Origin of the sequence: Streptomyces sp. enrichment culture (assembly GCF_964273255.1) — a bacterium.
Lineage (GTDB): Bacteria > Actinomycetota > Actinomycetes > Streptomycetales > Streptomycetaceae > Streptomyces.
In genome coordinates this window covers 6122501-6345329 of sequence record NZ_OZ186835.1, presented here as the reverse complement: position 1 = coordinate 6345329, position 222829 = coordinate 6122501, and the positions used below count along the sequence as shown (strand labels likewise).

Annotated in this window: 205 protein-coding genes, 2 rRNA genes and 2 riboswitches (2 of these 209 cut by a window edge); of the genes, 113 read left to right on the top strand and 94 right to left on the bottom strand. The window is 74.5% G+C overall.

Translation table 11 applies throughout. The features are described from left to right. A protein-coding gene (locus tag ACSU53_RS27715; RefSeq protein ID WP_437032094.1) for a GNAT family N-acetyltransferase crosses the window boundary here: on the bottom strand, window positions 1-409 show its 5' portion. 134 nt of this gene lie to the left of the window's left edge; 409 of the gene's 543 nt are visible here — the first part of the coding sequence; it begins with the start codon at window positions 407-409; its stop codon lies off the left edge, out of view. Window positions 410-502: 93 nt separating this feature from the next. Here ACSU53_RS27715 and ACSU53_RS27710 point away from each other — a divergent pair, with 93 nt between their 5' ends. Next, entirely contained in the window at window positions 503-895 is a 393-nt protein-coding gene (locus tag ACSU53_RS27710; protein ID WP_437032092.1) for a VOC family protein, read from the top strand. 107 nt (window positions 896-1002) lie between these two features. On the opposite strand, the gene ACSU53_RS27705 is transcribed toward ACSU53_RS27710, so the two are convergent. Further along, the gene (locus tag ACSU53_RS27705; protein WP_437032090.1) at window positions 1003-1590 is read right to left on the bottom strand and encodes a MarR family winged helix-turn-helix transcriptional regulator; all 588 of its coding nucleotides are present in this window, start codon (window positions 1588-1590) and stop codon (window positions 1003-1005) included. Between the two features lie 522 nt (window positions 1591-2112). On the opposite strand from ACSU53_RS27705, the gene ACSU53_RS27700 reads away from it, so the two are divergent. From ACSU53_RS27700 to ACSU53_RS27685, 4 genes are all read left to right on the top strand, one after another. After that, a complete protein-coding gene (locus ACSU53_RS27700; protein ID WP_437032088.1) occupies window positions 2113-2655 on the top strand; it encodes a DUF5134 domain-containing protein in 543 nt (180 codons plus the stop codon). Window positions 2656-2808: 153 nt separating this feature from the next. Beyond that, window positions 2809-3744: a M56 family metallopeptidase gene (locus ACSU53_RS27695; RefSeq protein ID WP_437032086.1), complete on the top strand. Its 936-nt coding sequence runs from the start codon at window positions 2809-2811 to the stop codon at window positions 3742-3744. A 68-nt stretch (window positions 3745-3812) separates the two neighbouring features. Beyond that, window positions 3813-4484 (top strand): phosphatase PAP2 family protein, encoded by a 672-nt coding sequence (locus ACSU53_RS27690; protein WP_437032084.1) that lies wholly within the window; start codon window positions 3813-3815, stop codon window positions 4482-4484. A gap of 172 nt (window positions 4485-4656) precedes the next feature. Further along, complete coding sequence (locus ACSU53_RS27685) at window positions 4657-5373, top strand: TetR/AcrR family transcriptional regulator (protein WP_437032082.1); 717 nt, start codon at window positions 4657-4659, stop codon at window positions 5371-5373. Here the strand turns inward: ACSU53_RS27685 and ACSU53_RS27680 are convergent. Beyond that, a complete protein-coding gene (locus ACSU53_RS27680; protein WP_437032081.1) occupies window positions 5361-6863 on the bottom strand; it encodes an LVIVD repeat-containing protein in 1503 nt (500 codons plus the stop codon). The two genes, ACSU53_RS27685 and ACSU53_RS27680, sit on opposite strands and share 13 nt — an antisense overlap. Window positions 6864-7063: 200 nt before the next feature. Between ACSU53_RS27680 and ACSU53_RS27675 the strand changes: the two genes are divergently transcribed. Next, window positions 7064-7765, top strand: a complete 702-nt coding sequence (locus ACSU53_RS27675) for a DUF305 domain-containing protein (RefSeq protein WP_437032078.1) — start codon at window positions 7064-7066, stop codon at window positions 7763-7765. A 27-nt stretch (window positions 7766-7792) separates the two neighbouring features. Here the strand turns inward: ACSU53_RS27675 and ACSU53_RS27670 are convergent, their stop codons facing one another. Then, window positions 7793-8254, bottom strand: a complete 462-nt coding sequence (locus tag ACSU53_RS27670; RefSeq protein WP_437032076.1) for a DUF6214 family protein — start codon at window positions 8252-8254, stop codon at window positions 7793-7795. Window positions 8255-8618: 364 nt separating this feature from the next. Here ACSU53_RS27670 and ACSU53_RS27665 point away from each other — a divergent pair, with 364 nt between their 5' ends. Then, window positions 8619-9989: an FAD-dependent oxidoreductase gene (locus tag ACSU53_RS27665; protein WP_437032075.1), complete on the top strand. Its 1371-nt coding sequence runs from the start codon at window positions 8619-8621 to the stop codon at window positions 9987-9989. Window positions 9990-10249: 260 nt separating this feature from the next. On the opposite strand, the gene ACSU53_RS27660 is transcribed toward ACSU53_RS27665, so the two are convergent. Next, window positions 10250-11032: a PaaX family transcriptional regulator C-terminal domain-containing protein gene (locus tag ACSU53_RS27660; protein WP_437032073.1), complete on the bottom strand. Its 783-nt coding sequence runs from the start codon at window positions 11030-11032 to the stop codon at window positions 10250-10252. Window positions 11033-11107: 75 nt separating this feature from the next. Here ACSU53_RS27660 and ACSU53_RS27655 point away from each other — a divergent pair, with 75 nt between their 5' ends. The 5 genes from ACSU53_RS27655 (at window position 11108) to ACSU53_RS27635 (ending at window position 17051) form a co-directional block, all read left to right on the top strand. Then, a complete protein-coding gene (locus ACSU53_RS27655) occupies window positions 11108-12826 on the top strand; it encodes an acyl-CoA dehydrogenase family protein (RefSeq protein WP_437032071.1) in 1719 nt (572 codons plus the stop codon). A gap of 158 nt (window positions 12827-12984) precedes the next feature. Beyond that, complete coding sequence (locus tag ACSU53_RS27650; protein WP_437032069.1) at window positions 12985-14139, top strand: WD40/YVTN/BNR-like repeat-containing protein; 1155 nt, start codon at window positions 12985-12987, stop codon at window positions 14137-14139. Between the two features lie 147 nt (window positions 14140-14286). Beyond that, window positions 14287-14964 carry a uracil-DNA glycosylase gene (locus ACSU53_RS27645; RefSeq protein ID WP_437032067.1) on the top strand — a complete coding sequence of 226 codons (678 nt, stop codon included), beginning with the start codon at window positions 14287-14289 and terminating at the stop codon, window positions 14962-14964. Further along, window positions 14961-15992 carry an N-acetylglucosamine kinase gene (locus tag ACSU53_RS27640; protein WP_437032065.1) on the top strand — a complete coding sequence of 344 codons (1032 nt, stop codon included), beginning with the start codon at window positions 14961-14963 and terminating at the stop codon, window positions 15990-15992. Before ACSU53_RS27645 ends, ACSU53_RS27640 begins: the two co-directional genes overlap by 4 nt. A 135-nt stretch (window positions 15993-16127) precedes the next feature. Beyond that, window positions 16128-17051 carry a sirohydrochlorin chelatase gene (locus ACSU53_RS27635; protein WP_437032064.1) on the top strand — a complete coding sequence of 308 codons (924 nt, stop codon included), beginning with the start codon at window positions 16128-16130 and terminating at the stop codon, window positions 17049-17051. A 479-nt stretch (window positions 17052-17530) separates the two neighbouring features. Here the strand turns inward: ACSU53_RS27635 and ACSU53_RS27630 are convergent, their stop codons facing one another. Next, window positions 17531-18571 carry a lactonase family protein gene (locus tag ACSU53_RS27630; protein ID WP_437032063.1) on the bottom strand — a complete coding sequence of 347 codons (1041 nt, stop codon included), beginning with the start codon at window positions 18569-18571 and terminating at the stop codon, window positions 17531-17533. Between the two features lie 92 nt (window positions 18572-18663). After that, window positions 18664-20145 (bottom strand): FUSC family protein, encoded by a 1482-nt coding sequence (locus tag ACSU53_RS27625; RefSeq protein WP_437032061.1) that lies wholly within the window; start codon window positions 20143-20145, stop codon window positions 18664-18666. A 301-nt stretch (window positions 20146-20446) separates the two neighbouring features. On the opposite strand from ACSU53_RS27625, the gene ACSU53_RS27620 reads away from it, so the two are divergent. The 3 genes from ACSU53_RS27620 (at window position 20447) to ACSU53_RS27610 (ending at window position 22635) form a co-directional block, all read left to right on the top strand. After that, window positions 20447-20923: an Lrp/AsnC family transcriptional regulator gene (locus ACSU53_RS27620; protein WP_437032059.1), complete on the top strand. Its 477-nt coding sequence runs from the start codon at window positions 20447-20449 to the stop codon at window positions 20921-20923. 84 nt (window positions 20924-21007) lie between these two features. Continuing rightward, window positions 21008-21703: an HAD family hydrolase gene (locus tag ACSU53_RS27615; RefSeq protein WP_437032057.1), complete on the top strand. Its 696-nt coding sequence runs from the start codon at window positions 21008-21010 to the stop codon at window positions 21701-21703. A 182-nt stretch (window positions 21704-21885) separates the two neighbouring features. Then, a complete protein-coding gene (locus ACSU53_RS27610; RefSeq protein WP_164333100.1) occupies window positions 21886-22635 on the top strand; it encodes a DUF4142 domain-containing protein in 750 nt (249 codons plus the stop codon). A gap of 45 nt (window positions 22636-22680) precedes the next feature. Here the strand turns inward: ACSU53_RS27610 and ACSU53_RS27605 are convergent, their stop codons facing one another. Beyond that, window positions 22681-23529, bottom strand: coding sequence for a LysR family substrate-binding domain-containing protein (locus ACSU53_RS27605; protein ID WP_437032055.1), 849 nt, complete (start codon window positions 23527-23529; stop codon window positions 22681-22683). Window positions 23530-23587: 58 nt separating this feature from the next. Here ACSU53_RS27605 and ACSU53_RS27600 point away from each other — a divergent pair, with 58 nt between their 5' ends. Both ACSU53_RS27600 and ACSU53_RS27595 read left to right on the top strand, forming a co-directional pair. After that, on the top strand, window positions 23588-23980 hold the full coding sequence (locus ACSU53_RS27600) for a DUF5997 family protein (RefSeq protein WP_437032054.1): 393 nt from the start codon (window positions 23588-23590) through the stop codon (window positions 23978-23980). 197 nt (window positions 23981-24177) lie between these two features. Further along, window positions 24178-24666, top strand: a complete 489-nt coding sequence (locus ACSU53_RS27595; protein ID WP_437032052.1) for a hypothetical protein — start codon at window positions 24178-24180, stop codon at window positions 24664-24666. Between the two features lie 1330 nt (window positions 24667-25996). Here ACSU53_RS27595 and ACSU53_RS27590 read toward each other — a convergent pair. Together ACSU53_RS27590 and ACSU53_RS27585 are read right to left on the bottom strand one after the other, a co-directional pair. Then, entirely contained in the window at window positions 25997-27253 is a 1257-nt protein-coding gene (locus tag ACSU53_RS27590; protein WP_437032050.1) for a cation:proton antiporter, read from the bottom strand. 4 nt (window positions 27254-27257) lie between these two features. Beyond that, window positions 27258-27743, bottom strand: a complete 486-nt coding sequence (locus tag ACSU53_RS27585) for a cation:proton antiporter regulatory subunit (RefSeq protein WP_437032048.1) — start codon at window positions 27741-27743, stop codon at window positions 27258-27260. 506 nt (window positions 27744-28249) lie between these two features. Between ACSU53_RS27585 and ACSU53_RS27580 the strand changes: the two genes are divergently transcribed. The 5 genes from ACSU53_RS27580 (at window position 28250) to ACSU53_RS27560 (ending at window position 36515) form a co-directional block, all read left to right on the top strand. Then, window positions 28250-29128, top strand: a complete 879-nt coding sequence (locus tag ACSU53_RS27580) for a universal stress protein (protein ID WP_437032046.1) — start codon at window positions 28250-28252, stop codon at window positions 29126-29128. Between the two features lie 330 nt (window positions 29129-29458). Continuing rightward, window positions 29459-30295 carry a universal stress protein gene (locus tag ACSU53_RS27575; RefSeq protein ID WP_437032044.1) on the top strand — a complete coding sequence of 279 codons (837 nt, stop codon included), beginning with the start codon at window positions 29459-29461 and terminating at the stop codon, window positions 30293-30295. Between the two features lie 668 nt (window positions 30296-30963). Continuing rightward, the gene (locus ACSU53_RS27570; protein WP_437032042.1) at window positions 30964-32436 is read left to right on the top strand and encodes a cytochrome P450; all 1473 of its coding nucleotides are present in this window, start codon (window positions 30964-30966) and stop codon (window positions 32434-32436) included. Next, window positions 32420-33427: a terpene synthase family protein gene (locus ACSU53_RS27565; protein ID WP_437032040.1), complete on the top strand. Its 1008-nt coding sequence runs from the start codon at window positions 32420-32422 to the stop codon at window positions 33425-33427. Before ACSU53_RS27570 ends, ACSU53_RS27565 begins: the two co-directional genes overlap by 17 nt. Before the next feature lie 187 nt (window positions 33428-33614). Further along, window positions 33615-36515, top strand: a complete 2901-nt coding sequence (locus ACSU53_RS27560; RefSeq protein WP_437032039.1) for an ATP-binding protein — start codon at window positions 33615-33617, stop codon at window positions 36513-36515. A gap of 307 nt (window positions 36516-36822) precedes the next feature. On the opposite strand, the gene ACSU53_RS27555 is transcribed toward ACSU53_RS27560, so the two are convergent. Beyond that, the gene (locus ACSU53_RS27555; RefSeq protein ID WP_437032037.1) at window positions 36823-37245 is read right to left on the bottom strand and encodes a YjbQ family protein; all 423 of its coding nucleotides are present in this window, start codon (window positions 37243-37245) and stop codon (window positions 36823-36825) included. A 182-nt stretch (window positions 37246-37427) separates the two neighbouring features. Here ACSU53_RS27555 and ACSU53_RS27550 point away from each other — a divergent pair, with 182 nt between their 5' ends. Next, window positions 37428-38504: an NAD(P)-binding domain-containing protein gene (locus ACSU53_RS27550; protein WP_437032035.1), complete on the top strand. Its 1077-nt coding sequence runs from the start codon at window positions 37428-37430 to the stop codon at window positions 38502-38504. Between the two features lie 202 nt (window positions 38505-38706). Here ACSU53_RS27550 and mltG read toward each other — a convergent pair whose 3' ends face one another. Both mltG and ACSU53_RS27540 read right to left on the bottom strand, forming a co-directional pair. Next, window positions 38707-39570, bottom strand: a complete 864-nt coding sequence (gene mltG, locus ACSU53_RS27545; protein WP_437032033.1) for an endolytic transglycosylase MltG — start codon at window positions 39568-39570, stop codon at window positions 38707-38709. 43 nt (window positions 39571-39613) lie between these two features. Beyond that, a complete protein-coding gene (locus ACSU53_RS27540; RefSeq protein ID WP_437032031.1) occupies window positions 39614-41416 on the bottom strand; it encodes an ABC transporter ATP-binding protein in 1803 nt (600 codons plus the stop codon). A gap of 144 nt (window positions 41417-41560) precedes the next feature. Between ACSU53_RS27540 and ACSU53_RS27535 the strand changes: the two genes are divergently transcribed. From ACSU53_RS27535 to ACSU53_RS27515, 5 genes are all read left to right on the top strand, one after another. Beyond that, on the top strand, window positions 41561-42025 hold the full coding sequence (locus ACSU53_RS27535; protein WP_437032029.1) for a MarR family winged helix-turn-helix transcriptional regulator: 465 nt from the start codon (window positions 41561-41563) through the stop codon (window positions 42023-42025). 282 nt (window positions 42026-42307) lie between these two features. Beyond that, window positions 42308-44344 (top strand): ABC transporter ATP-binding protein, encoded by a 2037-nt coding sequence (locus ACSU53_RS27530; protein ID WP_437032027.1) that lies wholly within the window; start codon window positions 42308-42310, stop codon window positions 44342-44344. Beyond that, complete coding sequence (locus ACSU53_RS27525) at window positions 44341-46122, top strand: ABC transporter ATP-binding protein (RefSeq protein ID WP_437032025.1); 1782 nt, start codon at window positions 44341-44343, stop codon at window positions 46120-46122. Before ACSU53_RS27530 ends, ACSU53_RS27525 begins: the two co-directional genes overlap by 4 nt. Window positions 46123-46548: 426 nt before the next feature. Then, complete coding sequence (locus tag ACSU53_RS27520; RefSeq protein WP_437032023.1) at window positions 46549-47019, top strand: DUF5709 domain-containing protein; 471 nt, start codon at window positions 46549-46551, stop codon at window positions 47017-47019. 107 nt (window positions 47020-47126) lie between these two features. Beyond that, the gene (locus tag ACSU53_RS27515) at window positions 47127-47384 is read left to right on the top strand and encodes a type B 50S ribosomal protein L31 (RefSeq protein ID WP_437032021.1); all 258 of its coding nucleotides are present in this window, start codon (window positions 47127-47129) and stop codon (window positions 47382-47384) included. Between the two features lie 243 nt (window positions 47385-47627). On the opposite strand, the gene ACSU53_RS27510 is transcribed toward ACSU53_RS27515, so the two are convergent. Continuing rightward, a complete protein-coding gene (locus ACSU53_RS27510) occupies window positions 47628-48422 on the bottom strand; it encodes a metal-dependent hydrolase (RefSeq protein WP_437032019.1) in 795 nt (264 codons plus the stop codon). Between the two features lie 115 nt (window positions 48423-48537). On the opposite strand from ACSU53_RS27510, the gene ACSU53_RS27505 reads away from it, so the two are divergent. Both ACSU53_RS27505 and ACSU53_RS27500 read left to right on the top strand, forming a co-directional pair. Further along, complete coding sequence (locus ACSU53_RS27505; protein WP_437033441.1) at window positions 48538-51081, top strand: DEAD/DEAH box helicase; 2544 nt, start codon at window positions 48538-48540, stop codon at window positions 51079-51081. Between the two features lie 19 nt (window positions 51082-51100). Beyond that, the gene (locus tag ACSU53_RS27500; RefSeq protein ID WP_437032017.1) at window positions 51101-51967 is read left to right on the top strand and encodes an acyl-CoA thioesterase; all 867 of its coding nucleotides are present in this window, start codon (window positions 51101-51103) and stop codon (window positions 51965-51967) included. 481 nt (window positions 51968-52448) lie between these two features. Here the strand turns inward: ACSU53_RS27500 and ACSU53_RS27495 are convergent, their stop codons facing one another. Next, a complete protein-coding gene (locus ACSU53_RS27495; protein ID WP_437032015.1) occupies window positions 52449-52862 on the bottom strand; it encodes a roadblock/LC7 domain-containing protein in 414 nt (137 codons plus the stop codon). Window positions 52863-52976: 114 nt separating this feature from the next. On the opposite strand from ACSU53_RS27495, the gene ACSU53_RS27490 reads away from it, so the two are divergent. The 4 genes from ACSU53_RS27490 (at window position 52977) to ACSU53_RS27475 (ending at window position 55809) form a co-directional block, all read left to right on the top strand. Beyond that, a complete protein-coding gene (locus ACSU53_RS27490) occupies window positions 52977-53405 on the top strand; it encodes a PPOX class F420-dependent oxidoreductase (protein WP_437032013.1) in 429 nt (142 codons plus the stop codon). A gap of 145 nt (window positions 53406-53550) precedes the next feature. Continuing rightward, the gene (locus ACSU53_RS27485) at window positions 53551-54150 is read left to right on the top strand and encodes a class I SAM-dependent methyltransferase (RefSeq protein WP_437032011.1); all 600 of its coding nucleotides are present in this window, start codon (window positions 53551-53553) and stop codon (window positions 54148-54150) included. 187 nt (window positions 54151-54337) lie between these two features. Continuing rightward, on the top strand, window positions 54338-54640 hold the full coding sequence (locus ACSU53_RS27480) for a hypothetical protein (RefSeq protein WP_437032010.1): 303 nt from the start codon (window positions 54338-54340) through the stop codon (window positions 54638-54640). A 137-nt stretch (window positions 54641-54777) separates the two neighbouring features. Continuing rightward, window positions 54778-55809, top strand: a complete 1032-nt coding sequence (locus ACSU53_RS27475; RefSeq protein WP_437032008.1) for a hypothetical protein — start codon at window positions 54778-54780, stop codon at window positions 55807-55809. 306 nt (window positions 55810-56115) lie between these two features. Here ACSU53_RS27475 and ACSU53_RS27470 read toward each other — a convergent pair whose 3' ends face one another. Next, a complete protein-coding gene (locus ACSU53_RS27470; protein ID WP_437032006.1) occupies window positions 56116-56298 on the bottom strand; it encodes a hypothetical protein in 183 nt (60 codons plus the stop codon). Window positions 56299-56836: 538 nt separating this feature from the next. On the opposite strand from ACSU53_RS27470, the gene ACSU53_RS27465 reads away from it, so the two are divergent. Further along, on the top strand, window positions 56837-59866 hold the full coding sequence (locus ACSU53_RS27465; protein WP_437033439.1) for an SNF2-related protein: 3030 nt from the start codon (window positions 56837-56839) through the stop codon (window positions 59864-59866). Next, a complete protein-coding gene (locus tag ACSU53_RS27460; RefSeq protein ID WP_437032004.1) occupies window positions 59863-61194 on the top strand; it encodes an SWF or SNF family helicase in 1332 nt (443 codons plus the stop codon). The genes ACSU53_RS27465 and ACSU53_RS27460 overlap by 4 nt, the downstream gene beginning before the upstream one ends. A gap of 189 nt (window positions 61195-61383) precedes the next feature. Here the strand turns inward: ACSU53_RS27460 and ACSU53_RS27455 are convergent, their stop codons facing one another. Together ACSU53_RS27455 and xylA are read right to left on the bottom strand one after the other, a co-directional pair. Further along, the gene (locus tag ACSU53_RS27455) at window positions 61384-61683 is read right to left on the bottom strand and encodes a hypothetical protein (protein WP_437032002.1); all 300 of its coding nucleotides are present in this window, start codon (window positions 61681-61683) and stop codon (window positions 61384-61386) included. 514 nt (window positions 61684-62197) lie between these two features. Then, window positions 62198-63364 (bottom strand): xylose isomerase, encoded by a 1167-nt coding sequence (gene xylA / locus ACSU53_RS27450; protein WP_437032000.1) that lies wholly within the window; start codon window positions 63362-63364, stop codon window positions 62198-62200. A gap of 124 nt (window positions 63365-63488) precedes the next feature. Between xylA and xylB the strand changes: the two genes are divergently transcribed. The 3 genes from xylB to ACSU53_RS27435 all read left to right on the top strand — a co-directional run bounded on the left by xylB (window position 63489) and on the right by ACSU53_RS27435 (window position 67835). Then, the gene (gene xylB / locus ACSU53_RS27445) at window positions 63489-64940 is read left to right on the top strand and encodes a xylulokinase (protein WP_437031999.1); all 1452 of its coding nucleotides are present in this window, start codon (window positions 63489-63491) and stop codon (window positions 64938-64940) included. A gap of 237 nt (window positions 64941-65177) precedes the next feature. After that, window positions 65178-66389, top strand: coding sequence for an ROK family protein (locus ACSU53_RS27440; protein ID WP_437031997.1), 1212 nt, complete (start codon window positions 65178-65180; stop codon window positions 66387-66389). Window positions 66390-66593: 204 nt separating this feature from the next. After that, window positions 66594-67835 (top strand): phosphodiester glycosidase family protein, encoded by a 1242-nt coding sequence (locus ACSU53_RS27435; protein WP_437031995.1) that lies wholly within the window; start codon window positions 66594-66596, stop codon window positions 67833-67835. A gap of 33 nt (window positions 67836-67868) precedes the next feature. Here the strand turns inward: ACSU53_RS27435 and ACSU53_RS27430 are convergent, their stop codons facing one another. The 6 genes from ACSU53_RS27430 to ACSU53_RS27405 all read right to left on the bottom strand — a co-directional run bounded on the left by ACSU53_RS27430 (window position 67869) and on the right by ACSU53_RS27405 (window position 73409). Beyond that, complete coding sequence (locus ACSU53_RS27430) at window positions 67869-68063, bottom strand: hypothetical protein (protein WP_164333472.1); 195 nt, start codon at window positions 68061-68063, stop codon at window positions 67869-67871. A gap of 103 nt (window positions 68064-68166) precedes the next feature. Continuing rightward, the gene (locus tag ACSU53_RS27425; RefSeq protein WP_437031993.1) at window positions 68167-69030 is read right to left on the bottom strand and encodes a phosphatidylinositol-specific phospholipase C/glycerophosphodiester phosphodiesterase family protein; all 864 of its coding nucleotides are present in this window, start codon (window positions 69028-69030) and stop codon (window positions 68167-68169) included. A gap of 432 nt (window positions 69031-69462) precedes the next feature. Then, window positions 69463-70536, bottom strand: coding sequence for an acyl-CoA dehydrogenase family protein (locus ACSU53_RS27420; RefSeq protein WP_437031991.1), 1074 nt, complete (start codon window positions 70534-70536; stop codon window positions 69463-69465). Beyond that, window positions 70533-71744, bottom strand: a complete 1212-nt coding sequence (locus ACSU53_RS27415) for an acyl-CoA dehydrogenase family protein (RefSeq protein ID WP_437031989.1) — start codon at window positions 71742-71744, stop codon at window positions 70533-70535. The genes ACSU53_RS27420 and ACSU53_RS27415 overlap by 4 nt, the downstream gene beginning before the upstream one ends. Then, window positions 71741-72721, bottom strand: coding sequence for an NADPH:quinone oxidoreductase family protein (locus tag ACSU53_RS27410; protein WP_437031987.1), 981 nt, complete (start codon window positions 72719-72721; stop codon window positions 71741-71743). The genes ACSU53_RS27415 and ACSU53_RS27410 overlap by 4 nt, the downstream gene beginning before the upstream one ends. A 115-nt stretch (window positions 72722-72836) precedes the next feature. Continuing rightward, window positions 72837-73409 carry a helix-turn-helix domain-containing protein gene (locus ACSU53_RS27405; protein ID WP_437031986.1) on the bottom strand — a complete coding sequence of 191 codons (573 nt, stop codon included), beginning with the start codon at window positions 73407-73409 and terminating at the stop codon, window positions 72837-72839. 78 nt (window positions 73410-73487) lie between these two features. Here ACSU53_RS27405 and ACSU53_RS27400 point away from each other — a divergent pair, with 78 nt between their 5' ends. The 5 genes from ACSU53_RS27400 to ACSU53_RS27380 all read left to right on the top strand — a co-directional run bounded on the left by ACSU53_RS27400 (window position 73488) and on the right by ACSU53_RS27380 (window position 78356). Then, window positions 73488-74444: an NAD(P)/FAD-dependent oxidoreductase gene (locus ACSU53_RS27400; RefSeq protein ID WP_437031984.1), complete on the top strand. Its 957-nt coding sequence runs from the start codon at window positions 73488-73490 to the stop codon at window positions 74442-74444. A 194-nt stretch (window positions 74445-74638) separates the two neighbouring features. Further along, the gene (locus ACSU53_RS27395) at window positions 74639-76177 is read left to right on the top strand and encodes an ATP-dependent DNA ligase (RefSeq protein WP_437031982.1); all 1539 of its coding nucleotides are present in this window, start codon (window positions 74639-74641) and stop codon (window positions 76175-76177) included. Beyond that, window positions 76174-76638: an NUDIX domain-containing protein gene (locus ACSU53_RS27390; RefSeq protein WP_437031980.1), complete on the top strand. Its 465-nt coding sequence runs from the start codon at window positions 76174-76176 to the stop codon at window positions 76636-76638. Before ACSU53_RS27395 ends, ACSU53_RS27390 begins: the two co-directional genes overlap by 4 nt. A 76-nt stretch (window positions 76639-76714) precedes the next feature. After that, complete coding sequence (locus tag ACSU53_RS27385; RefSeq protein WP_437031978.1) at window positions 76715-78100, top strand: NADP-dependent succinic semialdehyde dehydrogenase; 1386 nt, start codon at window positions 76715-76717, stop codon at window positions 78098-78100. Between the two features lie 25 nt (window positions 78101-78125). Then, entirely contained in the window at window positions 78126-78356 is a 231-nt protein-coding gene (locus ACSU53_RS27380) for a DUF6213 family protein (RefSeq protein ID WP_362099182.1), read from the top strand. A gap of 79 nt (window positions 78357-78435) precedes the next feature. Here ACSU53_RS27380 and ACSU53_RS27375 read toward each other — a convergent pair whose 3' ends face one another. After that, window positions 78436-79662, bottom strand: coding sequence for an acyl-CoA dehydrogenase family protein (locus ACSU53_RS27375; protein WP_437031976.1), 1227 nt, complete (start codon window positions 79660-79662; stop codon window positions 78436-78438). Between the two features lie 170 nt (window positions 79663-79832). Between ACSU53_RS27375 and ACSU53_RS27370 the strand changes: the two genes are divergently transcribed. Beyond that, window positions 79833-80474: a TetR family transcriptional regulator gene (locus ACSU53_RS27370; protein WP_437031974.1), complete on the top strand. Its 642-nt coding sequence runs from the start codon at window positions 79833-79835 to the stop codon at window positions 80472-80474. Window positions 80475-80478: 4 nt separating this feature from the next. Here the strand turns inward: ACSU53_RS27370 and def are convergent, their stop codons facing one another. Then, window positions 80479-81021 (bottom strand): peptide deformylase, encoded by a 543-nt coding sequence (gene def / locus ACSU53_RS27365; protein WP_437031972.1) that lies wholly within the window; start codon window positions 81019-81021, stop codon window positions 80479-80481. Window positions 81022-81167: 146 nt separating this feature from the next. Between def and ACSU53_RS27360 the strand changes: the two genes are divergently transcribed. The 7 genes from ACSU53_RS27360 (at window position 81168) to ACSU53_RS27330 (ending at window position 87487) form a co-directional block, all read left to right on the top strand. Further along, the gene (locus ACSU53_RS27360; protein ID WP_437031971.1) at window positions 81168-82406 is read left to right on the top strand and encodes a MurT ligase domain-containing protein; all 1239 of its coding nucleotides are present in this window, start codon (window positions 81168-81170) and stop codon (window positions 82404-82406) included. A gap of 48 nt (window positions 82407-82454) precedes the next feature. Then, window positions 82455-83183, top strand: a complete 729-nt coding sequence (locus tag ACSU53_RS27355) for a type 1 glutamine amidotransferase (protein WP_437031969.1) — start codon at window positions 82455-82457, stop codon at window positions 83181-83183. A gap of 200 nt (window positions 83184-83383) precedes the next feature. Beyond that, window positions 83384-84409, top strand: coding sequence for a 6-phosphofructokinase (locus ACSU53_RS27350; protein WP_437031967.1), 1026 nt, complete (start codon window positions 83384-83386; stop codon window positions 84407-84409). A 110-nt stretch (window positions 84410-84519) separates the two neighbouring features. After that, a complete protein-coding gene (locus tag ACSU53_RS27345; RefSeq protein ID WP_437031965.1) occupies window positions 84520-85470 on the top strand; it encodes a cytochrome c oxidase assembly protein in 951 nt (316 codons plus the stop codon). Window positions 85471-85573: 103 nt separating this feature from the next. Further along, window positions 85574-86200: a protein kinase domain-containing protein gene (locus ACSU53_RS27340; protein ID WP_437031963.1), complete on the top strand. Its 627-nt coding sequence runs from the start codon at window positions 85574-85576 to the stop codon at window positions 86198-86200. Next, window positions 86187-87347, top strand: coding sequence for a septum formation family protein (locus ACSU53_RS27335; protein WP_437031961.1), 1161 nt, complete (start codon window positions 86187-86189; stop codon window positions 87345-87347). Before ACSU53_RS27340 ends, ACSU53_RS27335 begins: the two co-directional genes overlap by 14 nt. Further along, window positions 87314-87487, top strand: a complete 174-nt coding sequence (locus ACSU53_RS27330; protein WP_437031960.1) for a hypothetical protein — start codon at window positions 87314-87316, stop codon at window positions 87485-87487. The genes ACSU53_RS27335 and ACSU53_RS27330 overlap by 34 nt, the downstream gene beginning before the upstream one ends. Before the next feature lie 51 nt (window positions 87488-87538). On the opposite strand, the gene ACSU53_RS27325 is transcribed toward ACSU53_RS27330, so the two are convergent. From ACSU53_RS27325 to ACSU53_RS27310, 4 genes are read right to left on the bottom strand one after another with little or no spacing between them, the layout of a single operon-like run. Further along, window positions 87539-88744 (bottom strand): sensor histidine kinase, encoded by a 1206-nt coding sequence (locus tag ACSU53_RS27325; protein WP_437031958.1) that lies wholly within the window; start codon window positions 88742-88744, stop codon window positions 87539-87541. Further along, window positions 88741-90453, bottom strand: coding sequence for a cation acetate symporter (locus tag ACSU53_RS27320; protein ID WP_437031956.1), 1713 nt, complete (start codon window positions 90451-90453; stop codon window positions 88741-88743). Before ACSU53_RS27320 ends, ACSU53_RS27325 begins: the two co-directional genes overlap by 4 nt. 16 nt (window positions 90454-90469) lie before the next feature. Then, window positions 90470-90826: a hypothetical protein gene (locus ACSU53_RS27315; RefSeq protein WP_437031954.1), complete on the bottom strand. Its 357-nt coding sequence runs from the start codon at window positions 90824-90826 to the stop codon at window positions 90470-90472. Between the two features lie 14 nt (window positions 90827-90840). Next, window positions 90841-91611, bottom strand: coding sequence for a LytR/AlgR family response regulator transcription factor (locus tag ACSU53_RS27310; RefSeq protein WP_437031953.1), 771 nt, complete (start codon window positions 91609-91611; stop codon window positions 90841-90843). Window positions 91612-91730: 119 nt separating this feature from the next. Between ACSU53_RS27310 and ACSU53_RS27305 the strand changes: the two genes are divergently transcribed. The 4 genes from ACSU53_RS27305 to ACSU53_RS27290 all read left to right on the top strand — a co-directional run bounded on the left by ACSU53_RS27305 (window position 91731) and on the right by ACSU53_RS27290 (window position 97009). Continuing rightward, on the top strand, window positions 91731-92243 hold the full coding sequence (locus tag ACSU53_RS27305; RefSeq protein ID WP_437031951.1) for an Lrp/AsnC family transcriptional regulator: 513 nt from the start codon (window positions 91731-91733) through the stop codon (window positions 92241-92243). Window positions 92244-92356: 113 nt separating this feature from the next. After that, window positions 92357-93169, top strand: coding sequence for a dimethylargininase (ddaH, locus tag ACSU53_RS27300; RefSeq protein WP_437031949.1), 813 nt, complete (start codon window positions 92357-92359; stop codon window positions 93167-93169). Then, window positions 93166-94392 carry an ornithine--oxo-acid transaminase gene (gene rocD / locus ACSU53_RS27295; RefSeq protein WP_437031947.1) on the top strand — a complete coding sequence of 409 codons (1227 nt, stop codon included), beginning with the start codon at window positions 93166-93168 and terminating at the stop codon, window positions 94390-94392. Before ddaH ends, rocD begins: the two co-directional genes overlap by 4 nt. Before the next feature lie 169 nt (window positions 94393-94561). Then, entirely contained in the window at window positions 94562-97009 is a 2448-nt protein-coding gene (locus ACSU53_RS27290) for a SpoIIE family protein phosphatase (RefSeq protein ID WP_437031945.1), read from the top strand. Between the two features lie 201 nt (window positions 97010-97210). Here the strand turns inward: ACSU53_RS27290 and ACSU53_RS27285 are convergent, their stop codons facing one another. Further along, window positions 97211-97663 (bottom strand): RpiB/LacA/LacB family sugar-phosphate isomerase, encoded by a 453-nt coding sequence (locus ACSU53_RS27285; RefSeq protein WP_437031943.1) that lies wholly within the window; start codon window positions 97661-97663, stop codon window positions 97211-97213. Window positions 97664-98212: 549 nt separating this feature from the next. On the opposite strand from ACSU53_RS27285, the gene ACSU53_RS27280 reads away from it, so the two are divergent. Then, on the top strand, window positions 98213-98938 hold the full coding sequence (locus ACSU53_RS27280) for a lysophospholipid acyltransferase family protein (protein WP_437031941.1): 726 nt from the start codon (window positions 98213-98215) through the stop codon (window positions 98936-98938). Between the two features lie 99 nt (window positions 98939-99037). Here the strand turns inward: ACSU53_RS27280 and ACSU53_RS27275 are convergent, their stop codons facing one another. After that, complete coding sequence (locus ACSU53_RS27275) at window positions 99038-99334, bottom strand: type II toxin-antitoxin system Phd/YefM family antitoxin (RefSeq protein ID WP_437031939.1); 297 nt, start codon at window positions 99332-99334, stop codon at window positions 99038-99040. 70 nt (window positions 99335-99404) lie between these two features. Here ACSU53_RS27275 and ACSU53_RS27270 point away from each other — a divergent pair, with 70 nt between their 5' ends. The 4 genes from ACSU53_RS27270 to ACSU53_RS27255 all read left to right on the top strand — a co-directional run bounded on the left by ACSU53_RS27270 (window position 99405) and on the right by ACSU53_RS27255 (window position 102091). Then, complete coding sequence (locus tag ACSU53_RS27270; RefSeq protein ID WP_437031937.1) at window positions 99405-100043, top strand: ATP-dependent Clp protease proteolytic subunit; 639 nt, start codon at window positions 99405-99407, stop codon at window positions 100041-100043. A gap of 7 nt (window positions 100044-100050) precedes the next feature. After that, entirely contained in the window at window positions 100051-100359 is a 309-nt protein-coding gene (locus ACSU53_RS27265) for a hypothetical protein (RefSeq protein ID WP_437031935.1), read from the top strand. Between the two features lie 381 nt (window positions 100360-100740). Further along, window positions 100741-100908: riboswitch (cyclic di-AMP (ydaO/yuaA leader) on the top strand. A 3-nt stretch (window positions 100909-100911) separates the two neighbouring features. Beyond that, window positions 100912-101385: a C40 family peptidase gene (locus ACSU53_RS27260; RefSeq protein WP_432053633.1), complete on the top strand. Its 474-nt coding sequence runs from the start codon at window positions 100912-100914 to the stop codon at window positions 101383-101385. 103 nt (window positions 101386-101488) lie between these two features. Next, window positions 101489-102091, top strand: coding sequence for a DUF6328 family protein (locus ACSU53_RS27255; protein ID WP_437031933.1), 603 nt, complete (start codon window positions 101489-101491; stop codon window positions 102089-102091). Between the two features lie 40 nt (window positions 102092-102131). On the opposite strand, the gene ACSU53_RS27250 is transcribed toward ACSU53_RS27255, so the two are convergent. Beyond that, window positions 102132-102590, bottom strand: coding sequence for an ATP-binding protein (locus tag ACSU53_RS27250; protein ID WP_437031931.1), 459 nt, complete (start codon window positions 102588-102590; stop codon window positions 102132-102134). A gap of 208 nt (window positions 102591-102798) precedes the next feature. On the opposite strand from ACSU53_RS27250, the gene ACSU53_RS27245 reads away from it, so the two are divergent. Then, on the top strand, window positions 102799-103659 hold the full coding sequence (locus tag ACSU53_RS27245) for a helix-turn-helix domain-containing protein (RefSeq protein WP_437031929.1): 861 nt from the start codon (window positions 102799-102801) through the stop codon (window positions 103657-103659). 9 nt (window positions 103660-103668) lie between these two features. Then, window positions 103669-103893: a DUF397 domain-containing protein gene (locus ACSU53_RS27240; protein WP_437031927.1), complete on the top strand. Its 225-nt coding sequence runs from the start codon at window positions 103669-103671 to the stop codon at window positions 103891-103893. Window positions 103894-103936: 43 nt separating this feature from the next. On the opposite strand, the gene ACSU53_RS27235 is transcribed toward ACSU53_RS27240, so the two are convergent. Beyond that, window positions 103937-105064, bottom strand: coding sequence for an 8-amino-7-oxononanoate synthase (locus tag ACSU53_RS27235; RefSeq protein ID WP_437031926.1), 1128 nt, complete (start codon window positions 105062-105064; stop codon window positions 103937-103939). A 146-nt stretch (window positions 105065-105210) separates the two neighbouring features. Between ACSU53_RS27235 and bioB the strand changes: the two genes are divergently transcribed. The 12 genes from bioB to mug all read left to right on the top strand — a co-directional run bounded on the left by bioB (window position 105211) and on the right by mug (window position 119236). Then, complete coding sequence (gene bioB / locus ACSU53_RS27230) at window positions 105211-106446, top strand: biotin synthase BioB (RefSeq protein WP_437031925.1); 1236 nt, start codon at window positions 105211-105213, stop codon at window positions 106444-106446. After that, window positions 106439-107719 carry an adenosylmethionine--8-amino-7-oxononanoate transaminase gene (locus ACSU53_RS27225; protein ID WP_437031923.1) on the top strand — a complete coding sequence of 427 codons (1281 nt, stop codon included), beginning with the start codon at window positions 106439-106441 and terminating at the stop codon, window positions 107717-107719. The genes bioB and ACSU53_RS27225 overlap by 8 nt, the downstream gene beginning before the upstream one ends. 1 nt (window position 107720) lies before the next feature. Continuing rightward, complete coding sequence (gene bioD / locus ACSU53_RS27220; protein ID WP_437031921.1) at window positions 107721-108437, top strand: dethiobiotin synthase; 717 nt, start codon at window positions 107721-107723, stop codon at window positions 108435-108437. 135 nt (window positions 108438-108572) lie between these two features. Further along, window positions 108573-109301 (top strand): class I SAM-dependent methyltransferase, encoded by a 729-nt coding sequence (locus ACSU53_RS27215; protein WP_437031919.1) that lies wholly within the window; start codon window positions 108573-108575, stop codon window positions 109299-109301. 390 nt (window positions 109302-109691) lie between these two features. Continuing rightward, on the top strand, window positions 109692-110561 hold the full coding sequence (locus tag ACSU53_RS27210) for an ABC transporter ATP-binding protein (RefSeq protein WP_437031917.1): 870 nt from the start codon (window positions 109692-109694) through the stop codon (window positions 110559-110561). A 4-nt stretch (window positions 110562-110565) separates the two neighbouring features. Beyond that, window positions 110566-113133, top strand: a complete 2568-nt coding sequence (locus ACSU53_RS27205) for an FtsX-like permease family protein (RefSeq protein WP_437031915.1) — start codon at window positions 110566-110568, stop codon at window positions 113131-113133. Between the two features lie 106 nt (window positions 113134-113239). After that, complete coding sequence (locus ACSU53_RS27200) at window positions 113240-113665, top strand: GNAT family N-acetyltransferase (protein WP_437031913.1); 426 nt, start codon at window positions 113240-113242, stop codon at window positions 113663-113665. A gap of 196 nt (window positions 113666-113861) precedes the next feature. After that, window positions 113862-115325, top strand: a complete 1464-nt coding sequence (locus ACSU53_RS27195; RefSeq protein WP_437031911.1) for a hemolysin family protein — start codon at window positions 113862-113864, stop codon at window positions 115323-115325. Continuing rightward, on the top strand, window positions 115322-116335 hold the full coding sequence (locus ACSU53_RS27190; protein WP_437031909.1) for a hemolysin family protein: 1014 nt from the start codon (window positions 115322-115324) through the stop codon (window positions 116333-116335). The genes ACSU53_RS27195 and ACSU53_RS27190 overlap by 4 nt, the downstream gene beginning before the upstream one ends. A 56-nt stretch (window positions 116336-116391) precedes the next feature. Further along, a complete protein-coding gene (locus tag ACSU53_RS27185; RefSeq protein ID WP_437031907.1) occupies window positions 116392-117168 on the top strand; it encodes an SGNH/GDSL hydrolase family protein in 777 nt (258 codons plus the stop codon). Window positions 117169-117239: 71 nt separating this feature from the next. Next, on the top strand, window positions 117240-118682 hold the full coding sequence (gene purB / locus ACSU53_RS27180; protein WP_437031905.1) for an adenylosuccinate lyase: 1443 nt from the start codon (window positions 117240-117242) through the stop codon (window positions 118680-118682). A gap of 8 nt (window positions 118683-118690) precedes the next feature. After that, window positions 118691-119236 carry a G/U mismatch-specific DNA glycosylase gene (gene mug, locus ACSU53_RS27175; protein ID WP_437031903.1) on the top strand — a complete coding sequence of 182 codons (546 nt, stop codon included), beginning with the start codon at window positions 118691-118693 and terminating at the stop codon, window positions 119234-119236. A 28-nt stretch (window positions 119237-119264) separates the two neighbouring features. On the opposite strand, the gene ACSU53_RS27170 is transcribed toward mug, so the two are convergent. From ACSU53_RS27170 to ACSU53_RS27160, 3 genes are read right to left on the bottom strand one after another with little or no spacing between them, the layout of a single operon-like run. Then, entirely contained in the window at window positions 119265-119702 is a 438-nt protein-coding gene (locus ACSU53_RS27170; RefSeq protein ID WP_437031901.1) for a hypothetical protein, read from the bottom strand. A 56-nt stretch (window positions 119703-119758) separates the two neighbouring features. Further along, window positions 119759-120484: an ABC transporter permease gene (locus ACSU53_RS27165; RefSeq protein ID WP_437031899.1), complete on the bottom strand. Its 726-nt coding sequence runs from the start codon at window positions 120482-120484 to the stop codon at window positions 119759-119761. A gap of 2 nt (window positions 120485-120486) precedes the next feature. Further along, complete coding sequence (locus ACSU53_RS27160; RefSeq protein WP_437031897.1) at window positions 120487-121407, bottom strand: ABC transporter ATP-binding protein; 921 nt, start codon at window positions 121405-121407, stop codon at window positions 120487-120489. A 108-nt stretch (window positions 121408-121515) separates the two neighbouring features. Between ACSU53_RS27160 and ACSU53_RS27155 the strand changes: the two genes are divergently transcribed. The 3 genes from ACSU53_RS27155 to ACSU53_RS27145 all read left to right on the top strand — a co-directional run bounded on the left by ACSU53_RS27155 (window position 121516) and on the right by ACSU53_RS27145 (window position 124766). Further along, on the top strand, window positions 121516-122670 hold the full coding sequence (locus tag ACSU53_RS27155; protein WP_437031896.1) for a sensor histidine kinase: 1155 nt from the start codon (window positions 121516-121518) through the stop codon (window positions 122668-122670). 184 nt (window positions 122671-122854) lie between these two features. Further along, window positions 122855-123511, top strand: a complete 657-nt coding sequence (locus ACSU53_RS27150) for a response regulator (protein WP_437031894.1) — start codon at window positions 122855-122857, stop codon at window positions 123509-123511. Window positions 123512-123608: 97 nt separating this feature from the next. Further along, a complete protein-coding gene (locus ACSU53_RS27145; protein ID WP_437031892.1) occupies window positions 123609-124766 on the top strand; it encodes an ROK family protein in 1158 nt (385 codons plus the stop codon). A 296-nt stretch (window positions 124767-125062) separates the two neighbouring features. Here ACSU53_RS27145 and ACSU53_RS27140 read toward each other — a convergent pair whose 3' ends face one another. Next, window positions 125063-125824 (bottom strand): GntR family transcriptional regulator, encoded by a 762-nt coding sequence (locus ACSU53_RS27140; protein WP_437031891.1) that lies wholly within the window; start codon window positions 125822-125824, stop codon window positions 125063-125065. Between the two features lie 174 nt (window positions 125825-125998). Beyond that, a complete protein-coding gene (locus tag ACSU53_RS27135) occupies window positions 125999-126886 on the bottom strand; it encodes an RNA polymerase sigma-70 factor (RefSeq protein WP_437031889.1) in 888 nt (295 codons plus the stop codon). 230 nt (window positions 126887-127116) lie between these two features. Here ACSU53_RS27135 and ACSU53_RS27130 point away from each other — a divergent pair, with 230 nt between their 5' ends. From ACSU53_RS27130 to ACSU53_RS27120, 3 genes are all read left to right on the top strand, one after another. Continuing rightward, the gene (locus ACSU53_RS27130) at window positions 127117-127947 is read left to right on the top strand and encodes an alpha/beta fold hydrolase (RefSeq protein ID WP_437031887.1); all 831 of its coding nucleotides are present in this window, start codon (window positions 127117-127119) and stop codon (window positions 127945-127947) included. 216 nt (window positions 127948-128163) lie between these two features. Then, window positions 128164-129750, top strand: a complete 1587-nt coding sequence (locus tag ACSU53_RS27125) for an alkaline phosphatase D family protein (RefSeq protein WP_437031885.1) — start codon at window positions 128164-128166, stop codon at window positions 129748-129750. A gap of 122 nt (window positions 129751-129872) precedes the next feature. Next, window positions 129873-131192: a GNAT family N-acetyltransferase gene (locus ACSU53_RS27120; protein WP_437031883.1), complete on the top strand. Its 1320-nt coding sequence runs from the start codon at window positions 129873-129875 to the stop codon at window positions 131190-131192. A 232-nt stretch (window positions 131193-131424) separates the two neighbouring features. Here the strand turns inward: ACSU53_RS27120 and ACSU53_RS27115 are convergent, their stop codons facing one another. Continuing rightward, window positions 131425-132618, bottom strand: coding sequence for a trans-sulfuration enzyme family protein (locus ACSU53_RS27115; RefSeq protein WP_437031881.1), 1194 nt, complete (start codon window positions 132616-132618; stop codon window positions 131425-131427). A 71-nt stretch (window positions 132619-132689) separates the two neighbouring features. Here ACSU53_RS27115 and ACSU53_RS27110 point away from each other — a divergent pair, with 71 nt between their 5' ends. Together ACSU53_RS27110 and ACSU53_RS27105 are read left to right on the top strand one after the other, a co-directional pair. Further along, window positions 132690-133181 carry an Lrp/AsnC family transcriptional regulator gene (locus tag ACSU53_RS27110; protein WP_164337401.1) on the top strand — a complete coding sequence of 164 codons (492 nt, stop codon included), beginning with the start codon at window positions 132690-132692 and terminating at the stop codon, window positions 133179-133181. A 32-nt stretch (window positions 133182-133213) separates the two neighbouring features. Further along, window positions 133214-134905 (top strand): DUF885 domain-containing protein, encoded by a 1692-nt coding sequence (locus ACSU53_RS27105; protein ID WP_437031879.1) that lies wholly within the window; start codon window positions 133214-133216, stop codon window positions 134903-134905. 90 nt (window positions 134906-134995) lie between these two features. On the opposite strand, the gene ACSU53_RS27100 is transcribed toward ACSU53_RS27105, so the two are convergent. From ACSU53_RS27100 to ACSU53_RS27080, 5 genes are all read right to left on the bottom strand, one after another. Continuing rightward, on the bottom strand, window positions 134996-135841 hold the full coding sequence (locus ACSU53_RS27100; protein WP_437031878.1) for an SDR family oxidoreductase: 846 nt from the start codon (window positions 135839-135841) through the stop codon (window positions 134996-134998). A 70-nt stretch (window positions 135842-135911) separates the two neighbouring features. Continuing rightward, the gene (locus tag ACSU53_RS27095) at window positions 135912-136424 is read right to left on the bottom strand and encodes an immunity 21 family protein (RefSeq protein WP_437031876.1); all 513 of its coding nucleotides are present in this window, start codon (window positions 136422-136424) and stop codon (window positions 135912-135914) included. Window positions 136425-136468: 44 nt separating this feature from the next. Then, entirely contained in the window at window positions 136469-139462 is a 2994-nt protein-coding gene (locus ACSU53_RS27090) for an AAA family ATPase (protein WP_437031874.1), read from the bottom strand. Next, window positions 139459-140622 carry an exonuclease SbcCD subunit D gene (locus ACSU53_RS27085; protein WP_437031873.1) on the bottom strand — a complete coding sequence of 388 codons (1164 nt, stop codon included), beginning with the start codon at window positions 140620-140622 and terminating at the stop codon, window positions 139459-139461. The genes ACSU53_RS27090 and ACSU53_RS27085 overlap by 4 nt, the downstream gene beginning before the upstream one ends. Before the next feature lie 862 nt (window positions 140623-141484). After that, window positions 141485-142213, bottom strand: coding sequence for a lytic polysaccharide monooxygenase (locus ACSU53_RS27080; protein WP_437031871.1), 729 nt, complete (start codon window positions 142211-142213; stop codon window positions 141485-141487). 608 nt (window positions 142214-142821) lie between these two features. Between ACSU53_RS27080 and ACSU53_RS27075 the strand changes: the two genes are divergently transcribed. Both ACSU53_RS27075 and ACSU53_RS27070 read left to right on the top strand, forming a co-directional pair. Continuing rightward, window positions 142822-143250 (top strand): DoxX family protein, encoded by a 429-nt coding sequence (locus tag ACSU53_RS27075; protein WP_437031870.1) that lies wholly within the window; start codon window positions 142822-142824, stop codon window positions 143248-143250. Between the two features lie 333 nt (window positions 143251-143583). Further along, window positions 143584-144420 carry a carbohydrate-binding protein gene (locus ACSU53_RS27070; RefSeq protein ID WP_437031868.1) on the top strand — a complete coding sequence of 279 codons (837 nt, stop codon included), beginning with the start codon at window positions 143584-143586 and terminating at the stop codon, window positions 144418-144420. A gap of 158 nt (window positions 144421-144578) precedes the next feature. Here ACSU53_RS27070 and ACSU53_RS27065 read toward each other — a convergent pair whose 3' ends face one another. The 3 genes from ACSU53_RS27065 to ACSU53_RS27055 are packed head-to-tail and all read right to left on the bottom strand — an operon-like array spanning window position 144579 to window position 146601. After that, window positions 144579-145205, bottom strand: a complete 627-nt coding sequence (locus tag ACSU53_RS27065; RefSeq protein ID WP_437031866.1) for a YigZ family protein — start codon at window positions 145203-145205, stop codon at window positions 144579-144581. Between the two features lie 41 nt (window positions 145206-145246). Further along, window positions 145247-145786, bottom strand: coding sequence for a SixA phosphatase family protein (locus tag ACSU53_RS27060; protein WP_437031864.1), 540 nt, complete (start codon window positions 145784-145786; stop codon window positions 145247-145249). After that, complete coding sequence (locus ACSU53_RS27055) at window positions 145783-146601, bottom strand: hypothetical protein (RefSeq protein ID WP_437031862.1); 819 nt, start codon at window positions 146599-146601, stop codon at window positions 145783-145785. Before ACSU53_RS27055 ends, ACSU53_RS27060 begins: the two co-directional genes overlap by 4 nt. A 292-nt stretch (window positions 146602-146893) precedes the next feature. On the opposite strand from ACSU53_RS27055, the gene ACSU53_RS27050 reads away from it, so the two are divergent. Further along, window positions 146894-147301: a CoA-binding protein gene (locus ACSU53_RS27050; RefSeq protein ID WP_437031860.1), complete on the top strand. Its 408-nt coding sequence runs from the start codon at window positions 146894-146896 to the stop codon at window positions 147299-147301. A gap of 392 nt (window positions 147302-147693) precedes the next feature. Here the strand turns inward: ACSU53_RS27050 and ACSU53_RS27045 are convergent, their stop codons facing one another. The 3 genes from ACSU53_RS27045 to ACSU53_RS27035 all read right to left on the bottom strand — a co-directional run bounded on the left by ACSU53_RS27045 (window position 147694) and on the right by ACSU53_RS27035 (window position 149828). Beyond that, window positions 147694-148251, bottom strand: a complete 558-nt coding sequence (locus tag ACSU53_RS27045) for a YbaK/EbsC family protein (RefSeq protein ID WP_437031858.1) — start codon at window positions 148249-148251, stop codon at window positions 147694-147696. Between the two features lie 43 nt (window positions 148252-148294). Further along, entirely contained in the window at window positions 148295-148867 is a 573-nt protein-coding gene (locus tag ACSU53_RS27040) for a helix-turn-helix domain-containing protein (protein ID WP_437031856.1), read from the bottom strand. A 94-nt stretch (window positions 148868-148961) separates the two neighbouring features. Then, entirely contained in the window at window positions 148962-149828 is an 867-nt protein-coding gene (locus ACSU53_RS27035; protein ID WP_437031854.1) for an acyltransferase, read from the bottom strand. Window positions 149829-149935: 107 nt separating this feature from the next. Here ACSU53_RS27035 and ACSU53_RS27030 point away from each other — a divergent pair, with 107 nt between their 5' ends. After that, the gene (locus tag ACSU53_RS27030) at window positions 149936-150469 is read left to right on the top strand and encodes a gamma carbonic anhydrase family protein (protein WP_437031852.1); all 534 of its coding nucleotides are present in this window, start codon (window positions 149936-149938) and stop codon (window positions 150467-150469) included. Window positions 150470-150713: 244 nt separating this feature from the next. Here the strand turns inward: ACSU53_RS27030 and ACSU53_RS27025 are convergent, their stop codons facing one another. Together ACSU53_RS27025 and ACSU53_RS27020 are read right to left on the bottom strand one after the other, a co-directional pair. Then, a complete protein-coding gene (locus ACSU53_RS27025; RefSeq protein ID WP_437031850.1) occupies window positions 150714-153134 on the bottom strand; it encodes a phosphoketolase family protein in 2421 nt (806 codons plus the stop codon). 548 nt (window positions 153135-153682) lie between these two features. Continuing rightward, window positions 153683-154618, bottom strand: coding sequence for a universal stress protein (locus ACSU53_RS27020; protein ID WP_437031848.1), 936 nt, complete (start codon window positions 154616-154618; stop codon window positions 153683-153685). Between the two features lie 336 nt (window positions 154619-154954). Between ACSU53_RS27020 and ACSU53_RS27015 the strand changes: the two genes are divergently transcribed. Next, the gene (locus ACSU53_RS27015; RefSeq protein WP_437031846.1) at window positions 154955-155416 is read left to right on the top strand and encodes a cyclic nucleotide-binding domain-containing protein; all 462 of its coding nucleotides are present in this window, start codon (window positions 154955-154957) and stop codon (window positions 155414-155416) included. A 199-nt stretch (window positions 155417-155615) separates the two neighbouring features. Here the strand turns inward: ACSU53_RS27015 and ACSU53_RS27010 are convergent, their stop codons facing one another. Then, window positions 155616-156053, bottom strand: coding sequence for a DUF4442 domain-containing protein (locus ACSU53_RS27010; protein WP_437033437.1), 438 nt, complete (start codon window positions 156051-156053; stop codon window positions 155616-155618). A 142-nt stretch (window positions 156054-156195) separates the two neighbouring features. Between ACSU53_RS27010 and ACSU53_RS27005 the strand changes: the two genes are divergently transcribed. Beyond that, window positions 156196-157206 carry a hypothetical protein gene (locus ACSU53_RS27005; RefSeq protein WP_437031845.1) on the top strand — a complete coding sequence of 337 codons (1011 nt, stop codon included), beginning with the start codon at window positions 156196-156198 and terminating at the stop codon, window positions 157204-157206. A gap of 77 nt (window positions 157207-157283) precedes the next feature. Continuing rightward, window positions 157284-158564 carry an MFS transporter gene (locus ACSU53_RS27000; protein WP_437031843.1) on the top strand — a complete coding sequence of 427 codons (1281 nt, stop codon included), beginning with the start codon at window positions 157284-157286 and terminating at the stop codon, window positions 158562-158564. A 237-nt stretch (window positions 158565-158801) separates the two neighbouring features. On the opposite strand, the gene ACSU53_RS26995 is transcribed toward ACSU53_RS27000, so the two are convergent. From ACSU53_RS26995 to ACSU53_RS26985, 3 genes are all read right to left on the bottom strand, one after another. Next, window positions 158802-159647, bottom strand: coding sequence for a spermidine synthase (locus ACSU53_RS26995; protein ID WP_437031841.1), 846 nt, complete (start codon window positions 159645-159647; stop codon window positions 158802-158804). 146 nt (window positions 159648-159793) lie between these two features. Then, on the bottom strand, window positions 159794-160963 hold the full coding sequence (gene tuf / locus ACSU53_RS26990) for an elongation factor Tu (protein WP_437031839.1): 1170 nt from the start codon (window positions 160961-160963) through the stop codon (window positions 159794-159796). 472 nt (window positions 160964-161435) lie between these two features. Further along, the gene (locus ACSU53_RS26985; RefSeq protein WP_437031837.1) at window positions 161436-162173 is read right to left on the bottom strand and encodes a DNA alkylation repair protein; all 738 of its coding nucleotides are present in this window, start codon (window positions 162171-162173) and stop codon (window positions 161436-161438) included. A 49-nt stretch (window positions 162174-162222) separates the two neighbouring features. Here ACSU53_RS26985 and ACSU53_RS26980 point away from each other — a divergent pair, with 49 nt between their 5' ends. After that, window positions 162223-163008 carry a TVP38/TMEM64 family protein gene (locus ACSU53_RS26980; RefSeq protein WP_437031835.1) on the top strand — a complete coding sequence of 262 codons (786 nt, stop codon included), beginning with the start codon at window positions 162223-162225 and terminating at the stop codon, window positions 163006-163008. Window positions 163009-163436: 428 nt separating this feature from the next. Beyond that, window positions 163437-164312: an undecaprenyl-diphosphate phosphatase gene (locus ACSU53_RS26975; RefSeq protein ID WP_437031833.1), complete on the top strand. Its 876-nt coding sequence runs from the start codon at window positions 163437-163439 to the stop codon at window positions 164310-164312. 14 nt (window positions 164313-164326) lie between these two features. Here ACSU53_RS26975 and ACSU53_RS26970 read toward each other — a convergent pair whose 3' ends face one another. Further along, window positions 164327-164800 (bottom strand): PASTA domain-containing protein, encoded by a 474-nt coding sequence (locus ACSU53_RS26970; RefSeq protein ID WP_437031831.1) that lies wholly within the window; start codon window positions 164798-164800, stop codon window positions 164327-164329. Window positions 164801-165234: 434 nt separating this feature from the next. On the opposite strand from ACSU53_RS26970, the gene ACSU53_RS26965 reads away from it, so the two are divergent. After that, the gene (locus ACSU53_RS26965; protein WP_437031829.1) at window positions 165235-165414 is read left to right on the top strand and encodes a hypothetical protein; all 180 of its coding nucleotides are present in this window, start codon (window positions 165235-165237) and stop codon (window positions 165412-165414) included. 195 nt (window positions 165415-165609) lie between these two features. On the opposite strand, the gene ACSU53_RS26960 is transcribed toward ACSU53_RS26965, so the two are convergent. Beyond that, a complete protein-coding gene (locus ACSU53_RS26960; protein WP_437031827.1) occupies window positions 165610-166350 on the bottom strand; it encodes an SDR family NAD(P)-dependent oxidoreductase in 741 nt (246 codons plus the stop codon). Window positions 166351-166538: 188 nt separating this feature from the next. On the opposite strand from ACSU53_RS26960, the gene ACSU53_RS26955 reads away from it, so the two are divergent. Beyond that, a complete protein-coding gene (locus ACSU53_RS26955) occupies window positions 166539-167018 on the top strand; it encodes a nuclear transport factor 2 family protein (RefSeq protein WP_437031825.1) in 480 nt (159 codons plus the stop codon). Between the two features lie 76 nt (window positions 167019-167094). Further along, window positions 167095-168663 carry an apolipoprotein N-acyltransferase gene (lnt, locus tag ACSU53_RS26950; RefSeq protein ID WP_437031823.1) on the top strand — a complete coding sequence of 523 codons (1569 nt, stop codon included), beginning with the start codon at window positions 167095-167097 and terminating at the stop codon, window positions 168661-168663. On the opposite strand, the gene ACSU53_RS26945 is transcribed toward lnt, so the two are convergent. Both ACSU53_RS26945 and ACSU53_RS26940 read right to left on the bottom strand, forming a co-directional pair. Next, window positions 168584-169492 carry a Gfo/Idh/MocA family protein gene (locus ACSU53_RS26945; protein WP_437031821.1) on the bottom strand — a complete coding sequence of 303 codons (909 nt, stop codon included), beginning with the start codon at window positions 169490-169492 and terminating at the stop codon, window positions 168584-168586. The genes lnt and ACSU53_RS26945 overlap by 80 nt on opposite strands. A 13-nt stretch (window positions 169493-169505) precedes the next feature. Then, complete coding sequence (locus tag ACSU53_RS26940; protein WP_437031819.1) at window positions 169506-170699, bottom strand: FAD-dependent monooxygenase; 1194 nt, start codon at window positions 170697-170699, stop codon at window positions 169506-169508. An 87-nt stretch (window positions 170700-170786) separates the two neighbouring features. Here ACSU53_RS26940 and ACSU53_RS26935 point away from each other — a divergent pair, with 87 nt between their 5' ends. Continuing rightward, window positions 170787-171377 carry a TetR/AcrR family transcriptional regulator gene (locus tag ACSU53_RS26935; protein WP_437031817.1) on the top strand — a complete coding sequence of 197 codons (591 nt, stop codon included), beginning with the start codon at window positions 170787-170789 and terminating at the stop codon, window positions 171375-171377. A 42-nt stretch (window positions 171378-171419) separates the two neighbouring features. After that, complete coding sequence (locus ACSU53_RS26930; protein WP_437031815.1) at window positions 171420-171932, top strand: DinB family protein; 513 nt, start codon at window positions 171420-171422, stop codon at window positions 171930-171932. Between the two features lie 42 nt (window positions 171933-171974). Here the strand turns inward: ACSU53_RS26930 and ACSU53_RS26925 are convergent, their stop codons facing one another. After that, window positions 171975-172115, bottom strand: a complete 141-nt coding sequence (locus tag ACSU53_RS26925; RefSeq protein WP_437031813.1) for a hypothetical protein — start codon at window positions 172113-172115, stop codon at window positions 171975-171977. A gap of 100 nt (window positions 172116-172215) precedes the next feature. Here ACSU53_RS26925 and ACSU53_RS26920 point away from each other — a divergent pair, with 100 nt between their 5' ends. Beyond that, window positions 172216-172539: a hypothetical protein gene (locus ACSU53_RS26920; protein WP_437031811.1), complete on the top strand. Its 324-nt coding sequence runs from the start codon at window positions 172216-172218 to the stop codon at window positions 172537-172539. 188 nt (window positions 172540-172727) lie between these two features. Here ACSU53_RS26920 and ACSU53_RS26915 read toward each other — a convergent pair whose 3' ends face one another. From ACSU53_RS26915 to fabG, 6 genes are all read right to left on the bottom strand, one after another. Next, the gene (locus ACSU53_RS26915) at window positions 172728-173126 is read right to left on the bottom strand and encodes a hypothetical protein (protein WP_437033435.1); all 399 of its coding nucleotides are present in this window, start codon (window positions 173124-173126) and stop codon (window positions 172728-172730) included. Window positions 173127-173237: 111 nt separating this feature from the next. After that, window positions 173238-173759 (bottom strand): hypothetical protein, encoded by a 522-nt coding sequence (locus ACSU53_RS26910; RefSeq protein WP_437031809.1) that lies wholly within the window; start codon window positions 173757-173759, stop codon window positions 173238-173240. A 138-nt stretch (window positions 173760-173897) separates the two neighbouring features. Next, window positions 173898-174581 (bottom strand): uracil-DNA glycosylase, encoded by a 684-nt coding sequence (ung, locus tag ACSU53_RS26905; RefSeq protein ID WP_437031807.1) that lies wholly within the window; start codon window positions 174579-174581, stop codon window positions 173898-173900. A gap of 90 nt (window positions 174582-174671) precedes the next feature. Then, window positions 174672-176258 carry an ABC transporter substrate-binding protein gene (locus ACSU53_RS26900; protein WP_437031806.1) on the bottom strand — a complete coding sequence of 529 codons (1587 nt, stop codon included), beginning with the start codon at window positions 176256-176258 and terminating at the stop codon, window positions 174672-174674. A gap of 231 nt (window positions 176259-176489) precedes the next feature. Continuing rightward, window positions 176490-177245, bottom strand: a complete 756-nt coding sequence (locus ACSU53_RS26895) for an SDR family oxidoreductase (protein WP_437031804.1) — start codon at window positions 177243-177245, stop codon at window positions 176490-176492. Between the two features lie 29 nt (window positions 177246-177274). Continuing rightward, on the bottom strand, window positions 177275-178036 hold the full coding sequence (gene fabG / locus ACSU53_RS26890; RefSeq protein WP_437031802.1) for a 3-oxoacyl-ACP reductase FabG: 762 nt from the start codon (window positions 178034-178036) through the stop codon (window positions 177275-177277). A 298-nt stretch (window positions 178037-178334) separates the two neighbouring features. Between fabG and ACSU53_RS26885 the strand changes: the two genes are divergently transcribed. After that, the gene (locus ACSU53_RS26885) at window positions 178335-178871 is read left to right on the top strand and encodes an excalibur calcium-binding protein (protein ID WP_437031800.1); all 537 of its coding nucleotides are present in this window, start codon (window positions 178335-178337) and stop codon (window positions 178869-178871) included. A gap of 6 nt (window positions 178872-178877) precedes the next feature. Here ACSU53_RS26885 and ACSU53_RS26880 read toward each other — a convergent pair whose 3' ends face one another. Together ACSU53_RS26880 and ACSU53_RS26875 are read right to left on the bottom strand one after the other, a co-directional pair. Continuing rightward, window positions 178878-179261 carry a DUF3037 domain-containing protein gene (locus tag ACSU53_RS26880; protein ID WP_437031798.1) on the bottom strand — a complete coding sequence of 128 codons (384 nt, stop codon included), beginning with the start codon at window positions 179259-179261 and terminating at the stop codon, window positions 178878-178880. After that, a complete protein-coding gene (locus ACSU53_RS26875) occupies window positions 179258-180022 on the bottom strand; it encodes a HipA family kinase (RefSeq protein WP_437031796.1) in 765 nt (254 codons plus the stop codon). The genes ACSU53_RS26880 and ACSU53_RS26875 overlap by 4 nt, the downstream gene beginning before the upstream one ends. A 275-nt stretch (window positions 180023-180297) precedes the next feature. Here ACSU53_RS26875 and ACSU53_RS26870 point away from each other — a divergent pair, with 275 nt between their 5' ends. Next, window positions 180298-180834 carry a Rieske (2Fe-2S) protein gene (locus ACSU53_RS26870; protein WP_437031794.1) on the top strand — a complete coding sequence of 179 codons (537 nt, stop codon included), beginning with the start codon at window positions 180298-180300 and terminating at the stop codon, window positions 180832-180834. A 302-nt stretch (window positions 180835-181136) separates the two neighbouring features. After that, a complete protein-coding gene (locus tag ACSU53_RS26865; RefSeq protein WP_437031792.1) occupies window positions 181137-181607 on the top strand; it encodes a pyridoxamine 5'-phosphate oxidase family protein in 471 nt (156 codons plus the stop codon). Between the two features lie 177 nt (window positions 181608-181784). On the opposite strand, the gene ACSU53_RS26860 is transcribed toward ACSU53_RS26865, so the two are convergent. Then, a complete protein-coding gene (locus ACSU53_RS26860) occupies window positions 181785-182687 on the bottom strand; it encodes a LysR family transcriptional regulator (protein WP_437031790.1) in 903 nt (300 codons plus the stop codon). 75 nt (window positions 182688-182762) lie between these two features. On the opposite strand from ACSU53_RS26860, the gene ACSU53_RS26855 reads away from it, so the two are divergent. After that, window positions 182763-183716, top strand: a complete 954-nt coding sequence (locus ACSU53_RS26855; RefSeq protein WP_437031788.1) for a DMT family transporter — start codon at window positions 182763-182765, stop codon at window positions 183714-183716. A gap of 45 nt (window positions 183717-183761) precedes the next feature. Here ACSU53_RS26855 and ACSU53_RS26850 read toward each other — a convergent pair whose 3' ends face one another. Next, a complete protein-coding gene (locus tag ACSU53_RS26850; protein WP_437033433.1) occupies window positions 183762-185099 on the bottom strand; it encodes an aminotransferase class I/II-fold pyridoxal phosphate-dependent enzyme in 1338 nt (445 codons plus the stop codon). Between the two features lie 35 nt (window positions 185100-185134). Between ACSU53_RS26850 and ACSU53_RS26845 the strand changes: the two genes are divergently transcribed. Beyond that, window positions 185135-185821 (top strand): pyridoxamine 5'-phosphate oxidase family protein, encoded by a 687-nt coding sequence (locus ACSU53_RS26845; protein WP_437033431.1) that lies wholly within the window; start codon window positions 185135-185137, stop codon window positions 185819-185821. Between the two features lie 689 nt (window positions 185822-186510). Here ACSU53_RS26845 and ACSU53_RS26840 read toward each other — a convergent pair. The 3 genes from ACSU53_RS26840 to ACSU53_RS26830 form a co-directional block, all read right to left on the bottom strand. Continuing rightward, on the bottom strand, window positions 186511-187470 hold the full coding sequence (locus tag ACSU53_RS26840; RefSeq protein WP_437031786.1) for a DMT family transporter: 960 nt from the start codon (window positions 187468-187470) through the stop codon (window positions 186511-186513). Between the two features lie 220 nt (window positions 187471-187690). Then, window positions 187691-188689 carry an EamA family transporter gene (locus ACSU53_RS26835; RefSeq protein ID WP_437031785.1) on the bottom strand — a complete coding sequence of 333 codons (999 nt, stop codon included), beginning with the start codon at window positions 188687-188689 and terminating at the stop codon, window positions 187691-187693. A gap of 256 nt (window positions 188690-188945) precedes the next feature. Then, complete coding sequence (locus ACSU53_RS26830) at window positions 188946-189545, bottom strand: Clp protease N-terminal domain-containing protein (RefSeq protein WP_437031783.1); 600 nt, start codon at window positions 189543-189545, stop codon at window positions 188946-188948. Window positions 189546-189745: 200 nt separating this feature from the next. Here ACSU53_RS26830 and ACSU53_RS26825 point away from each other — a divergent pair, with 200 nt between their 5' ends. Next, entirely contained in the window at window positions 189746-189958 is a 213-nt protein-coding gene (locus tag ACSU53_RS26825; RefSeq protein WP_437031781.1) for a hypothetical protein, read from the top strand. A gap of 191 nt (window positions 189959-190149) precedes the next feature. On the opposite strand, the gene ACSU53_RS26820 is transcribed toward ACSU53_RS26825, so the two are convergent. Together ACSU53_RS26820 and ACSU53_RS26815 are read right to left on the bottom strand one after the other, a co-directional pair. After that, window positions 190150-190785 carry a PadR family transcriptional regulator gene (locus ACSU53_RS26820; RefSeq protein WP_437031779.1) on the bottom strand — a complete coding sequence of 212 codons (636 nt, stop codon included), beginning with the start codon at window positions 190783-190785 and terminating at the stop codon, window positions 190150-190152. A 673-nt stretch (window positions 190786-191458) separates the two neighbouring features. After that, window positions 191459-193015: an oxidoreductase gene (locus ACSU53_RS26815; RefSeq protein ID WP_437031777.1), complete on the bottom strand. Its 1557-nt coding sequence runs from the start codon at window positions 193013-193015 to the stop codon at window positions 191459-191461. A gap of 276 nt (window positions 193016-193291) precedes the next feature. Between ACSU53_RS26815 and ACSU53_RS26810 the strand changes: the two genes are divergently transcribed. Beyond that, window positions 193292-194116, top strand: a complete 825-nt coding sequence (locus ACSU53_RS26810) for a PhzF family phenazine biosynthesis protein (RefSeq protein ID WP_437031775.1) — start codon at window positions 193292-193294, stop codon at window positions 194114-194116. A gap of 42 nt (window positions 194117-194158) precedes the next feature. Here the strand turns inward: ACSU53_RS26810 and ACSU53_RS26805 are convergent, their stop codons facing one another. After that, the gene (locus ACSU53_RS26805) at window positions 194159-194959 is read right to left on the bottom strand and encodes a CPBP family intramembrane glutamic endopeptidase (RefSeq protein ID WP_437031773.1); all 801 of its coding nucleotides are present in this window, start codon (window positions 194957-194959) and stop codon (window positions 194159-194161) included. 165 nt (window positions 194960-195124) lie between these two features. Then, on the bottom strand, window positions 195125-196642 hold the full coding sequence (locus tag ACSU53_RS26800; RefSeq protein WP_437031771.1) for a glutamate-cysteine ligase family protein: 1518 nt from the start codon (window positions 196640-196642) through the stop codon (window positions 195125-195127). Window positions 196643-197200: 558 nt separating this feature from the next. Here ACSU53_RS26800 and ACSU53_RS26795 point away from each other — a divergent pair. From ACSU53_RS26795 to ACSU53_RS26770, 6 genes are all read left to right on the top strand, one after another. Then, window positions 197201-197785 (top strand): hypothetical protein, encoded by a 585-nt coding sequence (locus tag ACSU53_RS26795; protein ID WP_437031769.1) that lies wholly within the window; start codon window positions 197201-197203, stop codon window positions 197783-197785. Between the two features lie 375 nt (window positions 197786-198160). Further along, window positions 198161-198367 carry a DUF5999 family protein gene (locus ACSU53_RS26790; protein WP_437031768.1) on the top strand — a complete coding sequence of 69 codons (207 nt, stop codon included), beginning with the start codon at window positions 198161-198163 and terminating at the stop codon, window positions 198365-198367. Between the two features lie 314 nt (window positions 198368-198681). Beyond that, on the top strand, window positions 198682-199077 hold the full coding sequence (locus ACSU53_RS26785; protein WP_437031766.1) for a TOBE domain-containing protein: 396 nt from the start codon (window positions 198682-198684) through the stop codon (window positions 199075-199077). A 306-nt stretch (window positions 199078-199383) separates the two neighbouring features. Beyond that, the gene (gene modA / locus ACSU53_RS26780) at window positions 199384-200229 is read left to right on the top strand and encodes a molybdate ABC transporter substrate-binding protein (protein WP_437031764.1); all 846 of its coding nucleotides are present in this window, start codon (window positions 199384-199386) and stop codon (window positions 200227-200229) included. Then, window positions 200226-201104: an ABC transporter permease gene (locus ACSU53_RS26775; RefSeq protein WP_437031762.1), complete on the top strand. Its 879-nt coding sequence runs from the start codon at window positions 200226-200228 to the stop codon at window positions 201102-201104. The genes modA and ACSU53_RS26775 overlap by 4 nt, the downstream gene beginning before the upstream one ends. 1 nt (window position 201105) lies before the next feature. Then, window positions 201106-202236, top strand: a complete 1131-nt coding sequence (locus ACSU53_RS26770; RefSeq protein ID WP_437031760.1) for an ABC transporter ATP-binding protein — start codon at window positions 201106-201108, stop codon at window positions 202234-202236. A gap of 174 nt (window positions 202237-202410) precedes the next feature. Here the strand turns inward: ACSU53_RS26770 and ACSU53_RS26765 are convergent, their stop codons facing one another. Then, window positions 202411-203073 carry a DUF5701 family protein gene (locus tag ACSU53_RS26765; protein ID WP_437031758.1) on the bottom strand — a complete coding sequence of 221 codons (663 nt, stop codon included), beginning with the start codon at window positions 203071-203073 and terminating at the stop codon, window positions 202411-202413. Window positions 203074-203135: 62 nt separating this feature from the next. Continuing rightward, window positions 203136-203804, bottom strand: coding sequence for a CatB-related O-acetyltransferase (locus ACSU53_RS26760; RefSeq protein ID WP_437031756.1), 669 nt, complete (start codon window positions 203802-203804; stop codon window positions 203136-203138). Between the two features lie 101 nt (window positions 203805-203905). Here ACSU53_RS26760 and ACSU53_RS26755 point away from each other — a divergent pair, with 101 nt between their 5' ends. Then, window positions 203906-204565 carry a TetR/AcrR family transcriptional regulator gene (locus ACSU53_RS26755; protein ID WP_437031754.1) on the top strand — a complete coding sequence of 220 codons (660 nt, stop codon included), beginning with the start codon at window positions 203906-203908 and terminating at the stop codon, window positions 204563-204565. A gap of 130 nt (window positions 204566-204695) precedes the next feature. Here the strand turns inward: ACSU53_RS26755 and gcvP are convergent, their stop codons facing one another. Further along, a complete protein-coding gene (gene gcvP, locus ACSU53_RS26750; protein ID WP_437031752.1) occupies window positions 204696-207581 on the bottom strand; it encodes an aminomethyl-transferring glycine dehydrogenase in 2886 nt (961 codons plus the stop codon). 175 nt (window positions 207582-207756) lie between these two features. Beyond that, window positions 207757-207852, bottom strand: a riboswitch (glycine riboswitch). 112 nt (window positions 207853-207964) lie between these two features. Between gcvP and ACSU53_RS26745 the strand changes: the two genes are divergently transcribed. Then, a complete protein-coding gene (locus tag ACSU53_RS26745) occupies window positions 207965-208339 on the top strand; it encodes a PRC-barrel domain-containing protein (RefSeq protein ID WP_437031751.1) in 375 nt (124 codons plus the stop codon). Window positions 208340-208495: 156 nt separating this feature from the next. On the opposite strand, the gene ACSU53_RS26740 is transcribed toward ACSU53_RS26745, so the two are convergent. The 12 genes from ACSU53_RS26740 to ACSU53_RS26685 form a co-directional block, all read right to left on the bottom strand. Then, window positions 208496-209893 carry a DNA polymerase IV gene (locus ACSU53_RS26740; RefSeq protein ID WP_437031749.1) on the bottom strand — a complete coding sequence of 466 codons (1398 nt, stop codon included), beginning with the start codon at window positions 209891-209893 and terminating at the stop codon, window positions 208496-208498. 272 nt (window positions 209894-210165) lie between these two features. Continuing rightward, window positions 210166-210843, bottom strand: coding sequence for a MerR family transcriptional regulator (locus tag ACSU53_RS26735; RefSeq protein WP_437031747.1), 678 nt, complete (start codon window positions 210841-210843; stop codon window positions 210166-210168). Between the two features lie 206 nt (window positions 210844-211049). Continuing rightward, a complete protein-coding gene (locus ACSU53_RS26730) occupies window positions 211050-211523 on the bottom strand; it encodes a bifunctional nuclease family protein (protein WP_026253112.1) in 474 nt (157 codons plus the stop codon). A gap of 316 nt (window positions 211524-211839) precedes the next feature. Further along, window positions 211840-212580: a transcriptional regulator FtsR gene (ftsR, locus tag ACSU53_RS26725; RefSeq protein WP_437031745.1), complete on the bottom strand. Its 741-nt coding sequence runs from the start codon at window positions 212578-212580 to the stop codon at window positions 211840-211842. Window positions 212581-212619: 39 nt separating this feature from the next. Next, on the bottom strand, window positions 212620-213555 hold the full coding sequence (locus ACSU53_RS26720) for an FHA domain-containing protein (protein WP_437031743.1): 936 nt from the start codon (window positions 213553-213555) through the stop codon (window positions 212620-212622). A gap of 61 nt (window positions 213556-213616) precedes the next feature. Next, window positions 213617-214423 carry a DUF881 domain-containing protein gene (locus ACSU53_RS26715; protein WP_437033429.1) on the bottom strand — a complete coding sequence of 269 codons (807 nt, stop codon included), beginning with the start codon at window positions 214421-214423 and terminating at the stop codon, window positions 213617-213619. A gap of 875 nt (window positions 214424-215298) precedes the next feature. Beyond that, window positions 215299-215631: a small basic family protein gene (locus ACSU53_RS26710; protein ID WP_030808725.1), complete on the bottom strand. Its 333-nt coding sequence runs from the start codon at window positions 215629-215631 to the stop codon at window positions 215299-215301. Then, window positions 215628-216461, bottom strand: a complete 834-nt coding sequence (locus tag ACSU53_RS26705; protein ID WP_437031741.1) for a DUF881 domain-containing protein — start codon at window positions 216459-216461, stop codon at window positions 215628-215630. Before ACSU53_RS26705 ends, ACSU53_RS26710 begins: the two co-directional genes overlap by 4 nt. Before the next feature lie 213 nt (window positions 216462-216674). Continuing rightward, window positions 216675-219170: a sugar phosphate nucleotidyltransferase gene (locus ACSU53_RS26700; protein ID WP_437031740.1), complete on the bottom strand. Its 2496-nt coding sequence runs from the start codon at window positions 219168-219170 to the stop codon at window positions 216675-216677. Between the two features lie 113 nt (window positions 219171-219283). Continuing rightward, window positions 219284-219892, bottom strand: a complete 609-nt coding sequence (locus tag ACSU53_RS26695) for a CDP-alcohol phosphatidyltransferase family protein (protein ID WP_437031738.1) — start codon at window positions 219890-219892, stop codon at window positions 219284-219286. A gap of 109 nt (window positions 219893-220001) precedes the next feature. Beyond that, window positions 220002-220118 (bottom strand): 5S ribosomal RNA (gene rrf, locus ACSU53_RS26690). 91 nt (window positions 220119-220209) lie between these two features. Further along, window positions 220210-222829 (bottom strand): 23S ribosomal RNA (locus tag ACSU53_RS26685); it runs 504 nt beyond the window's last position.

Here is a 222829-nt window from a genome sequence, read left to right as displayed (position 1 = left end):
GCTCCTCCCGCACGGTGATCACGGTCATGTGCATCTCTCGCACGCCCCAGGTGCCGCGCGCCTGCCGCTCGGCCTCCTCGATGACCGCCCTGCCGAGTCCGCCGCCCTGCAGCGCGGGGCTGACCGCGAACATCCCGAAGTAGGCGTGCGCGCCGTGGTGCTCCAGCTGGCAGCAGGCGACGATGCGGCCCTCCCGCTCCACGGTCAGCAGCCGGCTGTCCGGATCCCGGACGACCTCCAGCACGCCCTGCGGGTCCGTGCGCTGCCCGTCCAGGATGTCCGCCTCCGTGGTCCAGCCGGCCCGGCTGGCGTCGCCCCGGTAGGCGGACTCGATCAGCGCGACGAGGTCGTCCACGTCGGCCTCGGTGGCGTCACGGTAGGTCAGGGGAGCGGCTGCGACGGATTCCATGGGGTGCTTCTCCGGTTGCTGTGCGCTTCTTCGCCGCACCCGGGGTGCGGCTCGGCCGGGGTCGAGAGTAGCGCGGGCACTACCCTCGGCCGCATGGTGCACGTACTGGGCAGCCGCGTCCTGATCCGTCCCTCCGACCCCGAGCGGTCGCGGACCTTCTACGGCGAGCAGCTGGGCCTCGCGGTGTACCGCGAGTTCGGCACCGGTCCGGAGCGGGGCACCGTGTACTTCCTCGGCGGCGGCTTCCTGGAGCTGTCCGGCCGCTCGGACGCCCCGCCGTCCCCCTCGGTGCGGCTGTGGCTCCAGGTCGCGGACGTCGCCGCGGCGCACGAGGAGCTGCGGGCCCGGGGCGTGGACGTCGTCCGGCCGCCGGTGCGCGAGCCGTGGGGGCTGATCGAGATGTGGATCGCGGACCCGGACGGCACCCCGATCGTCCTGGTCGAGACGCCGGCCGGCCATCCGCTGCGGTACCGGCCGGGCATCTGACCCGTCCCTGCGCAGCCGGCACCCCCGCGGGGCGTCCCGGCGGGACCGGCGCCGACGGCACCGACGGCGACGCCGCGGCCGGGCGGCTCGTGCGGGCGCCCGCGAGGTCACGCCCGCAGCGCGCCCAGGCGTCCCTCCAGCTGCCCCAGCAGGGTGCCGAGGAGCGCGGCCAGCTCGCCGAGGTCCGGTCGGTCCAGTCCGGACAGCACGGCGCTCTCGTAGGCGAGCTGGACCGGCAGGATCCCGTCGACGAGGTCGCGTCCCGCCTCGGTGAGCCGTACGTGGGTGACGCGGCGGTCGCGGGTGTCGCCGCGGCGTTCGACCAGACCGCGCTCCTTGAGCTGCTTGAGGCGTTTGGTGACGGCGGCCCCCGAGGAGAAGGTCTCGCGGGCCAGGTCCCCGGGGGTCAGCTCGTGGCCGGTGCGGCGCAGCGCGCCCAGCAGGTCGAACTCGGGGCGGGTCAGGCCCGCCCGGCGCAGCGGCGCGTCCTCGGCCTGCTGGAGCAGGGCGGCACACCGGTTGATGCGTCCGATGACCTCCATGGGGCCGGTGTCGAGGTCCGGGTGGACGGCGCGCCACTGGCGGACGACCGCGGCGACGGTGTCGCCCCGGCCGGTGGCCGCGGGGAGGCCGGGGCCGTCCCCCTCGGGGGCCGGGGCTCCTCCGGTGGCCGATGGTCCTGCGGTCGCCGTCATGGCCGTGCGTCCTCCGTGTGTGTGCCCGTGCCGGGGCCCGTGAGCGGACCCTGGCGTCGTACCGTCGCCGCGAGCGTACGGTGTCCCGCCCGCTCGGCGCGGACCACCCGGTCGTGGGGCAGTCCGCGCTGCCGCCACTCCCCCCGCGGCGGCGTCGGCCGCGGACCGCAGGCCGGCCGGCGCGGCGGCGAGCCTGGCGGCGGGCCTCCCGCAGGGCCACGGGGTCGGGATGCGGCGCGGCCGGCAGGCGGGCGGTGGCCTCGCACGCGGCGTCGGCGGCACGCCGGCGACCGGGAGGCGAGGAGTGCCGGGGGCGCGCGGGGCGTGGGGCGGGGTGAAGGTCGCACTGCTCATGACGCACAACGTCAGCATGTGTTTTACTCATAAAATGTTGGGGGCGTCCTCCTCGCCCGCCGCCACGCTCCCCCGAACGCTCCCCGTGTACACCCGTGCGCTCGCGTGCACGGCACGGCCCCCGGGCAGTCCTTGTCCGACCGTCGACGGGTCGAGGGGGAGGTTCGCGTGCACGGACCGGCGTCGTCCGGCTGGCTGCTGGTCGCGCTCTGCGCGGCGACCGGCGCCTACTGCCTGCTGCGGATGCGCAGCGGCGTCGAGGAGCAGCGCCGCGCGGCGGGCGGGGAGGCCGTCATGGGGTTCGGGATGGCCGCCATGGCCGTGCCCGCGGCGGCGTTCACCCCGCCGTCCTGGGTGTGGCCCGCCTACGCGGTGGTGTTCGGCGCGGCCGGGGTGCACGCGCTGTGGGCGGCGCGCGCGAGGCCGCGCCACGTCCACCACCTGGTGGAGGCGGGCGCCATGGTCTACATGTCGGTGGTGATGGCGGCGTCCCCCGGTCACCGGCACGGCGGCTCGGGCCTGCCCCTGCTGACCGGCCTGCTGCTGCTCTACTTCTGCGTCTACGTGCTGGTCGCGGGGGTCCGGCTGATCCCGGTGCCGGCCGTCGCGGGAGCCGGTCCGGCCCCCGGGTGGGGCGACCGGCCCGAGGTGGCGCGCGCCTGCCGGCTCTCCATGGGGATGGCGATGGTGGCGATGCTGCTCATGATGTGAGCGCGCACCGGCGCACGGGCGTCCAACGATGCATCCGCTGCCCCCACTTGCGGCCCGCGTGCGCCCTGCTCCCGGCCCGCGCCGGGCCGTTGCCTGCGTCACTTCGCCGGCCGGCCCGTACCGCCGGACCGGGCCGCACCCTAGGCTGGGCGCATGATGCTCCCCGCGGCCCTGTTGCTGCTCGGCGCGCTGACCGCCGTGGCAGGACCCCGGCTGCTCGCCCGGGCGGACTGGACGGACCGGGAACCGGTGGTGGCGCTGTGGGTGTGGCAGTGCGTCGTGGCGGCCGTGCTGGTGTGCTGCGCCCTGTCCATGACCTTCAGCGCGGCGGCCGCCTGGCAGGCGGTGGGCGGCCCCGTCTTCGCCACGGCGCCGGGCGCCGTCGTGGAGGCGTACGCGCTCGGGACGGCCGGACCCACGGCGGCGGCCACCGCGGTGGTCCTGGCGTGCGGCGGGCTGTGGAGCGCCGCGATGCTCGTCCGCGAGGTCCTGCGGGCGCGTGCCCGGCGCCGCGCGCGCCGGGCCGAGCTCGTCGTGCGGGCGCCGCTGCTGCCCGGTGAGGAGCCCGGCGAGGACCGGCTGGTGGTCCTGGAGGGCGACCGCCCCGACGCCTGGTGGCTGCCGGGGACGCCACCCCAACTCGTCGTCACCACCGCCGCGCTGCGCCGCCTGAAGGGGCGGCAGCTCGACGCGGTCCTCGCCCACGAGCGGGGACACGCCCGGGCCCGGCACGACTGGCTGCTGAACTGCTCCGCGGCGCTGGCCGCAGGCTTCCCCCAGGTGCGGGTGTTCGCGGCGTTCCGCGACGAGATGCACCGGCTGGTGGAACTCGCCGCCGACGACGTCGCCTCCCGCCGCTTCGGCCGTCTCACCACCGCGCTCGCGCTGGTGGAACTCAACGAGGACCGCGGGGTGTTCGGCCCCTGCCCCACCCCGCAGGCCCAGGTGCGCGCCCGTGTGCACCGGCTGCTGGCGCCCCCGGACCGGCTCACGGCGGGCCGCCGGCTGCGGCTGACGGCCGCGGCGTCGCTGGTGCCGGTGGTTCCGGTACTGCTGGCATTCATGCCGGGACTGCGGGCACTGGGGTAGTCCAGGGGGCCGCGCGGGCCGCGACCGGGTCCGGCCCCACGCCCCCGAAGTCGGCAAGGATTCACCGCATGCACACCCCCCACGTGGACGCACCGACCGCTCCGCCGGACCCGCGCCCCGCCGCCCGGTCCGCCGGCGTCCTGGCCCTCTGCTCGGCGCTCCTGCTGCTCCTGGTGGCTCTCCGCTGGCCCCCGCTGCTCGGCCTGGACCGCGCCGTCTCCCGCACCACCCACCGCTGGGCGGTCGAGCAGCCCGGACTGACCCGGGCGGCCCGGATCCTCACCGACTGGGTGTGGGACCCGCTGACCCTGCGGGTGCTGTGCGGCGCGGTGGTCGTCCTGCTGCTGTGGCGGTACGCGGCCCGTTGGACGGCGGTGTGGCTGGTTCTGACGGTCGCCCTGGCCGCGGCGCTGCAACAGGGAATGAAGGCGGCCGTCGGCCGGCCCCGCCCCGTCTGGCCCGACCCGGTCGACTCGGCCCACTACGCGGCCTTCCCGTCGGGCCACGCCATGACCGCGACCGTGGTCCTCGGCCTGCTGCTGTGGCTGCTGCACCGCCGGAGCGCGGGCCCGCGACTGTGGTGGACGGCGGTCACGGTGGCGGTGGTCTCGGTGGCGGGCGTCGGGCTCACGCGCGTGTGGCTGGGCGTGCACTGGCCCACGGACGTGCTGGCCGGCTGGCTGCTGGGCGCCTTCGTGGTGGCCGCGGCGGTGTGGGTCCACGGTCTGCGGCGCCCCTGACGCCACGGGCGCTCCCACCCCGCCCGCGCCCCGCGGACCAGGGGGAACACCGCTCCCCTCGGGCGATCCCCCGCGTCGCCCGAGGAGAACGGCAGCCGGAACGGACCCCGAAGGGCCCCACCGGACGCGCTGAGTATAGTTGGCTGCCAGCCAGTCAACGCAGGAGTCAAGCATGTCCCCGCGCAGCGCCTCGGTCAATGAAGAGTTGCGAAGGCGTTCGAAGGAGCGGCTGCTGCAGGCCGCCGTCGAGGTGGTGGGCGAGCGCGGCTACGAGGCGACGACCCTCGGCGACATCGCCGACCGGGCGGGGGCCGCGCGCGGTCTGGTCTCGTACTACTTCCCCGGCAAGCGCACCCTGGTGCAGTCCGCGGTGCACCGGCTGATGCACCGCACGCTGGAGGAGGCGCTGGAGCGGGAGCCGCGCACCGAGGACGGGCGGGAGCGGATGGCGCGGGCCATCGACGCGATCCTGGGTCTGGCGCAGGACCGGCCGGTCCTCATGCGCCAGCACATGGCGGGCCTGCTGCAGGCGGAGGGGTTCGTGCCCTGTCCCGAGCAGCGGCGGCTGGCGGAGCTGCTCAGTGACACCGTGGCGCGTCACGGGTCGTCCGACGTCGGGACCGACTACCCGATGCTGCGCGCGCTGCTGATGGGCGCGGTGTTCGCGGCCCTGATGCCGGGGGCGCCGATGGAGGTCCCGGTGCTGCGCGCGGAGCTGTTCAAGCGCTACCGCCTCGACTGGGAGATGGGTGTCCCGCCGGGTACCGAGGCACCCGGCGGGACGCGTGGGCCGGGCCGGACCGACCTGTCACGGTTCTTCGCGACCGGGCCGGCCCCCGGCCGTCCGGTGCCGCACGGCCGTTCCGGGCCGGAGGGTCAGTCGAAGTAGTCCGGCTGCGTCTGCGCGTTGAGCTCACGCAGGTGGACCCGGCGGGCCGGGTCGGTGCGCCGGTCGTCGACCCGCAGGACGTCCAGGCCCTTGGCGATGTCGTTCGAGTAGATGTAGCCGTTGTAGTAGTACGCCGACCAGGCGCCGCCGGTGACGAGGCGGTCGGTGGTCAGCGGCCCGCGCTCGAACCAGGCGATCTCCTTGGGCTTCGAGGAGTTGGTGAAGTCCCAGACCGAGACGCCGCCCTGGTACCAGGCCTGGACCATCAGGTCGCGGCCCCTGACGGGGATCAGCGAGCCGTTGTGGGCGACGCAGTTCTCGGTGTCCGCCTGGTGGCGGGGGATCTTGAAGTAGCTGCGGAAGACCAGCTTGCGGTGGTCGCCGCGGCCCTTGATGTCGTAGATGCCGTTGGCGCCCCGGTGGGGTCCGACCTCCGCGTTGCAGGTGGCACCGCCCCCGCCGCCCAGTTCGTCGGTGAAGACGACCTTGTCGGCCCTCTGGTTGAAGGTCGCCGAGTGCCAGAACGCGAAGTTGACGTTGTCCTGGACCCGGTCGATCACCTTCGGGCGCTCCGGGTCGCGGATGGAGAACAGGATGCCGTCGCCCATGCAGGCGCCGGCCGCCAGGTCCTCGGAGGGCAGCACGGTGATGTCGTGGCAGCCCGTGGTCTTGGAGACGCCCGGGTTGGTGGGCGCGCCCGGGTTGCCGCCGCCGTCCGGGCCCTCGCCGGGGAAGAGCACCGGGAAGCCGACGACCGCCGCCTTGTGCGGGGCCTTGCGCGGCACCTTGATCACGGAGATGCCGTCGTGCGGCGGCTGGCAGTCGGGGTAGGAGGCGCTGGGCGAGTACGAGGACACGTAGACGTAGACGTTCCTGCGCTCGGGCACCAGCGTGTGGGTGTGGGAGCCGCAGGCGGTCTCGACCGCGGCGACGTAGCGCGGGTTGCGCTTGTCGCTGATGTCGAAGACCTTCATGCCCTCCCAGGAGGACTTCTCGGTCGCGGGCTGGGTCGTGCTGTTGCAACTGCTGTCGCTGCGCGAGGAGTCGGTGGACAGGAACAGCAGGTCGCCGGAGACGGAGATGTCGTTCTGCGAGCCGGGGCACAGGACCTGGGCGACCGTCTTCGGCGATCTCGGGTTGCTGATGTCGAAGATGCGGAAGCCGTCGTAGTTCCCGGCGAAGGCGTACCGGCCCTGGAAGGCCAGGTCCGAATTGGTCCCGGGCAGCGCGTCCTTGGGGACGTTGGCCACGTGCCGCATGTTGCGGGAGTGGGCGACCTCGTCCTGGCCGGGTATCTCGCCCTTCTCGATGGCCGTGCGGGCTTCGGCACGGTCGCTCTGCGACACCTCTTTCGGGGCGGTCGGCCCGTCCCCGGGGCCGGGGATCGCGGTGGCCGGGGCGGCGGTCAGGAGTGCGGCCAGCAGTCCGCCGGCCGCCGCGGCAACGGAGAGGCGTCTGCGACGGGTTCGGGATCGGGGTAACAGGATCACTGTCGTTCCTCCCTGGTTCCGTTGGTGCGGAACGGTTTTCGCTCCGGCAGTATCGTTGTAGCCATGCACATATCAAAAGGGGGCAACGCAGCCGCACCGAAGTTTTCCGACCGGCGACATGTGGAAGCGTGCCTCAGCGGCCACAGCCGCTGACGAGGTGTCGCACGCTCCTGCCCACACCCCCGCCCCAGGAGGTCGATGTGCTCTTCTGCCGCCCGCCCCGCTCCCCCGCCCGCCCGGCGGGACCGGCCGTTCTTCCCGCCCTCGCCGTGCTCGCCGTCCTCGGCCTGGCCGCCTGCGACTCGGGGTCCGGGGGCGACGGCGACGCGGCCGCGAAGCCGGGCCCGTCGGTCATCGCGCCGGGAGAACCGGGAGGGGAGAACCGCACCCTGTCCGCCGCGGAGGCCGCCGAGCAGCGCGCCGAGGACGACTCCCCCAACGCCGCCGACGTCTCCTACACGCGGATGATGATCGTCCACCACGCCCAGGCCCTGGAGATGACCGAACTGGCCCCGGACCGCGCCGAGTCCGGCAGGATCGTCAAGCTGGCGGAACGGATCGCCGCCGCGCAGGGCCCGGAGATCGAGGCGATGCGGGGCTGGCTGAAGACCCACGGCCGGACGGAGACCGACGACGGCCACGGCTCGGGACACGGGGCGGGCCACGACCACGCGACCATGCCGGGCATGGCCACCGCGGCTCAGCTCAAGCAACTGCGGGCGGCCGAGGGGAAGGCCTTCGACCAGCTGTTCCTCACCCTGATGATCACTCACCACCAGGGGGCGATCACCATGGCGACGGACGTGAAGGCACAGGGCAACAACATCCGGATCGAGGAGATGGCCGACGACGTGGTCGCCCAGCAGACCAGCGAGATCACGCGGATGCGCGCCCTGCTCTGAGCGGCCCCCGCTGCGGGGGCGGCCGGATCAGCGCCGGGCGTGGCGCGGGGTCAGCAGCCCGGCGTCGCGCGCCCGGCCGATGAGCCGCAGGGCCCCGCGCCGGCTGTGCCCGGTGGCCCCCATCACGGCGAGCACAGGGTCGGCGCCCTCGCGCTGGGCGGCCCGGTACTCGTGGGCCGCGAGCCGCCGCCCCTCGGTGCCCCGCGGCCGGGCGGCGCGGCGCCGGTGCGCTCCGCCGCCGCCCCCGTCGGAGGGCGGCGCGAGCGCGCCGCACGCCCGGGCCAGCGGCTCCTCGATCCAGTCGGCGAAGGCCGCGAGGTCGTCCGGGCAGAGCGCGGGCCGGGCCCGGAGATCCTCCACGCCCACGCCGTCCTCGGACACCGTCACCAGCCCCTCGACCCGTGCGCCGTCGGTGAACGCCAGCCGGACGTGGAACCAGCGGGTCGCGCGCTCCCCCTCCCGCACCGCCCACGCGGGCCACACGGACACCGCGCCATCCTCCGGAGAACGATCACAAAGAGCAAGAAAAGTGGCCTCAAGCACAAACACAACGTAATCGCGTGATCACTTTTTATACGGCCGAACACGCACCGGAAGAACCGCACGGCACCCTGTCAGCTCAGCCGCCGCGGTGCGATGCTGGAAGCACCGGTACTCCCCCTCGGATCCCCCCGGCTCCGCCCGCCGGACCGGGCCGCTTCTGGGGAGCGGAGTCCGGTGCCGTGCCGCGCACGGCGCAGCAGAGCGGCGGGGCGGAGCCCCGGCCGGCACGACAACGGGGCGGGGCCGCGGTGCCGGGGCCCGCGAGCCCGGCGCGATCCGCCCGCGGGGGCCCCGGGTGAGGAGTTCCGCCGTGCTCCGTGTCGCCGTCGTCGGTTCCGGACCCAGCGGCTGCTACGCCGCCCAGGGGCTCGTCCAGCAGGACCCCGGGGCGCGTGTGGACGTCCTGGACCGTTTGCCCTGCCCGTACGGCCTGGTCCGGTACGGCGTGGCACCGGACCACGAGAAGATCAAGTCGCTGCAGAACAGCCTCCGCGCGGTCCTGGAGCACGACCGGGTGCGCTTCCTCGGCGGGGTCCCGGTCGGCCCCGGCGGGGTGCCGGCCGCGCGGCTGCGGGAGCTGTACCACGCGGTGGTGTACTGCGTGGGCGCGGCCACCGACCGGCGGCTGGGCGTCCCGGGCGAGGACCTGCCGGGCAGCTGGTCCGCGACCGACTTCGTGTCCTGGTACAGCGCCCATCCGGACACCCCGGGGCGGGACGCGGCCGGCGGCCCGGCGGGCGCCGGGTTCCTGCGCGGGGTGCGGTCGGCCGTGGTCATCGGCGTGGGGAACGTCGCCGTGGACGTCGCGCGGATGCTGGCGCGCCGCGCGGCGGAGCTGAGCCGGACGGACGTGCCGGACGCGGCGCTCACCGCCCTGGCGGCGAGCACGGTGACCGAGATCCACATGGTCGGGCGGCGCGGGCCGTCGCAGGCCCGTTTCACCACCAAGGAACTGCGCGAGCTGACCACGCTGCCGGACGCGGGCGTCGCCGTGGACGCCGCGGAACTGGCCCTGGACCCGGCCTGTGCGGACCCGTCCGCCCTGCCGCCGGCGCAGCGGCGCAACGTGGAGGTGCTGCGCGGCTGGGCCGCCGCCCCCGCCCCGCGGGCCCCTCGCGTCATCCGGCTGCGCTTCTACCTCCGCCCGGTCGAACTCCTCGCCCGCGACGGCCGGGTGGCAGGGGTGCGCTTCGAGCGGACGGTGCCGGACGGGCGGGGCGGGGTGACCGGGGCGGGCCGCTACGAGGACGTCGGGGCCCAGCTGGTGCTGCGCTCCGTCGGCTACCGCGGCGTGGCGCTGGACGGGCTGCCGTTCGACCCGGCGAGCGGCACGGTCCCGCACCGCGCGGGACGGGTGCTGCGGGACGGGGCCGCCGCCCCGGGCGAGTACGTCGCCGGCTGGATCAAGCGCGGCCCGACGGGCGTCATCGGCACCAACCGGCCGTGCGCCAAGGAGACCGTCACGTCGCTCCTGGCGGACACCCCCGTGCTCCTGAACCGCGAGGTTCCCGCGGATCCGCTGGCGGCGCTGCGGGCGGAGGGCGTCGATCCGGTTCCCTGGACGGGCTGGCGGGCCATCGAACGGGCCGAGGCGGCACTCGGCGCGTCCCTGGGCCGCGGCGTGGTCAAGCTCCCGGACTGGGAGTCCCTGATGGCGGCAGCACGCTCCGCCGGGCCCTGAGGGAGCGGGTCCGGCCGGCCCGGGGGGACACGGGGCCGGCGCAGGTGGCGATCGGGAGGCGCCGGGGTGCGGCCGTGTTCACGTGCCCGGGCATCCTCGCGCGCCCGCACCCCCGACGGGGGTGCGCCCCTTCGGACGGAGCGGACGGCCGGGCGGGCGGGGCCGTCGCCCCCGCGGGCGGGTGCCGGGCGGCCCCGGACGGCGGCCGGGACGCGCGGCGGCGGGGCGGTCGCGCCGTCTCATGCCCCGCCCGCGCCTTCTCATCCCCCGCCCGCGCCGTCTGATCCCCCGCCCACCCGGGTGCGCACCTCCTCGGTCAGCTCCCGCTGGTAGCCGGTGTAGGCGGCGCGCAGGGTCTCGCCCGGCCAGTCGGGGGGCAGGAGCGGCGGGGGCAGCACGGGGTCGGTGCGCAGGTGCCGGACGACGGCGGCGAACGCGGCGAGACGGTCGGCCGGGCGGCCGGCGCGGCCGATGTGGTCCAGGAGCGTCCGGGCGGTGCGGGCCCAGGCGTCCAGGGGCCACAGCGCGGCCGCCAGTTCGGGCGCGGGACGGGCGGGGCGGGCGGAGCAGCGCTCGGCCACCTCGTCCAGCTCCGCGGGCAGGGGGCGGACGAGGTTGTCCGGCCGGAGCCAGACGCCCTCGCGCAGTTCGGCGAGGCGCAGAGCGGTCAACCGGGTGCGCAGCTCGGCGCGTTCGGCGGGGCCGCGACCGGTGGCGGTGACCACGACCATGTCCCAGTCGCCGTGCCAGGGGCGGGTGCGGGGGCGCAGTGCCTCGTCCTGGCGGCGCTGGCGGGCGAGCAGGCGGTCGCTGAGCCGGTAGCCGCCGGTGTCCGTGCGCAGCAGGTCGCCCGCGGCCACCATGCGGCTGAGCGCCGCCCGCAGCGTGGAGCCGCCGACCCCGAACCCCTCCACCAGCCGCCCCAGGTCCCGGGCCGGCAGTTCCGGCGGGTGGGTGCCGAGGAGCAGGCTCAGGACGACCGAGCGCGCGGACAGGGGCCGCGGCGGCAGGTCGCCGGCCGGGTCCGGGGCGTTGGTCCGCATGACTGCGTACTCTACGGCGCCACCTCGCTGTTGCATCATTGCTGCAACCGTAGGGGAAGTGCAACACTCGGCTCCATGGCGACCACATACGCGGACGAACGACAGTCGGCCCCCGGTGAGCCGGGCGGCCCGGGCCCACAGGCGCGCCCCGCGGCCGACGGCGGCGCGGCCACCCACGAGGTGACCAACCAGCCCGGCCCGCTCACCCCCTACGACGCCTCCGACGACACCGCCCTGCTGGAGGGGCTGCGCCGGGAGGGCGCGGGCTGGGCGGAGGAGGACGTGCGGCGGCTGGGGCGGCTGGCGGGCAGCGCGCAGGTGCAGGAATGGAGCGACCGGGCCAACCGCCACGCGCCCGAACTGCGCACGCACGACCGGTACGGACACCGCGTGGACGAGGTGGACTTCCACCCGTCCTGGCACCACCTGATGCGGACCGCCGTCGCCGAGGGGCTGGCGGGCTCCCCCTGGGCGGACGGCCGGCCGGGCGCCCACGTGGTGCGCACCGCGGGCGGACTGGTCTGGGGGCACACCGAGGCGGGCCACGGCTGCCCGACGTCGATGACCTACGCCGCGGTGCCCGCCCTGCGCCGGCAGCCGGACCTGGCGGCGGTCTACGAACCCCTGCTGACCAGCCGGGAGTACGACCCCGCGCTGCGGGTGCCCACCGACAAGCCCGGGCTGCTGGCCGGGATGGGGATGACCGAGAAGCAGGGCGGTTCGGACGTCCGCACCAACACCACGGCGGCCACGCCCACGGCGGAACCCGGGGTCTACACCCTGCGCGGGCACAAGTGGTTCACCTCGGCCCCGATGTGCGACGTGTTCCTGGTGCTGGCCCAGGCCCCCGGCGGGCTCTCGTGCTTCCTGGTGCCCCGCGTCCTGCCCGACGGTACCCGCAACACGTTCCGCATCCAGCGGCTCAAGGACAAGCTGGGCAACCGCTCCAACGCCTCCTCCGAGCCCGAGTTCGACGGCACCGTCGCCTGGCTGACCGGCCCGGAGGGACAGGGTGTGAAGACCATCATCGAGATGGTCAACTGCACGCGGCTGGACTGCGTGATGATGTCGGCCGCGCTCATGCGGAAGACGCTCGTGGAGGCCGGCCACCACGCACGCCACCGCACCGCCTTCGGGGCCCGGCTGGTGGACCAGCCGCTGATGCGCAACGTCCTGGCGGACCTGGCCCTGGAGTCGGAGGCGGCCACGACCCTGACGCTGCGTCTGGCCGGGGCGGCCGACCGCGCGGTGCGCGGGGACGCCGGGGAGGCGGCATTCCGCCGGATCGCGACGGCCGTCGGCAAGTACTGGGTGACCAAGCGCGGCCCCGCCTTCACCGCCGAGGCGCTGGAGTGCCTGGGCGGCAACGGCTACGTGGAGGACTCCGGCATGCCCCGGCACTACCGGGAGGCCCCGCTGCTGTCGATCTGGGAGGGGTCGGGCAACGTCAACGCCCTCGACGTGCTGCGGGCGCTCGGCCGGGACACCGCCACCGGCCGGGCCCTGTTCGACGAACTGGCCCTGAGCCGGGGCGCGGACGCCCGGCTGGACGCGGCCGTCGCCCGGCTGGAGGCCCGCGTGCGGGAGGGTTCGCAGGCGGGGGCGCGGCGCCTGGTGGAGGACATGGCGCTGGCCCTCCAGGGCTCCCTGCTGGTCCGCCACGCCCCGCCCGCGGTCGCCGACGCCTTCTGCGCCACCCGGCTCGGCGGCGACTGGGGCCACTCGTTCGGCACGCTGCCCGCCTCGGCCGGTGTCGGCGCGATCCTGGAGCGCGCCCTGCCGACGGGCGGCTGACGCCCGCGCCGCCGGTGGCGCCCGGCGCTCCCCCGCCGCGCGTCACCCGGACCGCCGCGACCTCGGCGCGGTACCCCGCGCCGAGGCGTCCCCCTGCCCTCGCGGGCCCGGCACACCGCTGCGACCTGGGACGTCGCCTGATCCAGAGGTGACTGTCAGTGGCCGGGTGCAGACTGACCCGTGTCCGGATCAGAGGCGTCGGGGAAGACGCCGCGGAGGTGATCGGCATGACCGAGGTACTGCTCGCCGTCGGCACCCGCAAGGGTCTGTTCATCGGGCGCCGGCGGGGTGGCACCTGGGAGTTCGACGAAAGTCCCTACTTCAACGCACAGGCCGTGTACTCGGTCGCCCTCGACACCCGGGGGCCGGTCCCGCGGCTGCTCGTCGGCGGCGACAGCTCGCACTGGGGGCCGTCGGTGTTCCACTCCGACGACCTCGGCCGCACCTGGACCGAGCCGGCCCGCCCGGCGGTCAGGTTCCCCAAGGACACGGGCAGGTCGCTGGAGCGCGTGTGGCAGCTCCACCCGGCCGCGGCCGAGCCCGACGTGGTCTACGCGGGCACGGAACCGGCCGCGCTCTACCGGTCGGAGGACCGGGGCGAGACCTTCGAGCTGGTCCGCCCGCTGTGGGAGCACCCGACCCGCTCCCAGTGGATGCCGGGCGGGGGCGGCGAGGGCCTGCACACCGTGCTGACCGACGAGCGCGACCCCCGGGCGGTGACGGTGGCCGTCTCCACCGCGGGCGTGTTCCGCACCCTGGACGGCGGCGCCAGCTGGGCGCCGTCCAACGCGGGGGTCTCCGCGGTGTTCCTGCCCGACCCGAACCCCGAGTTCGGGCAGTGCGTGCACAAGGTCGCCCGGGACGCGGCGGATCCGGACCGCCTCTACCTGCAGAACCACTGGGGTGTCTACCGCAGCGACGACGCCGGCGCGCACTGGACGGACATCGGCGAGGGCCTGCCGTCCACGTTCGGTTTCGCCGTGGTCGCGCACCCCCACCGCGGGGACACCGCCTACGTGTTCCCGATCAACGCCGACGCCGACCGGGTGCCGGCCGGGCGGCGCTGCCGGGTCTACCGGACGTCCGACGCGGGCGCCGGCTGGGAGCCGTTGACGGCGGGCCTGCCCGAGGGCGACCACTACGGCACGGTGCTGCGGGACGCGATGTGCCACGACGGCGCGGACCCGGCCGGCGTGTACTTCGGCAACCGCAACGGCGAGGTGTACGCCTCCGCCGACGACGGCGACAGCTGGCGTCAACTGGCCTCCCACCTGCCGGACGTGCTGTGCGTGCGGGCCGCGGTCCTCGACTGATCCCGCCCGCGCCGCGCGGTGGTCCCCTGCTGATGCCGTGATCCCGCCCGCGCCCCTCGGCGGTTGCCGGCCGGGGCCGTTCGCGTCGTGCGGCGGCTTCGGCCAACGGTTGATCACCGCTGCCGTTGCGGCAGTAGGGTGACGCCCGTGGCACCACGACCCTTGCATGAGATCGTCGAAGCGGGCTGGGCGAAGGCCCTGGAACCGGTGGCCGGGCGGATCGCGGAGATGGGGGACTTCCTGCGCGCGGAGATCGCCGCGGGACGCACCTACCTGCCCTCCGGCGCGAACGTCCTGCGCGCCTTCCAGCAGCCCTTCGACGAGGTACGCGTCCTGATCGTCGGACAGGACCCCTATCCCACCCCCGGGCACGCCGTCGGGCTGAGCTTCTCGGTCGCGCCGGAGGTGCGGCCGCTGCCGGGCAGCCTGATCAACATCTTCCGGGAGCTGCACCAGGACCTCGGCCTGCCGCAGCCCTCCAGCGGCGATCTCACGCCGTGGACGCGGCAGGGCGTGCTGCTGCTCAACCGGGCCCTCACCACCGCCCCCCGCAAACCGGCCGCCCACCGCGGCAAGGGCTGGGAGCAGGTCACCGAGCAGGCGATACGGGCGCTGGCCGGGCGCGGCAAGCCGCTGGTGTCCATCCTGTGGGGCCGGGACGCCCGCAACTGCCGTCCCCTGCTGGGTGATCTGCCGTCCGTGGAGTCGGCCCACCCCTCGCCGATGTCGGCCGACCGCGGATTCTTCGGGTCCCGCCCGTTCAGCCGGGCCAACGACCTGCTGATCCGTCAGGGCGGGCAACCGGTGGACTGGCGCCTGCCGTGACCGGCGGGCGGGCCGGGGACACGCCGGCGGGCGCCGGGGCGGCGTCCGCCGGTCCCGCGTTCCTCGCCGTGGACTCCGGCGGCTCGGGGCTGCGGGTGGTGGTCGGCGCCGCAGGGCCGCGCGGTGCGCAGGCCCGCGGCGCATCCCGCACGCCGGTACGGACCGGCGCGCGGGGGATCGACCCCGGCCATTTCATGGAGCAACTGCTCGGCCTCATCCGTCCGTTGACCGCCGAAGCCGGGATCGGCCGACTGGACGCGGCCGTCGTCGGAGCGGCCGGGATGGCCAGTCTGGGCGACGCGCTGCGCGCCGAACTGCCGGACGCGCTGGCCCGGGAGCTGGGGGTGCGGCGGGTGGTGCTGGCGGCCGACGCGGTCACCGCCTACGTCGGTGCCCTCGGGCCGCGGCCCGGTGCCGTCGTCGCGGCCGGCACGGGTCTGGTCGCGGTCGGGACCGACCTCACCTCCTGGCGGCGCGCCGACGGCTGGGGGCATCTGCTGGGCGACAGCGGCGGCGGTGCCTGGATCGGCCGCGCGGGCCTGGAGGCCGCCCTGCGCGCCCACGACGGGCGGGACGGCGGCTCCGCCCGCCTGCTGGCGGAGGCCGAAGCCCGCTTCGGCCCGGCGGCCGGGCTGCCGGGGCAGGTGTACCCGCGCCCCGACCGGCCCGCCGTACTGGCGTCCTTCGCGCCCGGGGTCGGCGCCTGCGCCGCCGACGGAGATCCCGTCGCCCGGCGGATCCTGCGGTCCGCGGCCCGGCACATGGCGGAGGCCGCCGCCGCGGTCTGCCCGGCCGGCGGGACACCCGGACCGCTCGTCGCCGTCACCGGCGGGCTCACCGGGCTGGGCGATCCGCTGCTCGTCCCGCTGGCGGAGGAACTGCAACGGCGCGTGCCCACGGCCCGGCGGGTGCCGGCCGAGGGGGATCCCCTGCACGGGTCGGTGCGGATGGCGACGGACCTCGCGGCCGACACCTTCACGCTTCCGGGTGATGACGCGCTGCTGTCCGTGGTGGACCGCTCCCGATGACGGAGCCTTGGCAGGTGAACGGGCCCTCGGGTGCCCGATATCCGGACGTCACCCATCCGACAAATGCGGACGGATACCGCTCACCTGCACCCTCCCCGAACAGGGGAGCCCGGGAAACCACTAACATGCCGCACCATGAGCACCCCCACTGGGCCCGCGTCCGGCCTGCCAGTACGAATGCCGCGCCCCCGCCAGCCCGGGAGGCACCGCCGCCCCGAACCTCTGGTGGCTCCCGAGGGCGCGCCCGCGCTCGTCCTCGCCGTGCCGGGTACGCCCAGTAGTGCCACCCGCTCCCTCGCCGACGAGGTCGTGAGCATCGCGCGCTCCGAGCTGCCCGGACTGGACGCCCGCATCGGTTACCTGGACGGCGACGACCAGGAGTTCCCCTCGCTGCAGTCCGTGCTGGCGCACGCCGCCGAGGAGCGTACCGCCCGCTTCGAGCAGGCCCGCGCCGCCGGAGCGGACGTGAAGGAGCCGGACGGTCCGGTCGCGGTGGTCGTCCCGCTGCTCGCCGGCCCCGACGGCTCGCTGCTGCGCCGGGTGCGCCAGGCCGTGATGGACAGCCGGGTCGCCGCCGACCTGACCGACGTCCTCGGCCCGCACCCGCTGCTCGCCGAGGCCCTGCACGTGCGGCTGTCGGAGGCCGGTCTGGCCCGGGCCGACCGCGCCCGCCTGTTCACCGTGGCGACCGCCGCGGACGGCATCATCCTGGCCTCCGTGGGCGGGGACGAGGCCGTGCAGGCGGCCGGGATCACCGGCATGCTGCTCGCCGCGCGCCTGGCGGTTCCGGTGATGGCGGCCGCCCTGGACGAGGAGGGCTCCATCGCGTCCGTGGCCGAGCAGCTGCGCGGCTCGGGCTCGCAGCAGCTGGCCCTGGCGCCGTACCTCATCGGTCCGGAGATCGACGCGAGCCTGGTCGAGGACGCCGCCAAGGAGGTGGGCTGCTCCGCCGCCGAGCCGCTCGGCCCCTACCCGGCGATCGGCAAGCTGGCCCTCGCCAAGTACACGACGGCGCTGGGCATCGCCACGCCGCAGGCCCAGGGGTCGCCGGTGCGCTGACGAGCGGGACCCGCTCCACCAGACGCCGACAGAGGCCCGCTCCCGTGGAGGGAGCGGGCCTCTGCCGTTCCCGGCCGCCGGGCGGACGGGCCGGAGGCGGTCCGGCACGGACGGGCCGGAGGCGGTCCGGCACGGACGGGCCGGAGGCGGTCCCGCGCGGACGAGCGGAGGCGGTCCCGCGCGGACGGGCAGAGGCGGTCCCGCGCGGACGAGCGGAGGCGGTCCCGCGCGGACGGGCAGAGGCGGTCCCGCGCGGACGAGCGGAGGCGGTCGCGGCGGGCAACTCCCCGCCGCGGCCTGCGTTCGGCGCGGGCCTCCGCCCGGGCGGGCACGTCCCGCCCCGGCCTGCGTCCGGGTGCCGTCGTAGCCGCCGCCGGGGCCCGGGTGGCACCCCCGGTGGCACGCCTGCACTCCTCCGGGTGGCCGGTACGCGCCTGCCGCCGCGGCCGGCGCTCCGGAGGGCGGCGGGGGCCGGGGCCTCAGCGCAGCACGAGGCAGGAGGCGGCGGTCACCGGGAGGGAGCCGCCGCGGCGCGGCAGGCCCGTGCCCGGGTCGGTCACGAACCAGGTCACGTCACCGGAGCGCTCGTTCGCCACGTAGAGGACGCCGTCCGCCTCGGTCAGGGCGCGCGGCCACCGACCGCCGCAGTCCACGGTGGCCAGGAGCCGGGGCTGCGCCCGCCTGCCGCCGCTCTCCTCGTCCAGCGCGAAGACGGACAGGACGTCCTCGCCCCGGGTCGCGGTCCACAGCCGCCGGCCGTCGGGCGAGACGGCGAGGCCGGAGGGATAGGCGTCGCCGCCGGGTGTGCCGGGCAGGACCGGGACCTCGGTGAGCGGCTGCAGCACTCCCCCGTCGGCGTCCCAGCGGCACGCCAGGAGGGTGGGGCTGAGCTCGTTGAGGACGTAGGCGTGCCGGCCGTCGGGGTGGAAGGCCAGGTGGCGCGGACCCGATCCGGGGCGCAGCGCGGTCTCCCGGTGCAGGACGGGCGCGCCGTCGGTCAGGGTGCAGACCAGCACCGAGTCCGTGCCGAGGTCGACGGCGACCGCCCAGCGGCCGCTGGGGTCGGCCTGCACCTGGTGGGTGTGGGGCCCCTGCTGCCGCTGCGGGTGAGGGCCGGACCCGCTGTGGCGGAGGACTCCGGAGGCGGCGCGGGCCAGGCTGCCGTCGGGGCGGACCGGGACGGCGGTGATGCTGCCGGAGCCGTAGTTGGCGGTCAGGAGGTGTCCGTCGAACAGGCCGAGGTGGGTCGGCCCGCTCGCGGCGACCGGCACCGGCCCGCCCGCCGGCTCCAGCCCGTCCCGGGTCACCCGCAGGGCCGCCACCGCTCCCTCGTCGGTCTCGCTGACCGCGTACAGAGTGCGCCCGTCGGCGGCGAGGGCGAGGTAGGAGGGGTCGGGCACGCCGTCGAGGGTGCTGAGGGCGGTGAGTGCGCCGTCGGGGCCGACGGCGGCGGTGACGATGCCGGGCCCGCCCGCCGCCGTGAACGATCCGATGTGAGCCCGTCGCCCGCCGTCCGCCACCACTTCGCCCCTCTCGTCGCTGCTGGTCCGGGGCGACCGTAGCAGTCACCTGCGCGGGGGCCCGGCCCCGAGGGGGCGGTCCGGGCCCGGCCTCAGGCTCCGACCAGCGGAGATCCGGAGGGGGCCCGGAGCGGCGCGGCGAGTTCGGCGAGCGCCTTCTCCAAGCCGTGCAGCGGGGCGTGGTCCGGGACGCTCCTCGGGTCGCGGGAGGCGATGTCGCGGCCCTCGGTCAGTGCTTCGACGGCCGCTTCGACGCGGCGGCACGCGGCGGCGAGGCGGGCGTCCTGGGACGCCTCCGGGTCGCTCACGACGGCGACCAGGGTGTGCAGTTCGGCCGCGCAGTCGTCCAGCAGGGCGAGCACGTGGCGGGCTCGCCGCTTGCGGTCCGGCACGGGGTGCAGCGGATGCACCAGCGGGGCGACCGAGAGGCGCACCCGGGCGAGCAGCTGCTCCAGTTCGGCGACCCGGGGTGCCGGGTCCGCGCCGTCCGCACCGGCCAGCCGTGCCGACGCCTCGGCGGTGCAGGCGTGGACGCAGCGCAGGGCCCGGCGGATCCAGTGGTCGGTGACGCTGTGGGTGGTGACGGGCAGGACGAACGCCACGGCCAGTGCCGCGCCGAGGGCCCCGACTCCGGTCTCGACGAGCCGGAGCGCCAGCAGACCGGGCGTCAGGACGCCGAGGAGCCCGTAGAGCATGGCGGCGAGGACGGTCACCCAGAGCATCATCCAGGTGTAGGAGAGAGCGGCCGTGTAGAAGATGCCGAACACGGACACCGCGACGACGACCACGGTCGGCAGGGCCGCCCCGTGCGCGGGCACGGCGACGCAGAGCGCCAGGCCGATGCCGAGGACCGTGCCCAGCACCCGCCGGAAGCCCCGGACCAGGGTCTCGCCGCGGGAGGCGGTGTTGACGAAGGCCCACCAGGTGGCACCGACGGCCCAGTACCACCGTTCCCCGGAGACCAGCTGGCCGACGAGCAGCGCGAAGCCGGAGCCGGCGGTGGCCTGGACCGCCTGGCGGGTGGTGACCCGGGCCAGGCCGGTTCCCTCCGGCGGGGCGGGCGCGGCCGCGGGGGGCAGGCGGCGCTCGTAGCACCACAGCCCGAAGCGCACCGCCGCCGCGGCGAGCACGGACAGCAGGACGGCGGCGCACAGCTCGGGCAGCACGCCGGGGGTCGCGTGCAGGAACTGGGCGACGAAGTAGGTCATGAAGGCGAACACGCCGAGGCTGTGTCCGCGCGGGCCCCAGCGGCGGGCGTACACGCCCAGGGCGACGACGGCGAGGAAGGTCAGGTCGCGGGCCACGGGCCGGTCGTGCAGCAGGGCGGCGGCGGCCAGGACGGGCAGGCCGACGGCGGGCAGCAGGGCCGTGGTCACGGCCTGTCCGCGGACGGTGGCGTCGGTGACGGTGAACAGGGCGAGGAGCGCGGCGAGTCCGCCGGTGACGGCGCCGGTGAGGGAGTGCCCGGCCGCACCGCACAGGGCGACCGCCGCCCCGATGCCGAGCACGGCCCGCGCCGCGAAGCGCAGCCGCACCCGGTCCGGGTCCGGCGCGGTGAACACCCTCTTCAGCACGTGTGGACCGCCCCTCGTGATCGGTGTGAACCGGCATGCAAAAGGCGCCGCGGGGGTCCGCAGCGCCATCGACCCCCATATCTGAGCATCCTCGGCACCGACGGCTCAACCGGCCTCCGTGGCGGTGGTCCATTGGCCCAGTGACCGGGGCGCGGAGCGGGCCGTCGGCGTGCCATTGGCCACCCGCTCCTGGTCCGCCGATCGGCGGGTCCGCAGGGCCGTTGGTACAGTCGTGGCGACCGGCGCCGGGCCACCGGGACGGCCCCGGGGCCGCCGACGGACCGGGAGGAGGCCGCGCGCCGTGGCCGTGGACGAGCTCGACACCCGCATCCTGCGGCTGCTGCTGGAGCAGCCGCGAACGAGCGTGCGCGAGTACGCCCGGATCCTGCAGATCGCGCGCGGCACGCTGCAGGCCCGCCTGGACCGGATGGAGCGCGACGGCGTGATCACGGGCACCGCGCCCTCCCTGTCGCCGGCCGCGCTCGGCCATCCCGTGCTGGCCTTCGTGCACATCGAGGTCACCCAGGGCCACCTCGACGAGGTGGGCGACGCCCTGGCGGCGGTGCCGGAGATCGTGGAGGCCTTCTCCATCACCGGCGACGGGGACCTGATGACCCGGGTCGTGGCGCGCGACAACGCGCACCTGGAGGACGTCGTCCAGAAGCTGATCAACCTCCCGGGCGTGGTGCGCACCCGCACCGAGGTGGCGCTGCGCGAGCGGGTCCCGCACCGGCTGCTGCCGCTGGTGGAGTCGATCGGCCGGGCGGCGGTCCGGTAGTCCGGCAGTCCGGCAGTCCGGGAGTCCGGGAGTCCGGGAGTCCGGGAGTCCGGGAGTTCGGCAAGGGCTGGCATCCTGGCCCCCATGAGCACCTTCGGCACCCTGTCGGTCATCTTCGATCTCGACGGAACGCTGGTGGACAGCGAACCGAACTACTACGAGGCGGGCCGGCGGACCCTCTCCGAGTACGGCGTCCCGGACTTCACCTGGGAGGAGCACGAGCGCTACGTCGGCATCAGCACCCGGGAGACGATCGCCGACTGGCGCGAGCGCTACGCGCTGCGGGCCCCGGAGGAGGAGATCCTCGCCGCGAAGAACCGCCATTACCTGGATCTGGCGGGCTCCGCCACCCGCGCCTACCCCGAGATGCGCGCGTTCGTCGACGCGCTGGCGGCGGACGGGGTGCCGATGGCCGTGGCGTCGGGCTCGTCCCCCGCGGCCATCGAGGCGATCCTCGCCGTCACGGGGCTGGACACGCTGCTGCGCACGGTCGTCTCCGCCGAGGAGGTCGCGCACGGCAAGCCGGCACCGGACGTCTTCCTGGAGGCGGCCCGCCGGCTCGGCGCCGACCCGGCCGACTGCGTGGTGCTGGAGGACGCGGCACCGGGCGCGGCGGCCGCCCGCGCGGCCGGCATGCGCTGCATCGCCATCCCCTACGTCGCCGCGCAGGCCGACGCCCCGGAGTTCGCCGCGGCGGATCTGTTGCTGCGCGGCGGTCAGCGGGAGTTCACGGCGAAGAGGGCGCTGGAGTGGCTGGAACAGCAGGCCGGACGCGGATGAGGGGGCGGCCCGCCGGGTGGTAGGGGCGCCTTGGGCCGACAAGTCGGGCGCCCGTGGGGGCGCGGCAGGACGGTTCGCGCCGTTTCGGCACCGCGAGGGAAAATTTCTCGCCGGACGCTGATTGTCTTGCCGCTTCCATCCGTACTCCCTGGTGTTGGGCCGTTCTTATCCCAGGAGGCACGATGCGCATCTCGCGCAGCACGGCAGGAACCGCGTTCGTGGGCGGAGCCATGATTCTCACCCTCACCGCGCTGGCCTATCCCACCATGCTGGGCGTGCAGAACACCTCGACCAAGCAGGACCGGGTGGTGGCCAACACCAACTACGGCCCCCTGACCGAGGCGGACCGCGACTTCGTCGTCAAGGTGCGCGCGGCGGGGCTCTGGGAACACCCCTTGGGGCTGATGGCCATCGAGCGAGGGACGACGCCGGAGATGAAGGAGGCGGGCGAGCACCTGGTCGTCGGACACGGCCGTCTCGACGAGAGCTGCCGCAAGATCGCCCTGGAGCTGGGGATCACGCTGCCGAACCAGGCCTCGCCGCAGCAGGAGGGGTTCGTGCAGACCGTGGAGTCCACCACCGGCAAGGAGTTCGACTCCGTGGCGGTGAACATCATGCGGGTGACGCACGGTCAGATCTTCCCGGTCATCGCCAAGGTGCGGGCCAACACCCGGAACACGCTGGTCCGGCAGCTGGCCGACCAGGCCAACGACACGGTGCTGGACCACATCACGGTGCTGGAGAAGACCGGCCTGGTCAACCACGAGCAGGTCAACTTCCAGCAGACGAGCCCCCCCAAGATGCCGGAGGAGCAGGTGACGCCGCCGGCCCCGGCCGCGGGCGCACCGGTCCTCGTGCTGAAGATCCCGAAGGAGCTGGAGGACCTGAACACCGCGTCACCCGCGCCGACCCCGGCGCCGACGGTGAAGTGACGGCGGAGCCGCCGTGGGGGTCACGGCGGCGGCCGTCGCACCGTCTCAGGACCCGCGTCGGGGAGTGCCCCGGCGCGGGTTCTTCGGTGTGCCGCCGCTGCCCGACCGGCGGCCCCCGGCCGAGCTCCGGCCGCCGGCCCGCTCCTGCCTCGGCTGCTGCCGCTGTTTCGGCTGCTGCTGCTTCGCCTGCTTCTGTTTCGGCTGCTTCTGCTGCCGCTGCTTCTGTTGCCGCTGTTCGGGCTGCTCCTTCCGCTGTTCCGGCGCCCGGCCCGCCTGCTGGGCCCGGCGGCCCCGGGTGCTGTTGGCGGTCCGGCCGCGGACGATGCCGATGAAGTCGTCCACCAGGTCCGTCGTCGCGTCCTCGGGCCAGGCCAGGGCCACCCCGGACTCGGGGGCTCCGGTGAGCGGCCGGTGGGTGAGGTCCCGGCGGTGGTGCAGCCGGGCCAGGGACAGCGGCACCACCAGGACGCCGATCCCCGCGGCGACGAGTTCCACGGCGTCGGCCGTGGTGGCCGGGCGCTCGAAGGCCGGGCGGCCGGGCGGCCGGTCCCAGCCGAGGACGTCGTCGAGGGGATGCAGCACGATCTCGTCGGCAAGGTCGTCCGGGGACACCTCGTCGACGGCGGTGATCACGTGGTCCTTGGGGACGACCACCACGGTCTGCTCGGTGTAGAGCGGGATGGCGCTGAACACGGCCCGGTCGACGGGCAGCCGGACGAGACCCGCGTCGGCGTCCCGGCTCGCCAGCAGCTCCGGCGCCCGGGAGGCGGGGACCTGCGTGAGGGTGAGGGGGACGTCGGGCAGCCGCTCGTTCCAGATCCGCACCCACTTGCCGGGCATCACCCCGGGTGCGTACACGAGCCGGAACGAGGGGGACACTTCCGAGCCTGTCACCCGGCCAGGTTACCGGCCGTGGTCGGCGGTCGCGCACACGCTCGATACGCTGGGCGCCATGACGTCGCACCAGAACACCCAGACCATGAAGCCCGCGACCGCGGCGAAGAAGCTGGGTGTGTACCTCGAGGCCACCCCCGCCGAGTTCCGCGAGGGCGTGGTCTCCCGGGCCCAGCTCAACGCGCTCCAGGCCGACCCGCCCCAGTGGCTGCGCGACCTGCGGCGCGACGGCCCGCACCCCCGCCCGGTGGTGGCGGCGAAGCTGGGCGTGTCGATCGCCGGCCTGGCGCGCGGCGGGGTCACCGAACCGCTGACCACGGAGCAGATCGAGGCGTTGAAGCAGGAGCGCCCCGAGTGGCTGGAGCGGGAGCGCGCCACGCAGGCCGAGGTCCGCAAGGAGACCGCGCGCCTGAAGCAGCGCGACGCCGAGCGCGCCGCCGGGAAGGACTGAACGGGCCGGCCCACCGCGCCACGGCTCCCTCCCCATTCCCGCGGCTCCCACTGCTCGCGCAGGCGTCTGCGACACCGCGGGCCCCCAGGACCCCGCGAACGCCGCCCCGCGCCACCCCTTCCGACGGATAGAAATATCCACCAGCATGGGGCCAGCACGCGCCCGCGCGGCGCAGCCGACCGTGCCCGGGGTGGGACATGCAGAGCCTCATGTGGAAGCAAGCCGTCGAATGGCTGGCCGCGGCGGCCACCGACCCCCAGGCCTGCAAGCGGGCCTGGGACCACGGCAACGGCACCGCCCTGCTGGCCGCCGGACGGTACTGGGACGTGCTGAGTGTGCCCGACCGCCTCGGTCTGCTCGCCCTGGACGTCCTGTGGCGCGATCCGCTGAAGACGCCCGGGCCCACGCTGGTGGACGTGACGGCCCGCCGGGTGGGTTTCTTCCTGCCGCCCGATCCGTGCAGCGAGTGGGTCGGCTTCGGCGTGCGGCACGTGGGCCGGGGCTCCTGGGTCGCCGTTCCCCCGCCGTACCGGCCCGCCGGACGGCTGGAGTGGCTCGTCCCGCCCGACGGCAGCGGGACGCTGCACGCCCCCGACCCCCTGGAACAGGCTCTGCGCAAGGCCACCGGCACGCTCGCCGTGCTGGCGCCGGTCAGCGCGGAGCCGGTGGGGCCGGACGGCTGGTGAGGGCTTCCCCGGCGGGTACGGCGCCCGGGTGCGGGGGCCCGTCGTCCCGGTCGGGGCGGCTGTCGAGGGGCACGTCGGCGGGGGTCACCGGGCCGTGATCGCCCGGCCCGCCGGAGGTGCGGTCACCCTCCTCTCCGGCCCGGGTGGTCCCGGGGGTCGCGGGGACTTCGGGGGTCTCGGCGACCTCTCGGTCCTCGGGATCTCCGGGGGGCCTGGGTGCCTTGGCGGCCTTGGATGCCTTGGCGGCCCTGGCGGCCTTTGTGGCCCTGGCAGCCTTTGTGGCCGCCGTGGCGTCGCCGCCGTGGCCGTCGCCGGGCGGGGCCGGAGGGGCCTCGGTGACGGGCCCGTCGGAACGGACTTCACCGCCGGGACCGTCGGTACGGCATCCGTCGCCGCCGGGACCGTCGGTACGGCTTCCGCCGCCGGGTGCGACACCCGGTCCGGTCGGGCGAGCCGCGCTGCCGGACCCGTCGTCGTCCAGGGTGGCGGGGCCGGCGGAGTGCTGCCCGTCGCCGCCCGGGCCGTCGGAGACGGGTCGGCCGTCGGCGCCGTGGGCGGTGGCGCCACGGGCGCCGGGCCGCGCCCCGCAGTCGTCGGAGGGGCCCGCCGGTGAGGGGGCGGGCGTCCGCCCGGCGGCCGGGGCCAGCAGGGGCCGTGGGACGCGGAAGGGCACGGACCGCGCGGCCGGCACGGTCGGCGGACGCGTCAGGGCGGCCCCGTCGCCGACCGCCACGGCGACGAAGGCGGGCGGCAGGGGCTCCTGGTGGCCCGGAACCGTCTGTCCTTTGGCCCGCCACTCAGCGACGAGGGCGGAGTAGATCGGCGTGTGACCGTCGTGTCCCGCCGCGGGGTCAGCGGACGGCCGGTGCGCGGCATCGTTCCCGAGAGGGCGCCGCGCCGTCTCAGTCCTGTCCATGTGGGGGCAACGGCGCACCCCGCACCGGCGGTACGCCGGAGGCTCCCCCTCCGCCGGGTCGGGTGACGCTGTCACCCGTACGGCGGAACGTCGTGGTCACACAGGCATCCAGGAACGCGTCCGTCCGTTCACCACACGACCGGCTCGCACAGGAAGCGACAGAGAGAGCCCTGATCATTCCGCTCGACCCGAACACGGTGATCCCCGAGCCGCACCGCCGCCTTGGGGGCCGCCCCGGGCCGTCGACGGAGGACCGGCACCGGCCGCCCGTCGGCGGAGGACCGGCAGCGGACGCCGGCCGTCGGTGGAAGCCGGGTCGTCAGTCGAAGCCGGCCGCCGGCGGAGGAGAAGGAGCCGGAGGAGCGTCGCCGCCCCGCCCGTCTCGCCCTCCCCGCCGACGCCCGGGCCCGGTCGTTACAGGCGTTCGCCCGGCAGGTCGTCCACCGTCTCCCGCCGCTCCGCGGGCACCGTCGCCACCGGCCCGGCGGCGGGCGCCGCGTCGGGCACGACCGCGCGGCCGCGGGTCAGGCGCAGCGCGACGGGCTCGGTGTACCGGGCGGTGAGCGGCCCGAGGACGACGAGGATCAGCACGTAGGCCGTGGCCAGCGGGCCGAGGCGCGGCTCGACGCCCGCGGTGACCGCGAGGCCCGCGATGACGATGGAGAACTCGCCGCGCGCGACCAGGGTGCCGCCGGCGCGCCAGCGGCCCTTGGGCGAGATGCCGGCCCGCCGTGCGGCCCAGTACCCGGTGGCGATCTTCGTCAGCGCGGTGACGACGGCCAGCCCGAAGGCGGGCAGGATCACCGGCGGGATGGACTGCGGGTTGGTGTGCAGCCCGAAGAAGACGAAGAAGACGGCGGCGAACAGGTCGCGCAGCGGGGCGAGCAGGTTGTGGGTGCCCTCGGCCACCTCGCCCGACAGGGCGATGCCGACGAGGAACGCGCCGACGGCCGCCGAGACCTGGAGCTGCTGGGCGAGCCCGGCGACGAGCAGGGTGAGGCCCAGCACCACCAGGAGCAGCTTCTCCGGGTCGTCGCTGGAGACGAAGCGGGAGATGACGCGGCCGTAGCGGACGGCGACGAAGAGGACGAGTCCGGCCACCCCGAGCGCGATGGCCAGCGTGATGCTGCCCGTGGCCAGACCGACGCCGGCCACCAGGGCGGTGACGATGGGGAGGTAGACCGCCATCGCGAGGTCCTCGAGGACGAGGATGCTGAGGATCACCGGTGTCTCACGGTTGCCGAGCCGCCCGAAGTCGCCGAGGCACTTGGCGATGACGCCGGAGGAGGAGATCCAGGTGACGCCGGCCAGCACCACGGCGGCGACCGGCCCCCAGCCGAGCATCAGCGCCAGCAGGGCTCCGGGCACGGCGTTCAGGGCCATGTCCACCAGGCCCGCGGGGTACTGGGTCTTGAGGTTGGAGACGAGGTCGCTGGCCGTGTACTCCAGGCCGAGCATGAGCAGCAGCAGGATGACGCCGATCTCCGCCCCGATGGCGACGAACTCCTCGCTCGCGCCGAGCGGCAGCAGCCCGCCCTCGCCGAAGGCGAGACCTGCCAGGAGGTAGAGGGGGATCGGGGAGAACTGGAGCCGCCCGGCGAGGCGTCCCAGCAGACCGAGGCCGAGGATGATCGCGCCGAACTCGATCAGGAAGATCGCGGAAGAATGCACGCGATCACTCCCTGCCGAGGATCTCGGCGGCGGCGTCGATGCCCTCGCGGGTGCCGATCATGATCAGGGTGTCCCCGCCCGCGAGCCGGAAGTCCGGCGCGGGGGACGGGATCGCCTCGGCGCGGCGCAGGACGGCCACGATCGAGACGCCCGTGTCGGTGCGCATCCGGGTCTCGCCCAGCACCCGGCCGTTCCAGTGCGAGATCGCGGAGAGCTCGATGCGCTCGGCGACCAGGCCGAGGTCCGTGGTGTGCAGGACGCTGGGGCTGTGGTGATCGGGCGTCAGCGCGTCGATCAGGGCGGCCGACTCGGCGGTGGTCAGACGCAGCGACTGGGCGCAGGCGTCGGGGTCGTCGGACCGGTAGACGTTCACCGTGCGGGCACCGTCCCGGTGCGCGATGACGGACAGATGCTGGTGCTCACGCGTGGTGAGGTCGTACTGCACACCGATGCCGGGCAGCGGTGTGGTGCTCATCCGTGGAGCAGGCACAGCCCGTCCCCTTCCCCATGTTCTCTTCGTTGCCGTCGTGGGTGCCGGCATGTACGCGGACTGCACCGCCACACCCACGACGCACATCGTGCCATCCCTCCGTTGGGCCCCGGACGTGGGTGGTGTCACGGATGGACACCAAAACCGGCACGGAACTCCCACCGTCCGTGACCGTTTCCGACCAGCAGCGGGACGGTGTGCGACCGGCTTCCGGCGACATGCGACCGGTCGGCGCCCCGGCACGTGGGGCGGACGGCGCGGGCCGGGTACACGGGGCGGACGGCTGTGGGGCGGCCGACACGGTGCCGGCTCGGACCGGCCGGGGCGGTCCGGCGCGGAGCGGTCCGGGGCGGTCCGGGGCGGGGCGGGGCGGGGCAGGCCGACCGGGTGCCGGCCCGGGGTTCGCCGCGGGCCGGGTGCCGGTCGGCCCGGGAACGTGGCCCGATGGTCCCCCCTGTGGGAGGGCCGGGCGGGGGACCATGGAGACAACGAGACGAGGAGGCGCAATGAGCGGTCTGGTGGTCGTCGGGGTGGACGGTTCGGACTCGAGCCTGGCCGCCGTGGAGACGGCGGCCGAGGAGGCGAGGCGGCGCGGGGCCGGGCTCCATGTGGTCCACGCGTTCCTGTGGCCCGCGATGCACGTGCCCCTGGGCGCCCCGCCGGTGGGCCCCGCCGACGGCGGTCTGCAGGCCGTCGCCGACCGGCTGGTGGCCGACGCGGTGGAACGCGCCCGGTCGGCGGCGCCGGACGTGGAGGTCTCGCACGCGGTCGTCACCGGGGAACCGCTGTCCGTGCTGGAGGCGCAGTCGCGCCGGGCCGATCTGGTGGTCGTGGGGTCGCGGGGCATGGGCGGCTTCGTCGGGCTGCTGGTCGGGTCGACGGCGGTGCACCTGGCGGCGCACGGCAAGTGTCCCGTCCTGGTGGTGCGCGAGCCGGGAACGCCGGACGGGCCGGTCCTGGTCGGCGTCGACGGTTCGGCCGCCGGTGGCCGGGCGATCGGCTTCGCCTTCGCCGAGGCGGCCCGGCGCGGCGCCGAGCTGGTCGCCCTGCACGCCTGGACGACGTGGAACGCCCCCGCCCCCGCCCCGCCGGACGCCGCGGAGCCGTACGCGAACGAGCCGGGCGCACTGGCCGCGAACGAGGAGCGGCTGCTCTCCGAGGCGCTGAGCGGGTACACCGAGCGGTACCCCGGGGTGAAGGTCCGGCACGAGCTGGTGCGGGGAGGCAGCCGCGAGGCGCTGATCGAGGCGAGCCGGACGGCCCGGCTCCTGGTGGTCGGGGCCCGGGGGCGGGGCGGGTTCACCGGACTGCTGCTGGGATCGGTGAGCCAGGCGATGCTGCACCACGCGCACTGCCCAGTGGTCGTGGTCCGCGGCACGGACTGAGCGGTACGTCCCGACGCGCCCTGCGCGGCCGTGCGTGCCTCTGCGCGGCTCGGGGTGCCCCCGTGCGTCCGGCCCCGTCCCGGCGGAAGCCGGTCTCCGCGGGAAGCGGGCGGCTCGCTCGCTGTGACACGGTGACCCGGTGGCCCCGGTGGCACAGCGCCCCGCCGGCCCCGGTGGCGCGGGCGCACGGCGGTCCGCGCCCTGCATGCGGCCCACCGGGCCTGGGACGCGTAGGCGCGGTGCCGGGCGGGTACTCCGCACGTACTGCCGGCGCCCGGAGATCGAGCACCGCGTCGGCCGGTGCGGGCGGGACGGGGACGGGAGTGAGCGGTGAAGGACACGGTCATCGTCGGAGTGGACGGTTCACCGTCCAGCCTCGCCGCGGTCGACGTCGCGGCCCGTGAGGCGCAACTGCGCGACGCGGAGCTGCGCATCGTGCACGCCTTCCACCGCCTGGTGGACCTGGACCCGATGATCCACGGCGTCCTGGCCCGGGCGGAGCGCCGCGCGTACGACCGCGCCCCGGGAGTGGAGACGGCCAGGACGGTGGCGCCCGGAGACACGCTCACGGTGCTGCAGAGCGAGTCGCGGCAGGCGGTGCTCGCCGTGCTCGGCAGCCGGGGCCGGACCGGCTTCGGCGATCTGCTCCTGGGCTCGACGGTCGTGCAGCTCGCCGCGCACGGGCACTGCCCGGTCATGGTGGTCCGCGGCCGCCCGGACCCGCAGGGCCCGGTACTGCTGGCCGTGGACGGCTCCCCCGCCGGGGCCGCCGCCGCGCGGTTCGCCTTCGCCGAGGCGGCGATGCGCGAGGCCCCGCTGGTGGCCCTGCACGTGTGGAACACCTGGAGCGAGCCCACGCCGTACGACGGGCCCGCCGACCCGCTCAACGTGCTGGTGGACCTCGACCAGCTGCGGGAGACCCACCGGCAGCGGCTGGAGGAGGCGGTGGCCCCGTGGCGGGCCACGCATCCGCGCGTCACCGTCGACCTGCGGCTGGAGCGGGGCAGGGTCCGGCACACCTTGCTGGAGGCCTGCAAGGACGCGCAGTTGGTGGTGGCGGGGGCGCGGGGGCACGGGGGATTCACCGGGATGCTGCTCGGCTCGGTCAGCCAGGCGCTCCTGCACCACGCCGACTGTCCGGTGGCGGTGGTCCGCGGCAAGGAGTGAGGCGCTGCCGGACGCCGGGTCGGGCGGCGGGCCGGGCGGCGGGTCCCGGCCGTGCGGGGGCGCGGAAGGACGTGGATGCTCGGAACCGGCCCGGCGGGCCCGGGCAAGGACGTGGACGTGGACCGGACGTGAACTCGTCCTGGGATCCGGCATCTCCTGGAATCGTCGGATTCCCACCCCGAACTCGGAGTTCGATCGCCGGAATCGGACTCCGGACCCGCCGTGCCTGTCCGGGCCCGAACCCCGGACTCGCCCTCGACCCCCGGACTCGCCCTCGACCCCGGCCTCGGGCTCCGGACCCCCGACCCCCGGAACCCCGACTCCTGAACCTCGGCCCCTGACTACGGACTCGGACTCGAACTCGGGACGAGAACTCCGGACTCGGACTCGGGACGACGACTCCGAACTCAGGCTCCGAACTCGGACCGAACTCGGACTCGGACTCGGACTCGGACTCGGACTCGGACTCGGAAAAGTACGGCGTCGTGCGGGGAGCGGGTGCCGGATCGGCCCTCTTTCCCAATGCCCCGGCGCGCTCCCGTGCGCCCCCGTGGAAAAAGGTTTCGCCACATCGGATGGCCGGTTTGAGTGGGCAGGAAGAGGATTCACGTCCCATCCATGGGGGACATCGCTGCGTTCCTTGTGTCGTCCGAGACAGGTGGTAGCCGATGCATCATCACACCGCGGGACACCCCGGCCCGGCCTGGAAGTCCGGCACTGCCCCCGGAATATTCCCGCCTCTCACACATGGTATTGCTCTGTTCCGCCGTCCGCTGGAATTCCTCGACTCCCTCTCCACGCACGGCGACCTGGTGGAGATACGCCTCGGTCCGACCCGCGCGTGGGTGGTCTGCCACCCGCAACTGGTCCACGAGATGCTGCGCGACACCCGCACGTTCGACAAGGGCGGTCCCCTGTACACCCGCCTGCGGGGCCTGATGGGCGACGGCGTGGTCACCTGCCCGCACGCGGACCACCGCCGGCAGCGCCGGATGCTGCAGCCCGCCTTCCGCCCGGCACGGGTCGCCCGGCTCACCGAGCCGATGGGTGAGGAGGCCGAGGACCTGTGCCGCGGCTGGCGGGACGGCCGGGAGGTCGACGTCAGCGCGGCCATGATGACGGTCACGACCGGTGTGGTCAGCCGGGTGCTGTTCTCGGACGCACTGGATCCGGGGCGGGCCGCCGAGGTGCGGGACTGCTTGTCCACTGTGGTGCGCGGACTCTTCGTCCGCACGATCGCGCCCGTGGACGCCTTCTTCCGTCTTCCCACGCCCGGTCACCGCCGCTACACCCGGGCGGTCGCCCGGCTGCGGGCGATCGTCGACGAGGTCGTGGCGCAGCGGAGGCGGACCGGCGGGACGCACGACGACGTGCTGGGCACCCTGCTGGCGGCAGCCGGTGGTCCGGAGCCCCAGGTGACCGGCCGCGAGGTGCAGGACCAGCTGGTCTCCCTGCTGCTGACGGGCGCCGAGAGCGCGGCCCTGTGCCTCTCCTCCGCCTTCGGTCTCCTGGGCCTGCACCCGGAGGCCGAGCACCGGATGCACGAGGAGGTCGACACGGTGCTCGCCGGGCGGGGGCGGCCCACCGCGGAGGACCTGCCGCGCCTGGTGTACACCCGGGCCGTCGTCGACGAGTCCCTGCGGCTCGTGCCGCCGGGCTGGCTGTTCACGCGGCTGACGACCCGGGAGGTCGAGTTCGGCGGACGCCGGCTGCCCGCCGGGGCGACCGTGCTGTACAGCCCGTACCTGCTGCACCACGCCCCCGGATCGTTCCCCGACCCGAAGCGTTTCCTGCCCGAGCGGTGGCGGCAGGGCGGTGACGACGGACCGTTCAGCCCGATGGTTCCCTTCGCCGCGGGAAGCCGGAAGTGCCTCGGGGACGCCTTCGCGCTCGCGCAGGCCACGGTGACGCTGGCGACGGTCGCCCGGAAGTGGCGGCTGCGCCACCGGCCGGGTCCCGTCCCGCCGTTGCGGCCCGCGGTCACGCTGGGGCCGCGAGCCCTGGTGATGCGCTGCGAGCGGCGTCCGGAGCGGTCCCGCCCGGCTCCGGCCGCCACGGCCGTCCCGCACGCCCGGACCTCCCCGCCCGCCGCGGTGCGGGCCTCCCGAGAGGCAGGTGACGCCGGTGTCCGCGACGCCTGAGATGACCGTGACGTCCGAAGGCACCGCGAGGACGGGGTCCAGTCTCCTGGACCTGATCGACGCCCACCTGTACATGCCGTTCCCCGACGCCCGCAGCCCGTACGAACGGGAGGTGGCGGAGGGGGTGGAGACGTGGCTGCGGGACACGGGTCTCGCGGCGGAGTCCGGGGTGACGGAGATGATCGTCCGTACCCGGCCGGCCGACCTGGCGTCGCGCAACAGCCCGGACATGGACCGCGAGTTGCTGCACATCGTGGCCCGGCAGATCGCCTACCAGTTCGTCTTCGACGACCTCGCGGAGGAGGTCGGCCGGTGCCGTCCGGGCCGGCTGCTGCCCCTGCTGCACGAGAGCGTCGCCGTGCTGCGGGACGACGCCTCCGGCGACACCCCGCTCGGTGCGGCCCTGGCCGACCTGCTGCGGCAGGTCCGCGAGCGGTGCACCCCGGCGCAGGCGGCCCGGTGGGCCTGGAAGAGCCGCGAGTACGTGCACGGCCTGCTGCACGAGGCGGTGGCGCAGGCCCACACCCCGCCGGCCGGCGCCCGGCTGTGCACCTCCATCCGGGCGCTCACCGCGGGGGTCGAGCCGTTCCACCCCCTGTGCGAGGCCGCGCAGCCCCGGGAGCTGACCGGGGCGGAGCTGCACCACCCGGTGATGCGCCGGCTGACCCGGCTGTCGGCCGACGCCGCCGTGTGGATACCCGACCTGTACTCCGCGGTGAAGGAACAGCAGGCGGGTGAGCTGATCAACCTGGCTCTCGTCCACCAGCGGGCGAACGGCTGCTCCCTGCCGACGGCGGTCATGCTGGCGATCCGTCAGATCAACGCGGCCATCCGGGAGTTCGAGGAGCGGTTCGCGGAGATCCGGCCCCGGCTGAGCCCTTCGGCCATCGGTTACGTGGAGGGCATGGCCGGCTGGATCCGCGGGTGCTACCACTGGTCCCGGACCGTCCCGCGGTACGCGGACACGGCCAGGGCGTCCGCCCTGCCCTGAGCCCGGCCGTCCGTGCGTCGGTCCGTACCCATTCGCGCGTTCCTACCCCGGCCGGGCGGGAATCAACCCACCACCGGCCGCGATTCACCCGTACTCGTCCCTCCGGCCCCGGACACCCGCCCGGGGCCGGGCGGGAGGCGTACGCTCTCCTGCCACCCTGGCCGAACGACAGGAAGCGGTACGGCACATGGCGAACGAGCTACGGCACCTTCCCACCGAGACAAGGCCGTTGTTCGAGCGTCATCGAGAACTCCAAGCCGTCGAAGGGGCGCTGGACGCCCTGCGGGACACCGGTGACAACGTGCCGCACGGCGGGCTGCTCGCCTTCACCGGACGGGGAGGGATGGGCAAGACGACGCTGCTCAACCGGACCCGCGACCTGGCCGCCGAGCACGGCGTGACCGTGCTCTCGGGCAGCGGCGGGGCCAACGAACAGGAGCTGGCGTTCCGCGTGGTGCGCCGGCTCCTGCAACCCGCGCTGGCCTCGATGTCCGAGCCCGAACTGCGCGCCTTCCTGGGGAGTTGGTACGACATCGTCGGCGCCGCCCTGGGTCTGGAGGCCGGGCACGCCACCCATGTCCCGGACCCGACCGGCGTCCGCGACGGCCTCGACTGGGTGATCACGCGTCTCGCCGTGCAGCGGGCCCCGCTGGTGCTGCTGCTGGACGATCTGCACTGGGCGGACGCCGAATCGCTCGCCTGGCTGATCTCCTTCGCCCCGCGGGTGGCGGACCTGCCCCTGCTCATCGTCCTCGCCTACCGGCCCGACGAACTGCCCCCGGAGGCGGAACCGTTGCGCGCCCTCACCGGGAGCCTCGGCGGACGCCCGTTCGAGCTGGCTCCGCTCACCGCGGGAAGCGTCGCCCGCATCGTGCGCGGCGAAGTCGGGGACGAGGCCGAGGACGCCTTCTGCGAGGCGTGCTGGGCGGTCACCGGCGGCAGCCCGTTCGAGGCGGTGGAACTGGCCATCCAGTTGGGCGAACGCAACCTGAAGGGCACCCGGCAGGACCTGCGGGCGATGCGGGACCTCGCCGCGGCCATCGAGGGCCCCGGGCTGATGGAACGCCTGCACGCCATGGGTACCACCACGGTCCGGTTCGCGTATGCCGCGGCCGTCCTGGGCGAGTCCGTCTCGCAGGAACTCGCCGCCACTCTCGCCGTCGTCGGCAGCGAGGCCGCCGCCGAGGCGACCGAACGGCTGCGCGCGGGCCGGATCCTGGCCGAGGACGACGGCAGCGGCGACGGCCTGGCCTTCATCCACCCGCTCATCGCCACCACCATCTACCGTGCCATCCCCACCGGTCTGCGCGTCGGCCTGCACAACACCGCCGCGGAGGCGATCCGCGCGGCGGGCTTCGGCCCGGCGGCCGCGGCCCGGCATCTGCTGGAGGTGCCCCCCGACGGCCGTCCGGAGGCGGTCGCGTGCCTGCGCGAGGCCGCCCGCGAGTACACCCGGGCCGGGGCACCCGAGGCCGCGCGACGCCTGCTGGCCCGCGCCCTGCAGGAGCCGCCCCCGCCGGAGGAGCGCGCCGCCCTGCTGCACGAGCTGGCCTGCTCGACGTACCTGATCAAGCCCACCGCCACCGTCGCCCACTTACGGGAGGCACTGACGGAGCCGGGGGTGGAGCCGGAGCTGCGGGCGTCCATCGTCTACCGGCTCACCCAGGCCCTGGCCCACACCGACCGGATGGCCGAGGCCGCCACGGTCGCCGCCGAGGAGGCGCAGCGGGCCCGCCACCCCCGCGTCCGGCTGCGGATGCAGGCGGACGCGTTCGTCTGGAGCGCGTTCCGCACCGACGAGCCCGATCCCGCCGGCCGCTCCCGCCGGCTCGCCCGGCTGGCCTCCAGGGTGACCGGCCGCGGGCTGGAGGAACGGTACATCCTGGGGCTGCGCGCGTGGGACGCGGTGCTGTGCGGCGAGCCCCGCACGACGGCGCTCGGCCACGCGGAGGAGGCGCTGCGCGGCGGGATGAGCTGGACCGACGAGAACCGGGGCTTCGAGGTGCCGGTCTCGGTGGCCCTGGTGTTCATGTACTGCGACCAGCCCCGGCGGGCCGAGGAACTGTTCGCCCAGGGCATGGCCGAATGCGAGGAGAAGGGCTGGCGCGGCTCCCACCTGGCCCTCGGACAGGCCCTGGCCGGGTACATCCGCTACCGGCGCGGCTGTCTCGCCGAGGCGGAGAACCTGGTCCGGGAAGGGCTGCGCATCGCCGACCGGGTCGAGGGCGCGGTGCCCGCGCAGTGGTTCGCCGTCGGCATCCTCATCCAGACCCTGCTGGCCCGGGGGCGCCCTGCGGCGGCCCGCCGGCTCGCCGACCGGTACCGCTTCGGCGCGCTCGTCCCGAACGCCGTCATCTACCCCGACCCGCGCACGGTGTACGCCGAACTGCTGCTCGCGGAGGGCCGCCACGACGACGCCGCCCGTCTGCTGTCGGAGGTCGGGGAGTGGCTGGACCGGCGTGACTGGCGCAACCCCGCCTGGTGCCCCTGGCAGGCGGGGCTCGCCAGGGCTCTCGCCCGCAGCGCCCCCGATCTGGCCGCCCGGCATGCGCGGGACGCGGTGAAGCGGGCCCGGGACTTCGGCGCGGCGTCGGCGATCGGCCGCGCCGTGCACACCCTGGCCGAGGTGACGGGAGGACCGGCCGCCCTCGACCTGTACGCGGAGGCCGTGGACCACCTGGACCGCTCCCCCGCCGCCTACGAACTGGCCCGCGCGCTGGTCGGACACGGCGCCGCCCTGTCCCGGAACGGGCGGCTCCAGGAGGCCGCCGACCGGCTCTACCGGGGTCTGGAGGGCGCGGTGCACTGCGGGGCGGAGGCCCTGGCCGTCCGGGCCCGCGACGAACTGGCCGCCGCGGGCCTGCGCCCGCTCCCCCTGCGGTACGGGCAGACGGACACCCTCACCGCCCCCGAACGCAAGGCGGCGGAACTGGCCGCGCGGGGCGTCACGGCGACCGAGATGGCCGGGAACCTGCACCTCACCGAGCAGGGCGTGCGGCACCTGCTCTCGTCCGTCTACCGCAAGATCGGCACCGATGCCTCCGGCCTCGCGGCGGCGCTGGAGTCGTTCCCCCGGCCGAGGTGCTGAGGCCGGCGCCGGGACGGATCGGACGGGACGGCCGCGGCGTCGGCAGCAGCCGGCCGGCTCACGCGGCGCCGTGGCGGACGTCCACGGTCCCGGCCTGCCGGGTGAGGGAGACGACCGGACGCTTCACGGCCTCGGCATCCTCCTGCTCGGAGGCGCAGCCTGGAATCCGGCGGGCAGTTCGACGGCGACCTGTCGTCCGCAGCCGTTCGGGTGAGGCGAGGGCGAGGTGGGACGTCGCCGGCGTCGGCGCGCCCCGCTCGACCGGCCGGCCCGGAACCCCTCGTGCGGTGACGGAAGCCGTGGAGCGCTACCCGAGGAAGGACAGCCGGACCTTGCGGTCGGGGTTGTCCTTGTTGGTGTCGACCAGGCACACCGACTGCCAGGTACCCAGTTCCAGTTGTCCGCCGACCACGGGGAGGGTCGCGTGGGGCGGGACGATGGCGGGCAGGACGTGGTCGCGGCCGTGGCCGGGGCTGCCGTGCCGGTGCTGCCAGCGGTCGTCGGCGGGGAGCAGGGTGTGCAGGGCGGCGAGCAGGTCGTCGTCGCTGCCGGCTCCCGTCTCGATCACCGCGATGCCGGCGGTGGCGTGCGGCACGAAGATGTTGAGCAGCCCGTCGCGGCCGGACGCGACGTCCCGCAGGAACGTCCCGCAGTCGCCGGTGAGATCGACGACCCGCTCCTCGGAGCCGGTGGACACGGTCAGGACTCGGGTGGTGAAGGTGGCGGACATGTTCTCCATCCTGACCCATGCGCCGCTTCCTACTCCGGCGACGCGACACGGGGACGGTTCCTCGGTACGGGGACGGTTCCTCGGTACGAGGACGGATGCCGGTACCGGGACGGGTGCCGGTACGGAGGCGGGTGCCCGGTCGGGGAGGGAAGATCCACGGGCACCGCAGCGTTAGTAGAAATGTGAACGATATGCGTGAGGTCGAGGTCGTCGTCATCGGCGCCGGGCAGGCGGGGCTGTCCAGCGCCTACCACCTGCGGCGCACCGGCTTCGAGCCGGAGCGCGACTTCGTGGTGCTGGACCACTCCCCCGGCCCGGGCGGTGCCTGGCAGTTCCGGTGGCCGTCGCTGACCTACGGCAAGGTGCACGGCATGCACGCGCTGCCGGGCACGGAGCTCCGGGACGCCGACCCGGCGCGACCGTCCTCCGAGGTCATCACGGAGTACTTCGACCGTTACGAGCGCACCTTCGGCCTGCGGGTGCGGCGCCCGGTGAACGTCCGGGCCGTACGGGAGGGGACGGACGGGCGGCTGCTGGTGGAGACGTCGGACGGTACGTGGTCGACCCGGGCGCTGATCAACGCGACCGGGACCTGGGACCGTCCGTTCTGGCCGCGCTACCCGGGCCAGGAGACGTTCCGGGGGCGCCAGTTGCACACGGCGCAGTACCCGGGGCCCGAGCCGTTCCGGGGGCTGCGGGTGGTGGTCGTCGGCGGGGGCGCCTCGGGGACCCAGCACCTGCTGGAGATCGCGCCGCTCGCGGCGGAGACCACGTGGGTGACGCGGCGGGAGCCGGTGTTCGTCGAGGGCCCCTTCGAGGAGGAGGCGGGCCGCGCCGCCGTCGCCCTCGTGGAGGAGCGGGTGCGGCAGGGCCTGCCGCCGCGCAGCGTCGTCTCCGTGACCGGGCTCCCACTGAATGACGCGATCCGCCAGGGCCTCGCCGACGGGGTGCTGGACCGGCAGCCCATGTTCGAGCGGATCACACCGGACGGTGTGGTCTGGGAGGACGGGCGCCGGGTGGCGGCCGACGTCATCCTGTGGGCGACCGGGTTCCGTCCCGCCGTCGAGCACCTGGCCCCGCTGCGGCTGCGGGAGCCGGGCGGCGGTATCCGGGTCGAGGGGACCCGGGCGGTCGCCGATCCCCGCGTCCACCTGGTCGGCTACGGCCCGTCGGCGAGCACTGTGGGCGCCAACCGGGCCGGGCGGGCGGCCGTGCGGGACATCCGGCGGCTGCTGGAACGGGAGCGGGTCGCGGCCTGAGGCCCGTCGGGTGCGGCTGCCGCGCGAGGCGGTGGCACCGCCGGAGGTCTCGGCCGCCGGAACAGATGCCGGTCACGGCCCGTTGCCCGTCGGGCGGCCGCCGGGACACCGGTGCCGGTCACGGCCCGGCACGCGTCGGCGGCCGGGCCGCTGCTCAGTTCCTCTTCCGCTCAGTTCCTCTTCCGCTCGACTCCTCTTCCGCTCAGCCCTTCTCCTGCTCGGCCGCCTTCTTCTGCTCGGCCGCCTTCTTCTGTTCCGCGTTGAACTCGGCGACGTTGCGCTGGTGTTCCTGGTAGTCGGCGGTGAAGCGGGTGTCCCCGGGTTTCACCGTGACGAAGTACAGCCAGTCCCCCGGCGTGGGATTGATCGCGGCCCGCACCGCGTCCTCCCCCGGGTTGTCGATCGGGGTGGGCGGCAGCCCCATGCGCTCGTAGGAGTTGTAGGGACTGTCGATCTTGAGGTCGGCCGCCGTGGTGCGCAGGGAGGACCGGTTGAGGGCGTAGTTGATGGTGGAGTCCATCTGGAGCGGCATGCCGCGCTCCAGCCGGTTGAAGATCACCCGGGCCACCTTGCCCATGTCCGCGCCGGTCGCGGCCTCCGCCTGGACGATGCTGGCGATGGTGACCGCCTGGTAGACGTTCATCGCGTTGCGCTGGGCGCCGGCGGCGACGGGGGCGCCGTTGAACTTCTTGTTGGCCGTGTCGACCATCGTGGACAGCAGCTTCTCGGGAGTCGCCTTCTCCTCGAGCGGATAGGTGGCCGGGAAGAGGTAGCCCTCCGGGTTGCCCTCGGCCTCCTGCGGGAGTTGGAGCTTCGCCTTCGGCAACGCCTTGCGGGTCGTGCCGGCGGGCAGGGCGAGGGCCTTGTCGACGGCCGCGTAGATCTGGCTCGCGCGCCTGCCCTCCGGGATCACCAGGGTCGTGGGCCGGGATTCCCCGTCGTCGCCCAGGGTCAGCAGCGGCACCGCCACGGCGGTGCCGGCCACGACGGCCCCGGTCACGACGAGGGCGATACGGCCCCGGCGCGTCAGTCGGATCGTGCTCCGTGGCGGAGTGTTCGTCTGCATGCGGGCACGGTAACCCGCATAACGCTGCAAACCTGGCATATCGTCATCTTGTCGGCTCCAGTTGGGCGTCCCGGCGCACCAGGGCCGCGTAGCGCCCGTCCCGCTCCAGGAGTTCCCGGTGACTGCCGCGCTCGACGACGCGTCCGGCGTCGAGCACGACGATCTGGTCGGCACCCCGGACGGTGGACAGCCGGTGGGCGATCGTGAGCGTGGTGCGGTTGGCCGACAGCGCGTCGATGGCCTTCTGCACGGCGGCCTCGGTGCGGGTGTCGAGGGCACTGGTGGCCTCGTCCAGGACCAGCACGGGCGGATCGCGCAGGATGGTGCGCGCGATGGCGAGGCGCTGCTTCTCCCCGCCGGAGAAACGGTGGCCCCGTTCACCGACGATCGTGTCGTACCCGTCGGGCAGGGCCGTGATGTGGTCGTGGATCTGGGCGGCCTCGGCGGCCGCGTGCAGTTCCTCGTCGGTGGCGTCCGGCTTGGCGAAGCGGAGGTTGTCGGCGACGGAGGCGTGGAAGAGGTACGTCTCCTGCGACACCACGCCGACCGCGCGGGCCAGCGTGTCGAAGTCGAGGTCGCGGACGTCGACCCCGTCGAGGGTGACCCGGCCGCCGGTCACGTCGTACAGCCGGGGGACGAGGTGGCCCAGCGTCGACTTGCCGGCCCCGGTGGAACCGACGACGGCGAGGCCGGAGCCCGCGGGGACGGTGATGTCGATGCCGTCGAGCACCGGGCCGCCCTTGCCGTCGTAGCCGAAGGTGACGTTCTCGAAGCGGACCTCGCCCTTGACGCGGTCGAGACGGACCGGGTCCTCGCGCTCGGTGATGTCGACGGGGAGGTCGAGGTACTCGAAGATGCGCTGGAAGAGCGCGAGCGAGGTCTGGATCTGCACGCCGGTGGACAGCAGGCTGACGGCCGGCCGGAACAGGCCCTGCTGCAGCGAGACGAAGGCGACGATGGTGCCGATCGACACCTGGGGGCCGCCGGTCTGCAGGGCGATGCCCGCGGTCCAGTAGATGACGGCGGGCATGGCGGCCATCACGATGGTGATGACGGCCATGCGCCAGCGGCCGGCCATGTTCGACCGCACCTCCAGGTCCACCAGCCGTTCGGACTCGTCCGAGAAGGCCCGGGTCAGGGAGTCGGAGCGCCCCATCGTGCGGCCCAGCAGGATGCCGCTGACGGAGAGCGACTCGGTGACCGTGGCGGCCATCGCCGCCATCTGCTTCTGGCGCCGCGTGGTGATCTTGCGGCGCTCGTCGCCGACCCGGCGGCTGATCCACACGAACAGCGGCAGCAGCACCAGGGTGACCACGGTCAGCCGCCAGTCGAGCGCGAGCATGGCGACGACGGTGGCGACCACGCTGGTCACGTTGGAGACCAGCGAGGTGGCGGTGGACGTCACGGTGGCCTGCATGCCGCCGATGTCGTTGGCGATGCGCGACTGCACCTCGCCGGTGCGGGTGCGGGTGAAGAAGGCGAGCGACATCCGCTGCAGCCGTCCGTAGACGGCGGTCCGCAGGTCGTGCATGACCCGCTGGCCGACCGTCGTGGAGATCAGCGTCTGCAGCACGCCGAAGACGCTGGTGAGGACGGCGCCGGCGATCATGCCGAGGGCGAGCAGGCTGAGCAGTCCGGTGCGGCCCTCGGGGAGGGCCACGTCGAGGATCGCCTTCAGCAGGAACGGAGTGGCGACCGAGACCAGCGACGCCGCCCCGACCAGCAGGCCGACGACGGCGAGACGGCCCCGGTAGGGCCGGAACAGCCGCAGGATGCGGCGCACCTGCCGGGGTTGCTGCCCGCCGTCTGCGGGCGGGGTCCAGGCGGGCTGGTGGTCGGGGTTCATGGTCTCCTTTCCCCGGTCTCCTTCGGCGGGTGGCCGTCCGGTCCGCCGGGCGCTCACGCGACCGCGTCACCGGACCCCGTTCATTGTTACCACGTTCATTGTTACCTGTATTCACAATGAACGTCGTCCTGATAATGTTCCCGTATGACCACGCCCGATCCCGACGGCCGGCTGGCCGAGCAGTTGCTGCGGCTCACCCGTCGGGTCCACCGCATCCAGAAACGCCATCTGGAGCGGCGCGAGGTCGGCATCACCCCGGCCCAGTCCCGGCTGCTGCGGACGCTCGCCCACTACGACTCGCCGCCGCGGATGGCCGACCTGGCCGAGCGGCTCGAAGTGGTGCCCCGGGCGGTCACCACGCTGGTCGACGGGCTGGAGGCCGCCGGCAAGGCGCGACGGGTGCCCGATCCGGCCAATCGCCGGGTGACCCGCATCGAACTCACCGACGCCGGCCGGGCCGCGCTGCGCGAACTGCACGCGGCGCGCCGGGCCGCCGCCGAGGAGATCCTGGCGCCGCTGGAGGACGACCAGCGCGCGGTCCTCGGCCGCCTGCTGGACACCCTGGTCGACGGAGCCGTCACCCCACCCTGCCACGACGCCGCGGGCTGACCGCCGCACGCACTCCCCGCAGGGCGGGGGTGCGCGGGCCCGCCGGTTCCGGACGGCGGCGCGGAAAACCGCTTGCCCCGCCGCACGCTGCGGGGTCAACCTGTCACGGTTTGCTGCCGCCGTCCCCGGACGGCGCGCCGCTCCTGCCCGTCACCGACACCCCGACCCCCGGCACGCCCGCCCGTGCCCGGACCCGCACCCGCGCTTCCGCCCGGCCGCCCCGCGTGCCGCGGCCCGCCCGCCGACCGCCGACCGCCCCCGAGACGAGCCACTGACGACGTCATGCAGATCCAAGACCTTCCGTATCGCGATCCCGGGGTGCCCGACGCGCGCTCGGGTCCCCGCTTCCTGTGGTGGCTCTTCCGCAACCAGCTGGGCGGGCAGACGAAGGCCCTCGCCTGGGGGCTGGTGCACTTCGCCGCCGTGGCCTCGCTGCCCTTCGGGGTCGGCCTCGCCGTCCAGGCCGCCGTCGACCGCTCGGGCGCCGGCCTGGCACGGGCGGGCGGTCTGCTGGCGCTGGCCGGAATCGGCCTGGCGGTCGGCGACACCCTGCTGCACCGGGCCGCCGTCACCAACTGGATCACCGCCGCTGCCCGGGTCCAGCAGTTGCTGGCCCGCCGGACGGCCGCCCTCGGCGCCGCCCTGACCCGGCGGGTCGCGGCCGGAGAAGTGGTGGCGGTGTCCACGGGCGACGTCGAGAAGATCGGATGGTTCGTGGAGGCGCTGTCCCGGTTCACCGCGGCGGCCGTCACCATCGTCGCCGTCTGCGTCGGCCTGGTCGTCCACCAGCCGGCGCTCGGGGTCCTCGTCGCCGTCGGACTGCCGGTCCTGGCGCTGGCGGTACTGCCGCTGCTGCCGCACGCCACCCGGCGGGCCGACGTCCAGCGGGAGAAGTCCGGCCGGGCCACCGAGCTCGCCTCGGACACCGTGGCCGGACTGCGGGTGCTGCGCGGGATCGGCGGCGAGGAGCTGTTCCTCGACCGCTACCGCCGCGCGTCCCAGGAGGTCCGTCACGCCGCCGTGCGCAGCGCACGGATGTGGTCGCTGATCGCCGCGGTCCAGGTGCTGCTGCCCGGGCTGCTGCTGATCGCCGTCGTCCTGCACGGCGTCCACCTGGCCCGTCAGGGGCGTCTCCCCGTCGGCGACCTGATCACCGTGTACAGCTCGGTGATGCTCCTGGCGTACCCGATCCGCCACGTCGAGGAGATCGCCATGGCCTACTCCTTCTCCCGTCCGTCGGCCGGGCGCGCGGCACGGGTGCTGTCGCTGGAGCGGCCGACCGACACCGGGGGGAGGCGGCCGGCCCAGTCCCTGTCCGGCGACCTGCACGACCCGGAGACCGGGCTGCTCGCCCCGCAGGGCCTGCTGACCGCCGTGGTGTGCGGGGATCCGGACGCCGCGGGACGGCTGGCCGAACGGCTGGGCGGGCACGCCACGCAGGAGGGCGCCCCGGTGCTGCTGGGCGGTGTCCCCCTCGACGACCTGCCCCTGGACGCGGCGCGGGCGGCCGTCCTGGTCCAGGACAAGGACCCCGTGCTGCTCTCCGGGAGCCTGCGGGAACTGCTCGACGTGCCGGCGTCCGGCCGGACCGGACCGTCCGCTGCCCTGGACGCGGCGCAGTGCGCCGACGTGCTGGCGGCCCTGGCGCAGGGCGCGCACGACGCCGGGGACCCGCTGGACGCCCGGATCACCGAGCGCGGCCGGTCCCTGTCGGGCGGCCAGCGCCAGCGGCTCGCGCTGGCCCGGTCCCTGGTCGCCGACCCGGAGGTGCTCGTCCTGGACGAACCGACGTCGGCCGTGGACTCCCACACGGAGGCCCGGGTCGCCCGGGGCGTTCAGCGCCTGCGGGCGGGGCGCACCACGGTGGTGTTCACCTCGTCCCCGCTGCTCCTGGACCGGGCGGACCGGGTGGTGTTCCTGCCCGAGGGGTCCGTCGTGGCCTCGGGCCGTCACCGCGAACTGCTCGGCACCGAGCCGCGGTACCGGGCCGTGGTCACGCGGGAGACGGAGCGGGAGACGGAGGAGGAGCCGGCGACCGCGGCGCCCGCCGGGGACGTGGCCGACGTCCCCGGCAGCGGGGCGGAGGTCGCCGACGTCCCCGAGCACGGCGATACGGAGCCGGCCGACGTGCCCGAGCACGGCGCGGCGGAGGCCGGCCGGGCGGTGGTCCCGGCCCGGGGAGCCCGCGGGGCGGTGGCGGCGCGTGCGGGGACCGGCCGGGGCGGGAGCGAGGGCGGCGGCGCCGAGCGGCCGCGCCCCGACCGGCTGCGTGAGCTGCGCGGACCGGAGGAACGGGAAGAGATCGAGGAGACGGCATGATCGGCGTCGCGCCCCCCGCCCACGACCCGGCGGCCCCGGCCACGGCGGGCACCCTGCCGGTGGGGGCCCCGGCCACCGTCCGCGCCTACGTGGGTGAGCTGCTGCGCCGGCACCGGCGGGCCTTCGTGGTGCTGATCGCGGTGAACACGACCGCCGTCCTCGCCTCCCTGGTGGGCCCCTACCTGCTGGGCCGGCTGGTCGAACGCGTCCCGGACCCGTCCGCCGACCTGCATCTGGAGGTCACCGCCGCGCTGTTCGTGACGGCGCTGCTGGTGCAGGCGTTCTTCGTCCGGCAGGTGCGCCTGCGCGGGGCGGTGCTCGGCGAGCGGATGCTGGCCGATCTGCGCGAGGACTTCCTGGTGCGGTCGGTCGGCCTGCCGCCCGGCGTGCTCGAACGGGCCGGTACCGGCGACCTGCTGTCCCGGATCACCACCGACATCGACCGGCTCGGCAACGCCATGCGCGAGGCCGTGCCGCAGCTGGCGATCGGCGTGGTCTGGGCGGGGCTGCTGCTCGGCGGTCTGGTGGTCACGGCGCCCGAACTGGCACCGGCCGTCCTGGTGGCCGTGCCCCTGCTGGTGGCGGGCTGCCGCTGGTACTTCCGGCGCGCGCCGGCCGCGTACCGGTCGGAGGCCGCCGGATACGCCGCCGTGGCCGCCGCGCTCACCGAGACGGTGGACGCGGGACGCACCGTCGAGGCACACCGCCTCGGCGAGCGGCGCGTGGCGCTGTCGGACCAGCGGGTCCGGGAGTGGACGGCCTGGGAGCGCTACACCCTCTGGCTGAGGTCGGTGCTCTTCCCCGTGGTCAGCCTCACCCATGTGACCGTGCTCGCCTCCGTCCTGATGATCGGCGGGGTGCTGGTCCTGTGGGGGTGGATCGGTGTGGGGCAGCTGACGACGGGCGCGCTCATCGCGCAGATGCTGGTGGACCCGGTCGGGATGATCCTGCGGTGGTACGACGAGCTGCAGGTCGCCCAGGTGTCGCTGGCCCGGCTGGTGGGTGTGCGGGAGATCGAGCCCGACGCCGGTGACGCGGGGCTCGCCCCCGAGGGGCGTCACGTCAGCGCCGACCGGGTGCGCTTCGGATACCGGGAGGGCGTCGACGTGCTGCGCGAGGTCTCGCTGGAGGTCCCGCCGGGCACGAGGCTGGCGCTGGTCGGCCCGTCGGGCGCCGGCAAGTCCACGCTGGGCCGGCTGCTGGCGGGGGTCTACGCGCCCCGGGACGGCCGGGTCACCCTCGGCAGCGCCGAGCTGGCCCGGATGACCGCCGAGCGGGTCCGGACGCACGTGGCCCTCGTCAACCAGGAACACCACGTCTTCGTGGGGTCGCTGCGCGACAACCTGCGGCTGGCCCGCGCCGGTGCCCGGGACGCGGAACTGTGGGCGGCTCTCGGCGCGGTGGACGCGGACGGCTGGGCCCGTGCGCTGGACGACGGCCTGGACACCGAGGTCGGCTCGGGCGGCCTGGCGCTCACGCCGGCCCAGGCCCAGCAGATCGCGCTGGCCCGGCTGGTGCTGGCGGACCCGCACACCCTGGTGCTGGACGAGGCGACGTCGCTGCTCGATCCGCGCGCGGCCCGGCACCTCGAACGGTCCCTGGCCCGGGTCCTGGACGGCCGCACGGTGATCGCCATCGCGCACCGCCTGCACACCGCGCACGACGCGGACGTGATCGCCGTCGTGGAGGACGGCCGCGTCAGCGAGCTGGGCAGCCACGACGAGCTGGTCGCGGCGGACGGCGCGTACGCGGCGCTGTGGCGGTCCTGGCACGGCTGATTGGTGCGGACTCGGCGGTGCGGACTCAGCTGTCGCCGCGGGGCTCCTCGCCATCGGGCCCGTGGACGGACGGTGCGCGGGCCCAGGGCCGGGGTGCGGACCGGGTCGAGCCGCCCGGAGAGCCCCGGGACGCAGCGGGTGTTGCTCGGGCGGTGGCGGGCGCCGGTCGGCCCGGGCGGGCCGGGGCGGACGGATGGCGCGCGCCGCAGCCCCGGGGCGGGGTGGCGGCCCGCGCGCCGGGCGGGGGCACCGCTGGCGTTGCGCGGTCCCGGGGCGGGGTGAAGGCTGGAAACAGGCACCGGCTCGGGGAGCACCCGAGGTCCCCGGCGGACCGGGACGGGTGACGCCGGTGTCCCCAGCAAGGGCGGTCCGGTGCGGGCCGCGGCGGGAACGCGGGCGGCCCGTCCCCACTCCCTGGAGGTACCCGTGAACAGCGCCGACGGATGGGGCGACGACGTCTACCAGCCGGACGCGTCCGAGATCCAGGACGACGCCGGCCTCCTCGACGCCGAGGACACCCTGGACGACGACGGTGTCGACGACCCCCTCGACCGCGGCTGGTCCCCGCCCGAGCGGCCGTGGGCCGTGGAGCACACCGGCGTGACGGCGGAGGAACGGCGGCGGGGGGAGACCCTGGACCAGCGGCTCGCCGAGGAGCTGCCCGAACCCGCCCCGCCGGACGGCGACGGTCTCGGTGACTGGGAGGAGGGCGACGGGGAACTCCTGGACAACGAGGTCGGCGCGGTCCGCTCCGGCCGGCTGGTGGCCCCCGACGAAGGGGCCCACGAGGACGAGGAGGAGGCCCTGGTGGCCACGGACGTCGGCATCGACGGCGCGGCCGCCTCCGCCGAGGAGGCCGCCGTGCACATCGTGGACGAGGACGCCCTGCCCGGCTGATCCGCTGCCGGCCCCGGCCCTCCGCCGACACCGCTCGCCGACCGACCGCTCGCACCCGTACCGACCGGACCGGGCCGGTGCCCGTCCGTGACGCCCGAGGAGCATCCATGCAGCAGGACAAGCACCCCGACTACCACCCCGTCGTCTTCCGTGACCGGGCCGCCGGATACGCCTTCCTGACCCGGTCCACCGCGACCAGCGAGCAGACCATCGACTGGGACGACGGCGAGACCTATCCGGTGGTGGACGTGGAGATCTCCTCGCAGAGCCACCCCTTCTACACCGGCAAGGCCAGGACGGTGGACACGGAGGGCCGCGTCGCCGCCTTCGAGCGCCGCTACGGCGGCGGCCAGGGTACGGGCTGAGCGGGGCAGCCGGGCGGGCCGAGAACCCCTTTTGGGGGCCGCGCATGCGGGGCCGGTGCCGTGGAGTCGTGCGCCAGGACGCCGTCGTTGCTTGGGAGTCGCGCGCGGGTCCCGCGTTCCGCCCGGGGGCAGCGCCCGGGAGGCCGGGCGTCGGGTGCGAGGACGGGCCGGGACCGGTCGGCACCAGGCCGGCAGGTTCCACGGCCGTGACGGCCGCGGGGCGACGGCCTGCCCGCGGGTACGTCAGATCACGTTGAGCGCGGCCGCGCCGCCCACTCCGCCGAGCAGCATGAACGCGGGCATCAGCACCTTCAGCTCCACCCAGCTGCCGGCCCGGAACCGGAGCGCCTTGGGCGGGCCGACCGGGTACCACCGCTTGCGGCCCACGGGTATGGGCCACAGGATCGGGCAGCCCGAGACGGTGAGCGCGTCGCCGATGTCGTGCACGAGCGCGCCCAGCACGATCGGCAGTCCGAGCCACAGGTACTCCTGGCCGGGCGCCGTGAACAGCCAGTCGGCCCCGTTGCCCGGCTGGTCCAGGATGCCCGCGATGATCCACGCGCTGGTCGCGGCCAGCAGCCACACCAGGACGTCGCTGCTGGAGCCGCGGGTGGCCCGCCACAACAGGCCCTCGATCGCCAGCACCATGTGCACGAAGAGGATCGCCAGCACCGCCCAGCGGCCGCCGTAGATCGCCAGGGCGGAGGTGCCGGTGCCGATCAGGACGGCCCACAGCCAGGTGTGGGTGAGGGTCCGGTGCCCACCGGTGCGGCGGGGGTCGCCCTGTTTCTTCGTCGCCTTGTAGACCGCGAAGGACAGTTTGTCGACGATTTCGCAGAGCCACCGTGACAGCGGCCCGAACGCCCGCGAGATGGTCGCCGCCTTGTGGTCGAGGTCGGGGGCGAGTGCGGCTCCCGCGCAGATCAGCGCACCGGCCAGCAGCACCGGCCAGGGCATGGGCTTCCCGGCCGCGGCGGTGGCCGCGCCGACGCCGAGCCAGGCTGCGGCGCCCGACAGTGAGTGTGCTGGTCCCATCATCGCCGTGGCCCGCCCCATTTCTCGTGCTGTGCCGCCCCGTTGACCCGGTGCGTCGACGTCCCCTCGGCGCAACAGCGTAGCCTTCGCGATCTTCGGCCCCACATCCGATTCCCGCATCGGGTGGCCGGGCAGGCAAGATGGGTGCGTGACCCTCATCGATCAGCTGCCGACGACCGCCGACCCCGATGCCCTGTACGAAGCCTTCGAGTCGTGGGCCGTCGAACGCGGTCTCACGCTCTATCCGCACCAGGAGGAGGCGCTGATCGAGGTGGTCTCCGGGGCGAACGTGATCGTCTCGACGCCCACCGGTTCCGGCAAGAGCATGATCGCGGCGGCCGCGCACTTCGCCGCCCTGGCACGCGACGAGGTGACCTTCTACACCGCACCCATCAAAGCGCTGGTGTCGGAGAAGTTCTTCGAACTGTGCAAGATCTTCGGCACGGAGAACGTGGGCATGCTGACCGGCGACGCGTCCGTGAACGCGGACGCCCCCGTCATCTGCTGCACGGCCGAGGTCCTGGCGTCGATCGCGCTGCGGGACGGCCGGCAGGCGGACGTCGGCCAGGTCGTGATGGACGAGTTCCACTTCTACGCGGAGCCGGACCGCGGCTGGGCCTGGCAGATCCCGCTGCTGGAGCTGCCGCAGGCGCAGTTCGTGTTGATGTCGGCGACGCTCGGTGACGTCTCCTTCTTCGAGAAGGACCTCACCCGCCGCACCGGCCGCCCCACCGCGGTGGTCCGGTCGGCGACCCGGCCGGTCCCGCTGTCGTACGAGTACCGCTACACGCCCCTCACCGAGACGCTCACCGACCTGCTGGCCGCCCGCCAGGCACCGGTGTACATCGTGCACTTCACCCAGGCGCAGGCCGTGGAGCGGGCGCAGGCGCTGATGAGCATCAACATGTGCACGCGGGAGGAGAAGGACCGCATCGCCGAACTGATCGGCAACTTCCGCTTCACCACCCGCTTCGGACGCAACCTCTCGCGGTACGTCCGGCACGGCATCGGCGTCCACCACGCCGGCATGCTGCCCAAGTACCGGCGGCTGGTGGAGAAGCTGGCGCAGGCCGGGCTGCTGAAGGTGATCTGCGGTACCGACACGCTCGGCGTGGGGGTCAACGTGCCGATCCGCACGGTGCTGTTCACCGCGCTGACGAAGTACGACGGGAGCCGGGTGCGCACCCTGCGCGCCCGGGAGTTCCACCAGATCGCCGGCCGGGCGGGGCGCGCCGGCTTCGACACGGAGGGCTTCGTCGTCGCCCAGGCGCCGGAGCACGTCGTGGAGAACGAGAAGGCGCTGGCCAAGGCGGGCGACGATCCCAAGAAGCGTCGCAAGGTGGTGCGCAAGAAGGCGCCCGAGGGTTTCGTGGGCTGGACGGAGCAGACCTTCGAGAAGCTGATCGCTTCCGATCCTGAGCCGCTGACGTCCCGGTTCCGGGTGACGCACACCATGCTGCTGTCGGTGATCGCCCGGCCCGGCAACGCCTTCGAGGCGATGCGCCGGCTGCTGGAGGACAACCACGAGCCGCGCAAGCAGCAGCTGAGGCACATCCGGCGGGCCATCGCCATCTACCGTTCGCTGCTGGACGGCGGCATCGTCGAGAAGCTGAACACGCCGGACCCCGAGGGCCGTATCGTCCGCCTGACCGTCGATCTCCAGCAGGACTTCGCGCTGAACCAGCCGCTGTCCACGTTCGCGTTGGCCGCGTTCGAACTGCTGGACCCGGAGTCGCCGTCGTACGCCCTGGACATGGTGTCGGTGGTGGAGTCCACGCTGGACGACCCGCGTCAGATCCTGGCCGCCCAGCAGAACAAGGCCCGCGGTGAGGCCGTCGCCGCGATGAAGGCCGACGGCGTCGAGTACGAGGAGCGCATGGAGCGCCTCCAGGACATCACGTACCCGAAGCCGCTGGAGGAGCTGCTCTTCCACGCGTACAACACCTACCGCAAGAGCCATCCGTGGGTCGGTGACCACCCGCTGTCGCCGAAGTCCGTGGTGCGGGACATGTACGAACGAGCGCTGTCCTTCACCGAGTTGGTGTCGCACTACGAGCTGGCCCGCACCGAGGGCATCGTGCTGCGCTACCTCGCCAGTGCCTACAAGGCGCTGGACCACACCGTGCCGGACGACCTCAAGTCCGAGGATCTGCAGGATCTGATCGCCTGGCTGGGCGAGATGGTGCGCCAGGTGGACTCCAGTCTGCTGGACGAGTGGGAGCAGCTGGCCAACCCGGAGGAGATGACCGCCGAGGAGGCGCAGGAGAAGGCCGACCAGGTCAAGCCCGTCACGGCCAACGCGCGGGCCTTCCGGGTGCTGGTGCGCAACGCGATGTTCCGCCGGGTGGAGCTGGCGGCGCTGGACCGGGTGGACGAACTGGGCGAACTGGACGCCGAGTCCGGCTGGGACGCCGACGCCTGGGGCGAGGCCCTGGACGGGTACTGGGACGAGTACGAGGAGCTCGGCACCGGGCCCGACGCGCGCGGCCCCAAGCTGCTGCTGATCGAGGAGGAGCCGGAGCACGCGCTGTGGCGGGTCCGGCAGATCTTCGACGACCCGAACGGCGACCGCGACTGGGGCATCAGCGCCGAGATCGACCTGACCGCCTCCGACGCGGAGGGCCGCGCGGTCGTGCGGGTCACCGACGTCGGCCGGCTGTGAGAGCGAGGGCACACCACCGATGACGAATCCGGCCGACAGCCTCGTCGCCCTGCTCGACCTGGAGCAGATCGAGGTCAACATCTTCCGGGGCCGCAGTCCCCAGGAGTCCCTGCAGCGGGTCTTCGGCGGCCAGGTGGCCGGCCAGGCGCTGGTCGCCGCGGGCCGCACCACGGACGGCGACCGGCCCGTGCACTCGCTGCACGCGTACTTCCTGCGCCCGGGCCGTCCCGGGGTACCGATCGTGTACCAGGTGGAACGGGTGCGGGACGGGCGGTCGTTCACCACCCGCCGGGTCACCGCGGTGCAGCAGGGCCGCACGATCTTCAATCTCACCGCCTCCTTCCACCGGCCGGAGCCGGCCGCCTTCGAGCATCAGATGCCGCCCGCCCGGGAGCTCCCGGACCCCGAGTCGCTGCCGACGCTGGCGGACGAACTGCGTGAGCACCTGGGCGAGCTGCCGGAGCAGTGGGAGCGCATGGCCCGGCGTCAGCCCTTCGACATCCGTTACGTGGACCGGCTGCGCTGGGACCCGGACGAGGTCAGGGACGCGGAGCCGCGCAGCGCCGTGTGGATGCGGGCGGTCGGCCCGCTCGGCGACGACCCGCTGGTGCACACCTGCGCCCTGACCTACGCCAGTGACATGACGCTGCTGGACGCCGTGCGCATCCCGGTCGAGCCGCTGTGGGGACCGCGCGGCTTCGACATGGCGTCCCTGGACCACGCCATGTGGTTCCACCGCCCGTTCCGCGCGGACGAGTGGTTCCTGTACGACCAGGAGTCACCGGTGGCCACGGGCGGGCGGGGGCTGGCCCGCGGCCGGATCTACGACCGGCGGGGGCAGTTGCTGGTCTCGGTGGTCCAGGAGGGGCTGTTCCGCGCGGTGTAGGCCGGCAGCGGGGCGGGGGGCGGCGGTCGGGCCGACCGGGCCGGACTGCCGCCGGTGGTGGGCGGCTGGAGGCCGCAGGCGGGAGCCCACCGCCTGGGTTGTTCCCCTGCGGCGTGCGGCCGCTCCGGTCCCGTCCGGGAGGCGTGACTCCGGGCGGAGCGGGGCGGTGGCAGGTGGGCTGGGCGCGGGGCGGGTGTGCCGGCAGGTAGGTGCGGGCCACGGCCACCAGCTGGGCCGTTCGGCCTGCGACCAGGCTTCTCGTCGGGAACGGCGGGCGTGCCCCCACTCCCCGGCGCCCCGCGTGTGGCCTGATGGCTGCGCCCTGCGTGGTGGTGGTGTGCGGTCATGGCCGTCTCCCCCGTGCATCGTGCGGCGGACGCCGAGTGCGTCCGCCCGGAAAGAACGGTAGCCGCTTCGTCACGCTCCGTGGCGACCTGTGGAAAACCTCCGAGACGTCACCTTCCGGGCAGGAAAGCCCAGGTCACAGCTCCGGGCCGGGATCGGCGCCGGGACGGCGGGGGTCCACTCCGAGGTGCTCGCCCACCCGGCTGACGAGGAGGGTCATCTCGTAGCCGACGCGGCCCAGGTCGGCTTCGGCACCGCTGAGGACGCAGAGGCAACTGCCGTCACCGGCCGCGGTGACGAACAGGACCGCGTCGTCGAACTCGACGAGTGTCTGGCGCACCTTCCCGGCGCCGAAGTGCCGGCCGGATCCCTTGGCGAGGCTGTGCAGTCCGGAGGAGACGGCGGCGAGGTACTCCGCGTCCTCCCGGCGCAGTCCGGTGCTCGTCCCCGTCACCAGCCCGTCGTTGGACAGCACCAGCGCGTGCCGTATGTGCTCGACGCGCTGGGTGAGATCGTCCAGCAGCCATTCGAGACCCTGGTTCTGCGCCATGTCGTGCCTCTCCCCCTGTACTTCGCGTGGAACGTCCCCTGCCGCTTCCCCCGGGCGGGCTTCCCCGCGCCAGCCTTCCCCACGATCGGACGCCGGGCAAGAAGAATGGGCATCATGGGACAGAAGATGACCGACGAGGAGTGGCGGGAATTCGTCTCGCACGGGACCCGCACCGGCAAGCTGTGCACCGTTCGCGCCGACGGCAGCCCCCATGTGGCGCCCGTCTGGTTCCTGATCGACGGTGACGACGTGGTGTTCAACACGGGCAGCGGCACCGTCAAGGGGCGCAATCTGGCCCGCGACGGCAGGGTCGCCCTCTGCGTGGACGACGACCGTCCCCCGTTCCACTACGTGCTGTTGCAGGGCCGGGCCCGGCTGTCGGAGGATCCCGCGGAGCTGCGGCACTGGGCCGCCCGGATCGGTGCGCGCTACATGGGTGAGGAGCGGGCCGAGGAGTTCGGCCGCCGCAACGGCGTGCCCGGCGAACTCCTGGTCCGGGTCGCCATCGACAAGGTCGTGGCGGAGAAGGGCGTGGCGGACTGACTCCGGTGGATGCGGTGGATTCCGTGGATTCCGTGGATCCGGTGGGTCCGGTGGGTCCGGTGGGTCCGGTGGGTCATCGGATCCGGCGGGTCGGCGGGGCCGGCTGCGGCTGCGGCTGCGGCTGCGGCTGCGGGATCATGCGGGGATGAGCGACCACCACGCGCACGTCCAGGACTTCTTCGCCGCCCGGGCCGCGGACTGGGACCGGCGGTTCCCCGACGACGGTCCCGCCTACGCGGCGGCGGTCGCCGCGCTCGGGCTGCGGGAGGGCGACCGGGTGCTGGACGCCGGGTGCGGCACCGGGCGGGCGCTGCCACCGCTGCGCGCCGCCGTGGGCGCCTCCGGGACGGTGATCGGCGCCGATCTGACACCGGCCATGCTGCGCGAGGCCGCGCGAGCCGGCCGTGACCGGGACGGGGTGCTGCTGCTCACCGACGCGGCGGCCCTGCCCCTGCGGGCCGGTGCGTTGGACGCCGTGTTCGCCGCCGGCCTGATCGCCCATCTGCCGCACCCGTCACGGGCGTTGCGGGAACTGGCCCGGGTGGTGCGGCCCGGTGGGACGCTCGCGCTCTTCCATCCCGTCGGCCGGGCGACGCTCGCCGCGCGCCAGGGCCGTCGGCTGACCGGGGACGACCTGCGCGCCGAGGCCAACCTGCGCCCCCTGCTGGCGGGTTCGGGGTGGCGGATGATCTCGTACGCGGACGAGGACGCCCGGTTCCTGGCACTGGCGTCGCGCGCGCACTGACGGACGGCCGGGGGACGGACGTGCTTGGGCCGGACGTGCGAGGGCGGACGTGCGAGGGCGGTGGGTTCCGGCCGTCGTCAGCGCCGGAACGTTTCGCCCTCTTCTGCCGCCGGTCCGTCCGACCGTACGTTGAGCGGCAGGACACGAACGGTCGGCGGCCGGGACGGCACTGGGGAAGGTGGACCGTATGTGGGGCGGATTCCGGGACGGGATCGGCAGGCTCGTCGGCGGCGGACGCGCCGGGGAGAAGACCGCGGCGGCACCGCGGGAACGTCCGCACAATCTCTTCGAGGCGGCCGCGGCCTACGTGACGGCCTGTGCGGAGAACGACCAGGACGGGATCGACGAGGCGTCCGGCTGGGTGTCGCCCGAGGCGCTGTCCTTCGGGGTGAACGAGCTGGCCTGCCGGGCGGTCGTCGCGCTGGCCCGGGAACGCGACGAGCCGCCGGGGGCCGTCGCGCGGGAGCTGCTCGGGCTCCCGGCGGCCTGACCGGCCCGGCGCGGTTGGCCGATTCGCCCCCGTCCGGCCGGAAACCTGCAGCTTGGAGGTCACCTGCCGGGTCGTGACAAGGCCCGCGAGGTCGGTTTAGTGTGCGCGCCGAGGGACGAACCGACGGGGAGGCTGGGATGGCCGGGACGGATGAGGAAGCCGTCGCCGCCACGGACGACGCGCTCTATGTGCTGACGGCCGTGCTGCTGACGCCGGCGAAGTTCCCGAGCGTGCTGGGCGACGACTATCCGGAAGCCTGCGCGGCGCTCGGTCTCGCGCCGGTCGCCGACGGGTACGGGCTGGTGCTCGGCCAGGACGGCGAGGGCGCCCGGTGGACCGTCGTCGTGGACGACGTCTCACTGGTCGCCGTGGCGATCGCGTCCTGGGACTGCGGCATGGAGCACGACCTGTCGCCGGACGAGCGCACGGTCGTCGCCGCGCTGCCCGGCTGGCCGCTGGCGGTCGCCGTGGCGGCGCCGGACGTGCCCGCGCCGCACGACCCCGACCCGGAGATCGCCGGGCCGCCGCTGACGCCGCCGGACACGAGCGTCTGGGGACCGGCCCAGCGCCGCCTGGGCGCCGACGAGATCGCCCTGCAGTGGGCGACGTGGCGGGACCAGATCGACGACGCGGCGTTCGTCACCCCGGCCTCCGGAGCCGCCGCCCGTGCCGAAGCGGCTGCCGACGGCACCGGCACAGGCACGGACACGGGTGAACCCGACGCGGGCACTGCCGGCGGGAGCGGAGCCGGTGGCTCCGGTCCGGACGGCGCGACGGAACAGCCGGGCACGAGTGCGGTGGCGGCCGGCAGCACCGGCGAGCCCCGGGGCACCGACAGCGCGCAGGACGCACCGGCTTCGAACGGCCCGGGCCCTGCGGACGCCGGAGACGGACAGCCGAAGCACAGCGGGATCCGGCGCGTCCTGGCGGAAGCCCGCGCGTACGTCGACTCGCCGCCGCCGCTCGGCCGCGTCCGGTCGTCGTTCGCCTCCGGCGAGGCACGCACCCTGCGTGCCGACGGCCCCGGCTGGTCGATGGTGGCGAGGACCGACGACATCGCCTTCGTCCTGCTGGACGACGAGCCCGGTGAGGTGCTGCCGGTGGGCCGGGGTCCGGAACTCCCCGGCCTTCTCCAGGCCCTCGACGCGATGGCCGTGCGCCCGCTCTGACCGCCGCCCGCGAACGGCCGGCCGGGACGGGCACCGGTCATGGGCGCGCAGCGGCACGCCTGCGCGGCGCGATCCGGCCCGGTCCGGCCGGTCCGGCCGGTCCCGCCCGTCCGGTCGGCGAGTCTCGCGGTCGCGGCCGGCCACGGAACGGTCCGAGCGGTCGGCCCGTGACCCGGCGTTCCAACTCGGTCCGGCATGCGATGGCGCCGGGCACGGTGCCCGTCCACCGGTCCGGGACGCGGTGCTACCGGGCGGCCCGGTGCCGCCCGTCGGTTCGGATGGGTGGCAGCCCGCGGCGTCAGCGGCTCAGCGGCCCAGTTCCTTGCGGGAGGCCCGGCGCAGCCTGCGCCGCTGCGCGGGGTCGAGGGCGAGGTACGCGGCGGTGGGGACTCCCAGGACTATCAGCAGCGCGGCCCACCAGGGCAGCCAGATGAGCAGGATGAGCCCGGCTGCCACACCCCCCGCGGCAATCTTGGCGTTGTTCGACATGGTGTCGCCTCCTTCGCGGCCATTGCCGCTCTCTGTCGTGGAAACGGGTCCGCGCCGCCCGCGGTTCCTGACCGCGACCCTGAAACGTCCCTGACGTGCGCCCCCTAGGGTCCTCCCCGAGCGGCCAGGGGGCCAGTGCGCGGGGCGGCGATCACCGGGACCGGGATCCGGATGCCCGCCGAGGCCGAGGCTGGGGCTGGGGCTGGGGCCGAGGAAGCGCCCGACCGCCGGACCGAACGTGGGCGAGGCCGTGGCCGGGTCGGAGCCCGAAGCCGCCGAGCCGGTGGCCGGGACAGGGACAGCCCGGTGCGTCCCGGTGACCCGCCGCCGTCCGCGTGACGCACCGCACCCCGCACCCCAGCCCGATCCGCCCCATCCCGCTCCGCCTCAGCCCGATCCGCCCCCATCCCGCTCCGCTCCGTCCCCATCCGCTCCGCCGGGCCCGCGCGGACCGCTCGGCGGAGGTGTATCCTCGGCGGCCCGACCCACTAGTCAAGTTTGAGGACTGACCATCACCGCAGATACCGCCCCGACTTCCCTGTCCTCGCCCTCCTCCCGTCCCATCGCACTCGGCTGCCGTTCCGCCCTGTTCCTGCCCGGCTCTCCCGCCCGCACCGGCCGGTTCGCCTTCTGGTGCCCGGGCTGCCCCGACTGCCCCACCGGCAAGGCGGGGCCGGACGACTCGGCGGGGCCGGACGGCACGGCGGAGGACGAGGCGCGGGTCGAGGAGATCACCGTCGCCCTGCCCCAGGGCACCGGCGTCGGGCTCGTCCGTGTTCCCGCCGTGCTGCTGCCCGTCCGCACGGCGCTGCCACTCCTCACGCGTGCGCGGGCAGGCGGGGACGCAGACTGGTCCCGTTCCGTACGCTTCTGGGGGTCCGCCGCCGTGCACGCCCTGCACCTGGTGGCACGCGGTCTGCTGCTGCCCGGGCTGACCGCCGACGACGAGGACGCCTGGCGGATCGGCCCGCTGGGGGCGGACGATCTCGAGGCGCTGGGCCGGCTCGCGGCCTCGATGCCGCCCGAGGCCCACGCCGCACCTCTGGACGGCACCGTCCCGCCGCGCCTGGCCGAGCCCGGGCACCTGCTGCGCGCCTTCCTCGACGCGGTCGCCGACTCCCTGCCCCGCTCCCCCGCCGCGCCCCTGGTCACCGGCACCCCCGCCTACGCCGTGCCCGAGCCCCAGCACCTGCCCGTGCTGCGCGACTGGGCCGCGGATGTCGCCGCGGGGCACGATGCGGGCGTACGCCTGTCACTGCGGATCGAGCTGCGCGACCGGACGCCGGAGCCGCCCGGCCCGGCCGGAACCACCGCCGGCACCCCCGGCACCCCCGGCACCCCCAAGACCCCCGGCCCCGCCGGCGCCCCCCTCGGCGCTCCCGTCGGCGCCCCCATCGGCACCCCCGGCGAGGATCCCGGCGTGGGTTCCGGTGAGGACGTCACCGTCCGGGCCGTGCTCCAGGTGCACAGCGTGAGCGACCCGGCGCTCGTCGCCGACGCCGTCGACGTCTGGGCCGGGACGTCGTCCGGTCCCGCCTTCGGCCGGCAGGCCACGCACGACGCGCTGCTCGCCCTGCGCCGCGCCTGCCGGGCCTGGCCACCGCTGTCGCCGCTGCTGTCGGCCGCCGTGCCGGACGCGGTCGAGCTGGCCGACGACGATGTGGCCGACCTGCTGGGCGACGGCACCCGTGCGCTGGCCGCCGCCGGGGTCGAGGTGCACTGGCCCAGGGAGGTGACCCGCGGTCTGACGGCGCGGGCGGAGATCGGTCTCGTGGGCGCAGGGCCGGGTTTCGGCACCACCGCGGGGCCGTCGCTCCTGTCGGCGGACGCGCTGCTCGCCTTCGACTGGTGGCTCGCCCCCGGGGACGAGCGGCGGCTCACGCGGGAGGAGCTGGACCGGCTCGCCGAGGCGCGCCGTCCCGTCGTCCGGCTGCGCGACCGGTGGGTGGTGGTCGACCCCCGCGCCGTGCGGGACGCCCGCGCGCGCCAGGACCACAGGGTCACTCCGCTCGACGCACTCGGCGCGGCCCTCACCGGTTCGGTGGAGGTGGACGGCCGCCGGATCGAGGTGCGTCCCACCGGCTGGCTCGCGACGCTGCGGGACCGGATCGCGGACCCGGACGCCCAGGAGCCCGTGGAGCCGCCGGCCGCGCTCGCCGCCACTCTGCGCGACTACCAGAGGCGGGGCCTGACCTGGCTGGCGCGGACCACGTCACTGGGCCTGGGCTGCTGCCTCGCCGACGACATGGGGCTCGGCAAAACGGTCACCCTGATCGCCCTGCACCTGCACCGGCAGACCGGTCCGCAGACCGCGGGGCCCACCCTGGTGGTCTGTCCGGCCTCGCTGCTGGGCAACTGGCAGCGGGAGATCGAACGGTTCGCGCCGGGCACCCCGGTGCGCCGCTTCCACGGCCCCCGGCGCGCCCTGGACGACCTCGCCGGCCACGGGTTCGTCCTCACCACGTACGGCACCATGCGCCTGGACGCGGAACGGCTGGCCGCCGTCGGGTGGGGCATGGTCGTCGCCGACGAGGCCCAGCACGTCAAGAACCCCTACGCGTCGACGGCGCGCCGGCTGCGGACCATCGGGGCACGGGCACGGGTCGCGCTCACCGGCACGCCCGTGGAGAACGACCTGTCCGAGCTGTGGGCCGTCCTCGACTGGACCACGCCCGGGCTGCTGGGCCCGCTCCCCGCGTTCCGCAGGCGGTACGCGGACGCCGTGGAGGGCGGACAGGACCCGGCCGCGGCGGACCGGCTGGCCCGGCTGGTGCGGCCCTTCCTGCTGCGCCGCCGGAAGTCGGACCCGGGCATCGCCCCGGAACTCCCGCCCAAGTCGGAGACCGACCACGCCGTGTCGCTCACCGAGGAGCAGGCGGCCCTGTACGAGGCGGTGGTGCGCGAGGCGCTGGAGGAGATCTCCGGCGCGGACGGCATGGAGCGGCGCGGCCTGATCGTGAAACTGCTGACCGGGCTGAAGCAGATCTGCAACCACCCCGCGCAGTTCCTGAAGGAGGACCGTCCGGTGCTCGCGGGCCGGTCCGGAAAACTGGACCTGCTCGACGAACTCCTCGGCACCGTCCTCGCCGAGGAGGCCGGCGTCCTGGTCTTCACCCAGTACGTGCGGATGGCCCGGCTCCTGGAGCGTCACCTGGCCGCGCGGGGGGTGCCGTCGCTGTTCCTGCACGGCGGCACGCCGGTCGCCGCGCGGGAGGCCATGGTGCGGCGCTTCCAGGACGGGGAAGTGCCCGTGTTCCTGCTGTCGTTGAAGGCGGCGGGCACCGGGCTGAACCTCACCCGGGCGGAGCACGTCGTGCACTACGACCGCTGGTGGAACCCGGCCGTGGAGGCGCAGGCGACCGACCGCGCGTACCGCATCGGCCAGACCCGGCCCGTGCAGGTGCACCGGATCGTCACCGAGGGGACGGTCGAGGACCGCATCGCCGCGTTGCTGCGGCGCAAGCAGGAGTTGGCGGACGCCGTGCTGGGGTCGGGTGAGGCCGCGCTCACGGAGCTGACGGACGCCGAGTTGACGGAACTGGTGGAACTGCGGGGGGAGTTGCGATGAGCCGCTACGCCGGTGAGAGCGGCGGGGGCGCCGACCCGGAGCGTACGTTCGCGGCGCTGCCGCCCGCGCGGGGGCAGGCCTTCACCCGGTCGTGGTGGGGCCGGGCCTGGGTGACCGCCCTGGAGGGGACGGCGCTGGACGCGGGGCAGTTGAAGGCGGGCCGCAGGCTCGCGCGGGCGGGAGCGGTCGGCGCGGTGTCTGTGCGTCCGGGGCGGCTCACGGCCGTGGTCCGGGACCGGGAGGGAACCGCGCATCGCGCGGACGTGCTGGTGCGGGAGCTGTCCGACGGGCAGTGGGACCGCTTCGTCGCGATGGCGGCCGCACGTTCCGGGCACGTGGCCGCGCTGCTCGACCGGGAGATGCCGACGCATCTGGTGGAGGACGCGGAGCTGGCGGGCGTGGACCTGCTGCCCGGGCTCGGTGAGCTGGAGGCGGAGTGCGACTGCGGGGCGTGGGACCACTGCGGTCACACGGCGGCGTTGTGTTACCAGGTGGCCCGGCTGCTGGACGAGGATCCGTTCGTGCTGTTGCTGCTCCGGGGGCGGGACGAACCGGCACTGCTGGACGCCCTGCGGGCGGAGGGCTCCGCTCCCGCCGGGCGCGCCGACAGCGCACCGGACGGGGTGGACGCGGCCGACGCGTACGCGACCGGTCACGTCCTGCCGCCGCTCCCGGACCCGCCCGCGCTGCCCGGCGCCCCGGGCTCGCCGCCGTCCCTGGACACGGAGACGGTGCCGGGGGCGGGCGTCGATCCGCGGGCGCTGGAGTTCCTCGCCGCGCGGACCGCCGCGCACGCCCACCGGCTGCTCGCGGAGGCGCTGGGGGGCGGGCACGCGTACCGGCCGGTGCCGCCGGAGCCGACGGCGGACCGGGACGCGGTGCGCCTGGCCGCCGGGGATCCTCCGGCCCCGGTGGCGGCCCGCCTGGCCGAGGGGTCGGGGCGGGGCCGGGAGGGACTGGCGGTGGCCGTGGCCGCCTGGCGGCTGGGCGGAGCGGAGGCCCTGGCCGTCCTGGACGAGGAGTGGACCGTCGTGGGCGGGGCGGCCGCCCGCGCGCGGGCCGCCCTGGACGCCGCCTGGGAGGAGCACGAACGGCCCCCGCTGCGGGTCCGCGCCAACCGCTGGACGGTCGTCGGGTCGCCCGTCCAGCTGCGTCTGGACCGGGCGGGGCGCTGGTGGCCCTACCGTGAGGAGGACGGCCGCTGGATCCCCGCGGGAGGAGCCGACCGGGATCCGGCGACGGCCCTGGCCACGGCCGAGCGGGCCGCCGGGCAGGCCGCCGGGCAGGCGGTCGAGCGGACGGTCGACGGCCGGCGGGCCGGGGACTGAACCCCGGTGCCCGGCCCCGCCGAGGGGCGGACGGGCCGGGCGGGGGCGGACCACTCCGGGGACGCCGGGGCGGTCACTCCAGGGACGCCGGGGCGGTCACTCCAGGGACGCCGGGGCGGTCACTCCAGGGACGCCGGGGCGGTCACTCCAGGGACGCCGGGGCGGTCACTCCGGGGACGCCGGTGGCGGTCATTCCGGGGACGGCAGCAGTGACTCCAGGCCGCTCGGGAGGTTGCTGGGCAGGCCACTGGGGAGGTCGGTCGGGAAACCGGACGGCAGCTCCGTGGGCAGCTCCGACGGCAGCTCCGTGGGCAGTCCGGACGGCAGGCGGCTCTCCAGGCCGCTGGGCAGCTCCGACGGGATGCCGAGCGAGGGGTCCGGCGATCCCCGGGTGCCGGTGCTGCTGTCACCGGGCTCCCGCTCCGGTCCGTCGTCGCCGTCGGTCGCCATGAACACCACGAGGGAGACGGCGGTGACGGCGAGGATCACGGCCAGCAGAATCAGCAGGAGTCTGCGGCCCCCGCCGGGTCCGCGTCCGGGCCCGCCGACGTCGTCGCCGGGAGGCTGCTCCGGCGGCCCCGGAGGGCCGGGCGGACCGGGCGGGCCGGGCGGTGGGGCCCCGCCGCCGGAGGGCGGGCCGCCGTAGGAAGGGGGTCCGCCGTACGACGGCGGCCCGCCCTGGGAAGGCGGCCCGAAGCCGTCGCCGGGCGGGGGCGGGTCGTCCGGCGGCCCGGAGGGCGGCTGGGGAGGTACGGGAGGCATGGCCATACCTGCCATCGTCGCCTCCACGACGCCCCGGAGCGAGGGTTTCGCGCGGCGTGGACGGAGTTGACGGGCACTCGGGGCGCGCACGCCGGCTGCCCGGCCCGCCCGCGCCGGACGCACGCGCGCGGGCGCCGCCGGTCGAGTCGCGCGCCCCCTTGCCGGGCGGGGCCACGCGGGGCCCGCGGCACGCTTCCCGTGAGGCGGGGTGCCGCGCGCGACCGCGCGGCACCCCCGCCGGTCAGCCGCGTGCGCCCAGCAGGTGGTCCATCGCCAGCTGGTCGAGGCGCTCGAACGCCATGCCGCGCGCGCCCGCCGCCTCGGGGTCGAAGTCCTCGAACGCGGACCGGTCGTCGAGCAGGGCCCGCAGCCCGTCGGCGGCGGTGGGCTCGGCCAGCTGGTCCAGCCGGGACGCGCGCAGCGCCTCCTGCACCTCCGGGTCGGCGCGGAAGGCGGCGGCGCGCTCCTTGAGGATGAGGTAGTTGCGCATGCAGCCGGCCGCGGACGCCCACACGCCGTCCAGGTCCTCGGTCCGCGGCGGCTTGAAGTCGAAGTGCCGCGGACCGCTGTAGCCGGCCGACTCCAGCAGGTCCACCAGCCAGAACGCGGCCCGCAGGTCGCCCGCGCCGAAGCGGAGGTCCTGGTCGTACTTGATGCCGGACTGGCCGTTGAGGTCGATGTGGAACAGCTTGTCCGCCCACAGCGCCTGGGCGATGCCGTGCGGGAAGTTCAGCCCGGCCATCTGCTCGTGGCCGACCTCCGGGTTGACGCCGAACAGCTCCGGGCGCTCCAGCTTCTCGATGAACGCCAGGGCGTGGCCGACGGTGGGCAGGAGGATGTCGCCGCGCGGCTCGTTGGGCTTGGGCTCCAGGGCGAAGCGGAGGTCGTAGCCCTGCTCGGTGACGTACTCGGCGAGCAGGTCGAAGGCCTCCTTCATGCGGTCCAGGGCGGCCCGCACGTCCTTGGCGGCGCCCGACTCGGCGCCCTCGCGGCCGCCCCAGGCGACGTAGACCTGTGCGCCGAGTTCGGCCGCGAGGTCGATGTTGCGGATGGTCTTGCGCAGCGCGTAGCGGCGCACGTCCCGGTCGTTGGCGGTGAAGGCGCCGTCCTTGAACACCGGGTGGGTGAAGAGGTTGGTGGTGGCCATCGGCACCTTCATGCCGGTGGCGTCCAGCGCCTGCCGGAAGCGCTTGATGTGCCCCTCCCGCTCGCTGTCGCTCGCCCCGAACGGGATCAGGTCGTCGTCGTGGAAGGTGACGCCGTGGGCACCCAGTTCCGCCAGGCGCCGTACCGACTCGGCGGGGTCCAGGGCGCGCCGGGTGGCGTCACCGAAGGGGTCCCGTCCCTGCCAGCCGACGGTCCACAGGCCGAAGGTGAACCTGTCCTCGGGGGTGGGCTGGTAGTTCATACCGCGGCTCCTTGCTCGCTGAGGCAACGCCGAGACTATTTCGTCATGGCGGTTTACAAATTAGTATGCGGGAGCATCTCTGGGAAGAGTCACCCCGCCGAGCCGCGGAAAAAGGGAGTAACCGATGTCAGCAGCCGAGGGTCCGCTCGTCGTCGGCGTGGACACGTCCACGCAGTCCACGAAGGCGCTGGTCGTCGACGTGGCCACCGGCAGGATCGTGGCGAGCGGCCAGGCCCCGCACACGGTCACCACGGGGGCCGGGCGGGAGAGCGACCCGCGGCAGTGGTGGGACGCCCTGGGCGAGGCACTGAGCCAGTGCGGGCAGCCCGCGCACGAGGCCGCGGCGGTGTCCGTCGGCGGCCAGCAGCACGGTCTGGTCACCCTCGACGCCCATGGGGAGCCGATCCGCCCGGCACTGCTGTGGAACGACGTGCGGTCCGCTCCGCAGGCCCGGCGGCTCACCGAGGAGCTGGGCGGCGCCGCGTTCTGGGCGGAGCGCACCGGCAGCGTGCCCACCGCCTCCTTCACGGTCACCAAGTGGGCCTGGCTCGCCGAGCACGAGCCCGAGGCGGTGCGGGCGACCAGGGCCGTGCGGCTGCCCCACGACTACCTCACCGAGCGGCTCACCGGGCAGGGCACGACCGACCGCGGCGACGCCTCCGGCACCGGCTGGTGGTCCTCCGGCAGCGAGGCGTACGACGAGGAGATCCTGGCCCGCGTGGGGCTGGACCCGGCGCTGCTGCCCCGCGTGGTGCGGCCCGGCGAGGTGGCCGGGACCGTGCGTGACGGCCACGGCCTGCCGTTCTCCACGGGCACCCTGGTCGCGTGCGGCACCGGGGACAACGCGGCCGCCGCCCTGGGGCTCGGCGTGCGCCCGGGGGTTCCGGTGATGAGCCTCGGCACCTCGGGCACGGTGTACGCGGTCTCGCGGCGGCGGACGGCTGACCCGACCGGCACGGTCGCCGGTTTCGCCGACGCGCGGGGCGACTGGCTGCCGTTGGCCTGCACCCTCAACTGCACGCTCGCCGTCGACCGGGTCGCCGCCCTGCTGAACCTGGACCGGGAGGCCGTGGAGCCCGGCCGGGGCGTCACGCTCCTGCCGTTCCTGGACGGTGAGCGGACCCCCAACCTCCCGAACGCCTCGGGGCTCCTGCACGGCCTGCGGCACGACACGACCGGCGGGCAGCTGCTCCAGGCCGCCTACGACGGTGCCGTGCACTCGCTGCTCGGCGCGCTCGACCTGGTGCTGGAGGAGGACGCGGACCCGTCGGCGCCGCTGCTGCTGATCGGCGGCGGGGCCCGGGGCAGGGCCTGGCAGGAGACGGTGCGACGGCTGTCCGGGCGGCCGGTGCAGGTGCCGGAGGCCAGGGAGCTGGTGGCCCTGGGTGCGGCGGCGCAGGCGGCCGGCCTGCTCACCGGGGAGGACCCGGCCGCGGTCGCCCGCCGCTGGAACACCGCGGCGGGGCCGGTGCTGGAGCCGGTGGGACGGGACGAGGAGACGCTGGCCCGGATCTCCGGGGTACTCTCCGACGCGGCCCCGCTCCTGGACGCGAACCCCGGGACACCGGCCGGCTGACGGGCGCGTCACGCCGCGACCGTCGTCCGGCGGCGGGCCGCCGCGGGCGCGCTGCCCGCGGCACGCCGGCCGGCCCGCCGGGCCGGCCGCTCCCGCCGCACGGGTGCCGCGGGAGCGGCGGCACCGCACGCGCGCCGTCGCCCGCCGGGCCCGCGCGGGCGGCACCCACCGGGGCCACGCCCCGCCGCCCGCCCGTCACCGCGCGCGACGGCGCCACGACCGAGGACTGACTCAGGCATGACCGCACCACCGCACGAGACCCGCCCGGGCGGCCCCGGGGCCGCGCTGCCCGACACCCAGCAGGGCATGCGCCGCCGCAACCTCTCCCGGGTCCTGCACACCGTGCGCGCCGAGGGGCCGCTGTCCCGGGCCGCCGTCGCCTCCCGCATCGGTCTCACCCGGGCCGCGGTGTCGACCCTCGTCGACGAGCTGATCCGCTCCGGGCTCCTGGACGAGCTGGGCCCGGAGCGGCCCGGCCGGGTCGGCCGTCCCGGGTCGGCGCTCGCCGTCAGCGGCCGGGGCCCCGCCGGGATCGGTGCCGAGGTCGGCGTCGACCACCTGGCCGTGTGCGCGGTCGACCTGCGCGGAGAGGTCCGGGCGCGCACCGTGCGGCAGGCGCCGAACCGCGGCCGCTCCCCCGAGGAGGTGCTCGGGGAACTCACCGGGCTGCTGGACCGGGTCGTCGCCGGGGCCGAGGCCGAGGGCCTGTGGCCGGCCGGGCTCGCCGTGGCCGTGCCGGGTCTCGTCGCGCGCGACGCCCGCACCGTCGTGCGGGCGCCGAACCTGGGCTGGCAGGACACCGACCTGGGCGCCCTGCTGCCGGAGCGGTTGCCGCTCACGGTGGCCAACGAGGCCAACTTCGGCGCGCTCGCCGAGCTGTGGCTCGGCGAGGGGACCCCGCGCGACTTCCTCCACGTGTCCGCCGAGATCGGCATCGGTGCCGCCCTCGTCGTGGACGGCCGCCTGCTGCACGGCAACCGCGGCTTCGCGGGCGAGCTGGGCCACGTGCCCGTCCACCCGGACGGGCCGCAGTGCCCCTGCGGCGGGCGCGGCTGCCTGGAGCAGTACGCGGGTGAGGAGGCGGTGCTGCGCGCGGCCGGTCTCGCCCCGGGCGAGGACCGGGTCGGTCTGCTCGCCGGCCGGGCCGAGCGGGGCGACGCCGCCGTCCGGCAGGCGCTGCACGACGCGGGCACGGCGCTCGGCATCGCGCTCACCGGAGCCGTGAACCTGCTCGATCCCGAGTCGGTCGTGCTGGGCGGGGCGCTCGCCGGACTCGCCCCGTGGCTGCTCCCCGCGCTGCGCGCGGAGCTGGCCGGGCGCACGGCGGGGCCCGTCTGCCCGGTCACCGTCTCGCCGCTGGGCCCGAAGGGGCCCCTGCTCGGGGCGGCCCACTCGGTGGTGCGGGCCGTCCTGGACGACCCGGCGGGGGTGGCCGCCCGGACGGCCTGACCATCCGTCGACAACTGGACGGGCCGGACGGCCGCCCGGCCTGCCGGACAGCCGGACGCCCCCGTTCGCACGCGCCCTCCACCCGGGTGTCTTTGCCACCGCCGTCGCGCCGATCTCGTGTCCCGGACGCCGCCGGGGTGCCCTCGTCTGGTGGACTGCCCGATGTCCTGCGACAGTTGACGCGACATCAGGGGGACGGTGCGGGTGACACCTCGCGGCGGGCGGTTCGGGGCGGGCAGACCGGTCCTCACGGTGCTCGCGGCCCTCGGGCTGCTGGCCGGTGCGGGCCTGGCGGGGGCGCCGCCCGCCGAAGCCTTGCGGGCGGGGGCGGCCGGCGTCGCGCCGGGCGTCACCTACCGGGAGTTCGACCTGCCGGCCGCGCACGGGACGGCGCACGCGCACCTGCTGACCGTCGACCTGCGGAACCCGCGCGTGCGCGTCGGCCTGCTGCACCCGGGCGCGGTGGCCGCGCGGGCCCGCGTGTCGCTGATGGCGGACCTGCGGGGCGCCGTCGCCGGGGTCAACGGCGACTTCTTCAACATCACCGAGACCCAGCACCCCGGGGTCGCCGCCACCGGCGCGAGCGTGGGCCCGGCGATCGCGGACGGACGGGCGCTGAAGGCGGCGGTCCCGGACGGGCAGCGGTTCGGCCCCGCGCTGCCGCCGGGCACGACGGTCGAGGACGTGTTCGGCGTGGGCGTGGACCGGCGGGCCCGCCTGGACCGGCTCACCCTGGACGGTTCGGTCCGCACCCCTACGGCCCGGCTGCCGCTCGGCGGGCTCAACCAGTACGCGCTGCCCGTGGGGTCCGTCGGGGCGTTCACGCAGGCGTGGGGCGGCGCGTCCCGGGTGCGCGCCACCTGCGGCACGGACACCGACCGGGCCGCCCCGTGCAGCACCGACACGCACGAGGTGACGGTGCGCGGCGGGCGCGTGGTGTCCGTCTCCGACGCGCCCGGCAGCGGCCGGGTCGCGCCGGGCACCACCGTGCTGCTGGGGCGCGAGGAGGGGGCCCGCCGCCTGCGGGCGCTGGACGTCGGGGACCCGGTCCGGGTCCGGCACCGGCTGGTCCCGGCGGTGAGCCGTGTCCCGTACCGCCTGGCGGTCGGGGGTTACCCGGTGCTGGCGGGCGGTCGGCCGCTGCCGGGGCTGGACGACACCGCCTCGGCGGTGCGGACCGCCGTGGGCACCGCCGACGGCGGTCGGCGCCTGCTGCTGCTCGCGCTGGACGGCGCGCCCGAGTACCGTGCCGGGCTGACCGTCGCCGAACTCGCCGCCGCCCTGCGGGAGCTGGGAGCCGTCGACGGCTTCAGCCTGGACGGCGGCGGTTCGTCGACGCTCGTCGCCCGTGCGCCCGGGGCGTCCGCCGTCTCCGTGCTCAACCACCCCGCCGGGGGCGCCGAACGTCCGGTGCCCAACGGGATCGGGGTGTTCTCCACAGGCTGACACCGGCCCGCCGGCAGCCGGGCGGCCCGTGCGTCAGGGCCGCAGGCTGCCCACGATGTCGGCGGTGGCCGTCAGCCCGCTGTGGATCGTCGGGGCGATGTTCGTGCCGGCCAGGTAGAACCCCAGCAGCAGACAGACCAGCGCGTGGGAGACCTTCAGGCCGCCGTTGCGCAGGAAGATCACCGCCAGGACCGCCAGCAGCAGCACCACAGAGATGGAAACGGCCATCGTCAACCTCCTCCGCCGCGTCCGCTTCGCGGCGTTCGGCCGCAAGTGTGGCGTAGCGGAGGGTTCGTCCGGGCGGCTGAGGTGTCCGCCGAACGTGTGGTGTCTACCGGGGCCGGTAGTGGTCGAGGAAGGACTGCAGGCCCGCGAGGTCGTCGGTGTTGAGGTGATCCACGCCCGCGTCGGCCAGGGCGCCCCACAACGCGTCGCGTGAGGGCCCCGGGAGGTCCGGGGTGGCCCAGAACCGCACCCGCCGGCCGTCCGCGTGCGCGGCGCGGACCACGGCGCGCAGCCTGCGCCGCTCGGCCGCCGGGAAGGGGCCGGTGCCCTGCCAGGTGAAGTGCAGGTTCCAGTTGTCGCTGACGAGCGGGATGAAGGAGGCGGCCGCACGGCCATCGAGGTCGCTCAGCCGGCCGTCGTAGAAGGCGTGCCGCACCCGCTGGGCCGCCATGGGCTCCCGGGCCGCGCGGTGGCCGGACACGACGGCGGTGACCGGGCCGGGCAGGACCCGGCCGTGCGCGAAGGTGGTGAACAGGTGCCGGTGGCGCCGCAGTCGGCGGTGCAGCGCGAGGTAGGTGGCCTCGCCCTCGGTCTTCAGGTCGATCAGGAGCTGGAACGGCCTGTGGTGCCCCCGGTACACGGATCCGCCGTGGGCCCGGACGCGGGCGGCGAGCGGTTCGAGGTAGAGGGATTCGAGGGTGCGGGACGGGTCGAGGTCCTCCGGGTCGTGGGCGACGAGGAGGCGGCCGCCGACGAGGAAGACGTCGGCCTCGACACTGCCGAAGCGGTGGTCGAGGGCGTCGAACAGAGGGCGCGGGTGTGCGTAGTCGTTGTGGGCGTGGGCACGCCACAGGGGGCGCGGGCGGCGCGGGTGTTCACCGGCCAGCGCCCGGCCGGCCGGCAGGGCGACACCGGCGGTGACGGCCGCGCCGAGGGTGGTGAGGGCTCTGCGACGGGTGGTGAGGTGCATGCTCCGCCTCCCGGGGAGTTCCGTACCGGACCCGGCGAGTATGGGGCCCACAGGGCGTCAGGAGGCAGGTGCGGAACAGGAGTTGGCCGAACGGCCCCGGTGCGTTCACCTGTGCGGGCCGCGCCGGGGGCAGGCAGGCGGGGAGGCGGGATGCCCGACGGACGGGCGGGCCGGGCGGGCCGCAGGACGTCGCTCACCTGTCCGCGCCCGTGCGGACACCCACCGGCCGGACACGCGGGCCGGACACCCGCGGCGGGGGCACCCCTCCTCGGCGCACGGACCGGGCGTCGGCGCACGGGGCGGGCCCGCCCCCCGACGAGGGGCGGGCCCGGTCCGTGCGCCGGGGCGTCCGGCCCGACGCGCGGACGGCCGGACGCGCGGCCGGCCGGACGCGCCGACGGCCGGACGCGCCGACGGCCGGACGGCGGCCGGTCAGGGTGCCGGCAGGTCCACCAGCCCGGCCAGGGTCTCCCGGTGGGCGCCCGCCGTGCCGAGGGCGAGCGCGTCGGCCTTGGCGCGCTTCAGACGCAGGTGCACCGGGTGCTCCCAGGTCATGCCGATGCCCCCGTGCAGCTGCAGCGCCTCCTCGGCCGCGCGCACGGCCGCCGGCGCGGCGTACGCCTGGGCGACGGCGACCGCCACGTCGGTGTCCTCCCCGGTCGCCAGGGCGTCGGCGGCGTTGCGGGCGGCGGCGCGGAGGCCGGCCACCTCCAGCCACAGCTGGGCCAGCCGGTGCTTGAGCGCCTGGAATCCGCCGACCGGGCGGTTGAACTGCGTGCGTTCCTTGAGGTACCGCACCGTGTCGGTCAGGGCTCCGTCGGCGAGGCCCAGCTGCTCGGAGGCGAGCAGTCCGGCCCCGGCGCGCAGGGCGCGGCGCACGGCGGGGCCGGCGTCGCCGAGGCGGCGGCCCGGCGCACCGTCCAGGACGACCGTGGCCACCGGCCGGGTCGGGTCGAGGGAGACCCGGGGGGTGACGGTCGCGGCGGCGGCTTCGACGGCGTACAGGCCGCCGTCGTCGGCCGGCACCAGGAGCACGTCGGCCGCCGAGGCGTCCGCGACCCCGGTGATCTCGCCGGTGAGCCGGCCCTCCGCGGCGCGCACGGTGCGGTGGCTGCCGCCGGGCGGGACGTTCAGGGCGACGGCGAGCACGCCGGTCACGGTGGCGGAGGCCAGCTGCCTCAGCAGGTCGCCGTCCCCGCACTCCAGCAGGGCCTCGGTGGCGACGACGGCGCTGGTCAGGTACGGCACCGGTGCGACGGCCCGCCCCAGCTCCTCCAGGACGACGGCGGCTTCGCGGTGCGTGGCGCCCTGGCCGTCCAGTTCCTCGGGTATGAGCAGGCCGGCCAGGCCGATGTCCTGGGCGAGGGCCTTCCAGAGGGCGGGGTCGTGCGGGACGGCCGACTCGGTGCGGGCGATGACGTCCGCCGGGTCGCAGCGGTCGGTGAGCAGGCCGCGGACGGCGGCGCGCAGCGCCTCCTCCTCCTGCGTGTACAGCAGGTCGCTCATCGGGCCAGGTCCTTCCAGGCGACGTCCTTGTCGGTGCGCGGCTCGGGCGGCAGGCCCAGGACGCGCTCGGCGACGATGTTCAGCAGGACCTCGCTGGTCCCGCCCTCGATGCTGTTGCCCTTGGCCCGCAGGTAGCGGTAGCCGGGCCCCCGTCCGGTGAAGTCGACGTGCTCGGGGCGGCGCATGGTCCAGTCGTCGTACAACAGGCCCTCCTCGCCGAGCAGTTCCACTTCCAGGCCGCTGATCTCCTGGTTGAGGCGGGCGAAGTTGAGCTTCATGCCGGCGCCCTCGGGGCCGGGCTGGCCGGCGGCGAGCTGCTGGCGCAGGCGTTCGCCGGTGAGCCGGGCGACCTCGGCGTCGACCCAGAGGGTGAGCAGCCGCTGGTGCAGGTCATGGGTGCGCAGGCCGGGCCGTTCGCGCCAGGTGCGCGCGACCGGGCCGATCATGCCGCCCTCCCGGGGCAGCCGCATGCCGCCGATGGCGACGCGCTCGTTGTTCAGGGTGGTCTGGGCGACCCGCCAGCCGTCCCCGGTCTCCCCCAGGCGGTGGGCATCGGGGATGCGGACGCCGGTCAGGAAGACCTCGTTGAACTCGGCCTCGCCGGTGATCTGGCGCAGCGGCCGGACCTCCACGCCGGGGTCGGTCATGTCGCAGAGGAAGTAGGTGATGCCGCGGTGCTTGGGCACGTCCGGGTCGGTGCGGGCGATGAGGATGGCCCAGCGGGCCAGGTGGGCGCTGGACGTCCACACCTTCTGCCCGTTGACGACCCAGGTGTCGCCCTCGCGGACGGCGCGGGTGCCGAGGGCGGCCAGGTCGGAGCCGGCGCCCGGCTCGCTGAACAGCTGGCACCACACCTCCTCGCCGGTCCACAGGGGGCGCAGGAAGCGGCGCTTCTGCTCGTCGGTGCCGTACTGGAGGATGGTCGGCGCGGCCATGCCGAGGCCGATGCCGATGCGCCGGGGGTCGTTGTCGGGCGCCCCGGCGGCCTCCAGTTCGGCGTCGACGACGGCCTGGAGGGCGCGAGGGGCGCCGAGTCCGCCGAGGCCCTCGGGGTAGTGCACCCAGGCCAGTCCGGCGTCGAAGCGGGCGCGGAGGAAGTCGAGGCGGGCGGCGGCGCCCGCCTCCGTGTCGCCGGCCGGGAGGCGGGCGGGCGGGTGCGCGGCCAGGAAGTCCCGGGCGCGGCGGCGCAGTCCGGCGGCGTCGGTCATACCGCTGCTCCTTCCGGCGAGGACGAGGGCAGCACGGCGACCCGTCCGGTGGTGACGCCGTCGGCGACCCGCTGCACGGCGGCCGCGGCCCCGTCGAGGGGGACGCGCTCGCTCACGAGGGGCTTGATGGCGCCCCGGGCGGCCAGGTCGGTGAGCTGCTCGTGGCAGTGCTGGACCAGCTTGGGGTTCCGGGTGTTGTACAGGCCCCAGTGCAGGCCGAGGATGGAGTAGTTCTTCACCAGGGCGTGGTTCAGGCCCGGGCTGGGGATCGTGCCGCTGGCGAAGCCGACGACGACGATCCGGCCCTCGAAGGCGACGACCTTGGTGGACTGGGTGTAGGCATGGCCGCCGACCGGGTCGTAGATCACGTCGGCGCCGCGGCCGCCGGTGGCGTCCTTGACGGCGGCGATGACGTCCTGTTCCCGCCGGTCGATGACGACGTCGCAGCCGAGCCCGCGCGCGGCCTCGGCCTTCTCCGGGCCGCCGACCACGCCGATGACGGTGGCGCCGGCGGCCTTGCCGAGCTGCACGGCGGCGCTGCCGACGCCGCCGGCCGCGGCGTGCACCAGCAGGGTCTCCCCGGCCTCCAGACCGGCCCGGCGGTGCAGGCCGAACCACCCGGTCTGGTAGCCGATGTGCAGGGCGGCGGACTCGGCGTCGTCCAGGGCGTCGGGGGCGGGCAGCAGCGCGGCGGCGTCCGCGAGGGCGTACTCGGCGAAGCCGCCGTGCGGCAGGGCCGGGGTGGCGAGCACGCGGCGGCCGTCCTCGGTCTCGCCGCAGATCTCCACGCCCGGGGTGAACGGCAGCGGCGGCCGGACCTGGTAGAGGCCCCGGCACATCAGCGCGTCGGGGAAGTTGATGTTCGCGGCGCGGACCTTCAGCAGCACCTGGCCGTCCCCGGGCGTCGGTATCGCCGTGTCCGTCAGGCGCATCACCTCGCCCGGCTCGCCCAGCTCGTGTACTTGCCATGCCTGCATACGGAGCCTCCACGGGGGTGCGTCGTCGTGTTCCCCTGACCGGGTCCACCGCATACTAAGCGGTCGCTTGCCGGGTGGGAACCGTCCGGTGCCGCGCGGACACCGTTCCCGCCGGTCAGGTGCCCTTCGGACGGGCCCTGACGTGCATCCGCTCGCCCTGCGGACCGAACAGGCTGAGGAACTCCACCGGCCCCTCCCCCGTCGAGCCGAACCAGTGCGGCACCCGGGTGTCGAACTCGGCCGCCTCTCCCGCCGTCAGCACCACGTCGTGCTCGCCGAGCACCAGCCGCAGCCGGCCGGACAGCACGTACAGCCACTCGTAGCCCTCGTGGGTGCGCGGCTCCGGCTCCAGCCTCCGCTGCGGCTCCAGCACCTTGTAGGCCTGGAGACCGCCGGGCTGACGGGTGAGCGGCCAGTGGGTGCGCCCGCCCCACACGATGGGCCGTGACCGCACCCGCGGGTCGCCCACCGGTGGCGCGCCGACCAGTTCGTCCAGTGGCACCTGGTGGGCCTGCGCGATCGGCAGGAGCAGTTCCAGACTGGGTCTGCGCAGGCCCGACTCCAGGCGGGAAAGGGTGCTGACCGAGATGCCCGTCGCCTCCGACAGCGCGGCGAGCGTCACCTCCCGGTCCTTCCGGATCCGCCGCAGCCTGGGACCCACATCCGCGAGAACTTCGTCCGTACTCATGGAATCCATTGCAGAATCGGCAAAGTTGTTTGTCAATCCCGCAGGATCGGCGGAAGGTCGGCCCTGGAGGTGGTCACCATGACCGAGACCATGACCGAGACACACGCACACACGAGCCACGACGTGATCGTCGTCGGGGGCGGCGCGGCCGGCCTGTCCGCCGCGCTGGTGCTGGGCCGGGCCCGGCTGCGCACCCTGGTGGTGGACGCCGGCGAACCGCGCAACGCGCCGTCGTCCCACATGCAGGGGTACCTCTCCCGCGACGGCATGGCCCCGGCCGACTTCCTGGCCGTCGGCCGCGAGGAGATCGCCCGCTACGGCGTCGAACTGGCCGAGGACCGGGTGACGGACGTGACCCGGGACGACGGCTTCACCGTCGCCCTGGCCGGCGGAGGCACCGCCCGGGCCCGGCGGCTGGTCGTCGCGACGGGACTGAAGGACGAGCTGCCGGACGTCGCCGGAGTCGCCGAGCGGTTCGGCCGGGACGTGCTGCACTGCCCCTTCTGTCACGGCTGGGAGGTCCGGGACCGCCCCTTCGGCGTGCTGGCGTCCAGCCCGGCGAGCGTGCACCAGGCGCTGCTGGTCTCGCGGTGGTCGAAGGACGTGACGTTCTTCCTGCACACCGTCGCGGAGGCGGACCTGTCCGACGAGGACCTGCGCCGCCTGGCCGCCACCGGGGTCGACGTGGTGCCGGGCGAGGTCGCCGGACTGGTGGTCGAGGACGACCGGCTCACCGGCGTCCGGCTCGCCGACGGCTCCGTGCACGCGCGCGAGGTGCTCTTCGTCGGCCCGCGCCCGCTGCCGCAGACGGGACTGCTGGAGCGGCTGGGGGCCGAACTGGAGGAGACCCCGTTCGGCGCGTACCCGGCGGTCGACCCGACGGGGCTGACGTCGGTGCCCGGCGTGTGGGCGGCGGGCAACGCGATCGGCTTCTCCGAGCAGGTGATCCACGCGGCGAGCGGCGGCTACCGCGCGGCGGCGGCGATCGTCGGCGACCTCCTCATGGAGGACCTGGACGCCGCCGTCACGCCGTAGCGGGGGCGGGTGACCGGCTGCCGGGCGCGTCGGCCGCCGTCCTCGGCGCCGGCCCACGCGGGGACGCACGCCCGCCGGGGCCGCCCAGCGCGGGCCATCGGCACCCGGGCCCCGCGCCCGCGCCCCGCGCACCACCCCGTACTTTCCTGCCCGGTGCGGGTGTGCGGCGCGGGCCCGCGTAGCACCATGGCTGCATGCTTCTGACCCGGCTGGCCCACGTGTCCCGGGAGGTCGCCGCCACGTCGGCGCGGTCCCGGAAGATCGACCTGCTCGCCGAACTGTTCCGGGAGGCGGAAACGGACGACGTGCCGGTCGTCATCCCCTACCTGGCGGGCCGTCTGCCGCAGGGGAGGATCGGCGTCGGCTGGAAGGTCCTCGCCACCCCGGTCGACCCGGCCGGCGAACCCACCCTGACCGTGCGGGACGTGGACGCGGCGCTCACCCGGCTCGCCGCGGTGTCCGGCCCCGGGTCGCAGGCCGAGCGGGTCCGGCTGGTCGGCGCGCTGCTGGGCGCCGCCACCGCCGACGAACAGCGGTTCCTGACCGGGCTGCTCACCGGCGAGGTGCGCCAGGGCGCCCTGGACGCGGTCGCCGCGGAAGGGCTGGCGCGGGCCACCGGGGCGCCCGCACCGGACGTACGGCGGGCGGTGATGCTCGCGGGCTCCCTGCAGACGGTCGCCGAGGCCCTGCTGGCGGACGGTCCCGAGGCCCTGACGGCGTTCCGGCTCACCGTCGGGCGGCCCGTGCAGCCGATGCTGGCCCACAGCGCCTCCTCGGTCGCGGAGGCGGTCGCCAAGCTGGGGGCCTGTGCGGTCGAGGAGAAGCTGGACGGCATCCGCGTCCAGGTGCACCGCGACGGCGACACGGTCCGGGTGCACACCCGCACCCTCGACGACATCACCGGCCGGCTGCCCGAGGTGACCGCGGCGGCCCGGGAGCTGCGGGGTGAGCGGTTCATCCTGGACGGGGAGGTCATCTCCTTCGACGCGGACGGCCGCCCCCGTTCGTTCCAGGAGACCGCCGGCCGGGTCGGCTCCCGGACCGACGTGACGGCGGCCGCCCGGGAAGTTCCGGTCTCCCCCGTCTTCTTCGACGTGCTGTCCGTCGACGGGCGGGACCTGCTCGACCTGCCGCTGACGGACCGGCACGCGGAGCTGGCCCGGCTCGTCCCGGAACCGATGCGGGTCCGGCGCACCCTGGTGGCCGGCCCCGAGGACACGGCCCGGGCCGAGGAGTTCCTCACCGGGACCCTCGCGCGCGGCCACGAGGGCGTGGTCGTCAAGGCGCTCGACGCGCCGTACAGCGCGGGGCGGCGCGGCGCCTCGTGGCTGAAGGTGAAGCCGGTGCACACGCTCGACCTCGTGGTGCTGGCCGCCGAGTGGGGGCACGGCCGCCGCACCGGCAGACTGTCCAACCTGCACCTGGGGGCCCGCACGGCCGACGGCGGCTTCGCGATGCTCGGCAAGACCTTCAAGGGCATGACCGACGCCATGCTGGTGTGGCAGACGGAGCGGCTGCGCGAGCTGGCCGTCGGGGAGAGCGGGCACGTCGTCACCGTCCGGCCCGAGCTGGTGGTGGAGATCGCCTACGACGGCCTCCAGCGCTCCACCCGCTACCCGGCCGGGGTGACCCTGCGCTTCGCGCGGGTGGTCCGCTACCGCGAGGACAAGCGCCCGGAGGAGGCGGACACCGTGGAGGCGCTGCTGGCGGCGCACCCGGGGGTACGGCCGTGAGCGGCGTCCGCAGCGCCGGCCTGCTGCTGTTCCGGCGCACCGGCCCGGAGGTGGAGGTGCTGCTCGGGCACATGGGCGGCCCGTACTTCGCGCGCCGGGACGCCGGGGCGTGGACGGTGCCCAAGGGCGAGTACGCCCCGGACGAGCCGGCCTGGGAGGCCGCCCGCCGGGAGTTCGAGGAGGAGCTGGGGGTGGCGCCGCCGGACGGGGAGGCGCTGCCGCTGGGCGAGGTGCGGCAGTCCGGGGGCAAGACGGTCACCGTGTGGGCGGTGGAGGCCGACCTGGACCCGGCGGCGGTGGTGCCCGGGACGTTCACCATGGAGTGGCCGCCGAAGTCGGGGCGGATGCGCGAGTTCCCCGAGCTGGACCGGGTGGCGTGGCTGACCCTGGAGCGCGCCCGTGCGGTGATCGTCTCCGCGCAGGCGGCGTTTCTCGACCGCCTGGCGGAGCACTCGCCCTGAGAGCCCTCCCGCGTTGCGCGGCCCACCGGTGCGCGGGAAGGTCGATACGCGAAGCCCGTCCCCAGGGAGGCCAGCCATGCCCATCGCAACGGTGAATCCGGCGAACGGCGAGACGCTCAAGACGTACCGGGCCATGGGCGAGGAGGAGATCGAGCGGCGCCTGCAGCTCGCGGAGGCCACCTTCCGCACCTACCGGACGACCTCCTTCGACGAGCGGGCCCGGCTGCTGCGGCACGCCGCCGACCTCCTGGACGAGGACCGCGACGACGTCGCGCGGATGCTGACCACCGAGATGGGCAAGCCGGTCCGGCAGGCGCGCGCCGAGGCCGCCAAGTGCGCCAAGGCCATGCGCTGGTACGCCGACCGCGCGGCGGACCTCCTCGCCGACGAGGAGCCGGACGCCGGGGATGTGAAGGACTCCGGGGCCTCCCGGGCGCTGGTTCGGTACCGGCCGCTGGGTCCGGTGCTGGCGGTGATGCCGTGGAACTTCCCGCTGTGGCAGGTGGTCCGGTTCGCCGCGCCCGCGCTGATGGCCGGGAACGTGGGCCTGCTCAAGCACGCCTCGAACGTGCCGCAGACCGCGCTGTACCTGGAGGACCTGTTCCACCGGGCCGGTTTCACCGAGGGGACCTTCCAGACGCTGCTCATCGGGTCGGCCGCGGTCGACGACGTGCTGCGGGACGAGCGGGTGCGGGCCGCCACCCTCACCGGCAGCGAGCCGGCCGGGCGGGCGGTGGCCTCCACCGCCGGAGAGATGATCAAGAAAACGGTGCTGGAGCTGGGCGGCAGTGACCCGTTCGTCGTCATGCCGTCCGCCGACCTGGACCGGGCCGCGGAGGTCGCGGTGACGGCCCGGGTGCAGAACAACGGGCAGTCCTGCATCGCCGCCAAGCGGTTCATCGTGCACGCGGACGTCTACGAGGCGTTCGCGGAGCGTTTCACCGCGGGGATGAGGGCGCTGACGGTGGGCGACCCGATGGACGACGGCACGGACGTCGGGCCGCTGGCCAGTGAGCAGGGGCGGGCGGACCTGGAGGAGCTGGTGGACGACGCGGTGCGTTCCGGAGCCACGGTCTTGTGCGGCGGCGAGCGGCCCGACGGGCCCGGCTGGTTCTACCCGCCGACGGTGCTGGCGGGCGTCACGCGGGAGATGCGCGTCCACCGCGAGGAGGCGTTCGGCCCGGTCGCCACCCTGTACCGCGCGGCGGACCTGGACGAGGCCGTGCTGATCGCCAACGACTCGCCGTTCGGCCTCAGTTCGAACGTGTGGACGCGGGACGAGGACGAGGTGGACCGGTTCGTCCGGGACCTGGAGGCGGGCGGGGTGTTCGTGAACGGGATGACCGCGTCCCATCCCGCCCTCCCGTTCGGCGGGGTGAAGCGCTCCGGCTACGGGCGTGAGCTGTCCGGGCACGGAATCCGCGAGTTCTGCAACATCACCACGGTGTGGCACGGTGCGTGACGCTTCCGCCGCTACGATCCGGTCTGTGAACCGCGAAGTGACCCTGCCTCTGATCGTCGACGACAGCGGGACCCTGCAGGTGGCCGCATCCGACGTCAGCAAGCTGCTGCGCACGGTGGGCGGACGGTGGCTGCGCCTGGTGGAGAGCGGTGAGCAGGACCTGGACGAGGACACGGTGGCGGCGCTCACCATCGAGCTGGCCAAGCTGGCCGACCGCATCGACGTGGCCTGCATCGCGCACAGCAGCGGGACCTGACCGGCCCTCACGGCCGTACCCGCGCGACGGCCCGGCGGTGCTGCTCGCACCGCCGGGCCGTCGCGCGTCCGGCTCCGGGTCAGCGGATGGGCATGCCCGACAGGGTGCGGGCGATCACCAGGCGCTGGATCTCGCTCGTGCCCTCGAAGATGGTGTAGATCGCGGCGTCGCGGTGCATCCGCTCCACCGGGTACTCCCGGGTGTAGCCGTTGCCGCCGAGGATCTGGATCGCCTGGGCGGTGACCTTCTTGGCCGTCTCGCTGGCGAACAGCTTGGACATGGAGCCCTCCGCGGCCGTGAACGGCTTGCCGTTGACGGCCATCCAGGAGGCGCGCCACACCAGCAGCCGGGCGGCGTCGATCTGGGTGCGCATGTCGGCGAGCTGGAAGGCGACGCCCTGGTTGTCGATGATCGGGCGGCCGAACTGCTCCCGCGTGGTGGCGTACTCCAGGGCGACCTCGTAGGCCGCGCGGGCGGTGCCCACCGCCATGGCGCCGACGGCGGGGCGGGACGCCTCGAAGGTGGCCATGGCGGCGTTCTTCACGCGCTCGCCGCCCTGCTTCGCCTTCTCCCGGGCGCGGGCCAGGCGCTCGTCGAGCTTCTCCTTGCCGCCCAGCAGGCAGGAGCCGGGGACGCGCACGCCGTCCAGGACGACCTCGGCGGTGTGCGAGGCGCGGATGCCGTGCTTCTTGAACTTCTGGCCCTGGGTGAGGCCCGGGGTGCCCGGCGGGATGATGAAGGAGGCGTGGCCCTTGGAGCCGAGGTCCGGGTCGACGACCGCGACCACGACGTGGACGTTGGCGATGCCGCCGTTGGTGGCCCAGGTCTTGGTGCCGTTGAGCACCCACTCGTCCTTGGCCTCGTCGTAGACCGCGCGGGTGCGCATGGAGGCGACGTCGGAGCCGGCATCGGGCTCGGAGGAGCAGAACGCGGCCACCTTGACGTCGCTCGCGTCGCCGTACATCTGGGGGATCCAGGTGCCGATCTGCTCCTCGGTGCCGTTGGCGAGGACGCCGACGGCGGCGAGGCCGGTGCCGACGATCGACAGGGCGATGCCCGCGTCACCCCAGAACAGCTCCTCCATCGCCATGGGGATGCCGAGGCCGGTTGCGTCGAAGTACTGCTGGGCATAGAAGTCCAGGGAGTAGATGCCGACCTTGGCGGCCTCCTGGATGACCGGCCAGGGAGTCTCCTCACGCTCGTCCCATTCGGCGGCGGCGGGGCGGATGACGTCGGCGGCGAAGCCGTGCAGCCAGTCCCGCACCTCCTTCTGTTCGTCGTTGAGCTCCATGGTGAACTCGGCCATGACTCCTCCAGCGGCGGCACACGTGCATGTTACTTGCGGTAACCGCAGTCTGTTACCGGTCGGTAGGGAAAGTCAACTCCCGGGGCCGCCCGCATCCCGTTCCAGGGCCCGGACGGCGTCAGTGCTAGTTTGCGCAGGCGTCACCGAATCAGCACGGGTGGGGAGAGCACATGGACACCACACAGCGGACCGACCAGCAGCGGTCCGCCGACCGCCGCCGGCGCGAGCTGCTGGAGGCCGCCGACCGGGTGGTGCTGCGCGACGGCCCCGGAGCCTCCATGAACGCCATCGCCGCCGAGGCCGGCATCACCAAGCCGATCCTGTACCGCCACTTCGGCGACAAGGGAGGACTGTACGCGGCCCTGGCCAAACGGCACACCGACGCGCTGCTGGACTCGCTGCGGGCCGCACTGGACGCCCCCGCCGACCGCCGCGCGCGGGTGGAGGCCACCCTGGACACCTACCTCGCGGCCATCGAGCTGCGCCCCCAGGTGTACCGCTTCCTGATGCACCCGGCGGAAGGCACGCCGAGCGAGCAGGGCTTCGACGTCGGCAAGCACTCCGCGCCGCTGCTGCGCCGGATGGGCGAGGAGCTCGCCCAGGTCATCGAGGAACGCCTCGACCTCGGACCGGCCACCCACCAGCTGGCCCGCGTCTGGGGCCACGGCATCGTCGGCATGATGCACGCGGCCGGCGACTGGTGGCTCGGCGAACGCCCCTGCACCCGAGCCGAGTTGGTCGCCGGACTGGCGGACCTGCTGTGGGGCCGGCTGGCGGCCGCGGGCGACCGGGTCGGCGGACCCGGCTTCTGACGGTTCAGCCACCGCTCCAGGGCGCCCGCGCGGCCCGCCGCAGCAGCCGGCGCCGGCGCCACCCCGTCAGGCGGTCGGCGTAGACCCGGCCGTCCAGGTGGTCGCACTCGTGCTGGAGGCAGCGGGCGAAGAACCCGGTGCCGTGGACGGTGACCGGCTCGCCGGTCACCGTGAACCCCTCGACGACCGCGTGGTCGTGGCGCTCGGTGCCCGCCTCCAGGCCCGGCAGGGACAGACACCCCTCCGGTCCGCGCAGCACCACGCCGTCCGTCTCGACCAGGCGCGGGTTCACCACGTGCCCCAGGTGCCGGACGTCCTCGTCGTCGGGACAGTCGTAGACGAAGACCCGCAGCGGTTCGCCGATCTGGTTCGCGGCCAGGCCCACCCCGTGGGCGGCGTACATCGTGGCGAACAAGTCCTCCACCAGGCGGGCCAGTTCGGGACCGAAGTCGGTGACCTCGCGGCACGGGGCGTGCAGCACCGGGTCGCCGAGCAGGGTCAGGGGCCGCACACGTCCGCGGACGCCGGGGATGGAACCGTGTCGCATGGCGGCAAGGGTACGGTCCTTGCGGCAACGCCCGCCCCACGGCGGTGCCGCCGTTCTGGAGTGCGGAGCGATCTCGATAGGCTGAGGCCCACACCACGTGGCCGTCCCCACCGGCGCGGCGCGTACGCAAGGAGGATCGAGAACTGATGGCAGGCAACTCGGACCCGCTCACGCCGCGGGCCAAGCTGGCCGTGACCGCCGGCAAGGCGGTCGCGGCCGCATCGCGCGCCGCCGGGCGGGGCAGCGGTTCGGTGATCGGTGGCCGGGTGGCACTGAAACTCGACCCCGACCTCCTGGCCCGGCTCGCCCAGCACCTGGACGTGACCCTCGTCTCGGCGACCAACGGCAAGACCACCACCACCCGGCTCATCGCCGAGGCGCTCAAGGCGGCCGGCCCGGTCGTCTCCAACGCCCTCGGCGCCAACATGCCGGCGGGCATCACCTCGGCCCTGGCGGCCGGCGCGGAGTCCCGCTTCGGCGTCATAGAGGTCGACGAGAAGTACCTCGTCGGCGTCGCCCAGGCCACCGACCCCAAGTGCATCGCGCTGCTCAACCTCTCCCGCGACCAGCTCGACCGCGCCGCCGAGACCCGGATGCTCGCGGAGAACTGGCGCGAGGGCCTGGCCGGCTCCAAGGCCGTGATCGTCGCCAACGCCGACGACCCGCTGGTGGTGTGGGCCGCGTCCTCCTCCCCCAACGTGATCTGGGTCGCCGCCGGCCAGATGTGGAAGGACGACGCCTGGTCCTGCCCGTCCTGCGGCGGTGTGATGCAGCGCCCCGGCGACGACTGGTTCTGCGGCGAGTGCGGCTTCCGCCGCCCCACCCCGAGCTGGGCCCTGTCCGGCGACCACGTCCTCGACCCGCACGGCTCCGCGTGGCCCATCCACCTGCAGCTGCCCGGCCGGGCCAACAAGGCCAACGCGGCGAGCTCCGCGGCCGTCGCCGCCGTGTTCGGCGTGCCGCCGCAGGTCGCCCTGGAGCGCATGTACCAGGTGCAGGCCGTGGCCGGACGCTACGACGTCGTCCAGTTCCAGGGGCGCGACCTGCGGCTGCTGCTCGCCAAGAACCCCGCGGGCTGGCTGGAGACGTTCTCGCTCATCGACCCGCCGCCCACCCCGGTGATCCTCTCCGTCAACGCGCGCTCCGCGGACGGCACCGACACCTCCTGGCTGTGGGACGTGGACTACACCCGGCTGACCGGCCACCCGATCTGCGTGGTCGGCGACCGGAAGCTGGACCTCGCGGTGCGCCTGGAGGTCGCCGACCAGCAGTTCCAGGTGTGCGAGAACCTCGACGAGGCGGTCCGGCAGTGCCCGCCCGGCCGGATCGAGGTCATCGCCAACTACACCGCCTTCCAGGACCTGCGCCGTCGCGTCGGCAACTGACGTCCCGGCACCCCCGACGCACGACGTACTCACAAGGACAGTGACTTCATGAGCGACAACAGTCTGCGGGTCGTCTGGATCTACCCCGACCTGCTCAGCACCTACGGCGACCAGGGCAACGTGCTGGTGGTGGAGCGCCGGGCCCGGCAGCGCGGGCTCGACGTGGCCCGGCTCGACGTGCGCAGCGACCAGCCGATCCCGACCTCCGGCGACATCTACCTGATCGGCGGCGGCGAGGACCGTCCGCAGCGGCTCGCCGCGGAGCGGCTGCGCCGGGACGGCGGACTGCACCGGGCGGTGGAGAACGGCGCCATCGTCTTCTCGGTGTGCGCCGGCTACCAGATCCTCGGCCACGAGTTCATCAACGACCTCGGCCAGCGCGAGCCCGGCCTCGGGCTGCTGGACGTGGTGTCGGTGCGCGGCGAGGGCGAGCGGTGCGTCGGGGACGTGCTGGCGGACATCAACCCGCAGCTGGGCCTGCCCCCGCTGACCGGCTTCGAGAACCACCAGGGCGTCACCCACCTGGGCCCCACGGCCCGCCCGCTCGCCCAGGTGCGCTTCGGCAACGGCAACGGCACCGGGGACGGCACCGAGGGCGCGTTCAACGACACGGTGTTCGGCACCTACATGCACGGCCCGGTGCTGGCCCGCAACCCGCAGATCGCGGACCTGCTGCTGAAGCTGGCGCTCGACGTCAACGCGCTGCCGCCGACCGACGACCGCTGGTACGAGGCCCTGCGCAACGAGCGCATCGCCGCCGCGCAGCAGCCCGCGTAGGGGCACGCCGTGCGCCCGCCCGCACCCGCTCCGGGCCCGCCGGGAGGGGCCCGTCTGACGGCTGGTCCGCACAGGTGAGCGGGGTCGTCCAGCAGGCGGACGCGTGCTACGGCCCCGCCCCCAGGTGGGGCTAGGGTGGCGGGGATCGAACCGGACAGCGCGGTCCGGTCCCGGCCCACTCGAGAAGGTTGTTTCGGGCTATGCGCATTGGTGTCCTCACGTCCGGCGGTGACTGCCCCGGACTGAACGCCGTCATCCGGTCGGTCGTGCACCGCGCCGTCGTCGACCACGGCGACGAGGTCATCGGTTTCCGGGACGGCTGGAAGGGCCTCCTGGAGTGCGACTACCTCAAGCTGGACCTCGACGCCGTCGGCGGCATCCTCGCCCGCGGCGGCACCATCCTCGGCTCCTCCCGCGTCCGCCCGGAGCACCTGCGGGACGGCGTGGAGCGGGCCCGCGGCCACGTCGAGGAGCTCGGCCTCGACGCGATCATCCCGATCGGCGGCGAGGGCACCCTGAAGGCCGCCCGGCTGCTGTCGGACAACGGCCTGCCGATAGTGGGCGTGCCGAAGACCATCGACAACGACATCGCCGGCACGGACGTCACCTTCGGTTTCGACACGGCCGTCGGCGTGGCCACCGAGGCCCTGGACCGGCTGAAGACCACCGCCGAGTCCCACCAGCGGGTGCTGATCGTGGAGGTCATGGGCCGTCACACCGGCTGGATCGCGCTGCACTCCGGCATGGCGGCCGGCGCCCACGCGATCGTGGTGCCCGAGCGGCCGTTCGACATCGACGAGCTGACCGCGAAGGTCGGGGCGCGGTTCTCGGCCGGCAAGCGGTTCGCCATCGTGGTGGCCGCCGAGGGCGCCAAGCCCCGCCCCGGGACGATGGACTTCGACGAGGGCGGCAAGGACGTCTACGGCCACGAGCGGTTCGCGGGGATCGCGCGCCAGCTCTCCCTCGAGCTGGAGTCGCGCCTCGGCAAGGAGGCCCGGCCGGTGATCCTCGGCCACGTCCAGCGGGGCGGCACGCCGACGGCGTACGACCGGGTGCTGGCCACCCGGTTCGGCTGGCACGCCGTGGAGGCCGTGCACCGCGGTGAGTTCGGACACATGACCGCGCTGCGCGGGACGGACATCGTGACGGTGCCGCTGGCCGAGGCCGTGGAGACGCTCAAGACCGTGCCCGGCGAGCGGTACGCCGAGTCGCAGTGCGTGCTGTAGCCGCGCCGCGCGGTCGCTGAAGCCGCCCCCGGTCGCAGCCGCGGCCGGGGGCGGTTCTAGTCTGGGTCCGGACAGACAGCGCACAACCCCCACGAAACAGGAGCCGGCGGATGGATCACAGCGGGCACGGCATGACGATGGATCTGCCGCCGTTCACGCTGGGACGCGGACTCGCCTGGTCGGCGGACCCCTTCTTCCTCGTCGCCTGCCTCCTGGGGCTGGCCCTCTACGTCTGGGGCGTGGTGCGCCTCACCCGGCGCGGCGACAAGTGGCCGGTCGGGCGGACCGTGTCCTTCATCCTCGGTGTGCTGAGCGTCGGGCTGATGATGTGCACCGCGCTCAACGACTACGGCATGGTCATGTTCACCGTGCACATGGTGCAGCACATGGTGATCAGCATGGTCTCGCCGATCCTGATCCTGCTCGGGGCCCCCATCACGCTGGCGCTCCGCGCCCTGCCGACGGCCGGACGGGGCCGCACGGGAATCCGCGAACTGCTGCTGAAGCTGCTGCACAGCCGGTACATCCGGGTGATCACCCACCCGCTGTTCACCATCCCGATGTTCATCGCGAGCCTGTACGCGCTGTACTTCACCCCCGGGTTCGACTTCCTGATGGGCTCCCGGGTGGGGCACGTCGTGATGATGGTGCACTTCCTGGCCGTGGGACTGGTCTTCTTCTGGCCGATCATGGGCGTGGACCCCGGCCCGCACCGGCCGAACCACCTCATGCGGATGCTGGAGCTGTTCGCGGGCATGCCGTTCCACGCGTTCTTCGGCATCGCGCTGATGATGGCGTCCACGCCGATGGTCACGACGTACGCGAACCCGCCCGCCTCGCTGGGCATCGACGCGCTCGCGGACCAGAACGCCGCCGGCGGTATCGCCTGGGCGTTCAGCGAGGTCCCGTCCGTGATCGTGCTGATAGCGCTGCTGTTCCAGTGGTACGCCTCCGACCAGCGGCAGGCCAAGCGCCAGGACCGGGCCGCCGACCGGGACGGGGACAAGGAACTCGAGGCGTACAACGCCTACCTGGCCTCGCTGCACGCACGCGGCAGCTGAGTCCCGTCTCGCCCATCTCTTCGCTTTCACCCCGATTCGCCCGGAAGGCCGCCTTCCGTCAGGAGCATGACGCCCCTGGGTGCAACCGCCGGGGGGAGCGGTCATGTCACTGCGCGCGTGGTCGTCCGGAGGGGGCCGGGTCGTCGCCGGCCGCTGCGAGGTGCTGCCGGGGCCGGGTGGCGGCACGGGCCGCGCCCGGCCGGTCCTCGACCTCCGCCGGGCGGTCGAGGTGGTCCTGCGGGAGACCGCTGCCGGTGACGGCGGGGCACCCGGGCCCGAGCGGTACGCGGCCGGCCTGCGGGGCCACCCGCACGTCCTCCCCGTGCACGACGTCGTGCGGGACGGGGGCCGCCGGTGGGCGGTCACGGACCGCATGGCCGGAGCCGTCCACCTGCGGGACCTGGTCGCCCGGGACGGGCCGCTCGCCCCGGCCGAGTGCGCGCGGATCGGACTGGCCCTGCTGGACGCGCTGGCCTTCGGGCACGCACGGGGCCTGGTCCACGGGGACGTGCGCGCGGAGAACGTCCTGCTCGCGCCGGACGCGACCGGCGCACCACGGGCGGGTCCTGCTGGCGGGCGGCGGGACGGCCGGCCCGGCGGCGGCGCCGGGGCCGGGCCCCGGCGGGACGGCGGACGGGCCCGGGCCGCCGCGGGCGGGCGCCCGTCCCACCCCGGCCGACGACCTTCTCGCGCTGGGCCGCACGCTGCACCTCGGGGTGACGGGCCATGACCCCTTCGAGCCGCCGGACCCGGCGGGGGCGCCGGTGCGGGCCGGGGCGCTGGAGCCGGTCCTGCGCTGGCTGCCGGTGCCCGACCCCCAGCGGCGGACGACCGCCCGGGAGGCCGGCGCGGAACTGGAGCGGATCGTCCTCCCCCAGGTGCCGGCGCACCCCCGGCCGCGCACCGACCCGATGTCCCAGCCGCCCTGGGGCGACGCCGCCGGGACGGCCGCGCCCCCGGCCTCCCCCGGTTCCCCCGCGCCCCGCCGGGGCCGGGCCCGGCGCCGCCCCCGGCGGCACCTCCTGCGGGCGGTGCTCGCCTCGGGCCTCGGCCTGGCGCTGTCCCTGGGCGGCGCCTGGTACGCCCTGGCCGGCCGGACGGACGCCCCGAGCGCGGGGGCGCTGCCGTACGGGGAGGCGGTGGGGCTGGCCGAGCCGCTGCGGGAGGGGGACTGCGTGCGCGCCGCGTGGCCCGCCGGCCGCCGGTTCGCCGGGCCGCCCCGGCTCACCGTCGACCCCGGCTGCGGGGGCCCGGCGGACGGGCAGGTCATGGGCACAGCCCGGGCGGCCTCGGCCGGGGAGGCGCGGGCCGACGGTCCGGCGCGGTGCGAGGAGCGGACCCGGGAGGTCCGCGAGCGGCTGGCCGACGTCCGCCGGCTCGCCGTCGTCCCCACCGGGGAGGGGTTCGAAGCGGCCGGGAGGCGCACGGCCTGTCTGGTGCTGGGGGCGCGCGGGCCGGTGTCCGGCCCGCTGGGGGACCGCCGCCGGTTCGGCGCCGTCTTCGCGGACACCGCGACCATGCAGCGCCGGGACTGTCTGGACGCGACGCCCGGCGGGGCGGTCCGGCTGGTGCCGTGCGGCGGACCGTACGAGGAGCAGGTGCTCGGATTCACCCGGCTGGGTGAGGGCGTCACGGCGCCCGCCGCCCGCTCGGGAGCCGCCGTCGCGGCCTGCTCGCGGGAGGTGCCGCCGCGGGACTACGGCTTCGACCCCTCCCTCTACGGGTCCGAGGCCCACATCAGCGACAAAACATGGCAAAGCCAGCTCCCACGTCGTCGTGTGCACCGTGAAGCGGCGGAACGGGGGCACCATGGAGGGAACCGAACCATGAGGAGGGTGTCGCGATGCCCGGTTCTGCGAACGGTTCCACCCAGGTGAAGACCATGGGAGCGCTCACCATCGGCGCGCTCGTCGCCGTGACGGCCTACACGGTGGCGCTCGGCAGCAACGGCTGGCTGTGGTTCGGCTGGGTCGTCCTGGGCGTGATCACACTCGGAATCGCGGCCACGCGCAGCTGAGGCTCGCGCGTGGCGCAACGTTCCTGCCCACGTCCCTGACCGCTCCCCTGCTCACTTCGGGGCCAGACGCTTCCCGGAATGGACCCCGGGCTGGTACTTCGGCAGCCGTACGGTGATCTTCATGCCCGCCCCCTGCGCGGTCTCGATGACCAGCCCGTGGTCGTCGCCGTAGACCTGCCGGAGCCGGTCGTCCACGTTGGACAGGCCGATGCCCCCGGTGGAGCCGGCCTCGCGGGCGAGGATGCGGCGCAGCAGTTCGGGGTCCATGCCGGCGCCGTCGTCCTCGATCACCACGAGGGCCTCGGCGCCGGCGTCCTGCGCGGTGATGCGGATGCGGCAGGTGTCGGCCTTGCCCTCCAGACCGTGCTTGACCGCGTTCTCCACCAGCGGCTGCAGGCAGAGGAAGGGCAGGGCGACGGGCAGCACCTCGGGGGCGATCTGCAGGGTCACGGCGAGCCGGTCGCCGAAGCGGGCGCGCACCAGGGCCAGATAGTGGTCGATGGCGTGCAGTTCGTCGGCGAGGGTGGTGAAGTCCCCGTGCCGGCGGAACGAGTAGCGGGTGAAGTCGGCGAACTCCAGGAGCAGTTCGCGGGCGCGCTCGGGGTCGGTGCGCACGAACGAGGCGATCACGGCGAGCGAGTTGAAGATGAAGTGGGGCGAGATCTGCGCGCGCAGCGCCCGGATCTCGGCCTCGATGAGCCGGGTGCGGGACTGGTCGAGGTCGGCCAGCTCCAGCTGGACCGACACCCACCGGGCGACCTCCCCGGCGGCCCGCACCAGCACGGCGGACTCCCGCGGCGCACAGGCGACCAGCGCCCCGTGCACCCGGTCGTCGACGGTGAGCGGGGCCACGACGGCCCAGCGGACCGTGCAGTCGGGGGTGTCGCAGACCAGCGGGAAGGCCTCGCCGCGGCCGGAGTCGAGCGGGCCGGTGAGGCGTTCCATGATCTCGGCGCGGTGGTGGGAGCCCACGCCGTCCCAGGTGAGGACCCGCTCGCGGTCGGTGAGGCACAGGGCGTCCGTGCCGAGCAGGGAGCGCAGCTTGCGGGCCGCCTTGCGGGCGGTCTCCTCGGTCAGGCCCGCGCGCAGCGGGGGCGTGGCGAGGGAGGCGGTGTGCAGGGTCTCGAAGGTGGCGTGCTCGACGTCGGTGCCGAGTCCGGCCAGGCCGGCCGGGCGCGCGGTGCGCCGGCCGAGCCAGAACCCGGCGGCCAGCAGGGGCAGGACGGCGACCAGCAGTCCGGCCAGGAAGCCGCTCACGTGGACACCTCCGTGCGCAGTTCCTCGGGCAGGTGGAAGCGGGCCAGGACGGCGGCCGTGCCGGGCGGCACCCGTCCGGGGGTGGCCAGGGACACCAGGATCATGGTGAGGAAGCCCAGGGGCACCGACCACAGCGCGGGCCAGGCGAGCAGCGCGTGCCAGGCCCCCTCGCCCGGGTAGCCGGCCATGGTCGCGGCGACCGCGAGGAAGGCGGCGCCGCCGCCCACCAGCATCCCGGCGGCCGCGCCGGGCGGGGTCAGACGGCGCCACCAGATACCGAGGACCAGCAGGGGGCAGAACGACGAGGCCGAGACGGCGAAGGCCAGGCCCACGGCGTCGGCCACCGGCAGGCCGCCGACGAGGAGACTGCCGCCGAGCGGGACCGCCATGGCGAGGACCGTGCCGAGCCGGAAGTGCCGCACGCCCCGGGAGGGCAGCACGTCCTGGGTGAGGACCCCGGCGACGGCCATGGTCAGCCCGGACGCGGTGGACAGGAAGGCCGCGAACGCTCCCCCCGCCACCAGCGCGCCGAGCAGGTCGCCGCCCACTCCCCCGATCATCAGCCCGGGCAGCAGCAGGACGGCGGCGTCGGCGTTGCCGGTGAGGGTGAGTTCGGGGGCGTACAGGCGGCCGAGCGCGCCGTAGACCGGGGGCAGCAGGTAGAAGGCGCCGATCAGGCCGAGGACCGCGACGGTGGTGCGGCGGGCGGCGACGCCGTGCGGACTGGTGTAGAAGCGCACCACGACGTGGGGCAGGCCCATGGTGCCGAAGAAGGTGGCGAGGATCAGGCCGTAGGTGGCGTAGAGCGGGCGTTCCTCGCGGGACTCGGCGCGCGACGGGGAGAGGGCGTCGTCGGCGCCGCGTCCGGCGGACGGCACGTCGGTGCCCTTCGCGAAGGTGAGGCGGGTGCCGGCGGTGATGTGGTGGGTGCCCGCGGGCAGGGCGGCCTCCGCGCCGTCGTGGCGGCGGCCGTCGACGGTGCCGTCCACGGTGACGGTGAGCGGCTCGTCGAGCCGGAGGGTGAGGCTGTCCTCGACCCGGACGACACGCTGCTCGCGGAAGGCCGGCGGTTCGTCGAAGGCGCGGCGGGGTGCCCCGTCGCCCTGCCAGGCGAGCACCAGGAAGAGGGCGGGGACGAGCAGGGCGGTGAGTTTGAGCCAGTACTGGAAGGCCTGGACGAAGGTGATGCTGCGCATGCCGCCGGCGGCGACGATGGCGGTGACGACGACGGCGACGCTCACCCCGCCCACCCAGTCGGGGGCGCCGGTCAGCACGGTGAGGGTGAGTCCGGCGCCCTGGAGCTGGGGCAGCAGGTAGAGCCAGCCGACGCCGACGACGAAGGCTCCGGCCAGCCGGCGCACCGCCTGGGAGGCGAGCCGGGCCTCGGCGAAGTCGGGCAGGGTGTAGGCGCCGGAGCGGCGCAGCGGGGCGGCGACGAACAGCAGCAGCACGAGGTAGCCGGCGGTGTAGCCGACCGGGTACCAGAGCATGTCCGGGCCCTGGACCAGGACCAGGCCGGCGATGCCGAGGAAGGACGCGGCGGAGAGGTACTCGCCGCTGATGGCGGCGGCGTTCAGACGCGGTCCGACGGTGCGGGAGGCGACGTAGAAGTCGGAGGTGGTGCGGGATATGCGCAGGCCGAAGGCGCCCACGAGCACGGTCGAGACGAGGACGAGGGCGACGGCGGGGACGGCGTAACTGGAGTTCACGGCAGGGAATCGGGGGTCAGCGGTCCTCGACGAGCCGCACGAAGTCGCGTTCGTTGCGTTCGGCGCGGCGCACGTACCAGCGGGCGAGCAGGACGAGGGGGACGTACAGGCCGAAGCCGAGCACCGCCCACTCCAGGCGGGCGTCGCGGGCGGCGGCGAAGACCAGCGGGAGCGGTCCGATGAGCAGGGCCAGTACGGCGAAGACCATGAGTCCGGCGCGCAGTTGGATGCGCATCAGGGAGCGGACGTAGGTGTGGCCGAGGGTGGTCTGCTCGTCGATCTCGGTGCGCGGGCGGTAGTAGCCGAAGGCGCGGCGCGCCCGGCGGGGCGGGCCGGTGACGACCACGCGGCGCTCGGTGGGGTCCTGGGGCATGGCGTCGTCCTTCTCTAGCCCGCGGTCCGGCGCATCAGCAGGTCGCGCAGTTCGCGGGCGTGCCGTCTGCTGACCTGGAGTTCCTCGGAGCCGATCAGCACGCTCACCGTGCCCGCGTCGAGGCGGAGTTCGCCGATGTGGGCGAGGGCGACCAGATGGCGGCGGTGGATGCGCACGAAGCCGCGGGAGCGCCAGCGCTCCTCCAGGGTGGACAGCGGGATGCGCACCAGGTGGCTGCCCCGGTCGGTGTGCAGCCGGGCGTAGTCGCCCTGGGCCTCGACGTGGGTGATGTCGTCGACGGCCACGAAGCGGGTGACGCCCCCGAGTTCGACGGCGATGTGGTCCGGGTCGGGTTCGTGGACCGGGATCCGGGGGCCGCTCTCGCGGGGGGCGGGGACGCGCCGTTCGGCGATCCGGCGGACGGCCTCGGCCAGCCGTTCCTTGCGGACGGGCTTGAGGACGTAGTCGACGGCCTTGAGTTCGAAGGCCTGCACGGCGAAGTCCTCGTGGGCGGTGACGAACACGACGAGCGGCGGCCGGGCGAACCCGGAGAGCAGCCGGGCGAGGTCGAGGCCGTCCAGGCCCGGCATCTGGATGTCGAGGAAGACCACGTCGATGGCGTCGGGTCCGTCGGGGCCCGACTCCAGGGCCCGGTTGATGCGGCGCAGCGCCTCGGTGGCGTCACCGGCGCCCTCGGCGCTGCCGACCCGGGGGTCGGCGTTGAGCAGGTAGAGCAGTTCCTCCAGCGAGGGGCGTTCGTCGTCGACGGCGAGGGCGCGCAGCATGGCCGGGAGTCTAGGGCCGATCGTCACGTCTGGACATGTCCCGGGGCGGACGTATCCGCAGGACAGGGTGGCCGACGCGGTTGCCGGGCGCGGCGGGCCGGGCTGGATACAGTGCCGCCATGAACAGCAGGCCCACGCCGTTCGACGACCTCGACCGCAAGATCGTCAATGCCCTGATGGCGAACGCCAGGTCGTCCTTCGCCGAGATCGGCGCGGCGATCGGGCTGTCGGCGACGGCGGTCAAGCGCCGGGTGGACCGGCTGCGGGAGACCGGGGTGATCACCGGGTTCACCGCGACGGTGGAGCCGTCGGCGCTGGGCTGGCGGACCGAGGCGTACGTGGAGGTGTACTGCGAGGGGGCGGCGCCGCCGCGGCGGCTGGCGGAGGTGGTGCGCAACCATCCGGAGATCGCCGCGGCGATGACGGTGACCGGCGGGGCGGACGCGCTGCTGCACGTGCGGGCCCGGGACGTGGAGCACTTCGAGGAGGTGCTGGAACGCATTCGTGCCGAGCCGTTCGTGCGCAAGACGATCAGCGTCATGGTGCTGTCCCACCTGCTGCCGGACAGTCCCGAGGCGGGAGCGAGCCAGCCCGCGCCGGACGGCGCAGCAGACGTGCGTCCGAACGCCTGAAGACGCAGCGTTCGTGCGTATACGCGCAGCCGTTGTCGCTTGTCGGCGTCCGGGCCCGGTTCCTACCGTGGACTCACCCCGTCGTCACCGTGTGGAAGCGGAGGAAACCCTCTGTGTCCGACTCCCGTGTGCCGAGCCCGCGGCGCTACCTCGTCTGCGAACCCAGACACTTCGCCGTGCGCTACGCGATCAACCCCTGGATGCACCCCGGCCGTCCCGTCGACGTCGCGCTCGCCCGGCGCCAGTGGCAGTCGCTGGTCGACGCCTACCGGGACCACGGCCATACCGTGGAGAACGTGAAGCCCGTCCCCGGTCTGCCCGACATGGTGTTCGCCGCGAACGCGGCGGTCGTCGTGGGGGGCCGGGTGTTCGGCTCGCTGTTCCACGCGCCCGAGCGGCGGCCGGAGTCCGCGGCCTACGAGGCGTGGTTCAAGGCCGAGGGCTACGAGGTGCACCACCCCGAGTCGGTGTGCGAGGGCGAGGGCGACCTGGTTCCGGCCGGGCGCTGGATCCTGGCCGGCTCCGGCTTCCGCACCACGCCCGCGGCCCATCGCGAGGTGCAGGAGCACTTCGGGGTGCCGGTGATCGGCCTGACGCTGGTGGACCCGTACTTCTACCACCTGGACACGGCGCTGTTCGTGCTGGACGACGAGAACGTGGCGTACTACCCGGAGGCGTTCTCGCCCGGCAGCCGCGAGGTGCTCGCCCGGCTGTACCCGGACGCGGTGCTCGCCACCCGTGAGGACGCGATGGCCTTCGGCCTGAACTCCGTCTCGGACGGCCGTCACGTGTTCATCTCGCCCGCGGCGACGGCCCTGGCCGGCCGGCTCGCCGACCGCGGCTACGTTCCCGTCCCCGTCGACCTGTCGGAGTTCCACAAGGCCGGCGGCGGCATCAAGTGCTGCACTCAGGAGATCCGCTCATGACCACTGCCGCCCGCACCCGTTCGTCCGCCGACCTGATCGGCGCCGAGGAGCCGGTCCTCGCGCACAACTACCACCCGCTGCCCGTGGTCGTCGCCCGCGCGGAGGGCGCCTGGGTGGAGGACGTGGAGGGCCGCCGCTACCTGGACATGCTGGCCGGCTACTCGGCGCTCAACTTCGGCCACCGGCACCCGGAGCTGATCGACGCCGCGCACCGCCAGCTGGACCGGCTGACCCTGACCTCGCGGGCCTTCCACAACGACCGCCTGGCGGAGTTCGCCGAGCGGCTGTCGGCGCTCACCGGGCTGGACATGGTGCTGCCGATGAACACCGGCGCGGAGGCGGTGGAGAGCGCCGTGAAGGTGGCCCGCAAGTGGGCCTACGACGTCAAGGGCGTCCCGGCGGACCGGGCCACGATCGTGGTGGCGGCCGACAACTTCCACGGCCGGACCACGACGATCGTCAGCTTCTCCACGGACGAGGTCGCCCGCGGCGGCTTCGGCCCGTTCACGCCCGGCTTCCGCGTCGTCCCCTACAACGACCTGGCGGCGCTGGAGGAGGCCGTGGACGAGACCACGGCGGCGGTGCTGATCGAGCCGATCCAGGGCGAGGCCGGGGTGATCATCCCGGACGACGGCTACCTGGCCGGGGTGCGGGAGCTGACCCGCCGGGAGAACTGCCTGTTCATCGCGGACGAGATCCAGTCGGGCCTGGGCCGCACCGGCCGGACCCTGGCCGTGGAGCACGAGGCGGTCGTGCCGGACGTGGTCCTGCTCGGCAAGGCCCTGGGCGGCGGCATCGTCCCGGTGTCGGCGGTGGTCGCCCGCCGCGAGGTGCTGGGGGTCCTGCACCCCGGGGAGCACGGGTCGACCTTCGGCGGCAACCCGCTCGCGGCGGCGGTCGGCACGGCCGTGGTGGAGCTGCTGGAGACGGGCGAGTTCCAGCGCCGGGCGGCGGAGCTGGGCGTGGTGCTGCGCGGCGGCCTGGAGTCGCTGGTCGGCAAGGGGGTCGTCGGCTTCCGCTCGCGCGGCCTGTGGGCCGGGGTGGACGTGGACCCGGCGCTCGGCACCGGGCGCGAGGTCAGCGAGCGCCTGATGCGCGAGGGCGTCCTGGTCAAGGACACCCATGGTTCCACCATCCGGATCGCGCCGCCGCTGACGATCACCGCGGACGAGCTGTCGGGGGCCCTGGGGACCCTGGAGAAGGTGCTGGGCCGGGCGGCCTGACCCGGGTGGCCGCGGGGCGGCGGTCAGCCGGCCGGGCGGCCCGCGGGGCCGCCGGTCCTGCCGGTCCCCGCGGCTGCCGGCCGGCACTCCGGGAGCCGCCCGCTCGGTCCCCGGGTGAAGATGGGGAGCAAGAGGTCGTAGACCACCCCCAGCGACAGCGAGGCCGGCCGTGGGCGGAGACGAGGAACACGACGCGCACCGGCAGGGGTTCGACGTGGCCGACGCCGTCCCCCTGCTGGCCGATCCGCACGGCGTCGTGTCGGGCTGGACCCCGGGGGCGGAACGGCTGCTGGGGTACCCGGCGGACGGCGCGGTGGGCCGCAAGCTGGCCGAGCTGCTGTCCGAGGAGGACGCCCGACGGGCGCCGGACCTGGTGGAACGGTGCCGGACGGAGGGCGGCTGGGCGGGTCTGCTGACGGCCCGGCACCGCGACGGGCGGCCGGTCCGGGTCATGGCGCGGATCACGACGACGGTCGCGCCGCGCGGCGAGCCGTCGCTGCTGGTCCTGTTGTCCGAGCTGGACGGTGCCACCGGCTGGGACATGAGCCGCGACGTGCTGGAACGGCTGGCCGCCCGGTCGCCGATCGGCATCGCGATCGTGGACACCGACCTGCGGTTCGTGTGGTCCAACTCCGCCCTCGAACAGTTCGGCGGCGGTCCCGCGGCGGAGCGGCTCGGGCTGCGCTTCGCCGACGTCCAGCCGGGCATGGACGCCGAGGCCGTCGAGGAGCAGATGCGGCACGTGCTGCGCACCGGCGAACCCGTGATCGGCTACGAGCACGTCGGCCGGGTCCGCTCCGCGCCGCTGCGCGAGACCGCCCACATGCTGTCCTTCACCCGGCTCGACGACGACCGGGGGCGCCCCATGGGGGTGTACTACACCGTCGTCGACGTCACCGAACGGCACCGGGCCCGTCGGCGCCTGGCCCTGCTCGACCGGGCCGGACGGCACATCGGGCGCACCCTGGACATCCTCCGCACGGCCCAGGAACTCGCCGACGTCGCCGTCCCCGACCTCGCGGACTTCGTCACCGTGGACCTGCTCGAGGCCGTGCTGGAGGGCGCCGAACTGCCTCCCGGGCCGGCCACCGGGGAGGACCTGTCCGTCCTGCGCCGCGCGGGGCACCGGTCGGCGTACCAGGACCTGCCGCGGCCCGGTGTGGAGATCGGCGGGGTGGCCGCCTACCGGGCCGGCTCACCCCCGGCCCGGGCCCTGACCACGGGCCGTTCCTGGCGGCGGGAGCAGCTCGACCCGCTGGAGACGGAGTGGGCCGAGCACGCCGGGGAGCGCCGGGCCACCTTCCTGGAGCTCGGTCTGCAGAGCGTGATGATCGTGCCGTTGCGCGCCCGGGGGGCCACCCTCGGTGTCACGGCCTTCTTCCGGCGCCGCCGCCCGAACCCGTTCGACGCCGACGACCTGAACCTGGCCGAGGACCTGGTCTCCCGCGCCGCGGTCTGCGTCGACAACGCCCGGCGCTACACCCGCGAGCGGAACGCCGTCCTGGGCCTGCAGCGCAGCCTGCTGCCCCGGGTGCTGCCCGAGCAGGACGCCGTCGAGGTGTCCGCCTGCTACCGTCCGGCCGACGATCCGGGCGGCCTGGGCGGTGACTGGTACGACCTCGTCCCGCTGTCCGGGGCCCGCGTCGCGCTGGTGGTCGGCGAGGTCCCGGGGCACGGCATCGAGGCCGCGGCGGCCATGGGGCGGCTGCGGACGGCGGTACGGACGCTGGCGGCGCTGGACCTGCCGCCGGAGGAGGTGCTGGCCCATCTGGACGACCTGGTGGGCAGTTCGGCCCGGGACGGGGGCACGGACCCCGAGGGGGCGCCGGACCGCTCGGTGGGGTCCGGGTGCCTGTACGTGGTCTACGACCCGGTCGACGGGACGTGCGCGATGGCCGCGGCGGGAGAGCCCGCGCCGGCCGTGCTGGCGCCCGACGGCACGGTCACCTTCGTCGACCTGCCGCAGGGGCCCGCGCTGGGGGTGGGCGGCCCGCCGTTCGAGGCCCGGGAGCTGTCGCCGGCGGAGGGCAGCGTCCTCGCCCTGTACACGGACGGTCTGCTGGCCCGCGGCGGCCCCGGGGGCACCGGGACGGACCGGGACCGGCTGCGCTCGGCGCTGCGGGAGCACGGCTCCTCGTTCGGGACGTGCTGCCGGTCCGTGGTGGACGCGCTGGTCCCCGACCTCCCGGCCGACGACGTGGCGCTGCTGCTGGCCCGCACCCGGCGGCTCGGGGCGGACCGGGTGGCGGCCTGGGACCTCCCCTCGGCCCCGACGGTGGTGGCCGAGGCACGGCGGACGGCCACGGCGACGGTGGCCGACTGGGGGCTGGAGGAGCTGGTCTTCACCACGGAACTGCTGGTGAGCGAGCTGGTCACCAACGCCATCCGGTACACCGAGGGGCCCGTCCGGCTGCGGTTGATCCGGGGCCGCTCACTGATCTGCGAGGTGTCCGACAGCGGGGCGACGGCGCCTCACCTGCGGCACCCGCGGGCCATGGACGAGGGCGGGCGCGGGCTGCTGCTGGTCTCCCAGCTCGCCCAGCGCTGGGGCACGCGTTTCGCCCCCCACGGGAAGATCATCTGGGCCGAGCTGCACCCGGACGGAACACCCGGCTGACCGTCACCGTTCGCCGGCTGCGGGCCGAGGGGACGGGGCCGTGGGCCGGGAGCCGGCGGGGCCCGGTGGGCGGGGCCGTGGGCCGCCGGCCCCGGTGGGCGGGCCTCTGGGCCGCCGGGTTCGGTGGGCGGCCGTGGGCCGTTGGCTCCGGTGGGCGGGCCGTGGGGCGGCGGGGCCTCCGGCCGCCGGCGGGCGGCCGGTTCAGTGGTCGCGCGTCGCGTCGAGGTCCTGGACGTGCCGGACGTTGCCGCGGTCGTCGGCGTCCTCGCTGGGCTTCCCGGCGAACCAGGCGTCGAGGATCTCCTCCAGCAGCGGAGGGGACGTCAGCCGCAGGCTGAGCGCCAGCACGTTGGCGTCGTTCCAGCGGCGCGCGCCGTCCGCGGTGTACGCGTCCGTGCACAGCGCGGCACGCACCCCGGGCACCTTGTTCGCGGCGATCGAGGCGCCGGTCCCGGTCCAGCAGCACACCACGGCCTGGTCGGCCGTTCCCGCGGCGACCTCCCGGGCGGCGGCCTCGGAGCAGACCGCCCACTGCGGGTCGTCGCCGGGTTTCAGGGCACCGTGCGGGCGCACCTCGTGGCCGCGCTCCCGCAGGGCCGCCACGAGAGCCCGGGCCACGGGTTCGTCCATGTCGGAGGAGACAGAGATCCGCATGCCGTCGAGCCTAGCGCCTGCCGTCCGGATCAGGCCGGGCCCGCGGACCGCGGCTGAGCGCCCCGCAGCGTCGTGGCGCCGCCGCCCGGTCACCGCGCCGCCCCGCTGCCCGGCCGGCCCTGCGGGGCCGGCGGTCCCCCGGCGTCCCGGGGTCCGCCCCGCCACACACGGCACCGCAGGGACGCGCCCGGTCCACGGGGCCGGCCCGGACGAGGAACCCGGCGGGGACCGCGCCGCACCCGGTGACGGGAAGCGGCCCCCTTCCGGCCGCCGCGGCCACCCCTCGGAATCCGGTCACGCGTGAGGGACCGGGTTGCCGTCGGCCCCGTCCGGCAGGAGGCTGTGCCCCGCGGACCTCCCCAGCCGCACAAGTCCCCGCCGGCACACGCGTGGTCGGGTGTCGTGCCGCGCGTGGGCGGTGCCGCGCGCCGCCCCGTCGGACCTGGTACCGGGCGGCGCTGCCCGGACCTAGACTGACACCCCGCCACGTGCCGGTCGACCTGCTGGAAGACGGCGGCCCACCGGTCCGCCGGAGCCGAGGAGCGTGCCTTGTTCTACTACCTGCTCAAATACGTGCTGCTGGGGCCGCTGCTCAGACTCGTCTTCCGGCCCCGCATCGAGGGCCTGGAGAACGTGCCGTCGTCCGGTGCCGCCATCGTGGCGGGCAACCACCTGTCGTTCTCCGACCACTTCCTGATGCCCGCCGTGCTCAAACGGCGCATCACCTTCCTCGCCAAGGCCGAGTACTTCACGGGCCCCGGCATCAAGGGCCGCCTCACGGCCTCCTTCTTCCGCAGCGCGGGGCAGATCCCCGTGGACCGCTCGGGCAAGGAGGCGGGCCAGGCGGCGATCAGGGAAGGGCTCGGGGTGCTCTCCGAAGGCGAGTTGCTCGGCATCTACCCCGAGGGCACGCGTTCGCACGACGGCCGCCTCTACAAGGGCAAGGTCGGGGTCGCGGTGATGGCCCTGAAGGCGGGCGTCCCGGTGATCCCGTGCGCCATGATCGGCACCTTCGAGGCGCAGCCCCCGGGCCGGGCGGTGCCGCGCATCCACCCGGTGGTGATCCGGTTCGGCGCCCCCCTGGACTTCTCGCGCTACGCGGGCATGGAGAACGAGAAGGCGGTCCTGCGGGCGATCACGGACGAGATCATGTACGCCATCCTCACACTCTCCGAGCAGGAGTACGTCGACCAGTACGCGTCCGTGGCCAAGGCCGCGGACGCCGAGCGGAAGGCGGCGGGCGAACGCCGCACTCGGCGGCTGCCGCTGCGCTGAGCGCAGCGTTGGAGGGGAGGGTCCGGCCGGATCGCGGCCGGCCCCTCCCCTTTCCGCGTGCCCAGGGCGGCCGGGAGGCCGGCCCCGGGGCCACCACGGTCAGGACGGCGAGGGCCCCGAGTGCTCGGCGGTGATGCCGAAGCGGTGCTGTTCGCCGGGAGCGGACGCGACCCGGCGCACCCCGGACAGCGTGCTGACCACCGGCTCGCCCGCCTCCTCGGCGGTCTCCGCCTCCCGCTCCAGTTCCTCGAGCCGCCGCAGGTCACCGGCGGGGACCAGGGCGACCAGGGGCTTGCCGTGCCGGGTCACGACGACGCGCTCGTCGCCGTACACCACGCGGTTGATCAGGTCGGCGAGCTCAGCCCTGGCTTGCGTCACCGGAATCTCGTAGGCCATACCCCCATCCTAACGGGATGTACGTCCTGTACATTTTTCCCTCACACCGCCTGCCAGGAGGGGGTTCCCCATGACCCTGCCGTCCGCCCGCCACGCCCTGCCGGAGTTCACCGAACGCACCGCGTCGGGGCAGCGGACCACGGATCCGTACGCGAAGCTCCTGCAGGAGCGGATCGTCTTCCTCGCGAGCCCGCTCGACGAGACCTCCGCGAACGACGTGACGGCGCAGCTCCTGTACCTGGAGCACCTGGCGCCGGAGCGGGACGTCTCGCTGTACGTGAACTCGCCGGGCGGCTCCTTCCACGCCCTGTCGGCGCTCTACGACACGCTGCGCTTCGTCAGCTGCGACGTGGAGACGGTCTGCCTCGGCCGGGCGGAGGGCGCCGCGGCGCTGCTGCTGGCCGCCGGCACCCCGGGCAAGCGGTTCGTGCTGCCCGGGGCACGGCTGGTGCTGCGTCAGCCGTCGCTGCCACAACCGGTGGCGGGCCGGGCGGACGACCTGGCCGTGCACGCCGCCGAACTGGAGCGCGTCCGCTCGCGCGTGGAGGAGATCCTGGTCCGGCACACGGGCCGGAGCGCGGCGCGGGTGCGCGCGGACATCGAGCGCGACCTGGTCCTCGACGCCCGGGCGGCGGTGGAGTACGGCCTGGCGGACGGCATCGTGCCGGACCGCCGCGGCACCCGGGCCACGCCGTCCGGTGCGAGGTGAGCGGCCGGTGCTGCCTCCCGAACTGCCGCCGCTGCCGGCCCTCACCCGGGCCGAGGCGGAGCTGATCGACCGTTACCTGGAAGTCGTCGACCTGGTCGGCCGGATCAACCCGGCCCGCGACGGTGACACCTACGGCGGCCTGCGGGCCGCCCAGGCGCTGGTGAGCACGGCCGCTGCGCTGCGCGACGCGCTGGCCCTGATGCACCGTCGGGGCGAGACGGAACTGCACGCCCCCACCCTGGCCCGCGCCCTGAGGGTGCTGGACGGTGAGCGGCGCACCGGCCGGGTCACCCTGCCGCCCGCCTCCGGCAGTTGACGGAGACCGTCGGCACCTGACGGTCCGGCCGGCGCGGCCGCTCGGCGCGCCGGCCGGAGCGGAGTTGAAACGGACCGAACGGTGTACCCCCAAGCGGCGTAGACGCACCTCCTTTTTTCGGCCCGTCCGGCTTGCGCAACGCGCCTGCCCCGTGGCCGGAATGAGACATTCCGCCGCTGGTCCGGGACTCCTCGACGGCGGACCCGTCGGCTCGAACGCACAGGTGTCCACCCGAACGGGTGAGTGGTGAGTAACAACACAAACCCTAGGTTCCGTTGGGATTTCGGGCAGACCTTGAGCCAAGATCCCTGACTGACGACAAGACCCCGCCGCCGCGGCGGGGCGATCCGGGCGGACGCCGAGTCCTGCCGCCGCCCGGATGACCGGTCGACACGGAGTGGATCGGCAGGAGTGGAGGACCCAGCACGACGGGTTGCCGGGCCGTCAGGCCCGAGCAGTCCTTGGGGTGAAGCCGCATCCGTGCGGCCGGGCAACTTCGCCAGCCCGAATCCGACAGGTCATCCTTCACAGGCGGCTGACGAAGGGTTGCGCATGTCTGCGCTCAATCGTGTCCCGTCCTTCATGGTCCGGGCCGGCACGGCCTCGGCCCTCACCCTCGCCGCCGTGGGCGGCTCGATCGCGGTCCCGGGCGCCGCCACGGAGGCCGCCGCCGCCAGTCACGGCACCAAGGCCCTCAAGGTCGCCGCCGCCAAGAAGGGCGCGCCCTACCGGTGGGGAGCCACCGGCCCGAACCGGTTCGACTGCTCGGGGCTCACCCAGTACGCGTTCAAGAAGGCGGGCAAGAAGCTCCCGCGCACCGCCGCCCAGCAGTACAACAAGACGCGTCACATCTCCGCCAAGAACCGCAAGGCGGGCGACCTGGTGTTCTTCCACTCGGGCCGCAACGTCTACCACGTGGGCATCTACGCGGGGAAGGGCAAGCTCTGGCACGCCCCGAAGACCGGGGACGTGGTGCGTCTGCAGAAGATCTGGACCGGCAGTGTCTGGTACGGCCGGGTGAAGTGACGCCCCGGGGCGGCGGCATCGGGAGAGCCGCCGCCCCGCCGGGCGGGGCCGCCCGGACCGCCCGGACCGGCATGAGACGGCCGTTGCGGGTTACTGGTCCGGGATGGCCGAGCATTCCCCCTGCACGGCGCGCGGCGAGACCCCGCTGCAGCGCGCCGACCGCAACTTCGTCGAGCTCCTCCAGGAACTGCGGGTGACCCAGACGGGCGTGCAGATCCTCTTCGCGTTCCTGCTGTCGCTCGCCTTCACCTCGCGCTTCACCTCGCTCGACACGGTGCAGCGCGCCACCTACGTCACCACCCTGCTGCTGGCCGTCCTGGCCGCCGCGCTGTTCACGGCCCCGGCCGCGCTGCACCGTTCGCTGTTCCAGCAGGGCGCCAAGCCGCGGATCGTGCAGGTCTCCTCGCGGCTGGCGACGTGCGGCCTCGTGGTCCTCGTCTTCGCCTTCAGCGGCGCCGTGATGCTGGTGGTGGACGTGACCACCAACCGGGCGGGCGGGATCGCCGCCGGTGCCGGAACGTTTCTGGTCTGCGTCGGGCTGTGGGGTCTGCTCCCCCGCGTGGTGGGCCGCGCGGTGGCCGCCGACGGCCGCGCGGGCGCTCCGGAGTCCCCTCCCCGGGCGGAACCCCTGCGGGACACCATCAGGCGGCCGTCCGGCCTGCGTCCGCCCGCCCCGCGCAGGACGGGGCCCGCGCGGGGCCGTTGACCCCGCGGCCCCGTGCGGCGTGTCCCCCGGCCGGCCGCGCCTACGGTTCCTGCTGCCCCGCCGCCGGGACCGGCTCGGCCGGCACCGCCCACGGGAGCTCCACGGACACCGTCTTGCCGCCCTCCCCCGTGGGCCGGACCCGCAGCCGGCCGCCGCACTCCGCGGTCAGCCACCGGATGATGACGAGCCCGCGGCCGTTGTCCTGCTGGACGGCCGCGGGCAGCCTCCGGGGGAACCGGGGATGGCTGTCGGTGACGGCGACGTACAGCCGCTCGTCGCGGACGAGGCCCACGTCCACCCGGAAGGTCGGCGACTGGCCGAAGGTGTGCTGCACGGCGTTGGTGGCCAGTTCGGAGACGATCAGCCGGACGCTTTCGGCCACCTCCGCACCGGCCGGCATGCCCCACTGGGCGAGCGCGTCCGCCACATGTGTGCGGGCCGCGGAGACCGAGGCGGGATCGCTCGGCAGAGTGACGGATGATTCCAGGTGGTCTGCCATGGCGCGTCGTCCCTTTCCACGGGACCGCGGTCCGACACGGAGCGGATGGTTGGAGTACGGTCCCGCACTGGTGCTTCGCCGCCAGACTGCCACCACCGCGGGGTGAAGGGCGCCGATCCACCGGGATATGCATATATCTGTCGCTCAAAGCGGTGAACTCTGCCACGGGCGAGCGTATATGGACGGTCTGCGAGGAGGAGGGGAGACCATGCAGCACGGTCCCGTGGTCCGGCGCCGGAAACTGGGGGCCGAGCTGCGCGCGCTGCGCACCTCGGCGGGCCTCACCAGCGGCGAGGCGGCCGCGCTGGTGGGCTGGCACCAGTCCAAGGTGAGCCGCATCGAGACGGGGACCAGCGGGGTGAAACCGGCCGACGTGCGGCTGCTCCTGGACGCCTACGGGGTGGGCGATCCCCAGCTGCGGGACCTGCTGATGACGCTGGCCGGCACCCGTGAGGCCGTCGGACGGCACCACTGGTGGCACGCCTACCGCGGGGTCCTGCCGCCCACCTACCGGGACTTCATCAGCCTGGAGTCGCAGGCCGGCGCCATGCGCACCCTGGAGACCACGGTGGTGCCCGGCCTGCTGCAGACACCGGAGTACGCGCGCGAGGTGACCCGGGCTGCGCTGGAGGGCGTGCCGGAGGAGCGGCTCGACACGCTGGTGGAGGTGCGGCTGGCCCGGCAGGACGTGCTGCTGGCGGACGACCCGCTTCAGCTGAGCGCGGTCCTGGACGAGGCGGTGCTGCGCCGCCGGGTCGGCGGCCCCGGGGTGATGGCCCGTCAGCTGAAGCGGCTGGTGGAGGCCGCGCGGCTGCCCCATGTACGGCTCCAGGTGCTGCCGTTCACCGCCGGAGCACACATCGGCGTGACCGGTCCTTTCGTCATCTTTTCGTTCTCGCGCACATCCGACTTGGATGTGGTGGTCCTCGACCACTTGACGAGTAGCCTTCATCTGGAGCGGAAAGAAGACCTCCGGGCGTACTCGGAGGCCTTCGAGGCCCTGTCGATCCACGCCCTGTCACCCGAGGACTCGTTGGATTTCATCGCCGGGACAGCCGCCGGCGGGTAAGGAGAGACGATGCCCGCACCGCCTCGGACCATGCCTTCCAGCACCGCCCTGCACGGGGTGCGCTGGCTGCGCAGCAGCTACAGCACGGGCGCGAACAACTGCGTCGAGACGGCCCGGCCCGCCGCCGGCCCCTGGGCCGGACTGCTCGCCGTGCGCGACTCCAAGGATCCCGCCGGACCCGCGCTGTTCTTCTCCCGCCGGAGCTGGACGCGCTTCGTCGCAGGGGTCCGCTGACCGCACCCGCCCGCCGGGCGACGCACGGCCGTGTCCCGCCGACTCATGGCCGCGTATCGCCGATCACCCGTACAGCGCGTTCGATCTCCGCCCCGGACAGGTCCGCGCGGGCGGTCAGTCTGAGCCGTGACACGCCGTCGGGCACGGAAGGAGGACGGAAACAGCCCACGGACAGACCGGCCGCCCGGCAGTCGGCCGCCCATCGCACCGCCTGTTCCGGGGACGGAGCCCGGACGGAGACGACCGCGGCGTCGGGACGCACCGCGTCCAGACCCGCCGCCGTCAGCCGGGCGTGCAGCTCCCGCGCCACGTCACGCGCCCGCTGGGCACGGTCCGGTTCGCGCCGCAGCAGCCGCAGCGCCGCGAGGGCCGCACCCGCCGCCGCAGGGGCCAGGCCGGTGTCGAAGATGAACGTCCGCGCCGCGTTGACCAGGTGCTCCGTCACGCGGGCGGGGCCGAGCACCGCGCCGCCCTGGCTGCCGAGGGACTTCGACAGGGTGACCGTCACGACCACGTCGCCGGCGCCCGCCAGCCCCGCCGCGTGCGGAGCCCCCCGGCCGCCCTCCCCCACCACGCCCAGCCCGTGCGCGTCGTCGAGCACCAGACCCGCGCCGTGCTCGCGGCAGGCCGCGGCGAGCAGGGCGAGCGGGGCGGCGTCGCCGTCCACGGAGAACACGGTGTCGGAGACCGCGACGGCGGGCCCGTCGTGCCCCGCCAGCGCCTTGCGCACCGCCTGCGGGTCGGCGTGCGCCGCCACCTGCGTGGTCCCGCGGGCCAGCCGGCAGCCGTCGATGAGGGAGGCGTGGTTGCCCGCGTCGGAGACGATCAGGGAGCCGTGCGGGGCCAGCGCGGTGACCGCGGCGAGGTTGGCCGCGTAGCCGGAGGAGAAGACGAGGGCCGACTCGTGACCGCAGAAATCGGCCAGTTCGCGTTCCAGTTCGGCGTGCAGTTCGGTGGTGCCGGTGACGAGCCGTGAACCGGTCGCCCCGCCGCCCCAGGTGCGGGCCGCCCGCGCCGCCCCCTCGGTGACCTCCGGGTGGCGGGCCAGGCCCAGGTAGTCGTTGCTCGCCAGGTCGAGGAGCGGCGCGTCGGCGGGGCGGGGACGCAGCGTCCTGACGAGTCCGGCCCGGCGGCGCGTGTGCGCCTGTGCGTCGATCCAGCCGAACGCCATCGGCCCTCCGGTCCTTTGTAGGCAGTGCACAGACACTAGCGGGACGGACCCGGCGACGCGGTGTGGCGATACCCACACGCCCAAGCGGATGTGTTGTCCGGAGTCTCCTTGGCCCGGGGCCGCCGAGTAGGACAGGATCGGCTCCCATGGACCTGCTGAACACGCTGGTGGACAAGGGGCTTCGGCGCGAGACGCCGACCCGCGGGGAAGCTCTGGCCGTCCTCGGGACGTCCGACGACGAGCTGCTCGACGTGGTGGCCGCGGCCGGGAAGGTGCGGCGGCACTGGTTCGGGCGCCGCGTGAAACTCAACTATCTGGTCAACCTCAAGTCGGGCCTGTGTCCGGAGGACTGCTCCTACTGTTCCCAGCGGCTCGGCTCCACCGCCGGCATCCTCAAGTACACCTGGCTCAAGCCGGACGAGGCGTCGCAGGCGGCGGCCGCGGGCCTGGCGGGCGGCGCCAAGCGGGTGTGCCTGGTGGCCAGCGGCCGCGGTCCCACCGACCGGGACGTCGACCGGGTCTCGGACACCATCAGGGCCATCAAGGAGCAGAACGAGGGCGTCGAGGTGTGCGCCTGCCTCGGGCTGCTCTCCGACGGCCAGGCGGAGCGGCTGCGCGAGGCAGGGGCGGACGCCTACAACCACAACCTGAACACCTCCGAGGCGACCTACGGGGACATCACCACCACCCACACGTACGCCGACCGGGTGGACACGGTGCGCAAGGCGCACGCGGCCGGGCTGTCGGCGTGCTCGGGGCTCATCGCGGGGATGGGCGAGAGCGACGAGGACCTCGTCGACGTGGTGTTCTCGCTGCGCGAGCTGGACCCGGACTCGGTTCCGGTCAACTTCCTGATCCCGTTCGACGGCACCCCCCTGGCCACCGAGTGGAACCTCACCCCCCAGCGCTGTCTGCGCATCCTGGCGATGACCCGGTTCGTCTGCCCGGACGTCGAGGTGCGCATCGCCGGCGGGCGCGAGGTCCACCTGCGCACGATGCAGCCCCTGGCGCTGCACCTGGCCAACTCCATCTTCCTGGGCGACTACCTCACCAGTGAGGGCCAGGCCGGCCGCGCCGACCTGGAGATGATCGCGGACGCCGGGTTCGAGGTGGAGGGCACCGACCGGGTGACGCTGCCCGAGCACCGCACGGGCGGCGGCTGCGGCGGGCACGGCGCCGGTGAGGCGTGCGGTTCCGCGCCGGCCGGCGGCCCGGTGTGCGGCACGGCCGCCTCCGGGGCCGACGGCTGCGGTGCCGGTTCCGGCCGACACGCCTGCGGCGGTGCGGCGCCACAGGCCGCCCGGCCCGCCGAGGAGCCGCGCCCGGACCTGGTCGCCGTCCGCCGCCGGGGCGCCGGAACCGACCTCGCTCCCAATGCCTGAGCGGCCGGTCGCCGAGCTGCTGGAGCTGGACCGGCGGCACGTCTGGCACCCCTACGGTCCCATGCCGGGCCGTCAGGAACCGCTCGTCGTGGAGTCGGCGAGCGGGGTGCGGCTGCGCCTGGCCGACGGGTCCGGTGAGCTGATCGACGGCATGTCGTCCTGGTGGTCGGCGATCCACGGCTACAACCACCCGGTCCTCAACGAGGCGGCCCGTGAGCAGCTCAGCCGGATGAGCCACGTGATGTTCGGCGGGCTCACCCACGAGCCCGCGGTGCGGCTGTCGAAGCTCCTGGTCGACATCTCCCCCGAGGGCCTGGAGCACGTCTTCCTCGCGGACTCGGGCTCCGTCTCGGTCGAGGTCGCCGTCAAGATGTGCCTGCAGTACTGGCGTTCGCTCGGCCGCCCCGAGAAGCACCGGCTGCTGACCTGGCGCGGCGGCTACCACGGGGACACCTGGCAGCCGATGTCGGTGTGCGACCCCGAGGGCGGGATGCACGGGCTGTGGGCGGGCGTCCTGCCCCGGCAGGTGTTCGCCGGGGCGCCGCCCGCGGAGTACGACGAGGAGTACGCCGAGGGGCTGCGCGAGCTGATCGGGCGGCACGCGGCGGAGCTGGCCGCGGTGGTCGTGGAGCCGGTGGTGCAGGGCGCGGGCGGGATGCGGTTCCACTCCCCCGCGTACCTGCGGGTGCTGCGGGAGGCGTGCGACGAGCACGGCGTGCTGCTGGTGTTCGACGAGATCGCGACCGGGTTCGGGCGGACCGGCGCCCTGTTCGCGGCGGACCATGCGGCCGTGACGCCGGACGTGATGTGTGTCGGGAAGGCGCTGACCGGCGGTTACCTGACGATGGCGGCGACCCTGTGCACCGCGCGGGTGGCCGAGGGGATCTCGCGCGGCGAGGTGCCGGTGCTCGCGCACGGGCCGACCTTCATGGGCAATCCGCTGGCGTCCGCGGTGGCCTGCGCGTCGGTCGAGCTGCTGCTCGGGCAGGACTGGCTCGCCGAGGTGAAGCGGATCGAGGCGGGACTGCGCGAGGGGCTGGCGCCGGCCGCGGAGCTGCCGGGCGTCCGCGAGGTGCGGGTGCTCGGCGCCATCGGGGTCGTCCAGCTCGACCACGCGGTCGACCTGGCCGCGGCGACGGCCGCGGCGGTGCGCGAGGGCGTCTGGCTGCGGCCGTTCCGCGACCTGATCTACACCATGCCCCCGTTCGTCACGCACGACGTCGACCTGGCGCGGATCACGCGCGCGGTCCGCGCCGCCGCCGAGGTGGGCTGACGTGGCGGTACTGGTGGTGACGGGCACCGGGACGGAGGTCGGCAAGACCGTGGTGACCGCGGCGGTGGCCGCCGCCGCGGTGGCGGCCGGCCGGTCGGTGGCGGTGCTGAAGGCGGCGCAGACCGGTGTGCGGCCGGACGAGCCCGGCGACGCCGAGGAGGTGCTGCGGCTGGCCGGTGCGGTGACGGCGGCCGAGACGGACCGCTACCCGGAGCCGCTCGCCCCGGCCACCGCGGCACGGCGGGCCGGCCGGACGCCGGTGCGCCCGGCGGACGTCGCCGAGCGGGCGGAGAAGCTGGCCGCCGGGCACGATCTGGTGCTGGTGGAGGGCGCGGGCGGTCTGCTCGTCCGGTTCGACCCGGACGGCGGCACGCTCGCGGACGCGGCCGGGCTGCTGGCGGCTCCGGTGCTGGTGGTGGCGTCGGCGGGCCTCGGCACGCTGAACGCCACGGAGCTGACGGTGCGTGAGCTGCGCCGCCGGGACCTGGAGCCGGCGGGCGTCGTGGTCGGCAGCTGGCCCGCGTCCCCCGGGCTGGCGGCCCGCTGCAACCTGGCGGACCTGCCGGAGGTGACCGGGGTGCCGCTGCTGGGGGCGGTGCCGGCCGGGGCGGCCGGGCTGCCCCCCGCCGCCTTCCGGTCGGCCGCCCCCGGCTGGCTGGCGCCGCCGCTGCACGGCACGTGGGACGCGGCGGCGTTCGGGGCCCGCGAGGCTCCCTGAACCGGAGCGGGAAGCACCGAGGGGGGTGCGGGACGGGCCCCGCGGGGGAGAATTGCGGTACGGCCGCGCGGTGGCCGCGGCACCCGCGGCCCGGGGCGCCCGTCGGCCCCGTCCGCCCCGTTCAGGGAGGTCCTCATGCGCCCACGGTCCGCCGGTTCCGCCGGCCAGATCAAGGACTGCGTGCACCATCCGCTGTTCGCCCGCTGGTACGCCCGCGCGAGCGTCGCGGCCGAGACCCGCATCGGGATGGCCCGGGTGCGGCGCAGGCTGCTCGCCGGGCTGTCCGGCCGGGTGCTGGAGGTCGGTGCGGGCAACGGCCTGAACTTCGCGCACTATCCGGGCACGGTCGCCGAGGTGGTGGCCATCGAGCCCGAGCGCCGGCTGCGTGCCCTGGCGGTGGAGTCGGCGCTGCGCTCCCGGGTGCCGGTGGACGTGGCGCCGGGGGCGGCGGAGGCCCTGCCGGTCAAGAGCGAGGCGTTCGACGCGGTGGTGGTCTCGCTGGTGCTGTGCAGCGTGCGGGACGTGCCGCGGGCGCTGACGGAGTTCCGGCGGGTGCTGCGGCCGGGCGGTGAGGTGCGGTTCTTCGAGCACGGCAGCGGCGGCGGCCCGGCGATGCGGTTCACCCAGCGGGCGCTGGACCGGACGGTGTACCCGCCGCTGGCGGGCGGCTGTCATCTGTCGCGCGACCCGGTGGCGGCGCTGCGCGAGGCCGGGTTCGTGCTCGGACCCTACCGGCGGATGCTGATGCCGGAGGGAGGTCCGGTGCTGCCCGCCTCGTTCTGCTCCCTGGGCACGGCGTGGCGGCCGCTGACGGACGCGGCGGACGGCCCGGGCCTCCCGTCCGGACCACCGGACGGGAGCTGACGGAACGGACGGCACCCTGCCGGGCGGGGGTGCCGGGGCGGCCGACGGGGCGGGCGGACGCCCGCCCGGCGGGCCGGGACCACCGGGCGGTAGGGGATGCCGGGCCGGTACGGGCGCCGGTGCGGGCCGTCGCCGTGCGGGGGCGGTATGCCCCCGGGGCGTTGACACGGCGGCCGGGGCATCGGTCCGCCCGGCGGCGCTCGGGCGGGCGTCGGGTGGCCGGCGGAGGGCCGGTAGCGGCGGCAGCGGGGCGCGCGTCGCCCGCGCGGAGGCCGACCCGCGCCCTGGGGGATACCGGCTGTGGGCCGCGTCACATTACCCTCGGGCGCGACGGCACGTTCCGGTCGTCCCGATCCCGTGCGTGCGCCCGCCCACCCCGAGGAGGCCGCCTTGTCCACACCGACTGCGGAGCACGTACCCGGCCTGGCGTCGGCCGACGGGGTCGCGGCCCGCGCCCGCGGCCTGACCAAGGCGTACGGGTCGGGCGAGACCGCCGTGCTCGCCCTGGACGCGGTGGACGTCGACATCGTGCGCGGCCGGTACACCGCCGTGATGGGTCCCTCGGGGTCGGGGAAGTCCACCCTCATGCACTGCCTGGCCGGACTGGACACGGTCTCGGCGGGGCGGGTCTGGATTGCGGACACCGAGATCACCGGGCTGAAGGACCGGGAGCTGACCCGGATCCGCCGCGACCGGATCGGGTTCATGTTCCAGTCGTTCAACCTCATCCCCACCCTGAACGCCCTGGAGAACATCACGCTGCCGATGGACATCGCCGGTCAGAAGCCGGACGAGCAGTGGCTCCGGCAGGTGATCGACACCCTCGGGCTGCGGGACCGCCTCACGCACCCGCCCGCGCAGCTGTCCGGCGGCCAGCAGCAGCGGGTGGCCTGCGCGCGGGCACTGGCGTCGCGGCCGGAGCTGATCTTCGCCGACGAGCCGACCGGGAACCTCGACTCACGGGCCGGGCTCGAAGTGCTGGGCATGCTGCGCGAGGCCGTGGACCGGCTCGGCCAGACGGTCGTCATGGTCACCCACGACCCGGGCGCCGCCTCCCACGCGGACCTGGTGCTCTTCCTGGCGGACGGCCGCATCGTCGACGAGATGGCGCGGCCCACGGCGGACGCCGTCCTGGAGCGGATGAAGCGCTTCGACGTGGTCCGCGCCACGGCCGACGGCTCGGGCCGGCCGCCGGGAACGGCCCCCGCCGTCTTCGACGACGGCGCCCCGGCCGGACCGGAACCGCGCGGCGGGGCCTGAGCCCGTGCTGAAGGCGACGCTGCGGAGTTTTCTCGCCCACAAGGGCCGGCTGCTGCTGTCGGCGCTGGCCGTCGTGCTGTCCGTGGCGTTCGTCGCGGGCAGCCTCATCTTCTCCGACACCGTCTCCCGCACCTTCGACCGCCTCTTCGCCTCCTCGTCCGCCGACGTCACCGTGACGCCCCGGGAGGACCTGGAGGCGTCGGTGCCCACCGGGGCGCTGCGGACCCTGCCGGCCTCGCTGGCCGAGCGGCTGTCCCGGCTGGACGGCGTCGCGGAGGGGCACGCGGACGTGGAGGCCGGCAACATCTCGGTGGTCGACGCGAGGAACCGGTCGGTGGGGTCGACCACCGGGGCGCCCACCCTGGCCGTGGACTGGCACCTCGGCGAACACAGCGTGGTCGAGCTGACCTCCGGCCGCGCCCCCCGCGGCCCCGGCCGGGCCGTGCTCGACGCGGACACCGCCGACGCCAGGGACGTCCGCATCGGGGACACGCTGACGGTGCAGGCCCGGCCCGGCTCGTTCCGGGTGGAGATCGTGGGGATCGCCACCTTCACCACCACCAATCCGGGCGCGGCCCTGGTGTTCCTCGACCCCGAAGTGGCCGCGGCCGAACTGCTGGGCTCCGCCGACCTGGCGACCAGCATCTCCCTCACGGCCGCGCCGGGCGTGTCCGACGAGGTGCTGAAACAGCGGGTCACCGCCGAACTCGGGCCCGGCCCCTACACGGTGCGCACGGCCGACGAGACCGCGCGGACGTCCGCGGAACAGCTCGGCGACTTCCTCGACGTGATCAAGTGGGTGATGTTGGGCTTCGCCGGGATCGCCCTGCTGGTGGGCGTGTTCCTGATCGTCAACACGTTCTCGATGCTGATCGCCCAGCGGACCCGTGAGCTGGGACTGCTGCGGGCGCTCGGCGCCGACCGGCGTCAGGTGCGCCGTTCGGTGCTCGCCGAGGCGCTGCTGCTCGGCCTGGTCGGCTCGACGCTGGGGCTGGCCGCGGGGATCGCCCTGGCCTTCGGCCTGATCGGACTGATGGGCCTGGTCGGCATGAACCTCGACGCGGCCGAGACGGTCATCGGGTGGAGCACGCCCGTCATCGCCTACGCCGTCGGGATCGGCGTCACCCTCGTCGCCGCGTACCTCCCCGCCCGCCGCGCGGCGGGGGTGTCGCCGATGGCCGCGCTCGTGGACGCCGAGGTCGCCGGGGTGGGCCGTCCGCTGCGCGCCCGCGCGGTGGCCGGCGCGGTGCTGGGGGCCCTGGGCGGCGCGGCCCTCGTGGGGTGCGCCCTGGCGCGGGAGACGTCCACGGCGGCCCTGCTGCTGGGGACCGGCGTGTTCCTCACCCTGGTCGCCACGGTCGTCGCCGGACCGCTGCTGGTGCGGCCGGTGATCCGGGTGCTCGGTGCCGCCTTCCCGGTGCTGTTCGGCCCGGTGGGGCGGATGAGCCGGCGCAACGCCCTGCGCAACCCGCGCCGTACCGGTGCCACGGCCGCCGCCCTGATGGTCGGGCTCGCCCTGGTCGGCGGGATGTCGGTGGCCGGCGCCTCGATGTCCCGTTCCTTCGACGAGCAGATCGACCGGACGCTCGGCGCGGACTTCGTCGTGCAGAACGCCAATCTGCTGCCCTTCACCCCGGAACTGACCGAGCGGGTTCGGGACACCGAGGGTGTGGGGCTGGTGGTGCGGCAGCGGTTCGCCCCGCTGGCCGTGCGGCTGCCCGACGGGGAGCGCGTCGAGACGACCGCCGCCGGGTACGACGACGGGGTCGACGACGTCGCCAACGTGTCCTACGCGAGCGGCGGCACCGCCGCGGCCCTGGCGGACGGGAACCTCGCGATGGACGCCGGCTTCGCGGCGGACCACGGCGTCCGCGTCGGCGACACCGTGCCGGTCGAGTTCCCCGGCGGGCGGCGCACCGGACTGACGGTGGCCGCCCTGACCGACATGGCGGGCGGCGAGGGCTTCGGCATGCGGGGCGGGCTGTTCCTGGGCATCGCCACCGTCGAGCGGTACCTGCCCGGCGGACAGGACTCCGCCCTGTACGTCAATGCGGCACCGGGCACGGACGCGGACACCCTGCGCGACCGCCTGGACCGGACGCTTCAGCCCTACCCCACGGTCCAGGCGCGCGACCAGGCCGACTACAAGGAGCTGGTGCACGACCAGATCGCGGTGCTGCTGTACCTGGTCTACGCGCTGCTCGGGCTGGCGATCGTCATCGCGGTGATGGGGGTGGTCAACACCCTGGCCCTGTCGGTGGTCGAGCGGACCCGGGAGATCGGGCTGCTGCGGGCGATCGGGCTGTCGCGGCGCCAGCTGCGCCGGATGGTCCGCCTGGAGTCGGTGGTGATCGCGGTCTTCGGCGCGGTGCTGGGGCTCGTGCTGGGACTGGTGTGGGGCGTATGCGTGCACCAGGTGCTGGCCCTGGAGGGCATGACCGCGTTCGCGGTCCCCTGGACCACCGTGGTGGCGGTGGTGGTGGGCTCGGCCCTGGTCGGCGTCGCCGCGGCACTGCTGCCGGCGCTGCGTGCCTCGCGGATGGACGTCCTGGAGGCCATCGCCCACGACTGAGCGCCCGTCACCGGGCGGCCCGCGGAGGTGCCCCACCGCCCCGGCAGGGCGGTCCGGATCGTGGAAAGGCCGTCCCGGAGCGGGTCCCGCGTGCTGTGATCGGCCCATGGACGAGCTGCGCGTACGGGCCGCCACGGCCGAGGACCTCGACACCGTGCTGGCCTTCTGGAAGGTGGCCGCCGAGGGCACCAGCATCAGCGACGACCGGGCCGGCGTGGAGCGGCTGGTCGCCCGGGACCCCGAGGCGCTGATCCTCGCCGAGCGGGAGGGGGACCTGGTCGGGACGGTGATCGCCGGCTTCGACGGGTGGCGGTGCCACCTGTACCGGCTCGCGGTCCACCCGGACCACCGTCGGCAGGGCGTCGGCTCCGCGCTGCTGGGCGCGGCCGAGGAGCGGTTCACGGCGCTCGGCGGACGCCGGGCCGACGCGATGGTGCTCCAGCGCAACGCGACCGCCCACCACGCGTGGAGCGCCGCCGGCTACGGACCGGAGGAGCGGTGGCGGCGCTGGGTGAAGCCGCTCGGCGCGTGATCCACGACCCGTCCGACCGCCTTTTGCCCATCCTTTACTCTTGGATGGCCACTCGGTCCTCCATGAAAGGTTGTGTGCGTCCGCCCATGGGCGAGCCTCCCTGTCCACGCCGTAGCGCCGGCGCGCGCCGTGGTACCTCCTCGCGACACCGCGCATCCCTCCCGGTCCTGTCCGACCATGGGACGGAGGTGTCCCGATGACCGAAGTGCTCCTGCTCCTGGTGGCGATCCTGCTCTCGCTCGCCTGCGGCGCGTTCGTCGCGGCGGAGTTCTCTCTCACGACGGTCGAGCGGGGGGAGCTGGAGCGTGCGGTCGAGCGCGGTGAGCGGGGCGCCGCGGGCGCCCTGAAAGCCGTACGGAACCTGACGTTCCAGCTGTCCGGGGCGCAGCTCGGCATCACCGTCACCAACCTGGTGGTCGGTATGCTCGCCGAGCCGTCGATCGCGGCGATGATCGCCGGGCCGCTGGAGGACGTGGGCGTCTCCGCCTCGGCCTCCCGCTCGCTGGCCCTGGTGATCGGCACCGCCCTGTCGACCGTGTTCCTGATGGTGGTCGGCGAGCTGGTGCCGAAGAACTGGGCGATCTCCTCGCCGCTGGCCGTCGCCAAGCGGGTGGGGAACGCGCAGCGCTGGTTCAGCGCCGCCTTCCGCCCCTTCATCACCCACCTGAACAACACGGCGAACCGCATCGTGCGCCGCCTGGGGCTGGAACCCGCCGAGGAGCTGGAGTCCGCGCGGGGGCCGCAGGAGCTGGCCGCGCTCGCCCGGCACTCGGCCAAGGAGGGCGCCCTGGAGCCGGACACCGCGGAGCTGTTCGTGCGCACCCTGAACCTGGCCGACCTCACCGCGGAGAACGTGATGACGCCCCGCGTCCAGGTCGTCGCCCTGGACGTGCAGGCGACCTGCGAGGACGTGGCGAACGCGACGCGCGCGACCGGGCTGTCCCGGTTCCCCGTCTACCGCGACACCCTCGACGCCGTGGTGGGGACCGCGCACGTCAAGGACGTGCTCGCCATACCGGCGGAGCGCCGCGCGCGGGTGCCGGTGTCCGAGATGATGCGCGATCCGCTGCTGGTCCCCGAGTCGCTGACCGTCGACCGCCTGCTGGACCGGCTCTCCGGCCGGCGCACCATGGCCGTCGTGATCGACGAGTACGGCGGCACCGCGGGCGTGGCCACCCTGGAGGACATCGTCGAGGAGGTCGTCGGCGAGGTCCGCGACGAGCACGACCCCCACGAGACGCCCGACCTGGCCCGTGCCGGTGCCGACGAGGACGGGCACGCCCTGTTCTCGGCGGACGGCTCGGCGCGCATGGACCAGCTGACCCGGGTCGGCCTGCGGGCGCCGGAGGGGCCGTACGAGACGCTGGCCGGACTGGTGGCCACCCAGCTGGGCCGGATCCCGTCCGTCGGCGACGTGTGCGAGGTCGCCGGCTGGCGGGTGGAGGTGGTCGACGCGACCGGCCGCCGGGCGGCGCGCCTGCTGCTCCACGCCCCGCTCGACGACGCCCTCCGCTCCCTCGGCGACGGGGACCGCGGGGCGGACGAGGGCGGCGCCGGGCGCCCCGTCCACGGGGACCGCCACGACGGGGCGCACCGGCGGCCCGCGCGGGACAGGGCCCCGGGCAGGCACGGGCAGGACGAGAAGGGGGCGCGGCGATGACCGCGGTACAGCTGCTGATCGGTCTGGCGACACTCGTCGTCAACGCCTTCTTCGTGGGCGCCGAGTTCGCGTTGATCTCGGTGCGCCGCAGCCAGATCGAGCCGCACGCCGACCGCGGGGACCGGCGGGCCAGGAGCGTGCTGTGGGGCCTGGAGCACGTGTCCGCGCTGATGGCGGCCGCGCAGCTGGGCATCACCCTGTGCACCCTGGTCCTCGGTGTGGTCGCCGAACCGGCCATCGCCCATCTGCTGGAGCCGGTGTTCGAGGCGGCGGGCGTCCCCTCGGGCGCGGGGCACGCGGTGTCCTTCGTGATCGCGCTGACCCTCGCCACCTACCTGCACATGCTGCTCGGCGAGATGGTGCCGAAGAACATCGCGCTGGCGGAGCCCACCCGCAGCGCCCTGATGCTGGGCCCGCCGCTGGTCGCGCTGTCCCGGGCTCTGCGCCCGGTGATCTTCACGATCAACGCCTTCGCCAACACCCTGCTGCGGCTGATGCGGGTCGAGGTGCGGGACGAGGTGGTGGCGTCCTTCTCGGACGCGGAGCTGGCGCAGATCGTGAAGGACTCCGGCGAGGCCGGCCTGATCGACGACCGGGCGCGGGAGCGGCTGAACGACGCGCTGGAGCTGGGCCGCCGCCCGGTCCGGGACGTGGTGATGCCTCTGGAGCGGGTGGTCTACGCCCGCCTCGGCGTCACCCCGGAGGGGCTGGAGGAGCTGTCGGTGGAGTCCGGGTACTCCCGTTTCCCGGTGGTGGACGAGGGCCGGCGCATCGTCGGCTACCTGCACGTCAAGGACGCCCTGGACGCCTCGCCCAGGGACATGCCGTTCCGGCTGCGGGACATGCGCCCCATCGCGCGGGTGCGGGAGAGCACCCCGCTGGACGACGTCATCACGGCCATGCGCGGCAGCCGTACCCACCTGGCGGCGGTGCTCGGCGCCGACGGGAAGCTGGCCGGGCTGGTGACCATGGAGGACGTGCTGCAGGAGCTGTTCGGACAGCGGGCCTGAGCAGCGGGGGAGCCGACCGACCGCTGGGTATGTCGACCGGATACCATCGTCGCGCCATGCAGACGAACCCCACCCACACCAGCCTGGTCGCGGTCGGCGACTCCTTCACCGAGGGCATGTCGGACCTCCTGCCCGACGGAACGTACCGGGGCTGGGCGGATCTCCTGGCCGCCCGGATGGCGGCCGTGACGCCCGGTTTCCGCTACGCGAACCTCGCCGTGCGCGGCAAGCTGATCCAGCAGATCGTCGACGAACAGGTGGACGTGGCGGCGGCCATGCGCCCCGACGTGATCACCCTCGTCGGGGGCCTCAACGACACGCTGCGCCCCAAGTGCGACATGGTCCGGGTCCGCGACCTGCTGACCGAGGCGGTGGAGCGGCTGGCCCCGCACTGCAAGCAGCTGGTGCTGATGCGCAGCCCGGGCCGTCAGGGCCCGGTGCTGGAGCGGTTCCGGCCGCGCATGGAGGCCCTGTTCGCCTGCGTGGAGGACCTCGCCGGGCGGCACGACGCGCTGGTGGTGGACCTGTACGGGGCGCCCGCGCTCTCCGACCCCCGGCTGTGGGACGTCGACCGGCTGCACCTGACGGCCGAGGGGCACCGCCGGGTCGCGGAGGCGGTGTGGCAGACGCTCGGCTACCCGCCCGAGGACCCCGACTGGCGGATCCCGCCGGCGGCCACCCTGCCGCCGGGCTGGGCCTCCCGCCGGGTCGCGGACGTCCGCTTCGCCCGCCGGCACCTGCTGCCGTGGATCGGCCGCCGCCTGACCGGCCGCTCCTCCGGTGACGGTCTGCCGCCGAAGCGCCCGGAGCTGCTCCCGTACGACCTCGGCTGAGCCGCCTTGGAGGTTCCGCCGAATCACCCCGTGGCGACTGCCTGCAGGAACCGCCAGTAGACTCCGTGCACGTGACTGCTGCGCCTGCCAAGCCCCGTATCCCGAACGTCCTCGCCGGACGCTACGCCTCCGCCGAGCTCGCCACGCTCTGGTCGCCCGAGCAGAAGGTGAGGCTGGAGCGGCAGCTCTGGCTCGCCGTGCTGCGGGCCCAGAAGGACCTGGGGATCGAGGTGCCGGACGCGGCGATCGCCGACTACGAGCGGGTCCTGGACCAGGTCGACCTGGCCTCGATCGCCGAGCGCGAGAAGGTCACCCGGCACGACGTGAAGGCCCGGATCGAGGAGTTCAACGACCTCGCCGGGCACGAGCACGTCCACAAGGGGATGACCTCCCGGGACCTCACCGAGAACGTCGAGCAGCTGCAGGTCCGGCTGTCGCTGGAGCTGATGCGGGACCGCACGGTCGCCGTGCTGGCGCGGCTGGGCCGGCTGGCCGGGGAGTACGGCGAGCTGGTCATGGCCGGGCGCTCGCACAACGTGGCCGCGCAGGCCACCACGCTCGGCAAGCGGTTCGCGACCGCCGCCGACGAACTGCTGGTGGCCCACGGCCGGGTGGAGGAACTGCTGGGCCGCTACCCGCTGCGCGGCATCAAGGGCCCGGTCGGCACGGCCCAGGACATGCTGGACCTGCTCGGCGGTGACGCGGACCGGCTGGCGGAGCTGGAGCGGCGGATCGCCGGGCACCTGGGCTTCTCCGAGGCGTTCACCTCGGTCGGCCAGGTCTACCCGCGGTCGCTGGACTACGAGGTGGTGACCGCGCTGGTGCAGCTGGCGGCGGCGCCGTCGTCGCTGGCGAAGACGATCCGCCTGATGGCGGGGCACGAACTGGTCACCGAGGGCTTCAAGCCGGGCCAGGTCGGCTCGTCGGCGATGCCGCACAAGATGAACACCCGCTCCTGCGAGCGCGTCAACGGCCTGATGGTGATCCTGCGCGGCTACGCCTCGATGACCGGCGAGCTGGCGGGTGACCAGTGGAACGAGGGCGACGTGTCCTGCTCGGTGGTGCGCCGGGTCGCGCTGCCGGACGCGTTCTTCGCGCTCGACGGGCTGCTGGAGACGTTCCTGACCGTCCTCGACGAGTTCGGCGCGTTCCCCGCGGTCGTCGCGCGGGAGCTGGACCGCTACCTGCCCTTCCTCGCCACCACCAAGGTGCTGATGGGCGCGGTGCGCGCGGGGGTCGGCCGGGAGGTCGCCCACGAGGCGATCAAGGAGAACGCGGTCGCCACGGCGCTGGCGATGCGGGAGCAGGGCGCCGAGCGCAACGACCTGCTGGACAAGCTGGCCGCCGACGAGCGGCTGCCGCTGAGCCGGGCGGAGCTGGAGGCGCTGATGGCGGACAAGCTGTCCTTCACCGGTGCCGCGGGCGGCCAGGTCGCCGCCGTGGTGGGGCGGATCGACGCGATCGTCAAGCAGCACCCGGAGGCCGCGGGCTACTCCCCCGGGGCGATCCTCTGACCCGCTCCGTGCCCCGATTCACCCGCGAGGAGCTGGAGGCCGCCCGTGACCGGCTGGTGCCGGACGTGGTCGCGGACGGCCTCGACGTCCTGTTCTGCGGCATCAACCCGGGCCTGATGACGGCCGCGACGGGCCACCACTTCGCCCGCCCCGGCAACCGCTTCTGGCCCGCGCTGCACCGCTCCGGGTTCACGCCGCGGCTGCTCGCGCCGTCGGAGCAGGAGGAGTTGCTGCGCTACGGGCTCGGCATCACCAACGTCGTGGCCCGGGCGAGCGCGCGGGCCGACGAGCTGACCGCGCGGGAGTACCAGGAGGGCGGACGGCTGCTCGCGGAGAAGGTGGCCCGGCTGCGGCCCCGTTGGCTGGCGGTCCTGGGCGTCACCGCCTACCGGGTGGCGTTCGACGACCGCGCCGCCCGGGTGGGGCCGCAGGACCGCACGATCGGTGACACACGGGTGTGGGTGCTGCCCAACCCGAGCGGGCTCAACGCGCACTGGACGCCCACGACCCTGGCCGAGGAGTTCGCCCGGCTGCGGGAGGCCGCTCGGGCGTAGCGCCCCCTGCCCGGCCTCACCGGGGCGGTCAGACCGGCGGTATGCCGCTGACCACCGCCAGCAGCTGCACCCCGCCGGCGCCGTCCCGGTCGGCGACGGCCACCGCGGCCCACCGTCCCGTCCCCTCCACCTGCCACAGCCACGCCGTGCCCGCCCGGGCGCTCAGCCACGCCCACGGCTCGGGTATCTCCTCCCGCTCGGTCCGCAGCAGGACCGTCTGCAGGTTCCACAGGCCGGGCGGGCCCCAGCGCGCGGTCAGCCGCTCCCGCAGGGCCTCGCACTCCGCCTCGATCTGCTCGACGCTCGCCGCCCACGACGCGGGGTCGCCGCGCAGGGAGTGACTGCCCGCCAGCACCGCGACGTGGTGTCCCGGCCCCCGGGGACCACCGTGCGACGAGCCGTGGTCCGCCGGGAAGGGACGGACGCACAGCTCGTCGAGGAGGGCCATGTGCCGGGCGATGTCCATGGGTTCCAGTAAACCCGCCACCACTGACACTTGGCGGGGCGTCAGCAGGCCCCTGGTCAGGCGTCCCGGCGGCGCAGCCTCCACGCGCCGGCCAGCAGGGCCGCCGCCGTCCACAGCGCGCTCACGGCAAGTCCCGCCCAGGGGCCGAGGATTCCGTCGTAGGACTGATGCAGGATCACCTGGCCGGCCCGGTCCGGCAGGACGTCGGCGACCGTGCCGGACATGTCGCCGACCACGAAGGACACCATGAGGATGAACGGGATCAGCACGGACAACGTGGCCACCTGGCTGCGCAGCACCGTGGCGAGCCCGGCGGAGAACAGCGCCATCAGCATCAGGTAGACGGCGCAGCCCACCACCGCGCGGACCTGCTCGCCGACGGTGAGACCGCTCGCCGCCGAGCCGAGCCCCGCACGACCCGCCAGCAGGCCGGCCACGGCCGTGGGCAGGCCCACCAGCAGTACGGGGACGGCGATCGAGACGATCTTCGCGGCGTACCACCGGCCGCGCTGCGGGACCGCCGCCAGGGACTGCCGCAGGGCGCCGTTGTGGAATTCCGCCGACACGGCCATGGCTCCGAAGGACACGGCGGCGATCTGCCCGAACACGACCCCGAACAGGGCCATGAACAGCGGATCGAACTGCGGGTCCGCCGTCTCGGGGGCCGCGGACAGCGCCGAGAAGGCCGGGGTCACGGCGAGCATCGCGAACAGGGCGGCGGGCTGCGAGCGGACGGTGCGGATCTTGAGCCACTCGGAGCGGAGCACGGGTGCGAACGACATGGTCAGACCTCCTGGTGGCGGGCGGCGAACTCGGTCTCGGTCTCGGTCAGATCGAGGTACGCCTGTTCCAGCGTCCCCTCGTCCGCCGCGAGTTCGAGGATCGGCACCCCCGCGGCGGAGGTGAGGCGCCCGATGTCCTCCACCCGGGCGTCCGGCACCGTCCAGTGCCCGTCGGGGTGGTCCAGGACGTCGTGGCCGGCACCGGCGAGGGCCGATCTGAGCGCGGCCGGGTCCGACGTGCGGACCCGGACCGCGGGCCGCACCCGCGCCTCGATGAAGTCCCGCAGCGGGGTGTCGGCCAGGAGCCGCCCCCGCCCGAGGACGATCAGGTGGTCGGCGAACGAGGCGGTCTCGTGCATCAGGTGGCTGGAGACCAGCACGGTCCGTCCCTCGTCGGCCAGCCGGCGCAGCAGGGTGCGGATCCACACGATGCCCTCGGGATCGAGGCCGTTGGACGGCTCGTCGAGCAGGACCACTTCGGGGTCACCGAGCAGCGCGGCGGCGATGCCCAGCCGCTGGCGCATGCCCAGCGAGTAGGTCCGCACCCGGCGGCGTGCCGTGGAGGTCAGTCCGACCTCCTCCAGCACCTCGTCCACCCGGCGGTCCGGGATGCGGTGGCCGGCCGCCAGGACCCGCAGGTGGTCGCGGCCGCTGCGGTTGCCGCGCGCGGCCTGCGCGTCGAGCAGGGCGCCGACGTGGTGCAGCGGCTGTTCCAGCGTGGTGTAGGGGCGGCCGCCGACGGTCGCCGAGCCCGAGGTCGGGTGGTCCAGGCCCAGCACCAGGCGCATGGTGGTGGACTTGCCGGCGCCGTTGGGGCCGAGGAAGCCGGTGACCCGGCCCGGCTGCACGCTGAAGGTGAGGTGGTCGACGGCTCGCCGGGTGCCGTACTCCTTGGTGAGGTCCTTGACGTCGATGCTGGTCATGGGCTCAGCATGGTCGCCGGACCGGGCCCCGGACCTCCCCCGGGCGGGGAGATCCGCTCCCCCGTGCGGGGGAGGCGACGGCAGGCGGGCGCCTGACATGATGCCGGGATGATCCGCTTCCTGCGTCCGTTCCTGCGGGGGATCACCTACACCCGCCAGTTGCACCTGTGGGTGCCCGCGCTGCCGTTCACCATCTGGGTGTTCATCCATCCCACGACGCCCTGGTTGCCCGCCTTCGTGGTCGTTCCGATGGGGCTGATCCCGGGGGTGCGCAGGCTGGAGGGCGTCCAGGCGCGGTTGCTGCTGACTCCCGGTGAGCGGGATCCCGGCATCTCGCAGGAACCGTCGGCGACCTGGCGCGACCGGCGGCGCACCGCACTCTGGCTCGTGGTGCGGCTGGTCCTGGGGGCGGTGGCGACGATCGTCACGGTGTGGCTGCCGCTGCTGTGCGTCTCGCTGATCCAGGTGTCCGTGGGGAGCGTGCCCGACGACGTGCCCGTGCTGCGGGACGTGCCCCACCACTGGGCGTACGCGCTGCTCGCCCCGCTCCCGTTGATCGCGTTCGCCCCGGCCGTGGTGGGGCTCGGTGAGCTGATCACCACGGCCGCGCGCCGCCTGCTCGGCCCCTCCCCCGCGGAGCGGATGGCCGCGCTGGAGGCCCGGACCGAGCAGCTACTGGAGCGCACGCGGATCGCCCGGGAGCTGCACGACTCCATCGGCCACGCGCTCACCGTCGCCGTCCTGCAGGCCGGCGCCGCCCGCACCGCGGGCGACCCGGCCTTCACGGACCGGGCGCTGGGCGCCATCGAGGAGACGGGCCGGGCGGCCCTGGAGGATCTGGACCGGGTTCTGCGCGTCCTGCGCGAGCAGGAGAAGCCCGTCGGCAGCCGTCCCGCGCTCGTGGACGCCGACCACCTGCTGGAGTCGGCCCGGGCGTCCGGAGCGACGGTCGACGCCGAGGTGACCGGGCCGGTGGATACGGTGCCGGGTCCGGTGTCCCGGGAGGGCTACCGCATCCTCCAGGAGGCGCTGACGAACGTGCTGCGGCACGCCGGGGCGGTCCCCGTGCGGGTCCGGATCGGCGTCGCCGACGGCACGTTGTGCCTGGACGTGCGCAACCCGTTGCCGCGGGACGCTCCCGGCCACCGGGAAGGAAGCGGCCTGCGGGGCATCCGGGAGCGCGCCGCGCTCCTGGGCGGACGCGCGTGGACGGGGCCCGAGCAGGGCGACTGGAAGGTGCGCGCCGAGCTGCCGGTGGCCTGACCCGTCGGTACCGGCCGGTGCGCAGCCGCTGCTCCGGGCGTGAGGTGTATGGCGGCGCCCGGGTCCCGCGAAGGCTCGTGCCCGGCGCCCCTCGGGTCCGGCGTGGTCCGGGGGCACTCCAGTGCCGCGGCAGGCGACGTTTGCCCGGGGCAGACGTTGCCTGGTGCGGCACTAGGCTGTCCGCATGCCGGTCACCGTCCTGCTCGTCGACGACGAACCGCTGGTGCGCGCGGGCCTGCGGGCCGTGCTGGAGGCGCAGCCCGACATCGAGGTGGTCGGGGAGGCCGCCGACGGCGCGGCGGTGATCCCGCTGGTGCGTCGGCTGCGGCCGGACGTGGTGGCCATGGACGTGCGGATGCCGCTGATGGACGGCATCGAGGCCACCCGGGCCCTGCTGCGGGCCCCCGGCACACCGCCGAAGATCCTGGTGGTGACCACGTTCGAGAACGACGAGTACGTCTACGACGCGTTGCGCGCGGGGGCCGACGGCTTCCTGCTCAAGCGGGCCCGCCCGGCCGAGATCGTGCACGCGGTCCGGCTGGTCGCCGAGGGCGACTCCCTGCTGTTCCCGGCCTCGGTGCGCCGGCTGGCCGCCTCCTACGGGGCGGGTGAGCGGGAGGAGGACACCCCGTCGTGGCCGGCGCGGCTGACCGAACGCGAGGCGGAGGTGCTGCGGCTGGTGGCGCGGGGACTGTCGAACGCGGAGATCGCCGCCCGGCTCGTCGTGGGGGCGGAGACGGTCAAGTCGCACGTCAGTTCCCTGCTCGGGAAGCTGGGGGCGCGCGACCGCACACAGGCGGTGATCGCCGCGTACGAGTCGGGGTTCGTGACGCCGGGGTGAGGGAACGGGTCTGCGGGGTGCGGTGCCCGGAGGTCGCCGGGGTGGGCGGCGACGAGTACGATCCGGCCAACACCTGCACGAACTCGGAGGACGGACGGTGGGTCGGCTGACCGGCGGGGACCCGTCGCTGTTGCGGAGGATCAACTCCGCGGTGGTGCTGCACGCGTTGCGGACCACGGACTGCGCGACGCTGACCGAGATCTCCGGTGTCACGGGGCTGTCCCGGCCCACGGTCGAGGGCGTCGTGGAAGGGCTGATCGAGGCGGGCCTGGTGGCGGAGAAGGCCGCCGAGGAGGGCACCGCGCGACGGCAGGGCCGCCCGGCGCGGCGGTTCCGGTTCCGCACGGAGGCCGGTCACCTGCTGGGCCTGGAGATCGGTCCGCACCGGGTGAGCGCGCTGCTGTCCGGACTGGACGGACGGGTGATCGGGGCGGAGGCGGCCGAGGTCCGGGACACGGCGTCGGCCGACGAGCGGCTGGAGCGCCTCCTGGCGGCCGTCACCACGTTGCTGCGCCGGGCCGGGATCGACCGGGACGCGCTGCGCGCCGTGGGCGTCGGGACGCCCGGCATCGTCGAGGCGGACGGCACGGTGCGGCTGGGCACGGCGCTGCCGGGCTGGACGGGGCTGGGACTGGGCGAGCGGCTGGGCCGGTCCTTCAGCTGTCCGGTGCTGGTGGAGAACGACGCCAACGCGGCCGTGGTGGCCGAACACTGGAAGGGCTCGGCCACCGACTCCGACGACGTGGTGTTCGTGCTGGCCGGGCTGAGTCCGGGCGCCGGTGCGCTGATCGGCGGGCGGCTGCACCGGGGGTACGGCGGGGCGGCGGGCGAGATCGGGGCGCTGCACCTGCTGGGCCGGGAGGTGACTCCGGAGACGCTGCTGTCCACCACGGACGAGCCGCTGCACCCGCTCGACGAACAGGCCGTCGCCCAGGTGTTCGCGCAGGCGCGGGAGGGCGACCTGCGGGCCGTCGCGGCCATGGAGCGGTTCATCCAGCGGCTGGTGCACGACGTGGCGGCGCTGGTGCTGGCCCTCGATCCGGAGCTGGTGGTGATCGGCGGCTGGGCGGCGGGGCTGGACGGCGTGCTGGCGCCGCTGCGCCGCGAGCTGGCCCGCTACTGTCTGCGCCCGCCGAAGGTGGCGCTGTCCCTGCTGGGCGAGGCGGTGGTGGCCACCGGTGCGCTGCGGCTCGCCCTGGACCACGTGGAGGAGCAACTCTTCGCGGTGGAGGGCACGGTGACGGCCCGCCGGTAGCGGGCCGGGGCCGGGTGTGCGGGGGCTTCCGGGGAGGCGGGGGCGGACACCCGCTCTGCGCTGGTGATCCGTCCGCCGTGGACCCCGCGTCCGTCCGTCATGCGTCCGCGGTGGGCCCCGCGTGTGTCCCGCGGCCGCCCGTCATCCGTCCGCCGTGGACCCCGCGTCCACCCTGCGCCGTCCGAAACCCCCGTGCCGCGTCCTCACGGCGCGCACCGCGCCGCCGTGCCCGGGGGGGCGACGGCGGCGTGCGGGTCCCGGGCGCCGCGTGCGGGCGGCGGCCACGGGGCGGGGGGTCAGGAGGCGTGGCGCACCGGGCCGTGGTGGATCTCGACGCCGCCGGAGTCGCCGAACGTCAGCCGGCAGGTGTCGGCGCGGTAGGTCGCCACGGAGAGCGCGGCGGTGCGGCCCCGGGCGACGTAGCGGGTGGTGACGACGAGGACGGGCGCGCCCGGCAGCCGGTCGAGTTCCCGGGCGTCGTCCGCGCGGGCGGAGCCCAGCTCCACGGCGTTCTCCTGCCGCTCCAGGTCGAGGCGCTGCAGTTCGCGCAGGACCGCCCGGGCGCGGGCCGGACCGGACCCGGCGTCGATGCCGGACAGGTCGGGCACCGAGGCGGCGGGAATGTACAGCAGCTCGGCGGCGACGGGCTGACCGTGGGAGAGGCGGGACCGGCGCACGACGTGCACCGGCTCGTCACTGGCGGTGACCAGGGCCTCGGTGATCGCGGCCGGCGGCACGTCCAGAGTGCTGTCGAGGGTCTGCCAGGCGTCGTCGGGGCCACCGGGCCAGGCGTGCTGCTCGGTGCCGACGGAGACCCCCACGCGCGGCGGCGCGACGGTCGTGCCGACGCCCCGGCGGCGCTGCAGCCGGCCTTCGAGTTCGAGCTGTTCCAGGGCCTGCCGGAGGGTGGCGCGGGCGACTCCGAAGCGTGCCGCGAGATCGCGTTCGTTCGGCAGGATCTCCCCCACGGAGAACTCGGTCTCCAGCGCCTCGCTGAGCACGGTCCTGAGATGCCAGTACTTCGGTTCCGGCACCGTTTCCAGCTGCGTGGTCCCCACCCTGTCCTCCGCGATCGCCGTGTGCGGCGGCGTTTTAGCGCCCTTGTTTATTAAAGGTTGTTGCACTTATCAGCGACGATAGGGCGGCCCACCCCCTTGGTCAATACCAATCGGCCCGGCGACGCGGTCCCGCGGCCGGGTGGGCGGGGCCCGGGAGCCGCGGGCGGCGGGGGGTTATCCGAGGTCGGCCAGGGAACGGAGCTTGTCCGGGTTGCGGATGAGATAGACGGTGCGGATGCGTCCGTCGGCGACGTCCACCTGGACGACGGCGTCGGGCCTGCCCCCGGAGAGGACGAGCACCGCGGGGCCGCCGTTCAGTTCCAGCACGCGGACGGTGAGGTCCGGCACGCCCTTGGCGGCGACCCCGGCGAGGAAGCGGGCCACGTGGTCGGCGCTGCGCAGCTCCCGCAGGGGGGCGCGCGACCGGCCGCCGCTGTCGCCGATGAGCCGGGCGTCCGGGGCGAGCAGTTCCAGCAGCCGCTCCAGGTCCCCTCCGGCCGCGGCGGCCAGGAACCGCTCGGTGAGGTCGCGGCGGTGCGCGGGGTCGGCGTCGTAGCGCGGGCGCCGCTCGTCGACGTGCCGGCGGGCGCGCGCGGCGAGTCGGCGCACGGCCGGTTCGGAGCGGTCCAGCAGGGCGGCGATCTCCGCGTGCGGGAAGCCGAAGGCCTCCCGCAGGACGAAGACGGCGCGCTCCAGCGGGGACAGGGTCTCCAGGACGACGAGGACGGCGAGCGAGACGGAGTCGGCGAGCTCGGCCTGCTCGGCGGTGTCGGGCGCGGTGTCCCCGAACGCGGTGACGTACGGCTCGGGCAGCCACGGGCCGGCGTAGGTCTCGCCGCGTGCCGTGATGCGGCGCAGCCGGTCGATGGCCAGGTGGGTGGTGACGCGGACCAGGAAGGCGCGCGGTTGCCGGACGGGGGACCGGTCGCCCTCCGCCCAGCGCAGCCAGGCGTCCTGGACGACGTCCTCGGCGTCGGACACGCGGCCGAGCATGCGGTAGGCGACGCCCAGGAGGAGGGAGCGGTGTTCCTCGAAGACGTCGGTCCGGGTGTCGTCGCTCACCGGGCCATCCCAGCCCACGCGGCGGGCGGTGTCCAGGCGGAGCGGCCGGTGCGTCCGGGGCCGCGCCGACCGCCGGGTGACACCGGCTGCCCCGTGGGGCTACCCGTCGGTAGCGATTGCTGACAAGCTGTCTAGGACGTCAGGCGGCGTCCGGGTCCGGCACCGCGCCCGGACCGCGCGATCCCAGCCCACGGGTCCCGGCCCACGAGTCCCAGACGAGGAGCACCCTCATGTCCGCGACCGTCTCCTTCCAGGTCACCGGCGCGCACGGCCCGCGCACCGTGACCCTGTCCTGCGCGCGCGTCGGCCGCGGGGAGCCGCTGCTGCTGCTGCACGGCATCGGCCACCACCGGCAGGCCTGGGACCCGGTCGTGGACATCCTGGCCACCGAGCGCGAGGTGATCGCCGTGGACCTGCCGGGGTTCGGCGCGTCCCCCGCCCTGCCCGACGGTCTCCCCCACGACCTGGCGACCATGACCGCCGTCCTCGGCGCGCTCTGCGCGGAACTGGGGATCGGCCGGCCGCACGTGGCGGGCAACTCGCTCGGCGGTCTGCTGGCGCTGGAGCTGGGCCGGGAGGGGCTCGCCCGTTCCGTCACGGCGCTCTCCCCGGCCGGGTTCTGGACCCGGGCGGAGCGGCGCTACGCCTTCGGCGTGCTCGTCGCGATGCGGCGCCTCGCGGAGCGGATGCCGCTGCCCCTGGTCGAGCGGCTGGCCCGCTCGGCGGCCGGCCGGACGGTCCTCACCAGCACCATCTACGCCCGTCCCGGGCGCCGCGCGCCCCAGGCCGTGGTCGCCGAGACGCTCGCGCTCGCCGGGGCCCCCGCGTTCGCCGAGACCCTGCGGGCGGGCACCGCCGTGCGCTTCACCGACGACGTGCCCGGCATCCCGGTCACCGTGGCCTGGGGCAGCAGGGACCGGCTGCTGATCCCCCGTCAGGGGGTGCGGGCCAAGAGGACGATCCCGCGCGCCCGGCTGGTGCGGCTGCCGGGCTGCGGTCACGTGCCGATGAACGACGACCCCGCCCTGGTCGCCCGCGTCCTCCTCGACGGCAGCCGCTGAGGCAGGGACGGGACGGGCCCGCACCGGCGCCGGCCGGCGCGAGCCCCCGGCGCCGGCTCCGTGCGGCTTGCGGCCCGGCGGGCCTGCGGCCGGGCGCCCCCGGGCGGGTGGCGCGATCCGGTTGTTCACGTCGTGTTCGGGTGCGTGCCGCGCCGCCCGAGTACATCTGACGGCGCACACTGACCGGATCCGGCTCCCGCCCCTGGAGGCGCCTCCATGACACATCGTCAGTCCCCCTCCCGCCGCGCCGTGTTGAGCGGTTCGCTCGCGGCCTCGGCGGCCCTGGCCCTGCCCCCCGTCCTCGGACAGGCCCCCGCCTTCGCCCGGTCCGGACGCCCGCGTGCGCCGTGGGGCGTGCAGAGCGGCGAGGTCACGCACCACTCCGGGCTCGTGTGGGTGCGGTCGGACCGGCCGGCCCGGATGCTGGTGGAGACCTCGGCGACGGAGTCGTTCCGCAACGCCCGCCGCTGGCGCGGCCCGCTGCTCGGCACCGGGACGGACTTCACCGGCACCACCCGTCTGCTGGGCCTCCCCCCGGGCGAGCGGATCCACTACCGGGTGACGCTCTCCGACCCCGACGATCCGCGCCGCTCCGGCGAGCCGGTCACCGGCGTCTTCCGCACCGCGCCGGTGCGGCGGCGGGACGGCGTCCGGTTCGTGTGGTCGGGCGACCTGGCCGGACAGGGCTGGGGCATCAACCCGGTCGCGGGCGGCTACCGGATCTTCGACGCCATGTCCCGGCTGGACCCCGACTTCTTCCTGTTCAGCGGCGACACGATCTACGCCGACGGCCCGATCGCCCCCACGCAGGCGCTGCCCGACGGCACTCTGTGGCGCAACATCACCACCGAGGAGAAGTCCAAGGTCGCCGAGACCCTCGCCGAGTTCCGCGGCGCCTTCCGCTACAACCTGCTCGACGAGCACCTGCGCCGGTTCAACGCCCGCGTGCCGTCCGTCGTGCAGTGGGACGACCACGAGGTGCGCAACAACTGGTACCCGGGCCAGACCATCGCCGACACGGACACCCGCTACACGGAGAAGAGCGTCGACGTGCTGGCGGCCCGGGCCCGTCGCGCCTTCGGCGAGTACTTCCCCACGGCGCCGCCGCGGCCGGGCGCCCGCGAGCGCCGGATGTACCGGGTGCTGCGGCAGGGGCCGCTGCTCGACGTGTTCGTGCTGGACATGCGCACCCATCGCAACGCCAACTCCCCCGGCCGGCAGACCGTGGACCCGCAGGGCATCCTCGGCCGCGAGCAACTGGACTGGCTCAAGCGGGAGCTGGCCCGGTCGCGGGCGGTGTGGAAGGTGATCGCCGCCGACATGCCGATCGGGCTGGTCGTGCCGGACACCACCGAGGGCCGGCCGCACGTCGAGGCGGTGGCCCAGGGCGACCCGGGCGCGCCCCTCGGCCGTGAGCTGCAGATCGCGGAACTGCTGCGGTTCGTCAAGCACCGGCGGATCACCGGCACGGTGTGGCTGACGGCCGACGTGCACCACACCTCGGCGCAGCACTACCGGCCCGAGCGGGCGGCGTTCGGCGACTTCGAGCCGTTCTGGGAGTTCGTCTCCGGGCCGCTGAACGCCGGTGCCTTCCCGTCGGTCGCGCTCGACGGGACCTTCGGACCGGAGCGGGTGTTCGTGAAGGCGCCGACCGCGTCGAACGTGTCGCCCGCCGGGGGGTACCAGTTCTTCGGGCAGGTCGACATCGACGGCGACAGCGGCACGCTGACGGTGCGGCTGCGGGAGCAGGACGGCACGGTGCTGTACACGAAGCGGCTGGTCCCGGGGCGGGTCGGCCAGTGACGCGGACGGCACCGGGGCGGGCGGCAGCGAGGCGGGCGGCAGGAATCCGGACATAAGAACTCTTTACTCACCGGTCACAGTGCGTTCGTGATCACGAAACACGCCTCGTTCACCGTGGACGCATGAGTCGAGACATGTCCGACCCGACGTCCCCCGTCCCGCACGGCCGCGCCGGCCGCCCGAAGTCGCCGGCCGGCTCCGCCCGCTCCTTCGCTGCGCTGTTCCGCAGGGGACGGGCACGACGCCACGGTCACGCGCCACCGGAACCGGATACCGGTGGCGCCCGGCCCGAGGGCGCCCTGTGGCGGATGCGGACCACGGTGGAGGACCGGCCGGGGTCGCTGGCCGCGCTGTGCACGGCGCTCGCCGGGCGGGAGGTCGACATCCTGAGCCTGCAGACGCACCCGCTGGGCACCGCCACGGTGGACGAGTTCCTGCTGCGCGCCCCGGCCGGACTGGCCGGGGCCGACCTGTCCGCGGCGGTGTCGGCCGCCGGGGGCACGGACACCTGGATCGAACGGGCGGACGCGCACGACCTGGCGGACATCCCGACCCGGATCCTGGGCCTGGCCGCCCGCACCGCGGTGGACGCGGCCGAACTCCCGCTGGCCCTGCGCCAGTTGCTGGGCCGCTGCTCGATCCGCTCCCTGCCCGCCCCGCACCCCGCCCAGGCCGCTGCGGGCGGGGCGGCGGCGGAGGAGGACGGGCTGGAGGCCACCGTGCTGCGGCTGCGCGCTCCCGACGGGGGCACGATCATCGTCGACCGGCCTCATCTGCCGTTCACGCCCACGGAGTTCGCCCGCGCCCGGGCACTGGTGGAGCTGGACGCCCGGCTCGGCCCCCGGCTCCCGTCCGGCCGGGACGTGCTGACCCTGGCCGAAGGGCGCGACATCACCGTGCGCCGGGCCGACACCTCCGACGTGCCGGCGGCGCGGGAGATGCACCGGCGGTGCTCGCCCCGGACCCTGCGGATGCGCTACCACGGCCCGGTCGGCGACGCGGACCGCTACCTGCGGCACCTGCTCGGCCCGCGCTTCGGCCGCACCCTCGCCGCGCAGACCGCGTCGGGCCGCATCGTCGGCCTGGGCCACCTGCTGTGGGACGGTGACGAGACGGAGGTGGCGCTGATCGTCGAGGACGCGTGGCAGCACCGGGGCATCGGCGGTGAACTGCTCGGCCGGCTGGTGGCGATGGCCGTGGAGGCGGGCTGCGCCCACGTGTACGCCGTGACGCAGGCGTCGAACACCGGCATGGTCGCCGCCATGCGCGGTCTGGGTCTCCCCCTCGACTACCGGATCGAGGAGGGCACCCTCGTCATCACCGCCCGGCTGGACACCGCCCCGGCGGACCACGGCCGCGCCCCGCACACCGCGGACGCCGGGCGTGACGCCCGGGGGACGGGTGCCGGTCCCGGCCGCGGGGAGCGCGTCGGCCGGCCGTGACACGGGAAGCCGCCCGGAGCCGCGGCGGAGCGGCCCCGGCACCGCTCGGCCGGACGGCCGCGGACCGGCCGGGAGCACGTCCAGCACGCCCCTCCCCCGGCACCGGGAGGGGGCGGGCATAGGGGCGGGCACGGACAGCGGCGGACGGCCCGGCGGAAGAACCACCGGGCCGTCCGCCGTGTCGTCCGCCGTGTCGTCCGCCGTGTCGTCCGGTCCGGGGCGCCCCCGGTCGTTACGCCGGCACCTCGCTGCGGGCGGGCGCCCCCTCGGCGGGCTCGCGCTCCCCCAGGGCCGCGTCGAGGTCGGCCCACAGGTCGTCGACGTCCTCCAGCCCCACCGAGAGCCGCAGCAGACGGTCGCCCACCCCGGCGTCGCGGCGGTCGTCGGCGTCGACGATGCGGTGGCTGATGGACGCCGGGTGCTGGATGAGCGTGTCGACGCTGCCCAGGCTGACGGCCGGCGTGATCAGCCGGACCCCGGCGATCACCTCGTGCGGGTCGCCGTGCACCTCGAAGGAGACCATCGCGCCGCCGATGGACGGGTAGTGCACCCGGGCCACGCGCGGGTCGGCGGCGAGCCGGCGGACGAGTTCCGCGGCGTTCGCGGACGCGGCCCGCACCCGTACCGGCAGCGTGGACAGTCCGCGCAGCAGCAGGTAGCCCGCGAGCGGGTGCAGCACGCCGCCGGTCGCGAAGCGCACCTGCCGCAGCCGGCCGGCCGTCTCCTCGTCGCAGGCCACCACGCCGGCCAGGACGTCCCCGTGTCCGCCCAGGTACTTGGTGGCGCTGTGCAGCACCATGCGGGCGCCGTGCTCGGCGGGGCGCTGGAGCACCGGGGTGGCGAAGGTGTTGTCGACCAGCAGCGGCACCGAGCCGCAGGCGTGGGCGACGGCCCGCAGGTCGATCTCGGCGAGCGTGGGGTTGGCCGGTGACTCGACCAGCACCAGGCCGGTGTCGGGGCGCAGGGCGTCGGCGACGCCCGCCGGGTCGGTCCAGGTCACCTCGGAGCCGAGCAGTCCGGCGGTGAGGAGGTGGTCGCTGCAGCCGTAGAGCGGCCGGACGGCGACGACGTGCCGCAGCCCCATGGCGCCGCGCACCAGCAGGACGGCGGAGAGCGCGGCCATGCCGCTGGCGAAGGCGACGGCGGCCTCGGTGCCCTCCAGGCGTGCCAGGGCGGTCTCGAAGCGGGCGACGGTCGGGTTGCCGAGCCGCCCGTAGACGGGCGGGCCGTCCGGTTCCGCGCCGGTGGCGGCGAAGGCGTCGATGCGGGCCGCCTCGGCCCGGCTGTCGTACGAGGGGTAGGTGGTGGACAGGTCGATCGGCGGGGCGTGCAGGCCCTGCCGGGCGAGGTCGTCCCGGCCGGCGTGCACGGCCTCGGTGGCGAGTGCTCTCGGGGTGCCGCGCGTGTGCGCGCTTCGCGTGTCCATGCCCAGGTCCATGGCGGAAGGGTGAACACCGGCCGGGCGCAGGGGGCCGCTTCCCGTGCTACGTTCGGCCCGTGGCTGAATCCGTCGTACTGGATCCGGTGGATCTGCACCTGCTGCGGCTGTTGCAGAACGACGCCCGGACGACCTACCGGGACCTCGCCGCGCAGGTCGGGGTCGCGCCGTCGACCTGTCTGGACCGGGTGACCCGGCTGCGCCGCTCCGGCGTGATCCTCGGGCACCGGCTGAAGCTGGATCCGGCCAAGCTGGGCCGGGGGCTCCAGGCGCTGCTGTCCGTCCAGGTCAGACCCCACCGGCGGGAGCTGGTCGGGCCGTTCGTGGAGCGGATCCGGGAACTGCCGGAGTCGCTGACCGTGTTCCACCTGACCGGGCCGGACGACTACCTCGTGCACGTCGCGGTGGCCGACATGACGGATCTGCAGCGCCTCGTGCTGGACGAGTTCACCTCGCGGCGGGAGGTGGCGCGGGTGGAGACCCGGCTGATCTTCCAGCAGTGGGACTGCGGGCCGCTCCTGCCGTCTTCGCCCTCGGCTCAATCGGGGTGACGCGCGGAGAGCGGCGTACCAGGATGGTCCGCATGTCAGAGACCACCCACAGCCCGCTGCCCCGTCAGGTCGCCGACGCCTACGTCGACGCCCTGGTCGCCCTCGACCCGATCACCGGCACCTTCCTGGGCGTCCGGGAGAGTTCCTCCCGGCTGCCCGACCTCTCGCCCGCCGGCCAGGAGGCCCTCGCGGAGCTGCAACGCGCCACGCTCGCCCGGCTCGACGAGGCGGAGCGGCGGCCCGGCGCCGACAGCGGCGTCGAGCGGCGGTGCGCCCGGCTGCTGCGCGAGCGGCTCACCGCCGAACTGGCCGTGCACGAGGCCGGTGAAGGACTCCGCTCGGTGGGCAACCTGGGCACGGTCGCGCAGTCGGTGCGCGAGGTGTTCACGGTGACGCCGGCGGACACCGAGGAGGACTGGGCCGCGATCGCCGAGCGGCTGCGCGCCGTACCGGCCGCGCTGGGCGGCTACCGTCAGTCGCTGGCGCTCGGCCTGGAGCGGAAGCTGTACGCGGCGCCGCGGCCGACCGCCACGTTCGTCGGGCAGCTCACCGAGTGGTCGGACACGGGCGGGGGCCGCGGCTGGTTCGAGGACTTCGCCGCCGCGGGGCCGGACGCCCTGCGCGCGGAGCTGGACGAGGCCGCGCGGTCGGCCACCGCCGCCGTGGTGGAGCTGCGGGACTGGATGCGCGACGTGTACGCGCCGGCCGTCGAGGGCGCGCCGGACACGGTGGGCCGGGAGCGCTACGCCCGGTGGGCGCGGTACTTCAACGGCACGGACCTCGACCTGGACGAGGCGTACGCGTACGGCTGGGCCGAGTACCACCGGCTGCTCGGCGAGATGCGCAAGGAGTCCGAGAGGATCCTGCCCGGTGCCGCCACGCCGTGGGTGGCGCTGGCGCACCTCGACGAGCACGGGCGGCACATCGAGGGCGTCGACGAGGTGCGGGACTGGCTGCAGGGCGTGATGGACCGGGCGATCGAGGCCCTCGACGGCACGCATTTCGAACTGGCCGAGCGGGTCCGGCGGGTGGAGTCCCGGATCGCCCCGCCGGGCAGCGCCGCGGCGCCGTACTACACGCCCCCGTCGGAGGACTTCTCCCGGCCGGGCCGGACCTGGCTGCCCACCATGGGCCTCGACCGGTTCCCGGTCTACGACCTGGTGTCGACGTGGTACCACGAGGGGGTGCCCGGTCATCACCTCCAGCTGGCGCAGTGGGTGCACGTGGCCGACGACCTCTCCCGCTACCAGGCGTCGATCGGCATGGTCAGCGCCAACGCCGAAGGCTGGGCGCTGTACGCGGAGCGGCTGATGGACGAGCTCGGCTTCCTGACGGACGCGGAGGAGCGGCTGGGCTACCTCGACGCACAGATGATGCGGGCGCTCCGGGTGATCGTGGACATCGGCATGCACCTGGAGCTGGAGATCCCCGCGGACTCGCCGTTCCACCCGGGTGAGCGCTGGACGCCGGACCTGGCGCAGGAGTTCTTCGGCGCGCACAGCAGCCGGCCGGCGGACTTCGTGGAGAGCGAGCTGACCCGCTATCTGACGATCCCGGGCCAGGCGATCGGCTACAAGCTGGGCGAGCGGGCGTGGCTGCGGGGCCGGGAGAACGCCCGGGCGCGGCACGGCGACGCCTTCGACCTGAAGGCGTGGCACATGGCCGCCCTGTCGCAGGGGTCGCTGGGTCTGGACGACCTGGTGGACGAGCTGTCCGCGCTGTAGCCGTCCGCTCGCACGTGTCCGGGCCGGCGCCGTCGCGGGCCCGGACCGCTGCCCCGCGCGCCGTGGCGGCCGGCGGCGTGCGGGGCGCCGTCAGCGCCGGAATCCGCCCTCGGAGTCGATGACCTGCCCGGTGATCCACTCCGCCTCGTCGGTCGCCAGCCAGGCCAGGAGCCGGGCCGGGTCGTCGGGCATGCCCCACCGTCCGCCGGGGAAGCGGGCGGCGACCGCGTCGTAGGCGTCGCCGGTCAGGTAGCCGGTGTCCACCGGGCCCGGGTTGACGGTGTTGACGGTGACCGCGTGGGCGGCGAGCGCGGTGGCCAGGGAGCGGGTGACGGACGCCAGGGCGCCCTTCTGCAGGGCGTAGGCGATCTCGCCCGGCATCCCGCCGGCGATGTCCTGGCCGGAGGTCATCATCAGGACCCGCCCGCCGGGTGTGCGGGGCGGCAGCGCGGCACGGTGGCGGGCGTGCGCCTGCACGAGGAGCAGCACCGAGCGGGTGTCGACGGCCCAGTGCGCGTCCAGCATCGCGGCGTCGACGGTGTCGAGGTCGCCGTCCGAGCCGCTGAGGGCGTGGTTGGCGACGAGGATGTCGAGCCGCCCGCCGAGCGCCTGGGTGGCGCGTGCGTGCAGGGCGGCGGGCTCCCGGGGGTCGCTGAGGTCACCGGGTTCGTCGAGCACGCGCGCCCCGGGGTCGGCGCGGGCGGCGCGGACGGCGTCGGCCACGTCCTCGGGCCGGTCCGCGCCCCACGGCTGGGCGGCGTCGTGCGGCACGTGGTGGTGCAGGCAGACGCTCGCACCGAGGGCGGCCAGGCGCCGGGCCACGGCGCATCCGATGCCGCCGAGCCGGCTCGCGCCCGTGACCAGGGCGGTGCGGCCGCGCAGTGGCAGGGGGTCACGCAGCAGGGACTCGGGGCCGGGTTCGGGCAGTCGGGGCATGGTGACCCATGATGGGGTGCGTCCGGCACCGGCGCACCCGGATTTCCTCCCCGGGCCGGGGCGGGCCGGGTCAGAGCAGGGGCCGGAGCCGGACCAGGGCCAGCCAGGTCTCCGGGCCGGGTCGCACCTGGGCCGCGCCGACCCCGTAGCGCCCGGCGGGCAGGGCGAGCCGCAGGTGGCCGGTGCCGGTGGCGTGGGAGCCGGGCCAGGCCGCGTCGAACAGCACCACCGGGCCGGGCACCCTCCACTCCACCGGGGGCTCCCAGTCGGCCGTGTCCAGGGCCGCCGGTACGCGGGCCAGCAGTTCGGCCTCCGTGTCGGCGGCGATCCACCGGACCAGCACGCCGTGTTCGGGGAGGTACGCGGTGGCGGCCGGCTCGTCGCCCAGCACGAGGGCGGCGCCGTCCCCGACGGGGAGGAGGCCGACGGGGCCGTCCACCTCACAGGCCCGGTCGTAGTCCGAGGCGGCCTCCTCGCCGTCGGCGCCGGTCCAGAACGGCAGCACCGCCTCCGGTACCGCGACGAGCGGCCCGCCGCCCGATTCGGCCCACTGTGCCGTGCCCGGCTCCGCATGACGCACCATGCACCGAACCTATCGGGCTCAACTCCACTCGTCCGCGCGGGGGTTCAGTGGCTCGTGCGCTGCCGCAGCACCGATCCGGAGCGGCCCTTGACGACCTCCAGCTGGGCGTGGATCCGCCGCCGCAGGTCGGGGACGTGGCTGACGATGCCGACGCTGCGGTCGCGTTCGCGCAGGGAGTCCAGGACGTCGAGGACCTCGTCGAGGGTCTGGTCGTCGAGGCTGCCGAAGCCCTCGTCGATGAACAGGGTGTCCAGCCGGACCCCGCCCGCCTCGTCGGTGACGACGTCCGCGAGGCCCAGGGCGAGGGCGAGGGAGGCGAAGAACGTCTCGCCGCCGGACAGCGTCGCCGTGTCCCGCTCCCGGCCGGTCCAGGCGTCGACGACGTGCAGCCCGAGGCCGCTGCGGCCGCGGCCGGCGCGGTCGTCGGAGTGGACGAGGGTGTAGCGGCCCGACGACATGCGCCGCAGCCGCACGGTCGCGGCGGCGGCCACTTGCTCCAGGCGGGCGGCGAGCACGTACGACTCCAGGCGCATCCGCCGGTCGTTGTCCGCCGAGGTGCCCGCGGTGAGCGAGGCCAGCCGGGCCACGCGGTCGTACTCCGCGCGCAGCGGCGCCAGCCGGCGGGCCCCGTCGGCGCACCGGGCGGAGAGCCGGTCGAGTTCGGTGCAGCGGCGGGCGGCGGCGTCGCGTGCGGAGGCCGCCTCGCGCACGCGGCGGTCGGCGTCCTCGGCGGCGCGCTGCGCGGCGGCCACGTCGGCGGGCGGCCGGCCGGCGGCGGCCACGGTGCCGGGTTCGGCGAGGACCGCGCGGACGGCGGCCTCCTCGTGCTGCCAGGCGTCGAGGCGCCGTTGCAGCTCGCGGTGGGCGGCGTCGTCGAGGCGGGCGTCGGCGGCGGCCTCGGGGGTGTCGAACCCGGCCCGGTAGGCGGCGTCGGCGAGGCGTGCGTCGGCGTCCTTGAGCCGCTGGGCGGTGTCCTCGGCGGTGCGGGCCGCGTCGGCGGCGTCGGTGAGCCGGGCGACGTGCCGTTCCAGTTCGGCGGCGCGTTCGGTGACGCTGCGCGCGGTGCCGCGGGCCCGGGTCAGCTCCTCCTCCAGCGCGGCCCGCTCCCGGTCGAGGCGTTCGCGGTGGCCCACCCGGGACGCGGCGCGGACCGCGGCCTCCTGGCGGGCGGTGGTGCGCAGCGCGTGTTCGCGTTCCGCGCGGCGCAGCTCCTCCTGGGCGGAGTGCAGCAGGGACGCGGCGTCCCGGGCCTCGGCGTACTCCTCCTCCAGTCCGGCGAGGGCGTCGGCGAGGTGCTCGACGGGGGTGTCGCCGGACTCGGCGCGGGCGGCGGCCAGGGCTTCGCGGAGCGAGGCCAGCGTGCGGGCGTCCTCCGCTTGCCGTTCGTCCGCGGCGCGGCTGTCCGCGAGGGCGCGCTCCTCGGTCTCGCGGTCGACGTGTCCGGCGTCCCGGCGGGCGGGGGCGGGGTGTCCGGTGGCGCCGCAGACGGGGCAGGGGGCGCCGTCGGTGAGGTGGGCGGCGAGTTCGGCGGCGATGCCGTCGAGGCGCTGCTCCTTGAGGTCGAGCCAGCGGGCGCGGGCCCGGGTGGCGCGTTCGGCGGAGTCCAGGGCGGTGCGGCGGGCGTCCTCGGTGCGGGCGGCGAGGTCGTCGCGCTGCCGGGCGGCGGCCAGCCGCTGCCGGGCGCCGTCGCGCCGGCCGGCGAGGTCGTCGGCGCGGGCGGCCGCCCGCTGGGCGGTGTCGATGGCGTCGCGGAGTCCGTCGCGGGTGCGTTCCCACTGGGCGAGCCACGCCTCGGCCTCCTGCAGGATCTCCGCGTCGGCGCGCTCCTGGCGGTCCAGGCCGGCACGTTCGTCGAGGAGTCCGGCGAGGCGCTGCTCGGCCCGGCGGGCGGATTCCAGGGCGCCGCGTTCCTCGGCGGCGCGCCGGGCGGCGGCCGCGAGTCCGGCCGCGCCCGCGTCGGCCAGGCCCACCGGGAGCAGGGCGCGGGCGCGGGTCTCGGCGGCGGTCGCGCGGCGGTGGTCGGTGTCCGCGGACTCGCGCAGGTCCAGCGCGGCCGCCACCGTCTCCGCCTTGCGGGCCCGCTCCATGCGCGCCTCGTTGTCCCGGTGGGCGGCGGCCCGTTCCTCCAGCCGGGCGGCGCGCTCCCGGGCCTCGGCGAACCGCCGTTGCAGCCGGTCCCGTTCGCGGCTCTCGTCCAGGGCGTCGGTGGCGGCGGTCCGCGCGGACTCGGCGGCGGCGAGCCGGCAGTACGCCACGGTGAGCTGTTCGCGCGCGGTGCTGCGGGCGACGGCGGCGGCGCTCAGCACGGTGTCGGCCAGGCCGGGGTCCCCGGGGGTGAGGTCGGGCAGGACCATGGCGTCGCCGGCGGCCTGCTGCATGCGGTGCGCGTCGGCCAGCAGGGCGGCGTCGCCCTCCCTGACCCGGGCTTCGGTGCCGCGCCGGCGTTCGGCGAGGCGCTTCTCCACCTCGGCGAACCGCCGGGTGTCGAACAGGCGCCCGAGGAGCCGTCCGCGGGCTTCGGCGTCGGCTCTCAGGAAGCGCGCGAAGTCGCCCTGCGGCAGCAGGACGACCTGGCAGAACTGTTCGCGGCTCATGCCGAGGAGCTGGGTGATCTCCTCGCCGACCTCCTGGTGGGAGCGGCTGAGGTCCTTCCAGGTGCCGCTGACCGGGTCGCGTTCGCTCAGCCAGGTCTGGGCCTTGTCGACGGTGGTGCCGGTGCCGCGCTTCTTCGGGCGCTCCCAGGGCGGCTGCCGGGTGACGCGCAGGCGGCGCCCGGCGACGGTGAGTTCGAGGGTGACCTCGGTACGGGTGCCGGGGTCGGCGTGGTCGCTGCGCAGGGTGAGCCCCTGGCCGCTCTGGCGCGCGCCGGGCACGGCGCCGTACAGCGCGTAGCAGACGGCGTCGAGCACCGAGGTCTTCCCGGCGCCGGTGGCACCGTGCAGCAGGAAGAGACCCGCGGCGGACAGGTCGTCGAAGTCGACGCTCTGGGCGTCGCCGAACGGCCCGAAGGCGGTCAGGTCGAGCCGGTGCAGCCTCACCGGGCCACCTCCCCGGCCGCGTCGTCCGCGCGCACCGCGTCGAAGGCGTCCCGCAGCACGGCGCGCTCCCGTTCGTCGGGTCCGGCGCCGCGCACGTGGGCGACGAAGTCCTCGGCGATCTCCTGGTCGTCGCGGCCGGCGAGCCGCCGGGCGTAGGACACGTCGGGGTCGTCGGGGGCGCGGTCCGGGTCGAAGACGAGGCTGAGGGTGTGCGGGAACCGTTCGGTGAGGCGCGCCATGGGGTCGGCCGGGCGCACCGGGTCGGTGAGGGTGGCCTCGACCCACGCCTGTTCGTGCGCCGCGAGCGCGGGGTCGGCGAGCAGGTCCTCCAGGTGCCCGCGGATCCGGGCCAGGGGGCGGGGCACCGGGCAGTCGACGCGCTCGGCGGTGACGGCCCCGTCGGCGTCCAGGTCGACGAGCCACATGCTCTTGCGGTGCCCGGCCTCCGAGAAGGAGTACGGCAGGGGGGAGCCGGAGTAGCGCACCCGGTCGGTGAGGGTCTGGCAGCCGTGCAGGTGGCCGAGGGCCACGTAGTCCACGCCGTCGAACACCGCGGCGGGCACGGCGGCCACCCCGCCGACGGTGATGTCCCGTTCGCTGTCGCTGGGCCGGCCGCCGGTGACGAAGGCGTGGGCGAGGACCACGCTGCGGGTGCCGGCCGGGCGGGCGGCGAGGTCGGCGCGGACCCGGTCCATGGCGGCGGACAGCACCGTCTCGTGGGCGGCCTTCGTCACCTGGAACCGGTCCTTCACCAGGGCGGGTTCGAGGTACGGCAGCCCGTAGAAGGCGACTTCGCCGTGGGCGTCGGACAGCATCACGGGGGTGCCGCAGGCGGACGGGTCGGTGCGCAGGTGGATGCCGGCGCGGCCGATGAGTCCGGCGCCGACACCGAGACGGCGGGCGGAGTCGTGGTTGCCGGAGATCATCACCGTCGGCACGCCGAGATCGGCCAGCCGGTGCAGGGCGTCGTCGAACAGCTCGACCGCGGCGAGCGGCGGCACGGCCCGGTCGTACACGTCCCCGGACACGACCACGGCGTCCACCGCACGCTCGCGCGCGGTCGCCACGAGGTGGCCGATGAACTCGGTCTGGGCGCCGAGCATGCCGACCCGGTGGAAGGACCGGCCGAGGTGCCAGTCGGACGTGTGCAGAAATCTCACCGCGCGACTCCGACCCGCATGTCTCCCCCTCCATGGCCCCTGTGGCCGACACCGGACCGGCACGGTCCGTGGCCGTCGTCGACCACGCCGGCGCCGGTCGGCACCTGATCCGTCACGGGCCTCAGTCTGCCACCCGCGTCGGGCGGCGGACGGCCACGGGGGTCGGCCGGGAGGCGACGGTGGTGGTGCGGCCGGGCCACCGCGACAGGTCGGGGAGTGACACGCCGGGCGACGACGGCTCTGTGCCGCAGGGGCTGGCACGCCGGTCCGCGGCCGTCCCCGCCGCCGCGTCCCGTCCCGAGGCCGGCCGGCCGCCCCGTCCGGCCACCGCCCACTGCTGCGCGGGGCTCAGCAGGGGGCGGCCGTAGTACCGGGCGGGACGGCGCACCGTCGGAAGCGTCGGGCGGCCGGGGCGACACCCGACACCCGACACCCGTCGTCCCCTTCCCCGGTCCGCCGGTCCGCCGGTCCGCCGCCCCAGGACGTCCGGCCGGACCGTTCAGCGGCCCGGCCACCGGTGCGGCGCCGGGCCGGTGGGCGGGCCCGTCGGCTCGACACCGGTCCGGTGGGTGGGCCCACTGGCCGGGCCCCGGTCCGTGCGGCAGCGGGCCGGAGTACGGATCGCCGTGCTCGGCTCCGGCGGCGGAACCGTTCAGCGGCAGGCCCCGGCCGGTTCACCGCGCTGCCGTCCCTGCCGGCATCCGGCGGTGCCGGTGGCGCCCGCGGCGCCCGCGAGCGGCCCGGTGCCCTGAAGCACCGGGCCGCTCGCCACGGATCCCGCGCCACCGCGAGCCCCGTCCGCCAGGGGTGCCGGACGAGCGGGGTGGGGCGCGGGACGCCCGCGCGCGCCGTCAGGCCGGGATCAGCAGGCTCCCAGGTCCTCCCAGACGCCCCACTCACCGGTGGTGCCGGGCTCCTCGCCCGTCACCCACCACTTGGCCCGCCAGGTGTGTCCGCCGTAGGAGACGGTGTCGCCGCCGGTGTACACGTTTCCGGCGCTCCAGAGCGGCGCGACGCAGTCACCCGGCTCGCCGTCACCGCCGCCGTCGCCACCGCCATCGCCTCCACCGTTGCCCCCGCCGATGTTGACGTCGATGCAGGCGTAGAAGGCATTGCCGGTGTCCGCCACGTTCCACACGGCCAGCACCTTCTGACGGCCGGTGAAGGACCCGAAGTTCACCTGGTGGCTGACGTCGGCGGGCGGCTGGGCACCACGGCCGTCGAACTCGGCGATCTTCGTGTTGCCGATGTAGTACTGCCAGTTGGCCGTGGCGTGCCGTGCCGTGTGGTGCCAGTCGAAGGTGTGCGTGCTGCCGACCGGGGTCACCCGCCAGCCCTTGGTGTCGTCGTCGAGTTCGGCGAACTGGGCGTTTCCGCCACTGCAACTGCGCAGGCCCTTCGGCCCTTCGACGCTCTGCGGCTCGTACTTGATCTGGCCGCAGTCGACGACGCCCTCGGCGCACTGGTCCTGACGGCTGCCGGGGTCGGTCACCCAGCCGTGGGCGCTGGCCGTACCGGCCGGGAGACTGATGGCGAGCAGCGGGGCCACCAGCGCTCCGATCGCGAGAGCCGCCTTCTTCTTCGTGTTCATGCCATTCCACTTCCTTCGTGTCGTCGGGGCAGCCGTTCCGGGGAGCGCGTTCCGTGCCGGCCGGGTGCGCGGCGAGCGCCGTGCCGTCGCGCCGCCCGGTCAGGCGGGGCGGCCGCGCGCGAGCACCGGCGTCGCGGCGGACACACTCGCCGTGCCACACCTTCCTGCGCACGAGGCCTGCCACTCCCACGCGCACTCGACTCAGGTCTAGACCTTCTCGATTCAGGTCTAGACCATAGTGACGGATCCGCTCGGGTCAAGGGGTTGAGCAAGATGAACGGCCAAGCAGAGGGCGCTACTTCGGAGTCAGGCACCCCGAATCGGAACTTCCCGCCCTATTGGTCTAGACAAGAGCCCCCGGCATGGTTCACTGTTCGACTGCCACACCGCGGCCGTCCCGCCGATGCCCGTCCCGCCCGGCCGCGATCCGCGCCATGCACCAGCCGACCGGCGCACCGGACGCGCATCCGCCCACGTCTCAGCCCGACGCCCCACCCGCCGGGAACCCGGTGCTCCGGACCAAGGTCCTCGAGCACCGGGCAGTCTTCGCCGCCCCACCGCGACGCAGCCTCCGCGAGAGCGCTGCGCGAGACAGTAGGAGACAACCGATGAAAGCGCTGGACAGAAGCAAAGAGCACGTGATCGGACTGTTCCGGATCGTCCTGGGACTGCTGTTCGCCTGTCACGGAGCCGCCACCTTGTTCGACGTCCTGGGCGGTCCGCACGGAGCGAAGCCCGACTTCGCCGCGTGGCCCGGCTGGTGGGCTGCCGTCATCCAACTGCTCGGCGGCACACTGGTCCTGTGCGGCCTCGGGACACGCGCCGCGGCCATCCTCTGCTCCGGATCGATGGCATACGCCTACTTCGTCGTGCACCAGCCCCATGCGGTCCTCCCCATCGAGAACGGCGGCGAGACAGCCGTCATGTTCTGCTGGTCCTTCCTGCTCATCTCCGCCCTCGGACCCGGCCGGTGGACCCTGGCCGGCCTGCTCGCCCACCGGCAGGAGCGACGTCACCGGACGGCCGCGACCACGTGACCGCCCCGAAGGGGCCCTCCCGCCGCTTCCGACGCCCGGTCCGGCGAAGCCGGCCCGCCCTCGGCGGCCGGGCCGGAGCCGGCGCCGACCGCGTCAGCGGGGCCGGCAGGCCCGAGGGCCCCCGCCCGACTGGAAACGCATAACGCCGGGCAGAGGGCGCGACGGGAGGTCCGCGGACCGCCTGACCGGCCGTACGGTTACCTGCCACCGCCACGGAGCACCAGCCGTTGCCGGCCACCCGGCGGTGGCAGCGCCGCCTGCCGGTTCCGCAGCTCCGTGGACCTGCTCCACAGTCCGGCCCCCCGCTTCGCTCCCGAGAGACGAGGATCCCCCGTGACCCCCACCAGCTCCTCCCCCCACGAACCGGGCGGCATCAGCCGCAAGAACCTGTTACGCGCAGCCGTGGCCGCCGGCACTGCCGTCCCGCTCCTCGCCACCGGCGGCATGGCCCTGGCCCGCGACGCGGTCCGCGCCCCCGGCACCCCTTCACTCACGCCGACCCCGGCGTGCGACGACGGGGACGACCTGACGCCGGATCAGATGGAGGGTCCGTACTTCAAACCGAACTCGCCGCTGCGCACCAGCCTGGTCACGACGGGGACGCCCGGCACGCCTCTGACGGTGAGCGGCTACGTCTTCGGCCGCAACTGCGTGCCGCTGCCCGGCGTGCTGCTGGACTTCTGGCAGGCGGACGACGCCGGCGCCTACGACATGACCGGATTCGCCTTCCGCGGGCACCAGTTCACCGATTCCACCGGCGCCTTCGCTCTCACGACGATCGTGCCCGGTCTCTATCCGGGCCGCACCCGGCACCTGCACGTGAAGGCCCAGGCGCCCGGCGAACCGGTGCTGACCACCCAGCTGTACTTTCCCGGCGAGCCCCGCAACGCCACGGACATGATCTACGATCCCGCCCTCCTGATGAACGTGCGCAGCGCGGGCGGCGGCAGGCAGGGCACCTTCGACTTCGTCCTGGATGCCGACGGGGTTCCGGGCGGTGGTTCCCCCACCCCGACCGACCCGCCGCGCGGCACCTGGGCGGCCGGCACGAGCTACACCGCCGGCACCGTGGTGACCTACAACGGTTCCTCGTACCGCTGCCTGCAAGCCCATGTGTCCATGGCCGGCTGGGAGCCGCCGAACGTCCCCGCCCTCTGGACCCGGACGTAAGGCGACTCGGGCGGGCACCGAAACCGGCCCGTTCCCGCGGTCCCACGCCTACGACGCGGAAAGCGGGCCCGGAGGCGGTGCACCGGTTCGCGCACTCGCCTCCGGCGCGGGCGGCGTGCCGGCGGCCGATGGGACGCCGACGGCAGGGGACGCGACGCTCACGCGTCCCCGTACGCCTCCCCGCCGACCTCCAGCTGGGCCGTGCCCGCGGTCGCGTCGGCGAGCCAGGCGCGGAAGGCGTCCACGTCGGCGTCCGGCAGACCGACCTCGATGGTGACGTGCTCGCCGTAGCGCACGTCCCGGACGTCGCGTCCGGTGGAGCGCAGGTCGTTCTCGACCTTGCCGGCCCGCTGGTGGTCGACGGTGACGGTGACCAGGCGGAACCGGCGCCGGGTGAGCGTGCCGATGCTGTCCAGGGCCTCGCCGACGGCGCCGCCGTACGCGCGGATGAGGCCACCGGCGCCCAGTTTGACCCCGCCGTAGTAGCGGGTGACGACGGCGACGACGTAGCGCATCTCGCGGCGCAGCAGCATCTGGAGCATGGGGACGCCGGCCGTGCCGCCGGGCTCGCCGTCGTCGCTGGCCTTCTGCACGGAGGCGTCCGCGCCGATGACGTAGGCCCAGCAGTTGTGGGTGGCGTCGGCGTGCTCCTTGCGCACGGCCGCGACGAAGTCCTGCGCCTCCTGCTCGGTGGCCGCCGGGGCGAGGGCGCACAGGAAGCGGGAGCGGTTGATCTCGATCTCGTGCACACCCGCGCGCGCGACGGTGCGGTACTGGTCCTGCATCCGGCCAGCCTATGCGCAGGGCCCCGCCGGGACCGGACCGGCTACGGCTTCGCTCCCCGGGGGACGGTGAACGAGGTGAGCAGGGCCGAGCCGGCGGTCAGGTCGGGCCAGCCGCCGCGCCAGGCCAGTACGGCGATCGCGGAGGTCGGGAACTTGACGCGGACACGGTCCAGGGCGTCGTCCAGGCCGTCACCGGCCAGGGTGAGGACGAGGTCCTCCAGTCCCGGGTTGTGCCCGATCAGCAGGACCGTGCGGATCTCGTCGGGCACCTCGTGCAGCACGGCGAGGAGTTCCGGCACGCCCGCCATGTACAGGCGCGGGTCGAAGCGGACCGGCGGGGGTGTGCCCCACTGCGCCGACGCCCCCTCCCAGGTCAGGCGGGCGCGGACGGCCGTGGAGCACAGGGCCTGGCCGGGCAGCCGTCCGGCGTCGGCGAGCGCCCGGCCGGCGGCGGGGGCGTCCCGGCGGCCGCGTGCGGAGAGGGGCCGGTCGTGGTCGGCGACGCCTTCCGGCCAGGCGGACTTGGCGTGGCGCAGGACGAAGAGGCGGCGCAGCGGGCCCGCTCCGGATCGTTCGATCATGCCGGTGACCCCAGGTCGCGGGTGAGTTCCAGGCCGAGCAGGCGGTCGGCGTGCGCGAACGTCTCGAACCGGGCGCCGTCCGGCAGGCCGTGGGCGTGCTCCACGTCGTGCAGGACGCCGAGCACGCCCACGGCGTCCAGGTCGTTCTCCCAGGCGGACCGCAGCCGGGCGCGCACCGCGTCCGGAACGGGCCGGGAGGGACTCGACGCCCAGTCGGCGACCGCCCGGCGCCAGTGCGCGAGGGTGCGCGCGGCCCCGGTCACCGCGGCCGGGTCGAGGCGGACGGGGGTGTCCCTGGGGTGGGAGAGGAGGGCGAGGCGGAGGGCGGCGGGATCGGGGCCGGTGGTGCCGGGCGGAGCGCCGGGATCCGCGGAGGCCGGGGCGGCCGGGCCCTCCCGGCCCGTTCCGGACGCGTTGCGCGTGCTGTCCGGGGCGCTCAGGGCCGTCAAGCCGTCGGCCACGGCGGCCGCCACGGCGACCCGCGCTCCGTCGGGTTCGGCGCCGTCCTCCGCCACCACGTGCAGGATCCGGGCCTCGCCGAGGCCGGGATCCGGCTGCCGGTCGTCCTCGAACGGGCGTACCCCCAGGGCGGCCGCCGCGGCCCGCACCTCCGGGCGGCCCCGGTCGGCGCGCAGCAACGCCCACACCGGCGTGCCGCCGAGCTCCAGGGCACGGACGAGCAGGTCGGCGACGACCAGCACCCGCAGGGCGGTGGCGTCGAACCCCTCGGTGTGGGCCTCGACCCGGGTCAGGCCCCGCCGGACGGGGGCGGCGTCGACGAGGTGGCCGGTTCGGGCGTCGGTGATGCGCAGCACGAGGCGAGCGTAGGCGTGCCGGCGAGAAGACGCAGGTCTCTCGCGCACTTTCGGGGTCGGGGCGCGTGACCGGTGTGGAGCGGGCGGGAGCGGCCGTCCGGCCGCCGCCTGCTGCCCCGCGGAGGGCCGCACGGGGCAGGGCCGTGGGCGGGCCTCGGCGGATCAGGGACGGTCGCGGTCCCGTCGGCGACCGCGCCTGGCGGCCGGGGGAATCAGCCGGCGGCCCGAAGTGTTGCGCCGGTGAAGGGGCACCCCCCTGTCACCCTCGATACCGATCCCCCGGAGGTCCGCGGTGTATGGCGACGACGCAACCGTCCGCAAGATCCTGACCGAACTCGGCGACACGTGGGCCGTGGTGGGCCTGTCGTCCAACCGCGGCCGCGCCGCGTACGGCGTCGCGCAGGTGCTGCAGCGGTTCGGCAAGCGGATCGTGCCCGTCCACCCCAAGGCCGAGACGGTGCACGGCGAGCAGGGCTACGCGTCCCTGGCCGACATCCCCTTCGAGGTCGACGTCGTGGACGTGTTCGTCAACAGCGACGTGGCCGGCGCGGTGGCCGACGAAGCGGTCGCCAAGGGCGCCCGTGCCGTGTGGTTCCAGCTCGGTGTCGTCGACGAGGCGGCCTTCGAGCGGACCCGCGCGGCAGGTCTGGACATGGTGATGGACCGCTGCCCCGCGATCGAGATCCCCCGGCTGCGCTGAGTCCGGGTCGCCTTCACCCCGCACCCGGGTCCGCAGGTGCCACGCCGCCCGCCCATCCCCGGCGGGCGCGTCCGCGCCGCTCCCCGCATCCCCGCATCTCCGCATTTCCGGAACCCCGCGCCACCGCCTTCCGGCACGCCCCACCGCCGGCCCGGTCCGGCCGGGTCCGATCCCGTCGGTGCGGTCCGGTCCGGATCCACAGTGACCCCATGGGGCATCCCCCCGGAGGACCGGAGGACCGGAGCGCCGGAGGATCGCATGACTAACGGGGCGTCACCAGCGGATCCGCCCGCAGGTCTTGCTCGTCACCGCCGCTGCCGCGTGCGCGGAGCAGTACCTACCCGGGAACGACGGCGCGCCACTGCTCCGCCCTGACTCCCTGACTCCCTGACTCAGGAGATGCCGAGCCCCTCCAGCACGGCGGCGTTCGGGAGTTCCGCGAGGGCCTTGCCCGGCACCAGGAGCTTGCCGCGGCGGCGCCCGCTGCCGACGAGCACGTACGGCAGGTCGGCCACGGCGGCGTCCACCAGCACCGGCCAGTCGTCGGGGAGGCCGAGGGGGGTGATGCCGCCGTACTCCATGCCGGTCTCGCCGGTCGCGGTCTCCATCGGCGCGAAGGACGCCTTGCGGGCGCCGAGCCGGCGGCGCACCACGCCGTTGACGTCGGCGCGGGTCGTGGACAGCACCACGCAGGCGGCGAGCGTCGTCTCCCCGCCCCGCTTGCCGGCCACCACCACGCAGTTCGCGGACCGTTCGAGCAGGTCCCGGCCGTAGTGCTCCACGAAGACGGCGGTGTCGGCCCAGCGCGGATCGGTGTCGACGTGCAGGATCTGCTCGGCGGGGACGCTGCCGGTCCAGCTCCGCACGGCGGCGGCGACCGGGGCGGTGAGGTCGTCGAGGCACTCGGTGACGGGCGTGGCGTGGTCGAAGTCTCCGATGGGTGCGCGCATGGCGGCACGGTAACAGCGCAAGGACCGCGGCCGGAGGGGTGTCTCAGGGCACGGGCGGCACGGACACCGTCATGATCATCTCCGTCGGCACGTCGCCCCGGTTGCCGTAGGTGTGCGGGGTGCTCGCCTCGAAGGAGGCGCTGGCTCCGGCGGGCACGCGGTGGTCGACCCCGTCGACGGTGAGGGCCAGCTCCCCGGCGGTGACGTGCACCAGCTCGACGGTGCCGACGGGGTGCGGGTCGGAGTCACTGGACTCGCCCGGCATCAGCCGCCAGTCCCACATCTCCAGCGGCCCGGGCGCCTCGGTGCCGGCCAGCAGCCGGCTGTGGCTGCCGGCCTCGGTGTGCCAGAGGCGTACGGCCTGGTCGGCCGGGACGATGCGGACCGTCGGGCCCCGTTCGTAGTCGAGCAGCGTGGGGACGCTGACCCCGAGGGCGTCGCCGATCTTGACGATGGTGCCGATGCTCGGATTGGTGCGGGCCTGCTCGATCTGGATGAGCATCCCGCGGCTCACCCCGGCCCGCGCGGCGAGGGTGTCGAGGGTGAAACCCCGCTCGGTCCGCCACCGCTTGAGGTTGCGCCCCAGGGACCGCGTCAGCAGCTCGAGGTCAGACACTGTCCGCCCGTTCCTGTCCGTTCCCGTCCGTTGCCGTCGTTGCCGTCCGATGCGGTCAGAATAGGCGACCTCCGGACGCCCGCCGCCGACGGCGTCAGCCCTCCAGCTCCAGCTGGGCGGCCCTGCCCGCACCGTCCGGGCTCCCCGGCCCGGTGGGCTCCGGGTCCGGCTCCCCGGGCTGCCGCCCGGCCGGGGCGGCGTCCGCCGCGTCCAGCTCCGCGAGGGCGGCCACGCTCCGCTCGTCCAGCCGGGACAGCGCGCGCAGCTGCCCGGGGGTGACGCCCTCCGGGATGGGGACCGGCGCGGGCGTGCGCAGCGGCGGCTGCCAGCCCTCCTCGGGGGTCCAGCGGCGCACGACGCGCGCCGGGGCGCCCGCGACCACGGCGTGGTCGGGCACCTCGCCACGGACCACCGCACCCGCGGCCACGACGACGTTCCGCCCCAGGCGGGCGCCCGGCAGGATCACCGCGCCGGTGCCGATCCAGCAGCCGGGGCCGATCTCCACCGGTTCCATCCGCGGCCACTGCTTGCCGATGGGCTCGTGCGGGTCGTCGTAGGAGTGGTTGGTGGAGGTGACGTAGACGTAGGGGCCGAAGTAGCAGTCGCTGCCGATGCTGACCGTGGTGTCGGCGATGACGTGGCTGCCGCGGCCGAGCACGACGCCGTCGCCGATGCGCAGGATCGGCTCGGGGCCGAGGTCCAGGTCGGGCATGAGCCCCGCGGTGAGCGTGACCTGCTCGCCCACGATGCAGTGCGCGCCGAGGTGGATCCACGGCTCGCCGAACACGGTGCCGAGGGGAAAGGCCAGCCGGGTGCCGGTGCCGAGGGCGCCGAAGCGGAAGCGGCCCGGGTGCTGTGCGGTCACCGAGCCGGTGCGCTGTGCCCAGGCCCAGCCCGCGTGGACCGCGCGCTGCGCGAGGCGGCGCGGCCAGGACGAGAACGTGTTCCTGCTTTTCGGCACGCGCTCACCGTAGTCCGCGCGCGGGCCGGCGGGGGCCCGGGAGACCTGTGATCTTCACCCCACCGGAGTGGCGTACGGTGCTCTGCATCACGTGAGCGGGAGGCGACATGAAGCACAGGCCGCTGATCATCGGCATCGGCGACAAGGAACCGGACGTGCCCGAGGAGGCGTTCGTGGCGCCGACGGCGAGTGTGATCGGCGACGTGACGCTGCACGAGGGGGCGAGCGTCTGGTACGGGGCGGTGCTCCGCGGGGACGTGGAGCGCATCACGGTCGGCGCGCACAGCAACATCCAGGACAACTGCACGCTCCACGCGGACCCGGGCTTCCCCGTCAGCGTGGGCGAGCGGGTGTCCGTCGGGCACAACGCGGTGGTCCACGGCGCGACCGTGGGCGACGACTGCCTGGTGGGCATGGGCGCGACCGTGCTCAACGGCGCGGTGATCGGCGAGGGTTCCCTCGTCGCCGCGCAGGCGCTGGTGCCGCAGGGCATGCAGGTCCCGCCGGGCTCCCTGGTGGCGGGCGTGCCGGCGAAGGTCCGGCGGGAACTGACCGCGGAGGAGCGGGCCGGGCTCACGCTCAACGGCACGATGTACGCCGACCTGGCCACGGCCCACGCGGAGCAGGTGTACGGGCTGTAGGGCGGACCTCCCGCCGGGCAACGGGCTGTAGGGCGGACCTCCCGCCGGGCAACGGGCTGTAGGGCGGACCTCCCGCCGGGCCCACAGAGGGAGAGGCGGCACGGCCGAGGCCGGTCCCGGCACGACCGGGCCCCCCGGTTCCGTGGCCGTGCCGCCCCGGGTCTGCGACCGCGCGGCGGCGGGGTCGTGGCCGCGCGGCGACCGGGGTGGGTGGCCGCCGCGGCGGCACGGGCGGAGGGGCGGTTCAGGCGGCCCCGGTCCAGGTCCACTCCGCGACTTCGGGCAGGTCGGTGCCGTGCTCGCGGATCCAGGCGTGGTGCCGGGTCCGGGCGTCGGCCATCCGCTGGCGGAGGGCGGCGGCGCGGACCGCGAGGCCGGGCACCCGGTCGATGACGTCCATGACGAGCCGGTAGCGGTCGAGGTCGTTGCGGACCACCATGTCGAACGGCGTCGTCGTGGTGCCCGCCTCCTTGTAGCCGCGCACGTGGAGGTGGGGGTGGCCCGCGCGCCGGTAGGCGAGACGGTGGATCAGCCACGGATAGCCGTGATAGGCGAAGATCACCGGCTTGTCGGTGGTGAACAGGCCGTCGTACTCGAAGTCGGTCATGCCGTGCGGGTGTTCCCCGCGGGGCAGCAGCCGGGCCAGGTCGACGACGTTGACGACGCGGACCGCCAGTTCCGGCAGCTCGCGGCGGAGCAGGTGGGCGGCGGCCAGCACCTCCTGGGTCGGCACGTCGCCGGCGCAGGCCAGGACGACATCGGGTTCGGTGCCGTTCTCGGTGCCCGCCCAGTCCCAGATGCCGGCGCCGCGGGCGCAGTGCACGCGGGCCTCGTCCATGGACAGCCAGTCGAAGCAGGGCTGCTTGCCGGCCACGACGACGTTGACGTAGTCACGGCTGCGCAGCGCGTGGTCGGCGACCGAGAGCAGGGTGTTGGCGTCCGGCGGCAGGTAGACCCGGACGACCTCGGGGCTCTTGTTGAGCACGTGGTCGACGAAGCCGGGATCCTGGTGCGAGAAGCCGTTGTGATCCTGGCGCCACACGTGCGAGGTGAGCAGGTAGTTCAGTGAGGGGACGGGCGCGCGCCAGGTCAGGCGGCGGGCGGTGCGCAGCCACTTGATGTGCTGGTTGACCATCGAGTCGACGATGTGCACGAACGCCTCGTAGCTGGAGAACAGCCCGTGCCGGCCGGTGAGCAGGTAGCCCTCCAGCCAGCCCTGGCAGAGGTGTTCGGAGAGGACCTCCATCACCCGGCCGTGCCGGTCCAGGTCCTCGTCGACGTCGAGGGTCCCCGCCTGCCACGCCTTGCCGCTGGCACCGTAGACCGCCTGGAGCCGGTTGGAGGCCGTCTCGTCGGGGCCCACCAGACGGAAGTCGCGGCGCCCGGCGGTGTCCGCCATGACCCGCTCCAGGAAGCCGCCGAGCACCCGCGTGGGCTCGTGCAGGGTGCCGCCCGGTTTCTCGACGGGCACCGCGAACGCGTCGAGGGACGGCAGCGGCAGGTCACGGGTGAGCAGCCCGCCGTTCGCGTGCGGGGTCGCGCCCAGGCGCCGGGCGCCCTCCGGGAGGCAGGCCAGCACGTCCGGGACGGGACGTCCCCCGGCGTCGAACAGTTCGTCCGGCCGGTAGGACGTGAGCCATGCCTCCAGCTGCCGCAGGTGGTCGGGGTTGTCGCGGACTCCGGCCAGCGGGACCTGATGGGAGCGCCAGGTGTTCTCCACCGGCTTGCCGTCGACCTCGGCGGGTCCGGTCCAGCCCTTCGGGGTGCGCAGCACGATCACCGGCCAGCGCACCCGCTCCGTCGCCCCCTCCTCGCGGGCGGCCCGCTGCGCCTCGGCGATCCGGTCCAGGGCCGTGTCCAGCGCGGCGGCCATCGCCCGGTGGACGGCGGCCGGTTCGTCGCCGGCGACGTGGATCGGGTCGTGCCCGTAGCCGCGCAGCAGTGCGTCGAGTTCGTCCTCGGGGAGGCGGGCGAGCAGGGTCGGATTGGCGATCTTGTAGCCGTTGAGGTGCAGGATCGGCAGGACGGCACCGTCGTGGACCGGGTCGAGGAACTTGTTGGAGTGCCAGGAGGCGGCCAGCGGCCCGGTCTCCGCCTCCCCGTCCCCGATCACGCAGGCCACCAGCAGCCCGGGGTTGTCGAAGGCGGCGCCGTAGGCGTGGGCGAGGGAGTAGCCGAGTTCACCGCCCTCGTGGATCGAGCCGGGGACCTCCGGGGCCACGTGGCTGGGGACGCCGCCGGGGAAGGAGAACTGCCGGAAGAGCTTCTCCATGCCGTCCCGGTCCCGGCCCACGTCGGGGTACGTCTCGCTGTAGCTGCCCTCCAGCCAGGAGTTCGCCAGCACGGAGGGGCCGCCGTGACCGGGCCCCCAGATGCACAGGGTGTCCGTGCCCCGTCGCGCGATCACCCGGTTGAGGTGCGTGTACACCAGGTTCAGCCCCGGAGAGGTGCCCCAGTGGCCGAGCAGGCGCGGCTTGATGTGCTCCGGGCGGAGGGGTTCGCTGAGCAGGGGGTTGGCGAGCAGGTAGATCTGGCCGGCGGCCAGGTAGTTCGCGGCCCGCCAGTGGGCGTCCAGGGTGCGCAGTTCCTCGTCGCTGAGTACGGTCCGGTGGTCCTGGTCGCGGTCCTGATACTGATCCGGGTCCGGGTCCTGGTGCTCGGGCATGGGTGGCTCCCTGGGTGGTCTGCACGACGGTCGGGCGGGTGGACGGGGCGCGGACGGGCACCGGCGGGCGCCGCCGCACCGGCACCACGGACCACTCGGCACCACGGACACCTCGGTACCTCGGCGTCCGCGCCTCATGCGTCCGGCCCCGGTGCGTCCGGGCCGGGTGCCCCGCCTCTCGCGCGGAGTACCAGCTTCCTGCGTTCCCCCGCGCCGCGCGTCCGGACCGCGCTGTCCGGCGCAATCACCCCGCCGGGACGGCGGGCGGACGACGGGCGGGCCGGTAGCCCGACGGCGGACGGGCGACGGGCAGCGGCCGGACGGCCGACGGACGGCCGACGGGCGGCGGACGGGTGGCCGACGGGCGGGGTGCTCGCGCCGGGCAGCATCGGGCGGGCGCCGCCGCGTGCCGGAGGCGACGGGCCGCCCCGGGCTTCGTGCCGCCCCGTGCCGCACGACCCGGGCTTCGTGCCGCAGGACCCGGGCTTCGTGCCGCCCGTGCCGGAGGCCCCGGGCCCGGCACGTCGCCCCTGCCGGGCCCGGGAGGGTCACTCGTGCGCGACGACGGCGACGGGGGCGGCCGCGTGGTGCAGCACGGCATGGGTGAGGGAACCGATCCGCCCTCCGAACGGGCCGCGCCGCGTCCGGCGGCCGACGACCACGAGGCTCGCCTCGCGGGACGCCTCGACCAGGCGGACCGAAGGGCTGCCGCCGATCGACTCCTCCTCCACCTCCACCTGCGGGTACCGCTCCCGCCACGGCCGCAGCGCCTTCGTCAGCGCCTCCGCCTCGGCGGCGGCCACCCCGTCGTACAGCTCGGGATCGGCCGGCAGCCCGTGGACGTAGTAGGGCGGCAGGTTCCAGCCGTGCACCGCGTGCAGGCCGGTGCCGCGCCGCGCGGCCTCCTCGAAGGCGAACCCGATCACCGCGTCCTCCGGCCGGGCCGCGTCCACGCCGAGGAGGACCGGCCGGTAGCGGGTCGCGGCCGAGGGGATGCCGGCGGGGTCCGGCTCGTGCTCGTCGGCGGCCTGCTCACCGGCCCGCACAAGGACCACGGGCCGCTGCGTCCGGGCGATGACACCGAGGCCGACCGACCCGACCAGGAAGCCGCCGAGCGGGCCGAGCCCCCGGGAGCCGAGCACCAGCAGGTCGGCGCCGGCCGATGCCTCGACGAGCACGTCGACCGCACGGCCGTCGGTCTGGTCGGCGACGACCTCGATCCCGGTGTGCCGCAGCCGCAGCCCCTCGGCCGTCTCCCGCAGCACGCTCCACCGAACGCCGCCGGCGCCGGCCGCGGTCGCCTCCGGGCCCGAGTCCGGGTCCGGTGTCCTGCCGGGAAGCGGGAAGCGGGCCTCCGGCTCCGGCTCCCGGACGTGCAGCACACGCAGCGGCAGACCGCGCAGCCTCGCCTCACGGGCCGCCCACTCGGCCGCGGCCCTGCTCTCGGGCGAGCCGTCGAGGCCGACCGTGATGGTGGGGGACATGGTGCACCTCCTGCTGAGCGGTGATCGCGTCCAGCGTCCAGCTTGGAGTACCCGCCCCCGGGGCCGGCAGGGGCCACAGGTCCCGGCCCGGAGCCGGAGGGCCCGGAGCCGGAGGGCCCGGAGCCGGAGGGCCCGGAGCCGGAGGACCTGGGCACGGCACCGGTCCGCACCGGGGCCCCGGTCGGCATCGGGAGGGGGCCGTACGGCCCATGGACGGGCCGTCGTCCCGGGCGGACGCTGGAATCGGCAGCGCAGACACCGTCGCAGCCGGCGCCGACACCGTCGCAGCCGGCGGCACAGACACCGTGGAAGTCGTACGTCTCCGGGAGGCCCGCCATGTTCGCTCCCCCGTCCCCCAGCATGCCGCGCGCCCTGCCCGCCGAGCAGCGGGCGCGTCTGCTGAGCACCGCCCGCGAGGTGTCCTTCCCGCAGGGCACCCGGCTCTTCGAGGAGGGCGGCCGGGCGGACCGCTTCTGGGTGGTCCGCACCGGCACCGTGGAACTCGACATGCGGGTGCCGGGCCGCCGCCCGGCCGTCATCGAGCGCCTCGGGCACAACGAACTGGTCGGCTGGTCCTGGCTGTTCACCCCGCACGTGTGGCACCTGGGGGCCGAGGCGGCCACCCCGGTGCGGGCCCACGAGTTCGACGCCGCGGCGGTGCTCGCACTGTGCCGGGAGGACGCCGGACTGGGCCGGGACCTCACCCAGTGGGTCGGCAACGTGGTCGCCCACCGGCTGCACGCCGCCCGCATCCGGCTGCTCGACCTGTACGGCCCCTACGGAGCGGGCACGGTCTGAGCCCGGCGGAGCGGGCACGGTCCCGGCCGTGCGGAACCGGAACGGCCCGAGCCGAGCCGCCCTTCGGCCCCGTGCGTCCCTGCCGCACGGACCCCGCGGGCAGGCAGCCGCACGGGGCGGACGGGCTCACCGGACGGGCCTCACCGGACGGACCGGGCAGGCCGGACGGGCCCGGGCGGGGGCCGCGCCGGGAGGCCGGTCAGCCGTTGGGCCGGAGGGTCCACACGACGGTCATCTCACCGGTCACGTCCCCGTCCTCCCGCCGGATGGCGACCGAGACCGGGAACTCGGGGCGCTGTCCGGCGTCAAGTTCCGCCACGACCTCGGCGGCGGGACGCCCCAGCGTCGCGGTGGCGGTGACGGGGCCCATCGCCAGCTTGCGGTAGGCGATCTCGGCGCGGACCGCGAGCGGCACGGCGCGTGCGAGCTGGTCCCCGAAGGCGGCGAGCACGATCGCGCCGCTCGCGGACTCACCGAGCGTGAACATCGCACCGGCGTGCGGGCCGCCCACGTGGTTGTGGTACTCGCCCTGGTCCGGCAGGGCCACCACGGCTCGTTCCGGCGTGGTCTCGATGAACCGGAGGTTGAGGGTCCGGGCCATGGGAACGGTGGCGGCGAGCATCTCGCCGACGGACATCTGGTCTGCGCTCATGGCCGCAGGTTACCCGCGAGTAGGGCCGAGGGCCACAGCCGTCCGCGCCCGTCGGCTCCGAGTTGCTACGTCCCCGTCAAAGGGCGGTGACCGAATCGTGTCCGGAGCGCGGCTAGGGTTGCTGCCCATGTGGCCAGGACAGCAGCCGCCCGGGGGCGAGCAGAACCCGCAGGACAACAACCCGTACCAGCAGCCGGGGTACCAGCAGCCGAATCCGTACCAGCAGCCCGGCTACCAGCAGCCGAATCCGTACGCACAGCAGCAGCCGCAGTGGAACGCGCCGACCGTGCCGGGCGACCCCCACACACCCAAGGGCGGGGACGGGAACCGCACCAAGCTGGTGGCGATCATCGCGGCGACGGCCGTCGTGATCACCGCCGGGGTGACCGGATTTCTGGTGCTCGGGGGTGACGAGGACGACACCGCGAAGGGCGGCAAGGACGGAAAGGCCTCGGCGAGCGCGTCCGCGGAGGCGTCCAAGGAGCCGAGCGCGTCGGCCTCCGAGGACAACCCGCGCGGCGGCGAGGCGGAGAAGGCGACCATTCCGGGCTGGCAGGTCGTCGTGAACACGCGCTTCGGCACGAAGTTCGACGTCCCCGCCGACTGGGAGATCGATACGCCCGGCACCAGCGTCGGCTTCGAGTGGGAGGACAAGGACGGGGAGTGGGACCGCACCACCGTCACCGCTCCCGCCTACCTCAAGTCCAAGTGGTGCACCACCGACGACGACAAGGACGGCCGCGACGAGGACACCGCTCTCGTCACAGCGGGCACCCGCGGTGAGAACGGTGCCAAGACGACCGACCAGGCGGCCGAGACCCGCGTGCCGTGGTGGATCTTCGGCGGCTACACCCAGCCCGACAAGAAGAGCGTGAAGACGGTCAAGCCGAAGCCGTACACCACGACCTCCGGCATCAAGGGCAGCCTCGCCACCGCCCACTCCGAGGGCACGCCGCAGAAGGGCAAGTGCGACAGCGAGGGCAAGGCGATCACCTTCGCGTTCAAGAACGGCGCGGGCGACTACGTCACCTGGAACCTCTTCGGTGCCAAGGGCGTCAAGGACGAACTCTCCGACGCGACCATCCAGAAGATCCTCAGCACCGTGCGGCTCACCGAGGAGCCCCCGACGGGCACCTGACGCCCGGCGTCCGGATCGTCACCGGCGGGCGGGGCCGGCATTTGGCAACTCGGCCCCGCCCCGGCGATAGTCACGGGGTGTCCACCACCGTCTCCCGTCGCCGTCCCGCCTGGGCCGGACGCAACTACACGCTGCTGACCGCCTCCGCCGTGGTGACCAGCCTCGGCAGCAACGGCGCCCTGATCGCCGCCGCCTTCGCCGTCCTGGCCGCGGGCGGCGGCGCCGGCGACGTGGGCCTGGTCGCCGCCGCGCGGACCCTGCCCCTGGTGCTGTTCCTGCTGATCGGCGGCGCGGTGGCGGACCGGCTGCCGCGGCACCACGTGATGGTGGCGGCCAACGTCCTGAACTGCGTCTCCCAAGGCGTCTTCGCCGTCCTGGTGCTGGCGGGCGAGCCGCTGCTGTGGCAGATGATGCTGCTCAGCGCGCTCGGCGGCACCGGCCAGGCGTTCTTCGGCCCGGCCGCCGAGGGCATGCTGCTCTCCTCGGTCGAAGGGGAGCAGGCCGGGCGGGCCTTCGCGGTGTTCCGGATGGCCATGCAGGGCTCGGTCCTCGGCGGTGCGGCGCTCGGCGGTGCCATGGTGGCCGCCGTCGGACCGGGCTGGGTGCTCGCGGCGGACGCGGCCGCCTTCGCGGTGGCGGCGGCGCTGCGCGCCTTCCTCGACGTGCGGCACATCCCCCCGCGCGCGCCCGGCGGCGGGCTGCTCTCCGACCTGCGGGAGGGCTGGCGGGAGTTCGCCGGACGTCCCTGGCTGTGGAGCATCGTCGTCCAGTTCTCCCTGGCCAACGCGGTGGTGGCCGCGGCCGACGCGGTCTACGGGCCCCTGGTCGCCCGGGACCACCTGGGCGGCGCCGCACCCTGGGGGCTGGCGCTGGGCTTCTTCGGCGGGGGCACCGTGGTGGGCGCGCTGATCATGACCCGCTGGAAACCGGTCCGGCTGCTGTTCACCGGCACCCTGTGCGTGTTCCCCCTGGCGTTGCCCTCGGCCGCGCTCGCCGTGCCGGTGCCGGTGGCGGTGCTGTGCGCGGTGATGTTCGTGACCGGGGTGTCGGTGGAGGTGTTCGGCGTGTCCTGGATGACGGCCCTGCACCAGGAGATCCCGGAGGAGAAGCTGTCGCGGGTCTCCGCCTACGACTGGTTCGGCTCGGTCGCGCTGGTGCCGCTGGCGACCGCCCTGGCCGGGCCGGCCGAAGCGACGCTCGGGCGCCCCGAGGCCCTGTGGGGGTGCGCCGCGCTGATCGTGGTGGCCACCGGGGCGGTGCTGTGCGTCCCGGACGTCCGCAACCTGCGCCGGCGGACCCGCGCGGTCGCCGAGTCCCCCGCACCGGACGGCCGGCCCGAGGTGGTCGAGAAGGCGTGACGGGCGCGGGCGGGAGCCCGGCGGCCCCCGGCCACCCCACGCGACGACGCGCCGCCCGTTCCCGCGTCCGCGGGTCCGCCCGCTCGACCGCCGTGCCCGGCCCGCCCGGCCGCGGGTCCACCGTGCCGGCCCGCCGACCTCGGCCACCGGCGCCCGGACGATGGTGACCGGCACCGCGCACGGGCCCGCGCGCCGGGCCGCCTTCCGTGCGACGGCCGGGGGTGACGGCGCGTCCGGTCAGCCGATGCCGAACGCGCCCTCGGGCGGCACGGGGGACGGGACGGCGTCCTCGTCGCGCACCGGGCGGGCGCCCGCCGTGAACCTCCGGAGCGCCTCGCCGTGTTCCACCCGGGCCGGGAAGGCGTCGGCGGCGGTGCGCCGGGCCAGCGCGGCGGTGTCGAGGGGCCGGTGGGCCGCGGCCAGCAGGGCGTTGCCGAAGCGGCGCCCGCGCAGCACTCCGGGCTCGGCGACCAGCACCAGCTCCGCGAAGCACGTGGCCAGCGTCGCCAGTTGCGAGCGCAGGAAGTCGAAGGGCGCCGCGTCCGCCAGGTTGGCGAGGTAGACGCCGTCGTGACGCAGGACCCGGGCGGCCTCCTCGGCGTAGGAGACCGTGGTGAGATGGGCGGGCACCCGGGAGCCGCCGAACACGTCGGCGATCAGGACGTCCGCGGAGCCGGAGGGTGCCTCGCCCAGCCAGGCCCGCGCGTCCGCCGTGTGGACGGTGACGCCGCTGTCCCCGGCCAGCGGCAGGTGTTCGGCGACGAGCGCGGACAGGGCGCCGTCGGCCTCCACCACGTCCTGCCGGGAACCGGGCCGGGTGGCGGCCAGGTAGCGGGGCAGGGTGAGCGCGCCGCCGCCGAGGTGCACGGCGTCCAGCGGTCGTCCCGGCTCGGCGAGCGTGTCCAGGACGTGGCCGATCCGCCGGGCGTACTCGAATTCGAGGTGGCGCGGGTCGTCCAGGTCGACGTACGACTGCGGCGCCCCGTCGACGGTGAGCAGCCAGGCGCGGTCCCGGTCCACGTCGGGCATCAGCTTGGCGGTGCCGTGGTCGACGGCGCGGGTCACGGGGAGGGGCTCGGTCACCGCTCCATTGTCCCCTCGGCCCCGGGAGCCACCGGACCCGGCCGGCGGGCGCGAATGCCGCTCAGCCGATGCGGGCGGCGGGCGCGGACGCCGGCCGGCGGCGGGCTGCCCGCCCCCGGTCGGGGGCGGGCAGCCTCGCGGGCCGTTCAGCCGACCTCCGTCACGGTGCCGGCGCCGACCGTGCGTCCGCCCTCGCGGATCGCGAAGCCGAGCCCCGGCTCCAACGGCACCTCGCGGCCCAGCTCCACGGTCATGGTCACCGTGTCACCGGGACGGGCGACGGCCGTCGTGCCGAGGTCGACGTCGCCGACGACGTCCGCCGTGCGGAGGTAGAACTGCGGCCGGTAGCCGGTGGAGACCGGCGTGGTGCGGCCGCCCTCCCGGGCGGACAGCACGTACACCCGGGCGGTGAACCGTCGGCCCGGCACCACGCTGCCCGGCGCGGCGACCACGTGTCCGCGGCGCACCGCGTCACGGGGCACCCCCCGCAGCAGCAGCGCCACGTTGTCCCCGGCCTGCGCCTCCGGCATCGGCCGGCCGAAGGTCTCCAGGCCGGTCACCACCGTCTCCACGCCCGCGCCGAGCACCTCCACCCGCTCGCCGACGCGGATCGTGCCGCGCTCCACGGCGCCGGTGACGACGGTCCCCCGGCCGGTGATCGTGAGCACGTTCTCCACCGGCAGCAGGAAGGGCGCGTCCACGTACCGCTCGGGCATCGGCACGTACGTGTCCACCGCGTCCAGCAGCGCGTCGATCGACGCCGTCCAGCGCGGGTCGCCCTCCAGCGCCTTCAGTCCGGACACCCGGACCACGGGCGCCGCGTCACCGCCGTAGCCGTGCGCCGACAGCAACTCGCGAACCTCCAGCTCGACCAGGTCGGTCAGCTCCTCGTCGCCCGCGTCCGCCTTGTTGAGGGCGACGACGATGTGGTCGACGCCGACCTGACGGGCCAGCAGCACGTGCTCCGCGGTCTGCGGCATGATCCCGTCGAGGGCGGAGACCACCAGGATCGCCCCGTCCAGCTGGGCCGCGCCGGTCACCATGTTCTTGACGTAGTCGGCGTGGCCGGGCATGTCCACGTGCGCGTAGTGCCGGGTGTCGGTCTCGTACTCGACGTGGGCGAGGTTGATGGTGATGCCGCGCGCGGCCTCCTCGGGCGCCCGGTCGATGCGGTCGAACGGCACGAAGCTGCCGCCGCCGCGCTCGGCGAGGACCTTGGTGATGGCGGCGGTCAGGGTGGTCTTGCCGTGGTCGACGTGCCCCATCGTGCCGATGTTCAGGTGTGGTTTGGTGCGGACGTACGCCGTCTTGGACATGGCGGTACCTCGAAGTCTCTCGGTGGTGCTGCGTGACGGCCCCGGCGCGGCGGCATCGGCACGCGGCGGGACGGGGACCCCGGGAGGAACCGGCCGACCCTCCCCCTGCGGGGTCCGCCGGTCGATCCGGGGAGGGTCAGCTTCGGGCGCCGTCGGCGGCGGCCAGGAGAGCGTCGACGGCAGCCTTCAGGGCATCCGCTGCGGCGGATGCGTCGAGGAGAAAGGCGTACCGGACCATGGCGTCGATCCTGGCGGACGCGCCGCCCCACGTCGAACGGTTTTCCGCGCGACCCCACGTCGAACGGTTTTCCGCGCGGCCCCGGGCGGGGCGCCGGACCGGCGGTGTGCGCGGGGACACCTCCGGGGGCGGGACGGCCACGGACGGATCGCCACGTCCCGGGCGCGCGCCCGGGACGTGGCCCGGGCGGGCGCCGCTCCGCCCGGCTCCTCGAGCGGCGCCTCAGCCGGCTCCTCAGCCGGCGCCGATGTTCTTCAGCGCCTCCCGCACCGACAGCGGCGCGAGCCGGTCCCGTTCACGGGCGACGAAGGCGCGGACCGCCTCCGGGTCGGTCTTGGCGTATTCACGCAGGCACCAGCCGATGGCCTTGCGCACGAAGAAGTCCGGATGCCCCGACTGGCGGGCGCAGTAGCCGAAGAGGCGCCCGGTGTCCGTGCGTTCCTTGTAGCGCAGCTGGTGCAGCAGCGCGGTCCGGACGAGCCACAGGTCGTCGTCGGCGCTCCAGTCGTCCATCCGGGCCGCCAGACCGCGGTCGGCCGCGACCAGCGCGCCCACCACGTGGGCGGCGAGCAGGTCCACGGTGTCCCACCACGGAACGGTGGTGAGCAGGTGCCGGGTCACGGTCAGGAAGCCGGAGGAGCAGTGCCGTACGTGGCGCCGCAGGTAGTCCACCGCGAAGTACTGGTACTCGCGCTCGGGCAGGCTCCAGCAGCGCAGGGCGATCGCCGCGCAGTCCGCCTCGGCGGGCCGGGGCAGGCCCTCCACCACGGTGCGGGACAGGGCCCGGCGGACCGGGGTGGCCAGGCCCAGGAAGGGGGCGACGTCCTTCATGTACGCGCGCATCCCGACCGCCCGCTCCGGATCGGCAGCCGCCGGGTAGACGGTGGTGAGCCGGTGCAGGACGGTGTCGGCGAGCGGACTGGCGGGCACCTGCGGGATGCCGCCCTCGGCGCCCGGTACGGCGGCGTTCATGAGACGCACACTACGGCGATCACACCGGCGCGTCGGCTACTGTCGCCGAATGCTCGATGCCTCCACCCGCTCTGGCGGCACGGCCACGGCTCCTCCCCAAGCCGTCGGCCCCCACGATCTCGCGCTCTCCGTCCCCCTGGCCCCGTCCGCTCCCGTGACGGGCGCGGCGGCCCGCTGCGCCAGAGTGCTGCTGTCGCCCTGGTCCCGGCTGTCCCTGCTCGTGGTGCTGCTGCTGGCGGCGGCCTCCGCGATGCTGCTGTTCGAACCGCAGCGGCTGCTCACCGACGGCTTCCCGTCCCAGTTGGGCGGGGCGGCGGCCGTGGTGCTGTACGCGGTGGCGTACGGGGTGTGCACGGTGGCGTTCGTGCCGCGTCCGCTGCTCAACCTCGGGGCGGGCGCGCTGTTCGGCACCCAGCTCGGTCTGGGTGCGGCCCTCTGCGGCACGGTGCTCGGGGCGGGGCTGGCGTTCTGCCTCGGGCGGGCGCTCGGGCAGGACGCGCTGCGTCCGCTCCTGCGGGGGCGGTGGCTGAAGGCCGCCGACCGGCAGCTCAGCCGGCACGGTTTCCGGTCGATGCTGGCGACCCGCCTGTTCCCCGGGGTGCCGTTCGCCGCGGCCAACTACTGCGCCGCGGTGTCGCGGATGGGCCTCGTGCCGTTCCTGCTGGCGACCGCGCTCGGTTCCATCCCGAACACCGCCGCCTACGCCGTCGCGGGCGACAGTGCCTCGGCGCCCACCTCGCCCACCTTCCTGATCGCGCTGGCCTGCATCGCCGTCCCCGGTCTGGCGGGCGGACTGGTGGCGTGGCGCAAGCGGCACCAGCTGCGCGGACGGTGAGGACTGCGGCGGGGCGACGCCCGGCCCGCGGCCCCGCCTCCTCCCTCACGGCGGGTGCGGCGCACCCGTCCCGGCCGGGACGCTCCTCGCCCGCAGGGCGCAGCCGTGGGGCCGCCCACCGCGGAGTCGACGGCCCGTCCACGGACCGCGGCCGCACGGTCAGTACCCCGACGGCCTCCGCACGACCGGCCCGACGCCTGCCGACCACCGTCCGACGCGTCTCCCGGTCCCGTCCACGCGGGGGGATCCGCCGCCCCCTCCCCTCCGGGCGACGCGGCCGGGGCGGACCCCGCGACGCCCCTGCACCCCCTGTTCATTTCGGCAGGCTACGCTGCCCCCGCGGCGCGCCCGATCATCGATCACCGCACCCTGCGGTCCGGCGTGCCCGCTCCCCCTTTCCACGATCGGCAGTTGGACTCCGCTACCTCATGTCTTGGTTTGAATCCCTCATCCTCGGACTCGTCCAGGGGCTGACCGAGTTCCTCCCCGTCTCCTCCAGCGCGCACCTGCGCCTGACGGCGGCCTTCTCCGGCTGGGAGGACCCGGGCGCGGCGTTCACCGCCATCACGCAGATCGGCACCGAGGCGGCGGTGCTCATCTACTTCCGCAAGGACATCGGCCGGATCCTGTCCGCCTGGACGCGGTCCCTCACCGACAGGGAACTGCGCAGCGACCGCGACGCGCGCATGGGCTGGCTCGTCATCGTCGGCTCCCTCCCGATCGGCGTCCTGGGCCTCACGCTCAAGGATCAGATCGAGGGACCGTTCCGCGACCTGCGGATCACCGCCACGATGCTTATCGGCATGGGCATCGTCCTCGGCATTGCCGACCGGCTCGCGGCCCGCGCCGAGCGCGGCGGCCGGCACCGCGCCGCCAAGCAGCCGAAGGAACTGACGGACCTGACCGTGAAGGACGGCCTGATCTACGGCCTCTGCCAGGCCATGGCCCTGGTCCCGGGCGTCTCCCGCTCCGGCGCCACCATCAGCGGCGGCCTGTTCATGGGCTACCGGCGCGAGGCCGCCGCCCGCTATTCGTTCCTGCTCGCCATCCCGGCCGTGCTCGCCTCCGGCCTCTTCGAACTCAAGGACGCCACCGAGGGCGGACACGTCTCCTGGGGGCCGACCGTCTTCGCCACGGTCATCGCGTTCGCCACCGGGTACGCGGTGATCGCCTGGTTCATGAAGTTCATCTCCACCCGTAGCTTCATGCCGTTCGTCTGGTACCGGATCGCCCTGGGCATCGTCATCATCGTGCTGGTCAGCGCGGGTGTGCTGAGCCCGGGGGCGGGCGAACCGGCTCACTGAGGCCGCCTGCGCGGTCAGCAGCTCTCCCCGTCCTTGACCGCGAACAGGGTCACCCTGGTGTCCGTGGGGTGCGTGCCGGGCGCCGGGTCCTGGCTGCACACCACCCAGTTGCGGTCGAAGACCTGCAGCCGGTTCTGTCCGCTCGCGTCCTGGTCGTCGAGGGCGTAGAAGCCGGCGGCCTGGGCCGCGTCCTGGGCGGCCTGCAGGTCCTGGCCGGTGAAGTCCGGCAGCGCGGCGGAGGCCGGTGCGGAAGCGGATCCGGCGTCCGCCCCGGCCTCGGAGCCGGTCTCAATCCCGCCCTTGTCCGGCCCGGTGGCGCTCGTGTCCCCGGGGTCGCCCTGCGGATCGCTCCCGGGGGTGCCGTCGGCGTCCCGGCCGGCGGTGCCCGACGAGGCGGAGCCGACGCCCCCGCTGTCGGTGCCCTCGCAGGCCGTGAGCGTGAGCAGGGCCGCGGCGGCGAGCGCGGCGGCGACGGTACGGATGTGCATGGTTCGTCCCCCGGGGTGCGGTTTTGGGCAGGGCGATCAGCGTGGCAGACGTGTGCGCGCGGTGAGCGAGGTGTGACGATTCCGTGACGCAGGCGTAGAAGCAGACGCGGACGCGGAGATGGACGCAGACGCAGGGCTCACGGGCGGCGCCGAACGCGCCCCGCTTCCGGCGTTCCTGACGTGACGTCAGCCGGACCCCTGGCCTGGACGGCACCGCCCCGCCCGCCCCACAGCCCACGCACTCCCACCGTCGTACGGACGTGGAACGGGGCCGTCCCGGACCACTCGGCGCGGTGCGGTTCGGCGCGCCTCCCGCGGGGGCGCGGGCACGGAGGCAGGGGGCGGCGGGAGCCACCGGGGACGCGGGCCACCGTGCCGCAACACCCGTAGCCGTCCGGTAGCGCAGTGTCAGTGCGTGGGCCTAGGCTGTCCGCATGTCCCCCGATTTCGTCACCCCTGGTTCCGTGCGGTCCGCCGACGACGTCAACGAGCAGATCCGTGCGCTGTGGCTGCGCGCGGGCGGCTCCCTGTCGGCCTCCGAGCGGGCGGAGTACGAGTTGCTCGTGGTCGAGTGGGCTGCCGCGATCCGTGGCGGGATCGTCGAGGCGGCCTGAGGCCCCGCGTCCGCGGCGGGGCGTGCGGAGGCCCGGAATCCGGGCCGCCCCGCTCCCCGCCCGCCCCTCCGCCCTCCCGCTCCGGCGTCGCACGCTTCTCCTCCTCCCCCTCCCCGCTCCCCCGCCCCGGCCGCGGGTGCTCTACAACTCCCTTACCGGGACGCCGCGTTCACCGCGTTCACCGCATGCACCGTGTCAGCGTCCGCCGGCCACCCGCAGCACCGTCCCCGTGGTGTACGAGGCGTCCGGTGACATGAGCCAGGCCACGGCCGCCGCGATCTCCTCGGCCTGTCCGGCGCGGCGCATCGGGATCGCGGCGGCGGCCTGCCGGGCCCGGTCCGGGGCTCCCATCGCGGCGTGCATCTCCGTGTCGATCACCCCCGGTGCCACCGCGTTGACCCGGATCCCGTCGGGACCGAGCTCCTTGGCCAGACCGAGCGTCAGCGTGTCGACGGCCGCCTTGGTCGCCGCGTAGTGGACGTATTCGCCGGGGCTGCCGAGGGTGGCGGCGCCGGACGAGATGTTGACGATCACGCCCTCGCCCCGGGGTGTCATCAGCTGCGCGGCCCGCCGCGCGCACAGCAGCGTGCCCATCACGTTGACGTCGACGACCCGCCGCAGGGTGTCGGTGCCGACGTCGGCGAACCGGCCCAGCGGTCCGGTCACCGCCGCGTTGTTCACCAGCCCCGTCACCGGGCCGAGTTCCCGCTCCGCCACCTCGAAGAGCCGCTCGACGTCCGCCTCCACGGAGGTGTCGCCCCGCACGGTGACGGCGCGCGCGCCGGCCGAGCGCACGCCCCGGGCCACGGCGTCCGCGGCGTCCGCGTCGCGCACGTAACCCACCACCACGTCGTGCCCCTCGGCCGCGAGCCGCAGACTGGTGGCGGCCCCGATCCCCCGGCTCCCGCCGGTGACCACGGTGACGAGTCGTTTCATGTCCTGCCTCCCGGAGACGGCGCCTGCACGGTCCCCAGATTCGCAGACCCGGTCGCGGGGCCCGCGCCGGACCCGGGCGGCCGGACGGCCGGCGGCGGGCGGCGGGCAGCCGGGCAGCCGGGCAGCCGCGCGACGAAAGTCCGGACGGCCCCCTTGGCGCCCCACGCCCCCTGGTCAACACTGATCCGATGACCCAGCGTGTGGAGCTCGCGACTGTGAGGGACCGGCTGGCCGTGGACGCGCTCGTCACCGAGTACGCGGTGGCCGTGGACGACGGCGACTGGGAGGGATTCCGCGGGCTGTTCGCACCGGGCGGGAGGGCGGACCACCGCGCGGCGGGCGGCATCGAGGGCAGTGCCGGGGAGGTGGCGGACTGGCTGGCCGAGTCCCTGTCGGGGTTCCCGGTGCGGCAGCACCTGATCGTCAACCGGCTGGTGCGGTTCGGCGTCCGGGAGCTGGACACCGGCGACACGGCCGGCGTACGGGCCGACTACATCAGCCCCTTGGGCGGCGGCGCCCGGGACGGCGGGGGCGCGGCACCGCCGGACGTGGTGTGCGGGGGCCGGTACACGTTCGCCCTGGTGCGCACGGAGGACGGCTGGCGGCTGAGCGAGGTGGTCGTGCGGGAGACGTGGCGGCGCCTGCCCAGTCCGGGGCTGCCGGTGTGATCGACTGAACCGGCCCGCGCTGCCCCGGATCGCCCGCGGGCGCACACTGGGGCCATCACGGGGTAGGGAGCCGCCCATGAAGACGTTCGGTCGCCGGCTCGCCTCCCCGTGGTACCGCTCCGCCGTGGCGGTGGTCGCGGGCGCCCTGCCGGTCCTGGCCTTCCCCGCCCCGTCCCTGTGGTGGTGCGCCGGTGTCGCGCTCGTGCCGTGGATCCTGCTGGTGCGGGGCGCGCCGACGGGACGCCGGGCGGCGCTCGACGGGTGGTGCGGCGGTTTCGGGTTCATGTTCGCCATGCACCACTGGCTTCTGCCGAACCTGCACGTGTTCACGTTCGTCATCGCCGCGCTGCTCGGGGCGCTGTGGGCGCCCTGGGGGTGGCTGGTGCGCAGGCTCCTGGGCGGTGTGCCGTCCCGGGGCCGGGTGGTGGCCGCGCTGGTGGTGCTGCCGTCGGGCTGGCTCGTGATCGAGCTGGTCCGGTCGTGGCACGCCCTGGGCGGGCCCTGGGGGGTGCTCGGCGCCAGTCAGTGGCAGGTGGGCGCGGCCCTGCGGCTGGCCTCGGTGGGCGGCGTCTGGCTGGTCGGTCTGCTGCTGGTGGCGGTGAACGTGGCGGTGGCGGTGCTCGTCGTGGTGCGCGCGGCGCGGCTGCCGGCCGTGGCCGCGCTGGTGACGGTGGCCGCGGCGGGTTCGGCGGCCTGGGTGTGGTCGCCGCGGCCGCACACCGACGAACGGGTCCGGATCGCGGTCGTGCAGCCGGGGGTGGTCGCCGGGCCCGCGAGCGCGGACCGCCGGTTCGACCGGCAGGAACAGCTCACCCGCCGGCTGGCGGGCCAGGACGTGGACCTCGTGGTGTGGGGCGAGAGCAGCGTGGGCTTCGACCTGGGCGACCGCCCCGGCCTGGCCCGGCGGCTCGCCGCGCTGTCCCGGGACACGGGCGCCGCACTGCTGGTGAACGTGGACGCCCGGAGGTCCGACCGGCCCGGCATCTTCAAGAGCTCGGTGCTGGTCGGCCCCGACGGCCCGACCGGTGACCGGTACGACAAGATGCGGCTGGTGCCGTTCGGGGAGTACATCCCGGCCCGTTCCCTGCTGGGCTGGGCGACCTCGGTCGGCAAGGCGGCGGGCGAGGACCGCAGGCGCGGTACGGAGCAGGTGGTGATGGACGCGGGCGGCGGGCTGCGGATCGGCCCGATGGTGTGCTTCGAGACCGCGTTCCCGGACATGGGCCGGAGTCTCGCCGAGGACGGCGCGGACGTGCTGCTGGCCCAGTCGTCGACGTCGACGTTCCAGCAGAGCTGGGCGCCGGAGCAGCACGCGTCGATCGCCGCGCTGCGGGCCGCGGAGACCGGCCGGCCGATGGTGCACGCGACGCTGACGGGCGTGTCCGCCGTGTACGGCCCGGACGGCCGGCGGGCCGGGCCGTGGCTGGGCACGGGAACGTCCGGCACCCATGTCTACGACGTGCCGCTGGCGCACGGTACGACGCCCTACGTCCGGTTCGGCGACCGGGTGCCGCAGGCGGCCCCGGTCGTCGTCGCGGCCTGGTGCGTCGTGGAGGCCCTGCGGGTCAGGCGGCGGCGGGACGGGTCACCGCGCGCACCACGCGCTCGCACAGTTCATGGGTCTCCAGCGCGTCCCGGGCGCTGAGCACCCGTCCGGCGCGGACCGCGTCGAGGAAGGCGAGCACGGCCTGTTCGATGCCGCGCTGCCGGGCCACCGGGACCCAGTCCCCGCGCCGCCGCACGGTGGGCTGGCCCTTGTGGTCGACGACCTCCGCCAGGTTGAGGACCTGGCGCTTGGAGTCCTGCCCCGAGACCTCCAGGATCTCCTCGGCGGATCCGCTGAGCCGGTTCATCACCCCGAGCGCGGTGAAGCCGTCTCCGGTGAGCTGGAGGACGACGTGGTGCAGCAGTCCGCCCTCGGTGCGGCCGCGCACGGTCACGTCGTCGACCGTGCCGGGCACGAGGAAGCGCAGGGTGTCGACGACGTGGATGAAGTCGTCGAGGACCATGGTGCGCGGATCCTCGGGCAGGCCGACCCGGTTCTTCTGCAGGAGGATCAGGTCGCGCGGGTGCTCGGCGCACTGGGCGTAGCCCGGGGCGAAGCGCCGGTTGAAGCCGACCGCGAGGCTCACACCGCGCGCCTCCGCGAGGTCCACGAGACGGGTGGAGTCGGCGAGGTCGTAGGCGAGGGGCTTGTCGACGTAGGTGGGGACGCCGGCGTCGAGCAGCCGGGCCACGATGTCCGGGTGGGCCGTGGTGGGCGCGTGCACGAAGGCCGCGTCGAGATCCTGGGCGAGCAGGGAGTCGAGGTCGGCGTGGCGCCGGTCCGGCGGCAGGTGGAGGCCGTCGGCGACGCGGGTGAGCGTGGCGGGCGTCCGGGTCTGCAGGTGCAGCGTCACGTCGGGCAGGGTGCCCAGCACCGGGAGGTAGGCCTTCTGCGCGATGTCGCCGAGTCCGATGCAGCCGACCTTCACGGGGTGTTCTCCTCTAGCCGTCGCCTGGCGTGGTCTGCCGGGAAGCATACGGCGGCCGGGGCGGATGCCAGTCGGCGATGCCGTCGAAGGTGCGCAGCAGGAGTCCGGGGGCTGCCCTGGACACCGCCGCCAGGGCGTGGTCGCGCAGGGCGATGCCGGCCCGGCTGGTCATCAGGTTCAGCCGGGCCGCCCGGACCGCCTGGCGGGCGATCGCGGTGGTGCGCGGCAGCCGGGCCGCCGTGTAGGCGGTGAGGTCACCGCTGTGGTGGGCGAGGACGACGGCGTCCTCGATGGCCTGGTTGCCGCCCTGGCCGAGGTTGGGCGGCATGGCGTGCGCCGCGTCGCCGACGAGTGCGACCCGGCCGTGGTGGAGGGCGGGCAGCGGCCGGGCGAGGTGGTGCACGTCGTGCCGCAGCACGTCCTCGGGGCGGGCGGCGGCCAGGACGGCGGGGACCGGGTCGTGCCAGTCGCCGTAGAGCCGCAGCAGTTCGGCCTTCTCGTCGTCGGGGGCCCGGCCGCCCTCGGGCGTCCGGGCGGCGGCGTAGGCGTAGACCCGGCCGTCCCGCAGCGGATGCGTGCCCCAGATGCGGCCCGGGCCCCACGTCTCGTGGGAGGCGAAGTCGGCGCCCGGTACGGGGATCAGGACCCGCCAGGTGGTGAACCCGGCGTAGACGGGGCCGGGACGGTCCGGGAAGAGGGTGCCGCGCACGGCCGAGCGGATGCCGTCGGCGGCCACCACGAGGTCCGCCGTCAGCTCCCCGTCGGGGGTCGACACGCGGGCCGGCCGGCCGGGGTCGGCCGGGTCGCCGGGGTCCAGGACGCGGGCGTCGGCGGCCGTGCGGACGGCGTCCGGCGGCAGGGTGGCCGCCAGGTGGCCGACGAGGGTGGCGCGGGACAGGAGGACGAGCGGGCCGCCGAAGCGTTCGCTGGCGGCGGCGGCGCTGGAGCGGACCAGCCACCGCCCGTCGGGTGCGCGCACTCCTCCGTCGCCCTGGAACGCGGCCAGGGCGCGGACGGCGTCGCCGACGCCGATCAGGTCCAGGGCGCGCAACGCGTTGGGGGCCAGGGAGATCGCCGCGCCGGCCGGGGCGAGCGATGCGGCCCGCTCCAGGACCGTCACCCGGATCCCGCGCCGGTGCAGCGCGGACGCGGCGGTCAGTCCGCCGATCCCGCCGCCGATCACGACGGCCCGCTCGACCTGTGCCATGGCTGACTCCTCCCGACGGTGACTACACCTGTAGTGCCCGTGGGCACGACTGTACTACAGCGGTAGTGCGGACGGTAGGTTGAGCCCATGTCCGTGAGCACCGCAGGCGCCTCCCGCGCCGATCTTGTCGCCGACGCCGCCCTGTCCCTGCTCGCCGAGCGCGGGATGCGCGGCCTGACGCACCGGGCGGTCGACGAGGCCGCCGGACTGCCGCAGGGCTCCACCTCGAACGTGGCGCGCACCCGTCAGGCGCTGCTGGAACTGGCGGTGCGGCGGCTCGCCGAGCGGGAGGCCCGGGTCCTCGCCCTGGACGCCCTGCCGGACCCCGGCCAGGGCACCGGCGCGGTGGTGGACGCGCTCGCCCTGGCCACCCACCGCGCCCTGACCGGCAACCGCGACCTCACCCTCGCCCGCTACGAACTCGCCCTGGAGGCGACCCGCCGCCCCGAACTGCGCGCCCACTTCGACGCCACCGGCGCCCGGTTCCGCGACCTGTTGACCGCCCTCGTCACCGGACTCGGCTCCACCGACCCCGGCCGGCACGCCCTGTCCCTGATCGCCTGGGCCGACGGGCTGCTGTTCTCCTGCGTGGCCGGGTCCTTCGGCTCGCGCCCGCCCGGTCCGCAGGAACTGCGGGACAGCTTGCGTGAGGTGCTGCAGGGGATGCTCGACGGCTGAAAACGCGTCGTGGCGCGGCGCGGCATGCGTGAGGATGCCCCCATGACGACCGATCGCCGTGAACCCGCCACCGACGCCGACGAACGGGCCATGCTGGAGGGCTGGCTCGACTACCACCGCAGCACCCTGGCCTGGAAGTGCGAGGGCCTGACCGACGCCCAGTTGCGCACCGCGTCGGTGTCCCCGTCCTCACTCACCCTGCTCGGGCTCGTCCGGCACATGGCCGACGTGGAGCGTGGCTGGTACCGCCGGGTGCTGATGGACGAGGACGCCGGACCGATCCACTACAGCGAGGCCGACCCCGACGGCGACTTCCGTGTCACGCCGGCGGACAACTGGAAGGAGGCGTACGCGACCTGGCAGGAGGAGATCGCGGTCGCCCGCCGCAACGCGGCCGGGTTCGCGCTGGACGACATGTCGCGGGGCAGGCACGCCCGCACCGGCGAACGCTTCAGCCTGCGCTGGCTGCACACCCACATGATCGAGGAGTACGCGCGGCACAACGGCCACGCCGACCTGATCCGCGAGGCCCTGGACGGCGCCACCGGCGACTGACGTCAGCCCGGCGCCCGCCCGGCCCCCGTACGGGGCAGGACATCACCCGTGCGGGGCACGCGTGACGGCGATCGCCTCCACGGCGACGCCCGGAGCCAGCAGACTGGCCCGGGTGCATCGAACGACGACGACAGCGGCCCTGCTGCTGACCGTGGCGATGTCGGCCCTCTCGGGCTGTGTCACGGTCCCGCCTCCTCCCTCCGCCCCACGGCCTCCGACGGCCCCGGCCGAGCCGCCGGTGCCGCCCGCTCCCGGCCCGGACGGGGTGGTGCGGACGCCGGCCGTGCAGGCGCCGGCCCGTGAGGCCCTGGAGATGATCGGCCCGTCGGGCACGGAGCGGCCGTCCGCCGCTCCCCCGCGGCACTCCGGTCCGCCGTCCGCCGCGCCGGAGCCTCCCGCCCCGGCCCCGGACCGCGACCCCGCCCGTCCGGACCGTCCCGCCCCGCGGGGCGAGGCCCCCGCACCCGGCCCGGCCGCCGGCGGGCGCGGCGGGCCGGGGCAGGCGGGCCGCGGCGGGGCGGACGTGTGCGCGCTGGGCAGGGAGTACGGCCACTGGCCGCAGGACAGCCCGCAGGCGGCGATCTGCCGGGAGGTCTACGGGCGGTGAGGCGGAGGGGGCCCGTCGCCGGTCAGCGGCGGCCGCCCGTGCCCCGGCGACACCCGCACCGGGCGGGCGCTCCCGGGCCGGGCGGGCCGGTGCGGCCGCCGACGGCCCCGCGGGCGGTGTCCCGCCGGATCACGCGCGGTCCGGCGGAGCCGGTGCACCGGCGGCCACCCGGCGGCGCGGTGCCCTCCTCAGGCGGGTTCAGCCCGGCCCCGCCCGTCCCGGACGTGGACGACGTTCAGCCCGGTGGCGTCCCGGTGGCGCTTGGACCGTCCGAGCAGCCCGACGGCGAGGTCCGACCGGTCCTGCGGCTCGTCGGGGCCGACATAGGTGAGGACGTCGTTGTGGTGCCCGGTGACGATCCATCCGTCCGCGTCCCGGGGGTCGATGACCCCGAAGTCCCCCGCCGAGGACCCGGCGCGCACGGGCCCGAACTGCCGGAGGAGTGCGACGGCCTGCTCGGCGAGTTCCCCCTCCGGAGCCGTCAGCACGACACAGGTGCCGTGCTCGAACAGCACATAGGACTTACCGGGGTCGGCGAGAAGCCGCTGCCACACGTCGATCAGAGTCTCCGGGTTCACGCCGGTCATCATGGCGTGCACCACTGACACCCGGGCAGGTGATCGGCCGGAGGGACGGCCGACGGCCCTCGGCTCCCCGCTCCGGGAGGGCGCCGCCCCGGTCCGGGACGCCCGTCCCGCCTACGTTCGCTGCCTCGGCGGGCCCCCTCCGCCGCCGGGCGGGCCCTCGGCCTCCCCCAGCCGGATCTCCAGCCGCCGGATGGCCGCCCGGACGCCGTCGCCGTAGGGGTCGTCGGCCAGGGCGACGGCCGCTCCTCTGGCCCGCCGGAGGTGGCTGCGGGCGGCGTCGGTGCGGCCCAGACCGGCGTAGTCGGTGGCGAGGCTCAGGTGCAGCGCCGGGTAGAGGGCGCGCACCTCGGCCGACGCCCCCGGTGCGTCCGGCCGGCCCGCGCGCACCTCCTCGGCGGCCGTCAACGCGCGCAGGTCCCAGGCGAGTTCGGCCTCGGGGTCGTCCTGCGTGTCGGCCAGGTAGTGGGCCAGGGTGCAGCGGTGCAGCGGGTCCCCGTGCTCGCCGATCTCCGCCCACAGGCCCAGCAGCCGGTGGCGCGCCTCCTCGCGGTCGCCCGCGTGGTGCAGCATCACGACCTGCCCGATGCGGGTCAGCACGGCGTCGGCTGCCGCCCGGCCCTGTCGTTCCGCCACCGCGCCCTCCGCACCGCTCGCCGGATGTCGCTCCCGACGCTAACCGCAGCCGGCGCGGACGGCGGACAGGGCGCCCCGCAACGCACCGGCGGGTCGTCCGGGTGCGGGCATCCCCGTGGTCCCGCACCCGGTGCCCGCTCAGCCCAGGTCGGGGATGGTCCAGTCGACCGGGGCGTGGCCCTGGGCGGCGAGGGCCTGGTTGATCTGCGTGAACGGGCGGGAGCCGAAGAACTTCTTCGCCGAGAGCGGGGAGGGGTGCGCGCCCTTCACCACCGTGTGACGGGACGCGTCGATCAAGGGCAGCTTCTTCTGCGCGTAGTTGCCCCACAGCACGAAGACGGCCGGCTCGGGCCGGTCCGCCACCGCGCGGATGACCGCGTCGGTGAACTTCTCCCAGCCCCGGCCCTTGTGCGAGTTGGCCTCGCCGCCGCGCACCGTGAGCACCGCGTTCAACAGCAGCACGCCCTGCCGGGCCCACGGCATCAGGTAGCCGTTGTCCGGGACGGGCGTGCCCAGCTCCGCGTGCATCTCCTTGTAGATGTTGCGCAGCGACGGCGGGGTGCGCACACCCGGCCGCACCGAGAAGCACAGGCCGTGGCCCTGGCCCTCGCCGTGGTAGGGGTCCTGGCCGAGGACCAGGACCTTGACCTCGTCGTAGGGCGTCGCGTCCAGCGCCGCGAAGACCTCTTCGCGAGGCGGGTACACGGGGCCCTTCGCCCGCTCCTCCTCGACGAACTCCACCAGCTCCTTGAAGTAGGGCTGCTGCAGTTCGTCGCCCAGAACCCCGCGCCAGGACTCGGGCAGCATGGCGATGTCGGTCACGTCAACGTCCTCACGATTGCGGTCACTTGCCGGTGACTGAAACCTACCGGCGACCACTGACAACCGACTCCGCGCAGGCTGCCCGGCCCGTCACCAGCTGGTCTTGCGGGACAGCTCCCACATCATCATGATCGTCGAGGGGTCCAGGGCCCGCTCGCCGCCCGAGATGTCCCGGCTGGCCGCGACGTACTGCCGGCCCTGCCACAGCGGGAGCAGCCGCGCGTCGTCGACCAGGATCTCCTGGGCCTCCTCGAACTCGCGCACCACGTTGCCGCGGTCGCTCTCCCGGCGGGAACGGGGCAGCAGCACGTTGGTGATCTCGTTCGCCTCGTAGGGCGTGCCGAGCGCGTTCTGCTTGCCGACGAACGGGGCGATGAAGTTGTCCGCGTCCGGGAAGTCGGGGAACCAGCCGCGCCCGAAGACCGGGTACTCGCCCTTCTGGTAGCCGGTGACGTACGTCTTCCACGGCCGGCTCTTGAGCGTGATGTCGAACAGCTTGGACGCCTCCAGCTGCCGTTCGAGCTCCTTGAACTCCGCGGCCGTCGCGGAACCGTAGCGGTCGGTGGTGTACCAGAGGGTCAGCGGGACCTTCTGGGTGATGCCCGCGTCGGTGAGGATCTGCCGGGCCTTGGTCACGCTGGGTTCGCCGTAGTTGTCGAAGAAGCCCGTGGTGTGGCCGGTCAGGCCCTTGGGGACCATGGAGTACAGCGGGTCGACGGTGTCCTTGTAGACCTTGTGCGCGATGGCCCCGCGGTCGATGACCTGCGCGATGGCCTGGCGCACCTCCTTCTTGCCCGCCCAGGGGTCCTTGGGGTTGAACACCAGGTAGCTGATGTCGGTCCCGGTGCCCTCGACGAGCTGGATCTCCTCCTCCGAGCTGGTCTTGCTCTGGATCTCGATGATGTCGTCGGCGGCCAGACCGCGGTAGGTGATGTCCACCTCCTTGCCGCGCAGGGCCTCGACCATCGTCTGGGAGTCCTGGAAGTAGCGGACGGTGACCGCCTGGTTCCGCGGCTTGGCGAAGCCCTTGTACTTGTCGTTGCGGACGAGTTCGGCCGTCTTGCCCTCGTCGTAGGACTTCAGGCCGTACGGTCCCGATCCGACGATGCCGCTCTCCTCGCGCAGGGCGTCGGCCGGGTAGTCGTCCGGGGCGACGATCGACATGGCGGGCGTGGCCAGGACGAAGGGGAAGGTCGCATCGGGCTTGTTGAGGTAGAAGACCACCTCGCGCTCGCTCGGCGCCTGCACCCGCTCCAGGCTGCCGAGGAGACCGGCCGGGCCGCCGTTGACGTTGATCTTGCGGATGCGGTCGATGGAGTGCTTGACCGCCTTGGCGTCGAGGGTGGCGCCGTCGGAGAACTTCAGTCCCTCGCGCAGTTCGCAGCGGAAGACCTGGTTGGAGTCGTCGGAGAACGCGCAGCTCTCGGCGGCGTCGGGCTGGGGCGTCGTCGCACCGACCGGGTAACTCAGCAGGGTCTGGTAGATGTTGCGGAACAGCTCCCAGGAGCTGTCCCAGGAAGCGGCAGGATCCAGCGTGCTGGGCGCACTGGTCGTCCCCACGACGATTGGCTCCTCGTCATCCGGGGTATCGGACGACAGGACGCCACATCCGGCGACCAACGACGATATGGACGCGATGGCCGCCATCCGCCGCAGGCCTCGGTTCCGGTTGAACACGCGCACGCTCCTCGATCTGCCGTACCAAGGGTCGGCAGACGATACCGCAGTGTTCCGCGTGCTGACCCTCCCCTGAACGACAGTTGAGATCGACCCGCAACCGACGGCGTCGCCATATCCCCCCACAAGCCCCGGAACGCCGACACGGGCGGCCCTTCCGTCGAGGGACGCCCGTGCCGAAACCGTCGGACCCGCCCCGGAGGCGGTTGCTCCGCCGTCCGGGGCGGGAGGTCAGACTCCGGCTTTCAGGAAGACACCGCCGTCGACCACGAGGGTCTGGCCGGTCACCCAGTCCGACTGCTGAGAGGTGAGGAAGGCGGCAGCGCCGCCGATGTCGGAGGGCACGCCGAGCCGCCCCAGCGGGTAGCCGGCGGCGGCCTCCTCCTCCCGCCCCTCGTACAGGGCCTGCGCGAACTTCGTCTTCACCACGGCCGGGGCGATGGCGTTGACCCGGACCTTCGGCGCGAACTCGTGGGCGAGCTGCACGGTCAGGTTGATCAGCGCGGCCTTGCTGACGCCGTACGCGCCGATGAACGGCGAGGGCGCGAGGCCCGCGACGGACGCGATGTTCACGATCGCGCCGCCGTTGTCCTTCTGCCAGGCGTGCCAGGTGCGCTGGGCGAAGCCGAGCGCGGAGACCACGTTGGTCTCGAAGACCTTGCGGGCCACATTGAGGTCGAGGTCGGCGATCGGCCCGAACACCGGGTTGGTCCCGGCGTTGTTGACCAGGTGGTCGATCCGGCCGAAGGTCTCCATGGTGCGCTCGACGGCGGCGGCCTGGTGGCTCTCGTCGTGCGCCTTGCCGGCCACGTACATGGCCCGGTCGGCGCCCAGCGCCTCGACGGCCTCCTTCAGGGCGTCCTCGTTGCGGCCGGTGATGCACACCCGGTCGCCGCGTGCGATCAGCGCCTCGGCGACGCCGTAGCCGATGCCCCGGCTGGCCCCGGTGATCAGGGCGACCTTGCCCGAGAGTTCCACTGCGGTCATGTCCTGTGCTCCAGTTCGTCCCGGTCGTCCTAGTCGAGCGGCCCGCCGGCCACGTACAGCACCTGGCCGGAGACGAAGCCGGCCGCCTCGCCGGTGAAGAAGGCGATGGCGTTGGCGATGTCGTCGGGCTCGCCGACCCGGGCGACGGGGATCTGGGTGGCGGCGGCGGCCTTGAAGTCCTCGAAGCCCATGCCGACGCGGTCGGCGGTGGCCTTGGTCATCTCGGTGGCGATGAAGCCCGGGGCCACGGCGTTGGCGGTGACGCCGAACTTGCCGAGCTCCTTGGCGAGGGTCTTGGTGAAGCCCTGGAGGCCGGCCTTGGCGGCGGAGTAGTTGACCTGGCCGCGGTTGCCGAGCGCGGAGGAGGACGAGAGGTTGACGATGCGGCCGAAGCCAGCGTCGACCATGTGCTTCTGGCAGGCCTTCGACATCAGGAAGGCACCGCGCAGGTGCACGTTCATGACCGTGTCCCAGTCGGAGACGCTCATCTTGAACAGCAGGTTGTCGCGCAGCACGCCCGCGTTGTTGACCAGGATGGTGGGAGCGCCGAGCTCCTCGGCGATCCGCGCGACGGCGGCCTCGACCTGCGCCTCGTCGGAGACGTCGCAGCCGACGGCGATCGCCTTCCCGCCGGCGGCGGTGATCTTCTCCACGGTGTCCTTGCAGGCGGCCTCGTCGAGGTCGATCACGGCGACGGCCCGGCCCTCGGCGGCCAGTCGTACGGCGGTGGCGGCGCCGATGCCGCGCGCGGCACCGGTGACGACCGCGACCCGCTGCTCAGTGGTGGACATTGCTGCTTCTCCTCGCCCTTGGGGTGCGGCTCCAGCGGTCCGGCCCATCGGTGAGCGACCGCTTAGTACCTTCAGCAGACGTGACGCTAGAAGCCCTGGCACGCGGTGTCAACGGCACGTCCGGCCCGTGTGATCCATCACCCGTCGTCCGGACGCCCCGGCGGCGGGGAACGGCGGGGCCCGCGCCCGGGACCGCGGTACCGGCACGGCACCCGATCGGCCCACGGCTGCGCGCCCCCGGGCACCGGCGGGCCTAGCGTCGGAGGCCGAGCCGTCCGTGGCCGAAAGGAGGCGCTCCATGCGCCGTCGCACCGGTACCGCAGGCATGCTGATCGCGCTCACCGCGGTCCTGCCGTTGGCCGCTCCCGCGCACGCCCAGGACCTGGACTGCCGCGACTTCACCCATCAGGAGGACGCGCAGGCCCTGTTCGACTCCGACCCCCGGGACCCGCACCGCCTCGACGAGGACCAGGGCCCGGACGACGGCATCGCCTGCGAGGCACTGCCCCGGCGCACCGACGGCACGGCCTCCTCGACCAGTTCGCCCCGTCCGACGACGGCCGCCCCGTCCACGTCGCCCGCCGGACCCACCACCGGACCCACCGCCGTCCCGAGCACGGTGCCCACCACCGTCACCACGACGGCGTCCACGGCGCCGACCCCGCCCGCCGTCACCTCGTCGTCCCCCGCCGCGGTCGCCTCGCGCGGGGTGCGGGGCGGGCTGGGCGGCTCCTCCGACGACGGCCCGGGCGGCCTGGAGACGGGCATCGGGGCGGCCTTCGTGGTTGGCGCCCTCGCGGTCGGCGGTCACCTGCTCAGGCGGCGGCGCTCCTGAGCCGGGTCACCGCACCAGCAGGCCGAGCAACCGTTCCGTCTCGGCCGCCGGGTCGGCGGTGAGACCGGTGTGCACCGGGCCGGGCTGCACGACGGTGGAACGGGGCGCGATCAGCCAGCGGAACCGGCGGCCGGCGTCGTCCTGCGCTGCCTGGCCGGCCCCGTCCCCGCCCGCGCACACCCGCTCGACCGCCCGCAGCGCCGCCCGCACGCCCGCGAGGTCGACGTCCGGGTCGAGGGCCAGCAGGCGGGCCTCGTCCAGGTGGGTGCGGGCCGCGACGTAGGACAGCGGCCGGCAGTACAGCAGGACCCCGGCGTTGACGCACTCACCGCGTTCGACGCGCGGCACCACCCGCAGCAGCGCGTACTCGTAGACGTGCCGGCCGCTCACCGGTCCTCCTCGATGCCGTGGACGTGGTGGTGGACGGTGGCCGCGCGGGCGAGCAGCGGGCGCGCGTAGGCCCGCCGCAGCTCGTCCGGGGTGCCGAAGCCGGGCTCGCCGTCGAGCCAGGCGTCGGGGACGGCGGCGGTGACCTCGGCGAGCAGCTCCTCGGTGACCAGCGGCGCGAGATGCTCGGCGGCGGCCCCGACGTCCGGTGCGAAGGTGCGCAGCGCGTGGTCGGAGGCGTCGTAGGGGCGGGCCGCGGAGGCCTCGGCGCCGGGCCAGTGGTGGTGCCAGATCATGGTCGCGCCGTGGTCGATGAGCCAGAGGCCGCCCTGCCACCGCAGCAGGTTGGGGTTGCGCCAGGAGCGGTCGACGTTGTTCACCAGCGCGTCGAACCAGACAATCCTCCCGGCCTCCTCCGGGTCCACGTCGAAGGCCACCGGATCGAAGCCGAGGGCACCGGAGAGGAATTCCATGCCCAGATTGGTGCCGCCGCTGCCGCGGAGGAGCGCCTGCACCTCCTGGTCGGGCTCCCCCAGGCCGAGCACCGGATCGACGCCCACCGTCACCAGGCGCGGCACCCTGAACCCCAGCCGGCGGGCCAGTTCCCCGCACACGACCTCGGCGACCAGCGTCTTGCGGCCCTGGCCCGCGCCGGTGAACTTCAGCACGTAGGCGCTCAGGTCGTCGGCCTCGATCAGCCCGGGCAGGGAACCGCCCTCGCGCAGGGGCGTGATGTAGCGGGTGGCGGTGACGTCGGACAGCACTGCGTCAGGCTACGCGATCTCCCGGGCCCGCCCGTCCGCGGGAGGACGGGCGGCCGGGGAGCCTCGCCGCACCCCGCCCCGCCGGGGCGGGGCCGGCCCGACGGGTCCGGCGGGGGTGCGCGGCCCGGGAAGCGGCGGCCGGTCCCGACAGGCAACCGACAGCTGTGGCTTACGTCCCCCCGACCCCCGGACGGCCAAGCTGGGGACCGCTGAACGGCGTGGGCCCGCCGGCCGTACCTGTCCACGGATCAACCTCCCCGGAAGGGACGCACCGCATGACCAGCGCATCGCTCACACCCTCCACCGAGACCCCGGCCGCATCCGAGCAGGACGGTCCGGCCGCCGGCCCGGGGCGCCGGGCCGTGGTGGCGGCGGTCACCGCCGCGGGTCTCACCGTGGCGCTGACCGCGTGCGGAGGGTCCGACGACTCGCCGTCCGCCGGGGCTTCCGGCGACTCCTCGTCCGCCGGCACCGACGACTCCGCCGGCGGCTCGGCGGACGACGGCGGTGGTGGCGGCGCCGCCGGTGCCGCACTCGCGACCACCGCCGAGATCCCCGAGGGCGGCGGCAAGGTCTTCGCCGACCGGAAGGTCGTGGTCACCCAGCCGTCGGCCGGGGAGTTCAAGGCCTTCTCGGCGACCTGCACCCATCAGGGCTGCGCGGTGCAGAGCGTCGCCGACGGAGTCATCAACTGCCCCTGCCACAACAGCAACTTCTCGATCACCGACGGCAGCGTGCAGGGCGGTCCCGCGCCCGAGCCGCTGGCGTCCGTGCCCATCAGCGTCGACGGGGACTCGATCACGCTGGCCTGAGCGGCCGGGGCCGGACCGTACGGCCCCGGCCGCACCGGGCGGCCGGCAGCCCGTCCGGCGGCCGCCGGGGTGGTGACCGGCGGCCGGGCCCGCCGCCCGGTCGCGCTCCCGCGGGGCGGCGGGGGGTGTCCCGGGCGGCACGGAGCGGGGCCGTGTCCGGCGCGTCCGGGCACGGTTCCTTCCTGGTCACCGGCGGCCGGGTGGGCGGAGGGACGTTGCGCGGAGGGGGAGAACGACCCATCCTTTTCTGACGTGATGTCAGAGGATCTTCTCTGGCACGACGTGAGAGAAAGAGGGGCCGTATGAGCGCCACGCAACGCCGGGGCCGGAGAATCATGATGACGCCCGGCGAGCTGGACGATTTCCTCACCGCCCAGCGCACCTGCCGGGTGGCCACGGTGTCGGCCGACGGCGCACCGCACGTCAGTGCGCTCTGGTTCGCCTGGGACGGCGTCTCGATCTGGCTGTACTCGGTGGTGCGCAGCAAGCGCTGGACGCAGCTGCGCCGTGACCCCCGGGTCGCGATCGTGGTGGACACCGGCGAGGAGTACGACGAGCTGCGCGGGGCGGAGCTGTCGGGACGGGCCGAGTTCGTGGGCGAGGTGCCCCGCGTCGGGGATCTGCACGCCGAACTGGACGTTCCGGAGACGCTGTTCGCCCGGAAGTACTTCGGCCTGGAGGATCTGCCGCACGACGGCCGGCACGCCTGGGTGCGGCTGACCCCGGAGAAGGTCGTGTCCTGGGACTTCAGGAAGCTGGGTGCCGCCGGATGACGCCCGCCGCCCCACACCGCTCGGCACCCCTGCGGCGCACCCCCCGGTAACCGCACGGAACGGGCCGGCGCACCGCACGGACCGCCGGCGGCCGCCCGGCGACGCGCCCGCCGGACGACGGCGCCCCGCGTCGAGGGCGGCCCTCCGGCGGGCAGGCCCCCGCGGCGGCTCCGCCGCTCAGCCGACGCGCTCCCCCGCCGCCCGCAGTTCCCGCACCGCCGCCCGGATCGACGGGCGGCGGTCGGCGTCCGCGCGCCAGACGACGTACACGTGCCGCCGGACCCGCTGTCGCAGCGGGACGGTGACCACGCGGTCGGGCAGCGGATCGCGGCCCAGCAGCGGGACGACGCACACGCCGAGGCCCGCCGCGACGAGCCCGAGCTGGGTGTGGCTCTCGGCGGCGCGGTGGCCGACGACGGGCTCGATGCCGCGCGAACGCAGCGTGAACATCAGCCACTCGTGGCAGAACTCGCCCTCTCCCCAGGTGATCCACTCGTCGTCGGCGAGCTCGGCGAGGTCCACCTCGTCCCGGCCGGCGAGCCGGTGCCCGGCCGGCACCGCCACGTCGGCGGGGTCGTCCAGCAGGGGTGCCTTCACGAGGCCGTCCGGCAGCGGCATCGGCTTGTTGTACCAGTCGAGCACCACCGCCAGGTCGAGGTCCCCGCGCACCACACCGGCGATGCCCCGCTCGGGTTCCAGCTCGCGGGAGCGCACGCGCAGCGCGGGGTGCTGCTCGCGCAGGGCCGCCAGCGCGAGCGGGAACAGGCCCCGCGCGGCGGTCGGGAAGGCGGACACCCGCAGTTCCCCGACGACCTGCCCGCGTTGCGCCTCCAGGTCGGCCTGGGCCAGCTCGACCTGGGACAGGATGCGGCCGGCGTGTTCGGCGAGCAGCCGGCCCGCGTCGGTGAGCCGCACGCCGCGGCCGTTCTTCGCCAGCAGGCGCTGCCCGACCTCGCGCTCCAGTTTGGCCATCTGCTGGGAGACGGCCGAGGTGGTGATGTGCAGTCCCGCGGCGGCGCCGCTGACCGAGCCGTGCCGGGCGAGGGCGTCGAGGGTCCGCAGGCGCTCCAGGTTCAACATGTAAGCGATGCTACGAGATACCCGGTGCGTATTCTCGATTGTGCTACGACGTGACGGTCCTTCATCGTGGCCTCCATGAGCAGGACGACCGCGACGACCACGACGACCACCCCGGGCGCCGCCCACCCCGCATCCGGCCGGATCCGCCACCGGACGGACTGGCGGCTCCGCTTCGGCGCCCTGTCCTTGATCTGGGGATTCAGCTTCCTGTTGATCAAGGTCGGCACCGAGGGCTACGCCCCCTTCCAGGTCACCCTCGGCCGGCTGGCCTTCGGGACGGCCGTGCTCGCCACCGTGATGGCCGTGCGGCGCGAGCGGCTGCCGCGCGGGCTGCGCACCTGGGGTCACCTCGCCGTGGCCGGGTTCCTGCTCAACGCCCTGCCGTTCTCCCTGTTCGCGTTCGCGGAGCTGACCATTCCGTCCACCCTGGCGGGCATCTGCAACGCCACCTCCCCGCTGTGGGGCATGGCCCTGTCGCTCGTGGCCCTCTCCGAGGACCGGCCGACCCGGGTGCGGCTGGCGGGGCTCGCCGTGGGGTTCGTGGGGGTGCTGACCGTGCTGGGCGCCTGGCAGGGCTTCCAGGGCCTGGACGCCCGGGGCACGGCCCTGGCACTGCTGGCTTCGCTCAGCTACCCGGTCGGCTGGATCTACGTCCGGCGCACCCTCGCCGGCAGCACCCACTCCCACCTGTCGCTGACGGGCGGGCAACTGCTCCTGGCGACCCTGCAACTCGCCGTGGTCACCGCGCTGTTCACGTCCGCGCCGACCGGGCTGGCCGTCGTCCCGCTGTTGGCGATCGCCGCGCTGGGCACCCTGGGCACGGGCCTGGCGATGCTCGTCCAGTACGGTCTGGTCGCCGAGGTCGGCCCGACGACCGGTCAGATGGTGACGTACTTCGTCCCGGTGATCGCGGCGGTGGCCGGCGTCACGATCCTGGGCGAGCGGCTGACCTGGTCGGTCCCGGTCGGCGCGGTGATCGTCCTGGCCGGCGCCGCCCTCACCCAGGTCAAGCCGCGCTCCTCCGGGTGAGGCACCGGGCACGCGGGCACCTCCGGGAGCAGCGGCCGGACGGCGTCACACGTAGGTCCTGCCCGCCCCGCCCGGGGGGTGGAGCGCCGACGCGATCGCCTCCGCGACCGGTTCGGTCTCGTCGGCGGTGAGGGTAGAGACGGTGACCCGGATGCCCTGCGGTGCGTGGGACCGGAAGCGGGCTCCGGGGGCGACCGCCCAGCCCGCGTGCAGCAGCCGGGCGACGGCACCGGTCTCGTCCGGCACAGGCACCCACACGTTCATGCCGCTGCGCCCGTGGGCGGCGATCCCGCGCCGGGCCAGGGCCGCGATCAGGGCGTCGCGGCGCCTGCCGTAGGCCGCGGCGACCGCGCCCGGGTCCACCGCACCGCCGGCCCACAGCCGGCCGGCCGCGCGCTGGAGCAGCAGGGGCACCCAGCCGGGGCCGAGCCGCTGCCGGCCCCGGACCCGGTCGAGGGTGACGGGGTCTCCGGTGAGCACGGCGAGCCGCAGGTCGGGGCCGTACGCCTTGGCCGCCGACCGGACGAACGCCCAGGCCGGGGTGGCCCCGGCGAGGGGGTGCGGCGGGAGGTCGACGATGTGGTGACCGTGGTCGTCCTCGATCAGCAGGGTGCCCGGACGTCCGGCGAGCACGGACCGCAGGGCCCGCGCCCGGTCGGCGCTCACCGCGGCGCCGGTGGGGTTCTGCGCCCGGGCCGTGACCACCAGGGCCCGCGCTCCGGCCGCGAGGGCGCGCCGCACGTCGTCCGGGAGCGGGCCCTCGTCGTCCACGCCGACCGGCACGGTGCGCAGCCCGAGCGCGGGGACCAGGTCAAGCAGGCTCCCCCAGCCGGGGTCTTCCACGGCCACCGCGTCCCCGGGCCGGAGGTGGGCCGCGAGCACCCGTTCGATGGCGTCCAGGGCACCGGAGGTGACGGCGAGCGGCCCGTCCGGGACGCCGTCGGCGTCGAGGCCCGCGCGGGCGGGCCCGGCCAGTTCGGCGGCGACCGGGTCGCAGCCGTAGAGCACCGGGTCCCGGTCGCCCTGCGCCGCCGCGGCCGCGATCACCTCGGCGAGCGGCGGGAGGAGGGCGGGGTCGGGGTTGCCGTCGGACAGGTTCCGCACGCCGTCCGGCACCTCCACGCGGATCAGGTCGCGCGCGGTGGTGGCCGGTTTGGCCCGCACCCGGCTGCCGCGCCGGCCCGCGGTCTCGATGACCCCGCGCTCACGCAGGGTCCGGTAGGCCGCCGCGACCGTGTTGGGGTTCACGCCGAGCTGCTCCGCCAGGGAGCGGAGCGGCGGCAGCGGCCGGCCGGGGGGCAGGGCACCCTCGCCGACGCCGCGCTCGATGCTCGCCGCGATCTCGGCCGCACCGCTCCCAGTGATCGTATATTCTCCTAGCACAAAGCTCATTATGCACTAGTGCAATGGAGAACGCCATGCCGGGAACACCGCCGCACCAGCCACCGCCGTCGTACCCGCCCACCGGACGGACCGTCCCCACCCGCTCCGCCCACCGCGCGGCCTACGACAGGGAGTCGGTGCACGCGATACTCGACGCGGGCTGCGTCTGCCACCTCGGTTTCGTCCGCGACGGCGCGCCGGTGGTGCTGCCCACCCTCTACAGCCGCGTCGGGGAACGCCTCTACGTCCACGGCTCGACCGGCTCGCGACCGCTGCGCGCCGCGCGCGGTGAGGACGCCGGTCTGCCCGTGTGCCTGACGGTCACCCACGTCGACGGTCTGGTGCTGGCCCGCTCGGCCTTCCACCACTCGGTCAACTACCGGTCCGTGGTGGTGCACGGGCTCGCCCACGACGTGACCGACCCGGACGAGAAGCGCCGGGCGCTGGACTCCCTCGTCGACCACGCCGTACCCGGGCGGGCCGCCGACTGCCGCCCCGCCGACCAGAAGGAACTCGCCGCCACCGCCGTGGTCCGGCTCGACCTCCGCGAGGTTTCCGCCAAGGTCCGCACCGGCGGCGCCGACGACGAGCCCGAGGACCTCGCCCTCCCCCACTGGGCCGGCGTCCTCCCGCTGCGCACGGGCTACGAGCCCCCCGTCCCCGACTCCCGGCTCGCCCCCGGCACGGTCCTGCCCGGCTATCTGGCGGCCCTGGGGGGCTGATCATCCGTGGGACACGCGGGACGACCCCTGGCAGCCCGCCGGCCGTGCACGACTCCGGGCAGCCCGCGGGCAACGGCGTTCCCGGGGGGCCGCCGCCGGTCCGGCGCCCGGCACCTTCGCCCGCGACGCAGGGAGCGGCGAGGCGGCCACCCACCCGGCCCGGCCGGCCCCGCTCCGGCCGGGCCGGCAGGCGTGACCCGACGTCCCGCTGGGCGTCGTCGATGCCTACGTCCTCGCCCGTCGCTCCCCGGCAGGCGGAACCCGGCACCCCGCCCGAGCACGGCGTCCCGAGGAGCCTCTGCGCGGCCGTGCGACCGTGGTGCCGGGCCCCGCGGTGGACGACACGGCGCAGAAGGCAAGGCGGAGCTGCTGAACCGTCGGCCCGATCCCTCCGGCCGGAGTGCGGATCCGCGCCCGTCGCGGCCGGCGCGGCCCCGTTCGGCGGGCTGCCGGGGGGCAGCGGGCTCCGGCTGGAGACGGACCGGGCGCGCGGGCGGAGTTCACGTACGCCGGCAAGCGGTCGGCGGCCGTGCGCGAGCGGATCGCGGCCGGTCCGGCCGGTCCGGCCGACCGGACGGCCCGCCGGACGCGCGGGCCCGCGCCCATGGGGAGGGATGGGGGGACGCAGGGCCCGGGGGCACCCCGGCATCCGGCGGACCACCCTCCGGACCGACCGTCAGACCGACGGGTCAGACCGGTACCACTGCCTCCGGTTCCGTCCTGCGGCTCCGGGCGCTCCGGGCCTCGCCCGCGGCGAGCCCGGCGACCGACCCCAGCATCAGCAGCGTGCCGACCAGGGTGGCCGCGGTCAGCCGTTCGCCGAGCACGGCGACGGCCAGCACGGCGGCGCTCACCGGCTCCAACAGCATGATCACGGACACGGTGGCCGAGCGGACGACGGCGGCACCCGCGAAGTACAGGCCGTAGGCGAGCGCCGTCGGCACCGTCGCCACGTACACGACCAGGAGCAGCAGCGTGCCCGGCTGGTCGGTGTGCGGCACCAGCCCCTCGATCGCGGAGAGGGGCAGCAGCACCAGGCTGGTGACGGCGAAGGCACCCATGGTCGTGCCGGTGGCGTCGGCGGCACCGTCGCGGCCCCACCAGCGGGTGAGCAGGGTCACCGCCGAGTACCCGGCGGCGGACAGCAGGGCGAGCAGCACGCCCCAGGTGTCGACGGTCGTCTCCCCGCCGCCGAGGACGAGCACGACCAGCCCGGCGAGCGCGCCCGCGACGGCGGCCAGACCGCCGCGCCCCAGCCGCTCGCCGAGGGTCAGCCGGGCGCCGAGGGCGATGAGCACGGGCCCGGCGCCGAGCGTGACGACGGTGGCCACGGCCAGACCCGTGGCCGAGACCGCAGCGAAATAGGCGGTCTGGAAGACCGCGAGCCCGAGGCCGGTGGCTCCGGCCCGCAGCGCCCGGCGGCGCAGCGGCTCGGCGGCGGCGCCGCGCGGGCGCCGCGTCAGCTGCCGGGCCGCGAACAGCAGCACCAGTCCCAGCGCGCAGCGCCAGAAGGACAGGGCGACGGGCCCCATGTCACCGGTCCGGTAGACCAGTGACGCGGCGGCGCCCGCGGTGCCCCAGGCGGCACCGGCGACGATGAGGTAGAGCAGGCCTCGCCCGACGGGCAGACCGGAGACGGCGTTCGACACGTGTTCTCTCCGCAGACGCGCGCACCCCGCCCGGCGGCGTGGGTGCGGAAGTTCGGGAAGGGATCCGGCGGTCCCGGCCGGGGCCGGGGCGGCGGGATCCGCGGACTTCATCTGCGGGCAGCACCGTTGCACCCGGCGACCGGCCGGGCGCGGGGACGGAGGCCCGCCTCAGGCGGCCGGAGGCGGAAGAACGAGAGCACGCGCATGCATGATCGGCACCCTAGACGGCCTTCCCCGGCGAGGACAACTCCCGGTCCGGGCCGCCCCGGGCCACCGGTCCGCCGGAGCCCTTGGCCGGAGCCGAGGACTGCGCGATGAACGCGCCGGCCAGCACCACCGCGCCGCCCAGGATCTGCGGAGCGGAGAGGTGCTCGCCGAGCAGGAACCAGGCCAGGACGGTGGCGATGACCGCCTCCAGGCAGGCGACCACCCCCGCCACCTGCGGCGACAGCCGGCGCACGGCCAGCACGCCGGTGCCGTAGGCGAGCACCGTCGCGAGCAGCACGACCCAGGCCACCAGCAGGCCCGCGGCGACCGGGGTGCCGTCCATGTGCGCGGTGCCCGCGAGCACGGACCAGTCCATGGACCAGGGCCGGGCGATCACGGTGAGGACGGCGGCGCCGATGAGCAGGCCGAAGGCGATCACGCCCAGCGGGTCGGGAGCCCGGTCGCCGGCGTCACTGCCCTGGTCGGACAGGACGAAGTAGCCGACCTGGCAGCAGGCGGCGCCGAGCGCGAGCAGCAGGCCCAGAGCGTCGAAGCCGAGACCCGCCCACACCTCGACGACACAGGCCAGGCCGCCCACGGCGAGGACCACACCGACCGCCGCGGCCCGGGTGACCGGCCGCCGCTGCACGAACCGGACCCAGCCGAGCACCAGCGCGGGCGCCAGGTACTCCACCAGCAGCGCGACCCCGACCGGGATGCGGGAGATGGCGGCGAAGTAGAAGGCCTGGACCCCGGCGACGGCGAGCAGACCGAACCCCGCGAGCAGGGCCGGGTGGCGGCGCAGCAGGCTCCGGTGACGGACGGCCAGCGGAGCCATGACGAGGGCGGCGCCGGCGACCCGGAGCCACACCACGTGCAGCGGATCGAGCCCCGCCTCGATCAACGGCTTGGCCGCGACACCGGATCCGCCGAAGGCCACCGCGGACAGCAGCGCCAGACCCAGTCCGACGCCCCTGCCGCGACCGCCCGGCGCGCTGACAGTCGTATGCACCGCCTCATGATGGCAGGCGTCGACAGGAGCGTCACCCCCGGTGGCACCTGTCTCACCGAGTGGACGGCTCCGCCGGGCTTCCTGGCCGGGCGAGCGGGGCGGGCGGGACCGGCGCGGCCGGGCGAGCGGGGCGGGCGAGCGGGGCGGGCGGACGGCAGGCCGGCAGGGCAGGCGGACGGCCGGGGCTCGTGCCTCAAGGGCTCGTGCCTCAGACGCTCGTGCTTCTCAAGGGCTCGTGCTTCAGCGCTGCGGCGCTTCAGCGCGTCCCGTCCCCGACGGTGCGGTCGGCGGCGCGGCCCGCGGGACACTCCCGGGGCCGCCCCGGATCCGCGGCCCGTGCCTCGGTCCTGACGGTCAGCCCGGGAACGTCGATGCCCGCCCGTTCGAGCACCTCCACGGCGCGCGCCCGTGGATCGACGACGATCGCCGCGAGGAGGTCCACCCCGCGGGCGGGACCGCCGCGCCGCGCGGCATGCTCCCGGGCGCGTTCCATGCACGCGGCGGCCAGCGGTGACAGGCCCGCGGCGGTGCCGCTCACCACCGGGACGGTGCCGGAGTCCTCCACCGCGGTCTGCCAGCGCAGGCCGTACCCGATGCTGCGCTGCACCAGGTAACCGAGCAGCCGGGCACTCCCGGGCCCCTCACCGAACACCTCGCTCACCTCCGCGTCGGACTCCAGGAGGGAGTGCAGCAGGTGGGCCGTGTCGATCTGCCGGTCCCCGTCCCTGAGGGCGCGGCGGCGGGCACCGGCGACCACGGCCGCCAGCTCCTCGCTCAGCCCCGCGGCGTCGTCCGCACGGCGGGTACCCGCCTCCGCGGGCTCGCGGGCCGTCTGCCGGGGTATACGGGGGTGCACGTCTCCACCCCATCAGCCGCACCCGGCCGCGGGCATCCCCGGCGGGAAGCATCTTCGCGTCCCACGGGAAGCGGACCCGGGCGGCCGCCCCTCCTCCTTGCGAACGAGATCGGCCCCGCCGGGCCCCGCGGGGGCGCGCGCCGCCTTGACCCGCGCCCGCACGGCAACCGGAAGGGGCCCGCCGCTCGTCCCACACGGGCATGGAGAGCAGGTGCTGGCTGGTCGTCCTGCCGGCGGTGGACGGCAGGCAGTACGTCTACCGGGTCTACGCCCCGGACGACGCCCTGCCCGCCGACCTGTTCTGGGAGGCCTGGCACCACCACGACGAGGGCCCCTTCCCCCGGGCCTGCGACCTGTTCGACGCGGCGGTCATACGCAGGGTCGGCACCCCCGGCGGCCCGGCCCGCCCCTGACACCTCGCCGCACCGCGCCGCCCCTCACCGCGCTTCGCCTCCCGCCCTGGCGCAACCCGCCCCGGCCTTCACGGCCCGGCACACGGGCGGCCCCCACGTACCCGACGTGGGGCGCCGCCGACGCTCCGGCGGGGTCCGGGACCAGGGCCCTGGGGCCGGACCGGTCCGGCCCCAGGCCGGGGTGGGGGGACTCAGTCCTCGTCGGCCAGAATCAGGTACAGCTTCTTGCGGGCCTCGTTGATGACGGCCAGCGCCTTCTCCCGCTGCTCCTCGCTGCCGGTCTTCCAGACCTGTCCGAACGCTTCCATCAGCCCGAAGCCGGCCTGCCGGATCTCGTTCAGAGCCTCCCAGTCCACTCCGCGCGAGACGTCCTCCCACGGCGCCTCGGGCCCGTCGTCGGCGGCTGCGCGGCCGTCGTCGGTGAGCGCGAACAGCTTCTTGCCGCCGTCCGCCTCGCTGGCGATCAGCCCCTCGTCCTCCAGCAACTGAAGGGTGGGGTAGACGGAGCCGGGGCTGGGCTTCCACGCCCCGCCGCTGCGCTCGGCGATCTCCCGGATCATCTCGTAGCCGTGCATCGGCCGCTCCCGCAGCAGGGCGAGGATCGAGGCGCGCACGTCACCGCGCCGCGCCCTCCCGCCCCTCGGCCCTCCGCGCCCCCGTCCGCCCCAGGGCCCGCCGTGACCGAAGCCGAAGCCGGGTCCGCCCCCGCCCGGGCCACCGGGGCCGAACGGACCGAAGGCGGCGCGCAGACGCTGGAAGTCACCCCGGCCGCCGCCCCACGGGCCGGCGTGACCGTGCTCGTCGCAGCGGTGTCCGCGAGTACGCATGGCAACCACTCCCTTCATCTCATCATTGACCATTGACCCGTCGCGATAACTCAACGATATATCGCTAAATACTCGAACGCCAACACCCGTGCGGTGCCCCTCCCTGTTCGTATCGGTCAGAGGCTCTCCCCCGCGCACGCGCCGCCCCCGGTCGCGCCGTGAGGCGGGGCACTGACGTCCACGGTGTCTCGCCCCGTCCGGTCGACGCAGGTCACGCGAGTCACGCGATCACGCAGGCGCAGACGCCGAGCTCGCCGCCAGGGCATCCCTCGGCGGTCGACGGCGATGACAGTCACCACGCAGACGACGCCATCCGGCCGGGCCCTGGTCGAAGCAGGACGGCGGAGGGTGCGTGATGACGGGCGGGTGCCGCCCCGGGTTGCTCGAAGCCGCGTGCGCCGGGCCCCGCCCACGCCGGCTTTTCCCCTGACCCGGCATGGGCGGACTGTGCTTCAGCCGCTGCACCGGGTGGCCGTGGACGTGGGACATCCCCTGCGTCCTGCCCGCCGCCGAGGACGGCTCCTGGGTGTGCGGGTCTCGCGCAGCGAGAGCGTCGGCCGGCGGCGACGGCACAGGAGGCCGTCGCGACGGCCGTCGCGATGGCCGTCCCGCCGCCCGTGCTCCCGCCGCGGTCGTGGCCGACGGGGCTCCGGCGACGACCGGGAGCGTCGGTCTAGTTCTTCTGCAGCGCGCGGGTCACGCCCGCGATGACGGCGGTCGTCAGCACCCAGCCGAAGGCGATCAGCAGGTAGGCCAGCCACTGGAGGGCACCGTCCGTCCAGTACCAGGCCGTGCGCTGCCCCAGGCCGCCGATGGGCATCAACAGGTCGAGCGTGTAGACGAAGGGCTGGAAAGGGACGCCTTCGCCCGGCTGGACCGGAGTCGGGGTGTGCGTGCTGAACGACAGGGTGCCCAGCAAGGTCAGCGCGAGCAGCCAGACGCCGGCCAGCCAGGGGCGGTAGCCGTAGCCGACCGTCAGGTCGAGCAGGTGCCCCCAGGCGCGAGCGGCCGGGGAGAGGGTCCGGCGCCGATGGCGCTGCTTGGCCAGCAGCACACGGCGGGCCTCGTCGTCATGGCCGGCCTTGCGGTACCAGCCCGCCAGCTGCTCGTAGGGCTGGGGGTTGTAGCCGGGGCAGCGGCGTATCCATGCCACACGGGCGGCCACCGAGTCGCGCCACCCCACGGCCTCCCCCCGCGTGCCCGGCCCGGCCGTCTTGAGGGAGCCGTAGACGAAGCCGTCCAGTTCCACCACGTCCGGCCAGCTGTGTTCGCTGTCGTGGAGGGAGGACACCTGGGCGCCCCCGAGGTCCACGGCGGCGGCCGGTGGCCGGGCGAGGGTCAGGTCGAAGTCGACGGCCTGCATCAGCGTGCCGAGCAGGGCCGGGCCGGCTCCGCCGGGAGGTCCGTTCAGCACGGCTCCGGCGAAGGTCACGGTGCCCGAGATCCGGGCACCCCGCAGCCGTACGGTCCCGTTCGCGACGAACCCGTCGGAGAGGTCGAGGGTCGAAGCGGCGGCGTTGTCCAGGGCGAGAACCGTCCCGCGTGGTCCGGGGGCCGCGAGCCGCGCGCCCCGCATGAACAGGCCGCCCGGCAACTGAGCCCCCGGCAGCCGTACTTCACCGTGTGCGACGAACCCGTCCTGACAGAACATGCCCCCTTCCAGGACCAGGCCGCCGGCGGCCACGGCGCATCCTCCGGGTGCGTGCAGCTCCGCCCCGTCGAGCAGCAGGCCGTTGGTCACCCGGGCATCGCTGAGCGACAGGGCGGTGCTCACCCGGTGGAAGGGGGAGTGGCCGAAACTTTCCACGCTAGACCGCCGCAGGTCGAGGACCCCCTCGACACAGGCCGAATCCGCTTCGACGCCCGGGATCCGGCTGCCCGTGATCACGAGAGTCTGCGAGGACGCTCCGAGAAGGTTCACCGGTTCCTCGAACCAGCAGTCCTCGAGCCACAGGGCGTGCTCGATCCGGGCACCGGCCAGGTCGAGCCGCCCGGACACGCGTGCCCCGGCGAGCCGCAGACCAGCGACAGCGCCCGGCCGCGTGCCGTTCCCGCCCAGCAGGAGTGCCGCCAGGACGGCGGCCCGGACCGTCCGTTCCGCACCCCACCGGCCACCCTCGGCGACCCGGTCGTCGTCCGGGTCGCCCGTGCGCAGGTCCACCCGGCGTCCCTCGGGGAACGCGTCCCACAGCGCACGTTCCGGTGGGGTCAACTCCTCGTATGAAAGCACCCGTTCAGAGTAACGATCTTCCTCCGCACCCGTCCGCCCCCGGCGCCCGGATCTCACCGGGCCGCTGCTGCCCGCTCCGCCGGCAGGTCTCACGGCGTGCGCCCCTCGTCCGCCGGCAGATGTCACAGCGTGTGCCCTTCGCCGGGCCGGTCGAGCCGTCGGACTCGGCTGACACCGGACGGCCTCCCCAGCGCCGGGCGATCATTCGGGGCATCGAGGCCGGCGCTCCACGATCGGCCTTGGCGCGGGCGTTCCCGCAGGCCCTACGGTCGCGTCATGCGGATTCACATCGTCGACGCCTTCACCGACCGCCCCTTCGCCGGCAACCCCGCCGGTGTGCTGCTCCTGGACGGCGGCTTCCCCGACGACGCCTGGATGCAGGACGTCGCACGCGAGGTCAACCACGCCGAGACCGCCTTCGCGCACCCCATGAGCCGGGGCGGGGAGGCCGACTGGGCGCTGCGCTGGTTCACCCCGGTCACCGAGGTGGCGATGTGCGGGCACGCCACCCTGGCCACCGCGCACGTGCTGTACACCACCGGGGCGCACCGGGGCCCCGTGCGGTTCGCCACCCGCAGCGGGGTGCTGCGCGCGGACAGCGCGGAGGACGGCTTGCTCACCCTGGACTTCCCCACGGCTCCGCTCACCCCGGCAGCCGTCCCGCCCGGTCTCGACGACGCGCTGGGCACCGCCGTGCTGTCGGCCTTCGACACCGGTCCCGACGTCGGGGACCTGCTCGTCGAGGTCGCCGACGAGGAGACGGTGCACGCGCTGCGCCCGGATCTGCCGTCCCTGGCCGCCCACTCCACGCGCGGCATCATCGCCACCGCCCGCGCGGCGGACCCGGCGCGGGGCTACGACTTCGTCTCGCGCTGCTTCTTCCCGAACGTGGGCGTCGACGAGGACCCGGTGACCGGCAGCGCCCACACCGCGCTCGCGCCCTTCTGGTCCGGGCGGCTCGGCCGGACGGTCCTCACCGGGCTCCAGGCCTCGCACCGTTCCGGGAGGGTCCGCACCCAGGTCCGGGGCGCGCGCACCCTGCTGCACGGGCACGCCGTCACGGTGATCGCCGGCGATCTGGTGGCGGAGCCGGGCGCCTGACGGAGCGGGCCGGGCGCGGCGGGGAGCGGCGCGCCCGCCCGCTCAGGCGGTCGGGAGCCAGTCGACCTTGCCGGCCAGCAGGGCGTAGCCGACGAACGCCCCGATGTCGAGCAGGGTGTGGGCGACCACCAGCGGCCCCACCCGGCCCCACCGGCGGTACAGCAGGACGAACACCACGCCCATCACCATGTTGCCGATGAAGCCGCCGATGCCCTGGTAGAGGTGGTAGGAGCCGCGCAGCACCGCGCTGGCCGCCAGCGCGGCCCCCGGCCCCCAGCCCAGCTGGTCGAGCCGCCGCAGCAGATAGGCCAGGACGATGACCTCCTCGACGACGGAGTTCTCCATCGCCGCGAGGATCAGCACCGGGAACTTCCACCACACCTCGGGCAGCGCCTCGGGCACCACGGTGAGGTTGAAGCCGAGGCCGCGCGCGGCCAGGTAGAAGGCGATGCCGCTGCTGCCGATGACCGCGGCGACGGCGGCCCCGCGGCCCAGGTCGGACCAGGGCCGGGTGCGGTCGAAGCCGAGGGTGCGCAGCCCGGCGCCCTCACGCAGCAGGAAGTGCGCGACGAGGGCCACCGGCACGAGCGCCGTGCTGATCCCGAACAGCTGCCAGGCCAGGTCCAGCCACGGGCGGCCGGGCGCGGCCGAGGCGTTGAGCGTGGCGGCCTGGTCCTTGAGGCCCCCGGGCCGGGTGACCGAGCCGACGAAGCTGATCAGCGCGGAGACCGCGCTCGCGCCCAGGGACAGCGCCAGTACCAGCAGCGTCTCGTCCCGCAGGGTCCTGCGGGAGGGCTCCCGCCGAGGAGGGGACACGTCCCCCGGGCCCGCCTCCGCCTGCACGTCTGCCTCCCCATCACCGACCGGTCCGGATCAGTATGCAGGTCAGTATGCGGGGCGACGGCCCGGCGGCCCCCGGCGGCCCCGCCCACGACGGGCCCGGGGCGCCCCTCCCGGGCCGGTCGGCCGTCCCGGGCGGTGACGCGCGGGTGCCGTCCGGGGGTGCGGTCAGGTCGCCGGGACCGGTTCGGGCAGTCCGACGGGCCAGCTGTGCACCGGATCGCCCTGCACCATCAGCTCGCGGTAGCGGCGGGTGGTGGCGGCCAGGGCGGCCTCCCGGCCCAGGCCGGCGTCCAGCGCCCGGTGGAAGGTCGCGGCCTGCCAGCTCGCGCCGTTCGTCCGGCGGCGGCAGCGCTCCTCGATCACCCCGAGGTACAGGTCGCGGTCGGCCGGTTCGATGCCCCAGGCGTCCAGCCCCGCCTCGGCCAGCGGCAGCAGTTCGTCGCGCACCAGGGCGACCGCGTCGACCTCGGTCGTCCCGCCGTAGCGGCCGCGCCGGGGCCAGGTCAGGCGCGCGTCGATCCCGTACCGGCAGGCGGCGTCGAAGTTGGCGGCGGCGGCCTCGAAGGGCAGCCGGGTCCACACCGGGCGGCTCTCCTCGGCGAGGGCGCGCACGACCCCGTAGTAGAACGCGGCGTTGGCCACCACGTCGACGACGGTGGGGCCGGCCGGCAGCACCCGGTTCTCCACCCGCAGGTGCGGGACGCCGTCGGCGATGCCGTAGACCGGGCGGTTCCACCGGTAGACCGTGCCGTTGTGCAGGACCAGCTCGGCCAGCGACGGTACTCCGCCCTTGTCGAGCACCTCCAGCGGGTCCTCGTCGTCGCAGATCGGCAGCAGGGCCGGGTAGTACCGCAGGTTCTCCTCGAACAGGTCGTACGCCGAGGTCACCCAGCGCTCGCCGAACCAGGTGCGCGGGCGCACGCCCTGGGCCTGCAGCTCGGGCGGCCGGGTGTCGGTGGACTGCTGGAACAACGGGGGCCGGGACTCCCGCCACAGCTCCCGGCCGAACAGGAACGGCGAGTTGGCCCCCAGCGCGATCTGCGCGGCGGCCACGGCCTGGGCCGCGTTCCACACGTCGGCGAAGCGGGAGGGGGTCACCTGGAGGTGGAGCTGCACGGACGTGCAGGCGGCCTCGGGGGCGATGGACTTCGACGTGCAGGTGAGGTGCTCGACCCCTTCGATGTCGAGGGTGAAGTCCTCGCCCCGGGCGGCCACGATCTGGTCGTTGAGAAGGGTGTAACGGTCGACGGCGGACAGGTTCGAGGACACCAGGTCGTCCCGGTCCAGCGTCGGCAGAATACCGATCATCACAATGCCGGCGTCCACCTCCGCGGCTTTCCGGTCCGCGTACGCGAGCGAGGTGCGCAGTTCCTCGGCGAGCCGGTCGAAAACCCGGCCGTCCACCCGGTGGGGGGCGATGTTGACTTCCAGGTTGAACATGGCGAGTTCCGTCTGGAAGTCACGACTCGCGATGCGTTCGAGGACTTGCGCGTTGAGCATTCTCGGCATGCCGTCGGCGCCCGCGAGGTTCAATTCGATCTCGACGCCCATGAGGTTCTTGGGGCGGTCGAACCGCTTCTCCGCCAGCAGTCGCTCCAAGCCGGTCAGACACCTGCGCAGCTTGTCGCGGTAGAGCTGGCGATCGGACAGGTCGAACTGACCCGCCACGACCTTTTCCCCCATCGAAGTCCCTCCTCGGATGGGCGGGCCACAGATCGGCCGCCGGGGTCCTGGTGCACAGAGGAGGATGCCCAGCCGATGCGATCGATAACGTCCCCGACCGACCCGGCACCCGCTACCCTGTTGGTTGTGACCAGTGGCACATTCACGGGGCATGAAGCGCAACAGACGTCACGCGGCCATTGAGAAATCGTGAAAAACGCCGATCGAAATGGGCCGACCGCGCTTCACGCATTTCTCCAGGTCACCGCCTCGCAGCCACCGCGGAACCGGGATGGTTCACGCATTTCATCGACCGGAAGTACCCTTGTTTTCCGTACGCGAAACGGCTAGCCGAAACATAGCCCTAACACGTTTCGTATAAACTCCGTGAACAAGGCAGAGAGCTGGCGCCGCGGTCGAGCGATCCAGCCGACGAGGTGACGTCCGGCAGTCCTCACCCCCACCTCTCGGGCTCCGGCCCGGCCCCCGCCTCTCTGACTTCCGCGAGCAGACAGCGCCGTCCGCCACGCCACCCCCCGCCCTCGTGCCACCGTGCCTTCGAATGAGAGGCGACCCACCATGCCCCTGCATGTCCCTCCGGCTCCCGCGCCGGCCCTGCGGTCCGTCCTGACCGCGCTCTCCTCCCCCACCGCGGTCCGCGACGCCCGCACGCCCTCCCTCCTGGACGCCCCACGCCCCCTCGCACCCGAGCTGCCGCTGCCCGTGCACGTCCTGGACGGGATCACCGCCCAGGGCGGATCGGCGACCCGCCTGACCGGCTGGCGGTTCCTGATCCGCTCCGGTGAGCACGCGGTGGCCGCCGCGGACACCGTGCTCACCGCCGACGGCTGGACGTTCTCCCGCTTCTTCGAGGGCCCCTACGTCACCTCCACCGAGCTGGCGCTGCGACAGGCCGAGGCGTTGGCGGAGCCGTACCAGCCCCGGCTGCTGTCCGTGCCGGAGCTGTACATGCTGACGCTGTGGCTGCACGGCGACCGCGCCGCGGACGGGGCCGCGGGCCGTCCGGCGGCCACCGACCTGCTCGTCCCGCTGGCCCCGGCGCCTCCCGGGATCGCGGCGCACCGCCCCCACCGGGTGGCCGACCTGCTCCCGGTGCTGACCCACCGGGTGACCCGGCCCCGGCTGCTGGGCTCCCCGGCGTGACCGCCGCCCGGTGCCGCTCGCGCCGCCGCGCGTGAGCGCACCGTTCCCCTCGCACCGCGCACCCCGCCGCTCCGGACGTACCGGACGCGGCGGGGTGCGCGCCGTGGGGCGGGACCCCCGGCGGTGACTAGCCCGATCCGGCCCCCTCGAACCCCCCGAAGTGACAGTGCAGTTGGGATGAACCGTCCGCGCGGGTGACGCGTCCTCACGGCAGGAGGGGCGGTACCGCGATATCCCTGCGGATCGACGCCCTTGCGGCAACACTGGTTCCCGACCGACTCGTCACGACGGGGGGCGGCCATGACCGACGCTTCGAGCCGCGCGACTGCACGAACCGCCATGCCACAGGACACCACAGAGCGAGAGAACCCACCCATGTGCCAGCACCAGCCACCGTGCCCCTCAGCCGACTCCGCCGACCGGGAGTCGGCACGCCTCGCGGCGCACCACCCGGAACAGGGCTGGAGTCTGCTGTGCAACGGTGTCGTGCTCTTCGAGGACCTCGGTGAGCTGCTGCCCGACGGCAGCGTCGTCGCGCCGCAGCGTCCCCGGGACACCGGCCCGGTCATGACCACGGCCTGACCGGACCGTCCCGACGGCGGCGGCGGCACACACGGTCGCGCCGACGGAGACACACAGGGGCCGGGCGACGGGACTCCCCCGCCGCCCGGCCCTCGCGCACGCCTCGCCCGCCCGTCCGTCCGGCACATCGCCCCCGGCAGCCTTTCCTGCCCCGCCCGCCCGGCACCATCGCCCCCGGCCGCACGTCCCGCGCGCCCCGTCCGGCACAGCCGTCCGCGCGACGCCCTCCGCCCGTCGGGAACACCGGTCACGGGGCACGGCCCGGCCCGTCGGCGTATCGGCGGCACCCGGGGCCCGCCCATAGGGTGACCGGCATGCAGTCCTACACCATCGGCCAGGCAGCACGGCTGCTCGGCGTGAGCCCCGACACCGCCCGCCGCTGGGCCGACGCCGGGCGGATCACCACCCACCGCGACCGCGGCGGACGCCGCCTCGTCGACGGGCGGGACCTGGCCGCCTTCTCGGTCGAGCTCGCCAGGGCGGCCACGGACGAGGAGGACGCCCCCTACACCTCGGCCCGCAACGCCTTCCCCGGCATCGTCACCGCGATCAAGCTGGGCGACGTCGCCGCCCAGGTGGAGATCCAGGCCGGGCCGCACCGCCTCGTCTCGCTGCTCACCCGGGAAGCCGTCGAGGACCTGGGCCTGGAGGTCGGCATGGAGGCCACCGCCCGCGTGAAGTCGACGAACGTCCACATCGACCGGGTCTGACGCCGGGTCCCGTGCCACCCCGGCCGGGTCCGCCCACGTCCTGACACCGACGTCCCGGCACCGGCATCCGGCCGCCGGGGGCCGGCACCGGCTCGGTTCCCGGTCCGCGCCCTCGCCCCCGCCGGGGTGCGCACCGGCCCACTGCTCGTTGGACGAACGCACACACCCACCCGATCGCCCCTCAGCCTCGCTCATGCGATGCCACGGATGACTTCTCCCTGGCATCTGCGCCATCATGGTCGGACGTGTGGAAGGCCGTCTCGCGGTGCCTTCCCTCCGCCTCGCACCCGAGGGAGCGGCTCCGAGATGACCCGTCGTACCGCGCACCCGCCTCGGCGGCCCCGGCCCCGTACGGCCCTGGGGACACGCCGTGGCCGCAGGGTGCTCACCGGCGCCGCGGCAGCCGCCGCCCTGCTGCTCACCGGTGGGTGCGCCGGCACCGCGCCGGGCGAGCCCGGGGCCCGCGACGGCAATCCCACGGGGACGGTCACCGTCTTCGCCGCCGCCTCGCTCGAGGAGAGCTTCACGGTCCTGGGCGAACGGTTCGAGAAGGCCCACCCCGGCACGGAGGTCACCTTCAACTTCGGCGGCAGCGACAGCCTGGCCGCCGGCATCACCAACGGCGCCCCGGCCGACGTCTTCGCCGCCGCCAGCACCAGGACCATGGAGGTCGTCACCCGCCACGGCGACGCCGACGGCACCCCCGCCCCGTTCGCCCGCAACCGCCTGGCGATCGCCACCCTCCCGGGCAACCCGCGCAGCATCCGCTCCCTGAGCGACCTGACCCGGCCCGGCCTGAAGGTCGTCCTGTGCGACCGCGCGGTCCCCTGCGGTGCCGCCGCCCGGACCGCGCTGGACGCCGCCGGTGTCGGCCTCACCCCGGTCTCGTACGAGCAGGACGTCAAGAGCGCCCTGACGAAGGTCGAGCTCAAGGAGGCCGACGCCGCCGTCGTGTACCGCACGGATGTGAGGGCGGCGGGTGACAGGGTGGAGGGCGTGGAGTTCCCCGAGTCGGCCGAAGCCGTCAACGCCTACCCGGCCACCGTGCTGAAGAACGCGCCCAACCCCACGGCCGCGCGGGCATTCCTCGCGCTGGTGCGGTCCGCCGAGGGGCAGCGGGTCCTGAACGGCGCCGGGTTCCTCGCGCCATGACCGGCGCCGGCGAGTCCCCGCGTCCCGCGGACCGGGCGGCCGTCCCGCCCGGAGCCGGCCCGGCCCCGGGTGCCGGCAAGGCACGGCGCCCGCCCGGCCGGGGCGTCCCGCTGCCGCTCCTGGTGCCCGCCGTGCTGGGGCTCGCCTTCCTGCTGGTGCCCCTCCTCGCCCTGCTGCTGCGCGCACCCTGGAGCAGTCTGCCCGAGCAGCTGCGCAGCCCCGAGGTGTGGGAGGCGCTGCGGCTCTCGCTGATCTGCGCCACCGCGGCGACCGCGCTGAGCCTGCTGTTCGGCGTGCCCCTCGCCTGGCTGCTCGCGCGCACCGACTTCCCCGGGCGGGCCGTGGTCCGGGCCCTGGTCACGCTGCCCCTGGTCCTTCCGCCGGTGGTGGGCGGTGTGGCGCTGCTGCTCGCCCTCGGCCGCAACGGTGTCGTCGGCCAGTGGCTGGACGCCTGGTTCGGCGTCACGCTGCCCTTCTCCACCGCCGGGGTCGTGGTCGCCGAGACGTTCGTGGCGATGCCGTTCCTCGTCATCAGCGTCGAAGGCACCCTGCGGGCCGCGGACCCGCGCTTCGAGGAGGCCGCCGCGACGCTGGGCGCCTCCCGGTTCACCGCCTTCCGCCGGGTCACCCTGCCCCTGATCGTCCCCGGCGTCGCGGCCGGCGCCGTGCTGGCCTGGGCCAGGGCCCTCGGCGAGTTCGGCGCCACGATCACCTTCGCGGGCAACTTCCCCGGCCGCACCCAGACGATGCCGCTCGCCGTCTACCTCGCCCTGCAGAACGACCCGGCGGCGGCGATCGCCCTGAGCCTGGTCCTGCTGGCGGTGTCCGTCGCCGTGCTGGCCGGGCTGCGCGACCGCTGGACGAGGGCGGTGTGACGTGACGGCCGGGAAGCTGCCGGAGCGTTCCGGCGACCCCACCGCCGGAGCGGCCCCGGCCGGAGCCCGCCCCCCTGCCGGTCGCGCCCCCGGCGACGGACTCGACGCCCGGCTCGTGGTGGACCGGGGCTCCTTCCGGCTGGACGTCCGGCTGCGCGCCGCACCCGGGGACGTCATCGCGCTGCTGGGCCCGAACGGTGCCGGGAAGTCCACCGCGTTGCGCGCCCTGGCCGGCCTCGCCCCGCTCACCGACGGCCACCTGCGGCTGGACGGACGGGACCTGCGGGACGCGCCGCCCGAGGACCGCCCGGTCGGCGTGGTCTTCCAGGACTACCTGCTCTTCCCGCACCTGACCGCGCTCGACAACGTGGCCTTCGGGCCACGCTGCCGGGGCGCCGGGAAGGCGGAGGCGCGAGCGCTGGCCGCCGCGTGGCTGGACCGCATGGGGCTGGCCGGACACGCCGGCGCCAAACCCCGCCGCCTGTCCGGCGGGCAGGCCCAGCGCGTGGCGCTCGCCCGGGCCCTCGCCACGCGTCCGCGGCTGCTGCTCCTGGACGAACCGCTGGCGGCGCTGGACGCCCGGACCCGGCTGGAGGTGCGGGCGGAGCTCCGCCGCCACCTGGCCGCCTTCGAGGCCGTCGCCGTCCTGGTGACGCACGATCCGCTGGACGCGATGGTGCTCGCCGACCGTCTGGTGGTGGTCGAGGAGGGCCGGACCGTCCAGGAGGGCACGCCCTCCGACATCGCCCGTCACCCCCGCAGCGAGTACATCGCCCGGCTGGTCGGGCTGAACCTGTACCGCGGCCGGGCCGAGGGCCACACCGTCCGCCTCGCCGGGGGCCCCGCCGTGGCCACCGACGAGCAGCTCACCGGGGCCGCCTTCGTCGCGTTCCCGCCGAGTGCGGTGACCCTGCACGCGGAGCGTCCCGGCGGGTCCAGCGCCCGCAACCTGTGGCGCTGCGAGGTCGTCGGCCTGGAGGTCCACGGCGACCGGGTCCGCGCCGACCTGACCGGCGACCTGTCGCTGGCCGCCGACCTGACCACAGTGGCCGCCGCCGAGCTCGGCCTGCGGCCGGGCGCTCCGGTCTGGGCGGCCGTCAAGGCGACCCAGACCCACGCCTACCCGGCGTGACGCCCGTCCGCCCGGCGCGCTCCCCGTCCGCCGGGCGCGGTGCCCGGCCGCCCGCTCGCCGGGGTGACCGGTCGCCCGAGTGACCGGTCGCCCGAGTGACCGGTCGCCCGACCGACCGGACGTCCGTGGCCGGGCAGGCAGGACGTCAGGCTTCGCGGACCGGGAGGCGGAGCGTCAGGTCTCGCGGACCGCGGCGGAGGCGAAGCCGAGCCAGGTGTGGCGGTTGCCCCACCAGCACCAGCCGACCTTCGGGGCGTCGCGCCGGTCCCGGCCGTCGCGGCCAGTGCCGTTGCTGATCCAGAGCGCGGGCGTGCGGGCGTCGAACCTCCCGTTGGGCTTGCGCAGCCGGGACGCGATGGTCATGAAGCAGCGGTTGCGCTCCAGGGCCTCGGGCTGCTGGAGCACCCAGTGGATGCCCTCGCTCAGCAGCAACGGGGTGCGGCCCTTGCCGGTGAGTTCGGGCAGCGCCTCCTCGGGGCTCCAGTTCGCCAGGTGATCGCCCCGGTCGACGCCGGTGACGGTGTAGAGGGGGGCGTCGGGCAGGTCGACCCCCTGGGGCGCGAACCGGTCGACGTCCGGCATGTCCGTGACGACGAAGCCGGACTTGCCGGCGCGGCGCAGCAACGGCGCGAGGACCGAGGCGGGGACACGGTCGGGGTGGAGTGCCAGCAGGGTGTGACGGCCCGCGGCGGAGTGCCGTGCCGCGAACGAGCGGACCTCCTCGGCCGGTATCCCCGCGTGCGTGTGCAGGCCGAGGGCGATCAGGCGGTCCGCCTGGGCGGACAGCGGCGGCAGCGGGGACAGCGGGCCGGTGGCGGTGGTCGGGGTGTCGGTCAACGCGTGCTCCTTGCGGGGAGTTCCGGGCGGTGAGGAGACGGTGGAAGGGCGCGCCGGCGCGGTCAGGACGTGCCGGGGGCGTCGCCGCGGCCGCCGGTCCCGCGGGCGGCGATCGCGTGGATCTCGGCCGGTGTGCCGGCCATGATCGTGCGCACATGGCGGGTGATCACGTCGACGGGCCAGTCCCACCAGGCCGCTTCCAGCAGCAGCGCCACGTCCGCGTCGCCGTAGCGCTGCCGGATCGGGCGGGCCGGGTTGCCGCCGACCACGGTGTACGGCGGCACGTCGGCCGTGACGACGGCTCCGGCGGCGATGATGGCGCCGTCCCCGATGCGCACGCCCGGCATGACGGTGGCCCCGTAGCCGAACCAGACGTCGTTGCCGACGACCGTGTCGCCGCGGCTGGGCATGCCGGTCACCAGATCGAGGGTCCGGTCGGTCCACTCCCCGCCGAACATGGTGAAGGGGTAGGTGGACACGCCCATCGTCGGGTGTTCCGCCCCGGCCATCAGGAAGCGGGTACCGCTCGCCACGGCGCAGAACCGCCCGATGACCAGCTTCTCGGGACCGTAGGCGTAGAGGACGTTGCGCCGCTCGAAGTCCGTCGCCGCGTCGGGATCGTCGTAGTAGGTGAACTCGCCGACCTCGATCGACGGTGAGGTGATCAGCGGCTTGAGGAACACGACGCGCTCGTGCCCGGGCAGCGGGTGCAGGACGGAAGGGTCGGTCATGGGGTCCCCGTAACGCTGGTCGCTCTTTACGTCGGACGTAAAATTACCCTCGCCGAAGGAAGCGTGTCAACAAAATATTACTACGGGGGTAAGATTCGCCCATGAGCAGTCACCACGACAGCGCGCCGTCACGGTCCGGGGGCGGCCTGCGCGAGGTCAAGAAGCAGGAGACCCGTCAGCACATCTCCGATCAGGCCACCCGTCTCTTCCTCCGCCAGGGCTTCGACGCCACGACCATCGCGGAGATCGCCGACGCGGCGCGGGTCTCGAAGAAGACGGTCACCAACTACTTCGCCCGCAAGGAGGACCTGGCGCTCGACCACCAGGACTCCTTCGTCGCCGCCCTGGCCTCGTCGGTGGCCGCGCGCGGGCCCGGCGAGTCCGCCCTGGCCGCGCTGCGCCGCGCGTTCACCGAGGCGCTCGCCGCCCACGATCCGGTGAGCGGCTTCACCGGCCCGGAGTTCGCCCGGATGGTGGCCGACAGCGCCACCCTCACCGCGTGCGTGCGGGGCCTGCACGACCGCCGGGAGGAGGCACTGGCCGAGGCGCTCGCCGCGGCCGAGGACCTGCCCTCCGACGACATCGTGATCCGCACGGCCGCCGGTCTCCTGGGCACGGTCCACCGTCTGCTGTTCCGGCGCATCCAGCAGCTCACCCTCGCCGGGCTGCCCGCCGACGAGATCGAGGCGACGGTCGCGCCGGAGGCGGCCCGCGCCTTCGACCTGCTGGAACCGTCCCTCGGCACCCTCGGCACCGCCTGACGGCCCCGCCCCGTGAGGCCCCCGGACGCGGGAGCGCCCGGCCGGGAATCCCCGGCCGGGCGCTCACCTGCCCCGACAGCACCGTCCCCGTGCCACGCCGGGCCCCCGGGACGGTGCTCCCACCAGGGCGTCAGTCCTCGTACGCGTCCAGCGGCGGGCAGGAGCACACCAGGTTGCGGTCGCCGTAGGCCTGGTCGATGCGGCGCACCGGCGGCCAGTACTTGTCGGCGGCATTCACGCCGGCCGGGAACACGGCCTCCTCGCGGCTGTACGCGTGGTCCCACTCCCCGCCGAGCGCGGCCGCGGTGTGCGGGGCGTTGCGCAGCGGGTTGTCCTCGGCGGGCCACTCGCCCGACCCGACCTTCTCGATCTCCGCACGGATGGCGATCATCGTCTCGCAGAACCGGTCCAGTTCGGCCAGGTCCTCCGACTCGGTCGGCTCGATCATCAGCGTGCCGGCCACCGGGAAGGACATCGTCGGCGCGTGGAAGCCGTAGTCGATCAGCCGCTTGGCCACGTCGTCGACGCTGACGCCGGTCGCCTTGGTCAGCGGGCGCAGGTCGATGATGCACTCGTGCGCCACCAGCCCGCCGGGCCCGGTGTAGAGCACCGGGTAGTGCGGCTCCAGGCGCTTGGCGATGTAGTTGGCGCTGAGCACCGCCACCTGCGTGGCCCGCTTCAGCCCCTCGCCGCCCATGAGCCGGACGTACGCCCAGGAGATGGGCAGGATGCCCGCCGAGCCCCAGGGCGCCGCCGAGATCGGGCCGACCCCGGTCTGAGGGCCCGCCTCCGGCTGCATGGGGTGGTTCGGCAGGTAGGGCGCCAGATGGGCGCGGACGCCGACCGGGCCGACGCCGGGGCCACCGCCGCCGTGCGGGATGCAGAACGTCTTGTGCAGGTTCAGGTGGGAGACGTCGCCGCCGAAGTGGCCCGGCTTGGCCAGACCGACCAGGGCGTTGAGGTTGGCGCCGTCCACGTAGACCTGGCCGCCGGCCTCGTGCACCGCGGCGCAGATGTCGGCGACGTGCTCCTCGAACACCCCGTGCGTGGACGGGTAGGTGATCATCAGCACGGCGAGCTGGTCGCGGTACTGCTCGATCTTGGCGCGCAGGTCCTCGACGTCGACCTCGCCGTCGTCGGCGGTCCTGACGACGACGACCTTCATGCCGGCCATGACCGCGCTGGCCGCGTTGGTGCCGTGCGCGGAGGACGGGATGAGGCAGACCGTGCGCTGCTCGTCGCCGTTGGCGCGGTGGTAGCCGCGCACCGCGAGGAGTCCGGCCAGCTCGCCCTGGGAGCCGGCGTTGGGCTGGAGGGACACCTTGTCGTAGCCGGTGACCTCGGCGAGCCGGTCCTCCAGCTCACGGATGAGCGTGAGGTACCCGGCGGCCTGCTCGGCGGGCGCGAAGGGGTGCAGCTGACCGAACTCGGGCCAGGTGACCGGCTCCATCTCGGTGGTCGCGTTGAGCTTCATGGTGCAGGAGCCCAGCGGGATCATGCCGCGGTCCAGCGCGTAGTCGCGGTCGGCGAGCCGGCGCAGGTAGCGCAGCATGGCCGTCTCGGAGCGGTGCTGGTGGAAGACCGGGTGGGTCAGGAACTCGTCGGAGCGCAGCAGCGCCTCCGGCAGCGTGTCCCGCGCGGTGCCGTCGAGGGACTCGACGTCGCCGTCGACCCCGAAGGCCCGCCAGACGGCCGTCAGCTGGTCCCGGGTGGTGGTCTCGTCACAGGCTGCCGAGACGTGGTCGGCGTCGACGAGACGCAGGTTGACGCCGTTGTCCCGCGCGGCGGCCACGACCTCGCCGGCCCGGCCGGGAACCCGCGCGGTCACGGTGTCGAAGTAGGAGTCGTGCACGATCTCCACGCCGCCGGCCCGCAGGCCCTCGGCCAGGATCGTGGCGTAGCGGTGGGTGCGCCGGGCGATGGTGCGCAGACCCTCCGGACCGTGGTAGACGGCGTACATGCCGGCCATGACGGCGAGCAGCACCTGGGCGGTGCAGATGTTGCTGGTGGCCTTCTCGCGGCGGATGTGCTGCTCGCGGGTCTGCAGCGCCAGCCGGTAGGCCTGGCTGCCGTCGACGTCGACGGAGACGCCGACGAGGCGGCCGGGCAGGCTGCGGGCCATCTTCTCCTGGACGGCCATGTAGCCGGCGTGCGGCCCGCCGAAGCCCATCGGCACACCGAAGCGCTGGGTGGTGCCGACGGCGATGTCCGCGCCGAGCTCGCCGGGCGACGTCAGCAGCGTGAGCGCCAGCAGGTCGGCGGCCACCGTGACCAGGGCGCCGAGCTCGTGCGCCTGGTCGATGACCGGCTTGAGGTCGCGGACGGCGCCGGAGGCGCCCGGGTACTGCAGCAGCACGCCGTTGATCTCCCGCTCGGCGATCTCGGCGGGGATGCCGTCGCTCAGGTCGGCGACGACGACCTCGACGCCGGTCGGCACGGCGCGGGTGCGGATCACGGCGACGGTCTGCGGCAGCGCGTCCGCGTCGACCAGGAACAGGCCCTTCTTGTTCTTGCCCATGCGCCGCGAGAGGGCCATCGCCTCGGCGGCGGCGGTGCCCTCGTCGAGCAGCGAGGCACCGGAGGTCGGCAGCCCGGTGAGCTCGGCGACGGTGGTCTGGAAGTTCAGCAGGGCTTCGAGGCGGCCCTGGGAGATCTCCGGCTGGTAGGGCGTGTACGCCGTGTACCAGGCCGGGTTCTCCATGACGTTGCGCAGGATGACGGGCGGCGTGAACGTCCCGTAGTAGCCGAGCCCGATCATCGAGCCGAGCACCTGGTTGCGTCCGGCCAGGGAGCGCAGTTCTGCGAGCACCTCGGCCTCGCTGCGGGCGCCGGGCAGGTCCAGGGCGTCGGCGTTCTTGATGACGTCCGGCACCGCGGCGGCCGTCAGCTCGTCCAGCGAGCCGTAGCCGACCTGGGCGAGCATCTTGGCCCGGGCTTCGTGGTCGGGTCCGATGTGGCGCTGCTCGAACGGGATCCCCTGCTCGAGCTCGGAGAGCGGAGTGCGATGGGCGGTCATTGCGGAGGCCTCCTGGTCTGACGACCTTCGTGGGGCACCACGGCACGGGTACCCGGACGGCCTCCCCCTCTGTCATCTCGACCTGAGAGCTTCACCGGACCGCCCCAGGGACGCCCGGCTTTCACCGTCGGTGAGAGCGGAAGCCGTCGACACCCGCCCTGCTTTCCAGAGTGACCTCGTCCGTGCGGTACGTGGGCCTGAGAGATTCCGGGGAGGATTTGCTCCTTCGGCGCCTCCGATGGTGCCTGGAGGACTCTCCCGCACGGGGTCAGCGGCCGAAAGCCAGCGTACCAGCGAGGGCCCCGCACGGACCTTCGAGTGGCCGTCGGACCGAATGTGCCGTTCTGTAGTGCTTACTGATGAGTGCGACCTGTGGAGGGCCCGTGCGTACCGACATCGACCCGCGCCACCTGATCGGCCGCAAGGCGTTCGACCGCAACGGACACCGCATCGGAACGATCGACGAGGTCTACCTCGACGACGCCACGGGAGTCCCCGAGTGGGCGGCGATACGCACCGGCCTGTTCGGCCGTGACGCCTTCGTCCCGCTGGAACCGAGCGAACTGGTGGAGGGCGCCCTCCACGTCCCCTTCGACCGCGCCCTGATCAAGGAGGCCCCCGACTTCGGCGTCGGGCGTCACCTCTCCCCCGAGCAGGAGCTGCAGCTCTACCACCACTACGGCCTGGACGTCGCCGCCCCGCCGCCGCTGCCGGACCGCGACTTCGGCAAGCTGGCGGGCCAGGACGAACCGGCCTGACCGTCCCGCCGCCCGACCCCGCCCTCCCGGAGGCCGCGCGCACGGTCCCCCGCCGTGCGCTCCGGGTCCCCCTGCCCCCAGCGCCGTCGGCTCCGTACGGGGTGCTCCCGCGCCGACGACGCCGTACGGGGTGCCCCCGCGCCGACGACGTCGAGGTCACCCGCTGCCGTCCGCCGCGGCCGGTGCGGCCGGTGCGGCCGGTGCGGCGTCCTGTGCGCCGGGGCCGCGAGGGACCAGCGGGAGCGGATCCCCGGGCTCCAGGTCGGGGTCGTCGGTGCGGAAGGTCCTCACCCGGCCCGGTGCAGAGTCGGGCGTCTCGAAACGCACCGTGACCCGGCCCAGCCCGCTGCCCTGCACCCAGCCGTGCCCGAAGACCGTGTGCCGCACGTCGTGTCCGGCGGGCCAGCGCCGCTCCGCCGCGGGCCGGTCCTCGGGAGCGGGCGCGGTGTCGCTCTCCTCGGGCACGGTCTGTTCCCGTTCCCCGGCTGCCTGCGCGAACAGGTCCTCCTGCGTGTAGTCGGCCAGTCCGGTGACCCCGACACCGAGGAGCCGCACCCCGCCCGTGGTGTCGACCGAGTCGAGCAGCCGGGCGGCGGCCTCCCGCACCACCGCCGGGTCGTCCGTGGGCCCGCGCAGGGTCTCGGACCGGGTGAGCGTCGAGAAGTCGTAGCGGCGCACCTTCAGCACGATGGTGCGGCCCGACAGGCCCGCGCCGCGCAGCCGGCGCACACACCGGTCGGCGAGCCGCCGCACCTCCGTACCGACCCGGACCCGGTCGTGGATGTCGACGTCGTAGGTGTCCTCCACCGACACCGACTTCGCCTCCCGCTCGGCGACCACGGGCCGTTCGTCGTGCGCCAGCGCCATGGCGTACAGCGCGTGGCCGTGCGCCTTGCCCAGCAGCCGCACCAGTTCGTCCTCGCCCGCCTCGGCGAGGTCCCGGACCGTGTGCATGCCGGCACGGCGCAGATGGTCGCCGGTGGCCGGGCCGACGCCCGGCAGGGTGCGCACCGACAGGGGGGCGAGCAGGGCCCGCTCGGTCCCCGGCTCGATGACCACCAGTCCGTCCGGCTTGGCCCGCTCGGAGGCGATCTTGGCGAGCATCTTGGACGCGGCGAGGCCCACCGAGCCCGTGAGCCCGGTGACCCGGCGGATGTCGGCGCGCAGACCGGCCCCGACGCGGCGCGCCGACGGCTCGTCCCAGGCGGCGCCGGCGGCCTCCAGATCCACGAACGCCTCGTCCAGGCTCAGCGGCTCCACCAGCGGGGACAGGGCCCTGAGCAGGGTCATGACCTGCTCGCTGAGGGACCGGTAGAAGGCGAAGCGCGGCACGAGGTAGGCGGCGTGCGGCGCCAGACGCCGGGCCTGCGCCATGGGCATCGCGGAGTGCACGCCGAAGACCCGGGCCTCGTAGGAGGCCGTGGCCACCACCCCGCGCGGCCCGAGACCGCCCACCACGACGGCCTTCCCGCGCAGACTCGGTTTGGACGCCTGCTCCACCGAGGCGAAGAAGGCATCCATGTCGAGATGCAGGATCGTGGGCGCGGACCTCACGTCTCCGATGCTGCCCTACACCACTGACAATGCCCTGTCGGGGGGCGCTCCACGGCCGGGGTGTGTCCGGTGCGGGGGCGTGGCCGGATGGGGATCGGTTCGGGGTCCGCGCTGGTTCCGGGGCCGCTTTTGGTTCCGGAACCGGGGGCGGGTTCCGGGGCCGCGCTGGTTCCGGAACCGGGTCGGGTTCCGGATCCGGGACGGTTCCGGCCGGAGTCCACGGTTGCGGGCCGGTGCGGACGCCGCCGGGCGAGGAGCCGAGAGGCCCGGTCTCAGACGGCCCGGTTCCGCCGCCGGGCCAGCTCGTCCGCGGGGTTGTGGCCGACCAGCGTCTCGCCGGTGTCGACGCGTTCGCCGTGCAGCTGGGACAGCGCGCCCTCGACGTCCCGCCACACCACACCCACGGCGATGCCGAAGATGCCCTGACCGCCCTGGAGCAGTGCGTGGACCTCGTCGGGCGAGGTGCACTCGTAGACGGTGGCCCCGTCGCTCATCAGGGTCATCCGCTCCAGGTCGCTGAAGCCGCGCTCCCGCAGGTGCTGGACGGCGGTGCGGATGTTCTGGAGGGACACACCGGTGTCCAGGAAGCGTTTGACGATCTTCAGGACGACGACGTCACGGAAGCTGTAGAGCCGTTGGGTGCCGGAGCCGTGGGCGGGGCGCACGCTCGGTTCCACCAGGCCGGTGCGGGCCCAGTAGTCGAGCTGGCGATAGGTGATGCCCGCGGCGGCGCAGGCGGTGGGACCCCGGTAGCCGATCTCGTCGGACGCCATGGACGTGGCCCTTCCGGTGTCCGCCGTGGCGGCCGTCAGATGTCGCGCGTGATCGGCCGTGCTGCTGTGCGGGGCATACACCCCGCCCGCGCGGAGCCGAGAGCCCATGGGAGGGTACGGGCTGCTCGCCCCCAGTCCGGGGGCACCCCCAGCCGTACCGTCGCCGCTGCTTCTCACGCCGACCTCCGTCCTTGACCTGCCTCCTCGACGGTAGGCAGTCACCAAGGGTGCGTCAACGATCGCCACACTCGGCACGCCGAGTGATAATCACCCTAAGAGTGGTTTCCCGTGCCCCGTCGCGGGGAAAGGCTAGCCGAATGCGCTCCGCACGGGCCGGAAAGCGCCCCCGGTGCGGCCGCCGCGGCGGCCCGGAGCGGCGCCGCTCACTGACTGCTCGTGCCGAAGTCCTCCGGCGAGATCTGGTCGAGGAACTCGCGGAACTTCTCCACCTCGTCCTCCTGCTCGTCCGGAATGGCGATGCCGGCGTCGTCGAGCACGGTGTCGCTGCCGTAGATCGGCGTCCCCGTGCGCAGCGCCAGCGCTATCGCGTCGGACGGGCGGGCGCTCACCTCCACGCCACTGGCGAAGACCAGCTCCGCGTAGAAGACGCCCTCACGCAGATCGGTGATGCGCACTTCCGTGAGCTCCTGTCCGACGGCTTCCAGCACGTCCTTGAACAGGTCGTGGGTCAGCGGCCGTGCGGGGGCCATGCCCTGCTGGGCGAAGGCGATGGCCGTCGCCTCCCCGGGTCCGATCCAGATGGGGAGGTAACGGTCCCCTCCCACTTCACGCAGCAGCACGATCGGTTGGTTGGAGGGCATTTCGACCCGGACACCTACGACATCGAGCTCGTTCACACAGCAACCCTAGGCCGTGCCCGGGATGTTTGGGTAGTCGGGCCGGGAACGGGTGAGCGATCCGGCCCCTCGACGGGCGCGGTACGGGGCCGTCCGCACCCCGGGCGCGGGACGGCCCGAGCGGACGCCGTGCGCCCGTCCTACGTCCTGTCGTCACATTCCCGTCGTCCGCCCGCAGGGCGGCCGTGCGGCGTCAGCTCCGTGCTCTCGGCATGCCGGGCCCTGAGCCTCGTACTGGATGTACTCGGATCAGGGCCCGGTGCGGCGAGAGTGCGTGCATGGCGGCGCACGGCAGACGGGAAGTGACGACAGGGCCTTAGGGGGTGCGCACGCCGAGGGCCAGGTGGACCAGGGCGGCGTGCAGCCGGGCCGTGAGGCCGGCCAGTTCCTTCGTACGGGCCTCCGCATGGGCCCTGGTCTGCGGGTTGCGGTGCCGCCGCAGGGGGGCGACGACCTGGTCCACCAGGCCGGCCTCCCGGTCGGCGGCGGCCTTCATCGCCCGCAGGTGCCGCGGCTCGATCCCGTGCCGGCCCAGCTCGCGGACCAGCCCGGCCACGGTCACCGCCTCGGCGTCGTAGACGCCGTCCTCCACCGGGGTGACGAGTCCGTACGACTCCCACTCCGCCAGCTCCCGCTCGTCGACCCCGGCGGCGGCCAGCAGCTGCGCCCGGCCGATCCGCGCGGCCGTCGACGCCTCGGCCACCACGGGCTCGACACCCTCGCCGTCCCGCTGCCGGCCCACGACGGGCAGGGACACCGCCTCGCCGCGCTCCACGGCGTCCAGGTGCTCCCGGATGACCTTGAGCGGCAGGTAGTGGTCGCGCTGCATGCGCAGCACGTGGCCCAGGCGCTCCACGTCCTGGGCGCTGAACTTGCGGTACCCCGAGGGGGTCCGCTGCGGCTCGATGAGCCCCTCCGCCTCCAGGAAGCGGATCTTCGAGATGGTGACCTCGGGGAACTCCTCGCGCAGCACGTTCAGCACCGTGCCGATGCTCATCAGTCCGGTGTCCGCGGCGGCGGCACCGTGTCCGGTACCGCCGCTCGGTGTGTGAGGCATGGACCTTCCCTCGGGTCCCCGGGCCGCGGCCCGGGGACCTCAGTAGCCCCGCTGGCTCGCGTAGAAGACCAGCCGGTACTTGCCGATCTGCACTTCGTCCCCGTTGGACAGGGCGACCTGGTCGATCCGCTCCCGGTTGACGTAGGTGCCGTTGAGGCTGCCGACGTCGGCCACCGTGAACGAACCGTCCTGGCCCCGGCGGAACTCCACGTGCCGCCGGGAGACCGTCACGTCGTCGAGGAAGATGTCGCTCTGCGGATGACGCCCGGCCGTCGTCAGGTCGCCGTCGAGCAGGAACCGGCTGCCCGAGTTGGGACCCCGGCGCACCACCAGCAGCGCCGAGCCCAGCGGCAGCGCGTCGACCGCCGCCTGCGCCTCGGGCGACAGCATCGGCATCTGGGTCTGCCCGGTCGTCTCGGAGTCGTACGCCTCGAGACCGGAGATCGAGATGGTCGACGTCGTCTCCGACGGACGCTCCGGGGTGACCCCGGGCCTCAGCGGCGCGCCGCAGTTGGAGCAGAAGCGGCTGTTCTCCGCGTTGCGGTTACCGCACCTCGTACACACCAGGGCCGACATGGACGGATCCTCCTGCCGCGGCTGCCCACCGGGGGCTTGGGACGCGTACGGGCCGGAAAAGTCTCCACCCGTACCTGAGGTTGACGGTTGCCCGAAACCTATGCCGCCCTGCTGCGCAGGGTCAACCGACGGCGCGCCCGGACCAGCGACCTGGTCCCGGAACAGCGGACGTCCGCCGTCCTCCTCGGGCTGCGCGCGATGGCGAGCGGTCGCGTTGGCGTTGTCCTCTCGCGCGCTCTTGCCGAACAACTTCGCAAACAACTTCACGGGCGATTCCCCTTGACCGAAACAGACCCGCCCGTGGGGCAGGACGAACCCTGACTGAACACACTGGCCGACGACCCGGACATCCTCACAACGTCCGTATCCACCAGACAGTTTCCACCACGCACCGCCCAATCGGTGCGCCGACCCCCCGCAACCTCATGCCCTCGCCGGACGGGCCACATGCACCCCCGGTTCACCGGGAGGACGACCGAGCGTAGTCAGGCCGCTTCGCCGCTCGCAAGGCATCCACGACGATCTTGGTCGACCTCTCCACGGTCACGGTGGCCTGTTCCTTCTCGAGAGTCTGCACCACGCCTCCAGGGATGTTGAGCGCCGGCTCGAGGTCCTGCGGCTTGCCGATGACCTTGAAACGATAGGGGGCGGTGATCTTGTTCCCGTCCACCCCCACGCCGTTGCCGGAATCCGTCAGATAGGTGTTGGCCACGACCCGTACGCCGTTCACCTGGATCGCCTCCGCACCCGCCGCACGCAGCTCCTGGACGGCGTCCAGCAGCATGTCCGCCTCGACCGCCTCCTTCGGGTCCTCGACGGTCATCGTGATGCCGGGCCCCTGGGCCGCCACGGTGCCTGCCAGGATGCCGAGTTGCCGTTCCCGCTCGGCCGTCTGCCGCCGGGCCTCCTCGGCCTGGTCGGAGCTGTTCTCCAGTTCGTCGCGCTGTTCCTCCAGGCCCGCCTTCTCGTCCTCAAGACGCTGAGTGCGGTCGTCGAGTTCATCGAGGATGCGGACGAGATCCTCCTGACGTGCTCCGCGCAGCGCGCTGTCGCCGTCGCTGTACGAGGCCACCTGCACGGCCAGGCCGAACCCGAGGCCGAACAGCAGCACCGCGACGATCAGTTGGGCCCGCGTCAGCCTCGGCGGCCACAGCCCCTTCACCAGCCGCTGCCGACCGGTCAGCTCGGGTACGGCCTCCGCCTCCGCAGCGCCCTCCACCGCCCCTGGCGCGCCCGCGGGCACCTCCTGGGGCAACTCCTCACGCAGACGGCTCCCGCGCTCCGCCGGGGCCGGTCCGGGCGGCCCCGCCTGCGGGGGCCGCTGCCCGGCCCGGGGGGCTTGCGGGGCCCGCGGCCCGGCGTGGGGCGCCGCCTGCTGCGGACCGGGACGCGCGCCGGGGCCCGGCAGGCGCCCGGGGCGGTTCCCCGGCCCTGCTGCCGGACCGGGACGGTTCCCCGGGCCAGGCGCCGGCTCCGGTCGCCGGTCGGTCCCGTGCACCGGGCCGGGACGGTTCGGCGGACCGGGACGATGCTGCGGGCCCGGGTGGTTCTGCGGGCCCGGGCGGTTCTCCGGGCCGGGAGTCGGTCCGGGGCGGCCGTCGCCCGCGCGCGGCGGCGCGGGGCGCCCCTGCGGCCCGGGGTTCGGGCCGGGCCCGGGCGGTCGTCCGCCGGCCCCACGCACCGGGGCGGGACGGCCCTCCGGCCCGGGAGTCGGCTCGGGCCGGTTCCCCGGTCCAGGGGCCGGCTCGGGGCGGCCGTCGGTCCCGCGCACCGGGCCACGACGGTTCTGCGGACCGAGGGCCGGTCCGGGACGGCCCTCGCCGCCGCGTGCCGCCGGCCCCGGACGGTCCCCGGTCCCGGGAGCCTCCCCCGGTCGTATCCCCTCCCCGTGCGCCGGCCCAGGACGGTGCTCCGCGTCGGGTGCGGGCCCGGTTCCCGGTCGTCCGGCGGTTCCGCGCTCGGCCCCGGGACGGTCGCCCTGGCCCGGGATCGGGCCGGGCCGGTCGTCAGCCCCGCGCGCCGGGTCCGGACGGCCCTCGGCCGCGGGCCCCGCTCCGGTCCGCGCCACCGCGTCGCCGGCCTCGCTCCCCGGCTCGTCGGGGCGGCCGGTTCCGTGGTCCTGCTCGCGCTCCTTCATCGGCCTCACGCCCGGAAGACGTGGCGGCGGATCGCCGCGGCGTTGGAGAAGATGCGGATGCCGAGGACGACGACCACACCGGTGGACAACTGGGCCCCCACGCCCAGCTCGTCGCCGAGGAAGACGATCAGTGCGGCGACGACCACGTTGGACAGGAACGACACCACGAAGACCTTGTCGTCGAAGATGCCGTCCAGCATGGCGCGCAGCCCGCCGAACACGGCGTCGAGCGCCGCCACGACGGCAATCGGCAGATACGGCTCGACGACCGCCGGAACCTCGGGCCGGACCAACAGGCCGGCCACGACTCCCACGACGAGGCCCAGTACGGCGATCACGATGTGCCCTTCCCGGTTATCGGCTGCGCGGTTCGTACGATCACACTCGGTGCGGCGGGCAGCCGGAGGTCGTCCGCCGTGGAGAGGGCGGTGCGGATTCCGTAGTTCTCCTGCAGGGCGTGCAGGTACAGCCCGTCGGCGCTGTTCCGGAACCGTTCGCTGAGCGACGGTCCGTCCCCCACCGCGAGCACCGTGTACGGCGGCACCAGCGGCTTGTTGTCGACCAGTATCGCGTCGCCCGCGGCCCTGATGGCCGACAGGGCGGTCAGCCGCTGCCCGTTGATCGAGATCGCCTCGGCCCCGGACTCCCACAGCCCGTTGACCACGCGCTGCATGTCGCGGTCCCGGACCCGCCCGGTGTCGGAGAAACCGGAAACCGAACGCGGGTCACCGTTTCCGCCGGTGCCGGCGTCCTTGGCGTCGTTCACGACGAGCCGCACCCCCGGCCCGTGCACGGCGACCGAGCCGGCGAGTACGCCCACCAGCCGGGAGCGGTCACCGCCGCTGTCCCTGAGGGCCTCCTGCCTGCGGGCGTCCACGTCCGCGCGCAGCGCGTCGACCCGGCTCTCCAGATCGTCGGCCGCCTCGGTCTCCTGGTCGATGCGGTCGATCAGTTCCTCGCGTTCCTTCGCCACGACCGGGGCGCTGACGCGGGCCTGGGCCGCCCCCACGGTGACGACCAGGGCCGCCAGCACCAGCCCGACGGCGAGCCCCAGTTTGGCGCGGAGGGTCTTCGGCAGGCCGCCCTCACCGGCGGCCTTCCTGCGCTCCGCGGCCTCGGCGTATCCGTCGTCGAGGCTGTGGTCCATGACGTTGGTGAGCAACGACATGGACGCGTCCGGGCGTGGCGGCCGCGTCGGTGTGCTCCGAACGGGGGGTTGCTGCGGCATGCCGGACATCGTCGCACGTCGCGGCCGGTACCTCCGAACGGCCCTGGCCCGGTGCCGGACAGGCCCCCTTGGGGAGGCTTGTCCGGCACGCACGCATACCGCGGCTTGTCCCGGCCGGCCGGCGCCCGGTGGCGCCGGCCGGGGTCGGGCCGCCTAGCGTCCCGCGCTGTCCACGACGGCGGACCATTCGTCGAGCAGCGCCTGCGCGGAGGCGTCGTCGGGGCCCTCCGCCCACAGGTGGGTGACCGCCTCGGCCGGGTCCGGCAGGACCATCACCCAGCGGCCGTCGGCTTCGACGACGCGCACACCGTCGGTGGTGTCGACGGAGCGGTCACCCGCCTCCTCGACGACGCGCCGCATGACCAGGCCCTTGACGGCCCACGGCGTGGCGAGGTCCCGCCGGATGACGTGGGCCCGCGGGATGCGGGCGTCGATCTGACTGAGCGTGAGCTGCGTCCTGGCCACCAGGCCGATGAGCCGCACGAAGGCCGCCGTGCCGTCGTAGACGCTGCTGAACTCGGGGACGATGAAGCCGCCCTTGCCGTCGCCGCCGAAGATCGTCCCCTCCTCGCGGCCCACGCGGGTGAGGTCGTCGGGCGATGTCGTCGTCCACTCGACCTGGGTGCCGTGGTAGGCGGCGACCTGCTCGGCGATCCGGGTGGTCGTCACCGGGAGCGCGACCCGGCCGCTGCGGCGCTCGGCGGCGATGAGGTCGAGCATGACCAGCAGGGCCCGGTCGTCCTCGATGATCCGGCCCTTCTCGTCCACCAGGGACAACCGCTCGCCCACCGGGTCGAACCGCACCCCGAACGCGGCCCGGGACGACGCCACGATCTCCCCGAGGCGTACCAGGCCCGAGCGACGCACGTCGGCCGTCTCGGTCGGACGGGACTCGTCGAGGCCGGGGTTGATCGTCAGCGAGTCCACGCCCAGCTTCCCGAGCAGGCTCGGCAGGACGAGACCGGCGCTTCCGTTGGACGCGTCGACGACGACCTTCAGCCCGGACTCGGCGATGCCGGTGATGTCCACGTTGCGCAGCAGCGATCCGGTGTACGAGTCGAAGACGCTGGCCGGGAAGCGCAGGTCGCCGATCTCACCCGGGAAGGCACGCCGGTACTCCTGGCGTGCGAACACCCGGTCCAGCTTGCGCTGGCTGCCCTGCGACAGGTCGGCGCCCTGTCCGTCGAAGAACATGATGTCGACCGAGTCCGGAACCCCTGGCGTGGTCCGGATCATGATGCCGCCGGCGCTGCCCCGTGCGGTCTGCTGCCGGGCCACGGGCAGCGGAACGTTCTCCAGGTCCCGGACGTCGATGGCGCTCGCCTGCAGCGCGGAGATCACCGCTCGCTTCAGTGCGCGGGCACCGCGGGAGTGGTCGCGGGCCGTGGTGACCGTCGACCCCTTCTTCAGGGTCGTCGCGTAGGCGCCGGCGAGGCGCACGGCCAGTTCGGGCGTGATCTCGACGTTGAGGATGCCGGAGACCCCGCGGGCACCGAAGAGGTGGGCCTGCCCCCGGGACTCCCAGATGACGGACGTGTTGACGAACGCACCCGCCTCGATGGTCTTGAACGGGTAGACCCGCACATTGCCCTGGACGATCGATTCCTCACCGACCAGGCACTCGTCACCGATGACCGCGCCGTCCTCGATCCGCGCCGCGCGCATGATGTCGGTGTTCTTGCCGACCACGCAGCCGCGCAGGTTGCTGTGCGGTCCGACGTACACGTTGTCGTGGACGACGGCCTTGTGCAGGAAGGCACCGCTCTTGACGACGACGTTGGAGCCCACGACCGTGTGCTCACGGATCTCGGCGCCCGCTTCGACCTTGGCGTAGTCGCCGATGTACAGCGGCCCGCGCAGATCGGCGTCCGGGTGCACCTCGGCCCCCTCGGCAACCCACACACCGGGCGAGATCTCGAACCCGTCGATGTCGACGTCGACCTTGCCCTCGAGGACGTCGGCCTGCGCCTTCACATAGCTCTCGTGGGTGCCGACGTCTTCCCAATAGCCCTCGGCGATGTACCCGTAGACGGGCTTGCCTTCCTTCATCAGCTGCGGGAAGACGTCGCCGGACCAGTCGACGGGCACGTCGGCCTCGACGTAGTCGAAGACCTCCGGCTCCATCACGTAGATGCCGGTGTTGACCGTGTCCGAGAAGACCTGGCCCCAGGTCGGCTTCTCGAGGAAGCGCTCGACCTTGCCCTCCTCGTCCACGATGGTGATGCCGAATTCGAGGGGGTTGGGAACACGCGTCAGACAGACGGTGACCAGCGCGCCCTTTTCCTTGTGGAAATTGATGAGCTCGGTGAGGTCGAAGTCGGTCAGCGCGTCACCGGAAATGACGAGAAAGGCGTCGTCCTTCAGCGCCTCCTCGGCGTTCTTGACGCTTCCGGCAGTTCCGAGTGGCTTCTCCTCATTCGCATACGAGAGCTCCATGCCGAGCTCCTCGCCGTCACCGAAGTAGTTCTTGACGAGCGACGCCAGGAACTGGACGGTCACCACGGTTTCATTGAGCCCGTGCTTTTTGAGCAGCCGCAGCACGTGCTCCATGATCGGCCGGTTGGCGACCGGCAGGAGCGGCTTGGGCATGCTTGAGGTCATGGGGCGAAGGCGCGTGCCCTCGCCCCCGGCCATCACGACGGCCTTCATGTCGGAAGCGTCCTCCTCGAAGAGACGACGGTCTGGCCGACGTCACCCGCAGAGATGGTCCGCAGGATCACCTGCGAGACAAGGCGCAACGCTGCGCTTGCGAATCAGCGAGTTCAATCGGCCATGGCGTCCGCACGAACCAGACGGCGGACTTGTATCACGTAGAGAACTCCTGCCCACCAATACAGGGTTGTACCCCATCCGGCGAACGCCCATCCGAAGATTGCGGCGAGTGACGCGATCCAGCCGGATCCGTCACTGAGCAGGAGCAACGGGAAGGCATACATCAGGTTGAACGTGGCGGCCTTGCCCAGGAAGTTCACCTGCGGCGGCGGATAGCCGTGGCGCCGGAGGATGCCCACCATCACCAGCAGGACCAGCTCCCGGGCCAGAAGAACGGCGGTGAGCCACAGCGGCAGAATCTCGCGCCACGTCAGACCGAACAATGTCGACAGAATGTAGAGCCGGTCCGCCGCGGGGTCGAGGAGCCGGCCCAGATTGCTGATCTGGTTCCAGCGACGCGCCAGCTTGCCGTCGAGGTAGTCGCTGATTCCGCTCAGTGCGAGGACGAGCAGCGCCCAGCCGTCGCTGTTGGGGCCTCCGAACTCCGGCCTGAGGATGAGCCACAGGAAGAGCGGCACGCCAAGGAGCCGCGCCATGCTGAGGATGTTGGGGATGGTGAGGACGCGGTCCGTCTGGACGCGCGTCTCCTGGACCTCCACCCGGGAGCCTCCTGTGGGAAAACGTGTCAACGATGCTCCATGACTTTACCTCAACGCAAAAAAGCTCCGGCTCCCGGGCTGTATGCCCGAGAGCCGGAGCTCAAGAGGAGTTCGGCGGCGTCCTACTCTCCCACAGGGTCCCCCCTGCAGTACCATCGGCGCTGTAAGGCTTAGCTTCCGGGTTCGGAATGTAACCGGGCGTTTCCCCTACGCTATGACCACCGAAACACTATGAAACACTCAACCGCACCACACCAAAAAACCCGGATGTGGGGTTGTTCGTGGTTTCAGAACCAACACAGTGGACGCGAGCAACTGAGGACAAGCCCTCGGCCTATTAGTACCGGTCAACTCCACACGTTACCGTGCTTCCATATCCGGCCTATCAACCCAGTCGTCTACTGGGAGCCTTACCCCATCAAGTGGGTGGGAGCCCTCATCTCGAAGCAGGCTTCCCGCTTAGATGCTTTCAGCGGTTATCCCTCCCGAACGTAGCCAACCAGCCATGCCCTTGGCAGAACAACTGGCACACCAGAGGTTCGTCCGTCCCGGTCCTCTCGTACTAGGGACAGCCCTTCTCAAGACTCCTACGCGCACAGCGGATAGGGACCGAACTGTCTCACGACGTTCTAAACCCAGCTCGCGTACCGCTTTAATGGGCGAACAGCCCAACCCTTGGGACCGACTCCAGCCCCAGGATGCGACGAGCCGACATCGAGGTGCCAAACCATCCCGTCGATATGGACTCTTGGGGAAGATCAGCCTGTTATCCCCGGGGTACCTTTTATCCGTTGAGCGACGGCGCTTCCACAAGCCACCGCCGGATCACTAGTCCCGACTTTCGTCCCTGCTCGACCCGTCGGTCTCACAGTCAAGCTCCCTTGTGCACTTACACTCAACACCTGATTACCAACCAGGCTGAGGGAACCTTTGGGCGCCTCCGTTACCCTTTAGGAGGCAACCGCCCCAGTTAAACTACCCATCAGACACTGTCCCTGATCCGGATCACGGACCCAGGTTAGACATCCAGCACGACCAGACTGGTATTTCAACGACGACTCCCCCTGAACTGGCGTCCAGAGTTCACAGTCTCCCAGCTATCCTACACAAGCCGAACCGAACACCAATATCAAACTGTAGTAAAGGTCCCGGGGTCTTTCCGTCCTGCTGCGCGAAACGAGCATCTTTACTCGTAGTGCAATTTCACCGGGCCTATGGTTGAGACAGTCAAGAAGTCGTTACGCCATTCGTGCAGGTCGGAACTTACCCGACAAGGAATTTCGCTACCTTAGGATGGTTATAGTTACCACCGCCGTTTACTGGCGCTTAAGTTCTCAGCTTCGCCCCACCGAAATGGAGCTAACCGGTCCCCTTAACGTTCCAGCACCGGGCAGGCGTCAGTCCGTATACATCGCCTTACGGCTTCGCACGGACCTGTGTTTTTAGTAAACAGTCGCTTCTCGCTGGTCTCTGCGGCCACCCCCAGCTCAGAGCGCGAAGCCCATCACCAGGAATGGCCCCCCTTCTCCCGAAGTTACGGGGGCATTTTGCCGAGTTCCTTAACCATAGTTCACCCGAACGCCTCGGTATTCTCTACCTGACCACCTGAGTCGGTTTAGGGTACGGGCCGCCATGAAACTCGCTAGAGGCTTTTCTCGACAGCATAGGATCATCCACTTCACCACAATCGGCTCGGCATCAGGTCTCACCCTTGATGAGTGGCGGATTTGCCTACCACTCGGGCTACACCCTTACCCCGGGACAACCACCGCCCGGGATGGACTACCTTCCTGCGTCACCCCATCACTCACCTACTAACCGCTTGGTTCAGCGGCTCCACCACTCCGACCTCGTCCGAAGACTCAGCCGGCGGCTTCACGGCCTTAGCATCACGATGCTCGATGTTTGACGCTCCACAGCGGGTACCGGAATATCAACCGGTTATCCATCGACTACGCCTGTCGGCCTCGCCTTAGGTCCCGACTTACCCTGGGCAGATCAGCTTGACCCAGGAACCCTTAGTCAATCGGCGCACACGTTTCTCACGTGTGAATCGCTACTCATGCCTGCATTCTCACTCGTGAACCGTCCACAACTGCCTTCCGGCGCTGCTTCACCCGGCACACGACGCTCCCCTACCCATCACAGTCTCCTTTAGGAGTATGTACTGCAATGACACGACTTCGGCGGTACGCTTGAGCCCCGCTACATTGTCGGCGCGGAATCACTAGACCAGTGAGCTATTACGCACTCTTTCAAGGGTGGCTGCTTCTAAGCCAACCTCCTGGTTGTCTCTGCGACTCCACATCCTTTCCCACTTAGCGTACGCTTAGGGGCCTTAGTCGATGCTCTGGGCTGTTTCCCTCTCGACCATGGAGCTTATCCCCCACAGTCTCACTGCCGCGCTCTCACTTACCGGCATTCGGAGTTTGGCTAAGGTCAGTAACCCGGTAGGGCCCATCGCCTATCCAGTGCTCTACCTCCGGCAAGAAACACACGACGCTGCACCTAAATGCATTTCGGGGAGAACCAGCTATCACGGAGTTTGATTGGCCTTTCACCCCTAACCACAGGTCATCCCCCAGGTTTTCAACCCTGGTGGGTTCGGTCCTCCACGAAGTCTTACCTCCGCTTCAACCTGCCCATGGCTAGATCACTCCGCTTCGGGTCTTGAGCGTGCTACTCAAACGCCCTATTAGGACTCGCTTTCGCTACGGCTTCCCCACCCGGGTTAACCTCGCAACACACCGCAAACTCGCAGGCTCATTCTTCAAAAGGCACGCAGTCACGACGCAAGGACAAGTCCTTGCGCGACGCTCCCACGGCTTGTAGGCACACGGTTTCAGGTACTATTTCACTCCCCTCCCGGGGTACTTTTCACCATTCCCTCACGGTACTATCCGCTATCGGTCACCAGGGAATATTTAGGCTTAGCGG

What these genes read in the sequence shown, in the direction of transcription:
- ftsR (WP_437031745.1), bottom strand. Translation starts at nt 212,580, where the DNA reads ATGCCTCACACACCGAGCGGCGGTACCGGACACGGTGCCGCCGCCGCG.
- ACSU53_RS27440 (WP_437031997.1), top strand. Translation starts at nt 65,178, where the DNA reads ATGACCGCACCACCGCACGAGACCCGCCCGGGCGGCCCCGGGGCCGCG.
- ACSU53_RS27475 (WP_437032008.1), top strand. Translation starts at nt 54,778, where the DNA reads ATGGCCGGGACGGATGAGGAAGCCGTCGCCGCCACGGACGACGCGCTC.
- ACSU53_RS26795 (WP_437031769.1), top strand. Translation starts at nt 197,201, where the DNA reads ATGCCCCTGCATGTCCCTCCGGCTCCCGCGCCGGCCCTGCGGTCCGTC.
- ACSU53_RS27410 (WP_437031987.1), bottom strand. Translation starts at nt 72,721, where the DNA reads ATGCAGGCATGGCAAGTACACGAGCTGGGCGAGCCGGGCGAGGTGATG.
- ACSU53_RS27190 (WP_437031909.1), top strand. Translation starts at nt 115,322, where the DNA reads ATGACCGCGGTACAGCTGCTGATCGGTCTGGCGACACTCGTCGTCAAC.
- xylA (WP_437032000.1), bottom strand. Translation starts at nt 63,364, where the DNA reads ATGAACTACCAGCCCACCCCCGAGGACAGGTTCACCTTCGGCCTGTGG.
- ACSU53_RS27405 (WP_437031986.1), bottom strand. Translation starts at nt 73,409, where the DNA reads ATGAGTACGGACGAAGTTCTCGCGGATGTGGGTCCCAGGCTGCGGCGG.
- ACSU53_RS27105 (WP_437031879.1), top strand. Translation starts at nt 133,214, where the DNA reads ATGTCAGAGACCACCCACAGCCCGCTGCCCCGTCAGGTCGCCGACGCC.
- gcvP (WP_437031752.1), bottom strand. Translation starts at nt 207,581, where the DNA reads ATGACCGCCCATCGCACTCCGCTCTCCGAGCTCGAGCAGGGGATCCCG.
- ACSU53_RS27235 (WP_437031926.1), bottom strand. Translation starts at nt 105,064, where the DNA reads ATGGCGTTCGGCTGGATCGACGCACAGGCGCACACGCGCCGCCGGGCC.
- ACSU53_RS27020 (WP_437031848.1), bottom strand. Translation starts at nt 154,618, where the DNA reads ATGTCCCCCACCATCACGGTCGGCCTCGACGGCTCGCCCGAGAGCAGG.
- ACSU53_RS27425 (WP_437031993.1), bottom strand. Translation starts at nt 69,030, where the DNA reads ATGCACCTCACCACCCGTCGCAGAGCCCTCACCACCCTCGGCGCGGCC.
- ACSU53_RS27200 (WP_437031913.1), top strand. Translation starts at nt 113,240, where the DNA reads ATGGACGAGCTGCGCGTACGGGCCGCCACGGCCGAGGACCTCGACACC.
- ACSU53_RS26810 (WP_437031775.1), top strand. Translation starts at nt 193,292, where the DNA reads ATGCGGATTCACATCGTCGACGCCTTCACCGACCGCCCCTTCGCCGGC.
- ACSU53_RS27530 (WP_437032027.1), top strand. Translation starts at nt 42,308, where the DNA reads ATGCAGATCCAAGACCTTCCGTATCGCGATCCCGGGGTGCCCGACGCG.
- ACSU53_RS27285 (WP_437031943.1), bottom strand. Translation starts at nt 97,663, where the DNA reads ATGCGGATCTCTGTCTCCTCCGACATGGACGAACCCGTGGCCCGGGCT.
- ACSU53_RS26935 (WP_437031817.1), top strand. Translation starts at nt 170,787, where the DNA reads ATGTCCGTGAGCACCGCAGGCGCCTCCCGCGCCGATCTTGTCGCCGAC.
- bioB (WP_437031925.1), top strand. Translation starts at nt 105,211, where the DNA reads ATGGACCTGCTGAACACGCTGGTGGACAAGGGGCTTCGGCGCGAGACG.
- ACSU53_RS27115 (WP_437031881.1), bottom strand. Translation starts at nt 132,618, where the DNA reads ATGGACACGCGAAGCGCGCACACGCGCGGCACCCCGAGAGCACTCGCC.
- ACSU53_RS26755 (WP_437031754.1), top strand. Translation starts at nt 203,906, where the DNA reads ATGAGCAGTCACCACGACAGCGCGCCGTCACGGTCCGGGGGCGGCCTG.
- ACSU53_RS27385 (WP_437031978.1), top strand. Translation starts at nt 76,715, where the DNA reads ATGCCCATCGCAACGGTGAATCCGGCGAACGGCGAGACGCTCAAGACG.
- ACSU53_RS27510 (WP_437032019.1), bottom strand. Translation starts at nt 48,422, where the DNA reads ATGATGGGACCAGCACACTCACTGTCGGGCGCCGCAGCCTGGCTCGGC.
- ACSU53_RS27415 (WP_437031989.1), bottom strand. Translation starts at nt 71,744, where the DNA reads ATGACCGACGCCGCCGGACTGCGCCGCCGCGCCCGGGACTTCCTGGCC.
- ACSU53_RS26895 (WP_437031804.1), bottom strand. Translation starts at nt 177,245, where the DNA reads ATGACCGCAGTGGAACTCTCGGGCAAGGTCGCCCTGATCACCGGGGCC.
- ACSU53_RS27580 (WP_437032046.1), top strand. Translation starts at nt 28,250, where the DNA reads ATGAGCGGTCTGGTGGTCGTCGGGGTGGACGGTTCGGACTCGAGCCTG.
- ACSU53_RS27310 (WP_437031953.1), bottom strand. Translation starts at nt 91,611, where the DNA reads ATGCTGCGCGCCCTCGCCGTCGACGACGAACGCCCCTCGCTGGAGGAA.
- ACSU53_RS27485 (WP_437032011.1), top strand. Translation starts at nt 53,551, where the DNA reads ATGAGCGACCACCACGCGCACGTCCAGGACTTCTTCGCCGCCCGGGCC.
- ACSU53_RS26955 (WP_437031825.1), top strand. Translation starts at nt 166,539, where the DNA reads ATGACCCAGCGTGTGGAGCTCGCGACTGTGAGGGACCGGCTGGCCGTG.
- ACSU53_RS27195 (WP_437031911.1), top strand. Translation starts at nt 113,862, where the DNA reads ATGACCGAAGTGCTCCTGCTCCTGGTGGCGATCCTGCTCTCGCTCGCC.
- ACSU53_RS27525 (WP_437032025.1), top strand. Translation starts at nt 44,341, where the DNA reads ATGATCGGCGTCGCGCCCCCCGCCCACGACCCGGCGGCCCCGGCCACG.
- ACSU53_RS26760 (WP_437031756.1), bottom strand. Translation starts at nt 203,804, where the DNA reads ATGACCGACCCTTCCGTCCTGCACCCGCTGCCCGGGCACGAGCGCGTC.
- ACSU53_RS26785 (WP_437031766.1), top strand. Translation starts at nt 198,682, where the DNA reads ATGCAGTCCTACACCATCGGCCAGGCAGCACGGCTGCTCGGCGTGAGC.
- ACSU53_RS27015 (WP_437031846.1), top strand. Translation starts at nt 154,955, where the DNA reads ATGTTCGCTCCCCCGTCCCCCAGCATGCCGCGCGCCCTGCCCGCCGAG.
- ACSU53_RS26930 (WP_437031815.1), top strand. Translation starts at nt 171,420, where the DNA reads ATGACGACCGATCGCCGTGAACCCGCCACCGACGCCGACGAACGGGCC.
- ACSU53_RS26970 (WP_437031831.1), bottom strand. Translation starts at nt 164,800, where the DNA reads ATGCACATCCGTACCGTCGCCGCCGCGCTCGCCGCCGCGGCCCTGCTC.
- ACSU53_RS26975 (WP_437031833.1), top strand. Translation starts at nt 163,437, where the DNA reads ATGTCTTGGTTTGAATCCCTCATCCTCGGACTCGTCCAGGGGCTGACC.
- ACSU53_RS27500 (WP_437032017.1), top strand. Translation starts at nt 51,101, where the DNA reads ATGACGAATCCGGCCGACAGCCTCGTCGCCCTGCTCGACCTGGAGCAG.
- ACSU53_RS27330 (WP_437031960.1), top strand. Translation starts at nt 87,314, where the DNA reads ATGCCCGGTTCTGCGAACGGTTCCACCCAGGTGAAGACCATGGGAGCG.
- ACSU53_RS27355 (WP_437031969.1), top strand. Translation starts at nt 82,455, where the DNA reads ATGAGCGACAACAGTCTGCGGGTCGTCTGGATCTACCCCGACCTGCTC.
- ACSU53_RS27275 (WP_437031939.1), bottom strand. Translation starts at nt 99,334, where the DNA reads ATGGCCTACGAGATTCCGGTGACGCAAGCCAGGGCTGAGCTCGCCGAC.
- ACSU53_RS26700 (WP_437031740.1), bottom strand. Translation starts at nt 219,170, where the DNA reads ATGAAGGCCGTCGTGATGGCCGGGGGCGAGGGCACGCGCCTTCGCCCC.
- ACSU53_RS26870 (WP_437031794.1), top strand. Translation starts at nt 180,298, where the DNA reads ATGACCAGCGCATCGCTCACACCCTCCACCGAGACCCCGGCCGCATCC.
- ACSU53_RS27075 (WP_437031870.1), top strand. Translation starts at nt 142,822, where the DNA reads ATGAAAGCGCTGGACAGAAGCAAAGAGCACGTGATCGGACTGTTCCGG.
- lnt (WP_437031823.1), top strand. Translation starts at nt 167,095, where the DNA reads ATGAAGACGTTCGGTCGCCGGCTCGCCTCCCCGTGGTACCGCTCCGCC.
- ACSU53_RS27610 (WP_164333100.1), top strand. Translation starts at nt 21,886, where the DNA reads ATGCGCATCTCGCGCAGCACGGCAGGAACCGCGTTCGTGGGCGGAGCC.
- ACSU53_RS27495 (WP_437032015.1), bottom strand. Translation starts at nt 52,862, where the DNA reads ATGGCGCAGAACCAGGGTCTCGAATGGCTGCTGGACGATCTCACCCAG.
- ACSU53_RS27370 (WP_437031974.1), top strand. Translation starts at nt 79,833, where the DNA reads ATGGACACCACACAGCGGACCGACCAGCAGCGGTCCGCCGACCGCCGC.
- ACSU53_RS27660 (WP_437032073.1), bottom strand. Translation starts at nt 11,032, where the DNA reads ATGCGGACCAACGCCCCGGACCCGGCCGGCGACCTGCCGCCGCGGCCC.
- ACSU53_RS27250 (WP_437031931.1), bottom strand. Translation starts at nt 102,590, where the DNA reads ATGGCAGACCACCTGGAATCATCCGTCACTCTGCCGAGCGATCCCGCC.
- ACSU53_RS27695 (WP_437032086.1), top strand. Translation starts at nt 2,809, where the DNA reads ATGATGCTCCCCGCGGCCCTGTTGCTGCTCGGCGCGCTGACCGCCGTG.
- ACSU53_RS27655 (WP_437032071.1), top strand. Translation starts at nt 11,108, where the DNA reads ATGGCGACCACATACGCGGACGAACGACAGTCGGCCCCCGGTGAGCCG.
- ACSU53_RS26980 (WP_437031835.1), top strand. Translation starts at nt 162,223, where the DNA reads ATGCTCGATGCCTCCACCCGCTCTGGCGGCACGGCCACGGCTCCTCCC.
- ACSU53_RS27560 (WP_437032039.1), top strand. Translation starts at nt 33,615, where the DNA reads ATGGCGAACGAGCTACGGCACCTTCCCACCGAGACAAGGCCGTTGTTC.
- ACSU53_RS26820 (WP_437031779.1), bottom strand. Translation starts at nt 190,785, where the DNA reads ATGCGTACTCGCGGACACCGCTGCGACGAGCACGGTCACGCCGGCCCG.
- rocD (WP_437031947.1), top strand. Translation starts at nt 93,166, where the DNA reads ATGACCACTGCCGCCCGCACCCGTTCGTCCGCCGACCTGATCGGCGCC.
- ACSU53_RS27515 (WP_437032021.1), top strand. Translation starts at nt 47,127, where the DNA reads ATGCAGCAGGACAAGCACCCCGACTACCACCCCGTCGTCTTCCGTGAC.
- ACSU53_RS27350 (WP_437031967.1), top strand. Translation starts at nt 83,384, where the DNA reads ATGCGCATTGGTGTCCTCACGTCCGGCGGTGACTGCCCCGGACTGAAC.
- ACSU53_RS27005 (WP_437031845.1), top strand. Translation starts at nt 156,196, where the DNA reads ATGTGGCCAGGACAGCAGCCGCCCGGGGGCGAGCAGAACCCGCAGGAC.
- def (WP_437031972.1), bottom strand. Translation starts at nt 81,021, where the DNA reads ATGCGACACGGTTCCATCCCCGGCGTCCGCGGACGTGTGCGGCCCCTG.
- ACSU53_RS26865 (WP_437031792.1), top strand. Translation starts at nt 181,137, where the DNA reads ATGAGCGCCACGCAACGCCGGGGCCGGAGAATCATGATGACGCCCGGC.
- ACSU53_RS27685 (WP_437032082.1), top strand. Translation starts at nt 4,657, where the DNA reads ATGTCCCCGCGCAGCGCCTCGGTCAATGAAGAGTTGCGAAGGCGTTCG.
- ACSU53_RS27255 (WP_437031933.1), top strand. Translation starts at nt 101,489, where the DNA reads ATGGCCGAGCATTCCCCCTGCACGGCGCGCGGCGAGACCCCGCTGCAG.
- ACSU53_RS27170 (WP_437031901.1), bottom strand. Translation starts at nt 119,702, where the DNA reads ATGGACATCGCCCGGCACATGGCCCTCCTCGACGAGCTGTGCGTCCGT.
- ACSU53_RS27150 (WP_437031894.1), top strand. Translation starts at nt 122,855, where the DNA reads ATGCCGGTCACCGTCCTGCTCGTCGACGACGAACCGCTGGTGCGCGCG.
- ACSU53_RS27160 (WP_437031897.1), bottom strand. Translation starts at nt 121,407, where the DNA reads ATGACCAGCATCGACGTCAAGGACCTCACCAAGGAGTACGGCACCCGG.
- ACSU53_RS27615 (WP_437032057.1), top strand. Translation starts at nt 21,008, where the DNA reads ATGAGCACCTTCGGCACCCTGTCGGTCATCTTCGATCTCGACGGAACG.
- ACSU53_RS27375 (WP_437031976.1), bottom strand. Translation starts at nt 79,662, where the DNA reads ATGGCCGAGTTCACCATGGAGCTCAACGACGAACAGAAGGAGGTGCGG.
- ACSU53_RS26790 (WP_437031768.1), top strand. Translation starts at nt 198,161, where the DNA reads ATGTGCCAGCACCAGCCACCGTGCCCCTCAGCCGACTCCGCCGACCGG.
- ACSU53_RS27245 (WP_437031929.1), top strand. Translation starts at nt 102,799, where the DNA reads ATGCAGCACGGTCCCGTGGTCCGGCGCCGGAAACTGGGGGCCGAGCTG.
- ACSU53_RS27260 (WP_432053633.1), top strand. Translation starts at nt 100,912, where the DNA reads ATGTCTGCGCTCAATCGTGTCCCGTCCTTCATGGTCCGGGCCGGCACG.
- ACSU53_RS27540 (WP_437032031.1), bottom strand. Translation starts at nt 41,416, where the DNA reads ATGAACCCCGACCACCAGCCCGCCTGGACCCCGCCCGCAGACGGCGGG.
- ACSU53_RS27470 (WP_437032006.1), bottom strand. Translation starts at nt 56,298, where the DNA reads ATGTCGAACAACGCCAAGATTGCCGCGGGGGGTGTGGCAGCCGGGCTC.
- ACSU53_RS27155 (WP_437031896.1), top strand. Translation starts at nt 121,516, where the DNA reads ATGATCCGCTTCCTGCGTCCGTTCCTGCGGGGGATCACCTACACCCGC.
- ACSU53_RS27595 (WP_437032052.1), top strand. Translation starts at nt 24,178, where the DNA reads ATGCAGAGCCTCATGTGGAAGCAAGCCGTCGAATGGCTGGCCGCGGCG.
- ACSU53_RS27315 (WP_437031954.1), bottom strand. Translation starts at nt 90,826, where the DNA reads ATGCCCCAGGACCCCACCGAGCGCCGCGTGGTCGTCACCGGCCCGCCC.
- ACSU53_RS26800 (WP_437031771.1), bottom strand. Translation starts at nt 196,642, where the DNA reads ATGGGGGAAAAGGTCGTGGCGGGTCAGTTCGACCTGTCCGATCGCCAG.
- ACSU53_RS27360 (WP_437031971.1), top strand. Translation starts at nt 81,168, where the DNA reads ATGGCAGGCAACTCGGACCCGCTCACGCCGCGGGCCAAGCTGGCCGTG.
- ACSU53_RS26705 (WP_437031741.1), bottom strand. Translation starts at nt 216,461, where the DNA reads ATGTCGTTGCTCACCAACGTCATGGACCACAGCCTCGACGACGGATAC.
- ACSU53_RS27690 (WP_437032084.1), top strand. Translation starts at nt 3,813, where the DNA reads ATGCACACCCCCCACGTGGACGCACCGACCGCTCCGCCGGACCCGCGC.
- ACSU53_RS27305 (WP_437031951.1), top strand. Translation starts at nt 91,731, where the DNA reads ATGAACAGCAGGCCCACGCCGTTCGACGACCTCGACCGCAAGATCGTC.
- ACSU53_RS27705 (WP_437032090.1), bottom strand. Translation starts at nt 1,590, where the DNA reads ATGACGGCGACCGCAGGACCATCGGCCACCGGAGGAGCCCCGGCCCCC.
- ACSU53_RS27395 (WP_437031982.1), top strand. Translation starts at nt 74,639, where the DNA reads ATGCTTCTGACCCGGCTGGCCCACGTGTCCCGGGAGGTCGCCGCCACG.
- ACSU53_RS27120 (WP_437031883.1), top strand. Translation starts at nt 129,873, where the DNA reads ATGAGTCGAGACATGTCCGACCCGACGTCCCCCGTCCCGCACGGCCGC.
- ACSU53_RS27710 (WP_437032092.1), top strand. Translation starts at nt 503, where the DNA reads ATGGTGCACGTACTGGGCAGCCGCGTCCTGATCCGTCCCTCCGACCCC.
- fabG (WP_437031802.1), bottom strand. Translation starts at nt 178,036, where the DNA reads ATGTCCACCACTGAGCAGCGGGTCGCGGTCGTCACCGGTGCCGCGCGC.
- ACSU53_RS26915 (WP_437033435.1), bottom strand. Translation starts at nt 173,126, where the DNA reads ATGACCGGCGTGAACCCGGAGACTCTGATCGACGTGTGGCAGCGGCTT.
- ACSU53_RS27535 (WP_437032029.1), top strand. Translation starts at nt 41,561, where the DNA reads ATGACCACGCCCGATCCCGACGGCCGGCTGGCCGAGCAGTTGCTGCGG.
- ACSU53_RS27555 (WP_437032037.1), bottom strand. Translation starts at nt 37,245, where the DNA reads ATGTCCGCCACCTTCACCACCCGAGTCCTGACCGTGTCCACCGGCTCC.
- ACSU53_RS26985 (WP_437031837.1), bottom strand. Translation starts at nt 162,173, where the DNA reads ATGAACGCCGCCGTACCGGGCGCCGAGGGCGGCATCCCGCAGGTGCCC.
- ACSU53_RS27185 (WP_437031907.1), top strand. Translation starts at nt 116,392, where the DNA reads ATGCAGACGAACCCCACCCACACCAGCCTGGTCGCGGTCGGCGACTCC.
- ACSU53_RS27490 (WP_437032013.1), top strand. Translation starts at nt 52,977, where the DNA reads ATGGGACAGAAGATGACCGACGAGGAGTGGCGGGAATTCGTCTCGCAC.
- ACSU53_RS27570 (WP_437032042.1), top strand. Translation starts at nt 30,964, where the DNA reads ATGCATCATCACACCGCGGGACACCCCGGCCCGGCCTGGAAGTCCGGC.
- ACSU53_RS27345 (WP_437031965.1), top strand. Translation starts at nt 84,520, where the DNA reads ATGGATCACAGCGGGCACGGCATGACGATGGATCTGCCGCCGTTCACG.
- ACSU53_RS27045 (WP_437031858.1), bottom strand. Translation starts at nt 148,251, where the DNA reads ATGCGCGCACCCATCGGAGACTTCGACCACGCCACGCCCGTCACCGAG.
- ACSU53_RS27025 (WP_437031850.1), bottom strand. Translation starts at nt 153,134, where the DNA reads ATGCCCGAGCACCAGGACCCGGACCCGGATCAGTATCAGGACCGCGAC.
- ACSU53_RS27130 (WP_437031887.1), top strand. Translation starts at nt 127,117, where the DNA reads ATGTCCGCGACCGTCTCCTTCCAGGTCACCGGCGCGCACGGCCCGCGC.
- ACSU53_RS27270 (WP_437031937.1), top strand. Translation starts at nt 99,405, where the DNA reads ATGACCCTGCCGTCCGCCCGCCACGCCCTGCCGGAGTTCACCGAACGC.
- ACSU53_RS26775 (WP_437031762.1), top strand. Translation starts at nt 200,226, where the DNA reads ATGACCGGCGCCGGCGAGTCCCCGCGTCCCGCGGACCGGGCGGCCGTC.
- ACSU53_RS27165 (WP_437031899.1), bottom strand. Translation starts at nt 120,484, where the DNA reads ATGTCGTTCGCACCCGTGCTCCGCTCCGAGTGGCTCAAGATCCGCACC.
- mltG (WP_437032033.1), bottom strand. Translation starts at nt 39,570, where the DNA reads ATGCAGACGAACACTCCGCCACGGAGCACGATCCGACTGACGCGCCGG.
- ACSU53_RS26825 (WP_437031781.1), top strand. Translation starts at nt 189,746, where the DNA reads ATGGAGAGCAGGTGCTGGCTGGTCGTCCTGCCGGCGGTGGACGGCAGG.
- ACSU53_RS26965 (WP_437031829.1), top strand. Translation starts at nt 165,235, where the DNA reads ATGTCCCCCGATTTCGTCACCCCTGGTTCCGTGCGGTCCGCCGACGAC.
- ACSU53_RS26940 (WP_437031819.1), bottom strand. Translation starts at nt 170,699, where the DNA reads ATGGCACAGGTCGAGCGGGCCGTCGTGATCGGCGGCGGGATCGGCGGA.
- ACSU53_RS27635 (WP_437032064.1), top strand. Translation starts at nt 16,128, where the DNA reads ATGAGCACCCCCACTGGGCCCGCGTCCGGCCTGCCAGTACGAATGCCG.
- ACSU53_RS27010 (WP_437033437.1), bottom strand. Translation starts at nt 156,053, where the DNA reads ATGTCCGTCGGCGAGATGCTCGCCGCCACCGTTCCCATGGCCCGGACC.
- ACSU53_RS27060 (WP_437031864.1), bottom strand. Translation starts at nt 145,786, where the DNA reads ATGATCGAACGATCCGGAGCGGGCCCGCTGCGCCGCCTCTTCGTCCTG.
- ACSU53_RS27240 (WP_437031927.1), top strand. Translation starts at nt 103,669, where the DNA reads ATGCCCGCACCGCCTCGGACCATGCCTTCCAGCACCGCCCTGCACGGG.
- ACSU53_RS27030 (WP_437031852.1), top strand. Translation starts at nt 149,936, where the DNA reads ATGAAGCACAGGCCGCTGATCATCGGCATCGGCGACAAGGAACCGGAC.
- ACSU53_RS26860 (WP_437031790.1), bottom strand. Translation starts at nt 182,687, where the DNA reads ATGTTGAACCTGGAGCGCCTGCGGACCCTCGACGCCCTCGCCCGGCAC.
- ACSU53_RS27065 (WP_437031866.1), bottom strand. Translation starts at nt 145,205, where the DNA reads ATGCAGGACCAGTACCGCACCGTCGCGCGCGCGGGTGTGCACGAGATC.
- modA (WP_437031764.1), top strand. Translation starts at nt 199,384, where the DNA reads ATGACCCGTCGTACCGCGCACCCGCCTCGGCGGCCCCGGCCCCGTACG.
- ACSU53_RS27430 (WP_164333472.1), bottom strand. Translation starts at nt 68,063, where the DNA reads ATGGCCGTTTCCATCTCTGTGGTGCTGCTGCTGGCGGTCCTGGCGGTG.
- ACSU53_RS26855 (WP_437031788.1), top strand. Translation starts at nt 182,763, where the DNA reads ATGAGCAGGACGACCGCGACGACCACGACGACCACCCCGGGCGCCGCC.
- xylB (WP_437031999.1), top strand. Translation starts at nt 63,489, where the DNA reads ATGTCAGCAGCCGAGGGTCCGCTCGTCGTCGGCGTGGACACGTCCACG.
- ACSU53_RS27125 (WP_437031885.1), top strand. Translation starts at nt 128,164, where the DNA reads ATGACACATCGTCAGTCCCCCTCCCGCCGCGCCGTGTTGAGCGGTTCG.
- ACSU53_RS26885 (WP_437031800.1), top strand. Translation starts at nt 178,335, where the DNA reads ATGCGCCGTCGCACCGGTACCGCAGGCATGCTGATCGCGCTCACCGCG.
- ACSU53_RS27460 (WP_437032004.1), top strand. Translation starts at nt 59,863, where the DNA reads ATGAGCCGCTACGCCGGTGAGAGCGGCGGGGGCGCCGACCCGGAGCGT.
- ACSU53_RS27225 (WP_437031923.1), top strand. Translation starts at nt 106,439, where the DNA reads ATGCCTGAGCGGCCGGTCGCCGAGCTGCTGGAGCTGGACCGGCGGCAC.
- ACSU53_RS27340 (WP_437031963.1), top strand. Translation starts at nt 85,574, where the DNA reads ATGTCACTGCGCGCGTGGTCGTCCGGAGGGGGCCGGGTCGTCGCCGGC.
- tuf (WP_437031839.1), bottom strand. Translation starts at nt 160,963, where the DNA reads ATGTCCAAGACGGCGTACGTCCGCACCAAACCACACCTGAACATCGGC.
- ACSU53_RS27095 (WP_437031876.1), bottom strand. Translation starts at nt 136,424, where the DNA reads ATGGTGCGTCATGCGGAGCCGGGCACGGCACAGTGGGCCGAATCGGGC.
- ACSU53_RS27600 (WP_437032054.1), top strand. Translation starts at nt 23,588, where the DNA reads ATGACGTCGCACCAGAACACCCAGACCATGAAGCCCGCGACCGCGGCG.
- ACSU53_RS27400 (WP_437031984.1), top strand. Translation starts at nt 73,488, where the DNA reads ATGACCGAGACCATGACCGAGACACACGCACACACGAGCCACGACGTG.
- ACSU53_RS27480 (WP_437032010.1), top strand. Translation starts at nt 54,338, where the DNA reads ATGTGGGGCGGATTCCGGGACGGGATCGGCAGGCTCGTCGGCGGCGGA.
- ACSU53_RS27215 (WP_437031919.1), top strand. Translation starts at nt 108,573, where the DNA reads ATGCGCCCACGGTCCGCCGGTTCCGCCGGCCAGATCAAGGACTGCGTG.
- ACSU53_RS27100 (WP_437031878.1), bottom strand. Translation starts at nt 135,841, where the DNA reads ATGCCCCGACTGCCCGAACCCGGCCCCGAGTCCCTGCTGCGTGACCCC.
- ACSU53_RS26845 (WP_437033431.1), top strand. Translation starts at nt 185,135, where the DNA reads ATGCCGGGAACACCGCCGCACCAGCCACCGCCGTCGTACCCGCCCACC.
- ACSU53_RS26960 (WP_437031827.1), bottom strand. Translation starts at nt 166,350, where the DNA reads ATGAAACGACTCGTCACCGTGGTCACCGGCGGGAGCCGGGGGATCGGG.
- ACSU53_RS27080 (WP_437031871.1), bottom strand. Translation starts at nt 142,213, where the DNA reads ATGAACACGAAGAAGAAGGCGGCTCTCGCGATCGGAGCGCTGGTGGCC.
- ACSU53_RS27420 (WP_437031991.1), bottom strand. Translation starts at nt 70,536, where the DNA reads ATGAGCGACCTGCTGTACACGCAGGAGGAGGAGGCGCTGCGCGCCGCC.